At 44.9% G+C, this 230,686-nt stretch carries 224 protein-coding genes, 1 other RNA gene, 5 pseudogenes, 1 riboswitch and 1 other annotated feature (2 of these 232 cut by a window edge); of the genes and pseudogenes, 165 read left to right on the top strand and 65 right to left on the bottom strand.

Translation table 11 applies throughout. The annotated features are described in order from the left end of the window. Together celB and I8U27_RS02325 are read left to right on the top strand one after the other, a co-directional pair. On the top strand, positions 1-22 hold the 3' portion of the coding sequence (gene celB, locus I8U27_RS02330; RefSeq protein ID WP_181750110.1) for a PTS cellobiose transporter subunit IIC. 1,289 nt of this gene lie to the left of the window's left edge; only the last 22 of its 1,311 coding nucleotides appear in the window; its start codon lies beyond the left edge, outside the window; it ends in the stop codon at positions 20-22. Positions 23-46: 24 nt separating this feature from the next. Then, positions 47-373 carry a PTS lactose/cellobiose transporter subunit IIA gene (locus tag I8U27_RS02325; RefSeq protein WP_181750111.1) on the top strand — a complete coding sequence of 109 codons (327 nt, stop codon included), beginning with the start codon at positions 47-49 and terminating at the stop codon, positions 371-373. Positions 374-865: 492 nt separating this feature from the next. On the opposite strand, the gene cax is transcribed toward I8U27_RS02325, so the two are convergent. After that, positions 866-1,945: a calcium/proton exchanger gene (gene cax / locus I8U27_RS02320; protein WP_181750112.1), complete on the bottom strand. Its 1,080-nt coding sequence runs from the start codon at positions 1,943-1,945 to the stop codon at positions 866-868. Positions 1,946-2,187: 242 nt separating this feature from the next. Between cax and I8U27_RS02315 the strand changes: the two genes are divergently transcribed. Both I8U27_RS02315 and I8U27_RS02310 read left to right on the top strand, forming a co-directional pair. Beyond that, a complete protein-coding gene (locus I8U27_RS02315; protein WP_181750113.1) occupies positions 2,188-3,006 on the top strand; it encodes an NYN domain-containing protein in 819 nt (272 codons plus the stop codon). A 161-nt stretch (positions 3,007-3,167) separates the two neighbouring features. Then, positions 3,168-3,551, top strand: a complete 384-nt coding sequence (locus I8U27_RS02310) for an Asp23/Gls24 family envelope stress response protein (protein WP_181750114.1) — start codon at positions 3,168-3,170, stop codon at positions 3,549-3,551. A 46-nt stretch (positions 3,552-3,597) separates the two neighbouring features. Here the strand turns inward: I8U27_RS02310 and I8U27_RS02305 are convergent, their stop codons facing one another. Continuing rightward, positions 3,598-3,942, bottom strand: a complete 345-nt coding sequence (locus I8U27_RS02305) for a YugN family protein (RefSeq protein WP_181750115.1) — start codon at positions 3,940-3,942, stop codon at positions 3,598-3,600. A gap of 346 nt (positions 3,943-4,288) precedes the next feature. Between I8U27_RS02305 and I8U27_RS02300 the strand changes: the two genes are divergently transcribed. The 6 genes from I8U27_RS02300 (at position 4,289) to I8U27_RS02275 (ending at position 8,794) form a co-directional block, all read left to right on the top strand. Then, positions 4,289-5,470, top strand: coding sequence for a M20 metallopeptidase family protein (locus I8U27_RS02300; RefSeq protein WP_181750116.1), 1,182 nt, complete (start codon positions 4,289-4,291; stop codon positions 5,468-5,470). 88 nt (positions 5,471-5,558) lie between these two features. Beyond that, on the top strand, positions 5,559-6,008 hold the full coding sequence (locus I8U27_RS02295; RefSeq protein ID WP_181750117.1) for a CBS domain-containing protein: 450 nt from the start codon (positions 5,559-5,561) through the stop codon (positions 6,006-6,008). A 133-nt stretch (positions 6,009-6,141) separates the two neighbouring features. Further along, on the top strand, positions 6,142-6,492 hold the full coding sequence (locus I8U27_RS02290; protein ID WP_181750118.1) for a cupin domain-containing protein: 351 nt from the start codon (positions 6,142-6,144) through the stop codon (positions 6,490-6,492). A 128-nt stretch (positions 6,493-6,620) separates the two neighbouring features. After that, on the top strand, positions 6,621-7,097 hold the full coding sequence (gene spoVAC / locus I8U27_RS02285) for a stage V sporulation protein AC (RefSeq protein ID WP_181750119.1): 477 nt from the start codon (positions 6,621-6,623) through the stop codon (positions 7,095-7,097). 17 nt (positions 7,098-7,114) lie between these two features. Continuing rightward, on the top strand, positions 7,115-8,146 hold the full coding sequence (gene spoVAD, locus I8U27_RS02280) for a stage V sporulation protein AD (RefSeq protein ID WP_181750120.1): 1,032 nt from the start codon (positions 7,115-7,117) through the stop codon (positions 8,144-8,146). Between the two features lie 6 nt (positions 8,147-8,152). Then, positions 8,153-8,794 (top strand): SGNH/GDSL hydrolase family protein, encoded by a 642-nt coding sequence (locus I8U27_RS02275; RefSeq protein ID WP_181750121.1) that lies wholly within the window; start codon positions 8,153-8,155, stop codon positions 8,792-8,794. Here the strand turns inward: I8U27_RS02275 and I8U27_RS02270 are convergent. Then, the gene (locus I8U27_RS02270) at positions 8,791-9,633 is read right to left on the bottom strand and encodes an HAD family hydrolase (protein ID WP_181750122.1); all 843 of its coding nucleotides are present in this window, start codon (positions 9,631-9,633) and stop codon (positions 8,791-8,793) included. The two genes, I8U27_RS02275 and I8U27_RS02270, sit on opposite strands and share 4 nt — an antisense overlap. Before the next feature lie 41 nt (positions 9,634-9,674). On the opposite strand from I8U27_RS02270, the gene I8U27_RS02265 reads away from it, so the two are divergent. The 4 genes from I8U27_RS02265 (at position 9,675) to I8U27_RS02250 (ending at position 11,698) form a co-directional block, all read left to right on the top strand. Beyond that, complete coding sequence (locus I8U27_RS02265) at positions 9,675-9,827, top strand: hypothetical protein (RefSeq protein ID WP_198065822.1); 153 nt, start codon at positions 9,675-9,677, stop codon at positions 9,825-9,827. Further along, positions 9,824-10,009, top strand: coding sequence for a hypothetical protein (locus I8U27_RS02260; RefSeq protein WP_181750123.1), 186 nt, complete (start codon positions 9,824-9,826; stop codon positions 10,007-10,009). The genes I8U27_RS02265 and I8U27_RS02260 overlap by 4 nt, the downstream gene beginning before the upstream one ends. A gap of 95 nt (positions 10,010-10,104) precedes the next feature. Further along, positions 10,105-11,199: a S8 family peptidase gene (locus I8U27_RS02255; RefSeq protein WP_181750124.1), complete on the top strand. Its 1,095-nt coding sequence runs from the start codon at positions 10,105-10,107 to the stop codon at positions 11,197-11,199. A gap of 148 nt (positions 11,200-11,347) precedes the next feature. Next, positions 11,348-11,698, top strand: coding sequence for a YhfC family glutamic-type intramembrane protease (locus I8U27_RS02250; RefSeq protein WP_181750125.1), 351 nt, complete (start codon positions 11,348-11,350; stop codon positions 11,696-11,698). 136 nt (positions 11,699-11,834) lie between these two features. Here the strand turns inward: I8U27_RS02250 and thiM are convergent, their stop codons facing one another. Further along, entirely contained in the window at positions 11,835-12,653 is an 819-nt protein-coding gene (thiM, locus tag I8U27_RS02245) for a hydroxyethylthiazole kinase (protein ID WP_181750126.1), read from the bottom strand. Positions 12,654-12,929: 276 nt separating this feature from the next. On the opposite strand from thiM, the gene I8U27_RS02240 reads away from it, so the two are divergent. The 3 genes from I8U27_RS02240 (at position 12,930) to I8U27_RS02230 (ending at position 18,207) form a co-directional block, all read left to right on the top strand. Further along, positions 12,930-16,784, top strand: a complete 3,855-nt coding sequence (locus tag I8U27_RS02240) for a glycoside hydrolase family 2 TIM barrel-domain containing protein (RefSeq protein ID WP_181750127.1) — start codon at positions 12,930-12,932, stop codon at positions 16,782-16,784. Between the two features lie 636 nt (positions 16,785-17,420). Then, positions 17,421-17,768: a hypothetical protein gene (locus tag I8U27_RS02235; protein WP_181750128.1), complete on the top strand. Its 348-nt coding sequence runs from the start codon at positions 17,421-17,423 to the stop codon at positions 17,766-17,768. A gap of 16 nt (positions 17,769-17,784) precedes the next feature. Further along, positions 17,785-18,207: a hypothetical protein gene (locus tag I8U27_RS02230; RefSeq protein WP_181750129.1), complete on the top strand. Its 423-nt coding sequence runs from the start codon at positions 17,785-17,787 to the stop codon at positions 18,205-18,207. 338 nt (positions 18,208-18,545) lie between these two features. Here I8U27_RS02230 and wrbA read toward each other — a convergent pair whose 3' ends face one another. The 3 genes from wrbA to I8U27_RS02215 form a co-directional block, all read right to left on the bottom strand. Beyond that, positions 18,546-19,157: an NAD(P)H:quinone oxidoreductase type IV gene (gene wrbA / locus I8U27_RS02225; RefSeq protein WP_181750130.1), complete on the bottom strand. Its 612-nt coding sequence runs from the start codon at positions 19,155-19,157 to the stop codon at positions 18,546-18,548. An 82-nt stretch (positions 19,158-19,239) separates the two neighbouring features. Beyond that, positions 19,240-19,941 (bottom strand): pirin family protein, encoded by a 702-nt coding sequence (locus I8U27_RS02220; protein WP_181750131.1) that lies wholly within the window; start codon positions 19,939-19,941, stop codon positions 19,240-19,242. 50 nt (positions 19,942-19,991) lie between these two features. Then, positions 19,992-20,381, bottom strand: coding sequence for a DoxX family protein (locus I8U27_RS02215; protein ID WP_181750132.1), 390 nt, complete (start codon positions 20,379-20,381; stop codon positions 19,992-19,994). A 128-nt stretch (positions 20,382-20,509) separates the two neighbouring features. Between I8U27_RS02215 and I8U27_RS02210 the strand changes: the two genes are divergently transcribed. Next, entirely contained in the window at positions 20,510-20,821 is a 312-nt protein-coding gene (locus I8U27_RS02210; protein WP_181750133.1) for a winged helix-turn-helix transcriptional regulator, read from the top strand. Positions 20,822-20,902: 81 nt separating this feature from the next. Here I8U27_RS02210 and I8U27_RS02205 read toward each other — a convergent pair whose 3' ends face one another. After that, on the bottom strand, positions 20,903-22,240 hold the full coding sequence (locus I8U27_RS02205; RefSeq protein ID WP_181750134.1) for a hemolysin family protein: 1,338 nt from the start codon (positions 22,238-22,240) through the stop codon (positions 20,903-20,905). A 114-nt stretch (positions 22,241-22,354) separates the two neighbouring features. After that, the gene (gene mgtE, locus I8U27_RS02200; protein WP_232345177.1) at positions 22,355-23,716 is read right to left on the bottom strand and encodes a magnesium transporter; all 1,362 of its coding nucleotides are present in this window, start codon (positions 23,714-23,716) and stop codon (positions 22,355-22,357) included. 126 nt (positions 23,717-23,842) lie between these two features. Between mgtE and I8U27_RS02195 the strand changes: the two genes are divergently transcribed. Both I8U27_RS02195 and I8U27_RS02190 read left to right on the top strand, forming a co-directional pair. Beyond that, positions 23,843-24,211 carry a hypothetical protein gene (locus I8U27_RS02195; RefSeq protein WP_181750136.1) on the top strand — a complete coding sequence of 123 codons (369 nt, stop codon included), beginning with the start codon at positions 23,843-23,845 and terminating at the stop codon, positions 24,209-24,211. Positions 24,212-24,373: 162 nt separating this feature from the next. Next, positions 24,374-24,532 (top strand): hypothetical protein, encoded by a 159-nt coding sequence (locus tag I8U27_RS02190; RefSeq protein WP_181750137.1) that lies wholly within the window; start codon positions 24,374-24,376, stop codon positions 24,530-24,532. A 489-nt stretch (positions 24,533-25,021) separates the two neighbouring features. Here I8U27_RS02190 and I8U27_RS02185 read toward each other — a convergent pair whose 3' ends face one another. After that, complete coding sequence (locus tag I8U27_RS02185) at positions 25,022-25,519, bottom strand: protease complex subunit PrcB family protein (protein ID WP_181750138.1); 498 nt, start codon at positions 25,517-25,519, stop codon at positions 25,022-25,024. Positions 25,520-25,648: 129 nt separating this feature from the next. On the opposite strand from I8U27_RS02185, the gene I8U27_RS02180 reads away from it, so the two are divergent. From I8U27_RS02180 to I8U27_RS02170, 3 genes are all read left to right on the top strand, one after another. Further along, a complete protein-coding gene (locus I8U27_RS02180) occupies positions 25,649-27,346 on the top strand; it encodes a DNA repair helicase XPB (RefSeq protein ID WP_181750139.1) in 1,698 nt (565 codons plus the stop codon). Beyond that, complete coding sequence (locus I8U27_RS21110) at positions 27,336-29,249, top strand: helicase-associated domain-containing protein (RefSeq protein WP_181750140.1); 1,914 nt, start codon at positions 27,336-27,338, stop codon at positions 29,247-29,249. Before I8U27_RS02180 ends, I8U27_RS21110 begins: the two co-directional genes overlap by 11 nt. A 120-nt stretch (positions 29,250-29,369) precedes the next feature. Continuing rightward, a complete protein-coding gene (locus I8U27_RS02170; RefSeq protein ID WP_181750141.1) occupies positions 29,370-29,789 on the top strand; it encodes a YlbF family regulator in 420 nt (139 codons plus the stop codon). Positions 29,790-29,795: 6 nt separating this feature from the next. Here I8U27_RS02170 and I8U27_RS02165 read toward each other — a convergent pair whose 3' ends face one another. Beyond that, positions 29,796-30,116, bottom strand: coding sequence for a hypothetical protein (locus I8U27_RS02165; protein WP_181750142.1), 321 nt, complete (start codon positions 30,114-30,116; stop codon positions 29,796-29,798). Positions 30,117-30,307: 191 nt separating this feature from the next. Here I8U27_RS02165 and I8U27_RS02160 point away from each other — a divergent pair, with 191 nt between their 5' ends. From I8U27_RS02160 to I8U27_RS02135, 6 genes are all read left to right on the top strand, one after another. Further along, the gene (locus tag I8U27_RS02160; protein ID WP_220185828.1) at positions 30,308-30,553 is read left to right on the top strand and encodes a YlbG family protein; all 246 of its coding nucleotides are present in this window, start codon (positions 30,308-30,310) and stop codon (positions 30,551-30,553) included. A 118-nt stretch (positions 30,554-30,671) separates the two neighbouring features. Beyond that, a complete protein-coding gene (locus I8U27_RS02155; RefSeq protein ID WP_181750143.1) occupies positions 30,672-31,901 on the top strand; it encodes an MFS transporter in 1,230 nt (409 codons plus the stop codon). Between the two features lie 177 nt (positions 31,902-32,078). Beyond that, positions 32,079-32,597, top strand: a complete 519-nt coding sequence (locus I8U27_RS02150) for a hypothetical protein (RefSeq protein ID WP_181750144.1) — start codon at positions 32,079-32,081, stop codon at positions 32,595-32,597. 19 nt (positions 32,598-32,616) lie between these two features. After that, positions 32,617-32,988, top strand: coding sequence for a YkvA family protein (locus tag I8U27_RS02145; protein ID WP_181750145.1), 372 nt, complete (start codon positions 32,617-32,619; stop codon positions 32,986-32,988). Between the two features lie 229 nt (positions 32,989-33,217). Then, on the top strand, positions 33,218-34,018 hold the full coding sequence (gene minD, locus I8U27_RS02140) for a septum site-determining protein MinD (protein WP_181750146.1): 801 nt from the start codon (positions 33,218-33,220) through the stop codon (positions 34,016-34,018). A 20-nt stretch (positions 34,019-34,038) separates the two neighbouring features. Next, positions 34,039-34,299 carry a hypothetical protein gene (locus I8U27_RS02135; protein ID WP_181750147.1) on the top strand — a complete coding sequence of 87 codons (261 nt, stop codon included), beginning with the start codon at positions 34,039-34,041 and terminating at the stop codon, positions 34,297-34,299. Between the two features lie 35 nt (positions 34,300-34,334). Here I8U27_RS02135 and I8U27_RS02130 read toward each other — a convergent pair whose 3' ends face one another. After that, positions 34,335-35,171: a hypothetical protein gene (locus I8U27_RS02130; protein WP_181750148.1), complete on the bottom strand. Its 837-nt coding sequence runs from the start codon at positions 35,169-35,171 to the stop codon at positions 34,335-34,337. 294 nt (positions 35,172-35,465) lie between these two features. Between I8U27_RS02130 and I8U27_RS02125 the strand changes: the two genes are divergently transcribed. Beyond that, positions 35,466-35,909 (top strand): hypothetical protein, encoded by a 444-nt coding sequence (locus I8U27_RS02125; protein WP_181750149.1) that lies wholly within the window; start codon positions 35,466-35,468, stop codon positions 35,907-35,909. A 49-nt stretch (positions 35,910-35,958) separates the two neighbouring features. Here the strand turns inward: I8U27_RS02125 and I8U27_RS02120 are convergent, their stop codons facing one another. Together I8U27_RS02120 and I8U27_RS02115 are read right to left on the bottom strand one after the other, a co-directional pair. After that, a complete protein-coding gene (locus tag I8U27_RS02120; RefSeq protein WP_181750150.1) occupies positions 35,959-36,177 on the bottom strand; it encodes a hypothetical protein in 219 nt (72 codons plus the stop codon). 12 nt (positions 36,178-36,189) lie between these two features. Next, a complete protein-coding gene (locus tag I8U27_RS02115; RefSeq protein ID WP_181750151.1) occupies positions 36,190-36,345 on the bottom strand; it encodes a hypothetical protein in 156 nt (51 codons plus the stop codon). Between the two features lie 336 nt (positions 36,346-36,681). Between I8U27_RS02115 and I8U27_RS02110 the strand changes: the two genes are divergently transcribed. Then, on the top strand, positions 36,682-36,849 hold the full coding sequence (locus tag I8U27_RS02110) for a hypothetical protein (RefSeq protein WP_181750152.1): 168 nt from the start codon (positions 36,682-36,684) through the stop codon (positions 36,847-36,849). Between the two features lie 125 nt (positions 36,850-36,974). Here I8U27_RS02110 and I8U27_RS02105 read toward each other — a convergent pair whose 3' ends face one another. The 3 genes from I8U27_RS02105 to I8U27_RS02095 are packed head-to-tail and all read right to left on the bottom strand — an operon-like array spanning position 36,975 to position 38,055. After that, a complete protein-coding gene (locus I8U27_RS02105; protein ID WP_181750153.1) occupies positions 36,975-37,544 on the bottom strand; it encodes a manganese catalase family protein in 570 nt (189 codons plus the stop codon). Between the two features lie 17 nt (positions 37,545-37,561). Then, on the bottom strand, positions 37,562-37,816 hold the full coding sequence (locus I8U27_RS02100; RefSeq protein WP_181750154.1) for a spore coat protein CotJB: 255 nt from the start codon (positions 37,814-37,816) through the stop codon (positions 37,562-37,564). After that, positions 37,816-38,055 carry a spore coat associated protein CotJA gene (locus I8U27_RS02095; RefSeq protein ID WP_220185829.1) on the bottom strand — a complete coding sequence of 80 codons (240 nt, stop codon included), beginning with the start codon at positions 38,053-38,055 and terminating at the stop codon, positions 37,816-37,818. The genes I8U27_RS02100 and I8U27_RS02095 overlap by 1 nt, the downstream gene beginning before the upstream one ends. Before the next feature lie 192 nt (positions 38,056-38,247). Here I8U27_RS02095 and I8U27_RS02090 point away from each other — a divergent pair, with 192 nt between their 5' ends. From I8U27_RS02090 to I8U27_RS02070, 5 genes are all read left to right on the top strand, one after another. Continuing rightward, positions 38,248-38,487, top strand: coding sequence for an alpha/beta-type small acid-soluble spore protein (locus tag I8U27_RS02090; RefSeq protein WP_181750155.1), 240 nt, complete (start codon positions 38,248-38,250; stop codon positions 38,485-38,487). A 120-nt stretch (positions 38,488-38,607) separates the two neighbouring features. Beyond that, positions 38,608-40,170: an acyl-CoA synthetase gene (locus I8U27_RS02085; protein WP_232345176.1), complete on the top strand. Its 1,563-nt coding sequence runs from the start codon at positions 38,608-38,610 to the stop codon at positions 40,168-40,170. A gap of 60 nt (positions 40,171-40,230) precedes the next feature. After that, entirely contained in the window at positions 40,231-40,749 is a 519-nt protein-coding gene (locus I8U27_RS02080) for a hypothetical protein (protein ID WP_181750156.1), read from the top strand. A gap of 120 nt (positions 40,750-40,869) precedes the next feature. Beyond that, positions 40,870-41,589: an SMI1/KNR4 family protein gene (locus I8U27_RS02075; RefSeq protein ID WP_181750157.1), complete on the top strand. Its 720-nt coding sequence runs from the start codon at positions 40,870-40,872 to the stop codon at positions 41,587-41,589. A 155-nt stretch (positions 41,590-41,744) separates the two neighbouring features. After that, positions 41,745-42,086, top strand: coding sequence for a hypothetical protein (locus I8U27_RS02070; protein ID WP_181750158.1), 342 nt, complete (start codon positions 41,745-41,747; stop codon positions 42,084-42,086). Between the two features lie 117 nt (positions 42,087-42,203). On the opposite strand, the gene I8U27_RS02065 is transcribed toward I8U27_RS02070, so the two are convergent. Then, on the bottom strand, positions 42,204-42,599 hold the full coding sequence (locus I8U27_RS02065) for a hypothetical protein (protein ID WP_181750159.1): 396 nt from the start codon (positions 42,597-42,599) through the stop codon (positions 42,204-42,206). 72 nt (positions 42,600-42,671) lie between these two features. Between I8U27_RS02065 and I8U27_RS02060 the strand changes: the two genes are divergently transcribed. Then, entirely contained in the window at positions 42,672-43,802 is a 1,131-nt protein-coding gene (locus I8U27_RS02060) for a S8 family peptidase (RefSeq protein ID WP_198065821.1), read from the top strand. On the opposite strand, the gene I8U27_RS02055 is transcribed toward I8U27_RS02060, so the two are convergent. Then, on the bottom strand, positions 43,803-45,089 hold the full coding sequence (locus I8U27_RS02055; RefSeq protein ID WP_181750161.1) for a S8 family peptidase: 1,287 nt from the start codon (positions 45,087-45,089) through the stop codon (positions 43,803-43,805). 197 nt (positions 45,090-45,286) lie between these two features. On the opposite strand from I8U27_RS02055, the gene I8U27_RS02050 reads away from it, so the two are divergent. Together I8U27_RS02050 and I8U27_RS02045 are read left to right on the top strand one after the other, a co-directional pair. Further along, a complete protein-coding gene (locus tag I8U27_RS02050) occupies positions 45,287-47,260 on the top strand; it encodes a peptidoglycan D,D-transpeptidase FtsI family protein (protein WP_181750162.1) in 1,974 nt (657 codons plus the stop codon). A gap of 11 nt (positions 47,261-47,271) precedes the next feature. Continuing rightward, positions 47,272-47,859 carry a DUF502 domain-containing protein gene (locus tag I8U27_RS02045; protein ID WP_181750163.1) on the top strand — a complete coding sequence of 196 codons (588 nt, stop codon included), beginning with the start codon at positions 47,272-47,274 and terminating at the stop codon, positions 47,857-47,859. A gap of 43 nt (positions 47,860-47,902) precedes the next feature. On the opposite strand, the gene I8U27_RS02040 is transcribed toward I8U27_RS02045, so the two are convergent. Next, on the bottom strand, positions 47,903-48,205 hold the full coding sequence (locus I8U27_RS02040) for a gamma-type small acid-soluble spore protein (RefSeq protein WP_181750164.1): 303 nt from the start codon (positions 48,203-48,205) through the stop codon (positions 47,903-47,905). A 94-nt stretch (positions 48,206-48,299) separates the two neighbouring features. Between I8U27_RS02040 and asd the strand changes: the two genes are divergently transcribed. Both asd and I8U27_RS02030 read left to right on the top strand, forming a co-directional pair. Beyond that, positions 48,300-49,145, top strand: a complete 846-nt coding sequence (gene asd / locus I8U27_RS02035; protein WP_181750165.1) for an archaetidylserine decarboxylase — start codon at positions 48,300-48,302, stop codon at positions 49,143-49,145. A gap of 92 nt (positions 49,146-49,237) precedes the next feature. Then, positions 49,238-50,461: an MFS transporter gene (locus I8U27_RS02030; protein WP_181750166.1), complete on the top strand. Its 1,224-nt coding sequence runs from the start codon at positions 49,238-49,240 to the stop codon at positions 50,459-50,461. Between the two features lie 325 nt (positions 50,462-50,786). Here the strand turns inward: I8U27_RS02030 and I8U27_RS02025 are convergent, their stop codons facing one another. Together I8U27_RS02025 and I8U27_RS02020 are read right to left on the bottom strand one after the other, a co-directional pair. Then, positions 50,787-51,113 carry a DUF4870 domain-containing protein gene (locus I8U27_RS02025; RefSeq protein WP_181750167.1) on the bottom strand — a complete coding sequence of 109 codons (327 nt, stop codon included), beginning with the start codon at positions 51,111-51,113 and terminating at the stop codon, positions 50,787-50,789. 189 nt (positions 51,114-51,302) lie between these two features. Continuing rightward, positions 51,303-51,647 (bottom strand): DUF4870 domain-containing protein, encoded by a 345-nt coding sequence (locus tag I8U27_RS02020; RefSeq protein ID WP_181750168.1) that lies wholly within the window; start codon positions 51,645-51,647, stop codon positions 51,303-51,305. Between the two features lie 122 nt (positions 51,648-51,769). Here I8U27_RS02020 and I8U27_RS02015 point away from each other — a divergent pair, with 122 nt between their 5' ends. The 4 genes from I8U27_RS02015 to I8U27_RS02000 all read left to right on the top strand — a co-directional run bounded on the left by I8U27_RS02015 (position 51,770) and on the right by I8U27_RS02000 (position 54,092). Further along, complete coding sequence (locus tag I8U27_RS02015) at positions 51,770-52,264, top strand: gamma-glutamylcyclotransferase family protein (RefSeq protein WP_181750169.1); 495 nt, start codon at positions 51,770-51,772, stop codon at positions 52,262-52,264. 281 nt (positions 52,265-52,545) lie between these two features. After that, complete coding sequence (locus I8U27_RS02010; RefSeq protein WP_232345175.1) at positions 52,546-52,848, top strand: ArsR/SmtB family transcription factor; 303 nt, start codon at positions 52,546-52,548, stop codon at positions 52,846-52,848. A gap of 12 nt (positions 52,849-52,860) precedes the next feature. Then, positions 52,861-53,784, top strand: a complete 924-nt coding sequence (locus I8U27_RS02005; RefSeq protein WP_181750171.1) for a cation diffusion facilitator family transporter — start codon at positions 52,861-52,863, stop codon at positions 53,782-53,784. 170 nt (positions 53,785-53,954) lie between these two features. Then, positions 53,955-54,092 carry a hypothetical protein gene (locus I8U27_RS02000; protein ID WP_181750172.1) on the top strand — a complete coding sequence of 46 codons (138 nt, stop codon included), beginning with the start codon at positions 53,955-53,957 and terminating at the stop codon, positions 54,090-54,092. Positions 54,093-54,490: 398 nt separating this feature from the next. On the opposite strand, the gene I8U27_RS01995 is transcribed toward I8U27_RS02000, so the two are convergent. Beyond that, the gene (locus I8U27_RS01995) at positions 54,491-55,576 is read right to left on the bottom strand and encodes a glycerophosphodiester phosphodiesterase family protein (protein ID WP_232345174.1); all 1,086 of its coding nucleotides are present in this window, start codon (positions 55,574-55,576) and stop codon (positions 54,491-54,493) included. A 325-nt stretch (positions 55,577-55,901) separates the two neighbouring features. On the opposite strand from I8U27_RS01995, the gene I8U27_RS01990 reads away from it, so the two are divergent. Next, complete coding sequence (locus I8U27_RS01990) at positions 55,902-56,285, top strand: PepSY domain-containing protein (RefSeq protein WP_181750173.1); 384 nt, start codon at positions 55,902-55,904, stop codon at positions 56,283-56,285. A gap of 169 nt (positions 56,286-56,454) precedes the next feature. Here the strand turns inward: I8U27_RS01990 and I8U27_RS01985 are convergent, their stop codons facing one another. The 6 genes from I8U27_RS01985 to I8U27_RS01960 form a co-directional block, all read right to left on the bottom strand. Then, complete coding sequence (locus I8U27_RS01985; protein ID WP_181750174.1) at positions 56,455-56,688, bottom strand: hypothetical protein; 234 nt, start codon at positions 56,686-56,688, stop codon at positions 56,455-56,457. A 128-nt stretch (positions 56,689-56,816) separates the two neighbouring features. Further along, positions 56,817-57,077 (bottom strand): substrate-binding domain-containing protein, encoded by a 261-nt coding sequence (locus tag I8U27_RS01980; protein ID WP_181750175.1) that lies wholly within the window; start codon positions 57,075-57,077, stop codon positions 56,817-56,819. Positions 57,078-57,147: 70 nt separating this feature from the next. After that, positions 57,148-57,561, bottom strand: a complete 414-nt coding sequence (locus I8U27_RS01975; RefSeq protein WP_181750176.1) for a VOC family protein — start codon at positions 57,559-57,561, stop codon at positions 57,148-57,150. A 317-nt stretch (positions 57,562-57,878) separates the two neighbouring features. Further along, positions 57,879-58,328: an arsinothricin resistance N-acetyltransferase ArsN1 family A gene (locus I8U27_RS01970; protein WP_198065820.1), complete on the bottom strand. Its 450-nt coding sequence runs from the start codon at positions 58,326-58,328 to the stop codon at positions 57,879-57,881. Between the two features lie 4 nt (positions 58,329-58,332). Then, entirely contained in the window at positions 58,333-58,803 is a 471-nt protein-coding gene (locus I8U27_RS01965; RefSeq protein ID WP_181750177.1) for an arsinothricin resistance N-acetyltransferase ArsN1 family A, read from the bottom strand. A 180-nt stretch (positions 58,804-58,983) separates the two neighbouring features. Further along, complete coding sequence (locus I8U27_RS01960; RefSeq protein ID WP_181750178.1) at positions 58,984-59,430, bottom strand: MarR family winged helix-turn-helix transcriptional regulator; 447 nt, start codon at positions 59,428-59,430, stop codon at positions 58,984-58,986. A gap of 218 nt (positions 59,431-59,648) precedes the next feature. Here I8U27_RS01960 and I8U27_RS01955 point away from each other — a divergent pair. After that, a pseudogene (locus I8U27_RS01955) lies at positions 59,649-61,016 on the top strand (aldehyde dehydrogenase); the annotation flags it as partial. Positions 61,017-61,062: 46 nt separating this feature from the next. Here the strand turns inward: I8U27_RS01955 and I8U27_RS01950 are convergent. Together I8U27_RS01950 and I8U27_RS01945 are read right to left on the bottom strand one after the other, a co-directional pair. Then, a complete protein-coding gene (locus I8U27_RS01950) occupies positions 61,063-61,893 on the bottom strand; it encodes a sulfurtransferase (protein WP_232345208.1) in 831 nt (276 codons plus the stop codon). 465 nt (positions 61,894-62,358) lie between these two features. Then, a complete protein-coding gene (locus I8U27_RS01945; protein ID WP_181750181.1) occupies positions 62,359-63,231 on the bottom strand; it encodes a metal-dependent hydrolase in 873 nt (290 codons plus the stop codon). A 209-nt stretch (positions 63,232-63,440) separates the two neighbouring features. Between I8U27_RS01945 and I8U27_RS01940 the strand changes: the two genes are divergently transcribed. Next, a complete protein-coding gene (locus tag I8U27_RS01940) occupies positions 63,441-66,326 on the top strand; it encodes a DUF2339 domain-containing protein (RefSeq protein WP_181750182.1) in 2,886 nt (961 codons plus the stop codon). 43 nt (positions 66,327-66,369) lie between these two features. Here I8U27_RS01940 and I8U27_RS01935 read toward each other — a convergent pair whose 3' ends face one another. Continuing rightward, a complete protein-coding gene (locus I8U27_RS01935) occupies positions 66,370-67,413 on the bottom strand; it encodes an oxidoreductase (protein ID WP_181750183.1) in 1,044 nt (347 codons plus the stop codon). A gap of 63 nt (positions 67,414-67,476) precedes the next feature. After that, positions 67,477-68,898, bottom strand: a complete 1,422-nt coding sequence (locus I8U27_RS01930) for an amidase (RefSeq protein WP_309506072.1) — start codon at positions 68,896-68,898, stop codon at positions 67,477-67,479. 987 nt (positions 68,899-69,885) lie between these two features. Here I8U27_RS01930 and greA point away from each other — a divergent pair. Together greA and fabF are read left to right on the top strand one after the other, a co-directional pair. Then, a complete protein-coding gene (gene greA / locus I8U27_RS01925; protein ID WP_181750184.1) occupies positions 69,886-70,365 on the top strand; it encodes a transcription elongation factor GreA in 480 nt (159 codons plus the stop codon). Between the two features lie 103 nt (positions 70,366-70,468). Beyond that, positions 70,469-71,719: a beta-ketoacyl-ACP synthase II gene (gene fabF / locus I8U27_RS01920; RefSeq protein ID WP_181750185.1), complete on the top strand. Its 1,251-nt coding sequence runs from the start codon at positions 70,469-70,471 to the stop codon at positions 71,717-71,719. Positions 71,720-71,852: 133 nt separating this feature from the next. Here fabF and I8U27_RS01915 read toward each other — a convergent pair whose 3' ends face one another. After that, complete coding sequence (locus I8U27_RS01915; protein ID WP_181750186.1) at positions 71,853-72,302, bottom strand: hypothetical protein; 450 nt, start codon at positions 72,300-72,302, stop codon at positions 71,853-71,855. A 99-nt stretch (positions 72,303-72,401) separates the two neighbouring features. Here I8U27_RS01915 and I8U27_RS01910 point away from each other — a divergent pair, with 99 nt between their 5' ends. Next, positions 72,402-73,541, top strand: a complete 1,140-nt coding sequence (locus I8U27_RS01910; RefSeq protein WP_181750187.1) for a metallophosphoesterase family protein — start codon at positions 72,402-72,404, stop codon at positions 73,539-73,541. After that, entirely contained in the window at positions 73,538-76,342 is a 2,805-nt protein-coding gene (locus tag I8U27_RS01905) for an AAA family ATPase (RefSeq protein ID WP_181750188.1), read from the top strand. The genes I8U27_RS01910 and I8U27_RS01905 overlap by 4 nt, the downstream gene beginning before the upstream one ends. An 82-nt stretch (positions 76,343-76,424) precedes the next feature. Here the strand turns inward: I8U27_RS01905 and I8U27_RS01900 are convergent, their stop codons facing one another. Both I8U27_RS01900 and I8U27_RS01895 read right to left on the bottom strand, forming a co-directional pair. Further along, positions 76,425-76,799: a group I truncated hemoglobin gene (locus I8U27_RS01900; protein WP_181750189.1), complete on the bottom strand. Its 375-nt coding sequence runs from the start codon at positions 76,797-76,799 to the stop codon at positions 76,425-76,427. A 235-nt stretch (positions 76,800-77,034) separates the two neighbouring features. Beyond that, positions 77,035-77,193, bottom strand: a complete 159-nt coding sequence (locus I8U27_RS01895) for a hypothetical protein (protein ID WP_181750190.1) — start codon at positions 77,191-77,193, stop codon at positions 77,035-77,037. 56 nt (positions 77,194-77,249) lie between these two features. Between I8U27_RS01895 and I8U27_RS01890 the strand changes: the two genes are divergently transcribed. The 8 genes from I8U27_RS01890 to I8U27_RS01855 all read left to right on the top strand — a co-directional run bounded on the left by I8U27_RS01890 (position 77,250) and on the right by I8U27_RS01855 (position 92,272). Continuing rightward, positions 77,250-80,552: a PD-(D/E)XK nuclease family protein gene (locus I8U27_RS01890; protein ID WP_181750191.1), complete on the top strand. Its 3,303-nt coding sequence runs from the start codon at positions 77,250-77,252 to the stop codon at positions 80,550-80,552. Then, positions 80,549-84,118: a UvrD-helicase domain-containing protein gene (locus I8U27_RS01885; RefSeq protein WP_181750192.1), complete on the top strand. Its 3,570-nt coding sequence runs from the start codon at positions 80,549-80,551 to the stop codon at positions 84,116-84,118. Before I8U27_RS01890 ends, I8U27_RS01885 begins: the two co-directional genes overlap by 4 nt. Before the next feature lie 449 nt (positions 84,119-84,567). Continuing rightward, positions 84,568-84,954: a hypothetical protein gene (locus tag I8U27_RS01880; RefSeq protein ID WP_181750193.1), complete on the top strand. Its 387-nt coding sequence runs from the start codon at positions 84,568-84,570 to the stop codon at positions 84,952-84,954. Between the two features lie 127 nt (positions 84,955-85,081). Continuing rightward, positions 85,082-87,232, top strand: coding sequence for a RelA/SpoT family protein (locus I8U27_RS01875; RefSeq protein ID WP_181750194.1), 2,151 nt, complete (start codon positions 85,082-85,084; stop codon positions 87,230-87,232). 12 nt (positions 87,233-87,244) lie between these two features. Next, the gene (gene dtd, locus I8U27_RS01870) at positions 87,245-87,685 is read left to right on the top strand and encodes a D-aminoacyl-tRNA deacylase (protein ID WP_181750195.1); all 441 of its coding nucleotides are present in this window, start codon (positions 87,245-87,247) and stop codon (positions 87,683-87,685) included. Between the two features lie 596 nt (positions 87,686-88,281). Then, positions 88,282-90,309 (top strand): transketolase, encoded by a 2,028-nt coding sequence (gene tkt / locus I8U27_RS01865; RefSeq protein ID WP_181750196.1) that lies wholly within the window; start codon positions 88,282-88,284, stop codon positions 90,307-90,309. Positions 90,310-90,666: 357 nt separating this feature from the next. After that, entirely contained in the window at positions 90,667-92,010 is a 1,344-nt protein-coding gene (locus tag I8U27_RS01860) for a type VII secretion protein EssB/YukC (RefSeq protein ID WP_181750197.1), read from the top strand. 103 nt (positions 92,011-92,113) lie between these two features. Next, positions 92,114-92,272, top strand: a complete 159-nt coding sequence (locus I8U27_RS01855) for a hypothetical protein (RefSeq protein ID WP_181750198.1) — start codon at positions 92,114-92,116, stop codon at positions 92,270-92,272. A gap of 55 nt (positions 92,273-92,327) precedes the next feature. Here the strand turns inward: I8U27_RS01855 and I8U27_RS01850 are convergent, their stop codons facing one another. Beyond that, entirely contained in the window at positions 92,328-92,708 is a 381-nt protein-coding gene (locus I8U27_RS01850; RefSeq protein ID WP_181750199.1) for a DUF423 domain-containing protein, read from the bottom strand. A 621-nt stretch (positions 92,709-93,329) separates the two neighbouring features. Between I8U27_RS01850 and hisS the strand changes: the two genes are divergently transcribed. From hisS to I8U27_RS01830, 4 genes are all read left to right on the top strand, one after another. Beyond that, on the top strand, positions 93,330-94,601 hold the full coding sequence (hisS, locus tag I8U27_RS01845) for a histidine--tRNA ligase (protein ID WP_181750200.1): 1,272 nt from the start codon (positions 93,330-93,332) through the stop codon (positions 94,599-94,601). An 11-nt stretch (positions 94,602-94,612) separates the two neighbouring features. Next, positions 94,613-96,394 carry an aspartate--tRNA ligase gene (gene aspS / locus I8U27_RS01840; protein WP_181750201.1) on the top strand — a complete coding sequence of 594 codons (1,782 nt, stop codon included), beginning with the start codon at positions 94,613-94,615 and terminating at the stop codon, positions 96,392-96,394. A gap of 67 nt (positions 96,395-96,461) precedes the next feature. Further along, a non-coding RNA gene (gene ssrS, locus I8U27_RS01835) (6S RNA) lies at positions 96,462-96,641 on the top strand. Between the two features lie 40 nt (positions 96,642-96,681). After that, positions 96,682-97,314: a 5' nucleotidase, NT5C type gene (locus I8U27_RS01830; protein WP_181750202.1), complete on the top strand. Its 633-nt coding sequence runs from the start codon at positions 96,682-96,684 to the stop codon at positions 97,312-97,314. A gap of 82 nt (positions 97,315-97,396) precedes the next feature. On the opposite strand, the gene I8U27_RS01825 is transcribed toward I8U27_RS01830, so the two are convergent. Then, positions 97,397-98,764 carry a helix-turn-helix transcriptional regulator gene (locus tag I8U27_RS01825; RefSeq protein ID WP_181750203.1) on the bottom strand — a complete coding sequence of 456 codons (1,368 nt, stop codon included), beginning with the start codon at positions 98,762-98,764 and terminating at the stop codon, positions 97,397-97,399. A gap of 355 nt (positions 98,765-99,119) precedes the next feature. Here I8U27_RS01825 and I8U27_RS01820 point away from each other — a divergent pair, with 355 nt between their 5' ends. The 18 genes and pseudogenes from I8U27_RS01820 (at position 99,120) to I8U27_RS01740 (ending at position 117,045) form a co-directional block, all read left to right on the top strand. Continuing rightward, positions 99,120-100,619 carry a class I adenylate-forming enzyme family protein gene (locus I8U27_RS01820; RefSeq protein ID WP_181750204.1) on the top strand — a complete coding sequence of 500 codons (1,500 nt, stop codon included), beginning with the start codon at positions 99,120-99,122 and terminating at the stop codon, positions 100,617-100,619. 11 nt (positions 100,620-100,630) lie between these two features. Next, a complete protein-coding gene (locus I8U27_RS01815) occupies positions 100,631-101,359 on the top strand; it encodes an HAD family hydrolase (RefSeq protein WP_181750205.1) in 729 nt (242 codons plus the stop codon). Then, positions 101,356-102,303 (top strand): thymidylate synthase, encoded by a 948-nt coding sequence (locus tag I8U27_RS01810; protein ID WP_181750206.1) that lies wholly within the window; start codon positions 101,356-101,358, stop codon positions 102,301-102,303. Before I8U27_RS01815 ends, I8U27_RS01810 begins: the two co-directional genes overlap by 4 nt. A gap of 25 nt (positions 102,304-102,328) precedes the next feature. Continuing rightward, positions 102,329-103,339: a phosphotransferase enzyme family protein gene (locus I8U27_RS01805; protein WP_181750207.1), complete on the top strand. Its 1,011-nt coding sequence runs from the start codon at positions 102,329-102,331 to the stop codon at positions 103,337-103,339. After that, the gene (locus I8U27_RS01800; RefSeq protein WP_181750208.1) at positions 103,324-103,557 is read left to right on the top strand and encodes an acyl carrier protein; all 234 of its coding nucleotides are present in this window, start codon (positions 103,324-103,326) and stop codon (positions 103,555-103,557) included. Before I8U27_RS01805 ends, I8U27_RS01800 begins: the two co-directional genes overlap by 16 nt. Before the next feature lie 3 nt (positions 103,558-103,560). Beyond that, a complete protein-coding gene (locus I8U27_RS01795; RefSeq protein ID WP_181750209.1) occupies positions 103,561-104,313 on the top strand; it encodes an alpha/beta fold hydrolase in 753 nt (250 codons plus the stop codon). Between the two features lie 2 nt (positions 104,314-104,315). Then, entirely contained in the window at positions 104,316-105,101 is a 786-nt protein-coding gene (locus I8U27_RS01790) for an alpha/beta fold hydrolase (protein WP_181750210.1), read from the top strand. Continuing rightward, entirely contained in the window at positions 105,098-106,477 is a 1,380-nt protein-coding gene (locus tag I8U27_RS01785; protein ID WP_181750211.1) for a glycosyltransferase, read from the top strand. Before I8U27_RS01790 ends, I8U27_RS01785 begins: the two co-directional genes overlap by 4 nt. A gap of 8 nt (positions 106,478-106,485) precedes the next feature. Next, positions 106,486-107,412: a glycosyltransferase family 2 protein gene (locus tag I8U27_RS01780; protein WP_181750212.1), complete on the top strand. Its 927-nt coding sequence runs from the start codon at positions 106,486-106,488 to the stop codon at positions 107,410-107,412. Positions 107,413-107,506: 94 nt separating this feature from the next. After that, the gene (locus I8U27_RS01775) at positions 107,507-108,484 is read left to right on the top strand and encodes a phosphotransferase (RefSeq protein ID WP_181750213.1); all 978 of its coding nucleotides are present in this window, start codon (positions 107,507-107,509) and stop codon (positions 108,482-108,484) included. A gap of 33 nt (positions 108,485-108,517) precedes the next feature. Further along, the gene (galU, locus tag I8U27_RS01770) at positions 108,518-109,423 is read left to right on the top strand and encodes a UTP--glucose-1-phosphate uridylyltransferase GalU (protein ID WP_181750214.1); all 906 of its coding nucleotides are present in this window, start codon (positions 108,518-108,520) and stop codon (positions 109,421-109,423) included. Positions 109,424-109,709: 286 nt separating this feature from the next. Further along, the gene (locus I8U27_RS01765) at positions 109,710-110,438 is read left to right on the top strand and encodes a MurR/RpiR family transcriptional regulator (RefSeq protein ID WP_181750215.1); all 729 of its coding nucleotides are present in this window, start codon (positions 109,710-109,712) and stop codon (positions 110,436-110,438) included. A 291-nt stretch (positions 110,439-110,729) separates the two neighbouring features. After that, on the top strand, positions 110,730-112,208 hold the full coding sequence (locus I8U27_RS01760) for a glycoside hydrolase family 1 protein (protein ID WP_181750216.1): 1,479 nt from the start codon (positions 110,730-110,732) through the stop codon (positions 112,206-112,208). Between the two features lie 13 nt (positions 112,209-112,221). Then, positions 112,222-112,524, top strand: a complete 303-nt coding sequence (locus I8U27_RS01755) for a PTS sugar transporter subunit IIB (protein WP_181750217.1) — start codon at positions 112,222-112,224, stop codon at positions 112,522-112,524. Positions 112,525-112,559: 35 nt separating this feature from the next. Continuing rightward, positions 112,560-113,897, top strand: a complete 1,338-nt coding sequence (locus I8U27_RS01750) for a PTS sugar transporter subunit IIC (protein ID WP_181750218.1) — start codon at positions 112,560-112,562, stop codon at positions 113,895-113,897. 125 nt (positions 113,898-114,022) lie between these two features. Further along, positions 114,023-114,367, top strand: a complete 345-nt coding sequence (locus tag I8U27_RS01745) for a PTS lactose/cellobiose transporter subunit IIA (RefSeq protein WP_181750219.1) — start codon at positions 114,023-114,025, stop codon at positions 114,365-114,367. A gap of 33 nt (positions 114,368-114,400) precedes the next feature. Next, positions 114,401-114,763: pseudogene (locus tag I8U27_RS20445) on the top strand (family 4 glycosyl hydrolase); the annotation flags it as partial. Positions 114,764-114,834: 71 nt separating this feature from the next. Further along, positions 114,835-117,045 carry a discoidin domain-containing protein gene (locus I8U27_RS01740; RefSeq protein ID WP_181750220.1) on the top strand — a complete coding sequence of 737 codons (2,211 nt, stop codon included), beginning with the start codon at positions 114,835-114,837 and terminating at the stop codon, positions 117,043-117,045. Positions 117,046-117,266: 221 nt separating this feature from the next. Here I8U27_RS01740 and I8U27_RS01735 read toward each other — a convergent pair whose 3' ends face one another. Continuing rightward, a complete protein-coding gene (locus I8U27_RS01735) occupies positions 117,267-117,698 on the bottom strand; it encodes a ferritin-like domain-containing protein (RefSeq protein ID WP_181750221.1) in 432 nt (143 codons plus the stop codon). 79 nt (positions 117,699-117,777) lie between these two features. Beyond that, complete coding sequence (locus I8U27_RS01730) at positions 117,778-119,100, bottom strand: AAA family ATPase (protein WP_181750222.1); 1,323 nt, start codon at positions 119,098-119,100, stop codon at positions 117,778-117,780. Between the two features lie 167 nt (positions 119,101-119,267). Here I8U27_RS01730 and I8U27_RS01725 point away from each other — a divergent pair, with 167 nt between their 5' ends. The 7 genes from I8U27_RS01725 (at position 119,268) to I8U27_RS01695 (ending at position 125,401) form a co-directional block, all read left to right on the top strand. Further along, positions 119,268-120,041 (top strand): YczE/YyaS/YitT family protein, encoded by a 774-nt coding sequence (locus I8U27_RS01725; RefSeq protein WP_232345171.1) that lies wholly within the window; start codon positions 119,268-119,270, stop codon positions 120,039-120,041. Continuing rightward, positions 119,944-120,363, top strand: a complete 420-nt coding sequence (gene cymR / locus I8U27_RS01720) for a cysteine metabolism transcriptional regulator CymR (protein WP_181750223.1) — start codon at positions 119,944-119,946, stop codon at positions 120,361-120,363. The genes I8U27_RS01725 and cymR overlap by 98 nt, the downstream gene beginning before the upstream one ends. A 12-nt stretch (positions 120,364-120,375) precedes the next feature. Then, positions 120,376-121,521, top strand: a complete 1,146-nt coding sequence (locus I8U27_RS01715) for a cysteine desulfurase family protein (protein ID WP_181750224.1) — start codon at positions 120,376-120,378, stop codon at positions 121,519-121,521. A 101-nt stretch (positions 121,522-121,622) separates the two neighbouring features. Continuing rightward, entirely contained in the window at positions 121,623-122,114 is a 492-nt protein-coding gene (locus tag I8U27_RS01710; RefSeq protein ID WP_181750225.1) for a hypothetical protein, read from the top strand. 216 nt (positions 122,115-122,330) lie between these two features. Beyond that, positions 122,331-124,589 (top strand): SF1B family DNA helicase RecD2, encoded by a 2,259-nt coding sequence (gene recD2, locus I8U27_RS01705; RefSeq protein ID WP_181750226.1) that lies wholly within the window; start codon positions 122,331-122,333, stop codon positions 124,587-124,589. A gap of 92 nt (positions 124,590-124,681) precedes the next feature. Beyond that, entirely contained in the window at positions 124,682-125,185 is a 504-nt protein-coding gene (locus I8U27_RS01700; protein ID WP_181750227.1) for a PRC-barrel domain-containing protein, read from the top strand. Positions 125,186-125,200: 15 nt separating this feature from the next. Then, entirely contained in the window at positions 125,201-125,401 is a 201-nt protein-coding gene (locus I8U27_RS01695; protein ID WP_181750228.1) for a hypothetical protein, read from the top strand. 450 nt (positions 125,402-125,851) lie between these two features. On the opposite strand, the gene I8U27_RS01690 is transcribed toward I8U27_RS01695, so the two are convergent. Further along, positions 125,852-126,175 carry a hypothetical protein gene (locus I8U27_RS01690; RefSeq protein ID WP_181750229.1) on the bottom strand — a complete coding sequence of 108 codons (324 nt, stop codon included), beginning with the start codon at positions 126,173-126,175 and terminating at the stop codon, positions 125,852-125,854. Positions 126,176-126,740: 565 nt separating this feature from the next. Here I8U27_RS01690 and I8U27_RS01685 point away from each other — a divergent pair. Beyond that, positions 126,741-126,905, top strand: coding sequence for a hypothetical protein (locus I8U27_RS01685; RefSeq protein WP_181750230.1), 165 nt, complete (start codon positions 126,741-126,743; stop codon positions 126,903-126,905). Between the two features lie 71 nt (positions 126,906-126,976). Here the strand turns inward: I8U27_RS01685 and I8U27_RS01680 are convergent, their stop codons facing one another. From I8U27_RS01680 to dcuS, 3 genes are all read right to left on the bottom strand, one after another. Then, positions 126,977-128,269, bottom strand: a complete 1,293-nt coding sequence (locus I8U27_RS01680; RefSeq protein WP_181750231.1) for a dicarboxylate/amino acid:cation symporter — start codon at positions 128,267-128,269, stop codon at positions 126,977-126,979. Between the two features lie 241 nt (positions 128,270-128,510). Beyond that, positions 128,511-129,236 (bottom strand): response regulator, encoded by a 726-nt coding sequence (locus I8U27_RS01675; RefSeq protein ID WP_181750232.1) that lies wholly within the window; start codon positions 129,234-129,236, stop codon positions 128,511-128,513. Further along, positions 129,233-130,837 carry a DcuS/MalK family sensor histidine kinase gene (gene dcuS, locus I8U27_RS01670; RefSeq protein WP_181750233.1) on the bottom strand — a complete coding sequence of 535 codons (1,605 nt, stop codon included), beginning with the start codon at positions 130,835-130,837 and terminating at the stop codon, positions 129,233-129,235. Before dcuS ends, I8U27_RS01675 begins: the two co-directional genes overlap by 4 nt. Positions 130,838-131,143: 306 nt before the next feature. Here dcuS and I8U27_RS01665 point away from each other — a divergent pair, with 306 nt between their 5' ends. The 7 genes from I8U27_RS01665 to mltG all read left to right on the top strand — a co-directional run bounded on the left by I8U27_RS01665 (position 131,144) and on the right by mltG (position 137,887). Beyond that, positions 131,144-132,220: an AI-2E family transporter gene (locus tag I8U27_RS01665; RefSeq protein ID WP_181750234.1), complete on the top strand. Its 1,077-nt coding sequence runs from the start codon at positions 131,144-131,146 to the stop codon at positions 132,218-132,220. Between the two features lie 426 nt (positions 132,221-132,646). Next, on the top strand, positions 132,647-135,289 hold the full coding sequence (alaS, locus tag I8U27_RS01660; protein ID WP_269750995.1) for an alanine--tRNA ligase: 2,643 nt from the start codon (positions 132,647-132,649) through the stop codon (positions 135,287-135,289). A gap of 64 nt (positions 135,290-135,353) precedes the next feature. Beyond that, complete coding sequence (locus I8U27_RS01655) at positions 135,354-135,602, top strand: IreB family regulatory phosphoprotein (RefSeq protein WP_181750235.1); 249 nt, start codon at positions 135,354-135,356, stop codon at positions 135,600-135,602. A gap of 12 nt (positions 135,603-135,614) precedes the next feature. Further along, positions 135,615-136,076 (top strand): Holliday junction resolvase RuvX, encoded by a 462-nt coding sequence (gene ruvX / locus I8U27_RS01650; RefSeq protein ID WP_181750236.1) that lies wholly within the window; start codon positions 135,615-135,617, stop codon positions 136,074-136,076. Continuing rightward, entirely contained in the window at positions 136,073-136,378 is a 306-nt protein-coding gene (locus I8U27_RS01645) for a DUF1292 domain-containing protein (RefSeq protein ID WP_181750237.1), read from the top strand. Before ruvX ends, I8U27_RS01645 begins: the two co-directional genes overlap by 4 nt. 18 nt (positions 136,379-136,396) lie before the next feature. Next, positions 136,397-136,693 carry a DUF1292 domain-containing protein gene (locus tag I8U27_RS01640; protein WP_181750238.1) on the top strand — a complete coding sequence of 99 codons (297 nt, stop codon included), beginning with the start codon at positions 136,397-136,399 and terminating at the stop codon, positions 136,691-136,693. A gap of 111 nt (positions 136,694-136,804) precedes the next feature. Then, on the top strand, positions 136,805-137,887 hold the full coding sequence (gene mltG / locus I8U27_RS01635) for an endolytic transglycosylase MltG (protein ID WP_181750239.1): 1,083 nt from the start codon (positions 136,805-136,807) through the stop codon (positions 137,885-137,887). Positions 137,888-137,998: 111 nt separating this feature from the next. On the opposite strand, the gene I8U27_RS01630 is transcribed toward mltG, so the two are convergent. Together I8U27_RS01630 and I8U27_RS01625 are read right to left on the bottom strand one after the other, a co-directional pair. Further along, positions 137,999-138,298: a GNAT family N-acetyltransferase gene (locus I8U27_RS01630; protein WP_258567720.1), complete on the bottom strand. Its 300-nt coding sequence runs from the start codon at positions 138,296-138,298 to the stop codon at positions 137,999-138,001. A 75-nt stretch (positions 138,299-138,373) separates the two neighbouring features. Beyond that, positions 138,374-138,784, bottom strand: a complete 411-nt coding sequence (locus I8U27_RS01625; RefSeq protein ID WP_181750241.1) for an NUDIX hydrolase — start codon at positions 138,782-138,784, stop codon at positions 138,374-138,376. A 112-nt stretch (positions 138,785-138,896) separates the two neighbouring features. Here I8U27_RS01625 and I8U27_RS01620 point away from each other — a divergent pair, with 112 nt between their 5' ends. From I8U27_RS01620 to I8U27_RS01610, 3 genes are all read left to right on the top strand, one after another. Then, complete coding sequence (locus I8U27_RS01620; protein WP_181750242.1) at positions 138,897-140,495, top strand: PhoX family protein; 1,599 nt, start codon at positions 138,897-138,899, stop codon at positions 140,493-140,495. Between the two features lie 172 nt (positions 140,496-140,667). Beyond that, the gene (locus I8U27_RS01615) at positions 140,668-142,521 is read left to right on the top strand and encodes a peptidoglycan D,D-transpeptidase FtsI family protein (protein WP_181750243.1); all 1,854 of its coding nucleotides are present in this window, start codon (positions 140,668-140,670) and stop codon (positions 142,519-142,521) included. Positions 142,522-142,616: 95 nt separating this feature from the next. Beyond that, positions 142,617-142,925 (top strand): hypothetical protein, encoded by a 309-nt coding sequence (locus tag I8U27_RS01610; RefSeq protein ID WP_181750244.1) that lies wholly within the window; start codon positions 142,617-142,619, stop codon positions 142,923-142,925. Between the two features lie 56 nt (positions 142,926-142,981). Here the strand turns inward: I8U27_RS01610 and I8U27_RS01605 are convergent, their stop codons facing one another. Next, positions 142,982-143,833, bottom strand: coding sequence for an undecaprenyl-diphosphate phosphatase (locus tag I8U27_RS01605; protein ID WP_181750245.1), 852 nt, complete (start codon positions 143,831-143,833; stop codon positions 142,982-142,984). 263 nt (positions 143,834-144,096) lie between these two features. Further along, a complete protein-coding gene (locus tag I8U27_RS01600; RefSeq protein ID WP_181750246.1) occupies positions 144,097-144,831 on the bottom strand; it encodes a sulfotransferase family 2 domain-containing protein in 735 nt (244 codons plus the stop codon). 316 nt (positions 144,832-145,147) lie between these two features. Between I8U27_RS01600 and I8U27_RS01595 the strand changes: the two genes are divergently transcribed. The 4 genes from I8U27_RS01595 (at position 145,148) to mscL (ending at position 148,041) form a co-directional block, all read left to right on the top strand. Continuing rightward, positions 145,148-145,426 carry a hypothetical protein gene (locus tag I8U27_RS01595; protein WP_181750247.1) on the top strand — a complete coding sequence of 93 codons (279 nt, stop codon included), beginning with the start codon at positions 145,148-145,150 and terminating at the stop codon, positions 145,424-145,426. 309 nt (positions 145,427-145,735) lie between these two features. Then, positions 145,736-146,566: an aldo/keto reductase gene (locus I8U27_RS01590; RefSeq protein ID WP_181750248.1), complete on the top strand. Its 831-nt coding sequence runs from the start codon at positions 145,736-145,738 to the stop codon at positions 146,564-146,566. Positions 146,567-146,756: 190 nt separating this feature from the next. Continuing rightward, on the top strand, positions 146,757-147,230 hold the full coding sequence (locus tag I8U27_RS01585) for a flavin reductase family protein (protein WP_181750249.1): 474 nt from the start codon (positions 146,757-146,759) through the stop codon (positions 147,228-147,230). Between the two features lie 442 nt (positions 147,231-147,672). Next, positions 147,673-148,041 (top strand): large conductance mechanosensitive channel protein MscL, encoded by a 369-nt coding sequence (gene mscL / locus I8U27_RS01580; RefSeq protein WP_181750250.1) that lies wholly within the window; start codon positions 147,673-147,675, stop codon positions 148,039-148,041. A 130-nt stretch (positions 148,042-148,171) separates the two neighbouring features. On the opposite strand, the gene I8U27_RS01575 is transcribed toward mscL, so the two are convergent. From I8U27_RS01575 to I8U27_RS01560, 4 genes are all read right to left on the bottom strand, one after another. Beyond that, positions 148,172-149,536 carry an alanine/glycine:cation symporter family protein gene (locus I8U27_RS01575; protein ID WP_181750251.1) on the bottom strand — a complete coding sequence of 455 codons (1,365 nt, stop codon included), beginning with the start codon at positions 149,534-149,536 and terminating at the stop codon, positions 148,172-148,174. Between the two features lie 584 nt (positions 149,537-150,120). Beyond that, complete coding sequence (locus tag I8U27_RS01570; protein ID WP_181750252.1) at positions 150,121-151,227, bottom strand: GntR family transcriptional regulator; 1,107 nt, start codon at positions 151,225-151,227, stop codon at positions 150,121-150,123. 182 nt (positions 151,228-151,409) lie between these two features. Continuing rightward, positions 151,410-152,102, bottom strand: coding sequence for an L-ribulose-5-phosphate 4-epimerase (gene araD, locus I8U27_RS01565; protein ID WP_269750994.1), 693 nt, complete (start codon positions 152,100-152,102; stop codon positions 151,410-151,412). A 114-nt stretch (positions 152,103-152,216) separates the two neighbouring features. Then, positions 152,217-153,899, bottom strand: a complete 1,683-nt coding sequence (locus tag I8U27_RS01560; RefSeq protein WP_181750254.1) for a ribulokinase — start codon at positions 153,897-153,899, stop codon at positions 152,217-152,219. Positions 153,900-154,414: 515 nt separating this feature from the next. Here I8U27_RS01560 and I8U27_RS01555 point away from each other — a divergent pair. From I8U27_RS01555 to araA, 4 genes are all read left to right on the top strand, one after another. Next, a complete protein-coding gene (locus I8U27_RS01555) occupies positions 154,415-155,911 on the top strand; it encodes a sugar ABC transporter ATP-binding protein (RefSeq protein ID WP_181750255.1) in 1,497 nt (498 codons plus the stop codon). 13 nt (positions 155,912-155,924) lie between these two features. Next, on the top strand, positions 155,925-156,938 hold the full coding sequence (locus tag I8U27_RS01550; protein WP_181750256.1) for an ABC transporter permease: 1,014 nt from the start codon (positions 155,925-155,927) through the stop codon (positions 156,936-156,938). A gap of 52 nt (positions 156,939-156,990) precedes the next feature. Next, the gene (locus I8U27_RS01545; protein WP_181750257.1) at positions 156,991-157,989 is read left to right on the top strand and encodes a substrate-binding domain-containing protein; all 999 of its coding nucleotides are present in this window, start codon (positions 156,991-156,993) and stop codon (positions 157,987-157,989) included. Between the two features lie 87 nt (positions 157,990-158,076). Then, positions 158,077-159,570 carry an L-arabinose isomerase gene (gene araA, locus I8U27_RS01540; protein ID WP_181750258.1) on the top strand — a complete coding sequence of 498 codons (1,494 nt, stop codon included), beginning with the start codon at positions 158,077-158,079 and terminating at the stop codon, positions 159,568-159,570. 75 nt (positions 159,571-159,645) lie between these two features. On the opposite strand, the gene I8U27_RS01535 is transcribed toward araA, so the two are convergent. Together I8U27_RS01535 and I8U27_RS01530 are read right to left on the bottom strand one after the other, a co-directional pair. Continuing rightward, complete coding sequence (locus tag I8U27_RS01535) at positions 159,646-159,831, bottom strand: hypothetical protein (RefSeq protein ID WP_181750259.1); 186 nt, start codon at positions 159,829-159,831, stop codon at positions 159,646-159,648. 120 nt (positions 159,832-159,951) lie between these two features. After that, complete coding sequence (locus tag I8U27_RS01530; RefSeq protein WP_181750260.1) at positions 159,952-160,872, bottom strand: ArsR/SmtB family transcription factor; 921 nt, start codon at positions 160,870-160,872, stop codon at positions 159,952-159,954. 330 nt (positions 160,873-161,202) lie between these two features. Here I8U27_RS01530 and arfA point away from each other — a divergent pair, with 330 nt between their 5' ends. From arfA to I8U27_RS21245, 6 genes and pseudogenes are all read left to right on the top strand, one after another. After that, entirely contained in the window at positions 161,203-162,729 is a 1,527-nt protein-coding gene (arfA, locus tag I8U27_RS01525; RefSeq protein WP_232345170.1) for an arabinosylfuranosidase ArfA, read from the top strand. Positions 162,730-162,753: 24 nt separating this feature from the next. Continuing rightward, complete coding sequence (locus I8U27_RS01520) at positions 162,754-163,905, top strand: sn-glycerol-1-phosphate dehydrogenase (protein WP_232345169.1); 1,152 nt, start codon at positions 162,754-162,756, stop codon at positions 163,903-163,905. A 334-nt stretch (positions 163,906-164,239) separates the two neighbouring features. Next, on the top strand, positions 164,240-165,532 hold the full coding sequence (locus I8U27_RS01515; protein WP_181750261.1) for an ABC transporter substrate-binding protein: 1,293 nt from the start codon (positions 164,240-164,242) through the stop codon (positions 165,530-165,532). A 25-nt stretch (positions 165,533-165,557) separates the two neighbouring features. Beyond that, complete coding sequence (locus tag I8U27_RS01510) at positions 165,558-166,481, top strand: carbohydrate ABC transporter permease (protein ID WP_181750262.1); 924 nt, start codon at positions 165,558-165,560, stop codon at positions 166,479-166,481. Positions 166,482-166,489: 8 nt separating this feature from the next. Then, positions 166,490-167,329: a carbohydrate ABC transporter permease gene (locus tag I8U27_RS01505; protein ID WP_181750545.1), complete on the top strand. Its 840-nt coding sequence runs from the start codon at positions 166,490-166,492 to the stop codon at positions 167,327-167,329. A 292-nt stretch (positions 167,330-167,621) separates the two neighbouring features. Beyond that, a pseudogene (locus tag I8U27_RS21245) lies at positions 167,622-167,852 on the top strand (N-acetyltransferase family protein); the annotation flags it as partial. A gap of 230 nt (positions 167,853-168,082) precedes the next feature. Here I8U27_RS21245 and I8U27_RS01500 read toward each other — a convergent pair. Both I8U27_RS01500 and I8U27_RS01495 read right to left on the bottom strand, forming a co-directional pair. Further along, positions 168,083-168,515: pseudogene (locus I8U27_RS01500) on the bottom strand (transketolase); the annotation flags it as partial. Between the two features lie 70 nt (positions 168,516-168,585). Beyond that, positions 168,586-169,335: a DeoR/GlpR family DNA-binding transcription regulator gene (locus I8U27_RS01495; protein WP_181750263.1), complete on the bottom strand. Its 750-nt coding sequence runs from the start codon at positions 169,333-169,335 to the stop codon at positions 168,586-168,588. A 171-nt stretch (positions 169,336-169,506) separates the two neighbouring features. Between I8U27_RS01495 and I8U27_RS01490 the strand changes: the two genes are divergently transcribed. From I8U27_RS01490 to I8U27_RS01400, 19 genes and pseudogenes are all read left to right on the top strand, one after another. After that, a complete protein-coding gene (locus I8U27_RS01490; RefSeq protein WP_181750264.1) occupies positions 169,507-170,211 on the top strand; it encodes a ribulose-phosphate 3-epimerase in 705 nt (234 codons plus the stop codon). After that, entirely contained in the window at positions 170,212-170,772 is a 561-nt protein-coding gene (hxlB, locus tag I8U27_RS01485) for a 6-phospho-3-hexuloisomerase (RefSeq protein ID WP_198065819.1), read from the top strand. A 56-nt stretch (positions 170,773-170,828) separates the two neighbouring features. After that, positions 170,829-171,995, top strand: coding sequence for a mannitol-1-phosphate 5-dehydrogenase (locus tag I8U27_RS01480; RefSeq protein WP_181750265.1), 1,167 nt, complete (start codon positions 170,829-170,831; stop codon positions 171,993-171,995). Between the two features lie 15 nt (positions 171,996-172,010). Beyond that, entirely contained in the window at positions 172,011-172,448 is a 438-nt protein-coding gene (locus I8U27_RS01475) for a PTS sugar transporter subunit IIA (RefSeq protein ID WP_181750266.1), read from the top strand. A 78-nt stretch (positions 172,449-172,526) separates the two neighbouring features. Then, positions 172,527-173,948 (top strand): PTS mannitol transporter subunit IICB, encoded by a 1,422-nt coding sequence (locus I8U27_RS01470; protein WP_181750267.1) that lies wholly within the window; start codon positions 172,527-172,529, stop codon positions 173,946-173,948. 617 nt (positions 173,949-174,565) lie between these two features. Continuing rightward, positions 174,566-175,273: an RNA polymerase sporulation sigma factor SigK gene (gene sigK, locus I8U27_RS01465; RefSeq protein ID WP_181750268.1), complete on the top strand. Its 708-nt coding sequence runs from the start codon at positions 174,566-174,568 to the stop codon at positions 175,271-175,273. Between the two features lie 784 nt (positions 175,274-176,057). After that, a complete protein-coding gene (locus I8U27_RS01460) occupies positions 176,058-176,504 on the top strand; it encodes a GtrA family protein (RefSeq protein ID WP_181750269.1) in 447 nt (148 codons plus the stop codon). Positions 176,505-176,593: 89 nt separating this feature from the next. Continuing rightward, complete coding sequence (locus I8U27_RS01455; RefSeq protein WP_181750270.1) at positions 176,594-177,553, top strand: glycosyltransferase family 2 protein; 960 nt, start codon at positions 176,594-176,596, stop codon at positions 177,551-177,553. Positions 177,554-177,616: 63 nt separating this feature from the next. Further along, positions 177,617-180,310 (top strand): YfhO family protein, encoded by a 2,694-nt coding sequence (locus I8U27_RS01450; RefSeq protein ID WP_181750271.1) that lies wholly within the window; start codon positions 177,617-177,619, stop codon positions 180,308-180,310. A gap of 193 nt (positions 180,311-180,503) precedes the next feature. Continuing rightward, entirely contained in the window at positions 180,504-181,508 is a 1,005-nt protein-coding gene (locus I8U27_RS01445; protein WP_181750272.1) for a LacI family DNA-binding transcriptional regulator, read from the top strand. Positions 181,509-181,599: 91 nt separating this feature from the next. Further along, entirely contained in the window at positions 181,600-182,613 is a 1,014-nt protein-coding gene (allD, locus tag I8U27_RS01440) for an ureidoglycolate dehydrogenase (protein WP_181750273.1), read from the top strand. 12 nt (positions 182,614-182,625) lie between these two features. Beyond that, positions 182,626-183,576, top strand: a complete 951-nt coding sequence (locus I8U27_RS01435; RefSeq protein WP_181750274.1) for a sugar kinase — start codon at positions 182,626-182,628, stop codon at positions 183,574-183,576. 16 nt (positions 183,577-183,592) lie between these two features. Then, a complete protein-coding gene (locus I8U27_RS01430) occupies positions 183,593-184,231 on the top strand; it encodes a bifunctional 4-hydroxy-2-oxoglutarate aldolase/2-dehydro-3-deoxy-phosphogluconate aldolase (protein ID WP_181750275.1) in 639 nt (212 codons plus the stop codon). 72 nt (positions 184,232-184,303) lie between these two features. After that, positions 184,304-185,317, top strand: a complete 1,014-nt coding sequence (locus I8U27_RS01425) for a TRAP transporter substrate-binding protein (protein ID WP_198065818.1) — start codon at positions 184,304-184,306, stop codon at positions 185,315-185,317. 51 nt (positions 185,318-185,368) lie between these two features. After that, positions 185,369-185,893: a TRAP transporter small permease gene (locus I8U27_RS01420; RefSeq protein ID WP_181750276.1), complete on the top strand. Its 525-nt coding sequence runs from the start codon at positions 185,369-185,371 to the stop codon at positions 185,891-185,893. Then, the gene (locus I8U27_RS01415) at positions 185,890-187,164 is read left to right on the top strand and encodes a TRAP transporter large permease (RefSeq protein WP_181750277.1); all 1,275 of its coding nucleotides are present in this window, start codon (positions 185,890-185,892) and stop codon (positions 187,162-187,164) included. Before I8U27_RS01420 ends, I8U27_RS01415 begins: the two co-directional genes overlap by 4 nt. Before the next feature lie 367 nt (positions 187,165-187,531). Continuing rightward, positions 187,532-188,863: a nucleobase:cation symporter-2 family protein gene (locus I8U27_RS01410; RefSeq protein ID WP_181750278.1), complete on the top strand. Its 1,332-nt coding sequence runs from the start codon at positions 187,532-187,534 to the stop codon at positions 188,861-188,863. 786 nt (positions 188,864-189,649) lie between these two features. Continuing rightward, on the top strand, positions 189,650-190,747 hold the full coding sequence (locus I8U27_RS01405) for a M24 family metallopeptidase (RefSeq protein WP_181750279.1): 1,098 nt from the start codon (positions 189,650-189,652) through the stop codon (positions 190,745-190,747). Between the two features lie 71 nt (positions 190,748-190,818). Then, positions 190,819-190,995: pseudogene (locus I8U27_RS01400) on the top strand (NADAR domain-containing protein); the annotation flags it as partial. Between the two features lie 107 nt (positions 190,996-191,102). On the opposite strand, the gene I8U27_RS01395 reads toward I8U27_RS01400, so the two are convergent. Continuing rightward, positions 191,103-192,197: an SDR family oxidoreductase gene (locus I8U27_RS01395; RefSeq protein WP_181750280.1), complete on the bottom strand. Its 1,095-nt coding sequence runs from the start codon at positions 192,195-192,197 to the stop codon at positions 191,103-191,105. A 253-nt stretch (positions 192,198-192,450) separates the two neighbouring features. Between I8U27_RS01395 and I8U27_RS01390 the strand changes: the two genes are divergently transcribed. Both I8U27_RS01390 and I8U27_RS01385 read left to right on the top strand, forming a co-directional pair. Next, entirely contained in the window at positions 192,451-192,906 is a 456-nt protein-coding gene (locus I8U27_RS01390) for an SACOL1771 family peroxiredoxin (RefSeq protein WP_181750281.1), read from the top strand. A gap of 221 nt (positions 192,907-193,127) precedes the next feature. After that, positions 193,128-193,718: a DedA family protein gene (locus I8U27_RS01385; protein WP_181750282.1), complete on the top strand. Its 591-nt coding sequence runs from the start codon at positions 193,128-193,130 to the stop codon at positions 193,716-193,718. Positions 193,719-193,733: 15 nt separating this feature from the next. Here the strand turns inward: I8U27_RS01385 and I8U27_RS01380 are convergent, their stop codons facing one another. Beyond that, the gene (locus tag I8U27_RS01380) at positions 193,734-194,981 is read right to left on the bottom strand and encodes an MFS transporter (RefSeq protein WP_181750283.1); all 1,248 of its coding nucleotides are present in this window, start codon (positions 194,979-194,981) and stop codon (positions 193,734-193,736) included. Positions 194,982-195,314: 333 nt separating this feature from the next. Here I8U27_RS01380 and I8U27_RS01375 point away from each other — a divergent pair, with 333 nt between their 5' ends. The 10 genes from I8U27_RS01375 to I8U27_RS01330 all read left to right on the top strand — a co-directional run bounded on the left by I8U27_RS01375 (position 195,315) and on the right by I8U27_RS01330 (position 204,382). Beyond that, positions 195,315-195,683: a ribonuclease G gene (locus I8U27_RS01375; RefSeq protein WP_181750284.1), complete on the top strand. Its 369-nt coding sequence runs from the start codon at positions 195,315-195,317 to the stop codon at positions 195,681-195,683. A 304-nt stretch (positions 195,684-195,987) separates the two neighbouring features. Further along, on the top strand, positions 195,988-196,344 hold the full coding sequence (locus tag I8U27_RS01370) for a TM2 domain-containing protein (RefSeq protein WP_198065816.1): 357 nt from the start codon (positions 195,988-195,990) through the stop codon (positions 196,342-196,344). Positions 196,345-196,567: 223 nt separating this feature from the next. Beyond that, complete coding sequence (locus tag I8U27_RS01365; protein WP_181750285.1) at positions 196,568-197,089, top strand: YqeG family HAD IIIA-type phosphatase; 522 nt, start codon at positions 196,568-196,570, stop codon at positions 197,087-197,089. Further along, positions 197,086-198,195 carry a ribosome biogenesis GTPase YqeH gene (yqeH, locus tag I8U27_RS01360; RefSeq protein ID WP_181750286.1) on the top strand — a complete coding sequence of 370 codons (1,110 nt, stop codon included), beginning with the start codon at positions 197,086-197,088 and terminating at the stop codon, positions 198,193-198,195. The genes I8U27_RS01365 and yqeH overlap by 4 nt, the downstream gene beginning before the upstream one ends. Positions 198,196-198,236: 41 nt before the next feature. Further along, the gene (gene aroE / locus I8U27_RS01355) at positions 198,237-199,091 is read left to right on the top strand and encodes a shikimate dehydrogenase (protein WP_181750287.1); all 855 of its coding nucleotides are present in this window, start codon (positions 198,237-198,239) and stop codon (positions 199,089-199,091) included. Between the two features lie 15 nt (positions 199,092-199,106). Further along, the gene (locus tag I8U27_RS01350) at positions 199,107-199,691 is read left to right on the top strand and encodes a nicotinate-nucleotide adenylyltransferase (protein WP_181750288.1); all 585 of its coding nucleotides are present in this window, start codon (positions 199,107-199,109) and stop codon (positions 199,689-199,691) included. Next, a complete protein-coding gene (gene yqeK, locus I8U27_RS01345; protein ID WP_181750289.1) occupies positions 199,681-200,271 on the top strand; it encodes a bis(5'-nucleosyl)-tetraphosphatase (symmetrical) YqeK in 591 nt (196 codons plus the stop codon). The genes I8U27_RS01350 and yqeK overlap by 11 nt, the downstream gene beginning before the upstream one ends. Next, positions 200,268-200,609, top strand: coding sequence for a ribosome silencing factor (gene rsfS / locus I8U27_RS01340; RefSeq protein WP_181750290.1), 342 nt, complete (start codon positions 200,268-200,270; stop codon positions 200,607-200,609). The genes yqeK and rsfS overlap by 4 nt, the downstream gene beginning before the upstream one ends. A gap of 111 nt (positions 200,610-200,720) precedes the next feature. Further along, positions 200,721-200,950: a binding site (T-box leader), on the top strand. An 89-nt stretch (positions 200,951-201,039) separates the two neighbouring features. Next, positions 201,040-203,502 carry a leucine--tRNA ligase gene (leuS, locus tag I8U27_RS01335; protein ID WP_181750291.1) on the top strand — a complete coding sequence of 821 codons (2,463 nt, stop codon included), beginning with the start codon at positions 201,040-201,042 and terminating at the stop codon, positions 203,500-203,502. Positions 203,503-203,623: 121 nt separating this feature from the next. Continuing rightward, a complete protein-coding gene (locus tag I8U27_RS01330; protein ID WP_181750292.1) occupies positions 203,624-204,382 on the top strand; it encodes a hypothetical protein in 759 nt (252 codons plus the stop codon). Between the two features lie 98 nt (positions 204,383-204,480). Here I8U27_RS01330 and comER read toward each other — a convergent pair whose 3' ends face one another. After that, complete coding sequence (gene comER, locus I8U27_RS01325; RefSeq protein ID WP_181750293.1) at positions 204,481-205,311, bottom strand: late competence protein ComER; 831 nt, start codon at positions 205,309-205,311, stop codon at positions 204,481-204,483. A 122-nt stretch (positions 205,312-205,433) separates the two neighbouring features. On the opposite strand from comER, the gene I8U27_RS01320 reads away from it, so the two are divergent. Then, complete coding sequence (locus I8U27_RS01320; protein ID WP_181750294.1) at positions 205,434-206,105, top strand: helix-hairpin-helix domain-containing protein; 672 nt, start codon at positions 205,434-205,436, stop codon at positions 206,103-206,105. Between the two features lie 77 nt (positions 206,106-206,182). On the opposite strand, the gene I8U27_RS01315 is transcribed toward I8U27_RS01320, so the two are convergent. Beyond that, positions 206,183-207,376 (bottom strand): ornithine--oxo-acid transaminase, encoded by a 1,194-nt coding sequence (locus I8U27_RS01315; RefSeq protein ID WP_181750295.1) that lies wholly within the window; start codon positions 207,374-207,376, stop codon positions 206,183-206,185. A gap of 201 nt (positions 207,377-207,577) precedes the next feature. Beyond that, positions 207,578-207,691, top strand: a riboswitch (SAM riboswitch). A gap of 106 nt (positions 207,692-207,797) precedes the next feature. On the opposite strand from I8U27_RS01315, the gene I8U27_RS01310 reads away from it, so the two are divergent. From I8U27_RS01310 to dcd, 3 genes are all read left to right on the top strand, one after another. Further along, on the top strand, positions 207,798-208,967 hold the full coding sequence (locus I8U27_RS01310) for an aminotransferase class I/II-fold pyridoxal phosphate-dependent enzyme (RefSeq protein ID WP_181750296.1): 1,170 nt from the start codon (positions 207,798-207,800) through the stop codon (positions 208,965-208,967). Further along, positions 208,964-210,127 (top strand): aminotransferase class I/II-fold pyridoxal phosphate-dependent enzyme, encoded by a 1,164-nt coding sequence (locus I8U27_RS01305; RefSeq protein WP_181750297.1) that lies wholly within the window; start codon positions 208,964-208,966, stop codon positions 210,125-210,127. Before I8U27_RS01310 ends, I8U27_RS01305 begins: the two co-directional genes overlap by 4 nt. 92 nt (positions 210,128-210,219) lie before the next feature. Continuing rightward, positions 210,220-210,777 carry a dCTP deaminase gene (gene dcd, locus I8U27_RS01300; protein WP_181750298.1) on the top strand — a complete coding sequence of 186 codons (558 nt, stop codon included), beginning with the start codon at positions 210,220-210,222 and terminating at the stop codon, positions 210,775-210,777. A 130-nt stretch (positions 210,778-210,907) separates the two neighbouring features. Here the strand turns inward: dcd and I8U27_RS01295 are convergent, their stop codons facing one another. The 4 genes from I8U27_RS01295 to I8U27_RS01280 all read right to left on the bottom strand — a co-directional run bounded on the left by I8U27_RS01295 (position 210,908) and on the right by I8U27_RS01280 (position 216,429). Next, on the bottom strand, positions 210,908-212,593 hold the full coding sequence (locus tag I8U27_RS01295; protein ID WP_181750299.1) for a hypothetical protein: 1,686 nt from the start codon (positions 212,591-212,593) through the stop codon (positions 210,908-210,910). A 337-nt stretch (positions 212,594-212,930) separates the two neighbouring features. Beyond that, positions 212,931-214,139 (bottom strand): FAD-dependent oxidoreductase, encoded by a 1,209-nt coding sequence (locus I8U27_RS01290; protein WP_181750300.1) that lies wholly within the window; start codon positions 214,137-214,139, stop codon positions 212,931-212,933. A 55-nt stretch (positions 214,140-214,194) separates the two neighbouring features. After that, positions 214,195-214,785 (bottom strand): TetR/AcrR family transcriptional regulator, encoded by a 591-nt coding sequence (locus I8U27_RS01285; protein WP_181750301.1) that lies wholly within the window; start codon positions 214,783-214,785, stop codon positions 214,195-214,197. Between the two features lie 246 nt (positions 214,786-215,031). Continuing rightward, the gene (locus I8U27_RS01280) at positions 215,032-216,429 is read right to left on the bottom strand and encodes a helix-turn-helix domain-containing protein (protein ID WP_181750302.1); all 1,398 of its coding nucleotides are present in this window, start codon (positions 216,427-216,429) and stop codon (positions 215,032-215,034) included. A 273-nt stretch (positions 216,430-216,702) separates the two neighbouring features. Between I8U27_RS01280 and I8U27_RS01275 the strand changes: the two genes are divergently transcribed. The 6 genes from I8U27_RS01275 (at position 216,703) to I8U27_RS01250 (ending at position 219,178) form a co-directional block, all read left to right on the top strand. Beyond that, positions 216,703-217,002: a hypothetical protein gene (locus I8U27_RS01275; protein WP_181750303.1), complete on the top strand. Its 300-nt coding sequence runs from the start codon at positions 216,703-216,705 to the stop codon at positions 217,000-217,002. Between the two features lie 136 nt (positions 217,003-217,138). Then, positions 217,139-217,408: a hypothetical protein gene (locus I8U27_RS01270; RefSeq protein WP_181750304.1), complete on the top strand. Its 270-nt coding sequence runs from the start codon at positions 217,139-217,141 to the stop codon at positions 217,406-217,408. Positions 217,409-217,505: 97 nt separating this feature from the next. Then, complete coding sequence (locus I8U27_RS01265; RefSeq protein ID WP_181750305.1) at positions 217,506-217,772, top strand: hypothetical protein; 267 nt, start codon at positions 217,506-217,508, stop codon at positions 217,770-217,772. A 128-nt stretch (positions 217,773-217,900) separates the two neighbouring features. Beyond that, the gene (locus I8U27_RS21240) at positions 217,901-218,158 is read left to right on the top strand and encodes a phosphotransferase (protein ID WP_181750306.1); all 258 of its coding nucleotides are present in this window, start codon (positions 217,901-217,903) and stop codon (positions 218,156-218,158) included. Then, positions 218,152-218,751, top strand: a complete 600-nt coding sequence (locus I8U27_RS01255) for a phosphotransferase family protein (protein WP_181750307.1) — start codon at positions 218,152-218,154, stop codon at positions 218,749-218,751. Before I8U27_RS21240 ends, I8U27_RS01255 begins: the two co-directional genes overlap by 7 nt. Positions 218,752-218,854: 103 nt before the next feature. Next, positions 218,855-219,178 carry a hypothetical protein gene (locus tag I8U27_RS01250; RefSeq protein ID WP_181750308.1) on the top strand — a complete coding sequence of 108 codons (324 nt, stop codon included), beginning with the start codon at positions 218,855-218,857 and terminating at the stop codon, positions 219,176-219,178. A gap of 511 nt (positions 219,179-219,689) precedes the next feature. Here the strand turns inward: I8U27_RS01250 and I8U27_RS01245 are convergent. Further along, positions 219,690-220,769 (bottom strand): nitric oxide synthase oxygenase, encoded by a 1,080-nt coding sequence (locus I8U27_RS01245; RefSeq protein WP_181750309.1) that lies wholly within the window; start codon positions 220,767-220,769, stop codon positions 219,690-219,692. Positions 220,770-221,601: 832 nt separating this feature from the next. On the opposite strand from I8U27_RS01245, the gene I8U27_RS20440 reads away from it, so the two are divergent. The 10 genes from I8U27_RS20440 to holA all read left to right on the top strand — a co-directional run. Beyond that, a complete protein-coding gene (locus I8U27_RS20440) occupies positions 221,602-222,246 on the top strand; it encodes an RNA polymerase sigma factor (RefSeq protein WP_309506075.1) in 645 nt (214 codons plus the stop codon). Beyond that, entirely contained in the window at positions 222,132-223,274 is a 1,143-nt protein-coding gene (locus tag I8U27_RS01235) for a hypothetical protein (protein WP_309506076.1), read from the top strand. Before I8U27_RS20440 ends, I8U27_RS01235 begins: the two co-directional genes overlap by 115 nt. A gap of 56 nt (positions 223,275-223,330) precedes the next feature. Continuing rightward, a complete protein-coding gene (locus tag I8U27_RS20900; RefSeq protein ID WP_258567721.1) occupies positions 223,331-223,462 on the top strand; it encodes an RAxF-45 family protein in 132 nt (43 codons plus the stop codon). A gap of 94 nt (positions 223,463-223,556) precedes the next feature. Beyond that, a complete protein-coding gene (gene abc-f / locus I8U27_RS01230; RefSeq protein WP_220185833.1) occupies positions 223,557-225,197 on the top strand; it encodes a ribosomal protection-like ABC-F family protein in 1,641 nt (546 codons plus the stop codon). A gap of 222 nt (positions 225,198-225,419) precedes the next feature. Next, positions 225,420-227,840, top strand: a complete 2,421-nt coding sequence (locus I8U27_RS01225) for a DNA internalization-related competence protein ComEC/Rec2 (protein ID WP_181750310.1) — start codon at positions 225,420-225,422, stop codon at positions 227,838-227,840. A gap of 36 nt (positions 227,841-227,876) precedes the next feature. Next, entirely contained in the window at positions 227,877-228,143 is a 267-nt protein-coding gene (locus tag I8U27_RS01220) for a helix-turn-helix domain-containing protein (protein WP_181750311.1), read from the top strand. Beyond that, complete coding sequence (locus I8U27_RS01215; protein ID WP_181750312.1) at positions 228,140-228,448, top strand: RNA-guided endonuclease InsQ/TnpB family protein; 309 nt, start codon at positions 228,140-228,142, stop codon at positions 228,446-228,448. Before I8U27_RS01220 ends, I8U27_RS01215 begins: the two co-directional genes overlap by 4 nt. A gap of 176 nt (positions 228,449-228,624) precedes the next feature. Next, positions 228,625-229,182 carry an RNA polymerase sigma factor gene (locus I8U27_RS01210; protein WP_181750313.1) on the top strand — a complete coding sequence of 186 codons (558 nt, stop codon included), beginning with the start codon at positions 228,625-228,627 and terminating at the stop codon, positions 229,180-229,182. Next, entirely contained in the window at positions 229,164-229,901 is a 738-nt protein-coding gene (locus I8U27_RS01205) for an anti-sigma factor family protein (RefSeq protein ID WP_181750314.1), read from the top strand. The genes I8U27_RS01210 and I8U27_RS01205 overlap by 19 nt, the downstream gene beginning before the upstream one ends. A 26-nt stretch (positions 229,902-229,927) precedes the next feature. Continuing rightward, positions 229,928-230,686: the 5' portion of a DNA polymerase III subunit delta gene (gene holA, locus I8U27_RS01200; protein ID WP_181750315.1), read on the top strand. 264 nt of this gene lie beyond the right edge of the window; the window shows 759 of its 1,023 coding nt (coding positions 1-759); the start codon lies at positions 229,928-229,930; the stop codon falls past the right edge of the window.

The raw sequence follows: 230,686 nt of genomic DNA, 5'->3' as shown, positions 1-230,686 counted from the left end.
GAAGACAGAGGAGAAAAAATAAAATCCGGGATGGAGTTGAGTTCAAATGGATCGTACAGAGAAAACGGTGTTTCAACTCATCCTGTACGCCGGCAACGCCAAAAGTTTAGCGATGGAAGCCATTTCCCTTGCCAAAGAGCGAAAGCTGGAGGAGGCACGGCAACGGTTAGAAGAAGCCGACCGGGAAATGAGCCGGGCACATCAGATTCAAACTGCTTTCATCCAGCAGGAAGCGGCCGGAGAAAAGACAGAGATCACAATGTTGATGATTCATGCCCAGGATCACTTGATGACATCTATAACGGTTAAAGAGCTGGCCGCCGAATTTGTGGATCTGTACGAAAGGTTGCCGGTTATCAGGAAATCAAAATAGAAGATCCGGTCTGTCCTTCGGAGCTGATCCAATCATGTTAAATCTCGCACCACAATTCAAGCAGCCGGCCTGTTTAAAAGGGCCGGCTGCTTGAATTTACAGTTTAAGCTGGCTGAAAGCCCACGGTTTTGAATTGTGGGATGAAAGACAGCGTTGTTCGGCATCCCCTTTTGGGGGTAGTAAAAGTAACCAATTTAGTGGATAATCGAACGTATGAGCAGTGCTCATCCCACTGATAGTGGGTTTGTTTCTGTACGCCATGGTATGAGGTTCCAGTGGCGAATCAATCTCTCCCACCGGGTAAAACCATGATAGCGAGTGAATACGGACTAGAACGCTGGTAACAGGCGTTCCACCCATGTGGGTACATTCAACTGACTTGTAGAACTTCTTGGGAGTTGTCCAAAGCAGAAATGAATGGAGGGCGTTAACTATCCAGGAAACCCACGGCGACCATCGGGAGTGCCTGTGGTGCTTCAGCCGTGTGGGGTCTCAAACAACAAAGAAAACGGTTCCCAGTATGGCGTATACCATCAATAAAAGAACTCCCTCATACCAGTTGGTTGATCCGTCGCGGGAGATTGATGCGGCGATAAAAGCTGAAACGGCGATAGCGGCAATTTCATAGTTGCTGAAGATAATGTTCATCGGATTTCCAAACAAAAAACTGATGAAAACCAGAACCGGGGCAACAAATAGCGCTATTTGCAGACTGCTGCCGACGGCAATTTCCACGGCGGCGCCAATCCGGTTTTTCATGGCGAGGAAGATCGCAGCGCTATGCTCGGCCGCGTTACCGATGATCGCAATCAGGAAAGCACCGACAAACAGCTCAGACCATCCCAGTGCATGTGCGACCGCTTCGACGCTATGTACTAACCATTCACTCTGCAAGGCAACGAACGCAGTAGAGACAACGAGTAAAATCAGGGAAACCGACTTGGACCAATCGGGTGCTTCTTCTTCCTCTTTTTCAGACTCATCGTCATTTCCCGGCAGTCCATCGATGGATTCCCCCAGTTCTTCCTTGTGGGTAAAGAGAGAGAAGAACAACCACAAGAAATATCCCACAATTAAAACAGAAGCGATGATCACGCTGACGGTGTTCATTTTCTCCGCTCCCAGTCCGGACAAAAAAACTGCGGGCACAAAAAGGCCAATGACAGAGAGCATCATCAGGGAGGCGTTGTGTCCGGCCAGAATCGGATTAAAAGATTGCATCTTAAATTTTAAACCGCCGAAAAATGCACTTAAGCCCAACACCAGCAATAAGTTTCCGATCACCGAGCCGGTAATGCTGGCTTTAACCATGTCAAACAGGCCTTCTTTGACCAAAAAAATGGCGATGATCAGCTCAGCTGCATTTCCAAAGGTCGCATTTAACAAGCCGCCCAAGCGCTCGCCCGAGTAATGGGCTACATTTTCGGTTGCTTTCCCCAGCAATGCTGCCCAGAAGAGCAAAGACAAACATGCCGTGGCAAACTGAAGCGATTTGCTGTCTGAGAAAAAATGAAAAAAAGAACTGGCAATTGTAGTGCCGATCAGCAGAGGGTAAAACCATTTCTTGTTCATTTGTTTCACTCCTACAGTAAATTAAAAATCAATAAATGCCAATTTATGGTTTATACTGGTATTGCATGACAGAACCGGCACATGTATGATAAAGTAATACGAATTTAGCATACGCAAGGCAAAAAAAATGTCAAATTAGCCTATTGTATGTATCAAGTGATTTTCGGCATTTATGAGCAGGAAATCACTTGTAAAGGGCGAATTTGTCCATCATACTAAGAAAAAGAGAAAGGAGGGACTAAATGAACACCAGGGTGAAAGACACAGCAATATTTATAGATCTGGAGAACGTTTATTACGGACTGAAAAAGTATCATATGGACCCTGATCACCCAGAGGAAAGTCATAACTTATTTTTAAGGCTGCAGGAATATTACGGAAAAGAATCCATCCGCATGATGGAGGCATATGCTGATTTTGAACAGATGGATCTTTCCATGATGAGCTTACAAAAGAAAAGGGTTCATGTTCATCAGGTATACGGAAACGGCAGAGAAGGAAACGAACGGAAAAATGCCGCCGATATCCAGTTATGTCTGGATGCGATGGAAGTTTTATACCAAATCCCTGAGATCAATACATTTGTCATCGTCAGCGCGGACCAGGATATGATTCCTCTGCTTGACCGTCTCTGGTCAAAAGGAAAACGGGTTGAGCTTTTTTGCCTCTGTGATGAAAGTTTATCCAAATCAGCTCAGTTGCATGAATTCTGCGATGAAACCCACAATTTGTTTGAATTTTTAAACATCCATCAGTTCCAGAATCTGTCTCAGTTGGACCGGATGTTTCATAACGCGGTACTGCAAATTTATGAATGGTACCATGATCCCAATAATGTCGGAAAAAGTTATGGGAGCACGTGGATTAAAAATGATTTTGTGCGAAAACTTCATTTGAGCGATATAGAAGCCAATCAGTTGTTTACCCGGCTCTTAAGAGGAAAGTATATTATACCCATTGAAATTAGCTTGGATGATAAGACATATTACGGGTATAAAGTCAATTTGAATCACCCGCAAGTGCAGATGATGATTAAAATCGCCGGCTATAAAGTAAGTTAATCCCCGGATCCATTCCCGGAACATCATATCAATACTCAGATAAATATGCTACACTGTCTTTGGAGGTTTAAGTACTGATAAGAACAGCCGCAAAAATTGAATCATGATCGGTGTGATGTGAGGACAGAAGAGGCTGTTGCATCGAAGAGGAGGGTTTGCGGATGGAGCAAAATAACGGTATGGTTCGGATCGCGGATGATGTTGTAGCGGTTATTGCCGGGATTACAGCGAATAAAACCAAAGGAATTGCCGGTATGTCCGGAGGAATGGCAGAGGGTTGGGCCAAACGGGTCAGCGGAAAAAACGTAACCAAAGGGGTTACGGTGGAAGTAGGCCAGTTGGAAGCGGCGATTGACCTGCGCGTCATTATTGAATATGGGGAAAAGATTCACGAAGTTTGCAGAGTATTACAACATGAGGTAAAAGAAGCTGTTGAGTCGATGACCGGATTGCGCGTAGTGGAAGTAAACGTCAAGGTGGAAGGTGTTGATCTGAAAGAAAGCCCGGACAATGCGAAAAAAACGGACCCGCAAAGGGTGAAATAGGAAAACGAGGGTGTAAATGATCACCCTCGTTTTATTTTTTATGGCCTTAAGATGCTAAAGCTTTTTCTAACTCCGCAATCTTCTCATTGACTTGTGCTTTCAGATCTTCCGGCACCTCAACCGATTCATCAAATCCGTGCGGGAAGAAATGACGGATGAATACCGGCACCCCGAGTTCCAGCAATGCTTTCCGGTGCTCCAATCTCTTGTCGTTAACCACGGTTCCGCGTAACCGCAGATAGTAATCCACACCTTCATGAGTATATTTATACTCATAAGTAGCTTTTCCGTAATCCCAGGTCCAACGGATAAAACCAAGCCCTTTCATCAGCTTTTCCAGCTCTCCGAACTCTTTTTTTATGCCTTTGGTTTTTGCTTCATTAAATATCATGAAAGAAGCGCCTCCTTTAAATTGGCACCGATATAATCCTTATTTATGATAGTATGTCTTTGATGTTCGTGCAACTCAATCGCCGTGACAGAAGTGCGAAAAATAACCGCTTGAACTTTTTGGACGAGGCAGCCCACCCTGTATAATGTTCCTTTTCTCATTCCGGATTAAAATTCCTGAACAGAATCATGTAAATGTTGAAATAAGGGTATTTTTTATGGGCACTATCTTTTGAATTCCTAATATCCAAGGAAAGGTATGTATATGTGAAAATACCCCCTTTTTAGCCTCTTTAAAGTTTTCAAGTTATAATAGAGACAATACAGCGTGGGGGAGAGGTGGAAATATGGAAGATTTAAAAGAAAGGATTGAGCTCCTTTTTCCACAATTGGTTGAGTGGCGCAGGAATTTTCATAAATATCCGGAGCTTTCATTTCAAGAGGCTCGCACTTCACAGCAGGTGGCTGAGTTTTTGCGCGGCTTAGGGCTTGAGGTTCGGACCGGAATCGGAGGGTATGGAGTGACAGGGTTATTGCGCGGCAAAGAACCCGGCCCCACTGTTGCTTTGCGTTCTGATATGGATGCTCTTCCCATTCAGGATGAAAAAACATGTGAGTACCGTTCACAAGTTCCCGGAGTGATGCATGCCTGCGGACACGATGGCCATATGGCGATGCTGATGGGTACTGCGTTATTATTGACGGAAATGAAAGAATCCCTTAAAGGGAATGTTTTATTTTTATTTCAACACGCGGAAGAGTTGTTGCCCGGTGGAGCGGTCCGGATGGTGGAAGAGGGCGTTCTTAAAGGAGTGGATGTGATCTACGGGATTCATCTGTGGTCACCGATGCCAACAGGAGTCGTCGGAATCAGGGAAGGAGAGCTGATGGCAGCTGCCGACTCATTTGAAGTGGAGATTACCGGAAAAGGGGGACACGGGGCATTGCCGCATGAAGCGGTTGACGCAGTGGCAATTGCTTCCCACGCAGTGGTCAATTTGCAAACGATCATCAGCCGGCAGTTAGACCCTTTAAAATCCGGAGTGATTACAGTGGGTACGATCGAGGGAGGGCAAGCGTTTAATGTGATTGCGGAGAAGTGCCGGCTAACCGGTACTGTTCGCAGCTTTGACCCCGGAGTCAGGGAACAGCTGGCCCGTCGAATGGAGGAAGTGATTCAGTCCACTTGTCAGATGTACGGGGCTGATTATCGTTTTAATTATCTCTGGGGCTATCCTCCTGTCGTCAATGATTCAGTTGAAGCACGCCGTTTGGCGGAAGTTGCCCGCCAGATCAATGATCCGGCACAGGTGTGGGAAATAATGCCGGTGATGGCGGCGGAAGATTTTGCCTATTATCTGCAGCAAAGAAAAGGAGCCTTCTGTTTTGTCGGCGCGGGCAATACCGATCTTGGCATCACTGCACCCCATCATCATCCAAAGTTTGATATTGATGAAAAGGCGATGAAAACCGGAGTAGAGCTCTTTATCGAAACAACTCTCCATTATTTACAGGAAAACAGCGTTTAAATGAAAAATTTACTTCGGATTCTGCTATAGAATACCAGGATGTTATCTCCTCGCTTTGGATATGATAAGCACAGAGGAGGGATATTTTATGAGTCAGCTGAGAGATATTATGAGTACAGACCTTTGTTATTGCTCTCCACAGGATAACATCTATGAAGCAGCCAGTTTGATGAAGACCTACAATGTGGGGATGATTCCTGTTGTTGAGAATGGAGCTCTCAAAGGAGTAATCACCGACCGAGACCTTGTTATCCGCGGGATTGCTGAAAGAAAGCCAAATTCGATGACTGTCGGTGAAATCATGTCCGACCAGGTGGTTTCCGCCACCCCTGACATGTCCGTCGATGAGGCGGCCCAACTCATGGCGGATGCTCAAGTTCGCCGTTTGCCTGTCGTAGAGAACAACCAGTTGATTGGCGTGGTATCCATCGGTGATATGGCCGTGCGTCAACCTTACGAGAATGAAGCAAGCCAGGCTTTAAATGAGATCTCCGAAACACATAATCCCAATGTATCAAGTGATGTTCAGCTCAGGTGAACGGAAGCTGTCGGTTAGCCGGCAGCTTTTTTGTGCAAAGTTTTTTTGCTTGCAAATTTTTTCATAAAGGTCTTGAACCCCCCATTGTATTCAAGGTACAATGATGCCAAACATTTTAGGGGGTTTTTATAAAATGAATAAGCCCTATGTCATCCGTACGGGTGATCGGGACAGCATTCCTATGGGATGCGGGGTCAAAATCAGTTATTTGAGAAAAGCTGCCGGTGAATACAGTGTTTTGTTACAAATGGAATCCGGCGGCCAATTTCCGGTACATGAACATATTGGCGGCGAAGAAATTTTTGTGATTGACGGTCAAGTGAAAATTGGGGATTATGAATTAAACCGTGGCGATTATTTTTATACCCCGCCCGGGTTTAGCAAGGCGGTAACCACCCGGACAGGTTGCACTTTACTCATCTGCTCAACAAAGGGGATTGAAGCAGAGAGTAAATTTTCTACATACAGCCAATCAATAAAATAACAGTGAAATCAAGGATCGGGAGAGCATCAAACAGAGATGCTCTCTTTTATTTGTTTACACGAATAATTGCACTGTACAATTCGCACGATATTAAATGAGCAATGAATGTGAGTGAGGAGCGAAACCCGATGAGTTCCAACAGATCCTCAAGCAAGGAAAAGCAACGGGAAGAAGCATATCAACAACTGATAAAAAAACACCGTCCCAAACCAAAAGTGTTTACCAACTGTTTGAAGGCTTTTGTGGTAGGGGGACTCATTTGCATAATGGGTCAAGCACTCATGTTGATGTATATCAAAGTATTTGGATTTCAACCAGACAAAGCGGGTGATCCTACTTCGGCAACACTTATTTTTATTTCTTGCCTGTTAACCGGGATTGGCGTCTATGACCGGATCGGACAATGGGCCGGAGCTGGCACGGCCGTTCCTGTAACCGGCTTTGCCAATTCTATTGCCTCTTCCGCTCTGGAGCATCGGGCGGAAGGCTGGGTGCTCGGAGTTGGGGGAAATATGTTCAAATTAGCGGGAGCGGTGATCGTATTCGGTACCGTCTCCGCTTTCATCATTGGTATCATTCACACCCTGATGGAGATGATCAAGTGATTTGAGGGGATAGTGAAATGCCTGGGCAAAGAAGAATCGGACGGAGCACATGGGTATTTCAAAATGATGTGCGGATTATTGCGAATGCGGCCGTGGCGGGTCCCATGGAGGGTGAGGGAAAACTGGCCGGCAGTTTTGATCTTGTCTACGGGGATTTATATGCAGGCCAGGATACCTGGGAAAAAGCGGAGCGAAAAATGCTTGAAGATGCTGTGGAAACGGCAATTCAAAAAGCAAAACTCACCAGACGGGAGATTGATGTTTACCTGGCAGGAGATCTTTTAAACCAAAATATCAGCGCATCCTTCTCCGCCAAAAAGTCGCAGATCCCCTTTCTCGGTGTATCCGGGGCCTGTTCTACCTCGATGCTTTCTCTCTCACTGGCTGCCGCCCTGGTGGACGGTGGATATGCCGGATATGCTGTTGCCGGGGTAAGCAGCCATAATTGTACGGCGGAAAAGCAATTTCGCTATCCGACGGAGTACGGGGGTCAAAAACCTGATACAGCCCAATGGACAGTATCGGGAGCAGGTGTTGCCATCGTCGGTATGGGCCGGCAGGGTCCCAAAATTTGCTATGCCACGATTGGCACGGTAATGGATTTGGGGATCAAAAACCCTTTTGATATGGGTTCGGCGATGGCCCCGGCAGCAGCTAAAACGATACAGACCCATTTTGAGGATACGGGAAGGACACCTGAAGATTATGATTTAATTGTCACAGGTGATCTGGCTTCGGTAGGCCATCCTATTGCCCGTGAGCTTCTGGAAAGTGAAGGGTATCACATGGGTGAACATTTCCAGGACTGCGGACTTATGCTTTATTCCGCTGAACAAGAAACATTTGCAGGAGGCAGCGGGTGTGCCTGCAGTGCGATTGTCACTTACGGACATTTGTTAAAGCAAATGGCACAGGGCCGCTATCAGCGGATTCTTGTCATTGCTACAGGAGCACTGCTCAGTACGCTCTCTTACCAGCAGGGAGAAGCGATTCCCTGCATCGCCCATGCTGTCTCTTTCGAGATGAATGATAAAGAGAAAGGAAGGTAAGGATGGATGACAGACAATCGGTGTACACCTGTTTCCTATTTGGCTCTGGGGGACTCATTGACTGAGGGGATTGGTGCCGTCAGTCCGGAACAGCATTTTGTGGCACAATATTTTCGCCATCTCCAACACTCGGATCACTGCCAAATGCGCAATTGGGGCGTCTCGGGGATGAGGTCTTCTGAATTGCTCAACCTTGTCAGCAACTCCGGTATCATCCGGCTTTTGCCGCGTCTTTCCCATCTTTCAATCACCACCGGCGGCTGTGATTTTATCGAAATGTATGAGAGCGGCCCCCTGTCTTTGAAAAAAATTTTGGGAACGATTCGCAAAGTGCAAGACAATGTAAAGCAAATTCTGCAAGTGGTACGCAACCACAATCCGCAGGCAAATGTATATCTGTTGGGCTTTTATATTCCTCTGCCGGCTTACGAACTGGGAGTGAAAAAATCTTCTTTATTCGTCAAGTCGATGAATCAAAACTATGAACAGTTATGCAGAAAATTTGGCGTCAACTTCATAAACCCTTTTGAAACTTTTTACAAACGGTTTGAATACTTCTCCGATGAAGTTCATCCCAATCAACAGGGATACGACCAGCTGGCACAACTCTTTATTCGGTCCAGTCCCCACCCGGTCGCTATCTCTTAACAAAACTTTTTTCTCATCTCTTTTTCCAGCACGGGGAGAAGCTCGTCCAATGATGCTAGAATATAGTCGGGAGTCACATGATCCAGTGTATGGAATGATGAGCCTTCTCTCTGCAAACGCCGTTGAAGCAAAGATTTGACTTCGGGGTGGTTCTTTCGTTCCTCTGCCGGAATGTCCCGCCAGGCGATGGGAAACTCTCTGTTAATCCAAACAGAGACAGCCCCGGCCAGGTTTGCCCCGAGGATATCCTGGTCTAAACGGTCCCCCACATGGATCAGCTTCCGGCGGCACCCAAATTGGAAAAATTCCGGTTGCGGTTTCGCCAGTTGTATTTCTTCCGGAGTATAGAAAGCCTGAAAATAAGGGGTAATTCCCAGACAATCGGTAACGGGCCGCTGGTAACAGGCAAAGCCGTTGGTAGCAACAACCATTGGAATATCACGTTGTTTGAGTTGCTGAAGTGTGGGCAAAACATCGCTGAACAGCCAGACCTTCCCCGGAACGGCATGCTTTTGCACAAGTTCCTTTATGGAAACCTGACAGGCCCATTTTTGTTGTTGGCCAACGGTCTGCAACATATTGTCCCAGTCGTACGCAGAGGCAAACTGCCCCTGTCCCAATCTTTGCGTATGTTCTTCGTTCAGCCACTGCCTGACTGTTTTTTCCCCGGAAGGTTGGAGTAAATCATTAAGCTCGGGAAATACATATTGCCGGAATGGGTTTTTCATCAAAGTATAGTCCAAATCAAATGAGACAAGGATTTCATTTGGCGGGTTCATCCCCATGCTCCTTTTCTTGTTTTTAGTTCTTTTCTCTTTTTCAACTTTTTTAAAACCCATCATTAGCCGCCCGTCGACAAATTGTGGAAGGAGCCATGGGTATGGTGGAGATGGCTTTAAAACATATGGAAGGCAATGGTGTTGTACAGTTGGATGAGGAACGAAAAGCTGCTATGGTCAATAATTTGCTGGTCGCCCTGGTATCAGAAGGAGAAACCCATCCGGTCATTAACACCGGAACCCTGTATACATGAGCAGTACAAAGAAGCGGTTTCTTCTTCGGATCGAGCCTGAACTCTATCAGGCACTTGAAAAATGGGCGGCAGATGAATTTCGCAGCGTAAATGCGCAAATGGAGTATCTCCTGAAGGCGGCTGCACGTAAAGCGGGGAGGTACCCGGCAAAAACAAAACAGCCTGATGAAAGGGAGCAATAGACGGAGTCTTTCTAAAAATCAATGAAATACTCGTGAATAGAGTCCGAACCTTTTCACCTCTATATTCATAACTAAGAATAAAGAGGTGATTTTTTATGTCCGGTGAACATTTACCAGGTTTATATACATTTGTTTATCGTTCCACCCCCAGGCCTGACCGTATTAGAGCGGCAGGCGGAACGGTTCGCTATATCAGCAAATACAGCCCTACAGTGACTGCCTCCATAGCCGGTTCGAAACTATTGAAACTGAAAAACGATCCTGATCTGTTGCATATTGAAAAAGACCAAACTCTCTCGTTGCCTTTTTACAGAGTAGAAAAAGTAATTGCCACCGCAAAAAGCTTGTCAAACAGAAAGTTATCAACCCAGACGGTTCCCTGGAATATTATCCGCGTCCTCGGCCGGGCACGTTTAAACGGCGGCAAAGGGATCCGGGTCGGGGTGATCGATACGGGGATTGATCTCAATCATCCTGATTTGGCTGCCAATATCAAGGGCGGTGTCAATTTTCTCGCCCCTTCCGGCCCGCCGCAGGATACGAACGGGCACGGGACACATGTGGCCGGGATTATCGGCGCTATAAACAATCATATTGGTGTTGTCGGAGTAGCTTCCAAAGTATCACTATATGCCATTAAAGTATTAAATTCTTCGGGCACCGGTATACTGTCTAACTTGATCCGGGGAATTGAATGGGGAATCCAACATCGAATGCATATCTTAAACATCAGCATCGGTGGGGGAAAAAATATTCAACCGGCACTTGTCCAGGCGATCCGGGCTGCGATCCGACGGGGAATTCTCATCGTTGCCGCTGCAGGCAATGACGGCAATCCTTCAGGACGGGGTGATACAGTAGAAGTACCGGCGAGGCACCCTTCTGTCATTGCAGTCGCTTCGTTGAATAAAAATAACACCCGTGAAACCTATTCAGCAACGGGAAATTCCATTGATATATCAGCTCCGGGGACCAATATTTTGAGTACGTTTTCACAAAAACGCTATGCCGTCTTAAAAGGAACCTCTATGGCAACGGCCCATGTTTCCGGTGTGTTAGCTCTGTTGCGACAATCTTTTCCCAGCGAATCTCCACAGAAGTTAAAACAGATCTTATTGAGACGGGCCATTGACCTGCCTCCCAAAGGATTTGATCCTTTTACCGGAGCCGGTTTAGTACAGGCACTGTAAATACAGCCCAGTTATTCACAATGAACCAGTTTAGAACCGATCCTTTATATGAATCGGTTCTTTCTATTTCTCTATTATACATCGCTTTACTATATATAGTGAAACGATGTATAATAAATTAAAAAAGAGGAAGGGAAGTTGAAAGAAAATGATCAGCAACATCACAATTGGCAGTATGGTTGTACAAGTAGTCGTTTTGATTGTTTTTGTTGTTTCCCTTTTTATATACCTGAAACGAAGGGAAAATCTTGCTTATAAACCGCTATGGATTGCCCTCTCGTTAGTTGTGTTACATAGTGTGAAAGAAAGAAAAATCAGCCTGCTGTTTTTAGCCATCTTCCTTCATACGTTTATTGACCTTTTTGTAGGACTAGATGCCGGAGGAAAGTTGAACTTTTTTGTCACGGAGGCGATTGTGAAAATATTTGGAGTTTTGTCTGTCATCAGTATCAAAAAATCGAACAAATGGTTTAAAACGTCCAATCTCGTACAGCTTTGAGTGGACTCTGTCAAATGATTCACTAAAGACTAGTCAATAGATTGGTGTGGATGAATCTAAGCCAGCCCTGCCATCGGGTTCAATTAAAAAGCGGACAAGGGGATTCCACTGGCTGAATCCCCTGTCCGCTTTTCGCCTACCTGACCGTAACTCTGGCACGTTTATTTACACGTTCGCCTTCAAGCTTAAAAAGAGCATCAAACAGAGCTGCCTGGAAAGTGCCGGGTCCGTTTGACTTCTCAGCAGCTAGTTCACCGGCCACGTTATAACAGGTTAAAGCAGCCATACTCGCTTCGGCAAAGGATTTCACATCCGCCTCTTTTCCTGCTATCCCCGCAAATGCACCAAGAATGGCAGTTGCCATGCATCCTGAACCGGTGATTTTTGTCAGCAGTTCATGTCCGTTATGAAGCTGCCAAATTGTATCTCCGTCTGTAACCAGATCCGTTTTTCCGGTTGCAATGACAACACAGTCTTTTTTCTTTGCATATTGTTTCATAAAATCGCCAAGGCTGTCCGTGGCGGAGGCAGCATCCACTCCTTTCACTTCACCGCCGGCCCCGAGCAATACCCCGATTTCAGCCGCATTTCCACGCAAAACTGAGATGTTCAGTTCCTCGGTAATTTTCTTTGCAACCTCGTTCCGATAGGGGGTGGCACCCACTCCAACCGGGTCAAATACAACCGGCACCCCCGCTTCATTCGCTGCCCGCCCGGCAATCAGCATGGCCTCGACAACAGCTTCATCCAGGGTTCCCATATTCAGTGAAAGCCCGTTCGCAATCCCGGCCATATCGGCAACCTCTTCCTTCGCGTACGCCATTACCGGTGAAGCTCCCAGGGCCAACAATGCGTTAGCTGCTATATTAGTCACTACAAGATTTGTAATATTGTGCACCAGCGGCCGTTCCCGGCGAACCTTCTCTAACCATTTTGCCGAATCAACTGTATCCATAAAGCGCCTCCTTTAGAACGAGCCTGATTTGATATGTAAAAAAATAAATTACAACACAATCATACCGATCTTTTTTTGTCCTGTCAGGCTGATGGGGCTGGCATTATTTTAAAAAATTCCCATGAAAAGGGATGAAGGGTGAATAATTAGAAGAGTCATTCAATTGGTCATATCAACACTGGTATTTGTGTGATATAATAATGAAGGTGCAAAATCATCGATAACCTCTGTATTTTATTAATTAATTATTTTTATTAAGAATAAGGAGGGAAAGAATTGGGGTTTAAAAAAATTGTACCGTTGGTGTTGTCAGGATTTATTTTATTTGGGACCAGCACCCTTACACATGCCGATGAAGGAAATACCGATTTGGAATGGAGTAATAAACCTGAGACGTTTCAAGTGAATCGGGAGAGTGCTCATGCAACGTTGATGCTTTACAAAGATATAAAATCTGCAATCAAAGACGAGCCGGCCGAGTCGCCCTATTTCAAATCCCTCAATGGAAAGTGGAGGTTTCATTGGTCAAAAAATCCGGGTGAAAGGCCTGTGGACTTTTACAAAGAAGAGATTAAGGTTAATCATTGGGATGAGATTCCGGTTCCAAGCAATTGGCAGCTGGAGGGATACGGAAAACCGATTTATTTAAACCAGGAGTACCCCTGGTCTGGTTATGAACCTGCAAATCCTCCACATGCACCGGCTAAATACAATCCTGTCGGTTCATACCGCCGTGAATTCACAATCCCCGGAGACTGGAAAGACCGCCAAGTATTCATTTCTTTCCAGGGGGTAAAATCTGCCTTTTATGTATGGGTAAACGGACAGAAAGTGGGTTACGGCGAAGACAGTTATACTCCCGATGAATTTAACATTACCAGGTATCTCAAAAAAGGGAAAAATACACTTGCTGTAGAGGTATACCAATGGTCTGACGGAAGTTATCTGGAGAACCAGGACATGATTGATTTGAGCGGTATATTCCGCGATGTATATCTGTATTCAACACCAAACATTCATATGCAAGATTTAACTGTAAGGACTGATCTTGATCAAAAATACCAGGATGCCAGGTTAAATGTAAAAGTGGATGTTAAGAAATATAACCACGGCAAAAAAGAAAGTTCAAAACCATATAAAATCGAAGCAATGCTGTACGGTCCCGACAACAAACCGGTGTTTGCTGAACCGGTTTCGATGAATGTATTGTTGAACGGCCGGAGTGAAGTGGCAGCAGAGACAGATCAACTGGTTAAAAATCCTTTAAAATGGTCAGCAGAACACCCGAACCTGTATACACTTGTATTATCCTTAAAGAATGATTCCGGAAAAACGATTGAAATTGAGAGTACAAAAGTTGGTTTCCGTGAGTTTGAATTGAAAGACGGACAGATGAAAATAAATGGAAAGCCGATTGTATTCAGAGGGGTTAACCGCCATGAAATGGATCCCTATAAGGGTCAGGTGATGACCAGAGAAAGAATGATTCAGGATATAAAGCTGATGAAGAAGTTTAATATCAATGCGGTCCGTACCGCCCATTATCCAAATGATCCGTTATTTTATAAACTGGCTGATCAATACGGCCTTTACATCATGGATGAAGCCAACCTTGAGCTCCATGACGGCAGAAAAATCATCTCCGGCAGTGACCCGCAATGGACTGCTGCTTATTTGGATCGGATCCGCAATGTGGTTGAAAGAGATAAGAACCATCCTTCCGTATTGATCTGGTCACTGGGGAATGAGGCGGGTTCAGGAGAAAACTGGGAGAAAATGGCCGATTGGGCCCGTCAACATGATCCCACACGTCTCGTCCATTATCAGGGGCAAAACAGTATTGCAGACATTCAAGGGATTTTTTATCCAAGTGTTGAAACTGTCGAAAACTACGGAAAATCAGGAAGCCAGAAGCCTTTAGTTTTGACTGAATATGAACACGCGATGGGCAACAGTCTGGGGAACATGTCTCACTACTGGAAAGTAATTGATAAATACCCCAACCTCCAGGGAGGATTTATCTGGGACTGGGTAGATCAAGCCTTATGGTGGCCGCCGAACAGCAAGTATAAGGAAGGATATTTTTCTTACGGCGGTGATTGGGATAAAAACGATCCGACTGACGGGATCTTCTCAAATAATGGTCTGGTATTGCCCGACAGAACGATCCAGCCTGAGCTTCACGAGGTTAAGAGAACCCATCAAGAGGTTGAAGTGGAAGCAGTCGATCTCAAGAAAGGGATTGTGAAAATAAAGAATGAATATCTCTTTACAAACGTAAATGCATTTCAGGCAACATGGGAACTGAAGGCGGATGACAAAGTAATCCAACGGGGGAATTTGTCCAATCTGAATGTTGAACCGTTGACAGCGAAGGAAGTGACACTGCCGTTAAAACAACCTGTATTGAAACCGGGAGCAGAGTACTGGCTGAATATCAGTTTTACATTACCTGAGGGTACCTCTTGGGCACCCAAAGGGCATGAGGTGGCAAGACAGCAGTTTAAACTTCCATTTGGGACACCCGAAGCACCTGAACTTGATCCGGAAAAGATGCCTTCGCTTCATGTGGACAACTTGGACAAACAGGCAACCGTAAAAGGGAAAGATTTTGAGGTTGTATTTGATAAAGAGAAAGGAACTGTTTCCTCATTCAAATATAATGGAAAAGAAATGTTTAAAACCGGTCCGGTTCCGAATTTCTGGCGGCCGCCCAGTGATAACGATACATTTAACGGCATGAAAGAGAGAACAGGTACCTGGCGCGATGCCGGACGTAATATGAAGGTTGAAGAGGTTACAGTTCGCAAGATTAACGATAAAGCTGTGCAAATCCGCGTCAACGCAACACTCCCGACATTGAAAGAATCCAGATACAAAGCTACCTATATCGTTTACGGCAGCGGGGATATTGTCGTAAGAAGCACGCTGGCACCAGGGAAAGGACTTCCGGAAATCCCGGCAGTCGGGATGGAGCTGACGATTCCCGAAGAGTTTGAGAATTTTTCCTGGTATGGCCGCGGACCGCAGGAAAACTACTGGGACCGCAATACCGGAGCTGATGTCGGGGTTTATAAGAGTACGGTTGATGAACAATTTTTCCCGTATATTAAACCCCAGGAGTCAGGAAACAAAACGGATGTCCGCTGGGCCACTTTAACAAACAAGAGCGGCACGGGGCTGATAATTTCTGGCCAGCCGCTGTTGGAAATAAGTGCGCTTCATTATACTGAGGAAAATATTGAAAATGTCCGGCATCCCAATGAATTGACCCGTCAGAAGGACATCACCCTCAACATTAACTATAAGCAGATGGGTGTCGGTAACAGCTGGTCGGAAACCGCACTGCCGGAATATATGCTTTACGCTGACAAGCCGTACTCCTATATCTATCGTTTAAAGCCGATCACAAAGAAATTGTCTCCGATGGAACTGAGCAAAAAACAAGTTAAACTTGATCTGTTAAAAGATGTGAAGCTTGACGGGAAGTCACTCGATGATTTCCATACGGATGTTACGCATTATAATGTAACCTATTCCATGGGGGCCAGGGATACTGCACCGATCGTTGAGGCCATTCCGGTTAGTGACAACATCAAGGTGGAAATCACGCAAGCAGAAGAATTGCCGGGGCGGGCTGTGATCAAAGTTGCCTCATCCGACGGCTTCCTGAATGAAACCTATACCATTGATTTTAAAGTTGTTCCTTATTCGTACCTGAGTGATCTTGATTGGGAGAGCGCGTCAGCCGGTTGGCGAACGGTTCAAAGAGACAGTTCGATTGAAGGAAATCGAATCACGCTTCTTGGTGATGAGGGGGAAATTACTTTTGAAAAAGGGATCGGCACTCACTCTCATTCAGAAATTGTCTATAACCTTACAGATAAAGGATATCAACGGTTTGAGTCTTACGTGGGAGTAGACAGGGAAGATACACAAGGAACAGTTGTTTTCCAGGTCTGGGCCGATGGAACAAAGATTTACGACAGCGGTAAAATGACAGGAAGCACAAGAGCGAAGTTTATAAGCGTTGATATCAGCGGCAAGAAGCAATTAAAGCTTGTTGTCACTGACGCAGGCGATGGGAATGGACATGATCATGCCGATTGGGCAGATGCAAAATTTAAGTAACAGATACCTTTGCAGTTAAGTGAAATGCGGGGATGAAAATTTTAAGATTGCGAACTGGACCCATCTCAATGGTGATGCAGTTCGATGATGCCCGCTCCGAAAATAGCAAAAGTAATCTCTCTGCAAATATAGCAGGGAGATTACTTTTGTTTGCAAATATAAAAAGTGATAATATTTAAAAAATATGAACATTGTTCTTGTGAAAAATTAAATATTCAGGTTACAATTGTAACTGAGTGGGTCATATTAGAAAATTTTCATCTTCAACTAATAAATACCTGGAAAAACATTTTCATAGTCGACTTGGTACATATAACCTGACCCGGCTGATCCGAAGTCACTCAAAAACCAAATAGAAGTCTCAGAGGTATCTGAAGGTTGTTCTAACTCCATCTCTTCACTGTCAACGTGTTAAGTCTGTCCGACTAAAATCGGAGGTTTCAGACCTGACGGAGGTAGGACTTTTATAAAGAAGATAACCTTTGCGGTAGTATTAATCTTTATTTCAGTTGCATTAGTCTTTACCCTGACCGGGTGCCGAAAAATCCCCAAAGTCGATCCGAAGTTTGGAGATTATGGACCAAAGAAACAACCTCCTCAAAACCGGCAAACAACCTGATAAAAAAACTTATAAAGATGAAAAAATTATTTGATGAATTAGAGGCGAAAGGAGTTAAGTTTTCAAGGGAAGCTTCGGTAGGAATAACCAGAACACCGAGCGGAAAAATTACATGGTTGGAAACTGGCAACTCAAAAGCAGGATTGCAGCATATTATGGAAAGGCATTCTAAAGAATTTTCCAGCTGGGGGTTAAATAATCAGGATGAGGTTGCTAATCTCATATTAGAAACAGTTACTACAAAGAATGGTGTTCAACAGGGGGGCGCAACCATATATGATGTGGTTGTAGGCGGTAAGCCGCGAAAACTAAAGGTTGTAATCAGTGAGAATGGATTTATAGTCACTGCCCATCCATTTAGTTAAGTAAGGGGGGAATCAAATGTTGAAAATCTATATCGAAAGTATTGAGACAGGTGCGGAATACAATGATATTATTTATGACTTTTGGATAAATGCTAAATTAAGGGAGTATACGATAAAAATTTTTGATTCCGTACCCTTTGACCTGAGAAACAAGAAAAATGAGTATATAAATGCTTTAGTTTTAGCAGGTTTTTTGGAAAAAAATGATACAGATCAACAGGATGATATTTTAACCGGAACAATGATAAATATTGAGGAACAGGAACTGTCCCGGTGGAAGCAAACAAGATTTGATATTAAAGAAAGAAAATGGTTAGGTATAAAAAATAAAAATGGGTATTTTTTAATAGACCCAAACGAAGCTAAAGAGTTAAATATTGATATTGGAGAAAATGTAACCCTAAAAGCGGGAAGATTTGACTTGGTCGGGCTAGAATAAGTTTGCCAGGCCCTCTCTAACCATCTTCCCATACAACTGAAGCAGTACTCATTCCTCTTTAAATAAATGATTCATAACCAAGGCAAACCAATGTGTTTCATTTTATCAGGTGATGGTTAACAGATTTTCAATCTCCCCTCACTGGTACACAGCAAAAAGAGAGCCCCTCACTGGCAAGGCGGCTCTCTTTTTGCTGTGGGTATCTTTTGCCATTTCATTTTGGAAAGGGATGGCGGCTCATATACCGCCATCCCTTTCTTCAACCAGAGTGTATTGGGATTTTAGCTCAGATTACAAGTGATCTCTCTTATGCCATACAAAAAGACAAAGAGGAAATTTTATACTTGCCCTTTTTTAATCCACTCTGCCACCGTAACAGTACGTTTGGCCTGGTGGCGTACGGCGTCCATGGCATCCTCTTTAATGTTTCCGTCGTTCCCAACGGTTACAGTGGTTCCGTACGGGTTGCCCCCCGCTGTATAAATAGACGGATCTGTGTAACCCGGTGCAACGACGATCGCCCCCCAATGGTACATGGTTGTATAGAGTTGAAGAATGGTCTGTTCCTGGCCGCCGTTTGGGTTATTGGCGGAGGCCATGGCACTGACTACTTTATTGGCGGTTTTTCCCTGGAACCAGATGCCTCCGGTGGTGTCCAAAAATTGCTTCATCTGGGAAGCGATATTTCCAAATCGTGTGGGCGTGCAGAAAATGATGGCATCTGCCCATACAATATCATCCGGTGTAGCGACCGGGACCTCTTTGGTTGCTTCATAATGAGCCTTCCAGGCAGGATTTGATGCAATAGCCTCTTCCGGAGCCAGTTCCTGGACTTTTAGCACCCTTGTTTCCGCTCCTGCTTCCCTGGCGGCTTCAGCGGCAGTCTGAGCCAGTTTATAGTTGGTACCGGTTGAACTGTAATAGATTACTGCCAATTTAACGTTTGCCATTTTGTTAAACCTCCGCTTAATGATTTTTTAGTCTGCAAACTTATATGTTTCTTTTATAGTAACCCGTTTAGCCAAAAAAGAATTAAGCCAGATCCATGAGCATAAACTCACCGCCGCGGTGGGTCGCAAGGTGTAACTCAGACAGCCCGGAAATGCGGGCGGTGTCTCCCGCAGATAATGTATGGGTTTCATTTAAGGCCACTTTTCCCTCAATAACAAACAGATACATGCGGCGATGCTCTTGCTGGCGATGGACCAATTCCTTGCCGGCTTGCAAATGAGAAAGATAGACGGTTACATCTTGATGAATGGTCAGGGCATGTTCGAGGGACCGGCCCGAGACGACGGGCAGGAGTTGATTCAATTGCTGCTCACGTGAAAACTTTCTTTGTTCCCATGAAGGAGATAAGTCTTTTTGATTTGGTATAAACCATATTTGCAGAAGATGAACGGGCTTCTCGGGCGAATGGTTATATTCGGAATGGTAAATGCCCGTTCCGGCAGTCATGCGCTGAACTTCACCTGCTTCAATCAATCCTTTATTCCCCAGACTGTCCTGGTGCTCCAGAGTTCCGTCAATGACATAGGTCATGATTTCCATATTCGCATGCGGATGCATTCCGAACCCCTGTCCGCCCTGGATAATGTCATCGTTGAAAACTCTCAGGGAACCAAATTGAAGATTGTCCGGGTCATAATAATCGGCGAACGAAAAGCTGTGATAGCTTGTCAACCATCCGTGTTCGGCTTTATAGCGTTGTTCGGATGGAATGATTTGTATCATATTGTCACCTCAGGTATGTGGTTATTTTTATCTTTTTATTCTTTAAACATTCATCCCCACGGTATATATGACCCGGGACCAGTCAATGCAAGCCCGATTGCCACAGCGATTAGCACCAAATTGTACTCAAAGCCGCCCTGGGTAGCCCAGTAACCGTTTTTTCCATGAACCATGAAAATGCCTACCAACATGGTGACAACGATTAGAAAAGAAGCAAAAGTCATCAATATTCCAGAAGCAAACAAAGCTCCCCCGATCAGTTCGCCAAGACCGGCCAGGACGGCCATCAACAATCCTGGCCGGATTCCGATTGATTCCAGCCAACCAGCCGTTCCTTTTAAACCGTGTCCTCCGAACCAGCCAAACAATTTCTGGGCTCCATGTCCCATAAATGTTAATCCCACGATTAACCGAATGATTAACAAACCGATGTCTGCCATGGTCTACACCTCCTTTCATATAAAAAATAGTAACTAACTAATTTTTTTAAAGTTAATTACTTAGAGTATAGATAGTGTGCTTACTTGTGTCAAGTGGCTGTGCTAAAATAAGCTCAGGAGTGATTAACATGGATCATCTGCATTTATGCCCGAAGTTTGAAGCGGCATTTGAATTGCTCGGCAAGCGTTGGACAGGCTTAATTATCCGGGTGCTGTTGACCGGCCCCAAGCGGTTTAAGGAACTATCTGAGGCGATTCCCCATATGAGTGACCGGATGTTAACCGAACGGATCAAGGAATTGGAGGCAGCAGGCATTCTTACACGCCATGTCTACCCGGAGACACCGGTGCGAATTGAGTATGAATTAACCGAAAAAGGAAAATCCATCGAGGGGATTATGAATGAGGTCCAAAAATGGGCGGAGAAGTGGGTAGAGTAGGAAAGAAACCGGATTTACCCGGACAGGCATGAAAGCGGAAGGTTAAAGGTGCCGCTTCCAAACAAGGCGGGAAGCGGCTATTCAAAAACTTTCTTCTGAAGGGGTTTCAGTTGTTTCCTCCCGCACAGGCTTGACTAGCAGCCGGGTTACTCTGCTGCCGGTCATTTCCTGCACGATAAACTTGTAGCCGTCAAATTCAACAGTAGCATGGAGTTTGGGCAATTCCTGCAACTGGGAGAAAATCCATCCTCCAATCGTATCGTTGTCTTCGTCTTCTATATTGATATGGAAATGCTCATTCACCTCGTCAATCAACAAGTGTGCATCAATCGAGGTTTCATCCCCTTTTTTCTGGAAAAAAGGACGTTCATCATCAAATTCATCCTGAATCTCACCCACAATTTCTTCAACAATATCTTCGATAGTAATGATTCCTGAAGTCCCCCCGTATTCATCGACCACAATCGCCATTTCAGTCCGGTTTTTTTGCAGGGTTCGCAAGATATCCTTGATTTCCATCGTTTCCGGCACATGCACGGTAGGGCGGGCCAGCTGGCTGAAGTCGGGTGTTTCGCCGGCAGTCATCCGTTCATACAGATCGCGGATATGAATAATTCCGAGGATGTCATCTTTATCCTTTCCGCATAAGGGAAAGCGGGTAAAATGGCTTTGTTTGATGACAGATATGCTCTTTTCAAAAGAGTCACGGGTGTAAATACAAACCATATCGACACGGGGCACCATCACTTCCCGGCCGATGCGGTCGGCAAAATCAAAGATATTGTCAAACAGGGAAAGTTCCGTTTGATCGATGATCCCGCTGCGGTGGCTCTGTTCAACCAGCATACGGATTTCTTCTTCCGTATGTGCTTGTTGCTGATCGGGAACCAACTCCACCCCGAGCCACTTTAAAACTTTGTTGGCCGAACTGTTTAATAACCAAATCGTTGGCCGAAAAAGAACAAAAAACCAGTGCAACGGTCTGGCGATCCAGAGAGTTGTCCCCTCCGCTTTCCGGATGGCGAGCGATTTTGGCGCCATTTCACCGATAACAATATGTAAAAAAGTAATGATCGAAAAAGCAATTGCAAACGAGATGACATGAATCCAGGCTGTAGGTATTCCAAATAATTGCAAACCGGGTTCGATGAGAGTAGCCAGAAACGGCTCACCCACCCAGCCTAATCCAAGGGAAGCCAGAGTGATTCCCAATTGGGTGGCGGAAAGATAAGCATCCAGGTTTTTCAGGATATTTTGTGCCGTTTTGGCACGTAAGTTGCCTTCCTCCGTCAATTGAGCAATCCGGGTTGTCCTCACTTTGACAATCGCAAACTCCGAGGCAACAAAAAAGCCGTTGAGTAAGACGAGAAAAATGACCAAAAACAATTTCCATATGATCTCTACAAAACTAACTTCCAAATTCAGAAAACCCCCTAATCAGATTGACACGAAGAGAGCCGATTTCTCTTAACTTGTGTGTGAAAAAAGGTTTTAATACCAGAATATTACCGGCAGGCTATTGACAGCTCCTGCTCACATTAATTTATGTATGAAGAAAGTAGCCAGTCCAAAATAAAGCATTAATGAAATGACATCATTTAAGGTGGTGATTAACGGACCGGAAGCAACAGTGGGATCAATGTTAAAAGCATCAAGGATGATGGGAATCAGTGTTCCGACTAAAGTGCCAATGACCAGGGTAAAAAAAAGGGAGGCACCCACCACTAAGCCTAAGCCCATATCCTGTTTCCAGATGGTGATTGCAGCAATGATCAGGGTACTGCATATCGCCCCGATAATCATACCCACAAACCCTTCCTGACGAAGCACTTTTTTATAATTTTCACGATGGAGTTGATGGCTCGACAGGCCACGGATAATTAAAGCGAGTGATTGTGTTGCCGTATTTCCCGTCATCCCGGCAATCATAGGCATAAAAACGGTGAGTACCGGCAATAATTGGATTGTTTTTTCAAAGAGGCCAAGCAGATTCGCTGTGGCCATCCCGATACATAAGAGTAAAATCAACCAGGGAATACGCCTTCTCGCAGATTGAAAGGGATTGACCAAAATATCTTTGTCCGTCGGCCCGACTGCCGACAAGTTTGAAATATCTTCCTGCGCTTCCTCAATCAACACATCAATAATATCGTCAACAGTAATAATTCCCAGTAGGCGATTTTTGGCATCAACCACTGGAATTGCGAGAAAGTCGTATCGTTCCAGCATGCGGGCCACTTCTTCCTGGTCCATATCGACAGGGACAGAGATCACCCGTTCATACATCATGTCACCGATTTTTGTGGCCGGCTGGGCGATCAATAAGTCTCTGAGAGATACCACCCCCACCAGGTGATGTTCGGCATCAGTCACATAAACATAGTAGATGGTTTCCGCTGTCGGCGCTTCTTGACGCAAATAACGAATGGCTTCTTCAACAGAAAAATGGCTGTAGATACTGACATATTCATGAGTCATCAACCCTCCGGCAGTATCTTCAGGATAGAGGAGCAGAGAACGGACCCGGTCTGCTTCGCTGCTCTCCATGTCTTTAAGCAAACTCTGGGCTTCGGCATCCTCTAACTCACTGAGCAGGTCTGTCACATCATCAGAGGACATCATGTTTAATACTGAGGCGGTCTTTTGCGGGCCCAGGGCGGCTATCACTTCTTTTTGTTCATTTAATTCAAGTTCTTCAAGCAGATTGGCAATCTCTTGCGGTTGTAACGCAGCCAGAAAACGGCGCCGGTGAATTCCGTTCAATTGGAAAAAGATCTGTCCGAGATCGTAGGGCTGTAATTCGTCAATCAGTGTTCTTAGCGCTTTGTGGTTCCGTTTTTGCAGGGAAACTAAAATATGTTCGGTTTCAGGGATGCTTACCGTTTCTTGATTCAATCTGGTTCCTCCTCCTTTTTTTTCAGTCCCGGAAGCATATGCAGGGGGAGATAAACATAAGACAGGCCACAAAAAGCATATAGTTAAAAACAAACAGATGAAACTTATAGAAGGAGGGACTTTGTGATGCATTCTTATTTTTATCAACAGGCACCCAAATATCCCGGATGGGGAGGCTATTGGGCCTATCCGTTTCCGATGAATGGTTCCTATACAAGTGTTCCGTACTCCCCGATGGTGACGGGGAGTTGTTCCGGCGGGTATCCGCAAACTCATTATTTTCCGTACACTTATCCCTGGACAATGCCCGGGCCCTCCGGTGCACCATGGATGATTCCCCAGGCAGCATTTTCCGGTTCTATATCTATGATGCCTCCGAAGATGTCACCTTATCAGCCTGATCAGGAACAGTATCATCCTGTATGGGATTCACCCCAGTCCCCGCAATCTCCGTGGCTGCGTGCCTATAACCAGCAGGCGGAAGAGGAAAACTAGGGGATATTTTTGCCCCTGCTTGCATACATAGTACGGGAAGCTGTTGCAGCTTCCCCCCTTCCTTGCTATTTCCCTCCTGCCGTACAACCATCGGCCAGGAGGGGATTTTTTGTATAAAGTTATGCTTCTGGGAAAACTAGGGGTACAGAAAGAGGTGAGATCATGAAAATCCCTGATGTCTCTTATCCAATCGGGGAGCCGGAGATTTACACACCGACCACTCCTGAAATTCTGACTCCTCGCGACCCGGAACCGGACCGTCGGGAAGATCCGCATACTCCTGACCGCAGCAAAAGAACTCATGAACGTAAATCATATTGACGGAGAAGAAAAGCCGGTCCTTCCTCAGACCAAGAGGAGGACCGGCGGATTGCGAACAGACTGCAAAAACTTTTTACAGTTAAAGCTGGCTGAAAGCCCACAGTTTTGATGAAAGACAGCGTTGCTCGGCATCTCTTTCTGGGATGGTAAAAGCAACCAATTTGGTGGATGATCGAACGTATGAGCGGTGCTCATCCCACTGGTAGTGGTTTGTTCCTGTACATCATGGTATGAGGTTTCAGTGGCGAATCAATCTCTCCCACTGGTTAAAACCATGAGAGTGAGTGAATACGGACTAGAACGCTGGTAACAGGCGTTCCGCCCATGCGGGTACATGCAACACGAGTTGTAGAACTGCATGGGAAGGGCTGATGAGACAGCCCTGAACGTGGGAGTTGTCCAAAGCAGAAATGAATGGAGGGTGTTAACTACCCGGAAATCCCACGGCGACCATCGGGAGTGCTCGTGGTGTTTCAGCCGTGTGAAGTCTCAAATGGCGTCTCCATTTTTGGAAGGGGGCGCTTTTTTTAATTTTACCTCCACGTGATCAAACTGGTCCTTATTTTCCACAGAGATGATTGTAAAGGGATTGGTGATTGCCTGTGTCACAAATCCGCCTTTCGGAGGCGTCGTTTCTTCGGCATACACAGTCACATTCCTTCCTTTCCTTATTACCTTTTTTACTTGGATAGAATACCCTCCTGTATTTCTCTCACCAAGGCCGATCATAATATAGGTGTGCGGTTTGGTGTAGGCGATAAACGTTTCCCCGTGCGGGGACTTCTGCATTTCTTTTGCTTTTTTGTGCAGAGATTCAGGAAGTTGAGCGATAGTCACTTTCTCAAATTTGAGCGACTGCTCCTTCATACCAGATTCCACTCCTCCTCTTGGGGAACCCTGTGCAGATGGCGAATCTCCGGTTCCACACCCCATCAAAGTAAAGAGTGTTGCGAATAATAATAACTGAAGCACTTTGCACCCTTTCATCAAATCCCTCCTGATCCAAGTTTCTGTTATCAAGTTGACGGAAAAGAGTGGGTGAAAGTTGCAAATTCAGGTCTCTTTATCAATAGTTCTTTATGTTGTGGGTAAAAATATTGGCAGGAGGGGACGAGAATGCCAAAATCAGCCAGAGTACAAAATCCACTGATTGTGCAAAGTGACCGGACTTTGCTGGTCGAAGCAAGTCATCCGGCATATGATGAAGTTCGCCAACAATTATGTCATTTTGCGGAAAGAGTAAAAAGTCCTGCTTATTTACATACCTACCGCATCACTCCGTATACGTTGTGGAACGCAGCAGCCCGGAATCTTTCTGCAGAATGGGTGATCGAACGGCTGGAGAACTACAGTAAACTTCCCGTCCCTCCCCAGGTAGTGAGTGAGATCAAACAGTTGATGAATCGTTATGGAATGCTCCGCTTTGAACCGGCCAGTGCTTGTTCTTTTTACCTTACTTCTGTTGAAGCCGGAGGTTTGGAAAGGATTTTGCAACATATTCCCCTGCATTGGGAAACCATCTCTTCGTGCGATAAAGACAAGATTTGTCTCCCCCTTCAGATCAGGGGGATAGTAAAACAAGCATGTATGCGGGCCGGGTATCCGGTCATTGATGAGATTGGCTTTCAAGAGGGGGAACCCTTATCGATTCGACTCTCCGCTAATTGTGAGAAAGGTTCTTTTCGGCTCAGGGATTATCAGAGACAGGCAGTAGAAACCTTTTATTGCGAAGGCTCCGTATCAGGAGGGAACGGAATTGTCGTGCTTCCCTGCGGTGCGGGCAAAACCGTGGTAGGGATCGGGGTGATGGAAAAAGTGGGAAAGGCAACCCTGATCTTAACCCCCAGTGCAACTTCGGCCAAACAGTGGATTCGTGAGATTCTTGATAAGACTGGTCTTCCGCCGGAATTGATTGGGGAATATACAGCCACTGATAAGCAAGTACGCCCTGTTACAGTAACCACTTATCAAATGATGACTCACCGTACGGAGAAAGAGGGTCCTTTTCATCATATGAAAATTTTTTCTAAACGAGATTGGGGCCTCATTATATACGACGAAGTACACTTACTGCCAGCTCCCGTTTTCCGGGCGACTGCTGACTTGCAGGCCAAACGCCGCCTTGGATTAACTGCTACCCTGATCCGGGAGGACGGCAGGGAAGGAGAGGTATTTTCTCTGATTGGGCCCAAGAAATTTGAAGTTTCCTGGGGGGAGCTGGAAAAGCAGGGATGGATTTCGGAAGCTGTTTGTGTGGAAATTCGTGTCCCTTTTTCAAAAGAGGAGCGGGATCGTTACCATAAAGCAAACCAGCGTCAGAAGTATCGCCTGGCAGCGGAAAACGAGGCAAAGTACACAGTCATTGATCAGTTGCTCAAGCAACATAACGGCGAACAAATCCTGATTATTGGGCAGTATTTGAACCAGCTGCGCATGATTGCCAGGCGATATCATGCACCACTTATCACCGGTCACATGAAGCAGGACAAAAGAGATGAATGGTTTTCCCGCTTTCGCAGGGGAGAAGTTCCTATTCTGGTCGTATCCAAAGTAGCAAACTTTGCCGTTGATCTTCCTGATGCCAGTATTGCAATCCAGGTTTCGGGGGCGTTTGGTTCCCGGCAAGAAGAGGCACAGCGGCTGGGGCGTATTTTGCGCCCAAAGCAAACGGAGAAAAAAGTTTATTTTTATCATGTTGTTACCAGCGATACGATTGATCAGGAGTACGCATGGAACCGGCAGCTCTTTTTGGCAGAACAGGGATATCACTATCAAATCCGGGAAGTGCGGGAGGTGAAGGAATGTGGTTCGTGAGTTGGACCGCTGTTTAGAGTCGTTATCCGACCGGGTGTTGAGGCAGATTGGCACACATCATGGACTTCAATCCGCAAACAGACAGGAGCTTGGTGGCATTCTGACAAAACCCGCCCATCTCCGCCGTTGTTGGAGCCGGTTCAGTAAGGAAGAACGAACGGTGTGGATTCGTTTCCTGTTGGAAGCCCCACAGGGGGTAGTTAAGGAGAGTACTCGTTTAAAAAAACAATTACCAGCGGGTCTCACCCCTTCCCGTTTCCGTCTCACTCTGACCCGTCTGCGGCAACAAGGTTGGATTTATGCTGCCAGAGATCGAAACCGGGAAAGGTTTTATCTGTGTCCCATCGAAATTCGCCGGGCATGGATCAAGGCTTTCCTCAATCAAAAAATGTTGTCTCCGCAACCGGTCGATGAAGATATCATCGCTTCATCCCCGCCAGTCATGGGGATCGGCCAAGCTCTGTTTTATTTTCTCACTTCTGTCGAACGAGAACCATGGAGACTGACGCGAACCGGGCAGATTCACAAGCGGCAGGCGCAAAAACTGGATGTTGACCTGGACCTTGACCCCGAGGCCCTATCCGGAACCAATTGGAAAAGGAAAAATGGGGCACCACCCTGGGTGGAACTGCTTGTTGAATTTGCCTGTCAGCTTGATCTTGTACGCATCGCTGGCGGAGAATTGATACCCGACCGGCAGCGCATTCAAGAGTGGATTCATCTCTCCATGGAAGAGATGAACTTGATCCTGTATGAAGTGACGCGTCATCAACTTACCCGCCAGTTGGAGGGCGGAGAAGGATACTGGCTGATCATGGAAAACTTGAGCTATGATACCTGGTACTCACTTAAGGATCTGGTTTTGGCCAGGAATATGATTACAGGACGGAAAGAGGTGTTGCTGGCAAATGAGTTGAATAAGTGTGCAAGCTTAATTGTAAAGCCGTTACAAGCTCTCGGCTGGCTTGAAATCGGGCAAATACCGACCGGCGAGTGTTTTCGCCTGACCGGGTTTCCACCGCGGTCCGGCACAGGTGATGAGTTGCCCTTTTATGTGCAGCCGGACCTGGAAGTATTGGTTCCTTTCACCTTTCCCTATACCAAACGGTATCAGCTGGCCAAGTTTGCCGACTTTATGGGCGGAGACCAGTACCTTCACTATGAGATCAATGAAGGATCGATCCGGCGTGCCTGCCAACTGGGACAATCGTTGCCGGAAATCATTCATCTTCTGGTGGAGTGGAGCTGTTTTCCGTTACCCGAGATCGTACAACAACAGATTGAAAACTGGGCTGGACAATTTCAAGGTGTTTTGCTTGAGCCTGTAGTACTTGTCCATACCAGGGATGAGTCATTGGCCGACAAGTTGCAAGATACCGCGCTCGGCCAATCCTGGAAGGTGGATCGCCGGGGTCCGTCCTGCCTCTCTGTGTCTCCATCTTCTCTCGGTCAGGTAAAAGAGTGGCTGAAAAAAGAAGGAAAACGGGTAAGTGCCATTCGCGAACCGCTGGTGAAAGAAGGGGATAAGGACCTTTCAGGCCCCGAATATTGGAGCCAACGCCTTCATGTTTTACATAAAGCTGAGCTGGACAATCATTACCCCGAAATGACAGAGGCATGGCCCGGGGCAAAGAATATACCCAAACTGTGGACCTCAGGTTTAAGAAGCTATCATCCCTCGATGCAACAGGAATTGCTGCGCCGCTCTATTGAAGAGCAACTAGACGTACGCTTGGAGTGGAAAGGGCAATTCCTCACAGTCACTCCACACCAATTGAAGCGTGAAGGGGGAGAGTGTTTTTTGGAAGGTTGGGGACCGGAGGGAAGGAAAAGGAGACTTTCCTTAAATGAGATAACGAGATTGCAAATATTTATTCCTCAACCGGAACCCGGCCATCACTAACTGACACACACTTTCACAAAAAACTTCCCCCTCAGCGATCCATCTCATAAATGTTGCTCTCAATATTTGGCGGGAGAAACGGACATAAACTGTGATAAAATGGGGGAGGAGGGAGAAAGAATGGGAACGTTAGATATGGCGGAAATTTTGCTTGATGCTTATCATCTGGCTGATCAGATAAATGAATCGGAGGAAGTGCAGGCCTATCTGAACCTGCGAAAAAAATTAAAAGAAGACCCTGAAGCCCAAAAGCTGATCAGGGAATTTCAAAAGTTAAAAGAACGTTATGAGGAAGCACAGCGGTTCGGCATCTTTCATCCCAACTATCATGAATCGAAAAACCAGGCTGAATCATTTTTGAAACAAATGCGTGCTCACCCGGTGATCGGTTCTTTTTTAGAGGCGGAAGAAAAGTTGGATCATTTGCTTTATCAAGTTTCTTCGATGATTGCCCGCTCGGTGTCTGAATCCGTTAAAGTACCCGTCAATGACATGGGGAAGGGAAGCAAAAAAGGGCGGAAAGCTTGCGGGGACCGTTAACCTCCGCTATTTTTGCAACAGGATGCAATTGACACACTGATTTCCGCAGCAAAAACTTTTTTCATCAGGAACGCGCAACTGAAAGCGGTAAATCAAGCCGGCCGCGGAGGTACGGATATAGGCAAACTGGTAGATCCATTCGGTCCCGCGGATAAAGCACTCCGCTTCTCTCTGCAGAAAGCTTTCCAGATCCCGGCGGCTCGCGGATGGACCCATTTGCACATATAAGAAAGAAACTCCGGCATATTGCCGCAGACTTAATTTATCATGAGGCCTATTTGAAGAAGAGTTTAGTTTCTTCACAAAATCTTCGACAGGGTTTCGCATCAGTATTCACTCCACGCTGATTCGTTTATTTTATGAATTGCGGGCGCAACGGGTTCCGCGCCGGTTCATGTTTGGTTGAACTTCTTTACATGGAATGTTACCATAAAATTAAAGCATCCCAACTACATGTGACAAAACTGAGTAAAGACCCTCCGGACAAGTCGTGACACGAGTAAAGGAGAACGATTGTCATGGACATTGCTGAAAGATTAGGTTTAGCTGTTTGGGTTAAAGACCTGAAAGCAGCTCGTTCGTTGGGACGCATGGGAAATATACACTATATTTCTAAACGCCTCAATTACGTCTATTTATACGTCGATGGTCGGAAGGCTGATCAATTAATCCATCGCATTGAACGCCTGCCTTATGTACAGCGGGTAGAACGTTCGCAACGTACGCGAATATCCCTAGATTTTAGTAAGACCATAAATTCATAACAAATATAGAGCAAATAGATGATGAATCCGCTACATCAAGATGTGTGGCGGTTTTTTTTGCTTTGATACTTCGTAGATCGAAATATATAATGGGATTTATAAGGAGATGAATGTTTTTATGCAATCGTGGCGGCGCAACTTGTATATTCTAATGGTCTCTCAGTTTTTGGTCATGAGTGCAATGTCGATGATTATTCCCTTTTTGCCCTTGTATCTGAAAGAGATGGGCATCAAAGATCCCGCTGAAACTCAATTATGGGCGGGAGTTATTTTTGGTATCAACTTCTTATCTGCATTTCTGGTCGCACCTGTTTGGGGAAGCCTGGCGGACCGGTATGGCCGCAAAATGATGGTGCTTCGGTCCGGATTTGGCATGGCTGTCGTCATCTTCTTGACCGGCCTGGCAACTTCACCACTGCAATTGTTGATTTTGCGTTTCCTCAACGGGACCGTTTCCGGGTTTATTCCGGCTTCCATTGCGCTGACAGCGACAAACACGCCGAAAGACCGGGTGGGATATGCACTCGGAATGCTGCAATCCGGGGCAGTGGCAGGGTCGATCATGGGACCGCTGATCGGAGGAATTCTGGCAGAAGTGATCGGCTTTCGCATGATCTTTTACTTTACGGCAATCATTATTGCAGTCGCTACATTTGTGGTTCTGTTTGCGGTAAAAGAAGAATTTAAACCGGAGCCCAAGGAGAAAAAGGTCAGCTTTTGGAAAGACGGCTCCATTATTCTGCATCAGCGACCGTTAATGATTCTGTTCAGTGTCGGCGTATTGCTGCAATTTGCGATGGTCGGGCCGGCTCCGCAAATGTCACTGTTTGTTTCTGAACTTGGAGTTCCCGGCGGGCATATTGCCTTCTTTGCCGGATTGGTGACAGGCGCCACCGGATTGGCCAATATGTTATCATCCCCCTTGCTTGGGAAGATGGGGGACCGATACGGCTCGGAACGGGTTCTGTTTGTAACCATGTTAGGGGCGGGGCTTTTCTTTATCCCTCATATATTTGTTCACTCGGTCTCGCAACTGCTTGTTTTAAGGTTTTTGCTCGGTATGTGGGTCGGCGGTTTGCTCCCTTCCCTGAGTTCACTGATTCGAAAATATGCTCCGTCCGGTAAAGAAAGCACCGCTTTTGGATTTAACTCAAGTGCCACATTTTTGGGGAACCTGTTGGGGCCGATTACTTACGGGTTTTTGTCCGGGTTCATTGAAATCCGGGGTGTATTTTTAGTCACGTCCCTGTTGTTGCTCTTTACAGCCTTCTGGTTAAAAACAGGCTTCAAACTTAAACTGTCCGTTTCCCGCGAAGGTGAGAAGAGAGCGATGAAGCATCCCGCATAAATATGAAGAGACGGATATTTGATTTTCTATTAAGCCATTTTCCCTGTGTTTGCGGTACTTACTTAAATGGGAAAATGGCTCTTTTTTCAATCTTTGCTTGTGAAATAACAGGCGAGTTTTTACAATAGAATTAAATGGTTTTCAGAAACGTGATGATCTGATAAGGAGCGATAACCATTGAATTTTTTTCAGGACTTAAAACAGAAGTTAGAAAAAGGTGTAGAAACCGCAGGTCAGAAATCACAAAGAATGTTGGAAATGAGTCGATTAACCCTTAAGATAAAAGGGAAAAAAGAAGATATCGAGCGAATGGCCAATAAATTAGGCTGGGAAGTATATAATGCCTGGGAACCCAAGGGGAAACTGGAGGAAACAGATCAGATACAAGAATCTCTCAAAGCGATTCACGATTTAAATGAGCAGTTGAAGTCATTGCAAAAAGAATTGGATGAATTGAGAAATGCCAACATCACGACACGCGCAATGGCTGAAAAGGTTAATATTTCCCCTCCGGGGCCGGAAGGTCCGCCAGCGGCTCTCCGGCAGGCAGATGTGCCATCAAATCAGACCTCTCACCCTGAATGGATAAAAACAGTTACTCCCGTAACTCCCGTTGTCTATATTTGCCCATTCTGTGCCCATCAAGTTGCCAGAGATGCATCCAACTGTACACATTGTCAGCAACGTTTCTATTGAGAAGGAGGAATGAGGTGCATTGAAAAACAGCAATCTTTTCAAACCAATCATCCGATTGCTTCTCTCACTCCGTAAGCGCGCGCTGACGAAAGAAGGATCAGACAAGATTTTACAGGAGTTTAACCAGAAAGTAGACCGCGCTGGCGGGATTCAGACGATTGTTCACAAGCTTAAATTGATGTATGAGTACTTTCGCCACCCTCAAACCAGTACGACCAAAAAAGCTCTGGTCGGAGCCGCACTGCTCTATTTTTTGTTGCCGACAGATGTGGTTGTCGATTGGATTCCGGTTATGGGGTATGTCGATGATGTTACAGCCGCTCTATTTGTTTGGAGCCTGTTGTCCAATGAACTAGATGAATTTGAAAAGTTACAGAAACACAGAGGGTAAGAAATCGGGAGAGGTTAAATATGGGAAGCACCCTGGTTTCTTGCTTTTTTTATTCTTTCGGATTTGCTACAATAATGGTGAATCTTGCAGCGTTCTTAGGCGAATTGAAAGCGGATCGAATCAGAAACTCAAGCATTGAATCGCATTGAAGCGTCGTTGGTAATGGTTGAGGTCATCTTCCCTTGCGAATCTGCTTTTACATAGAGGATGAGGAAAGGGGTAACGTGGAATGAACCACAGTTCCATGGCGATCACAGTTACAAGTGGAAAAGGTGGCGTAGGAAAAACTACCACCGTCGCATCTTTAGGATTAGGGTTAGCCCAACTGGGATATAAAGTTTGCCTTGTGGATACAGATATCGGTCTTCGTAAACTGGATTTGATGTTGGGGCTGGAAAACCGGATTGTCTACGACCTGGTCGATGTGATTGAGGGGGTCAGCAAACTGAGACAATCGCTGGTACGTCATAAGGAATATCCGGAGTTAGCCTTGTTGCCCGCCGCTCAGACCCGTTATAAGGAAGAAGTCTCTCCGTCACAAGTTAAACAGGTGGTTGATGAATTAAAGACTGAATTTCAATACATCTTGATCGACTCACCGGCCGGGATTGAAGGGGGATTCCGAAACGCCATCGCACCGGCGGATCGGGCTATTTTGGTCGTAAACCCGGAAATTCCGTCAGTGCGTGATTCCGACCGGGTCATCGGCTTATTGGAGTCGGCCAACTTGTCTCAGATTGATTTAGTGGTTAACCGTGTGGAGCCCGGAATGGTGCGTGATGGCGATATGTTGAGCGTGGAACGGGTGCAAAACCATCTGGCGATTAGTCTTCTGGGAATTGTACCGGAAGACAAGCGGATTATCCGATCATCCAATACAGGTGAGCCGGTCATTCTCGATGACAAATCGCTGGCCGGAAAAGCTTTTTCCAATATAGCCAGAAGATTAACAGGGGAAGAGGTGCCGTTTTTGGAACTTGAGTCCTCTACTCTGATTAACCGAATTAAGCGATTGTTTCACATCGCCTAAAGGATACAGGGGTGAAACGGGTGGCGTTTCTGAACATGTTTGGGAAAGACAAAGACGAACCGACGGCAATGACAGCAGATGACCGCTTGTCACTGGTACTCAGTTACCAGCGGTCAGATATTGACGAGAAGAAGATTAAAATGTTCCAAGCGAAGCTGATTGAGTTATGTGACGATTTCGGTTATGATGTAGTCGGACAAGTTGAAGTGATTCCCCAGACAAAAGAAAGAACAACCATCATCAATGCAAGCATCCCGGTAAAACTCAAGGAACCCATTTAAAAGCACGGACCATTCCCGGTTCGTGCTTTTTTCATTCAAAAAAATTTATGGTTTTGCAGGCGTTGTTCCAGGAAGTCAGTGATGATCGTAGGAAAGGCTTTATCTTCTGACAGGGTGAACAGGGCAATTGATACACGTGTGCATCCGTATGTTCTCATCAAATGAATCAATTTCCCGCGGGTGTCCGGGTTAGGCCGGCCATATCTCTCTTCAAAAGCTTTAAAGATCATCGCTTCCTCTCTGGTGATGGATTCGTTTTCGCCGGACCACATGTTTGAAGCATATGTGTTATTGAAGGCTGACAGATGATCTGATGCAGTAGCCAGTTGGTTTTCGGCGGCCGAAGAAAGCTCTTCAGGATCTGCTTGATAGGAAAAAGGTTCCTCCAGTGGCCGGATCATGGAACGATGGACCTGCCAATCCTGGAATTTACGGCGGCGTCTGGGTCTTTGTGTCGGTAAATGGGTAAATTTTTCCGGATGTTTTCGGCGTAATGTATAGATTCGCTGATAAATAGCCCCCTGGGTGCGGGATAATTTTTTCTCCAGTTCAGCGATCGCAGCTGAGAGGGATTTTCCTTCTTCCAAAAATTGATTCACTGTTTCAATAACTATTTCCTCTTCTGCTTCCTCCCAGCTGTTCAAACGGCTGGAACCATCTGCTGAATTTTCGTGAGAATGGAAACGATCAGGGTATTCTGATCTTAATTTCCGGACATGGGACATGATTCCGGCGTATCCCCTTTTTAACTGTTCAGATAATTCTTTGAGTACTTCCCGCTCCTTTTTTCCCTCCTTCAAGCCTTTATTAATAGATTGGATAATTAATTCATTTTCTTCATCTGTATATTTTCCTTTTTTTGTTTCTATCATGATCAACCACCTTCGCTTCCTTATTCCATAAAAATCTTACTTATTAATATAACAGAAAAGACATAATCTTTTCCACTATATTCTTTTAAAAACTTCAATATTCAAAGATTTTTAAAGGGGTGTATGAATTTGATCAATAAAAATTAAAACTGTATAAACGAAATTACAAATGGGATTTTTTACTGACATTGGGGTATGAAATGAATGTCTTTTGACCATACCCATATATTAAGAGAGTTTTTGGGTATAAATGGTTTTTTTATCTTTAAACTTGATGTGAAAGGAGAATATTTATTGAGTCCATTGTCTGTGAAAGAGATCAGTTCTCTCCTTACATCTCGCTGGCCCTCTCCCAAAATCAGATCGTCTGGCAAGGAAAACGAACCGCCTCATCGCAACTGGAATTCATCTCTCCGCGCTGCCCTGGTTATTTTATGGGGTCTTTTGGTTTATCCCCAGCTCGATCCGGATATGAGGAATGGGAAGGGGATTTGTTCGATTACCATTGACCAGTTGGTGCATCTTTTTAAGGAATATTTAGGAGATAAACCGGAATGTATGGAAACTTTATTTTTACTGAAACAGCATGATTACATAAGAATACAAGCGAACCAGCGCATTATTCCGGGAACCTGCCTTTTGGCTGCTGTTGATGCCGCCAAAATGTACCGCTGTTTTCGCACGTCGGTTCTTTCCCGGAAAATTGCCCAACATTACCAAGAGAAAAATGACAAATAGCCCTACAGAAAAACCCAGCTTGTCCGGATGAAGGATCAAAGCTGGGTTTTTATTCATGTTTTAGTGATTCCAGAAATAATCGCAGTGTTTTCCGTTGTTCGGGAGACAGTTCCAGGGCCACATCAACTAAATGCTGTATATCCTCGGGCAATTGATGGATGAACTGTTGCTGTTGGCCCATCTGATTGATTAACTGCTCAAGTAAATTGCGAGACTCATTAATATGTTTATAAGTCTCAATCAAGAGTTTTTCCGTTGGTTGATTCATATTGAATTCATCCTACTCTTCATCATAATGCAATAATTGTTCAATTTCTGTCTTGATCCGTTGTAACTCATCAGGGCTCAGCTTTTGAAGGTCCCGAATCATCATCTCAAGTTTTATGGAGCGGAATTCCTCAAGAAAAGAAGGCATATAATGAGGATTCACGGACACGGAAAAAAACTCCTTTCAAGCTGGATTGTTATGCTGAAGGTTAACGTAAATAATAGAGGAGATTATTATTCTACCAAATATTTGAGTAAGGTCAATGACGGCGGGAACGGTTTTCTCTCTGTTTTTTGTCGTTTTCTTGCTTCCTGCCCCTATTTTTGCACTTTTCCGGAATGAATGCACTCTTTTCAGGGAAGAAACCGGTCTCCAATATTGTAGTGTGAATAATTTTTGAACATTCGGCGACTTTTTTGGTTTTGATTATTTGAAAATGGGGTAAGTAAATTTCAGTCCGTGCTTTTGTTCTTGATTAAAAGAATAGAATTGAGGTGCCTTTAAATGTTAGAACAATTAAAAGCAGTGGAAGAGCGTCTCTATTCCGTACATCAAGAGTATCTGCTGGCCAAAGAACGGCATGAGTTCTTAGCCCAGTATGACTTGCATGAAGAACTAAAGCAATTGCAAAAAATGCATCGGGAACTGAAATCAAAAATAAGGCGGAGTTAAAAAAGAAAGATAAACATGAAAATAATTGAATAGATAAAAAAGGTAAGGAAAGTGCAGCCGCAAACCTGACAAGCCCGGAGTCTCATAGCCAGACTGCCGGGCTTGTTTATGGGGTTATTTTCTGTCTAGAAAAACCTCTTTTGGTCTCTGTAGTCTTTTAAGATTTCAACCGCTTCACGGAACCGTTGTGAATGCACCACTTCCCTTTCCCGCAAAAACTTCAGTCCGTCATTAAGATCGGGATCATCCGACATATCAATTAACCACTGATAGGTGGCCCGTGCTTTTTCCTCCGCAGCGATATCTTCATAAAGGTCAGCTATGGGATCTCCTTTTGCTTGAATATAACTTGCAGTCCAGGGCACACCCGCCGCATTCTCATAAAAAAGGGCTTTGTCGTGGTTGGCATAATGAGCCCCCAATCCGGCTGCTTTCAACTCCTCAGGAGAGGCATCTTTGGTTAATTTGTAAACCATAGTAGCAATCATTTCCAAATGGGCAAATTCCTCGGTCCCAATGTCTGTCAGGAGCCCTTTAACTTTATCCGGCAGTGTATACCGCTGGTTTAAATATCTGAGGGCCGCAGCCAACTCCCCGTCGGCACCCCCGTATTGCTCGATGAGAAATTTAGCCATTCTGGGATTGCACATACTGACCCGAACAGGATATTGAAGTTTCTTTTCATAAATCCACACTTGATTTTTTCACTCCTTTATACTTCCCACGGCCAGGGGCCTTCATCCCATCCATTTGGATACTGGTTAAAACTGTATCCAAAGCCGAGAAGGGGTCCGTATTGGGACTCGTATGTTTTGCGAATTTCTTTGCTCTGTTGTACATACCAGTTGAATTGCTGTAACGCTTGCAAGTCGTCCGGGTGAGTGTCGAGATATAAATTGAGCTCAACTAACACAAAATCGACTTCCTGTAACTGTTTAAGTAGTTGAAGCTGATGAACCCGATCCATTAGCGTTCACCTTTTCCTTTGTAAGGGCTGTAGAGAATCGGCCACAGGGTACCACGGCGGAGTGCTTCACTTGGAGAGAATTGAGGAAGATTGGGTGGCTGAAAACCTAAGTACTCACTGGGTGGAACGATGTATGTTTTGGTTCTTTGAGGGGGACAGGGATCGTTCGGGCTGACGTAGGGATGCCATACTCTGGTTTGATGCACGTATGGATTGGGTATTTTCCCTGTTTTACTCATCATTTCATCCCTTTCTGAAAAAGATAACATTACGACAGGCTTTCACTATGTCTTTTTACATCACTATATGTGCCAAAGATGTGTATATGACTCATGGATAAAAAAGAAGCCCCAGTTTATCCATTATTTCCTACGAATTTTAATAAGAGAAACACACATGATAAGAATACCAACAGCAAGGAGGTGAATAACATGCCACAACAACAACAACAAGCATTCGGTGACCGCAATCGTAATAGAAACCAATTGCTGGTTCCGGGGTCCGCTCAAGCGATTGATCAACTGAAGTTTGAGATCGCTCAGGAGTTTGGTGTAAACCTTGGTCCTGATACCACCTCCCGTGCAAACGGGTCTGTTGGTGGTGAGATCACCAAACGTCTCGTTGCAACCGCTCAATCTCAATTAGCTGGTGGTGCTTTCCCGCAAGCATAAAAACTGGATAAAATGGTAAATTTTAAGCAGTGGCATTTTGCCACTGCTCTATTCAGTTTAAACAGGAAATCTAAAACCGCTTCAAGAAATATTTATATAATCATAATTAGGAGGGTTGTTATGACTGACTATTATAATATAAGCCAAGATGTGGACCGCCATGCCTCTTCAGGTAACGTGGCGATTCGCTGGATGAATCAAACAGGGGATCAACTGGAAATTACATATGCAGAATTGAGGGAAAAATCTGATGATATGGCGAAGGGTTTTATTGAACAAGGGCTTCGCCAGGGAGACCGCATCATGATTTTGTTGCCGCGGATTCCCGAAAGCTATATTTCGTATCTTGCTTGCCTGAAAGCAGGATTGGTCCTGTTGCCAGGGTCTGAAATGCTGCGGCCGACAGATATAGCCTATCGGGTTGAACATGCCAGGGTGAGAGCAATCATTGCTGATGAAACACTGACAGACCGGGTCAATGAAGCACTTGCCGGCCTAAGCCATGTCACCCATCGCTTTGTTCGTGGACGGGCAGATCAAAACTGGGTTCCATTAGAGGAAGTAAAGGGATTACAAACAACGGAGTTGCCGCTCACCTGCAGTGACGATATGGCTTTTATCTCCTATACTTCGGGAACAACCGGCGGTCCGAAGGGTGTGATTCATCACCACAGTTGGGCAATCGCTCACCAGCAGACCACTACAGAACCCTGGTTGGATATCCGCCAAGGTGATACAGTGTGGGCGACAGCAGGTCCCGGTTGGGCAAAGTGGATTTGGAGTCCTTTTATGTCTACTCTGGGGGCAGGGGCAACTGCTTTCGTATATTATGGTTCCTTTGATCCTGAAAAATACTTATCCCTCCTGCAAGAACAACAAATTAATGTGCTTTGCTGCACACCGACAGAATATCGGATGATGGCGAAAACAGACCGCTTGGATCGCTTTGACCTATCCCATCTGCGAAGTGCAGTCAGTGCTGGCGAGCCTCTCAATCGAGAGGTGATTGATACTTTTAATAAATATTTCGATGTAGAAGTGAGAGACGGTTATGGGCAGACGGAAAACACTTTGCTGATTGCCACCGTAAAAGATATGGAAGCAAAAATCGGTTCCATGGGCAAGCCGACTCCCGGCAACCGAGTGTCCATCGTTGATGACAATGGCCGGGAAGTACCGGTTGGGCAGGTGGGGCATATTGCTGTTCATCGTTCTTCACCGGCCCTGTTTAAAGGATATTTCCGGGATACGGATAGGACTGAAGCGTCCTTTCGGGGAGAATGGTATCTGACCGGGGATCGGGCCCGCAAAGATGAAGATGGATATTTCTGGTTTGAAGGGCGTTCTGATGACATCATTATCAGTTCAGGTTACACGATTGGGCCCTTTGAAGTGGAAGATGCCCTGGTGAAACATCCTCAAGTGAAAGAATGTGCGGTCGTGGCAAGCCCTGATCCTGTCCGTGGTTCGATTGTAAAGGCTTTTATCGTATTAAAAGAGATGTCTTCTGCATCGGAAGAACTAATTCAAGAATTGCAGAATCATGTTAAAACGGTTACCGCCCCTTACAAGTACCCGCGTGAAATTGAGTTTGTTGAAACGCTGCCCAAAACGACAAGTGGAAAAATTCGCCGGATTGAACTGCGGGAACTGGAAAAAAGACGAAAGCTGGAATCATCTTGAACCAGTACCATTCCTTCGATATAATGGATGCGACTTGCATCTGATAAAGGAGTTTATCAAATGAATGCATTTTCTCATGGCTGTGTGGTTAACTTTCAAGAATCTGTGAGGGAAATGTTTGCCTCTGATCTTGATCGCCTCATAAATGATTTGCTAAAACAAAGTGATGCAGTTCTGCTGGGTACCATTGATCTGGAAAAGGAAGAGTTGCATCTGTACGGTCACGCCCGGACAATACAATTCGATGAACAAACCAATCGATGTGAAATTGTATTTACCACGATGGAAGAACAACCAGGGGAGACGATTCGTTATTCACTGGAAGACCTGGTGATAAGTCATGAAGCCCTGTTTGATATTGTCGACGAAGGAAAGGGGCAGGTTTCTTACCGGGTCCTCTATGTAACCTTTGCAAACCCCGAGTCGGGACAGGAGACTACTTATTTCCTGGCTGACGAAAATGCAGTCTCTCATCCCTTGGCCTGTGTAGCCGAATTTTGGCAGCAGGTCTCAGAAGTGGGCAGAGATGTTGACTTTAATCTCTCGGGCTGTTCTGCTTATGACCTCAACCGCATGTAGCAGGCGGGAGAAGCACAAAGCCTCCGGCTCTAGTCCCTGATTCAGGGACTTTTTTTATCATTTGATAATAATCACTGTGGTATTGGTTGATCAGTTTCTAACAAAAGGACGGTAACGGTGATGAAACATCTGGTCTATCATGAGAAAGCGCTGAAACTCATGAACGTACTGCCAATATTTTCAGAAAAGCAAGCCGGGTTGTTTGAAGAGAAAGAGAAACAGTTTGGGAGACGTCTTCCCGAGGCATTGCGGGAGCTGTATTCGGTTGAAGGGATCGTGGAATGGTACGGATTGCGCAACCAGGATTTTCTCCATCCACTTGAGCGGTTAGAGCCGCCTGTTCATTTGGATGCAGTAGAGTTGGAAATTCAAGGGGTTCCCAAAAAGAAACCGGGGAATGAAGCGATCAATTTTTTTGTGGAAAATCAGGATTGCTGTTCATGGGCGATATTATTGAACGCTTCGGAGGATCCTCCTGTGATCATGCACGATTACTGGGAGGGAAAAGGGGAGTATGTCTGTGAGCGTTTGTCGACATTCATTTATACCTATGCCTGGGATGCGCTTCTTTGCGACAGCCCCTATTGTATGCAGGGTGTCTCTCCTTCTGTTTCCGGGCAGAAGTTGGCACGATTGCGTCGGTTATTTAAAGAAGAGCCCCCTACGTATGAACAGTCTGATTTTTGGACGAACTATCGCTTTTATGATCAGGATTGGAGGGTTCTTCTGGAAAATAAGCCGCAACAGTGCCACTGGTGGATTGCCGCGGGAAACAAAGACTCGCAAATGGCTTTGATTCAGGAATTGGAGCCATTTACTGTAGAATGGGACAAAAATTAAGAATGTTTGCGGCGTTTGCAAATAAAAAAAGGCGGGGCTTGAGGGCTCCTGCCTTTTTTTATTTGCATCTGGGCATTTAACGTGTGCACTGCCCTAAGAAAATCATACATGTAAGGGTAAGCAGGTACAGCGCGAAGGATAAGGGGGAATCGGCAATGAGGCCTTCCAAAAAAGACTTCGCAGACTTGATTAACCAGGTCACTGGCGAGTCCAGCATGACAGAAGCAAAGTTGGACCAAATTTTAAAAGGGGCCCAAAAATCATACAGGAATCACGGAATGAACGGATTTTATGAATATATGCGAAAACTTCTTCAAGTTCCCGTTTCCAATGAGTGGATGAAAAAACTGATGGAGCAAATGAAAACACCCGAAGGTTTGGAACAACTGATGAAGGAGATGGATCTTACTCTCCAATTGAACAAGCAACAAGGTGGAACAAGCGGAAACAGAATTTCCGGATCAACCCGGTCCAAAAGCAAAAAAGGAAAGAAATAAGAACCATTGTCAGACAGGTCTGTTGTGGGGCAATGTTTTTGGGCTCCTCCTGTCTTGTAAGCTAGAAGACCGCGGCAGCCCCGCTTAGACAAAAATTTTGTATTTCCCTTTTTACAGTTAGCGTTTTCTTTTTTTGTTTTTCATCACTTCCTTGACGATTTCACTCATGCCAGGAGAATTAAATACATCGTAAAAGCTGTCTCCGCTAAGGGGAGGAACCGGTCGGTCATTTGTCTTCCCTGACGCTTTTTTAGATGTTTTTTTCTGTGCCTGGGATTGACTTAACTTGGCGAGTGAAGAAATGATCTCTTTCAATTTCTCTTTATCGTTTACGGCAATGGAAAGCGAATTGACTGCCTGTAAAAGTTCACCGATTTGATTGGATCGTTTGGAGATCTCATTGAACAGGTTCAGTAACTGTTCCCAGTGAGAAAACATTGATTCTGCTTCCTGTGACGAGATAAAAGAATTTCTTTTTAAGGATGACTCCGGGAACTTACGTTCCTGTTTCATCTCATACCACCCTCTGTTTTTTTAAAAATATATTCAACTCTGGGTCAATGAGTGAAGATGGGAGTGTGGACGATGAACCTTTCCGATTGGTTACTCCCTTCAACAAACAGCCGGTTTCAAAAGAGAAGGAAATTTCGACAAATATTTTATCTAAGGAATGGAATCCATATAGGGAGTTATTTGCAAGATATGCGTCGTTCCGGAGTTCGACCTCTCCGGTATCTTTCCCACTTGGGAATGATCATCGGGGAGCACGAAACGAACTTCGCTTCACAAAGCCTTGAAGGGCATCCGGATGTTGAATATACAGAGCCGGATATCAGTATAACAATCACCGAACCTTATGTGGGCACCATCACACCGGTTCAAACTCCAACTATGCCGTGGGGTGTGGAACTGATCGATGCAGCCAAAGTCTGGCCCTATACCCGGGGGAGGGGAGTCCGGGTAGCTGTGATTGACACTGGGGTTTCCGGTGAGCATCCGGCCATCCGCGGAAATTACCGTGGCGGGGTAAATATCTTGTCTCCCAATGCAGACCCCCAGGATTTTAACGGGCACGGAACACATGTAGCCGGAATCATTGCAGGGCGCGCGACAGAGTCGGGAATTGTGGGAGTGGCTCCCAGAGTATATATCTATGGGGTTAAAGCATTCAACAGAAAAGGGAGTGCGAACCTTTCTGATTTGCTGAGTGCGATTAACTGGTGTATTGAAAATAAGATGCAGATTGTCAATATGAGCTTCGGTATGGAAAAAATGAGTGAATCGATGCGACAGGCGATTCAGATTGCCCATCGCAAGGGGATTGTGATGGTGGCAGCTTCGGGAAACCAGGGTTTTGCTTCAAAAATAGATTATCCGGCACGTTATCCGGAAACAATTGCAGTCACATCTATTTCTAAAAACGGTCATCTATCTCAATTTAGCAATATGGGGAAAGGGGTGGACATTGCAGCTCCGGGGGACAAAATCCCTTCTGCCTGGCTCAATCATTCCAAAAGAGAGATGAGCGGCACCTCGATGGCAGTTCCTCATGTAACAGGAACGATTGCTCTCCTTCTCTACCTCAACCGGTCTCTCAACCCTGAACAAATCCGTTATATATTGATGCAATCTTCAACAAAACTGAAGCATTTAGCAGGGATTGGCTTGATTAATGCCTACCAGGCAATCACGTTTTATAAACGGCTAAAAAGATAATTATTTGTTTAATATGGCTTTTTCAGCGTCTACTTGACCCGCTCCCTGTATATTTTTTGCAGTGCGTAAGGAAAAAGCGGTTTGCAGGAGGCGTTTTTTTACTTCATCTGGTGTGAGAGACGGATTGGCACTGATCATCAGGGCTGTGATTCCTGCCACGATGGGTGTTGCCATCGATGTACCTGATAAGGAAAAATAGGATTTGTCAATTCGATTTTCCGGTATGGATCGGTCCAAATGAGAGCCATTGCTGCGTAAAGAGATAATATTGGTACCCGGAGCGACCAGATCCGGTTTAATGTGCCCGTCTGCTGTCGGTCCCCGGCTGGAAAATTTGGCGATGCGATCATCTTCACGGCAGGCCGTTCTCTGATGGTCGGTGGCCCCCACTGTGATAATAAGGGGATGAATTCCCGGACTGCAGATGGTTTGTGCTTTTGGTCCCTGGTTTCCGGCCGCAGCGACTACAACAATGCCTTTTTTCCACGCATATTCAACCATTTGGCAGACGGGGTCATCCTGATAAGGGATGTTCCCGTCGCTGCCAAGGGATAAAGAGATCACACGGATATTATATTTTTCCTTATGTCTGATGCACCATTGAATGCCGGCAATCAGGCTGGACATCGTCCCTTCTCCATATCTGCCCAGCACCTTGACACCTGCCAGTGAAGCTTTGGGAGCTGTTCCGCAATAACGACCGTCTGATGAGAAACCATCTCCGGCAGCACACCCGGCACAATGGGTTCCGTGTCCATTGTCATCGTAGGGTTTATTTTTGCGGTGGACTAAATCGTAAAATGCTATAATTCTCGATTGCAGGTCAGGATGTGGAGCAATCCCTGTATCCAGGATGGCGATCGTGGCATTTTCCCCGTGGTTGCCTGAAGGCCAGACCACAGATGCCCTTGTGGCAGGGACAGCTGTATCCAACAGAGCATAGATCTTACGGTCCAAATATACTTTTTTCACACCCGGGATTTGCAGGAGTGCTGGGAGTTGGGCCAAAGAAATGGGAAGAGAAAAGGTATGAATGCTTGTAAAATATTGCCAGACGGAGAAGCCGCATTCATGTAAAGGATTTTTTACATGAGTAAAATGGCTGATTTTTTTTGGTTCCCATTGGACAAGCACAGAGATTTGCATGAATTGATGAGCAATTTTTTCAGCGGGATGGCGGAGAAATGAAGGGATGCGCCTGAGGTACCCCTCGTACTTTGTGAGGGTGGATATAAGGGCAGGGTCCAATTGTCTGCGGTGGTGATGAAGCCATTGGGATAGGTTCATTGGGATCTCAATCCTCCTTCCTTCATTCTTCAACTCTCTTATAGCTAAGATATGAGTGATAGGAAACGGAGGACACGACGCCTGTCTGATTACCGGGAAAAAAGGTTGGAAGGCGGACTGCTCCGGTACTTTTTTTGTGGTAAACTTATACTCGTATCTAAATCGTCAAACCATTTTTAGAAGGGCTGAATCACGAGATGAACCGTTTAAAACAAAGATCAGAAGCGCACCCGCTGATCTTTGGACGACTGCAAATGCTTTGGCTCATCGTTTTTCTGCTCTTTGTCGTTCTGATCCTCAGGCTGAGCTGGATTCAGTTAGGAACTGGCGAGAAGTACAGCCGATTGGCGGCGGAGAACAACTTTAAACAAATCCCGATCGTTGCACCCCGAGGAAAGATTTTTGACCGGCAAGGCAAGCCTCTTGTTGAAAATCAGTCACTCTATACGGCTATGTATTTAGAGCCGGACAGGAGCAAAAAGGAAAAGATGGCAACAGCCAAAGCGCTGGCAAAAACCCTTCAAATGCCGCTTGCTGAAGTTTTGAAAGCGATGGACATCGGTCTGAATGAAAAAGGAAAAGATGTCCCGCGTAAACAGCCCCCTTATTTTCCGAAACGGATTAAAGAAGGACTTTCGGAAAAAGAAGTGGTCAGTCTTTCAGAGAATCCTTCTCAATTCCCGGGAGTCAATATTTTTACGGAACCCCTCAGGAAGTATCGCAAGGACACGTTTGCAGTTCAAACTATCGGTTATGTTCGGCCTTTTGCCGGAGCCAAAGCATCGCTGAAAAAATACAAACAAGCCTCTTCCAACACAGCAGAACATGGATATCTGGACTGGGAACAAGTCGGGGTGGATGGCCTTGAATACAGTTACCAGGACGAATTGCGGGGAAAGAACGGATATCGCCTGGTTCGCGTCAATGCTTCGGGGAAGTTAGTTGAGGTTCTCAAAGAGGTTCGTCCCAAACCCGGAAACGATATCATCACAACATTGGATGAGAAAATGCAATCGGGTACAGAAGCATTTATTGACAGGCACTTGCGCTCGTTGCGGACGCCGGGCGGATCGGATTATGCCCCATACGCTAAAAATGCCTATGCTGTGGCGATGGAAGTGAAAACAGGAAAAATTCGGGCGATGGTAAGTTATCCTGATTATGACCCCGGAATCTGGAATGGCAAAGTGACAACCAGGGATTACCGCAATTTAAGTTATGTCATCCGTAATGGAACCATTCGTGAATCCCCTTATGATGCAAGGTCTGCGCCGGACCCTGACCGTGAGTATCTGAAGCATCCCATGTCTGTGGTGCCACTGGGCTCCACGTTTAAGCCGCTTACTGTTTTGGCGGGGTTTCATAAAGGAATCATTACCCCAAACACGAAATGGTCAGACCCTGCTGCTTTTTATTATGCCGATGCAACGCCTCCCATCCGAAACTCAGGCGGGCATAACTATGGCCTGTTAACCCCGCAAAAGGCGATTCAAAAATCATCAAACACCTTTATGGCATGGGTTGGAACAAAGTGGTACCGGAAAGAAAAGTTAAAAAGTATCAACGAGTTACAAGAGATCACTCATTCCTTCGGGCTCGGCATTCCCACAGGGATTAAACTTCCCGGAGAGCAGGACGGTTCCGAAGATTATTTGACTATTGCCAAACGTTATTCCGGTTTAGGGGCGATGGCTCTGGCTTCTTTTGGGCAGGCACAGCGTTATACTACTCTCCAACTTGCCCAATACACAGCAACACTTGCCAATAACGGGGTTCGACTACGTCCCCAGCTCGTTGAAAAGATTATCAATCCCAATACTGGTGAAGAAAAAGAGATCAAAGCAGAGGTTCTCAATCGTTCTCCCATTAAAAAGAGATTCTTTCAAACTGTTCACCAGGGGATGATTGATGTAACACAACCCGGTGGTACGGCGGCACACCTTTTTCAGCACCTTCCGTTTCAGGTAGCTGCGAAAACCGGAACGTCTGAACAGGATATCCCCGGGAGAGGAAGGGTAGAAAATTCCGTTTTTATCGCTTTTGCTCCCGCTGACGATCCGCAAATTGCAGTGGCAGTTGTTGTACCCGAAGGTGGTTATGGAGCAGTTGCAGCCGGCCCGATCGCGGAATACTTAATTTCCTCTTACTACGAACAATTCATGAAAAGATGAGGTGGGAGGTTTTGAAAAGACTGCGCATCATGAAGCGGCTGAGTATTTATTTTTTTAACGGGCTGCTCGTGATTCTCCCGATTGCCGGTACCCTTTACCTTTTGAATTACATCTACCAGTTGATCAATGGATGGGGTAAATTTTGGCTGGCCAAATTGAAACTGGAGTGGTATTTTCCCGGAATGGGCATCATTGCGGTGCTGCTCCTGGTATTACTGGTCGGTTTTTGTGCCAGGCTGTGGATTACCAGAAAGCTGTTGGAAACATTAGAGGCGGTCATTGAACGTATTCCGTTAGTCAAGGGATTGTACGGAACCTTGAAGGATACCATTCACTCTTTTATCGGAGAGAAAAAATCATTTGATACTGTTGTGTTTGTCACCGTTGCAGATTCAAAGAGAATCGGTTTTTTAACGGTGAAAGAACCGGTATTTACCACACAGGACGGCAAAGAGTACGTCGGAGTATATTTCCCGCAAAGCATGCAGTTTGCCGGAGATTTGCACTGGTTTGAGCGGGAACGGGTAGAAAAATTGGATATGTCGGTCGATGAAGCATTGCGCATGGTTCTGTCTGCAGGAGTAGCCGGGAAAAAATAATCCCACCCGCTTATTCAGCGGGTGGGGTGGTAAGAAGTGATACTTAAAATTGGTTTTGATTTTTCTTAGCCTGAGATTGTGCGTTTTTTTGGCGGATTGCCTGAGCGTTCGTTTCAGAAGCAAACTCAGTTTGCGCAGCATTTGCAGCGTTGCGTGCAGCATTGGTTGCATTTTGGGCAGCGTTAGCTGCACCGCGGAATGCTTGGGCAGCCGTTTCAGAAGCAAACTCAGTTTGAGCGTTTTGGGCGTTACGGCTTTGATATCCGCCAGGGCTTTGCGCAGCCGCCTGATTTTGCTGGCGAACATGTTGAGTGCTGGTTTTGTTAGGCTGTTTGTTGATAGGCATTGTATCACCTCCCCGGTAACTATATTGCCCCGGGGAAGAAGAAATATTTATCCGGTTTTTTTTTCCTTTACTTTTAAGCCGATAGGAGGCACGTATGAAGATAACTTTGTCCCGATTATTCTGGAGGTGGCTGCCGAAAAAGAAAATCTCCCGTTGGGCAGGTAATTTTGCCAAACATCCGGCCAGCCGCCGCTTGATTCCGTGGTATATTAAGCGTTTCAATATTGATCTGACGCCGGTAAAGCGTCCTGTACACGATTTTGAAAACCTGATGGAGTTTTTTATTCGTGAGCTGAATCCCGATGCCAGGCCGATTGATCCTGATCCCCGCATTGTGGTAAGTCCTGTCGACGGGACCATTTCACAGAGTGGCAAGATCCTTGAGGGAACTCTTATTCAGGCAAAAGGAGTTACATATTCTCTGGAACATCTGTTAGGAAAACAGGATCAAATACATAGATTTACCGGAGGACAATACATTACCATTTATTTGAGCCCCAGAGACTACCATCGCATTCATATGCCTGTCTCCGGTACAATCCGGGAAGTAACTTATATCCCGGGTGAACTTTATCCGGTCAATGAAACAGGTGTTCACTTGATTCCGGGATTGTTTGCTGAAAATGAACGGGTGATTTCCTACATCAGCACTGATTTTGGTGTGGTAGCCCTTATCAAAATAGGAGCGACCAATGTTGGAAGTATCAAATTAGTGTTTGATGAAGAAGTGAAAACCAATCCCCATAGAGAAAAACCGCAAGAACATAAAAGATACGAGAAATCGGTTTCACTGGAAAAAGGGGATGAATTGGGCCGCTTTGAGTTTGGCTCAACAGTTATTTTGCTGTTTGAACCGGATCAGATTGACTGGACCATCGATGTTAAGCCGGGTACAAAGGTACAGATGGGACAAAGTTTGGCCCGTATATTGAAAACCTGAGAAGGATAACATGCAATCTTTTGTTTTTTAAAACTAGTATGTATGCCTGCTAATATTGATGCAGTTGGTTAAGCTATGCATGGTGAGTTCTTATGCATATCTTAGGAAATATCAACCGCCTGGACCGGGAGGCCTGGCTGTTAATATTGGAGAGCGGTTTATTTGCAGTCGCTACGGCATTGTCCAATACCTTTGTGAACGTCTATCTGTGGAAAATCAAAAATGATCTGGTGATCATCAGCTGGTTTAATTTCACACATTATTTGACAAGCGCTGTTACCTTTGTGATTGCCGGATGGATGGCGAAGCGGGTTGACCGTGTTGTGGCGATCCGGCTGGGCGTTGCTTTGCTGGCCGCTTTTTATTTAACAGTTTTATTGATTGGAACAAAGTCCATCCATTATGTGATCCTATTGGGAGTTTTATTGGGGCTTGGAGGGGGCTTTTTCTGGCTTGCCTATAATGTGCTGTACTTTGAGATCACTGCAAGGGAAAACCGTGACATCTATAACGGGGTGAATGGATTATTTGGATCTGTAGCAGGGATCAGTGCTCCTTTGATCTCCGGTTTGATTATCACAAGGGTTGACAATTTTACCGGTTACAGTATTATTTTCGGTATTTCACTCGCGATCTTTTTAGCGGCGGTTGTGGTAAGCTTTATGTTCAAGTCCCGCAGTGCCCATGGCAGTTATCGCCTGTTTCCTGTTATATCTATGACAAAGCGGCGTAAAAATCACTGGTATTGGGTTTGTCTGGCTATGATGGCACACGGGTTGAGAGAGGGAGTTTTTGTATTTTTAATCGGTCTGCTCGTTTATGTCATCACCAGAGATGAGTTAACCTTAGGGGCTTTTTTTACTGCTTCTTCACTCGTTTCTCTGATCTCTTTTTATATTGTGGGGCGCTTTATGAAGCCAGGGCTGCGCAATCTGTTTATCTTTATTGGTACATTGATGATGGGACTTGTCATTTTGCCTTTCATCTTTTATGTCAATTATTGGACCATGTTTATTTTGGGTGTGGGTGCGGCTCTGTTTTACCCTTTATACATGGCCCCGCTCACATCAACCGTGTTTGATTTTATCGGAGAAAATGAAAAGACAGTTCAGATGCGTGTCGAATATGTAGTGGTCAGGGAATTGGCACTCAATCTGGGGCGGCTTGCCGGTATTCTTATTTTTATTTGGTGGATCAGTTATTCGTCCGATGTGATGCACATCCGCTGGTTTGTGCTGGGCGTTGGATTTACCCAGATGTTAGCCTGGTGGGCCATTAAGCAGGTACCCATTTTAAATCCGGAACCGGCCTCCTGACAGCAAAAAGGAACCCGCCCATCTCACTGAAGAGCGCTGGGCTCCTTATTTGTGAAGGTGCGTGTACCCAAGGGGGGAAGGCAGAATTCTGTCTCGCTCCCGCTGGCGTCCTGCAAGGAAGCAGGGATGGCCGCTCCAAAAACTGCACAAGGGGTGCAGTCACTCGGCAGGGAAGCGAATTCAGTGAAGTGTTGCCTCACTTGTTCCCTTGTTCCGTTTTTTCCGCTGGGTCGGTTGCCAAAAGGTTGCACCCCAGAATTCTGCTTCCCCGGCATGAATCACTCCTGATCACAGGATTGTGTCGGCAAGTCATAAGGGTTTTCTGTTAAAGCTTTTTTGCCCACTTGCCGGTAATTGGATAATGATAACTTTTTCCTTCTATGGTTCGTATGATAGCCATTAAGATCGTGACTAAAGAAAAGATCACCAGCAAAGGCACCAGGATAAAGCCAATCAGTATGAACGTGGTCCAAAGAGCGAGATAGGTGACAATGTAGATCGCAAGTTGAAAAATTAAAGCTTCACGGGCATGATTTCGTACAAATAAAGAGTCCTTTTTGAATAACAATATGATGAGAGGGCCGAGAATAGGGAAAAAGAGGCCGCTGGCATGACAGAATAGACTGTATAATTTTTCTTCAGTATTAACCAATTTTCCACCTCATTTTGCTCTGAGCTGAAAATGTTCTTTTTTAAACTGAACCAGTGAAAATCCGTTCGATTTATATTGTTTATAATGATGATATTCTACAAGCTTTGATTCGTTCCTGCCGGTTGAAGGGCAATAAAAAAGCACTTATGCCGGTTTTAGTCCGTATAAGTGCCTGAGGAATGATGGAATTTATAATTTTTGGGCCCATTGGCTGGTTAACGGGTAATGATAAATTTTTCCCTCGGCCGCTTTTACAATCGCAATAATTGTAACAACTAAAGCGAAGATTACCACAGCGACCGCAGTGAAGAGACCGATTAAGATGATGGCCAGGATTGCCGATATATAGCCTGCAATGACAATGGTCAGATGGAAAATCAATGCTTCTCTGGCATGGTTACGCACGAACTCGGAATCCTTTTTCAACAAAAAGATAAGAAGCGGAACAATGATCGGGAAGAGAAAAAAACCTCCGTGAGACAATACAGCCAGCAACTTTTCTTCTGATGTCAACAACTTTTGATCCGATGTCATTGTAAACCCTCATTTTTCAAATGGAGTGGTATAATTCTCACTATATGATTCGGAAGGACCTTTCTTTCATAAATTTACACTATATTTAGATATTATACAACAATAAACAGGGGTGAATAAAGTTGATCCACTATTTTGCGTACGGTTCCTGTATGGATATTGATAGTTTTTTAAAAACGGTGGGTGAAGGAAATTGTGAGATTGCGGGAGCTGCAACTTTAAAGAATTACCGCCTGGCGTTTAATTTATTCAGCGAATATCGACAGGGCGGAGTGGCTGATATTGTTGCCAGCCCCGGTGACTATGTTGAGGGGGTATTATATCGTTTAAAGCCGGAAGCACTTCCTGCTCTTGATGAGCGTGAGGGTGTTGGAACCGGACGCTACCGGAGAATGGACATTACTGTTGAATACAACGGAACAGAGATCCGGACGATGACCTACACGGTGGTCCATAAGGAGAAAGAAGAGCTGTCTCCCGGCAACGACTATGCACAATTAATTTATAACGGCGCCGTCCGGCATTTAAGTGGTACTTACCGAAAAAAGCTTGTCAACGAGTGGGAGCAAAAGTTTGGGCTGGACCATTTCAAAAAACTGGAGGAGAGGAGAAAATAGAAATAAGTTTGAAATGATTCATTGTTTTCAACCGATTTGGGGCAACCCTCCACATGCAGTAATGAAGAGCGGGTTTCGTCTGAAATCTGAAAAACATTAGAATCACAACGATCTCCGGCATCTCTTATTTGTAGAAACATATTGACCACAGTCCGTACCGGGCAGTCAAAGATCTTTTGATTGTCCGGATTTTATCTTGACGACCAGAGTAAATATTTAATACATTATTTATGAGTAATTGCTCATATATAGGAATAGAATATCATCAGGAGGGTTTACGATTGATTGAGCATCATCATTTGCCGGAAAAAGTGGTTGAGGAAGTTGTATTTATTTTTAAAGCACTGGCTGATCCGACACGAATACGCATTCTCTATTTATTGTCAGAAGAAGAGTGCTCCGTCGGCCACATCGCGGAAGTATTAAATCTTTCTCAATCGGCCGTTTCCCATCAATTAGCTTTGCTTCGTTCATTACGCCTGGTCAGATCACGCCGTCAGGGAAGAACGATCTATTACACTTGTGATGACAAGCATGTGGTTCGGTTATTACACCAGACCATCCATCATGTGACACATGATTAAAGGAGGCTATTTATGCATCCCCATCATCACCATGATCATGGACACGGCCACAGCCGCCAACGAAGCGACAATAAGAAAAGTTTAACAATTGCTTTGCTGATTACGAGCGGTATTATGTTGCTCGAGTTCGCCGGAGGATTAATAACCAAAAGTTTGGCTCTTTTGTCTGATTCCGGACATATGCTAAGCGATGCGGGTTCACTGGCACTCAGCCTGATCGCGATGTGGTTTGCCGTTCGGCCCCCTTCTCCCCGCAAAACTTACGGATACTACCGGTTTGAAATCTTAGCGGCATTATTTAATGGAGTTACCTTGTTTATGATTGCCGGCTTTATTATTTGGGAGGCTGTTGAGCGATTTTTGAATCCCCCCTCTGTAGCCGGCGGGACGATGATGATCATCGCCGCCATTGGTCTTGTTGCCAATTTAGTGAGTGCCTGGGTGCTAATGAGAAAAGGGGATGTAAAAGAAAATGTAAACTTGCGCAGCGCTTATCTTCATGTGCTGGGGGATGCGCTCGGATCGATCGGGGCGCTGATTGCCGGTCTGCTCATGTTTTTGTATTCCTGGTATATTGCCGACCCCGTGATCAGTGTTATGGTAGCTTTATTGATTTTCAAAAGCGCATGGGGAGTGATTTCCCATTCCTTGCACATCCTGATGGAAGGGACACCGGTTACGGTAGATCGCAGCAAAGTGGAAGAAGTGCTGCAAAAAGTCCCCGGAGTCAAAAACGTACATGACTTGCATATCTGGACAATTACGTCCGGCCTGGATTCCCTGTCCTGCCATCTGCTTGTAGAGGATGAAGCGAACACGCAACAAATTTTGCAGATGGCAATTGAACAGATTGAAAAACATTTTTCGATCCAACACACAACGATTCAGGTAGAAACGTCCGATTTTCAACATCATGACCAGCAAGTTTTACATTAAACGATTGATGGCTGCGCTTTTAAAAGTGTACCAATGTCTAGTCGGGAATTTACGCCTGTGAACTGTCAGATCAAACTGTAGTAGCGAGTAAGTGGCGAGGCAGGGCTGGTTGAAACAGGAAAATCTAGATATGGACATATTTGTCTATGTTTTTAGTAGCAGAGATAACGATGACCCAGGAAAAAAGAGAAATGGATGAGCGGGATCTTATCAAAAAAGAAAAAAAGATTATCTGGTCGATCGTATTCATCGCTTTTATTATCGCCATCTCCATTGTTGGCGGAGTCACATACATACCGATGAAATAACCACAGGGGGACAGCGGGTTACCGGTTGATCAACCAGTTAACCCCGTTTGTTTTCTATGACCCCAACACCGGCGGAAGCAGTGAAACAGGGAAAGCGGTTAATCACTTTTTTAGATGAGCGAGCGGGAAAACTCCTCATTTCAATGAGGTAGATAAGAGAGCTTTGCACAGTATCCCCCTTTCGGGGATGCTTAGAGCATTCTTTTTCCCTAAAAAAGGGAAAAGGAGATATTTGTCGAATTCATTCATGCGCTCATATGTGCTGTACCTTGAAAACTGAATCGGATCAGGTTGTGATGAGGAAGGAACAGTCAACACGTAAAACGATTCCTGTCACGTGGGAAAGACCCACACACATTTTAAATTGTATTGTAGGGACCACTGGAAGTTGGAGAGGATCACTTCAGACTCGATGAAACGAGAAGCTCTACCGCTTTAGTGGAGAGTAGTTCACTTAGACTGTCCTGGTCTTGGCGAATGGTATCTTGCTGAAGCAAAGGGCCGATTCGATCAATACGATTGGTCCAAATCCCGCCAGTAAACCCGGCCGGCAGGCGTTTAAGATCCTGTGCAGAATCGAACCCGCTTGAAAAACCACCTCCGCCTCCGACAATGACAACGCGTGTGTCTGCATCATTCATCCGATCAAGAAAACGGTTTGGCCAGCCCCAGAGCCAGGGTGCAATTTTCTCAGGTATATGTAATTGTGTTTTTTCACAGGCAGATGGAATGATTCCGGTCCATCCGGCGGCAAGATAGGGAATCAAACACTTTTTCATCGAAGCTTTGGACATAATCCGCAGGTTGGGAAGGCGTTCATGCAAAGCCGCCACCGGCTCATCACCTCCGTAGACCGCCAGTTGACTCAGGCGGCGGGGTGGAAGCGTAGACAGGTATTTGGCAAGCTGTATCCCTTCCTGTGGATCGTTACTTTTGACATGGATGAGAAACGAACGATCCGGGAAAGCTGACAACACTTCTTCCAGTGACGGCATAAGACCGATTCCTTTCCCTCGGAATGGGAATGTTTTGCCGCCGTCGGCCGTATAGCCATATCCGATATCAAGTCTTTTCAATTCCGCCATCGTATGATCCCGTGTCACGCCGGTTCCTTCTGTACGACAGTCGAGCGTCCAGTCATGGAAGACAGCGAACTTTCCGTCCTTCGTCAGGTGAACGTCGAACTCCACAATGTCGGCACCTGCTTTAAAAGCTGCACGCATGGACGGAATCGTATTCTCAAGATAAGGGTGTTCCGGCGGATAAATCTGTTTGGCTGTACAGGTTTTGTTTGTTAAACCAGCAACATTAAATGTCTGTCCAAGTCCCCGGTGAGCGAGGAGAAACGGATCGCCAGTTGGTTTTTTCGCAAGGAGAGAGCTGTTATTAAGATAGATGAAGGCCAAAACCGCAGCCAGGATCCAGATCGTTTTCTGTTTCATTCCTTTTCCCGCCGGTTGTTGTATACGGTTAAACCTTTTCATTTTGCCCTCCAGTTGACATCATTGAACTGTAAATAGAAATACAGAATAGTTAACCAGTGGAAGATAAGCTTTTATCCAGGAAATTTTCACGGATGCAATGCTGAAATCGGGTGCAAAAAACCTGATTGTTCATTGCCTTAGTCCGGCAAAATGAGTTTTATCCTTATATCCATGATTTTAATTGAATCCGGATAAGTTAATCCATCCTCTGATTCTCCCGGGTGTAAGTCTTGATGTTACATATCGCTACAGATAAGCTAACAATATCATGCACCTCTATGGGAAGCTACTGCTGTCATTCATTTTGTGCTCAGGAGGATTGGCTTTGAACAGAACGAAGGTTATGAAAGCGATTATTTTCATGCTTTTTTTATCGATTGCTATATTTTTGGCAGGAAGCATTGCAAAAATCATTGATTCATGGATTGGCGACAACCGGGAAATAACGGCAGCACCCCGCCATCATCAGTCAATTGAACAAGAAAGTATAAACGATTCCGGACCGGAGCAAAAACAAAAGGAAATGACTCCAACTACATATGATCATGAATCAATGATGATCACTGCCGAAGAGGCTGCCAGGATTGCTTTGGAAAAGGCGCCCGGAAAAGTGCGTATTGAAAAGGTTGAACTTGAACGAAAAGACGGGGTTGATATTTTATCTCATAAAGCTGGCCGGAAAAGGTCACAAGGCAGAAGTGGGGATTGACGCTTACACAAAGAAGATTGTTTTCGCCGAAATGGATAAAAAAGGGAAAGATAAAGAAAAAGAGTAGTTTCAAAAAGAACTATCATAAAATAGCTGAGACAGGATACAGAGGGGATAACTTTTCAGCTCCTCCGTACCGGCGTCATGTTCAGCCAATCACGGCGATGCTTTAGACCGTACTGATTAAAGCCCCTTCTAATCCAAACTTCACACTCGGGTAAGGGATTTGGACCGCCTTCCCTGGATAAGAAGAGACAAGCCATAATCTATGGTTTGTCGCTACAAGGAAGCCATAGGTATAGGACAGGGAAAATGTATCAATTTCAAATAATCCGCCAACATAGCTAACAATCTTTTCTGAAGGAGATAAAACCATTCCAACATTTTCCGATCGTTTGTTCATGTGTTCTCTCTCCTCTGCATTTGTCTTTAATATAGTTATAAAGAGTGAAACGCGTTTCAGTGCAAGAGGAAATTTTGCCAACACAAAAACACCCTACATCTGATGTAAGGTGCAAAAATGGGATCAAATTAAGTTGTTGCACGTTCAATCAGTCGATGGGAAATTATCTTCTTATCACCCGGAGGCAATTCTCCAGACGTCTGCCGGTAAAAAGAACGGAATGCTTCTCTCCATATCTCTTTTAATCCCTGGTCAATGGTAGACAGCTGTAATGCTTCTGAAATCGGCTGGTTATCGAAGCCGAGAATAGCCAGTTGTTGCGGCACGGAAATACCTAATCGCTTTGCCCTGGTTCGTACACCAGCAGCCGCTTCAAAGTTGAATGCCATTCCAGTAAAAATGACGCAGTTTATGATGAGAAAGGGCTGATTGATCCCGGCACAGACAGAACGGAAGGAACTACAATTGACAGTTTAAGTCCCAATTTACCCCGAATTGATCGGTAACCTTCCCGTATTTTGCTCCCCAAAATGTATTTTGAAGGGGCATCAAGACCTTTCCGCCTTCAGATAATGCGTGATACGCTTTTTCAATCATTTCCTCTTCCGTAAACTCTAAGGTAAGGCTGACTTGATTTCCAAATGTAACGGTATGGTTTCCAACCATATCCGAGAAATAGATTGCTTGGTCTCCTATTTTTAAATGTCCATGCAATAATTTGTCCTTATCCTCATCAGCACATGGAATATCCGGCTTATCCCCATAGCGTTGGACAGAAACGATCTCTCCACCGAAAATCTCCTTATAGGAATTCATTGCTTTCTCGCTATTCCCCGGCAAATACAAGTACGGATGGATCTTTACATGACTCATGAGTTTTCAGCTTCCTTTCGTTATGTAATTTTGCACTCTTCTTTTTATGCAATGGCTTTCTAGCATCGTTTGTTATGAATCATTGTTGTCAATCTTTCATCATTATATATGGGAACAAATGTTCCGTCAAGTTCCCAAAGGAAAAAAATGGGGTAAGCGGTTAGCCGGAGAAGGAAAATAAGCATGGCCAGGTGTGCAGGATCATGTAATTCGGCAGGCGGATAAAGTGGCATATTCAGGCGGTATGCCTGGGCTGGTGACCAGAGTAAAAGTTAAAAAGGAGAACAGCCAAATCCTTTAGGTTGTGGTTCTCCTTTCTAGTCAAGGTTTTTTTCAATCAGCTTTTCTACAATAATACAATCTACCCATTTTCCATCTAACTTTCCGTGCTTTTCATAAACTCCGACTTCACGAAAACCGCAGGATCGACATAACGCCCGGCTGGCATGGTTAAAATCGAAGATCCTGGAAACCAGCTTCCAGTAACCCTGCTCAGCACATGCATTCACCAGCGATTCAAGCAATTTTTTTCCGATTTTTTGCCCTTGATAATTTTCTCGAATATATATGGAAAACTCACCGATCCCCCGATAGCAGTCCCGGGACCGGTAAGGACCGACAAATGCGCAACCGACGACCTGCGCATCAAGTACGGCAACCAGTATAGGATAATGTTCCTCTTGCTCAACGATCCATTTGTGCCGGTTCTCCACTGTATAGAAAGTGGTATCAAAAGTAGCTTGTCGTGTATGGATGCCTGCATTCAAAATTTCAGTAATAGTACTGTCCGTCTAACATTCCCTGATTGTGAAAAACACCTACTTCACGATATCCAGCTTTTCGGTACAGTCCCTGCCCTGAAAGATTGAACGGGAAGGTGAACAGAACGATCTTATGAAACCCGTTCTCTTTTGCTTTTCGTTCCAACTCCTGAAGCAATAGGAAACCTAGTCCTTTCCCCCTCCACTGGCGATCTATGTACACGGAGAGATCTGCAACACCTCGATATGCACAACGATGTGAATAAGGATTGAGTGAGGCCCATCCACAAATCTCTCCATGATGGCTAATGACAATTGTATATCGACAGGGCCGGGCTTGATACCATTCTATCATTTGCTCCAGATTTTTGGGCTTTGATTCCAGTGTGGCAATACGATCCTCAATTCCTTGGTTGTAAATATTTAAAATTTGAGGGATATCCTGTTCAACTGCTTCGCGAATTTTCCAATGAGAATCCACTTCTTCACCATCTTTCCGCAAAAGGTTAAAGCTTTTCCCCACCTGTAAGAGGAGGAAAAGCGGAGCAAAGAATTTCGATTAAAGGTGGATAAAGGCGAAAACAAGCGATGCGATAACCCCTCTCTTTATGTTTGGGATTAGTTGTATTTTGCGAATATATATTTTTAATATAGGGGCATTTTACCCCATTGGATTGCAACATCCTGCAGATTTTGCCATACATGAATTTAGAAGCCGGATGGAGCGGACCACAATTTCTTTTTCAAAGTCGCTCATATGTGAGAAAACTTCATTAAGATAAGCGTTCATCTTTTTATCAATCGCAGCGGCTGCATCCTTTCCGCCGGGTGTAAGGGAGAGAATCGAAACCCTTCTGTCTTCCGAAGAGGGTGTTTTCTTCACCAGATTCATTTTAACCAGAGACTGAATTTGTCTGCTGAAGGTAGTGATATCAATCCCAAGCGTATCAGCGATTTGTTGCATCGATGGATGGTGCTGCCGGTCAATTTCGTAAAGGATATGGCTTTGTACGAGCGAAATGTCGTGATCGCCGACACTGCAACAATTTTTATTTAGGAAGCCGAAACGGCGAGTCATGATTTGAAATAGCTCACGGGTATTTTCCAATCTGTTCACCCCTGATGTTGTTTTATCCTATATTTGCATTATGCAATTATTATGTTGACTTAAGAATATATCAGCACGATTGGATATGTCAACCAATATTTATAAAATCAAACTGCAAAACAAAAGGAACATGTGAAGCTGACATTCTTGTTTGACGATAAGAATGGTCTGTGAGAAACTCGGATTGATAAGAGACTTATGAGCAGAAAAAAGGGAGGGAAAAAGTGAACGGGATTGTACAGGAACAGAAACAGTTTTTTTACACCGGAAAAACGAGAGAGCTTTCTTTTCGATTGCATCAGTTAAAGAAGTTGCGTGATGCGATTCGGCGATATGAACCGGATATTGTGACTGCTCTGAAAAAAGATCTGAACAAATCGGAGTTTGAATCATATACCACTGAGATCGGCTTTTTGCTGGAAGAGATTAAATATACAACGAAGCATTTAAAATCCTGGGCCAAACCGAAAAAAGCAAAAACACCGCTCACTCATCTCGGGTCGCAAAGCATGATTTATCCGGAACCTTATGGTGTCACCCTGATTATCGCACCCTGGAATTATCCGTTCCACCTGGCGATTGCCCCCTTAATTGGAGCAATGGCTGCCGGAAATTGTGCCGTCATTAAGCCCTCAGAGTTTACTCCCCATGTTTCCAAAGTGATTTTGCAGATGCTGGAGGGGATCTTTGAAAGGGAATTTGTGGCCGTGGTTGAAGGGGGACCGGAAACAAGTACGGCACTGCTTCAGGAGCGGTTTGATTATATCTTTTTTACAGGCAGTGTGAGAGTTGGGAAAATCATTATGGAAACAGCGGCAAAAACGTTAACCCCTGTCACACTGGAACTGGGTGGAAAAAGTCCGGCCATTGTCGACCGGGATGCCAATCTGGATCTGGCTGCGAGGCGGATTGTCTGGGGAAAGTTTATCAATGCCGGACAAACCTGTGTCGCCCCGGATTATTTGTTGGTCCATGAAGATGTAAAAAATGAGTTGCTCGAAAAAATCAAGGAAACGATCCGGAAGTTTTACGGGGAGGACCCGTTGCAAAATCCCGATTACGCCAGGATTGTAAGCGATAAACATTTTTCGCGTCTGATTGAGTTCCTGGACGATGGGGAGATCGTGGCCGGCGGGGAAACAGACGGGGAAAAGCAATTGATTTCCCCAACGGTGCTGGACGGAGTGAAATGGGACTCTCCGGTGATGCAGGAGGAGATCTTTGGCCCCATTTTGCCCGTGCTGACTTTTCCCGAACTGTCCGGTGTGATTGAAACGATCAGAGAGATGCCTAAACCCCTTGCTCTTTATTTTTTCTCAGAAAATAAAGAAAAACAGGAGAAAATCATTCACTCTCTTCCCTTTGGAGGCGGGTGCATCAACGATACACTGATCCATCTGGCATCCCCGTATCTTCCCTTTGGCGGTGTGGGCAGCAGCGGGATCGGAAGTTATCACGGGAGGTACAGCTTTGAGTGCTTCTCCCACCAGAAAAGCATAGTCAAACAAACCACCCGTACCGATTTTCCCTTCCGCTATCCCGACAGCAAAAATGGCTTGAAAATCATAAAAAAATTAATGAATTAATGATCCGGATTTTTGCCTGACTCCTCGTGAAGGAATCAGGCATCATTTATTGCCGGTCCGTCTCCTTACCGCGCGCAATGGGATTATCGGAGTAAGAAATCCAGTCGCTCCAACTGCCGGCATACAACTTTACGTTTTTATACCCTGCCTCTTTCAAGGCCAGAATATTTGGTGTGGCTGTTACTCCGGAACCACAGTAGACGATAATCTCGTTGGCGGTAGAGAGCGGACTGAAGTGATCCCGAAGTTGAGCGGCATTCTTCCAGTTGCCGTTTTGATCCTGAACTTGTTTCCAAAAAAAGTGGCGTGCTCCCGGAATATGACCGGCTACGGGGTCAACCGGCTCTTCTTCTCCCAGATACCTCTTTTCATCCCTTGAGTCGACGAGGACGGTTGTCGCTTGATGCAGTTTTTGTTTGACTTCCTCCATGCTGGCAAGCATGTGCGGCCGGGGATGGGGGGGGAAGTGCCGGGAGTTGGTGGCGGGGATTTCTGTTGTGACAGGATAACCGGCCTTTTGCCACTGGCTGAATGTACCATTCATCACACTGACACAGTCATGTCCAAGATAGGTAAGCAACCACCAAAGGCGTGAGGCCATCGCTCCACCCTGATCATCATAGGCTGCAACATGGCTGTTTTCGTCGATTCCGATCTCTCCCAGCTTTCGGGCCAGTATTTCTATATCAGGAAGGGGATGCCTCCCTCCGTGTTCCCGTACGGGGCCGGACAGATCTTTTTCCAGGTCAAGATAGAGAGCACCGGGCAGGTGGCCTTGCCGGTAAGCTCTCCGCCCGGCTTCCGGATCTCCCAGGGCAAAGCGGCAGTCAATGAGGCACAGGCGGGGGTCATTCAGATGTTTGGCTACCCAATCCATACTGACGATTGTTTCGGTCAAATCAACCACTTCCTTTTCTTTTGTTGCGTCGCACCTATATATAAATAACATCAACGAAGTAAAACAGAAAAAAAATCCAGCTTAAATTTGAGATCATATCAGACATGCTGGTTGTCCGGCAGGGGAAAAGGGATTGCAGACATTCCTCGAAAATGATAAATAAGCTGATACACAGGGGGCCAAGGAGAAGCTTCACTTTGCCCAGGGTGATCATCCGGCGGCTTAACGCCCGGTGCGACAGAAAGGAAGCAGTTCCCAGCAAGAAAAAATGACCCAGTGTATCAAACAAAGGGAATGTCTGCAAATTTAACCGGAACCAATTTCAGGTAGGCAAGCACAAACAGGATCAGTAAAAAAGACATATAACTGATGAAAATGATGCCCCAGGGCCGGTGGTTTGTGGCAGATGGTGTGAATTCATACTTGAATCCTCCGACTTTTTTGCTATTTCTTTCGGATATATTCTGCGAGAAACGACTCTCCGTTTTGATAAAAGCGGGGGTCAAAGATTCCTAACTGTTTTTCATCGTCCACAATCACCACAAAGGGTGACCACTCTAAAAGAACTTCAGCACGGGGGTTTTGTTTAAATAAAGGCGTGAGGTCGGTATGCTCACTGGATGTAAGTGTGACTGCCTTTTTCGGCTTCGTCCAGATTGAATCATGCACAATCTCAACCTGATTTCCCTTTTTGCCAATGACTTTAAATTGACAGGGTACAAAAGTGGCGGCTAACTCCGTTTGTTCATAGCGGTCTTTGGCCTCCATCTCCACCCAGAGCCCCTGAACGGTTTGCAAGCTGAAGTGAATCAGCATGGCGATTCCGATCCAGCGGTAAACTGCGGCCCTCGGGAAGGATTTTTTTAACCGGGAAATAGTGAATCCAAGCAGGAAAATTCCCCAGAAAACAAGGTCGACGATCGGCATGGTCCCCAGCGTAATACGAGCCGATGAGAAAGGTTCAAAATAACCTGTCCCCCAGGCGTTAAAAAGATCAATGGTATCGTGTATAAAAACAGCCAGCAGAGCGAGGTAGAAAATTCGCCGGTCCCGGACTTTAAAGAACCAGGCGCAGCAACCGTAGATGAGCAAGGCCCACAGCGGAACAAGAAAAATAGAGTGGGTGAGGCCGCGGTGCCACATCTGTTCCATCATTCTTCCGGTTTCAGTTATATTCACCAGCACATCAATATCCGGAATTTCACTGCCGACAATTGCAGCCACAAAAAGGCTGCGCTTCATGGGGACGGTCATCTCTTCTTTCTTCACAGCTCCATATAGGGTTAACCCAAACAGCCCGTGTGTAATGGTATCCAACGTTCATCCTCTCTTTCTCCGGTGTCAATGAACCCTGTCTACCCTACATTGTAGCAGATCTTCATTATTTTGAATCAATGTTCAGCCAGGAAACACACTCTTTTTGTAATTATTGAAAGATTTCCCCCTTATTGCTATTCCGTTGTGCTTAAAAATAAAATAAAATGAAGTGAAATTACTGATTATTCATCAAAAAAAGGGGGATGTGAATGGAAGCAGCGTTTTTTTTTATGTTTTTCGGTTTGGGGTTTATGTTTACCGGTTTGGCGGTTTTCACCGGGCTCTCCCACTTTAAAACCAGGAAACTGCAACGCCAATTGCTGGATACCCGGATCGCTGTGCACCATCTTCAGCAACAGCTCGGTGACCTGAAAGCAAAACTGGATCCTCCTGTGGAACAGACAGAGACAGAAAGCCAATCAAATGAGTTTAAGCAGTCTGTTGAACAGGACAAGCCTGTTCATTCTACAGAACCTGCGAAAACGGATGAAGAAGCCGAGTTCCGGGAGATACAGGTTTACCCTGAAGCGGAACCGGTCCCAACGTCTCCGGAGCGGATGGAATTTGTGGCAGAAAAGCCTGTATCTCCGGAGGAAACGCCTGTTTCCGCGGAAGAGAGTCCAGGGGATCCTGTTGTTTCAATACCGAAGGAAAAAGAATCTGTCCTGCAAGAGACCGTTTCTTCCCGCTCCCGCTTTGAGTGGGAATTGCTGATCGGCGGAAAATGGTTAAACCGCATCGGCGCTGTGGCATTGGTGATCGGTCTGGCATTTTTTATCAAATACGCTTTTGATCATAACTGGATCAATGAGGTGGTCAGAGTTCTTGCCGGCGGAGTGGCCGGAATTCTTCTGTTATGGGGAGGGGCCCGTTCACACAAAAAGAAGCTGCCTGTCTTTGGACAAGGTTTAATTGGGGCCGGCATTGCCGTTTTCTATGTATCCGTGTTCGCCTCCTTTAATTTTTATAAGTTAATCTCCCTGGAGACAGCTTTTCTCCTGATGTCGTGTGTAACAATCCTGGCCTTTCAACAGGCGATGCGCTACAATGCGCTGGCTGTTTCGATCCTCGGGTGGATCGGGGGTTTTTTAACCCCGTTTCTGTTGAGTTCCGATGAAGGCAGTACGCTTGGCTTGTTCAGCTATCTGGCCTTTTTAACACTCGGAATGTTGCTTGTGGTTGTGAAAAAAGCAAACTGGAGCATTCTTTATTATTTAACGCTGATGGCAGTCTATCTCATCTATTCTGTATGGATCGTGGGGAACAACCAGCCATCCGAACTGTTGCTTCGCTCTGTGTTTCTGGTCATGTTTTGGGGTCTCTTTTTCGCTTATGAAGTACGTTCATCCTTGCGGAAGGGTCAATGGCCGATCATGCAGACAATCGCGGCGGGATTCCATGCTTTTCTTTTCTTTCTCAACTGGAATGGCCTGCTCATGCCCAAACATGAGAATTGGATGGGTGCAGTGCTCCTGCTGTCAGGCCTGGCTTATCTTGCTCCGCTGCCGGTGTTGTATCGTTTGCAAAAACTCTCTTCTGTTGCCGGGCGCGAAGTGATGCGTTACGGGATAACATTTCTGCTCCTGCTTACTATCGCCTGTGCCTACCAGTGGGACGGGATCCATTTGGTTTATGCCTGGACACTTGAAGGAGCCGTGCTGGTCTGGTGGGGAGTGAGAAATCGTGTCCGCTATGTCAATCTGTTTGCCGTTCTTTTGTATCTGTTGACGGCGTTGAGGTTGTTGCTGGAGTCTCCTGACCTTTTCGCTGATACAGCCTCGAGGCTGCCTGTATTTAACCAGGGTGTGTTCACCTATATCGGATTTGCCCTCGCTCTGGCCTTAAGTGCTGTGTTGCTGGGAAAATCCGGGGAAAAGTGGGCGGATTTCCAGGCTCAATCGTTCCATGTCGGCTGGGCGGTATTGATATTTATCTGTCTGACGTTGGAAACCACTCTGTACTTCGACCAGTTAGTCCGTACAATAGGTCCTGACCTGAGAGAAAGTGTTCGCTACAGCCGCTATTTGGTTTTATATTTAATGTGGGTCGTATACAGCTTGTTCGTGGCCTGGATCGGATTCAAAGGCCGTATTCGTCCAATGGTGATTCTGTCATGGGTCTTTTTGGGATTAGGGGTCGCTTCAGCCGCGTTTTGGGGAGGCTCCTATGGTCCTGTGGAGCAATTTATTCCTGTCTATAACCTGCGCTTTGCAACGATCGTCGCCGCCGCGGCAGGGATCTATGTTCATCTGCGGTGGTGGCGGAGATACGAACACGGCATGAAGCTCCGGGCTTTGCCGGTTATTTTGGTTGTTTCCATGGCGATTTTGCTGTTTGAGTTGATCAGTGCAGAAGTGGGAGACTATTTTGGAAAGCAGTTATTGGGTGCCAATGGTTCCATAGCCGAAAACATCCGTTTCAGCAAAAACTTAACCGTATTTTTAGGCTGGTTTGCCTATAGTCTTCTCATCGCCTGGTTTGGATTTAAATACAGGTTCCGATCCCTGATCTATATTGCCTGGGGAGCTTTGGGATTAGGCGTGGCAGCCACTTTGTTCCAGGGTTTAGTCTATCCGGGAATTGAACAATTTGTACCTGTGGCCAACCTGCGCTTTGTCACCTTCCTGGCGGCGGCGGTTGCCCTCTTTATTCATCTGGAATGGTGGAAAAGACAAAATGGCGGGTCATCAGTTCGTTTTCTCCCCTTTGTATTTACAGCCGTCATCGTGATTCTTTTATTTGAACTGGTCACCGTAGAAGTGAGTGATATCTTTGAACGAATCAGTTATCTGGCGGATCAGTCTGATATGAGGCTGCTGGAACGGTTGGATAACCAAAAACAAATGTGGATTTCAATTGTCTGGCTGTTATATTCAGTCGCGTTGATGGCGGTGGGGATCTGGCGCAAGATGCAGATGCTGCGCATGATGGCGATCGGCCTGTTTGGCCTGTCAGTCATAAAAATATTCCTGTTTGATCTTTCGTTCCTGGGAACGCTCTACCGCATCTTTTCCTTTATCGGGCTGGGTGTGATTCTGCTTTTCGTTTCTTATTTGTATCAGCGTTACAAACACTGGTTTAATCATTCAGGATAAATGATACACCCGGCATCCGCGAGGTGCCGGGTGCTATTTATGCTTACAGGGAAATGACGCGCTTTTGCATATGGCTTTCGATCGCGGCCTGTATGATTCGTATGGTTTCCCGCGCTTCCCGGGCTGTGACCGGGAGAGGGGCACCGGTGCGAATCGAGGCGGCAATCCCTTGATAATACGATTCATAGGACCCTTTTAATGTCCGGATGTTTCCTTTCCATTCCAGCCCGCCGGAACTGGTGGTGACAGTGCCATATTGATCTGGGCAATCTTCGCCCCAGCCGGGATCCCCGGGCTTTCTCCCCTGCTTTAAACTTTGCTCCTGCGAGTCAAAGCCATGTTTGTTGAAAGTCCCTTTGGTTCCGTGAATTTCAAATCGGGGGCCGGGTTCTTTCACCATGCATCCGCCATGTAATATCACGCGCAGGTTTCCTTCATATCCCAGGATCAGATGGAAATAGTCGGTTGTTTCTGCTTTCGGGCGCTGCGCGAGCAAATCGGCGAACACGGTGGCCGGCGGGCCAAATAATTGCAGGGCCTGGTCGATCAGATGGGACCCCAGGTCATACAGGATGCCGGAGCCGGGAACATCCTGTTCGCGCCAGCGCTTTCGCACTTCCGGGCGGTAACGGTCAAAGTGGGCTTTGTAGGTATGGACGTCACCTAAAAGACCGCTCCTTATGCATGATTGAACGGTGAGGAAGTCATTATCCCAGCGGCGGTTGTGGTAAACACTCAACAGGCAATTCTGTTTTTCCGCTAATTGAATCAAGTCGTCCGCTTCAGCGAGATCAATGACAAACGGTTTTTCCACCACCACATGTTTTTTGGCGTCAAGGGCTGCTCTGGCAATCGGATAGTGTGTCTCATTTGGAGTGGTGATCACGACCAGCTCAATCTCCGGGTCGTTTAACACCTCTCCGATCCCGGAAACAACTTCTGCTTTGGGCAGCTGCTGCTTTACTTTTTCGGATTGGGATGAAACTACTTTGCGAATCTCAAAATTGTTGATCGCTTGAATAATTGGAGCATGAAAGGTTGAACCGGAAAAACCGAATCCGATCAGTCCTACTTTAACAGGGTTCACAGATAATCCTCCTAAGCGAATTCCGGCCTGGAGAGAACTCCTGACCGGAAAACAGTGTTGATTTTAATCATAGGCTGAGCAACGGACATAACCGCGAAACTGTTGTTCAAAATATTTTCCCACCCGAAACAGTGCATATTCTTGTCCGAGAGCGGTGATCAGCTGTATGCCGATGGGTAGGCCCCCTTGGTCCGTGGCAACGGGAACGGTCAAAACAGGCAGACCAAACGTGTTTGCATAAGAGATGTATGGCATAAACTTTAAAAAAGTTCGCCGTATCGAAAAAATCTCACTGTATAACTTTCCGTGTTTGGGCGCCGCTGAATGATAGACAGGCAAGATAAGTACACGGTTGCGTAAATATTGATCCACCACTTGTTCAGCCTGTTCAAGTTCTGCCAGCATCTGTTGCCATTGAGCCGGGCTGGGTTTGAACAGATTAGCCCCCAGTAAGGCCCAGGTAAGATAGAAATGCAGATTTGGCTTAAGTCCGATCCGGGATTTAAGAAATTCGTATAAAATCGTGGCAAATCCGCGGCGCCCGGCAAGGTTCATCAACGCTTTTCCGCCATCGACAGACATGATCAGCTGCCACATCAGAGCGGACTCTTCCAAAAAGGGCGGGAGGTCGTTATGTACAATATATGTTTCCGACAGATGACTCCGAATTTGATCAATGGTTTCGGCAGTTTCCGGCTGCATTGGCAAAGCCGGGTGAGCCGGGGGGATAAGAAATTGAAATTGCTTTATATCTACAGGGGGTGTCGGGCGATCAGCAATAATGTTGTGGACAAGCTCAGCATCATTGACTGACTTCGCCAGTGCACCGATCCCCAGCATATTCTCCTGAAGGGGCTCCCGAAGCGGTGGAAAACACCCCTCTGAGGAAACTTGTTTTTTGCCTGACTTAAAACCGATGACACCGTTAAAGTGAGCGGGAAAGCGAATCGATCCGCCAATATCGGCTCCGATCCCCACGGCCGCCCCGCCGACTGCGATTAAGACCCCTTCCCCGCCGCTGGAGCCGCCTGCGGTGCGTTCCAAATTCCAGGGGTTGTTGGTTCGCCCGTACACTGTATTATCGGTTTCCTGACAAAAGCATAAAGACGGGGTATTTGTTTTGCCGAGGATGATGGCTCCTTCTGCTTTCAGACGGCGTACCGCTTCAGCGTCTTGTTCGTCTACATGATTTCGCCGTGAAGGAAGGCCTCCGGTTGTTTTCATTCCTTTCACGTAAAAGGATTCTTTAATACTGACCGGCACACCAAACAATCTTCCGCTCCCATTTCCGGCAAGATATTGTTGATACAATTGTTTGGCCTCTTGTTTGGCCTGTTGAAAGCGGGGTTGAATCAGGGCATTCAGACGGGGATTTACCCGATGAATGTGTTTAATATAGGCACCAGTCGCTTCGATGGGTGTAACCTCTCCATTTTGTATTTTGGTGGCGAGGGTGGTAGCGTCCATGGATAAAAGTTCTTTCACTCAGGGGTCCCCCTGTCTGTCAAAGTGTCATTTAGTCAACTCACCATCATTATATCATCATGTTTAGAATCGTGAGGGAGGGGAACATTACACGGAGAAAATATAAAGTTTTTTGCGGAAATTTGCTTTTCCAGAAGGAAATTATTATATTTAGTCGAATATTATAATTATTGGAAAAATACATGGATGTGTTGCTTTTTTATTATGATGAAATGACCATAAAAGAAGTGAAGAGGTTGTGGAAGCAAAGGGGGAACTATCAGGTTTTGGAAGATGATCAGCCAATGGAGGGTCTCGAAGGTTAACAAATCAAGTTGGGGAGAACGAAACTCCCACTTAAAAGAATAACATGATATGTCTTCCGGGGGAAGGATCTTTTTGGAAATAGCTGTCTGAAACAAGAAACCTGTCAACGGGATTCACAGTTGAATAGATGGTAGATCGTGAGGGTTTTTTTCCCGGAGTGACACCCTGTGATTCGTGAAGAGGCTTGTACGGTGCAGTACAAAGCGAAGGTATTTAGTTGCTTCAGTAGCGGGCTATTCATTAGGCTTTGGGAAGCGCTGAAAAACTTTTGATGATCTCTTGGAGTAGAGGATGAAATGTGCTAATATATTCAGCAGTTCGTATTTGACGGCTGTTTTCCCATCATCTTTGTGAAGCTGCTCTTGGCCCGTGGGGGAGCTTTTTTCAGAAATTAAGCGTGAAATCGCTTTCAACGGAAGGGTTATATGCCAATTTTAATGAGAAAAAGGTCTTTGATTACGGGTTTGACAGCAGGTTTTGAAGGGAAGACATCATGGTAAATGTCTGTCAGTCCGTGATCTATACCACTCCGGATCGATTGATTGTCATAACACCGAGATGATCCAGCATATGCATTTGACGGGAACAGGCCGTTTTTTGGCTATCCCTTACCTACAGGCTAGCGGATTTAGAAATGATGACAGCATAAGATTGTTCGGTCAGAATAAGGGAGGAATCGGTATGTCACAAAATAAAAAAGAAGTACTATTAACGGAAGAAGGGCTTGAAAAAGTAAAAAACGAACTGGAACATTTAAGAACTCATAAACGGCAGGAAGTGGCCCAGCGGTTAAAAGAAGCGATTGCTCAGGGAGATCTCAGCGAAAACTCCGAATACGATGCGGCCAAAGAGGAACAGGCGTTTATCGAGTCCCGAATTATCACGCTGGAAAATATGATCCGAAATGCTAAGATCATTAACTCGGAAAATCAGGATAAAAATGTAGTTCATGTTGGTTCCAAGGTGACAATTCAGGAACTGCCGGAGGGAGATACGGAAACCTACACCATTGTGGGCAGTGCCGAATCCGACCCCCTGTTGGGTAAAATTTCAAACGAATCCCCGATCGGTGCCGAGTTGATTGGCAAAAAAGTAGGAGAAGAGGTCAATGTTCCGGCGCCTTCCGGTACAATACAATTTAAAATCGTTAAGATTGATTAATTCAGTCCCCCTTTGTCCATTGAGATAAAGGGGGATTTTGGTGATGGTATAAATTTACTTTATATCCACATACTACATACAAATTGGGTTTTGAAGGATGTGGATGGCAGTGCGCAGACGGGTGGTTATAACCGGCTACGGCTTACTTACTCCCATTGGTTTAACAGGAGAGATATTTTGGCGGAATTTGATGGAAGGGAAAAGCGGTGCAGGGCCGATCACCCGGTTTAACCCATCCCGATATTTGACAACAATCGCAGCACAAATTAACGATTTTTGTCCTGAAGATTACATGGACAAAAAAGATGTGAAAAGAATGGATCGATTTTCGCAGATGGGTCTGGTTGCAGCAAAACAGGCCATCGAACATGCGGATCTTAACTTAACAGGCTTTCTGGGCGAACGTGCAGGAGTGATGGTTGGGACCGGCAGCGGCGGTTTGCAGATGGTACAAAAGGAGTATGAGCGAGTGCTCAATTCGGGGCCCGGCAAACTTAGCCCTTATCTGGCTCCGGCTATGTTGTCCAATATGGCCAGTGGCGAAATCGCGATCGCTACGGGAGCCAAAGGGCCGTCGGCGGCAGTGGTAACCGCCTGTGCCACGGCCAGCAGCTGTATTGGTGAAGCGATGCGCACCATTCAGTACGGGACAGCCGAGGTCATGCTGGCGGGAGGAACGGAAGCGCCGATTACTCCGTTAGGATTAGCCGCCTTCAGCAAAATAAGGGCATTATCGAGGAGAAATGAGGACCCTGCCCGGGCCAGCCGCCCCTTTGACCGAAATCGTGACGGCTTTGTTGCGGGGGAGGGGGCGGGTGTTTTGGTACTTGAGGAACTGGAACATGCCCGGAAGCGGAATGTCCCTATTTTGGCAGAACTGATCGGATACGGAGCAACGACTGACGCTTATCACATTACTTCCCCGCCCCCGGATGGAAGCGGTGCTGCTAAAGCAATGCAATTAGCCCTTTCCGATGCCGGACTTACAGTCGGAGAGATCGACTATATCAATGCGCACGGAACGGGGACCCCTTTGAATGACTGGACGGAAACGTTGGCTGTAAAACGGGTGTTTGGAGAGATGGCGACAAAGATTCCCATGAGTTCCATTAAGTCAATGACAGGACATTTGCTCGGGGCAGCCGGAGCGATTGAACTGGTCTCCGCGATCATGACTCTCCAACACGGGTGGATTCCTCCAACGATCAACTGGGAAGCTCCGGATAACGGTGCGGATTTGGATTATGTCCCCAATGTTCCCCGGCAAAAAAACTGCCGTATTGTGATGAGTAACTCGTTTGGCTTTGGCGGGCACAATGTCAGTTTAGTCGTCAAGAAGTGGGAAGGGGAGTGATAGAAGATGAGAGAATCTTGTGCAGGAATGATGAAATTATTCGCAAAGACGGAGGGGATCATACAAAAAGAGGAAAGATTGTTGCTGATGCAATCCTTCTTCTTTTTTGTCAACCCGAAAAAATAGTTCTCTTTCATTCTCGGGCTTTCAATTGATGGACAAGGGTCGCGAGCGAACGGGAGGTATGGTATTCAACCCATTGATTTTGCGGATTTTTTATTAGAAGCTTATATCGGTCCCACCGGTTTTCTGGAAAAGTGATTACAGCTTCCGAGATTGGATAGCCAATGGGTGATGAGAATAAAATAACAGGCGTTGAAAAGCGGAGGATATAATATTCGGCGGGCAGATAAATGAAGGAGATTCCGTCCATTTCTTGAACACTATCCAATACCTGTTCCACTTCATTTTGAATGGATAACCCCGTGCGGACGGGGTGCCGTATGTTGCCGGCAACGTGCCAGATCTTCACCTCTGACACGTGGGACTGAGCGGTATGTGCGAAGGTCTGACTGCTGTGAAGTGTAAAGATAAGAAGGAAAATATTGAATGCCAGGAGAATTTTAAGCCTGTTTATATTCATGGTCATCACCCGTCTTTTCTCAAATCATTTTTACCCTAGTTTGAGTGATTTGTTCCATAAACATACACTTACTAATATCTCCGGTCGGGGGTGATCTGAGTGAAACCAGTGACATGGGTCCATACCGCTGATTTGCATTTGGACGAACCCATCAGGGGATGGAAGGGAACCAGAGAAAATGCCTGGAAGAGAAGTCTGGATTTTCGGGAGACATTTGCACGGGTGATTGGGCTGACCGATGAGAGAAAAGCCGATTTTTTGTTGATCGCCGGCGACTTTTTGGAGCATGGGTATGTAAGCAAATCCACGGTACGGTTTGTGCAGGAACAATTCAGTAAAATCCCCGGTACACAGGTATTGATTGCACCGGGGAATCATGATCCCTACCGTCCCGATTCTGTCTATTGTCTCGAAAAGTGGCCGGACAATGTTCATATTTTTAGTGAAGAGTGGGAGACCCTTTATTATCCGGAGTATGATCTGCGCGTATACGGGAGAGGTTTTGCCGATTTTAAGGAAACAAACTGGATAGCTCCTGATGGAGTGCATGGAGAAGGGAAAAAAATCATGGTCATTCACGGGGATTATTTGCAGCAAGAAGGAACATCCTTCTATTTTCCGGTCCCGGACAGGGAACTGTCTTCATTGGAAATGGACTATGTCGCGTTAGGGCATATCCATAAAGCTGCCGATTATCGCTTAAATAACTGCAGAAGGACCTGGATTCGCTATCCGGGCTCTCCCGAAGCGCTCAATTGGAAGGAAATCGGAGAGAGGACGGTAACTTTCGGAACTTTAGATGAAGCAGGGGTAAAAGTTGAGCCAATTGCGATCCATACAAGAACATATGAGAAGCACCGCCTCGACGTAAAAGGGTGTGAAACAAAAGAAGAGGTGGTCAGCCGCATACTGAAGGTTGCTGAAAAGGCGGACAAGCATAGCTATCATCTTTTTGAATTGGCCGGGCGGCGCTCAAGAGAGTTGGATCTGAGCGAAGGAACCCTGCACTGGATGGAAGACTATTTAAGAAAAGAGGGGTATGAGGCCGTCTACTTCCAAGATGAAACAAAGCCTGATTTTGACCTTGATTATTATCGTCAACAACCGGGAGTGGTTGGCACCTTTATTCGTAAGATCGAAGAGAGGATCAGGCAGGAGCCGGGGCGCCGGGATGAATATGAACGGGCCCTGTATAAAGGACTGGAAGCACTTCTTGCCAAGGAGAATGTTTTTTCATGAAACTAAACCGGGTAAAATTTCGCGGCTTTGGTCGTTGGTACAATCAGACGTTTACTTTCCGGGAAGGGATCAATTTGATTGAGGCCCCGAACGAAGCGGGGAAGTCAACGCTTTTGCAAGGAATCCTCGCTCTTTTATACGGAGCAAAAAAAGAAGGTTTAAAAATAAAAAAAGAAGCAGACTGGTATCAATTCTTTTTACCGTGGCAGGGGAACGAATACGGGGGAGAAATTGAATACACTCTGCAAAATCGGGACTATCGCCTTATTCGCACTCTCCATCGTGAACAGGAACGTGAACAGTTGGTCGATCTGACTCAGGGCAAGGAGATTACCGCCGATTTTGCCATGGATAAAAGAAAAGACCGCCTGTTTTTAGAAACACAGACGGGATTGTCAGGAGAAAGCTTTCGCCGTATCACTTTCCTGACCTCTGACCGGGTGCAGGCGGATAAGAAAGAGAAAGAAAACGGCGATTCCCGAATGATGGAGAAACTTAAATTGTTGATGAGCCAGGGGGAAGATTTGGATATTGCCCCTGCTGTTAAAAAGATAGAGGCTCAATTGAGTGAAATCGGCACCGCAAGAACACTTGCCAGGCCTTATGGAGCGGCATTGAAAAAAAGCAGGGAACAAGAAAAAGAGATTCAGCAGTTACAAGAAGATTATCAGCAATATATTCGAGAGAAATCGCAATTGTTTGCCCTGAAAGAAGAGTTGGAGGGTTTAGAGGCTAAAAAGAGAGAGGCTGACGAGCGCTGCAAAAAAAACAGAATAAAGGCAGAACAACAGCAACAGATCATATCTTTGCAGCAGGAGATTAAATACCTGATTCTCCAGCGAGACTCATTGCGGGAAAAGATGAAAGAGTATCAGGCTTCTCTTCGTAAAAAGGCAGAATGGGAGGCGGAGAGGAAACAAATTCTGCCTCCTGTTCTGATCACCTATGAAGAGTATTACAAACTGGAACGAAAGCTGAAGCAAAAACAGGAGTTGGAGCGACACCTGCGGCAGATTCAGAAAAGTCTGGATCAGTTGTCTCGGACAATGGAAGATTTACAATATCAGTCGGGTGAAATTCTGCAACTGGATGAAGGCAAGGCTCAAGAGATGTTGTATGATCTGAAAAAGTTTAAAAGGCTGGAAGAGCGTAATGTTCAACTAATGGCTGTTCTTAAAGAGGAAGGCGATTCTCAACTGACACACCTGGAACAAGATGTGTTGAAACTGGCCCAACTGCAACAGGATGAGAACAAACTGCAACAGGAAAAAAGTGCCTGTGACGCCAGAATGATTGAGATGGCTGCCTCAGACAAATTATCTTTATCCAGAGCCCCGGGGTCACAGGGCTGGTTGATCGGAGCAGTGGCTGGGGCCTTTATTACAATTGCCACCCTCTTCCATTCTCCCGCACTTTCCGTAGTACCGGGGGCTTTGACAGCTTTTGCCCTATATCGAAGCAGGCTTTGGAGAAAATGGAGACAGCAGTCCGGAGCAGATGATGCGCGTGAATGGGAAGATACCCGACGTTTGGCACAAAGCGCAGCAGAAAAATTACAAAAAAAGGTAAGTGAACAAGAACAAATTCTCAGGCAATGGAAAGCAGGCTCCATCATAGCAATGCATCAGAAGCTCAACCGAATAAAAGGAGTCCAATTGGAACTGGGTAAAAATGAGGCTGAAATGGAGGAGATTCGCCAGAAAGTGAAACACTGGCTGTCTTCCCATGTGAAAAAGCTGCCCCTGTTTGATCCGAGTGTCTGGATGAATGTACTCCGGGATCTGATGGAACGCTCACACAAAGCAAAAGAAGAACGTTTAAGCTTAAATCTGGACAAGGAAGCCAACTTGAGGGAAAAAAAGAGCAAAGAGCAACAGTTAAGAGAGGTGCATGCATTTTTGCAGGAGTGGGAAAAAAAATATGGCACAGCCGATTGGAAGCAAATGAAAACCTGGTTGGAGCAAAGCGAAAAGGCGCGGGATCTGGAGCAAAAAATCGGGGCGGAGCAAGAGAAACTGGCTGTCTTTGAGCAAGCAGGGGGGTTGGAAAGGTGGGAAGCAAGAGAACAGGAGCTGGAGGAGAAAATCCGGCATCTATCCGCCAGATGGAATGAAAAGACCTTGAACGGCCACGATATTTCCGTAGACTGGAAAGAATATTTAAGTGTAGCGGAAGCTGAACATGAGCAGATCTATCAGGTCTGGCATACAAAAAAGGCGCAATTTGACAAACTGCAAGGCAGTATTGAAAAGCTGGAAGAATGGGTTGCTGATCTTGCCCGGAAAGAGACGGAATGGGAATGTACAAAGGAACGGCTGAAAGAGATGGAGCGTGAACGGACCTCCCTGGAACTGGCAAAAGAAGTTTTAACCGAGGCATCCCGGGAGGTAAAAGAACAGATTGCCCCCCGGCTGGCCCCTTATGCCTCCAGGTGGATCGGAAAAGTGACTGGTGGCAGGTATCAGGAACTGATGTTGAACCCGGCTGCGGGGCTTCAGATGAGTGTCTTTGTACCGGAAACAGGTGAAAATAAGCCGGTGGAGCAGCTTAGCAGAGGCACGGTCGATCAGATGGTTTTTGCCTTGCGTTTAAGTTTGGCCCAGTTCTTTTCCGAGCATACAGGGATCTGTCTCCCGCTCTTTCTCGATGACTGTTTTGTACACTTTGATGAAGAGAGATTGCGGTCGTCTATTCGCCTGCTTCAGCAGTTTTCGGGTGCTCATCAAGTTCTGTTATGCACCTGTCAGGACCGGGAACGAAGGATGCTGGAAGAGGAAGGGATTTATTATCATTCTATTTAATTTATGCAGTTGTAAGTTGGTTGAAATGGGCAGTATAAAAAGCCGGTTTTGACCGGCTTTTCCCTTTCGCCTTTCTGGCAGATTATTTATTGATAATGTGCGGTTTCACGCTGCGCAGAAAGGCTTCGATTTTGGCGATATCATCCAGCGGGACGTTGTATTTCCGCAAAGAGCTATTTAAATGCTTGATGGCAATTTCGTATTCCTCGGAAGTGATTTGCAATCCGGAGTGGGAGGCGCGAAGGGTGCTTCCTTCATATTTTTTTGGCCCTCCCAAAGCGTAACTCATAAAATAGGTGATTTGATGTCTTCGCAATCTTTCCATATTGGTTCCAAAAAAATGATGATTTACCCGGTCATCTTTCAACATACGGTTATAAAATTCGTTGATAACCGCTGCAATTGATTGTTCGCCACCCAATCTTTCATACAGAGTGCTTTTAGTGCTTCTTAACATAAGCATCCTCCGTTTCACAGAGATCTAAAGAAAATGATAAAATAAATTCAATTCAAAGTGGCGTATGTAATAACGAAAAAAATAAGAACTTAATTAGCAAATAATGGAAATATATTTGTTTAACTAAATTCTCCATTATAGAAAAAGTTTATTCTATTTCTACTATTTTCGCAATAATATTTATAATAATTATAAATGAGAAAGTCCCATCTGACCATGGGACTTTTAAAAAAAATTACTTTTCTTCTCTTTTAGAAATACCTGCTTGGCTGTACATCTCTTGAATTGCGCTGGTTACGTGTTGAGTGGGAGCATCCTCGTACAGTTCTGATGCAATTTCTGTATCGCTGGTTTGGTTGGGTCTTATTTTTCCTTTTGTTTCCTTTTTATCCATCATCTCACCTCCCACATCTACAATTTAACGTTTGCCTTTGCAGGAGAAATATACTTATGCTTTTATGGATGTTGATTCCATCAATTGATGGTGTCAGCCAGTCATGCATGTTTTTAAAAGGAGTGTTGGAAATGGGCGGATGGATTTATTTGCATCCTGTGTCCGGGGCCCATCTGGGAATGGGATGGGATGAGAAATATGAAAAGACAGGGGAGTTTACCAGTTACATACTGCCCGGCTCCAGACAAGTTGGACAGGCTCGGAAGCATTTTGATGCCAAATGTGTGGAGTGGATGACGTTTGACCATTTTGTGCGCAAATTGATGCTGCACCCGGCCCGTCTGATGTCACCCCCGGAACAGCATTGGATCGTTCAGCAAGCAGTGATGGAGTTGGAAGCGGAAGGGCGTTTTTCTTACTTTCAATCGATCTCATCGTCCCCTTCCGGGACCTGGATTCAATCGCTGGAAAAAGTTCTTGGTGAGATCAAACGTTCAGGTATTCTCCCGGTGCACTTAAAGCGTTTATGGCAGGGAAAGGGGAGCAAATATCAGGAACTGGCCCTCATCTATGAAAGATACCAACAGTTGCTGGAACACTGCAAAGCGTCTGACCATGAGCAATTTTATCTTGATGTGATGAGACAAATGAGAGAAAAGAAGATATCTTGCCCTGCACGAGTTGTGCTTGAACATTTTCACGATTTGAATCCGTTGCAGGAACAATTGTTAGTACAGTTGGTCACACAGGGGACAGAGGTTCATCATCATATTATGTGGGATGAAACCCGGTGCCGCTTGAGAACAATTGTTGAACCGATGGTACAACGGCTTAAGACAAAAGGTTTTCAAGTGGTACCCGTCAGCCGTGGCCGTAAAAAAGCAGAAAAGAAAAGTCCTGCCTTGATTCATCTGGCTGAAAATGCTTTTTCATCTGAACCGCTGATCTCTGCTGCGGAGAGTTCCTTTGAAATTTTGTCAGCACCGGGTGTACAGGCAGAAACGGATCTGGTTGTTACCCGTTTGAAAAAATGGTTACATACCCATAAGGCAGATTGTTCTGATGTAGCCGTCATAATGTCCGAATTTGATACATATGCCCCTCTTTTATTGCAAAAGTTGGAAGAGGCGGGAATCCCGGTTGCAACCGGGTTGACTCAAAAACTGTCTGAAAACTCCCTGATACAAACGATTGCCGCTGCTTTTTACCTGCAAGCAGGAAAAGAAGAATGGTCCCGGGTTCTTTTGTACAGCCCTCATCTCCCGGCGATCAGAGAGAGACAAAGGGATTGCCTGTTGCTGATGCAGGAGTTTGATTTTCCCGCACGCTCACATGTGCTAAAAGAGGCCTGGCAGTCAAAATGTGAGGCACTGAAGAAATTGGGAGAAGATGTGAATCCCGGGATGGCGGAAGCGGTTGCTGCATTGGAAGCGATGTTTAACTGGGTTGAATCAATCCCGGAACAATTAACCTGGTCGGAGTGGCTTGAGTGGTTTAAGCAGTGGGTCCGGCCTTTAAAAAATAAGCGGCAGTGGCGGGAAATGGCACAAGATCCGGCGCGTTTCAAAGAATTAACAAAAATGATGAACGGATGGCACAGTCTGGAGAGCCTGATCAAAGTATGGGAACAGTTATACGCCGTCTATCAGGGAAAACAGCGGATGGACCGTGCCCGTTTCCTGGCCGCACTGATCCAGGCAGCTGATCAGTTGCCAGTGAAATGTAAACCGGCACAAAGAACCGGGATTCAAGTGCTGGAGGCCAAACAGATTCGGGGCGACCAATTTCGCGCTGTTTTTATCCTGGGCTGTGTCGAAGGAAAATGGCCCCGCGCGTATACGGATAACTGGTTATTGCCTGATGATGAACGTAATGACCTGCGCAGAGAGGGTGTCTGTCTGGATCTTTCCCGGGAATTGCGCCAACGCCAGCTGGTTCCTTTTTTTATGAGCACCCTCGCTGCTTCAGAGTATCTGTCCCTATCCTACCCCGGTACCGATGAGGAAGGAAAAAAACAATTGCCTTCCCCTTATTTGGAAGAATGTACAGCTGTCTTTGAACCATCCTCCATCTCCCGGGTCGAAAGGGACTTATCGGAACAAGCGGGACCACCCGGATGGCAGGATTGCTATTCCCGGGAAAAGGGACTGGAGTTTGCGGTCAGCCAATTAGTGTGCTCCCATCCGGGGGAAGTGGAGCGTGCTGTCTATGTCCTGCACACTTATTCACAACACTCCCCCCGGAGCTGGCAATCACTGGCAGACCGTATCACAGCGGAACGGTCCCGCTGGAAACATCAGTTTACACAGTTTGACGGGAAAATTGAAGACAAATACCTGCAACAACATCTGAATGAATGGTTGAACAAACAGGTATGGAGCGCAACCGATCTAAACAAAATGGTTACATGCCGGTTCCATTTCATGGCCGAAAAGTTGTGGCAGGCCCGCGATATAGAGCAAGTGGTGCAGGGGATGAGCAGATTGGAGGAGGGGGAACTGATCCATCAGGTATTATCCCGCTTCTTCAGTGAATACAGGCAGGGGAAGTGGAATTTCCGCGATGAGGATCAAGCCCGTACTCGCTTATTCCGAATCGCTGATCAAGCGATTGACGAATTGCTGTCCCTTGATGTGAATAAGAAAAGAAACCCTCTGTATATCCGGATTGAAAAGCAAAAGCTAAAGCATCAGCTTGAGTCCTACTGGCAACATGAAGTCTACTGGCGCAAAAAAGCGGATTTCTTCACTCCCCCCGCTTATATCGAACTTTCTTTCGGCTTGCCGGTTGAACCTCAGCGACAGGCTGAAGGGTTGTTGGATCCCAAATCGATTCTCCATCCTGTTTCCATTCCCCTGTCAGATCATCAATCGATTCGCCTCAAAGGAAAGATCGACCGGGTGGACATGGATGGTGAATATTATGTCCTGTACGATTATAAAACCGGTGGTACTGTCACCACCCAAGAGATCAAAGAGGGAAAGCAGCTTCAGCTCCCCCTCTATTTGTGGGCTCTGCAACATGGATTTGGCCTGGACAAGGATAAAGCAATCGGAGCCGCTTTTTACACGCGCAACAGCAGTAAAGCATCTCCCCATGACCATCGAAACAGGGGGTTGTGGAAAAAAGAGCTGGCTGATCGTGTGGGAATTGGCAAACAGGTTCGTTCCCGGCTGGAGAAAGACAAGTGGGAGAGCGTAGAGAGGGGAATTCGCCTATTGATTGAGGAGAAGTTGTCAAAAGCTTTCACAGGGGATTTCAGAGTTGACCCGACATGGGAGTGTCCAAGCTATTGTCCACAGCGGAAGGTTTGCCGCTTTGATCAAAGGAGATGGTCGGAGAGGGGGAATCATCAGTGAGCACAAAGATACGTCTTACACCGGATCAACAAGCTGCCGTCGATTCCCTGAACCAAAATTGCATCGTGGCGGCGGGGGCGGGTTCGGGAAAAACACGCGTCCTGGTAGAGCGGTATTTAAATATATTGGCTGCCCATGATTTTGACAGTGATTTACTGGACCAAATTGTAGCGATTACATTTACTGAAAAAGCGGCGACAGAGATGAAAGAACGGATTCGCCAGGGCATCAGAGACCGGCTGGGGGCGGCGAAAAAAGATGGGTTGTTCGATGAAGCTGACGGGTGGTACCAATTGTCAACTGAATTGGAGAGGGCCCGGATTACAACGATCCATTCATTCTGCAGGCGCATTTTACAAAGATATCCCATCGAAGCGGGAGTTGATCCGGAGTTTAATGTGCTGGAAGAATTTGAAGCGCGCTGGTTATTAAAAGAAGCAGTGGAGGAAACCCTGTCAGCTGTCTTTAAGGAAGAGCAAACACAGAACAATGGGGTCCGGTTGTTCGACCAGTGGCTGGTTGGCGTCGGCTTGAAATCGGCCCAGTCTCAACTGATGTCGGTCGTTTTGCAATGTTTTACTTTTGGCTGGAGTCCGAAAGAGTTAACCAGGGTGACCATGGATCATTTTCAGCAAATGCAAGATCAATTGGAACAGAGATGGGATGAAATGTCGGGAGAGTTGGAGATGCAGTTGCTGCAATCCGCCGGTGAACTGCTTTTGGTCAAGAAGATCAAAAAAGCGGATGAGTTTCGTGCTTCATGGTCTGATTTAAGGGAGATCTGGGCAAAAACGGAAGAATGGCCGGAAAGGCTGGATCTTTTAAGCCGTTTGCGCTCCTCCCTGGGTGGTAACTGGGGCTCGAGAGCCGCGGTGAAACTTCCACTGCAACAGTGCAGGGAAGCATGTGATCAACTGACAGATTTGATCAAAGGAAAACTTTATCTCCCCGATGAAAAGGAACTTCTCACTCTTTTCTGTCACATCATCAAGCAAATCGCAGATCGTTACCAGCAGCTCAAAAAAGAACGGGCAGGTGTTGATTTTGATGAAATGCAGTGGCGGGTTTGCCGGTTACTGGACAATTACCCGGACATACGGGCTGAGATGCAACAAAAGATTCGCTATCTGATGGTGGACGAATTCCAGGATACCAATGATCTGCAAAAACAGCTGATTGATCTGCTGATCAAGAATGACCGGGGTGACTCCAAACCGGGCAAATGTTTTGTCGTTGGTGATCCGAAGCAATCGATCTACCGTTTTCGGGGGGCGGATGTTTCTCTTTTTCATCGCACACGCCGGGAAATACTACAGTCCGGAGGGAAAGAGGTCTCTCTCTCCGCCAATTTTCGCTCCCATCCCAAACTGATTTCTTTTTACAACCATTTTTTTGCACAATTGATGTCACAGGAGAAAGAGTCGCCCAACTACTATCAGGCTGTGGAAGCGCGGGAAGATCAGAGCCGGATTGATGTGGCAGTGGAATATCTCGCAGTTCCGCACAAAAAAGAAGAATTGCCCACAGGCTGGGAGAGGAGAGATGCAGAAGCGCGGATGCTGGCTGAACATATTTTCCGTATGGTGAGCGAAGGAACTCCGCCCGGGGATATCGCCGTTTTGTTCCGGGCCATGACCCATGTGAAAAAATATGAACAGGAGCTGGCAAGATTCAATATTCCTTTTCATGTCGTCAAAGGGCGGGGATTTTACGACCGGCAAGAAGTGTTGGATCTTCTTCATTTTTTGCGGCTGCTTATCGAACCGGAAAACCGTCTCGCCCTGGTGGGGGTGTTACGTTCCCCCTTTTGCGGAGTTTCTGATGAAACCATTCTACGCCTGGCCTTACAGGGGAGCTGGAACGGAACGGATAAGGAATGGACAGAACTCCGGGAGCTTCCGCAGGAGGAACGCAGCAAGCTTTTAGCATTCAACCGGTTACGGGCCAGAGCCGGGGAATGGGTCGGTTCCATTCATGTGGCGGATTTGATGGAACGTATACTCAAGGAATGCGGTTATCTTACCGTTTTATGGGCAACACCCGATGGAAAACAGGGAGCCGCCAATTTAAAAAAATTGATACAGCAAGCGCGTTCCATCAGCGGTTTAGAAGCTTTTTCAGTCTCTCATTATCTGGAACGGGTAGATCTGTTGATTGCAGAGCAACAGGCGGAGACAGAAGCATTGATTGAATCTGAACATAGTGACAGTGTTAAACTGATGACCATTCACCAGTCCAAAGGGCTTGAATTTCCTGTCGTATATATCCCGGATCTCTCCTATCAGCACACTCCCCGCCACGGCGCTGTTCACGCAGATCCCCATGCCGGTCTTGTCCTGGTTATCAAAGATGAACGGGGAGAAAGTATTGAACCAGTTCGTTGGAAACAGGCGATGGAGAGAAACCGCGATCTGGAATGGGAAGAATCGGTCCGCCTTCTCTATGTTGCCGCAACCCGTGCCGAAAACCGCTTAATATTAAGCGGGTCGCCGGAGGAGCTAAAAGAAGGTAAATCACTTATGGAAGTGACCAAGTGGAGCCACTGGTTGGACGGGATTTTAGATTACGGGAAGATCGATTGGAAAGAGAAAAAATGGGTTTTTTCACAGGAATGTTTACCGATCCGGGTTCATTCCGATCTGCCTGGTGAACAGGCGGATGTGGAACAGACCGAAGTGCCGTTGGAAAAATATTTGGCAGGGGACTTGACGGTCAGTTGCCCGGAACCGCTCCAAGAAGAGGTTGTTTTTTTGCAACCGAGAGGCTTTACTGAGGCTGACCGGCTGGAAATCAGCGTGACAGATTGGAAAGGTTTGATCAATTGCCCGCGGAAGCATTTTTATCAACATGTTCTCGGTTTGCCCCGCCTGAAGGAAGCAGAAACGGCAGGCTCTGCTGAGAAGACAGTGTTGCCGGCTTTTGACCCCAAAGAGAAAGGGACGGTTGTTCACAGGGTGATTGAACTCCTGTCTCACACTGGCGGTCAAACAATCGAATGGGAGGGAGTTGCCCGGCAGGTGTGGGATGAAATAGCTCTGCCCCTGTCAGAGCGCCAACGGGCAAATGAAGAGATCCGCCCGTATGTTGCAAACTTCTTACACAGCCGCATCTATGCAGAGCAAAAGCTCCGGGCAACCCCGCTGACAGAGCAGAAATTTTCTGTTGATCTGAAAGGAGTAAGGTTTTTCGGGGTGATTGACTTGCTCCATCACAGACCTGACGGAACCCGGGAAGTGATAGACTATAAAACAGATGAGCTCCGGCCGGAGGAAGCGAAGGAAACGGCTGCTGAATATTTACCCCAGTTGCAATTATATGTGCTGGCAACAAAACAAAAATGGGAGTTTATACCGGAACAAGCGACTCTGTACTTTTTAAAACCGAATCTTGAGGTTTCTTTTACGGTGACGGATGAATGGTTGCAGGATGCTGAGAAGCAGCTGGAGAAAAATGTGCAGTGGCTGAGAAAAACCTCAGCTTATGAGCCCTGGAGTGCCAATCCGGGAAAAAGATGCCGCTATTGCGATTTTAAGCTGATTTGCGATGCCGGTAAGCCTTCGCCGTAAACAAAATGTAAAATGGACTCTGCCTTTTGATGCTTGTCTGTTTTTTTCCGTCAATTCCCCCTTTGCAGGGACCTTACTTTACTCTATGATGGAAAGGAAGATTTTATTTTAAGTTTCCGGTTGTTAAAGAGGAGGTAGTTAACAGCACCCAAAAATATAGCCAAATGTAGATCAATGTGGAAAAACATGCTCAATCTTTTTAAATTTGAGAGGAGGAAACTGCTACAAAACATAGAACATGTCCTAAGACGGAAACCAAGTCTAAAATCCATACATGATGACCACATAACGAAATCATGTATATGTACCAATGGCTAGTCAGGAATTTACCCTGTGGACAGTCATAGCAAACTGTAGTAGCGAGTAAGCAGCGAGGCAGGGCTGGTTGAAACAGGAAAACTCTAGATATGGACATATTTGTCTATGTTTTTAGTAGCAGAGAAAGCTGAGTGGAAGCGATTCAAGAAGGCTTTTCTGCTTTTATCGGCGGATTTGCCCGGATTTTTTTTATTTCATTAATCCTGTGGATGATTGGACTCCTTGTCCTCTTATTTCGGGAAATGTTTAGTCCAGGTGAATTTGTCATTCGCGAGTATTTTAAAAAAGTGTGGAAAATGTTGTTGTTCTCTTTTGAGATAGCAGCATACGGGGCAGTTGTCGTCGGTCCAATTCTTATGTTTACGACCGAAGATCAGTTCCTTGTATATATCATGGTCACGATTGATGCGGTGATCCTGTCAGCGATCTACTTGTATGTTCGCAAACAGACGGGAGGATTTTCCAAAGCAAAGCTGCGAATGCGCAAAGAGAGGAAACATCATCGGGACTGGCAGTAAATATAAAGCCGGCTGTTCACCAGCCGGCTTTATATTGTATAAGGGCTTTTTCCCGACTCTTTACTTTCCTATTCCCTTGAGTGATAATAATAGGAAAATCTTTTGGGGTACGGGTGATGAGTAAACTATGCCGATAAAGCAATTGCTTGAAAAAGTGGCAGCATATTTAAGTGAGTCAGATATAGAGCAATTGGAAAAAGCGTATCGGTTTGCAGAGCTCGCTCATCAGGGGCAGGTACGTAAATCGGGTGAACCCTATATCCATCATCCGGTGGCAGTTGCGGAAATACTGGCTGAATTGCAAATGGACATCACAACACTGACCGCTGCTCTCCTGCACGATGTGGTTGAGGATACCGGAGTCACGCTGGATCAAATCGAGGATGAGTTTGGCGAAACAGTCAGGCATTTGGTAGATGGAGTCACCAAGCTGAAAAAGAGGATGAAGTTTAAATCAAACGAAGAGCACCAGGCCGAAAATCACCGCAAAATGTTTGTTGCCATGGCCCAGGATATCCGGGTCATCCTGATTAAGCTGGCCGACCGGCTTCATAACATGCGGACATTAAAATATGTGCCGGAGCATAAGCAACGTCAAAAATCGAAGGAAACACTGGAGATTTTTGCACCGCTCGCGCACCGGCTGGGGATCTCCAAGATCAAGTGGGAACTGGAAGATATCTCTTTGCGCTATTTGAATCCCAAGCAGTATTACCGCATTGTCAACCTGATGAAAAAGAAACGGGCGGAGCGTGAAAAGTATCTGGATGAGATTATCAGTGCCCTTCGCAGCCGTCTCGACGAGATGGAAGTAAAGGTGACAGATATATCAGGCCGGCCCAAACACATTTACAGCATTTACAGGAAAATGGTTTCTCAAAACAAAGAGTTCAATGAAATATACGATTTGATGGCCGTCCGCATTATTGTTGATACCGTTCGCGATTGTTATGCGGTGCTGGGAGTTATTCATACTATCTGGAAACCGATGCCCGGACGCTTTAAAGATTATATTGCCATGCCGAAAACCAATATGTATCAATCTTTGCATACCACAGTGATCGGTCCGAAAGGTGAACCGATTGAAGTACAGATTCGCACAATGGATATGCACCGCACGGCAGAGTACGGAATTGCTGCCCACTGGGCGTATAAAGAGGGAAATGATGTCCAGAAGAACAACTTTGCCGAGAAGTTAAAATGGTTCCGTGAAATGATGGAACTGCAACAGGAGACCAAAGATGCGCAGGAGTTTGTCGAGAGTTTAAAAATGGATTGGTTCTCCGATGAAGTTTTCGTATTTACACCCAAAGGAGATGTGATTGAGCTTCCGGCGGGGTCCGTGCCGCTGGATTTCGCTTATCGAATCCACACCGAGATTGGAAACAAATGTATCGGTGCGAAAGTAAACGGAAAAATTGTCCCGCTCGATTACAAACTCAACACCGGGGATATTGTGGAAATTCTTACTTCAAAGCACAGTTACGGTCCCAGTCAGGATTGGATCAAGATAGTGAAATCATCCCAGGCACGCAATAAAATACGCAGCTGGTTCAAAAAACAACGCCGGGAGGAAAGTATTGAAAAAGGGAAAGAAATGGTCGAGGCGCTCCTGAAGAAGCATGATTATAATGTGGGGGAGGTTTTGACACCGGAGCGGATCAGCGAAGCAACCGGCAAATTTAACTTTCAGGATGAGGATGATATGTTTGCTGCCGTTGGCTATGGGGGCATTTCCACTGCCCAGGTGGTGCACCGGCTGACGGACGGTATGAAGACAGAAAGCCCGGTCGTTTTACCGGAAGTAAAATCGTTACCCAGAAAAAACCGCAAGATTGACCAGGGGGTTCGGGTTAAAGGAGTAGATAACCTTCTGGTTCGGTTATCCAGATGTTGTAATCCTGTCCCCGGTGATGATATTTCCGGTTATGTCACACAGGGCAGAGGGGTGACGGTTCATCGCGCCGATTGTCCAAACCTGGCCTCCGTACCGGAGGAACGCCGGATTTCAGTGGAATGGGACAGTAACTCCACTCATTTTTATCAAGTAGATATTGAGGTTTCCGGATTTGATCGCATTGGTTTGCTCAATGAGGTATTACAAGCCGTCCACGATTCAAAGACCAATTTGTCCGCAGTGAGTGCAAAGGGTGACCGAAGGGGAATTGCTTCAATACACATTCGTCTCGGAATCCAAAATATCAACCACTTAAAGTCAGTAGTAGAACGTGTGAAAAAGGTCCGGGATATCTACAGTGTGCGCCGGATCATACAGTAAGGGTGAAAATGGATGAGGATCGTGCTGCAGAGAGTAAAAGAAGCACAAGTGACTGTAGATGAGCAAGTAACAGGAGCCATTTCAGACGGGCTTCTGTTACTTGTCGGCATTACGGACGGGGACACGGAAGCAGATGCGAAATACCTGGCAGAAAAGGTAGTGCATCTCCGCATCTTTGAGGATGAAGCAGGAAAAATGAACCGATCGCTTCTCGATACAGGAGGCAGTATTTTATCTGTCTCTCAATTTACTCTTTACGGAGATTGCCGCAAGGGAAGGCGTCCCAATTTTATGGCTGCCGCCAGACCGGAAACAGCTTCCCCTCTTTATGACCGGTTTAATGAATTATTACGCGGGTATGGAATAAAGGTGGAGACAGGTGTATTCGGGGCGATGATGCAAGTGTCACTCACCAATGACGGCCCCGTCACCTTGATACTGGAAAGCAAATAATACAGTTGCAACATCTGATTGGACACTTTCACAGAAAACTCTCATGACTGATAGACACAAGTCTGGGAATGAAAGTTATCTCAGTGGACCCGCTCCGAAATGATATTGAGGCATAGAGGTTCTTAGATTTTCAACTCTTAGAACTTCTTGTCCCTGTGCGACTCCGTTCTGTAGCGGGGGCTAAAGTCACTCGTCGCAAATATGATTTCTCCGTTCTATGATTCGTTGACACTTTCACAGAAAAAACAGGCAAAATGGATATGCTATAATAGCAGAGATACCCGTTCAAAATAGTCAAAAGGAGGTAGTTAACAGCATCCAAAAAATAGTCAAATGTAGACCAGTGTAGAAAATATACTCATATTTTAAATTTGAAAGGAGGAAATCTGCTACAAAATATAGAAAAGACATGTCCTAAGACGAAAACCAAGTCTAAAATCCATACATGATGATCACATAACGAAAATCATATATATGTACCGATGGCTGGTCGGGAATTTACGCCTGTGGACAGCCATAGCAAACTGTAGTAGCGAGTAAGCGGCGAGGCAGAGCTGGTTGAAACAGGAAAACTCTAGATATGGACATGTTTGTCTATGTTTTTAGTAGCAGAGGCTGCAGTGACAAAGATTGATCAACTATCCATTGATACCATAAGAATGCTGTCGATTGACCAGATTGAACAGGCCAATTCCGGCCATCCAGGTTTGCCGATGGGAGCTGCTCCGATGGCTTATACTCTGTGGGTAAACTATATGAACCACAATCCGTCCAATCCGGACTGGTTTAATCGTGACCGGTTCGTGCTTTCCGCGGGCCATGGATCAGCTCTTCTATACAGTCTGCTTCACCTGTTTGGTTACAATCTTCCTCTGGATGAATTGAAACGTTTCCGTCAATGGGGAAGCCTCACCCCCGGACATCCTGAAGTCAAACATACCCCCGGAGTGGAAGCGACAACTGGACCCCTTGGGCAGGGGATTTCCAACGCCGTGGGAATGGCAATGGCTGAGGCTCACTTAGCTGCTACATACAACCGTGATGGTTTTCCGGTAGTTGACCATTATACCTATGTCCTTTGCAGCGACGGGGACCTGATGGAAGGCGTAGCTGCAGAAGCCGGCTCTCTGGCGGGGCATCTGCGCCTGGGCAAATTGATTGCTCTGTACGATTCCAATGATATCTCCCTCGATGGTGAACTGGCTCACTCGTTTACAGAAAACGTACAAAAGCGCTTTGAAGCCTATGGCTGGCAAGTGCTTCGCGTTGAAGACGGAAATGATATCGGGGCGATTGGGCGTGCGATTGAAGAAGCACAGCAAGAGCAGAATCGTCCCACACTTATTGAAGTTCGCACCATCATCGGTTATGGCAGCCCCAACCGTGCCGGTACCGCAGAAGTACACGGAAAACCGCTGGGCCGGGAAGAAGTTGTTGAGGTGCGTAAAGCTTATAACTGGACATTTGATGAGGCATTCTACGTTCCTGGAGAGGTGAGAGAACATTTTGCCGCGCTGCAATCCAAATTGGCAGAAAAAGAAGCGGCCTGGCGTGATTTGATGAGACAGTATGAGTCTCAATATCCGGAGCTGGCCAAACAACTTCACCAGGCCATTCGCGAAGAACTTCCGGAAAAATGGGAACAGGATCTTCCCCAATTCCAGGTTGGTGATAAAGCAATGGCAACTCGCGCCGCGTCGGGTGTTGCTTTGCAATCTTTAGCCAAAGCTGTACCTGCGCTGATCGGCGGATCGGCTGACCTGGCTTCCTCCAATAATACCTTGATGAAAGCAGAAGGGATCTTCCATGCCGAAGATTATTCCGGCCGCAACATCTGGTTCGGAGTACGGGAGCATGCCATGGGGGCAGCTTTAAACGGAATGCTGCTTCATGGGGGGGTACGTGCCTATGGCGGAACTTTCCTGGTTTTCTCCGACTACCTGCGACCGTCGATCCGTCTGGCAGCTTTGTCCAAACTGCCGGTTGTGTACGTATTCACCCATGACAGCATTGCTGTCGGTGAGGACGGACCTACTCATGAACCGGTAGAACAGGTTCCCGCTCTCCGCCTGATTCCGGGACTGCGTGTGATCCGCCCTGCTGACGCCAACGAAACGGTGGCAGCCTGGCAATATGCCCTGAGCCAGAAAGAACACCCGGTGGCCCTGATTCTTACCCGGCAAAACCTGCCAATCCTTGAAGGAACCGTTGGCAAAGATAAAGAGGTCATTGCGAAGGGAGCTTATGTTGTTTCTGAAGCTCAAAACGGCAATCCGCAAGGAATTATTATTGCTACCGGATCGGAAGTCAGCCTGGCGATTGAAGCACAGAAGAAATTATTGGAAAAAGGAATTCAAGTGCGGGTGGTCAGCATGCCGTGCCGGGAGCTCTTCGACCAACAGCCGGCCGAGTATCGCGACTCAATCCTGCCGCCTGACATTCGCGCCCGTCTTGCTGTTGAGGCCGCTCATCCGATGGGATGGGACCGCTATGTCGGTGACTCGGGATCTGTGATCGGCATTGACCGGTTCGGCGCTTCGGCTCCGGGCGGAAAAGTGATGGAAGAATACGGATTCCATGCAGATAACGTGGCCAAACATATGGAAGCTGTCTTGAATAAGTAAGATATTGATCAGGGTGTTTTAGATTTGCGAATGAGACTTCTCCCCCGTTTCAATGGCTATATCGTTCACACAACTTGGGACCACACTGGAAGGTGGTCCCATTTTTGATAAACGAAACAGAGGAAAACTTAATTTGAAATAGAGGAAAAGAGTCTGTCTTTGAACAATTATTATTAATAATAGAAATGATTACATTACTCTGTAGTTGATCTCCTCCAGTGGGAGCAGGTATGAACCAAAAGAAATGGTGTATATTTTCAATTAAGGTTGATTTTAAATGTATGGCCAACCTGACAATACAATGGGGCTGATGGAGCGGACTTATCATTCACATGCATCATCTGTGAGGGTGATGATATGAAAAGAAAAAGTTTTAATCATGGTACACTGGTGATCAATCAAAATAAGATCCGATTTAAAATTCCTGCAAAATGCATGGTGGTTCGTACGATTCAAGAATTGGAACCCATTTTTTATACGGAAGGTACAAGCTTTCAATCCACGGCCTGGTTTTCTGAAGATGAGCAATTTCTAATCCTGAAGTACAAGGTGGAACCGGATTTTGTTTCCCTGGAAAGCATAAACCGGAAAAAGACGGACCGGGTTACGAAACTCAACATCACTGAGAATTTAGCCAAACTTGGGGAATTTTTTGAACAACGGAATCAATTGAATACCGTTTTCCAGCCCCTCAATTTCTATGTAAATCCCGACGGACTGGTGAAAGTATTATATTGTGGGGTGAAAAATCTGCTTCCTGCGGTGGGGTATGAAGAGGAGCCAATCTTTGAACAGGTGAAACGCTTAATTGTTTTTCTTTTCAGTGATGCTTCTTTCGATAGATTAAGAGAAAACGGATGGGACTATGCTGTACAAAAAGTCAGAAATGGTGACTTCTGGATTGTAAAGCAGGTATTAAAGGCGGAAACATATCAGGATTTGTATCGGATGGTCCGGTCAGAGATCGAAGAGCTCATCAAACTGGAGGATCAAAAGGTAAAAAGAAGTAAGGGGCAAGGACTGCTTTTTCGTTTCACTAAGGAAAAGAAGCCGTTAATCAAAAAGAGCCGCTTATCGAAGAGAGAGCTGCTAATAACCGCTCTGTTCTGCTCTGCCATCTTTCTGTCTTTTACTGCGGGTTACCTGTATCAGCAATCCGGTAAACCACCTGTAAAATCTCCGGCTGTGTCTGCCAAAGCACCAGTGCCTCCAAAAGAAAAGACAAGCAAACCTCCCGCCTTAACCAGGGGGTACCATTATATTTCATTAAAAGAATATAAAAAAGCAGTTCATGAATTTGAGCAGCTGGATTTCCACCAGCTTGACAGGGATGATCAAAAAAAGGTTCTGTTTGCCTATCTATATGCCGGTCAAGGACAAAAAGCACTTGAGCTGGACCCTGATTTTGCTGAGGTTGTTGTTGATGATTATATCGCCAAAAAAAATATCCGGGGAATCAAAGAGTTAAAATCAGACCTGCCCGTGGTTCGCTTTGAACAGGCGGTCTTAAGACAAGATCCGGAAACAATCCTTCAGTTACAGGATAAAGTGAAGTTGGACCCGCGCAGAAGCAAGATAATTGTAGACGCCTATATTCAAACAAAACAGTACAAAGCAGCCAATACTTTTGCCCAAACATCCGGAGATGCCGATTTGCTGCATTATGCGCTGTATAAAATAAATGAGGCGATCAGCCGGTAACAGCAGGAAGTGATGGAAACTCCATTCCATCTTTAAAAAATGAGTAGGACAAGCCTTACCGGGGATGCTAGGAACAAACTCAGATGGAAAGAGGGTTTGTTTTATGCGCCGGTTTCCGAAAGATACCGCTTTTCAGCAGCAGATAATTCTTCATGGCAGAGCCGGACAGGAAGAATATCTGGCAAATCTGCACACGGAAACAGAAGAGCAAAAAGAACTGTTCAGCCCGCCGCAACGTTTTGTGAATAAGCGATTTCTCTAAGCCCCTTTTAGCTGATCATGTAAACAAAACAGGCGGGTTGCAACTAACCCGCCTGTTACGATCCCAGGTGCCTCAAAGCAGCAACAGCCACTAAGATCCAGCCCGCAATCAGAGAAACGCCGCCGATTGGGGTAATCGCCCCCAATACCTTAACATTGGTGAGAACCATCACATAAAGACTGCCGGAAAAGAAGAAAATACCTGCTAAGATCAACCAGCCCGCGATCTGGAGCGAAGAGGCGTTTTCACCTGCTTTGGAAATCAGGAGGCCGATGAAAAGCAAAGCTAATCCGTGGATAATATGGTAGTGGGCCCCGGTGTTCCAATAGGCCAGCATTTTGTCTGTCACTTTTCCTGCCAGGCCATGGGCGCCAAAAGCTCCAATGGCAATGGCGAGAGCCATATTGATACTGCCCAGGAGTACAAACAGTTTCACGTTAACAACCTCCTTTTCGTCGAAAGGGTAGAATGTTTCTCCGATGTCCTGAACTGATATCTAACGATTAATATAACACAGTTGTTTGATTGATCGTTAAGCGGTACCGGGTCAAGTATTACGGATTCGGGAAAATATTGAAAAGGAATTGAAGGCTTAACAGATCCGCTTCCAGTGTATTATTACAAAAATGTGAAAATGAACTTTTTATTCTTGACAAAATGGGATATTATCATTAGAATATCCTCTTAAATACATCCTTTTGAAGTAAATATCATCCACCTGTGAAGGGAAAAGTACCCGTTTTACGGACAACCAGAGAGGAGAACTCTCAGGCTGAAAGGTTCTCTATGTTACGGATCGGGGAAAGACACCCGGAGGTTCTAACCGAAAGCCTGTTTTGACAAGGTTAGTAGACTTAGACGTATTCCTGGCGATAACAGGACAGAGCGGGAAATCGTCCATCGATTTTCAAAAAGGGTGGTACCACGGGATATTTAACATCGTTAAACCAATCTCTCGTCCCTGACAATAAGTCAGTGGCGGGAGATTTTTTAATTTCAGAGGGGCGGGAGATTTGTCTCCTGTATTGTAAAACAAAAAAGTGAGGAGGTTGTCCCTATGACTTACCGGGCGCCGCGCGGAACATTTGATGTGATGGCAGGGGAAGTAGAAAAATGGCAGTTAATGGAAACTCGGGCGAGGGAGATCTGTCGCCGCTTTGATTATAAAGAGATTCGCACTCCTATCTTTGAAATGACTGAACTCTTTCAAAGAGGAGTGGGAGAGACAACCGATATTGTTGAAAAAGAGATGTATTCATTTAAGGACCGGGGCGACAGGAATATTACCTTGCGACCGGAGGGAACGGCCGGAGTTGTACGAGCATTTGTACAGGATAAAGTGTTTGCACAGCCGCAACCGACTAAATGGTTTTATATGGGACCGATGTTCCGCTATGAAAACCCGCAGGCAGGGCGTTATCGCCAGTTCCACCAGTTCGGCGTTGAGGTCTTTGGCAGTGTTGATCCGGCTCTGGATGCGGAAGTGATCGCGCTGGGAATGAAATATTTTGAGTCGCTCGGAATCAAAGGGGCGCGGGTTGAGATTAACAGTGTCGGAGACCGTGATTGCCGCTCTGTTTATCGGGAAAAGCTGATTGAATATCTTGAGCCTTATAAAGATCAACTGAGTAAACATGATTTATCACGCCTTTATCGGAATCCATTGCGGATTTTAGACAGCAAAGATCCGCGAACCAAAGAAATTGTGGCCGGAGCGCCTTCCATTTTGGATTACTTAAACGAAAAAAGTGAACAGCACTTTCAAGCGCTGCAGAAGTACTTAGATCTCCTTGGTGTGCCTTATGTCGTCAATGATCGGTTAGTCCGGGGACTTGACTATTATACTCTTACGGCATTTGAATACATGGTTGATATCCCCGGAGCCCAGGCAAGCACAATTGGCGGCGGCGGGCGGTATAACGGGCTGGTAGAAGAGTTTGGCGGCCCGGAGATGCCGGGAATGGGATTTGGCATCGGCTTGGAGCGGGTACTTTTAGCATTAACAGAAGAGGGTGTCCGGTTGCCCGTTGATACGGGAATCGACTGTTATATCGTGACCATGGGTGAAGAGGCAAAAGCGCATTCCTTAAAAATCCTGCAACAATTGCGAATGGCGGGCTATTCGGCGGACCGGGATTATTTGGATCGAAAGATCAAGGCCCAGATGAAAGCAGCCGACCGTGCAAAGGCCCGTTTTACCGCGATTCTGGGTGACGAGGAGTTAAGCCTGGGTAAAATTCAAGTCAAAGAAATGGCCACTGGGGAACAGGAACTGGTTGAGATCAATCAACTAACCGATTACCTCAAACAAAAATTAAGCAAGGCATAGGAGTGGTTTGAATGGAAAGTGTTCATCGTACACATCAGGCGTCAAAATGTACGAAAGAGATTGTGGGGCAAAAGGTAACCTTAAACGGTTGGGTGCAAAAAAGGCGCGATCTCGGAGGATTAATCTTTATCGATTTGCGTGACCGCTCAGGCATTGTGCAGGTCGTATTCAATCCGGAAATTTCACCTGAAGCCGTCCGGGTGGCAGAAAAGGTGCGGAGTGAGTATGTGCTGTCTGTCACCGGAAAGATTGTGGCCCGATCTCCGGAGACGGTTAATCCGAAAATGGCTACCGGAGAAGTAGAGGTACAATGTGAAAAGGTGCATATTTTCAATCCGGCTAAAACACCGCCGTTTATGATTCAGGATCAGGCAGAGATTGATGAGGCGGTTCGCTTAAAATATCGCTACTTAGATCTGCGACGCCCCAAAATGCAACAAACTCTTTTCATTCGCCACCGTGCGATGCAAGTGGTGCGCCGCTTTCTGGATGAGCATGGGTTTATTGAAATGGAAACACCGATGCTGACTAAAAGCACCCCTGAAGGGGCCCGGGACTATTTGGTTCCCAGCCGCGTTCAGAAAGGCTCTTTCTATGCACTTCCCCAATCCCCGCAGCTGTTTAAGCAATTGTTTATGGTTGCCGGAATGGAGCGGTATTTCCAGTTTGCCCGCTGTTTCCGTGACGAAGATTTGCGTGCCGACAGGCAGCCGGAGTTCACACAAATCGATATTGAAGCCTCTTTCCTTCCTCCGGAAACATTTCTTTCCATGATGGAAGAGATGGTGTCCAGGCTGTTCAAGGAAACGATCGGTGCAGAAGTGAAAACTCCGTTTGAACGTTTAACTTACCGGGAAGCGATGAACCGATTCGGGTCTGACAAGCCGGATTTGCGTTTCGGAATGGAACTGATCGATCTGTCAGAAGTGCTTCGCCAAACCTCTTTTAAGGTATTCGCCGGAACGATTGCCGGCGGGGGGCAGGTGAAAGCGATTAATGTAAAAGGCTGTGCCGGATGGAGCCGCAAAGAGATAGATCACTGGGGGAAAGTGGCAGTACAGTTAGGAGCGAAGGGATTAGCCTGGCTTGCTTTCAAAGAAGACGGAGTAAAAGGTTCTGTGTCCAAGTTCCTGTCTGAGCAGGAAATCACGGAGATCAGTAAAGCCACACAGGCGAAAACGGGTGACTTGCTCTTCTTCGTCGCTGATCAGGCAAAAGTGGTGGCTAATGTGCTTGGCGAGCTTCGCCTCCGTATCGCTAAAGAATTAAAACTGATCAACCAAAACCAGTTTAAATTTGCCTGGATCACTGAATTCCCGCTGCTGGAGTATTCCGAAGAAGATGGACGCTACTATGCGATGCACCATCCGTTTACGATGCCGATGGAAGAAGATATCCCGTTGTTGCGAACGGAACCGGGCAAGGTACGGGCCAAAGCTTATGACATGGTTTTGAACGGTTATGAGATTGGCGGCGGGAGCCAGCGCATCTATCAACGGGAAGTGCAAGAGCTGATGTTTGATGCCCTGGGTATTTCTATGCAGGAAGCGAAAGAAAAGTTCGGGTTTCTCCTGGAGGCATTTGAGTACGGGGCTCCGCCTCACGGAGGAATCGCTTTTGGCTTTGACCGGATTGTCATGCTTCTCTGCGGCCACAGCAATATGAGGGAATGTATCGCCTTTCCGAAGACAGCAAGTGCCAGTTGCCTGCTGACGGAAGCCCCGTCGCCTGTGGATGAGAAACAGCTGGAAGAGCTGAATATCTGCTTGCGGGAGCCGCAAAAAACAGTGTAATTCTTTGTTCCCAAAAGTATCCTGCTCTTGAACTCCTGTCTCAGATTTGATAACATAAAATCACGAAGAAGTCCTGCGATGTTCGTGTTCCCTGACGTTTTGTAACCAACACCTTTACTTAGGGAGCTCGGGGTCATCTGTGCTCGTGGCAGCCGTTCGTATGAGCGGAACCGCAAATACAGGTGCAGAGCACCCACCTGCGAGAGAGCAGGTTCAAAACTAAGGAGCACGGCATAACGGGGCTCTTTTTTTATGCGCATTAAGATGCTGCTTTTGGGGAATTTTCTATGAAGGAATATGGTATAGGCAGGCGAAATGTGATGAGGATTGGTGTGGATATTGACGGCACAATTAAAGATACGCATCGGGCGGCTGTGGAAGTTTACAATAAAGAGTTGAACCGCTCCGTCCGGGTTGAGGATGTAACAGATTTTTACTTGGACCAGGCCTACGGCCTGACCCCTCGGGAAGGAAGAAAATTATGGAGAAAGCTGGAAGATCAAATCTATTCGCTGGGGATTCCTCTTAATCATTCTGTAGAAGTTCTGAATGAACTGGTGAGAATGGGTCATGAAATCTATTTTATTACCGCACGTCCGGGAATGAGAAAAATCGTCGATGTCACAAAAGAGTGGCTAAAAAAACATGGTTTCCCATATAATGGTGACAACTTAATCATGAATGCCCAGGATAAAGGAAAAGTGGCAAAAGAAATTGGCATTGAGCTTTTTTTTGAGGATGCTCCCAACCATTTGTTAACGTTGCTTCAAAATCGGATTCCTACCATCATTGTTGATGCTGTTTACAACCGCGATTTTCCACACCCGCTCAGACGGATCCACGATTGGCGGGAAGTGTATGAGATTGTGGATGCAAAGAAACAGGAGAGTCATGGCAATCATTCTCATTCAAATAAATAAATGTTTTCTACATGAAAGCAAAAAGATAAACTCGGCCATTCAAACGAATGTTGAATGCTGAGTTTATCTTTTTGCCCCAATCTCAGACCAGTTCATTTTTCATTTTTATCTCATTTTTTAACTTTTCTTTATGCTTCTCTGCTTCGATTTCAAATCGATACAGATCAAACGTACACTTTTGAAATTCCTCCTGATCCGTCTGTTCCAGACATTTAAGCAGTTTCAACAGAATTTCTTTGAGCAGAGGACAATATCCGTGTTCTTCCGCCATTTTCCGGGATTGTTTATACCAGACCGCCGCTTCGGAGTGTTCTCTTATTGCCAGAAAATAATCACCCATTGCGGTTAATACCTCATTATTTCTCAGAGAGTCAACAGCTTCCTTGGTCTTGCTGATGGTAATTGCCTCATCCAAAAATTTTTTCGCCTCTTTATATCTTTTCTGTTTGATGTGTAACCGGGCAATTTTTGTATAGGTGGTGATAAGCAGGTACTGCTGGTGTTTTTTGATGCGGTTTTTTAACTCAACGGCCATGAGAAAGCAATTTTCTGCTGTCTCTAAGTCCTGGATATTCATATGTATTTCGCCCAGCAATGTTAATAATTCAAGGGCTCTATCAGGGATTTTGTTTTCACGGGCAATCATAATTCCCATCATAGCGTATTCCATCGCTTCCTTATACATTTGAGAATCGTTGAGAAGAGAGGCCCGCAATTCAAACATGTTGATAATCACTTTTAGACTGGTGATTTGATGCAGATTCTTCCACAACTCTTTCAGGATTTCAATGGCTTCTTCATTTCGTTTCATTTTATCCAGGTACATCGCTTTATTGACAAGCAGATAATAGTAGATAACGGGTCTGTCACCCTTTTCGACAAAAGCCTTGATTCCCTCATCGGTGTATTTCAGCGCCTGCCAGAGATCCCCTTTGTCGTAGAAAGTGATACGGGCGAGATCTCTGAGGCTGGCGGCTTTAAGATTAGTTTTTACCAGTTCAGGGGTTTCATCGACAATGCGAATCGTCTCCCAGAAGTGATTCTGAGCTTTGGTGTAATTTTGTTTGTGAAAATAACATCTGGCTTTCAAATATTCAATGGTAGCTGCAAATCGCTCTGTTGTATCCGCATCCAGTTGCCTCAGTTTTTCCAACCCTTTATCAGGACTGATCAAATCGATTGCGGTTTCAATGCAGTTGATCTGTTTAGTCTTTTTTTCCAGTCTCTGTTTTTCTTCCTGAATGAGATCAGGAAATTGCATCATGTCTATCTGCAGTTTCCCGCAGAGATGTTTGACCTTTTCCTCGTTTACATTGGAGCGTCCGCGTTCGATACTGCTGATGGTTGAGGGGGAAATCTGGTCATCGGCCAGGTCCTCCAAACGGAGACCCTGCTCTTTACGCTTTCGGCGCAATATTTTACCCAGTTGAATAAAGTCCAAATCTTTCAAATTATCCACCTCCAACTTAATCTTACAATATTTTTCCTCTGCTAGAAACAAATTTTGCAGTAATTTTTTAATTCCCGATAAAATTGCGAAGAATTATTCGCAACAGCAAAGGATTGATCTTAAAAATCGGCTGTTGTCATGAAATTATCACAATCAGAAGCAGGAACAAAAATATTTTTTAATATTTGAATATTTGCATTAAAAAATGTACACTTATAACCAAAGAAAATATTGCTTTTGTAAGTATTTAAAGCATTGATCAGCTGTTATCGAAAAAAGAATGATTTTATTTTTATTAGAAAAGGAACGGTTTTTACGTTTTGAAAAACCGGGATCAAGATGGGGGGGAAATGTAGTGTTAGTAAGGGATATTTTGGGGAAGTGGAGATCGTCAGGACGGACTGCAATCATTTATAAGGGCGGGAAAATTTCTTACCGGGATCTTTACGAACAGTGCAATTACTACCATACTCTTCTTCAGCGTACAGTTACCAGTGACGAGGCAAGAACTAATATAGGCATTTTCTTACCCAACTCACTTGATTATGCAATTGCTTATTTCGCCGTCTCTTTGCTGGGCCGGATTATCGTCCCCATTCATGTACACGCGAAACTGAGAGAGATGATCAGTACGATAGATTATTGTGATGTTGAGTGGGTGATCACGAACTGTGGGCATAAAAGTAAATTAACCGGGCCATTGACGGGGACCGGGCGGTTAAAAATTTTCGATATGGATGAGTATCGGAAAGAGCCACCGTACGACAGGGAACGGGAAACGGATGAAATTGGACAAGCAGTACCCGGCCAAGAAGAAAATGTCGCTATTTTGCTCCATACATCAGGCACGACCAGTTACCCGAAAAGAGTGATGCTGACACATAAAAATTTACTCACAAACATCCGCTCCAACATTCATTCTTTGAAACTGACTGAAGATGACCGCACTTTGATTTCCCTTCCTATGAGCTTTGGATATTGCCATACGGCTCAATTTCTGACTCATCTGTATCTTGGTGCCTCGATCGTGATCATGGATGGGATCTTCACACCCCATAAGTTCTGTCAACAGGTTCAGGAAGATAAGGTAACCAATTTTACCGCTGTTCCTTCCTTTATTCTTTCCCTGCTGTCTTATCAGAATCTCTCTCAATATGACCTCAGTTCTTTAAGAATCTTATGCTTTGGCGGGGGAAGAATGCCGGCAGAAAAGCTGCAACAACTGCAAAAGAAGCTGCCTCACATCGGATTTGTCCAGACTTATGGACAAACGGAGGCCTCCCCGAGAATCACATGCCTCCTGCCTGGTGATTCCCGGAGCAAGGCTGGTTCAGTGGGAAAACCTATCCCTGGTGTGCAGGTAAGAATTATTAATACAAGCGGTACGGATGCGGCTGTCGGAGAAGTGGGGGAAATTATCGTAAAAGGCGACAACGTCATGAAAGGTTACTATAAAAGGCCAGCAGAAACGGCCTCGGTGATCAGGAACGGCTGGTTATATACCGGCGATCTGGCCAGATATGATGAGGAGAAATATATCTATTTGGTTGGCAGGAAAAAGAACATCATCATCAGCGGAGGACTGAACATCTACCCTGAAGAGATTGAAGAGTTGTTATTGAGCCACCCCGCTGTCAAGGAAGTTTGTGTTAAGGGAGAAGAAAACAGTTTGCTCGGGGAAGTGCCTGTCGCTTATATCGTTCCGAAAGAAGGTTCGCCGATCCGTGAAGATCAGCTCAAACGGTTCTGTATTGATCAGCTTGATATACATAAAGTGCCAAGAAGGGTGCAACTGGTAAAAAGCCTTCCGAAAACACATTCGGGTAAAGTGCAGCGATATGCAATCAAAAGCTAGGGCGTGAGAGTATGGCGTGGTTCATTTTCGATTTGGACGATACATTATTGATTACCTCAGCCATTTACGAAAAAGCACGTAAAGAGTTTGCCCAAACTCTGATTGATGCAGGGGTTGAACAATCCCCAGAGGAAATTATCCAACTGCTTAATAAAATTGATTGGGAGAATCGAAAAACATTGGATGTATCCAAAGAGCGGCTTGTGATTTCTATGTTTCAAACCTATTGCATACTGATGAACCGTCACGGATTAAAGGTTGAGGATGAAGCCAGAGATGTCTTTGCAGCAATTATGCAAAAAGTTTATAACCATCGCTACCGGCTTGTCTGGTCGGCCCGAAAAGTTCTTACCGAGATGAAGAATAGAGGGCATCGGTTAATTTTGTATACGCGTGGTGATGAAGATTTACAAAAGAGAAAGATAAAGGAAGCCAGGCTGAACGAATTCTTTGAGCGAATTTTCATTGTATCGAGAAAGAGTGTCCAGCAATTAGAAACCATTTTGCACAGCGTAGGCATTCAACCAGAAGAAGCCTGGGGAGTTGGCGATGAGATTTTAACAGATGTGGAGCATAGCCTGACGCTTGGCATGAAGGTGATCAGAGTTTGGGGATATCATGAGCATGAGCCGGCAACGCTGCCGGAATCGGATCGGCTGCACAATATTAAGTCACTTGTACATATCCTCCCTCTTCTCGACCAAATTGAACAAATAGAGAAAAAGGGTGAGGCGCGATGATTTTTATTGAAGGAAATACAATGGATGAAATACAGGAGATGGTGATCCGCAGGCTGTTGGAAAAGGGACAGCGGGTGAAACCGCGGGGAATGTGGATCCACGAATTGACGGCATTCGGATTTCGGCTCAACTCCCCCAGGTCCCGGCTAATTTACAATCCGGCCAGAAAGATGAATCTTATGTTTGCTGTGGGTGAATGGCTCTGGTATTTGCGGGGCAGTAACCGCTGTGACATCATCAGCTACTATAACAAAAGATACCCCGATTTTTCGGACGACGGAAAAACTTTACACGGAGCTTACGGAAAGCGTTTGTTTTCAGATGAGCTTACAGGCTTTGTTCAATGGGAAGCGGTTGTCCGGTTGCTCAAGAAGGACCCTGATACGAGACAGGCTGTCCTGACCATACATGTTCCGGCCGATCTGTCTGTTCCTTCAAAAGATGTTCCATGTACTTGTTATATTCAATTTTTAATTCGCAACCGCAAATTGGAATGCATTGTCAACATGAGATCAAATGATATCATCTGGGGCACCGCCTACGATGTGTTCAGCTTTACGATGCTTCAGGAAGTGATGAGCCGCGAACTTGGTCTGGAAATGGGGCCCTACAGCCATTTTGCCGGAAGTATGCATATTTATGACAGACATTTGCCGATGGCTGAGGATATCCTTTGCACATCTGCGTATGAATCCTGTGAAATGGCGGAGATGCCGACCGATCCGTGGCCCAGCCTCAGAAAGCTGTTGGAGATTGAAGAAAGCTTCCGTCTCCATGGGGTTGTGGATGGTACTCTTCAAGAACCCTACTGGCAGCATTTTGTGAATATCCTGCAGGCCCACTCAGCCTGGCGGCGCGGTGATGAACAACAGCTGGTCTCCATGATGAAAACACTGCCCCAATCCTATGCCGCACTATTGCCAAAAGCATTGGTTACCAATTAAAGAGAAGATAGAAGGGGGGATATGAATGTTTGATGACCGGATTGCTCGGGCTTTTGGTATTCAGCCTGCCGGGGTGATCGCCCTGGAGGGACGGATGTTTATGTCCAATTACCGGGTAAGGGATCAAGGCGGGAAATGGTTTTTTATCAAATGCTGTCCCAGCCAGCAAGAGGTTTCCCATTTGAATCTGCAACAGAAGATGCATCGCCATTTGCGATCTGAATTGCTGCCAATTCCTGAAATGATTCCCACACAGGACGGAAAAAGCGGCTTTGCCTATAAAGGAAGGCTGTTCACATGTTTTCAATTTATCCCCCATGATGAAAAAGCCAACCCAAATGTGAAGGGAGCGGGGGAAATGCTTGCGCGTCTCCACTTAAGCATGAAAAGATGCGACATCAACGGAACGCCCTGGCTGGCTTCATTGCAGGATATTCATCAGATAAAAGAGCGGCTGCTTCCCTGGCTTGAGGAGTTACCTTTAAAAGCGAAGACAGAATTAGATCATCAGATCTGCCGTGAAATACCGCTGATTCAAAAGAGCTTTATGGAGGCGGAACATCTGGCGGAGTTTCTCAAGTCCGGCAGCCAATGGATTCATGGTGATTTTAACCCCAATAATGTACTCACATCCTGCGGGAAAATTGTTGCATGCATCGATTTTGGGGACATGTCCTGGGGTCACCCGCTGGAAGATGTAGCCGATGCGGCACTTATGTATTTCAGCGTCGGGCAGACAAACGGAACGATCCGGGTAAACCCGGAACAATGTGTACAGTTTTTGCAGGGGTATGTTAGTGTCAATCAACTGCACACTGCCGGGGTTGAGTTGTTGCCAATAATTCTCCAGGCCAGGTGTGTCCGCCGCCTTGCCTATTTCGCTGAGAATTACAGATTTTATTCGCGGATGAAAGATGTACAGAGAATTTTGAAAGGACTGCTGTTTTTTCTGCGTTTTTATGAAGACCACCCGAAAGTGATGGACAAGCTTAAAAAAAGAATGAATAAGGAGGAATACCTGTGTTGGAAAAAGTGATTGAAGTTTTTCGCTCCCTCGATGTTCAGGGGGAGATTTCCGAAACAAGTTCATTGTTGGATCTCGGCTTTAACTCCCTCATGATTATGGAACTGGTTATTTTACTGGAAGAGAAACTGAGCTTTCACTTTAAGGATGAAGATATTACGGGTGATAACTTTCAAACCGTTGGCAGTATATTGTCGATTCTGGAAAAATACGTGGGTATTGGGGTGTAAGAGTTGGAGATACCTGTTCAATTTGATTGGAAAGGTTCTTCATTATTGGGAATTCTGCATCAAGTGAGCCACTTTCATGCCCCTCTCATTTTTTTTCTGCACGGCATACCCGGTGACCGGGTAGATACCCGGCGCCTCCCGGTACGCATGGCTAGAATTCTGCAAAAACGGGGCATTGCCAGTTTGCGGATTGATTTTTATGGATCGGGAGTCAGTGACGGCTGCTTTTATGAAGTGACGCTTGATCAGCAATTGGAGCAGATTTTGTTTTTGATAAAAGAGATTCGCAGTCGCCGCATGTCAGGGGGGCCAATTGTATTGTTGGGATTTAGTGCAGCGGCTAAGACGGCTTTAGCTGCTGCTGAGTATGAGCGGGATCTTGCCGGGGTCTGCCTGTGGAACGGGATTGTCGCCAGGGAACAGATGGAAAAGAAACATGTGATCAGGCGCTTGTATCGTGTAAATGGTCAAATGGTATTTAATATCGGTTATGGAGTATGGCTGAATAAAGATTTGCTGACAGAGAGTGATAAGTTTACTTTTTCTGATGAGCGCCCTTTTCCCGACCTCCCGATCCTGGGAATTTACGGGAAGCTGGATACATTGACGCTGTCCAGCCGCGGCTTGCTGGAGCGCAAGGGATGTTCGGTACAATTGATTCCGGATGCTGACCACCTGTTCACGCGAAGCTGTTGGGAATCCGCTTTAATGTCAAGAACGGAAGAATGGTTAATCCAACTGTTTGGGATGAGATAAGGATGGAACAATTTTGGTTTGAGAACAAGGGACAAAAGCTGCTTGGGATTTTGCGGCACCCCGGCCGCGGCTCATTCGACTGGGGAGCTGTTTTTTTACATGGTTTTGGGCAGAACAAAGCAGGCTCATATTTTCTTTTTACGCGTATGGCGCAAAAGCTTTCTGAATTCATTCCTACATTTCAATTTGATTATCGCGGTTTTGGAGATAGTGAAGGAGAAACGGAAGATGTCAATCTGGATGAGGTCGTCTCAGATGCGGATGAAGCGATTGTACAAATAAGGGAGAGAACCGGCTGTAAGCACGTTGTATTGATTGGTGCCGGGTTTGGCAACTGGGTGGGGGCCCAGTGCTTGATGAAAGGCACAGGGTCAGCCATGATCCTGTTATCCCCTTATTGCAAAGAACAAATCAAACCATTGCTGCTCTCTTTCTCTGTGAAACAATCCGTCGTTGATACGTATGATCTGGGCGAGTGGGGCACCGACAAAGAGGTTACCCTGTTTTTTGAGCGGATGGGGGGCGGGTTAAACCGATCAAGGGGGATTCGGATGCAGTCCTCATTTTTGAATGCACTGGCAGAAACGGATTGTTCCATCTTAAATGAAAGTGAAAAGCCCTTGCTTGTTTTCCGGGCCAAAGGAGAAGAGCAGGTGCTCCAAAACCCTCTGCAAAACACAATTGTGTTGGAGAATTGTGATTTTCGTTTTATGCACCCGTTAGAAAGGGATAAAATCATTGCTGAATCAGCCAGATGGGTGAAAGGGTTAACAGGGGTGAGAATATGACGATTCTGTGGTTAGTGTATATTGTTACTTTGCTGTGGATATTGCGTGATGCCTGGGTATTAAATCTGAACATCTGGCGATCCCTGAGTTGGAGTCGTAAATATGTCCTGGAAAGTGCTGATGAAGGGACTAAGCCCAACCTTCTCCTATTTATCCCTGTATTGCGGGAACAGGTGCATCTGCGTGAAGTGATGGAACATATGGGCAGCCTCCCTTTTTCGGGCCGTAAACAAATTGTTCTGATTACCACGGAAAGGGAAATCGCGGAAAACGGAGGAAATCAAGCAGGGACAACACTGGAAGTGGCGCAAGAGCTTGTAGCCGAGTTTGACCAAACACATCCCGGCCTTTATCGCTTGATTCATTGCCCATATGTCATCAGCAATAAGTCAACACAGACCAATTATGCCCTTTCAGTCATCTTGCAGGAAGGAGAGTGGGATGCCCGGAAAACATATGTGGGCTGTTATGACGCAGATTCCCGTCCGGGAAAAAACACCCTTATCAGTTTACAGCATCTGGTCACAGAAGAAGAAAAGAAGAACCGGGGGTGGCCGATTGCTATTCAACAGCCCAGTTTGTATCTGAAAAATTTTTTCGGGGTTTCCTGGTATTTAAAGCTGGAAGCTCTGTTTCAAACCAGATGGGTTCTGGGACATGAGATTAGAACCCAGCGCCGGTCAACGCAAATGCATTCCGATTGGAATCCCCCATACGCGTATTGTGTCGGGCATGGCATGTTTATCCGCCTGGATTTCCTGCACCGGACAAATGGTTATCCTGACCCTGTTGATGATGTGCCAATGGGATTTCGCTTAAATTTCGCCGGAATTCCCATCCATCCGCTGCCTACGTATGATTTGTCCGAAGTGGCACCATCTGTATCTGAACTTGTTGCCCAATCAGGCCGCTGGTCACTTCCATCGTTTATAATCTGGCAGGAACATAAAAAAACCAAAAAAATTTTGCCCGTAAGATCAGTTCGTGCCGGGGTTCTCCTGGTGAAAGGGATGATCGATTCATTTACATGGGTGCATGTTGCTCTTCATTTTATTTCCCTGCTTTGTTTATTGCTGTCAGGGGCAGATACAAAACTTCTTTTGCTCACACTGGCGGCTGTCTATCTGGACTCGGGGCTCGGCATCCTGATGATGCTAGGTTATCTGCCTGGCTTTTCGGATGATGTTCCCTGGTCTTATTCGCGATTAAATCCGTTTCTGCAGATGTGGTTGTTGATCGCTTCCCCCGTTCGCGGAATGATTCGCGGTTTAGGGCCGGTATTGGGGATTTTTGTCTGGTTTCGTTTAATGAGAAAAGGTGTAAACTTTCCCAAAACAGAGCGTGCCCCGTTAAAACAGAAAGGGAAGGCGGTGTAAATCTGCGGATGGATCAATATTCAGCCAGTATTATTATCCCCGCCTATAATCAGGCTTCACGGCTGGAACTGACCTTGCTCAGCTTTAGCCATCAAATAACCGGCGGGAATTTGAGGTTTGAGATCATAGTTGTAGATGATGGTTCAACGGATGATACGGCGGAAGTGGTAAAGCGTTTTCAACAGAATCTGCCGATTGTCTATATTTATCAGGAAAATAAAGGGCGGGCAGGAGCGAGAAATACCGGTATCAAAGCGAGTAAGGGAGAAGTTCTGCTTTTTTGTGACGCGGACCGGCCGGTTGTGAATGATTGGCTGCAAAACCATATAAATATCCATAATATTGAAGTGCCGGTTGTCGGGGTTGGTGAGATCAAAGAGTTTTTCTTTTCAAGACTGGAGAAGGTTCACCCGATGCTCAGTGACGCCATGAAAGAAAATTTTAAACCGTTCCGGCGGCTTGCCCGTCCCTACAGCTATTGGGAATGTGTAAAAAAGACGTTTGACAGGGAAAATATTTGCCGCAGCAGCGTTCCATGGATGACGACACTGGCGGGAAATCTGTCAGTCAGAAAATCTTTGCTGGAACAGGCAGGGCTTTTTGATGAGGATTTTAAAGGGTGGGGGTTTGAGCATTTTGAGTTGGGCTACCGCTTCCATCAGGCAGGGGCCAGATTTAAATATGTTCCAGGCGGGATCAATTATCATCTTGCACATGAGAGGGAAGAGAATTTTTATCAGGAACAAATCGACCGCAGCATGAACCTTTTTTTGCGTAAAACGAAGGATTCCCGTGTTTCTAAATTGTTTGCTTTTCTGCGCGGGGAGATGACACTGGGGGATCTGGATGACTTTTTTTTAGAGGGAAAGACAACTTCTGATTTGCCGGAAGAAGTGAAGGGAACAAGGTTTGTGGCACCTCTTGCCAATTTCTAGTAAACAGCCGCTTCCCGGACTGCCTTTCCACTTATACAGAACCAGAAAGTACGGGTTAACATCTGTTGTACATAAAATCTGTGGGGTGCAAATAGTGGAACAACCCATCGACCTGATAAAAAAGGAAATCATTGAAACGATTCAGCTGAACCTTGGGGTCAAAGTGAAATCTTCTCAATCGATTAGCCGGGGGTGGTTGAATTTTAAGTGGAAATTAAAAACTGATCAGGGAGTATTATTTGCCAAGCAGTATCATCCTGATCGGTTTACCCCAAAAAAATTGGAGGACATCAAAATAGCTTTGGAAATTCAAGCAAAACTGAATCATTACGGAGTTGCTTGTCCGAAACCTTATGCTCTTGATGATACTTACCTTATGCAAACGCCAACCGGAACTTGTTTTGTTGTGATGGAATTCAGTGAGGGAGAGTTAGTCGGTCCGGGGAAAGTGAATGTGGATCAAATTTATGACCTGGGTAAAGCAGCAGGCTATATGCACCTGGTCTTGAGCCGGTTTCCAAAAGGAAAACTATTCTGGATACCCTCTTATGAGGAGTTATTGGAAAAGTGGGATAACCATTGGACAAATGCCCAGTTGCAACAAAGATCTGACCGGGTATTATGTGCCTTGGAAAAACAAAAGAAGCTGCTCGATCAAATTGATATGGAATACTTCAAAGAGTGCCGGCAAGGCTGGGCGCACTGGGATCTCTGGGTTGATAATATCCTGTTTTTTCCTGAAAAAGTGGCAGCAATTTTAGACTTTGACCGGATGAAATATGTTTTTCCCGAGCTGGACATTTCACGGGCCATTCTCTCCTGTGCCTTTTCACCCGAAACGGGAATGAATTTTGAGGCGGTAGCTGCTTTTCTTGCAGGATACAACCAGTATCTTCCCTTCCCTAAGAAACAGCTGGCTCGTTCTCTCAGATTATCATGGTGCCAGGAGTCATCCTGGTGGATCACTCATGATATTGAAGAAAGATCCGAAAATCCGGCAAGATTTTTTGAGGAAATCATTTGGATCAGTGATCATTGGCATGAGCTGGAAGAGATTTTTGCATCAGTGTGAAAACCATGACGGAAGGGCTAAAGAGGTGATCAAATGAAGATTCGTAAAGCGATTATTCCCGCAGGCGGACTTGGTACCCGGTTTTTGCCGGTGACGAAAGCTCTGCCGAAAGAAATGTTGCCGATCCTCGACAAGCCCGTCATTCAGTTTATAGTGGAAGAAGCGATTACCTCGGGAATCGAAGATATCCTTATTATCTCCGGGCGGAGCAAGAGGGCGATTGAAGATCACTTTGATAAATCATACGAACTGGAATCGATTCTGGAAAAACGGCAAAAGTATGATCTTCTTGAAGAGATCCGGGGTATTTCGCGGGTAAATATCCATTATATCCGTCAAAAAGAGCCGAATGGACTGGGGGACGCTGTGTTGCAAGCACAGTCCTTTATTGGCAAGGAACCGTTTCTTCTGATGCTCGGGGATGATATTGTAGAAACCGCAGACAATCATCCTCCTTGCGCGAAGCAATTAATGGAACAGTACGAACTTCAGGGCTGCCCTGTTATAGGTGTGAAGTCGGTTTCACCGGACCAGGTTTCACGGTACGGCATCATTCAAACAGATCAAGACACCATCACCGCAGGAGCAACGGCCCGGGTTCTTGATCTGGTGGAAAAACCGGCACCTGGGGAAGCCCCTTCAAACATTGCGATCATGGGAAGGTATGTTTTAGATTCTGCGATCTTTGATATCTTAGCTTATACGCCGGCAGGGGTCGGGGGCGAGGTTCAACTGACCGACGCCCTGAGAAAATACAATCAAACCTCTTCTGTCCTCGCTTATTGCTTTCACGGGACGCGGCATGATATCGGTACACCCCTCGGCTTTTTAAAAGCCAATCTCATGTTTGCGCTGCAAAATCCCGCCTATCATTCAGAAGTTATTTTTTTTATGGAAGAGCTCTTACGGAGAGAAGGGTGTTTGTTGCAAAATGAATGAACTCCGTCTTTTATGGTACATACAAATGATGTTGTGAATAATATCAATTGCGAATATAATAGGTATATACAATATATCAACTATACATTTAAAGTGTGACCACAATATTGGATAAAGGCGAAGGAATCGGTTTGTTAGGAAAAATTACAGCTAAAAAGTGATCGATTTGATTCTAATTAGTTGAAGAAACCCGATGGAACACGATAGAACCAGAACCGTATTAAACATTTGTAGGCAATAGAGACTGCTGACATAGAAAAAGGTTAGCAGTACAAGGGGGTTTTTCATGTTTACTGACAGAATCATAAAATCATTTAATGAATTAGACTACGTACTTTTCAATTATATTAGTCAAAATGCAGAAAAAGTTATTTATATGCGCATCAGAGAACTGGCAGCAGAGACTCATGTTTCAACTGCTACGATATTACGCTTTTGCAAAAAACTTGATTGTGAAGGCTTTTCCGAATTTAAAGTAAAGTTAAAGCTTTATTTAGAAAAAGAAGCGCACATCCATTTGAAAAGCACCCGGCATACACTGACAGAATTTGTGGAACGAACGTTAAAAGGCGCTTTTGAATCTTATATTCAGGAAACCGCTGACTTAATTTCGAAATGTAATCAGGTGATATTTTTAGGTATTGGAAGTTCGGGAATAATGGCCCAATACGGGGCAAGGCATTTCTCAAGTCTTGGTACATTCTCTTTACATATAACAGACCCTTTTTTTCCTATTTATACCCAACAATTGAATGCCAGCGTTACGATTGCCCTGTCTGTGTCAGGGGAAACGCCGCAAATTATTGATCTTATCAAAAAGCTTAAGGAAGAAGGAAGTACCATTGTCAGCATAACTAATCATAAAAATTGCTCAATCGCGAAAATCTCGGATTTAAATATAGCCTATTATGTCACAGAGGAGTATATCAATGATTCCAATATAACTACGCAAATACCCGTGGTTTATATTTTGGAGTCAATCGCCCGTGAACTGCACAAAATAAGACATTCATAATTGTTTACCGGGGCTTGATACTATAAAGATCTTACACTTCAAAAAATGAAATTGTTCAAAGGAGGCTTCAATCAATACTAAGTTTTTTCAATATGAAATGAAAGATTAAGTTTAAGTTGCTAAGTCTTTAAATAAAGGACTTACGGCTTTTTTATTTTTGGTTAAAATTTAGAAAACAATGTGTTACAAACGTGTAACAGGTGACAAAGAGTGTTACAAAATACAAGATGCCTGAACCTTATTTACTCTTATTTTGAAAGCGTGTACATTTAAGCGGAAAGGAGTGATACAATGTTACATCAAAAAAAAGACAGTTTTCCAGATGGTTTTTTATGGGGGTCGGCTTCGGCTGCTTATCAGGTGGAAGGAGCCTGGGACCAAGACGGGAAAGGCCCGAGTATATGGGATATCTATACGAAAATTCCAGGTACGACTTTTAAAGGGACAAATGGAGATGTAGCCGTAGACCATTATCATCGATACAAAGAAGATGTTGCCTTAATGGCAGAAATGGGATTGAAAGCCTACCGTTTTTCCATTGCTTGGAGTCGTATTTATCCTGAGGGGAAAGGAGAGATTAACGAAAAAGGTTTACAGTTTTATGATAATTTAATTAACGAATTGCTGAAGTATCACATTGAACCAATTGTAACCATATATCATTGGGATGTTCCACAATCGTTAATGGATGAATACGGTGCGTGGGAATCACGGGAAATCATTGAAGATTTTAATAAATATTGCATTACTCTTTATAAACGGTACGGAGACCGTGTAAAGTATTGGGTTACATTAAATGAACAGAATGTATTTATTGGTTTGGGTTACCGTACCGGCATTCATCCTCCGGGAGTAAAAGATGTAAAGAGGATGTATGAAGCCAATCACATTGCAAATCTCGCCAATGCGAAGGCGATTCAGTCCTTTAGAAGGTATGTGCCAAACGGAAAAATCGGCCCAAGTTTTGCTTATGGACCTCATTATTCCTTCACTTGTCACCCGGATGATGTGTTGGCTTGCGACAATGCGGAGGAGTTCAACAATCATTGGTGGCTGGATATCTACTGTTGGGGAAAATACCCGAAAATGGTTTGGAAATACCTTAAAGAAAGAAATCTGGCTCCAACTGTACAGGAAGGGGACTGGGGTTTATTGACTTATGGACGGCCTGATTTCATTGGGGTTAACTACTATCGTACCAGTACTGTCGAAATGAATCCTTTAGATGGGGTAGGAGAAGGAACAATGAATACGACTGGAAAAAAGGGGACAATGGAAGAAAATGGAATTCCGGGGCTGTTTAAAACAAAGCGAAACCCCCATTTAGAGGCAACAAACTGGGACTGGGAAATCGACCCGACGGGTTTACGACTGGGTCTTCGAAAAATAACAAGCCGCTATTCATTACCTATTCTGATTACAGAAAACGGATTAGGCGAGTTTGACAAACTGGAGAAAGACGGGACGGTTCATGATGATTATCGAATTGATTATATTCGTTCGCATATAGAGGCCTGTCAACATGCGATTACAGATGGAGTTGATATATTGGGCTATTGCACTTGGTCATTTACCGATATTTTGAGCTGGTTAAACGGTTACCAAAAACGTTACGGTTTTGTTTATGTAGATCGGGATGAACACGATGAAAGAGATTTAAAAAGAATAAAAAAGAAAAGCTTTTACTGGTATAAACAAGTGATTGAAACAAATGGGGAGAATTTACATAATCCTCAATTATCAGTGAGTGATTCTAAATCATTTGATTAAGGAGGAGAGTTTGATGAAAAAAATTTTATTAGTATGTGCAGCAGGGATGTCAACTAGTTTGCTAGTCAATAAAATGAAGGATGCTGCCAATGAAAAAGGTGTGGAAATCGAAATATTTGCTTTGCCTGTATCAGAGTGCGATTCAGTAGCAAATGAAGTAGATGTGGTGTTATTGGGACCGCAAGTTCGGTATCAAAAGGCCCAAGTAGATGCGATCATAGGCGGAAGAGTTCCGGTCGAGATAATTGATATGAGGGATTATGGAACGATGAATGGGAAGGGGGTATTGAAAAAAGCTTTAGAACTTATGAAATAAAAGGAAAATGGTCTTAAATAAAGGGGGTATAAGAGATGGGCTTTATGGCCACGTTTGAACGATTTATGGAAAAAACACTTGTGCCGGTAGCAACAAAGCTGAATTCGCAGCGGCATATAGTTGCCATTCGAGATGCATTTATTCTTGCTTTCCCAATTACTTTAGCAGGTTCTTTGATTGTTTTATTAAATTTTGCCGTATTATCTCCGGACGGGTTTATTGCAAAAATGTTATTTCTGAATAAATTATTTCCTCACATCGCGGATTATCAGCATATTTTCACCCCTGTTTTGAATGGTTCAACGAATATTCTTGCTATGTTTATTGTATTTCTTGTGGCACGCAATATTGCGATTGCTTTAAAAGCGGATGATTTGCTTTGTGGATTAACCGCTTTATCGACGTTCTTTATTATTTATCCTCCGTACAAAGCAGTAGATGGGGAAAACTTTTTATCGACCCAATGGTTAGGGGCACAAGGTTTATTTGTTGCCTTAATTGTTGGTCTAATCGTCGGTGAAATATTTAGTAGATTATCGAGATCAAATAAGCTGCAGATTAAGATGCCGCCGGCGGTACCTCCGGCCATTGCCAGAACATTTAAGGTTTTATTTCCGATCATTATCATTACCGTAGGGTTTTCAATTGCGAATGCTATCATAATAGCTTTATATCCTAAAGGGTTGCACGAATTGATTTACACCATGCTTCAAACCCCGCTGAAAGATCTTGGTTCCAATATTTTCTCGCTTGTTATTTTAGCTGTCGTAACCAATCTGTTATGGGTATTTGGTATTCATGGACCAAACACATTTGCAGCGATCCGTGAAGCAATGTTTGTGGAACCTAACTTAGAAAACTTAAATTATGTCGCGGCACATGGCTCTGCCTGGGGAGCACCGTATCCCGTCACATGGGCAATCAATGATGCATTTGCCAACTATGGAGGGTCAGGAATGACGCTTGGATTACTGATTGCTTTATTCCTTGTGTCCAAGAGAAAAGACTATCGGGAAATAGGGAAGCTTTCAGTTGCACCAGGGTTGTTTAATATTAACGAACCTGTTATTTTCGGTCTCCCGATTGTATTAAACCCTATTCTGATAGTGCCGTTTATTCTTGTCCCGGCTGTAAACATTATCATCGGTTATTTCGCAATCCAATCAGGATTAATCCCGCCAATTGCATACCAAGTACCGTGGACGACACCAGGGCCTTTAATTGCTTTCTTTGGAACAGGCGGCAACTGGATTGCCTTAATTATCGGTTTTGTTTGTTTAGCCGTTTCTACTTTCATTTACTTGCCTTTTGTAATGGCGTCTAACAAAGCAGCAACATTAGGAAATAACCAATCTCCGGCAAACGAAAAATGATCTATCAGTATAACAACGGTATAACAAACAATGATAATCAGCTTCCATCAGTGCGGATTGAAGATATCACCCACTAATGGCGGCTTAACTTTAATGAAAACATATAGAGGGAGTTTATTTTCAAAATGGAAGGAATGGAATTAGTCGCCTTTAATATTATTAGCAACGTTGGAACTGCAAAGAGCATGATAATGGAAGCCCTGTATGCATCCAGAGAAGGAAAATTTGAAGAAGCGGAAGTCATATTGAAAGAATCACGGAACTATTTGTCATTAGGACATAAGGCTCATGCTGAATTAATTCAAAAAGAGGCATCCGGGGAGCATCTTCCTTTTTCTTTATTGATCATGCATGCGGAAGATCAAATGATGAGTGTAGAGACGATCGCAGATCTTGTTGCTGAGATGATCAATATGTATAAAGAAATGAACGCCGTTAAAAACATAGTAAATGATCGTTTAATAAAGTAACGATGAAACATGAGTGGAAATTACCGATATTAGTACAAAACCAGTGAGATGCTTTAAAGAAGAATTGGAAATGGCACAATCTCCTGGAACACGTGCAGAAGTTGCGAAAAACTGGAAGGATAATTATTTGAATTATAAAAAGATTCGAACCAAATATAGTGATGTAACGTGCAACTTAATCAATCCATCAACAATCACTTAGGAGATATTCAGCCCGTTAACACCATAAACAATGAATCCGATTTGCAATATGCATTATGATTCAGCAGTAGAAGTGAACTGTGTCATCACAAAAGACGGTTAAAACCTATTGGAGTGGGAGATCTTCCGGTTTCTATACCGGGACTCATGCAGCAAATTAAGTCTTTTGAGGGGGTGGTAGCTGAGGCTGCGATTATAATACGGCGCTTGCAATGACCATCTATCCGGTTCCATCAGGTGAAAATAAAAATTTGGGAGGGTAAAAAATGCTCAGGAAACTTTTGTGGGTAATTCCATTATTAATCGCATTTTTGACTCCGTTGCTGATTAAACCCGGTATTTCCAATGCTGTGGGTATCAGTGAAGCAAATCAAACACTTTTTGGTCCCAATGTCTATATTTTTGATGATTCCATGTCGGATAACGAAATCCAAAACATTTTAACTTCAAAGTTTAAGGCTATGGAAACCAATCAATTTGGCAGTGAGAGATTTGCGTTTCTCTTTAAACCAGGTTCATACAACGTGGATGTCAAAGTAGGTTATTACACAACCGTAGCCGGTTTGGGACAAAATCCTGATGACGTGAACATCACCGGCGGGTTCAATACTGATGCGCAGTGGTTTAACGGTAATGCGACCCAAAACTTTTGGCGATCAGTTGAAAATTTCACAGTAAACGAATCAGATGGTTCATCGTCTCGATGGGCTGTTTCACAGGCAGCACCTATGAGACGCATGCACTTTAAGGGGAATTTGGATTTGTTTGATTTTGACCAGTGGTGGAATGCTGGTTGGGCCAGCGGAGGATATATCGCCGATTCTGTGATCGATGGAAATGTTGTTCCCGGGTCACAGCAACAATTCTTTTCCAGAAATAACAGTTATGGAAACTGGAATAATAGCGTTTGGAATACGGTACTTTTGGGTGATGAAAACCCGCCACCAAACGTAAACACATTTCCGGAACCGTCTTATACCGTTATAGATAAAACACCGGTTGTTCGGGAAAAGCCGTATCTTTACATTAATGATTCGGGGCAGTATAACGTTTTTGTTCCGGGTCTCCAAACGAATACCCAGGGGGTTACCTGGAAGAATGGTTCTACACCAGGACAATCTATCCCCATTGATAACTTTTATATTGCAAAACCAGGTACATCGGAGGCCGCGAGTATCAACGCTGCACTAAGAGCAGGAAAGCATCTGTTATTCACCCCGGGCATTTATCGTATTAATGAACCAATTCAAGTAAATAATCCAAACACTGTTGTTTTTGGACTTGGGTATCCTACATTAATTCCGGAAAACGGTGTTACTGCAATGAAGGTTGCTGATGTAGATGGGGTAAAAGTGTCAGGTCTTCTTTTCGATGCAGGAACAGTTAATTCCTCTTCATTAATGGAAGTCGGTCCGGAAAACAGTTCAGCTGATCACTCCGATAACCCGATATCCTTACATGATGTTTTCTTTAGAGTAGGGGGAGCCGGTGTTGGGAGGGCCGACATTAGTCTTAAAATCAATTCCGATGATGTTATTGGCGATCATTTCTGGATCTGGCGTGCAGATCACGGTGATGGGGTTGGTTGGGGTGTAAACACTGCGGCAAACGGACTTGTTGTAAATGGAGATGATGTCACGATCTATGGTCTCTTTGTTGAACATTATCAAAAGTACCAGACGGTGTGGAACGGGGATGGCGGTCGGACATACTTCTACCAATCTGAGATTCCCTATGACATACCAAGTCAGGATGCCTGGATGAGTCAAAACGGTACCGTTAATGGATATGCTTCGTATAAAGTGGACGATACGGTGACCTCTCATGAAGCTTGGGGTCTTGGTGTCTATTCATACTTTAGAGACGCGCCTGTAAAACTAAATAGTGCTATTGAGGCCCCTGATAATCAAGGGGTGAATATTCACCATATGACTACAATATGGTTGGCTGGTGTCGCGGGAAGTGAAATTACGCATGTAATTAACAACACTGGAGGACGAGTTTATGCAAATTCACCAGCCAGTGCGATGAGGCAAACTGTTACAGAATTCCGTGGCAGTGGTACAGGTGGATCAGAGACGGTGTTAGACCGTACAGGATGGACAGCGACGTCATCTGTTACAAGTGGCGATGATCCAAACAATATACTGGATGGGGATTTGAATACCCGGTGGACCACAGGCCAACCAATGAAGCCAGGGCAATCTTTAACAGTGGATATGAAAACAGTAAAAACCTTCGACCGGATCATCATGGATTCTGCGGGAAGCAGTAACGACTATGCACGCGGCTACGAGGTATATGTTTCCAATAACGGTGCGTCCTGGGGCAATCCGGTTGCAAGCGGAACGGGTCGAGGAGCGAAAATCCAGGTTGATTTTCCGGAGCAAACCGCTCGTTATATCAAGGTAGTGCAAACCGGAAATGCTTCATATTGGTGGTCTGTTGTTGAATTTAACACGATTAAGATCAACTAAGGCAGAGGCAGTGATTTTAGACTCCATTTATTAAGTTCAACTGGAAAAAGGCCGCTTTTGTGCTGTAGAAAGGGAACAACTTTATTTGTACTGAACACAAGATCTACGGTCACTATGGCATTGATCTGAATACGATTAAAGAGCTTCGTTTTTTTAGTCAATTTGGGGCTGACCCAAAAGGTCAATTTCAGTGACTTAATGGGAGAGCCCCTTTCCTCATTTTAAAGCCGCGGATCAGCAAGCAATCGTTCCATCTCTTCCTTATGCTTGGTCTCGTCCGCGATAAAGTCTTCCAACTGTGTTTTTAGTTCAATATCATTCACATTTTCTGCTTGTTCCACTCGTTTGGTGTAACGGGAAATGGTATCCACCTCAGCTTGTAAGGTGATTTGCAACATTCCTTTTACGTCCCGCTGGGGAGTAATGGGTTTGGCGTCTACAACGGGTTCGCCACCCAGTGAGGCAATTTTTTCCGCCAAATATTGGGCGTGTTTAATCTCATCTTGCGCTTCATTCATAAAAAAGTCTTTCAGTGTGAGTCGTGCAAGTCCCGATACCACGGCTGCGTTGTAGATGTATTGGTGGATGGCAGTCAATTCATAGGCTAAATCTTCATTTAAACCATCAATTAGTTCCTTTATGTTTCTTTCCATGATCGTTCTCTCTCCTTCGCAGGATTTCATTTTTACCATTCCCACAAGAAGAGAAATCATACAGACATTTACAAGGTTTTTACTCGCCATTTTTCACCCAGCGCATAAATTCTTGTAATTTACGCTCATAGCCGACGGAAGCAGGATGATAAAACTTTTTGCCCAGATGTTCATCAGGCAGGTATTGTTGTTTTACATAACCGCGGGGAAAGTTATGCGGATAGAGATATCCTTTGCCCCTCCCCTGTTCTTTTGCTCCGTGGAAGTGGGCATCCCGCAGATGGGGCGGAACTTCGGCGCCGGTTTCTGTTTTGACTGCGGCGATGGCTTCGTTAATTCCCCGCACAACAGCATTGCTCTTGGGAGCGGTCGCGATGTAGATCACAGCTTGTGCCAGAGGGATCTGTGCTTCAGGCAAGCCGATGACATCAACAGCGTGAGCGGCCGATGAGGCGATCAACAATGCGCGCGGATCGGCCATGCCCACATCTTCCGCAGCGTGAATAAAGATACGCCTGGCAATAAAGCGGGGGTCTTCCCCGGCTTGCAGCATCTTGGCGAGATAGTAAAGGGCGGCATCCGGATCAGAACCACGCATGCTTTTAATAAAGGCAGAAACGGTATCATAATGATTGTCGCCACTTTTATCGTAACGGATCACTTTTTGCTGGATCGACTCTTCAGCCACTTCCAACGTAATCACTCGCACCCCTTCCGCATTCGGGGGAGTAGTCACAACGGCGAGATCCAGTGCATTTATGGCATTGCGGCTGTCCCCGCCTGCTGTATGTACAATGTGCTGAAGCGCTGCCTCTTCCACATGCACCTGATAGTTCCCCAGGCCGCGCTCTTTGTCTGCTAAAGCACGCAGAAGAATGGTCTTCATCTCTTCTTCCGATAAAGGGTGTAACGAGAATAAACGGGAACGCGACAACAGGGCGGCATTAACCTCGAACGAGGGGTTTTCTGTTGTCGCCCCGATTAAAATAATTGTTCCGTCTTCCACATGTGGAAGGAGTGCATCTTGCTGGGACCGGTTAAAACGATGAATTTCGTCAATAAATAGAACAGTACGCTGACCGTGCATGCCAAGGCGGTCTTTGGCTTCTTGAATTACACGGCGCAGGTCGGCCACACCGGCTGTCACTGCATTGAGCTGTTCAAAAAAAGCTTTGGTAGAACCGGCAATCACCCTGGCCAGAGTTGTTTTGCCGGTTCCCGGCGGGCCGTACAGAATAATTGAAGACAGTTGATCTGCTTCAATGGCACGTCGCAACAGTTTTCCCGGTCCCACGATATGGGATTGTCCCACGATTTCATCCAGCGTCCGCGGGCGCATGCGGGCTGCCAACGGTCCCTGTTTTGCGGCCTCCTGCTTTTGCCCAAATTCAAAAAGGTCCATACTCTTCTAGCCTTTCTACACTTGATCAGAGTTATGCTCAACTTTTATTATAAACCTACTTAAAAAATTGTTCTATTTGAATCGGAGCAGGAAAATATTCTATCCCCATTTATCATCATGTGATAAACTGAACTAGGTAATGTTGTAACGAAAAAGAAGGGTTTATGATGCAGGGACAATTAAAGTTGAATCGGCAAAATACATTGCCGAACGGGCCGATGCGTTTAACTGGTTGGTTTTATCGTCTTGCTTTCTTTTTTATTGGGCTCTGGATCATGGCGGTCGGGACAGTTTGTACGATTCAGGCAAACCTGGGGGTGGCTCCATGGGATGTTTTGCATATCGGGCTATCGAAGGTTACCCCTTTATCGATCGGTGTTTGGTCTATAATCGTGGGAGTGTTTTTGGTGGGGATCACCTGCTGGATGGATCGCCGCATCCCCAGATGGGGAACCGTCCTCAACATGATTTGTTTTGGTTTGTTTCTCGATTTGATCATGTTTTTTCATCTTATTCCCCAGGTTCATGAATGGTGGTCAAGAATTCTTTTGCTGATCATAGGGATTTGCCTGTTAGCGTTTGGTGCCGGTTTGTACATGTCGCCAAAAGCGGGGGCGGGACCGCGCGACGGATTGATGATGGCACTGTCGAAGCAGTCCGGCTGGTCGATTCGCCGTGTTCGTACTATAATGGAATTGACAGTTGGGATGATTGGGTGGCTATTGGGTGGGCCTGTTCACATTGGTACACTCTTTTTTTGCTTTTTAACGGGTCCGATTATGCAGTTTTCCATTCACTTCTGCGACAGGATTTTGCAAACGTGTTTGAAAAGAGGTGTTATATTTGAAAATATCCACGAAAGGCCGTTACGGGCTCACAATCATGATGGAACTGGCAACGAAATACGGGAAGGGTCCCATTCCGTTAAAAAGTGTTGCTGAAAGACATGATCTATCGGAGCATTATCTGGAGCAGCTGATCGCTCCTCTGCGAAATGCCGGTCTGGTGCGGAGTGTACGCGGAGCTTATGGCGGGTACAAACTGGCTAAACCCCCAGAGGAGATTTCAGCCGGGGATGTGATCCGGGTGTTGGAAGGCCCGATCAGTCCGGTGGAGTTCACTGAGGAGGAAGATCCGGCACGGCGGGACTTGTGGAAACGCATTCGCGATGCTATCGCCAATGAGCTGGATACAACTACACTTGCATCTCTTATCAATTTCTCCAATGATGGAAACAATGATAACTATATGTTTTATATATAGCAGGTGAAAACAATGGCAATCTATCTGGATCATGCCGCAACCACACCGATTCACCCGGATGTCAAAGAGGTAATGCTTCCTTTTCTGGATGAATGGTTCGGCAATCCGTCAAGTATTCATCAATATGGACGCACGGTCCGCATGGCCATCGACCGGGCGCGGGAGCAAGTGGCGTCTGCTTTAAACGCTGACCCTGCCCGGATCATCTTTACCAGCGGGGGAACCGAAGCGGATAATTTCGCGCTGTTGGGTGTGGCAGCGGCTTACTCGGAACAGGGGAAGAACCATATAATCACATCACAGATTGAGCATCATGCCGTGTTGGATGCATGTAAATATCTTGAAAGAATCGGTTTTGATGTGACTTATATTCCCGTCAACCACCAGGGGCGTATCGAGACAGAGGCCTTAAAACAGGCGATTAACTCCAAAACAGCTTTGATTTCCGTAATGTACGGGAATAATGAAGTGGGTACTCTCCAGCCGATTGAGGAAATCGGAAACCTCGCCCGGGACCGGGGAGTATTGTTCCATACGGATGCGGTACAGGCGTTTGGAATCGAAGAAATTGATGTGAATGGGCTTCCCGTCGACCTGTTGACCATTTCCAGCCATAAAATCAATGGTCCCAAGGGATCGGGCGCTTTATACCTATCCAAAAATGTGAAGATTGTGCCACGGTTATTTGGCGGGTCGCAGGAGCGGCGAAAAAGACCGGGAACAGAAAATGTTCCGGGGATTGTCGGATTTGGGAAGGCGGCAGAAATCACTGCGTCTGTCCGGGCGGAGCACCGTAAACAGATGTGCCTTCTGCGCAAAGCTTTATTAAAAGAGCTGGACCAGGAGCGGGTTCATTATGTAGTGAACGGAGACCTCGAATATTCCCTGCCCCATATCTGTAATCTTAGCTTTCCGGGTACAGATACCGAAACCTTACTCATGAACCTCGATCTTGAAGGGATTGCCTGTGCCAGCGGATCCGCTTGTACCTCGGGTACACTGGAAGTGTCCCATGTCCTTGAGGCCATGCATTTAAGCGATGAGGTAACCCGGTCGGCGATCCGCTTCAGTTTTGGCAGAGGAAATACTGTAGAAGAGATGAAAGAGACAGCGAAAAAAACAGCTCAAATTGTCCGCAGATTAATGAAAGAATCATAAAGGGAGCATTAAAATCTTTTTGAACCAATATGCCTGCGGTTTTTGGGTGAACCATGCAACCACCTTCGCTGAAGGGAAAGGGAGAGGAGAATCTAATTCATATGAAAGAGATGGAGGACTGGGAAAAAGAGCTTGATAATATCGATTGGAAGACTGTTCTTGACGATATTGACCGGGCTCTGGCGGATAACTTGGCGGCAGAACTGGGTTTTCCTTCCTTTGAACGTCTGGAGCAGGCTTCGGAACTGGTTGTAGATCAATACTATGTCACCCATTTGTCAGATGGGCGCTGGGCCTGGTGGAACCCACAGAACTACGCGCATGAAGATCCGGCATATTTTTCTGACAAACAAGAGATAACAGCATTTATCGCCGATTTCCTACAACTGGACGAAAAGAAAATGGTTCAACTTCAGGACGGGTTGAATCAGGTCATACAGACAAAGCGCTGCCGCTGTTGTGAACATGAATTTAACCCGGCTGACCCTGTCCGCCGAGACTGGGATGCGGGGCAGGAACAGAGTCAGTTTTGCTCAGCCGAATGTGCTATGGAAACGGTTCTCAACGAAATGAAAGAAGACTTTGACCGCTAGTCAGATTGAAATAACGCAAGAATGGATGGACAAAGTCTCATCTAACAGTGGGAACCCTTCCCGCATTTTCGCTCTTAGAACTTCTGCCCGCGCAGGGGGGACTCCTGCTTTGCCCGGAGAGTCCCTGACCGGACATAATCTTTTTGTCGTCAGCCTTTGAATGACCTCAAATGGGGTCATTTTTTCAATCATGCATGGATGAAAAGGTGTGAGGAGATGAGCCAATCGCAATTAGACCTTTTCACTGAAAGCTTTGTCAAAGGGTCCTTTGTGCAAGAGATCTTTTATAACGAAGAAAACGGATATGGCGTTTATCTCATGCAGGTAACAGAAGCTTCTGACTCATTGGATGAAGAGGAGATCACAGTGGTGGGACATTTTTTGCGTCCCCATGAGGATGAAGTGTATACCTGTTACGGAGAGTGGAGGGAACATCCCAAATTCGGCCGGCAATATCATGTGAATCGGACTAAGAAGGAGCTTCCGCGGTCCAAAGAGGCTATTATTAAGTATCTGTCCAGCGGACTGTTTGAAGGGGTTGGGAAAAAAACAGCAGAAAAAATTGTGGAGCATTTGGGAACGGAGACGCTTGAAAAAATCGCAGTAAATCCTGAAGTGCTGACGGAAATTAAAGGGGTTACCTCTGCCCGGGCACAAAAGATTGCAGATAGTTTGCATGAGCACCATGCTCTGGAACAGGCGATGGTATTTTTGTATCAATTCGGGATCGGACCTGCCCTGGCCTTAAAAATTGTGCAAACATATAAACAACAAACCATTTCCCTTATTAAGGAAAACCCTTATCGTTTGATTGATGACATCGACGGGGTGGGATTTCGCCGCGCAGACGAAATTGCCCGTCAGCAAGGCTTAAGTGAAGATTCTCCGGAACGGTTTCAAGCGGCAGTGATGTTTGCAATCAAGGAATCCTCATTATCACAGGGACATGTTTATCTCACTTGGGATCAGCTGAACGATGAAGTGAATGAACTATTGGGAGAAAGTGCAGCTGAGCTTTTTACCGATGAGGAGCGCAAGCAGTCTTTAGCGCAAATGGTGGATGAAGAGCGGGTGATCAATGAAGAAGACCGCTATTACCTGCCTTCTCTTTATTACGCTGAATACGGCCTCGCCATGCGGGTAAAAGATCTGTTAGAACAGGAAATGGAGACCGATTTTCCTGTCGCCGATCTCTACCGGGTTGTCGGCGAAGTGGAGGAAGAGTGGAATATCAGCTATGCAGATCGGCAACGAGAAGCGATGATTACCGCTCTTTCCTCCCCACTGATGATTTTGACAGGCGGGCCCGGAACTGGCAAAACGACTGTAATCCGGGGAATTTGCCAGATGTTTGCCCAGTTGCATGAGTGTTCCATCAACCCCAATGATTATAAAGGAACAGAAAAACCATTTCCCATTCGCCTGGCGGCTCCGACCGGAAGGGCAGCCAAGCGGATGGCGGAAGCAACGGGATTGCCGGCGATGACCATTCACCGTCTCCTCGGATGGAAGGGGGATTTTTTTGAGCATCATGCCGATGCCCCCATTGAGGGTTCACTTTTAATCGTTGACGAAGTTTCCATGTTGGATATCTGGCTGGCAAATCAACTATTCCGCGCCATCCCCAGGGGGATGCAAGTGATATTGGTTGGTGATCAGGATCAGCTTCCCTCAGTGGGGCCCGGCCAGGTACTGCACCATTTGCTTCAAGTCAAAGAGATCCCCAGAGTTGAATTGACGGAGATATTCCGGCAAGCAGAAGGCTCCTCCATCATTCGGCTCGCTCATGCCCTGAAAAACGGAGAGACGCCTGATGATCTGCTAATACCGCAGTCGGACCGGCGCTTTTTTCCCTGCAAGAGGGACCAGGCGGTTTCGATTATTTTGCAAACAGTGGTAAATGCAATTCAAAAAGGGTATACTTTGTTCGATGTGCAGGTATTAGCCCCGATTTACAAAGGGCCGGCTGGTGTGGACCGTATAAACCAGGAGATTCAACAGGCGCTGAACCCCAGAGACCCCGGCAAAAAAGAGGTGTCCTGGGGAGAGTGGACTTTTCGTCTCGGCGATAAAGTGCTGCAACTGGTCAATCACCCCGAACATCCTATCTACAATGGGGATATGGGGATTGTCTCTGCGATTGATGAACAGGCCGGGCCTGACCGTCCGGCTCTGTGGGTACAGTATGACCGCCTGGAAGTTCCTTACAAAAAGAGCCAGCTCAACCAAATTTCCCTGGCTTATGCTTGTTCTGTCCACAAAGCGCAGGGTTCTGAATTTGCGATTGTTGTTTTTCCCGTTTTACACGCTTATCGTCGTATGTTAAAGCGAAATCTGATTTATACGGGAATCACCAGAAGCAAATCTTATCTGATCATGTGTGGAGAAAAGGATGCCTTTGTGGAGGGCATCAAACATCAAAAAGGCGAAGAGCGAAACAGCCGTTTACAGGATTTGATTGAAGAAGAGTGGTAACGTGAAGCATGATGCGTTAAATGGTAACAAGTACCCTACATGCCTTCCGAACGCTAAACCATACTAAGAATAGCGAAGGGAGGCTGATTCCTTTGCGCAAATCCCAGGAAGTGATTGGTCTTTCCGTCGTTCATCTACATTCTGGCAAAAAGCTTGGAACGGTTTGTGATCTTCTGTTTGATGGTTCCCAACAGCTGAGGGGATTGCTGGTCGAAAATGGTTCTTTCTTCAAAAAACGGAGGTACATTCCTGCTGATCGTGTCACATCCATCGGTAAGGATGCAGTGATTGTGGACAACAAAGATGCCATTCTTCCCCTCGACCCGATCGTAGAACAGTGGACTGGCATCCTGTCAGGGCAAAAAAAATTAAAAGGGCGTTCCGTGCTTTTATCCAACGGTTATGAAATCGGCATGATTGAAAATGTCTATTTTTTGGAAGAGATGGGGACCCTAATAGGGTACGAAATCTCGGACGGTATTTTGAGTGACCTCAGACAAGGGCGTAAAATGCTTAAATCGTCTCAGCCCCTCATCTGGGGAGAAGATGTTTTGATCGCACCGGCTGATCAAGTTCAAGTACAGGATGCCAGATAAAGGAAGGGAAGACCCGTGCTTTTTCGATGTCCGAACTGCAATTCACACGACCTGGGAAAAGTAGGAACAAACCAACTTTACTGTTGGCATTGTTTTGTTGAAATAACAACAGAAAACGACCGCATCTCCTCTGTTTATCAAGTGGAAGAAGATGGGAGCCTGAGTTCGTTAAACGACCTGTTTCTTGATGATCCTGACCAGTCTTATTTGGTCTGATCAAGTACCAAGGGGGGAGATTCATGAGCCGGCAAACCATTGCCACAATCCTTTTTGGAAGCTTGTTGGCTTTCCTTGCATCCCGAATGATACGGTCCAGAAACAAAAGAGAAATGATTAGATGGACGGCATCATTCTGGAGGGGATTAAGGCGTAACATGTTCTTCGACCGTATATTTTCCAAGGCGATGAGCAGACAATGGTTACGTCGCTTCCAACTGGTGAGGTAATCCTGGTGACCTCTGGACTTTTCGTCCGGAGGTTTCTTTGTGCGGCTGGCAACAAAAATCGATTTTTATAGAATGATTTTAACTATTATCCTGAAAAGTATCAGAGTCTTCCCAGTTCAGTAAGTAATGCCTCAAAAGTTTGATATCTTTGATAAAAGTAATTTTAATGTGGTGCATGATTCATTTTTTTACGCCAAAGCAACACCCTTACACATCAGATTCACCATCCCGCAATTTGAGGAAGAAAACTTGATATCTTCCCAGTGATATGTACGATATTGCCGACCCGAATGACTTTGCCGTATTCCAGACTGAAAGTGAGATCTTCGCCATTTTGAGTCTGGAATGTTACCACCATCGCTTTTCCGATTTCATGTAACGGATGGTAGTCAAAATAGCAAAATGAATTGGTTTCGTCGTTTTCCAAATAGTCATTTTGAAACGGTTGTGAACAGGATTTGATCGAACATTGGGGGTTATTGGTAAAGTCGTTCATAAAGGCTTGTACCTCTCCTTCTGGCCCCTCAACTTTCAGCTTCAACACGAAAATCGCCTCATTTTTTTATTAAGCAGTTTAAAAAGTTTTTTGGTATCCATCCATTGACACCTGTTATTACAAACTCATGAATCGAAAGATCACTTAAATTATAATAACAATTATCAAAATTAATCAATATTTCCGCCGATTTAATCCCCGAATTGGAATTGTCAGATGAAATTGAGAAAGCAGAACGAAGAATCCGGTTTTTTCAATTGTTACCATTAGTTAATTCTAAAGTCTGGTTCAAATTGGCTAAGTGTTATGATAATCTTGAACAAGAGGAAGAGCATACAATGTGCACAAAAAAAATGTACTCCCTCCAATTTGAATTAAAAGAAAGTGAGGATGACTTTTATGAGGATCTTTAATTTCCTCCCTGAAGATGATGATGATACCAGTTATCGTGTTTGATCGACTGTCTAATCATTTACAGTATATAAAAAACTCAGCGTGCGAACATAACAAATGTTTGGACGCTGAGTTTTTTATATAAGGGGGTTTATTGGACATAAAGAAGCTCTTTTTTCATAATCTTATGGGTAAACTGTTCCCATATGGGGGAGTTCCAGTGTGGAGAGCCTTAATCACGACGGCTGATCCGGTCAGAATTGGTATCGGTTCTGCTGGGAATATTATTTTTATTATTGCAAATAAGCCCGTACATTTTCAGCCTTTTTGCATTTTTTTAGGCAGTGTTGGGACCTTTTTTATTGCTATAAAGGCGGCATCATGAATGTCATGAAATATTGTTTCTGGGTAATCACAATTTGAACAAGGGCGATCTAAAATGACTCCTTTTACTGCCTAGAAATCAGTCTGCTGTGTACTTTTGAAACCGGGGGTTTTTTTCTTCAGCTTCAAATTAGCCTGAGTATATTTTTCCTCATTAAACTCTTGTTCGCTTTTTGCTACGACAATGGTGGCAATTCCATTACCAATTAGATTGGTAATGGCTCTGGCCTCAGACATAAAGCGGTCTACTCCAAGCAATAATGCTAACCCCTCAAGCGGAATGGTTTTCATCGCCGCCAGCGTAGAAGCTAATACGATAAATCCGCTGCCTGTAACCCCCGCGGCACCTTTAGAAGTAATCATTAAGATCCCGATAATGGTGATCTGTTGCCAGATGGTTAAGTCGATATTAAAGACCTGTGCTAAGAATATTGCAGCCATTGACAGATAAATGGAGGTGCCATCCAAATTAAAGGAATACCCGGTTGGAATAACTAAGCCTGTAACCGATTTAGAACAACCATATTTTTCCATTTTATCCAGCATACGTGGCAATACGGATTCTGATGAAGATGTTCCCAGTACAATTAAAAGCTCTTCTTTAATGTACCGTAAATATTTGAGCAAACTAAACTTATATACTCGACAGATCGCAGCTAACACAACAAATATAAACAGAGCCATGGTAATATAGACAGATAACATTAATTTAGCAAGAGGAATCATGGAAGAAAGTCCATATTTTCCAATGGTAAAAGCCATTCCTCCAAAAGCACCGATTGGAGCGATTCGCATTACCATGCCAATGATTTTAAAGAAGACTTGGGATAATTTTTCCAATATGTCAAGGATGGGCTTTTTAACCTTCTCTCCTAATGTAGCCATTGCAAAACCGAATATCACCGCAAAGAAGACAACTTGTAATATATCTCCCTCTGCAAATGCTTTAAATGCATTGGATGGAACGATGTGAATGAAAAAATCAACCCAATCCATTTGTTCACCTTTAGCGGTATATTCGGAAACATCCCCTTTTTGCAATGTGTCAGCATTAAGACCTGCTCCGGGTTGAACCATGTTAGCTACAAGTAATCCAATGAGAAGAGCAAGCGTGGTAACGATTTCAAAATAAAGCAGTGCTTTCCCGCCTACACGACCCACTTTTTTCATATCCCCCATATTGGCAATCCCTAATACAATGGTTAGAAAGATAATGGGGGCAATTACCATTTTGATTAAGTTAATAAAAAGAGTAGCCAGAGGTTTCATTTCTTCTGCTGTATCCGGCCATAAAACCCCGATAATAACAGCCAGTACAATCGCCGTCAAAACTTGGAAAGTAAGGTTTTTGAAAATTTTCTTCACTGATTCTCCTTCTCCTTTTGAATATAATGATTAGCCAAATATGACCTGCAAATTAGTTTTCTTCTAATAATTCTTTAACTAATCTATATAATTGCAAAATACGTAACCGCTTTCAATTATCCTTGAGTTTTTAAAACACCTCCTATCATTTTTGTCTATTATGTTACGAGAGATTGGATATTTCGTATAGTATATGTAAGTAAGAAAACTATTTTGTAACTAAAGTAAGTAAAGCACCCGGCTAGATCCCGGGTGCCTTTAAGTATATCTCAACTCTTTTGGTATTTCGTTCATTTAAATAATATTGATTAACAGGACGACCGACCGTTCCATAGCTCAAGTCAATGGACAGAAATCCGATTTCCGTTAAAAACTTCAAATATTTGCGGATGGAGACGCGGGTAATTCCAACCTTACCTGCAAGCTCTTCTGCCGTAAACCCTTTGCTTTTTATTTCAAAAATGGAGTTCACTACGTGGCGTAATGTCTTTTGAGTCAAACCTTTTGGAAGCTGCGGAGAAATTAAATCGGTTTTGTTCTGGTAAAGTAAAAGTTTGTCAAGATCTTCCTGGGTTAATTCCTCTTGTTCTTTCGTGAATTCGTGTTCTTTTTGATACATCCTTAAAGCGGAATTTAGTCGTTCAAACTCAAACGGCTTGATCAAATAATCAACAGCCCCAAGACGCAGTGATTTTTTGATGTTTTGAATGTCATTGGCCGCGGAAATAACGATTACATCAATACTTTTCTCTTTTTTTCGGATTTCCGTCAACAATTCTAAGCCGTTTTTTCCAGGCATGAAAATATCCAACAACACCAGATCTGCTGGTTTTCTTTCTAAAAACAACAATGCCTGGGATACATCTGATACAACTCCAACACACGTAAATTCGGGTATAGATGTGAGATAACGTTTGTTAATTTCCGCTACCATCGGATCATCTTCCACAATCAGTACTCGTATCACTGTTTCTCATCCTCGTCTTCATATGGCAGTTCTACCGTAAATATTGTCCATTTGGGATCTGATATCAAGGTCAGAGTACCGGCCAATCTCTCAACACTTTGTCGTACCAAAAACAATCCGTAGCCACGGTTTTCCCCTTTTGTTGAGAAGCCTTTTTCAAAAATTTTCTCCCGCAGTTCTTCGGGTATTCCGCCTCCACTGTCTTTGACGGATAACGAAAATACTTTTCCGTCGTATCCGAGAGATATATTAATTTCTTTCTTTTTGCGATTTTCCACCGCTTCAATCCCGTTATCGATCAGATTGCCGAAAATCGTAATTAACTCATCGACGATCTCGGGGTGTTTAGGGGATGGCAACGAGCATTCTCCGGAAATGTGAAGATTTACGCCATGCTCCCGGGCATAACTTAGTTTGCTAAGCAAAAATCCCGCTAAGACAGGATCTTTGACAAGGCGCGACACAGAGCCGATTTCCATTTGGTACTTGTTTGTAATCTGACGAATATATGATGACAATTTCTCGTAGTCTCCGATATGCACCATGCCCAAAATAACATGTAATTTATTCATAAATTCGTGAGTCTTCACGCGAAGTGCTTCTGCATACAATTTCACGCCTGTCAACTGTTCCGCTAATTGCTTTAATTCTGTTTTATCGCGGAAAGTGGCCAAAGCCCCAACCACTTTATTTTGGACGATGACTGGGACCCGGTTTACAACAAGAGTCATCCCATTTAAATCGTGTTCCTGGTCGTATTCCGGGGTTCCTTTCTCCAGAACCCGCGACAAACGGGAATTTGGGAGGTAATCTTCCACATGTTTTCCGATTGGATGATCATAGATTCCAGCTCGTTGAAACATACGAACCGCTTCTGTGTTTGCCAGGATAATTTTGCTTTCCTGGTTCACTGCTAAAATTCCTTCGCGAACAGACTCCAGCATGGCATTCCGCTCTTGGAATAAATTTGCAATCTGAAACGGCTCCAGGCCAAACAGAATATTTTTAATTTTTCTGGCTAATGCCAGAGCACCGAAGATGCCAATCAGGATACCGAACCCGATTCCGATGTAAACAATACGTGTACTTTTTGTTATCGCTTCTTGAACATTATTTAACAGGATACCGACGGCTACGACGCCGATTTGTTTTCCTTCGGTGTTGCGAATCGGTTTAAATGCACGCAAAGATCTTCCGAGTGTCCCTTCAGCAATGGAAATATATTCTTTCCCGTTCATTGCCCCGGCTTCATCCCCACCAACAAAATGTTTGCCGATTTTTGTTGGATCGGGATGTGAATTTCGGATATGATTCATATCCATTACGACTATATATTGAACGTTCGTCATGTGCTGAATTTTACTGGCCAAGGACTGGATTTCCGCTTCTTCTCGCTTTCCTTCCAGCGCTTCAATGATCATTGGCGAATGTGCTACCATCCGCGCAATGTTCATCGCTTTATCGGACAGATTTTTCTCGGTTTGAGATGCTATTTCCCTGGCAATCAAAATTCCGGTTACTGACAGTGCTAAAATAACGACCAGACAAACAAAGAGAGCAATTGCCGCATGCAAACTGAGATATTTCTTTTTAAATCTCATGTGCACCCCTTTCAAATTCATTAAAAATAAAAGGTTCAGCATTTTTTATTACATCATTTTATACTTTTCACATGTAGGGATAAAGGTTTTGTGCAAGATCTTGACCTTAGTAAAAAATGGTTTATACATATGTCCAAGGCTCAGAATCTGTGTTATCTGGAGCTATATGGTAGAAATTGCATGACTATTGACATTAAAATAGATTTTTCTGTTCAAGGGGCGCTGCCTACTTTATATCCCTGGACATAAAAAAAACCGTTTTTTCATATCTTATGGGTAAGCTGGTCCACATGAGGGGGAGTTCTGGTGGAGCGCTTTAATGAATCACGATGGCTGATCCGGTCTGTACTGACTTTGGTTCTGCTGGGAATTATATTTTTATTATTGCAGATGAACCCGTACATTCGCGGTCTTTTCGCGTTTTTTAAGGCAGTGTTGGGACCTTTTTTTATTGCCATGATAATTTCATATCTCTTAAATCCGATTGTCAATCTGTTGAGCCAGCGGGCCGTGCCTCGGTCTGTCGCTGTTCTGCTGATTTATTCTCTTTTTATCGCCTCAGTGGTTACACTGGTGATGAATATGCTTCCCCTGCTGGAAAAGCAGATCTACGAACTGGCAGAGCATTTCCCGGAGTGGAACGCCCGGATACAGATAATGATCAATGAGTATAATGATCACAGCAAAGACTGGCTCCCTGTCAGTATCCGGAAGGGGATAGAAAAATCATTAAGCCGTCTGGAACAGGGAATCAGCGATGGGGTTGGCAATATGATGGGCGGGATCAGCAGTACGATTAACCAGATTTTTCTCGCCTTTATTATTCCATTTCTGGCCTTTTACATGATGAAAGACGCCAAGACGATTGAAAAATCCATGATGACCTTGTTACCGGGCCAAAACCGGCGGGGGCTGATCCGGTTACTGCGGGATATGGACCGTGCGCTGGGGAATTATGTTCGTGGGCAATTGCTGGTCTGCATTGTGGTTGGACTGCTCGCTTACATTGGATATTTACTGATCGGCTTGCCTTATGCTCTTTTACTTGCCGCGATTGTGAGCGTGTTTAATCTCATTCCCTACCTCGGGCCTTTTTTTGGGGCGATTCCCGCTATTTTGGTTGCTGTGACCGAATCAACCGAGATGGTAATCGCAGTGATTATCGTCAATTTAATTGTGCAAATTCTGGAGGGGAATGTAATCTCCCCGCAAATTGTAGGACGAACCCTGCACATGCACCCTCTGTTTATCATTTTTGCTCTGCTTGTGGGCGGGGAGCTTGGCGGAATTTTTGGTTTGCTTCTGGCGGTCCCTCTGTTTGCGATGGGAAAAGTGGTGCTGGAGCATGTGATTGCTCATTATGTCAATCATCATCGGACCTGACTTTTTAATTTTTCCGGTTATGTTGTATAATAATAACATCTATTTGGTGATTTTGTGCTATAATGAAAATCGCTGAATTTGATCTTGTACCATACATGAATAGGAGCAACATGTAGATGGAACCGAGCGACTCGTGTTTACCGCCAGAGAGGAAATCCCCCGGCTGAAAGGCTTTCCCGGATCAAACCGTTTCGCAGCCAGTTCCGGAATGCAGCTAATCCCTGCCGGTGAATTTTCGCCGTTATCGAAGGATGAAGTGACCGATCTGTCTGCACCCTGGAGACCTTTTGCTTCAGGTTGTATAGATGGCGGTAATCGGGGTGGTACCGCGGGAAACCTTCTCGTCCCTTTTCTCTTTTTACAGGAGGCAGGGATGAGAAGGTTTTTTATATGAAAAAAATGGATGATAAATGGAGGCTGTTAAAAATGAAAGCATCAGAAATTCGCCGCAAATTTCTCGATTTTTTTGTGGAAAAAGGGCATAGAGTAGAACCAAGCGCTTCTCTTGTTCCCGTCGATGACCCCAGTTTGCTCTGGATTAACAGCGGGGTTGCCACTTTAAAAAAATACTTTGACGGACGGTTGACTCCGGAAAATCCCCGCATTGTAAACGCACAAAAATCGATTCGCACCAACGATATCGAGAATGTGGGCTATACGGCGCGACACCATACTTTTTTTGAGATGATGGGAAATTTTTCCATCGGCGACTATTTTAAAGAAGAAGCCATTACATGGGCGTGGGAGTTTCTCACCAGTCCAAAATGGATGGGATTGGAGCCGGAAAAATTATCTGTGACCATTCATCCTGAAGATGAGGAAGCTTACCGGATATGGCATGAAAAAATCGGCATTCCGGAAGAGCGCATCGTGAAATTAGAAGAAAACTTCTGGGATATCGGTGAAGGTCCCAGCGGCCCCAATACCGAGATTTTCTATGACCTTGGGGAAGAGCTTTGTGATTCGTCCGATCCTGAATGTTATCCGGGTGGGGAAAATGAGCGTTTCCTGGAAGTCTGGAATCTGGTGTTCTCGCAATTTAATCATAACCCGGATGGCACCTATACTCCGCTGCCCAAGAAAAACATTGATACAGGGATGGGATTGGAGCGCATGGCTCTGGTTCTGCAAAAGGTCCGGACGAACTATGATACAGACCTGTTTCAGCCGATTATTCAGGCAACCTGCAAGAAAGCCGGAGTTCAATACGGTGTGGACAAAGAGACAGACATTGCTCTAAAAGTGATTGCCGATCATATTCGCACCGTTGTTTTTGCAGTGGCAGACGGAGTTCTCCCTTCCAATGAAGGGCGTGGTTATGTGCTCCGGCGTTTGCTCCGCCGTGCCGTGCGCTATGGCCGCAAACTGGGTATGGATCGCCCCTTTTTGTTTGAGTTGACCGGGGTTGTTGCTGAGATCATGAAAGATTATTATCCGGAGCCTGCGGACAAACAAGACTTTGTGGAACGAGTCATCCGTGGAGAAGAAGAGCGCTTTCTGGAAACATTAAGTGAAGGATTGCGTATTCTGGAAGATGTCATTCAAACTGCGAAGGCAGAAGGACGCAGTGAAATTTCGGGAGAAGAAGCGTTTAAACTATATGATACCTACGGGTTTCCTCTGGATCTGACCGAAGATTTCGCCCGGGAACAGGGCTTTACGGTGGACCGTCAAGGTTTCGACAAAGAAATGGCTTCTCAACGTGAACGGGCCCGGACTGCCCGCCAGGAAATTGACAGCATGAAAGTGCAAGGCGGAGCCCTTAATGACCTTGAAGTGAACAGCCAATTTGTCGGTTACAGAGAAACAGACAAAGAAACTCATATTGCTGCGATTATCTATGAGGATCAAATGGTTGATATTCTCGGGGAAGGCAAAAAAGGATTGCTGATTCTGGAGGAAACTCCATTCTATGCAGAAAGCGGAGGGCAGGTTGCTGACAGAGGAACAATTACTGCCAAAGAAGCAAGGCTGCGTGTAGAAGATGTGCAAAAAGGCCCCCGTGGGGAGCATGTTCATACGGTTGTCGTTGAATCAGGAACAGTACGCCAGGGCGAAAGGGTTCATGCAGCTATCGATAAAAGCTTGCGTACTGACACAGTGAAAAACCACACCGCTACTCATCTGTTGCATAAAGCGCTCAAAGAAGTGCTGGGCGAACACGTCAATCAGGCCGGGTCGCTGGTAGCACCTGACCGCCTTCGTTTCGACTTCACGCACATTGGATCACTGACAGACGAGGAACTTCGTGAAGTAGAAAAACGCGTAAATGAACAGGTCTGGGTTAATACTAGAGTTGAAACCATGATCAAACCGCTGGCTGAGGCCAAAGCAATGGGAGCCATGGCTTTGTTTGGGGAAAAATATGGAGAAGTGGTTCGTGTTGTGAAAGTGGGTGACTACAGCTTAGAATTATGCGGAGGGACCCATGTGGGCAGCACAGGAGAGATCGGCTTGTTCAAGATCTTGAGCGAAAGCGGGATCGGTTCCGGAATCCGGCGGATTGAAGCTGCAACCGGGAAACGTGCTTTTGCACATCTGGAAGGGCTGGTGGAAGTTCTTCAAGAATCCGCACAACTGTTAAAAGCAAATCCGCAAGATGTGACAGAGCGCATCGCCGGGCTGCAGGAAAAAGTGAAAGAGTTATCCCGTGAAAATGAATCACTTCGTGCAAAGCTGAATCGAGCCGCTGCTTCAGAATTGATCGACCAGGTTCGGGAAGTGTCCGGTGTTCCGGTGCTAACCGCACAAGTAGACGCCAGCGGGATGGAACAACTTCGCAGTATGATGGATGACCTGCGCCAGAAGCTGTCAGAAGGGGTGATTGTCCTCGGAGCGGTTACCGGAGATAAAGTACAATTGGTTGCCTCTGTTTCCACAAAATATGTTCAAGCCGGGCTCCATGCGGGTAAATTAATAAAAGAAGTTGCCAGCGTTTGTGGGGGAGGGGGCGGTGGCCGTCCGGATATGGCCCAGGCCGGCGGAAAAGAGCCTCACCGCTTGCCGGCTGCCTTGCAGAAAGTAGAAGAGTGGCTTCCCACACAATTGCAGCCGAATAAAAGAGGATAACCTTAAAGAAACACGAATCAAATTAAAGAGCTGGTCATCCAAAGAGAGAGGTGTGAGATCATCCATGGATGAAACGATGAAATTTAAGTTTCGGGGAGACCAAGAAGATGATCCAAAAGAGATTCTGCTTTTGGTTTATGAGTCCTTAAAGGAAAAAGGTTATAACCCGATTAATCAGATTGTTGGATATCTCATATCCGGAGATCCTGCTTACATTCCTCGACATAACAATGCCCGTACGCTTATCCGCAAACTGGAGCGGGATGAGATCATCGAGGAGCTGGTTAAGTCTTATTTGGAGTCGAACAGCTAGAAAGGAACCCTCATGAGTTTGAGTGATTTTTCCTCGTTGGATATACATTCTTCTCCGCGCATCATGGGATTGGACGCAGGTGAGCGAAGAATAGGCGTAGCAGTCAGCGACTCCCTGGGCTGGACGGCCCAGGGAGTTGAAGTCATTGACCGTAGAATGTCCGATTGGCTCAAACGATTAGATGAACTGGTTCGGGAATATGATGTACGTTCGATTGTAGTGGGGCTTCCACGCAATATGAACGGGACACTCGGGCCCAGAGGCGAGGCTTGCAAACAGTTGGCCAAACAACTTGAACAGCGTTATTCGCTGCCAGTTCACCTGTGGGACGAGCGGCTGTCCACCATTGCGGCAGAGCGGACGTTGATCGACGCAGATATCAGCAGGAAAAAGAGAAAAAAAGTGATTGATCAAATGGCAGCATCATGGATTTTACAGGGCTATTTAGATGCACAAAGGGGGCTTGAATCGTGACAGATCAACCACATGTACATGATGAACCGGAATACCTGAGAATTCCCACTGAAGACGGCTCAGAGGAAAAGTTTGAGATTTTATTTACCTTTGAACATGAAGAGACGGGCCGCAAATATATGTTCGTAACACCTGCCGATTTGGAGGAAGACGAAGATGATTACCAGGAAGTGATTGCTTTCCGTTATTCGGAAGACCAGGACGGGAATTTGCAACTGGAAATGATCGACGAAGAAAACCATGATGAATGGGAGATGGTTGAAGAAACCTTTAATACCATAATCGCCGAGTTTGAAGACTAAATTTTGATGGTGATAAAGATGAATCAGCCAAGTCAGCCTTTAGCCAAAGAAGTATACATCCTTCGGAACGAACTGTCACCTGACCAGCTTTTTATTCGTCCTAATCCGGATGGTAAGCAGGAGTCATACCGCGTACTAAATGAAGTGGAAGTTGACGGACAGCATTATGCGGTGATGCATAAGCAAAATGACCATCCCGATGATGCGTATATCTTTCGGATCAAGCAAAATCAGGCTGAAGAGATAGATGATGAGACCGAGTGGGAACGAATTGCTGATGCGTTAGATGAAATGTTGTATTTTTATGATACATGACGAATAACGGGGATAATTCCTCGTTATTTTTTTTGAAAACTATGCTACCATATAATAAGGTTTAAACATGAAAGAAGTTTTATAAGACGTTAGAGAGGGAGTCTTAGAATAATGAAATGGTTTTGGCGTTTCATCTTTACCCTGGTTCTCATCGCAGGTTGGGCGGGGTTAGGTTATATGTACGCCGATTTTACACTCGGCTCACCAAAGAGAAATAAGCCGGTCGAAGTTGTTATTCCTCCAAATACCTCTATCCAGGAAATTGGTGATATCCTAAAAGAAAAGAAACTGATCAGGGAATCATATTTTTTTCGTTACTATGCGGAGTATAAGAACATAACCAATTTAAAAGCAGGTGTATATGAAATACAGCCACAGGAGACACTGCCGGAAATGTTGGTAAAATTTTCTGACGGAGAGCAAAGTCTGGTCAAAGTCACCATTCCCCCCGGCTGGAACGCCAAACAGATCGCAGACAGGCTTGGGAAGCTGGGCTTTGATGAGAAAGGATTTCTAAAGGCTTTAAATGATAAGCAACCTAAATATAACTTTGAGATGGAAATTCGGAAAGACCCAAAGCGCCCGTATCGGCTGGAAGGGTATTTATATCCAAATACATATCAGTTTCGTAAAAATGCTAAACCTGAAGACATTGTAAATGCCATGTTAGAGCAGTTTGCAAAACGAGTGGACAAGCTGCAGGTTCGAGATAAACTGAAAGCGCATCCCCTGCGCTCAGGAATGTCCATTGATCAATGGGTGACAGTCGCTTCGCTGATTGAACGGGAAGGGAAAGTAAAAGAGGAGCTGCCAAGAATTTCGGGTGTAATATATAACCGCCTCAACAGTAGAACAAACAACAAACTGATGATTGATGCTTCAGTCTACTTTATGAAGAGCATGGAGGGGAAATCAGCAACCAATCTGAAAAACCTGAGGCAAATAAAAGGGCCTTATGCCGCCTACAATACATATATTCATTCAGGTTTGCCCCCCGGCCCGATCTCAAGTCCGGGTGAAGCAGCATTAAAGGCAGCATTAAATCCCGAGAAGCACAGTTATGAATACTATGTGACGATGAGGAACTGTACGGGCAAACATTATTTTGCCGATACTTACACGAAACATCAGCAATATATCACTTTAAGTGATCGGAATGCCAAAAAATATGAAGATAAATGTAGAGCCGAATAAGCTGTGCAAAAGGACAACCCGCCAGAGTTGTCCTTTTGTTATCCCAGCCTTTTAAAAGTAAATGACTTCAGGATCTCCTTCATCCAAATTGTCAATCCAACCGCTTCTCACTTACCCGAGCGATTCGCACAATTTTTGTATCGGAATGTTTGACTCATTGGTTGAAGTAAACAGTTTGGGTCCCTGTACCTGATTTTCCATCGCTGTCATTAAAGCCCGGCCAACCCCGAGACGCCGGTAGTCAGCTTGCAACATTAACAGCGAGATAAAAGGCTGATCAAAAAAGGAGGAGGTCATGATACCAAACCCCGTATATACAGACTGATCCCTTACCATATAACAATTTCCCGATTCGATTGCCTTTTTAATCTTTGCAGCCCGCCTCCGGTGTCCGATGATTGATTCATCCAAAGTGACAATGTATTCCAGTCATCCAGAGTTGCAGGGTATACAGAAATCATAATGTTAATCACTTTTTCCCTGATCTTAAATGCATCTCTTTGTCGTCCACTGTAACAAAAGCTCACGATCTTGTGGAAACGACAGTTCCAATTGTTTAATTTCCTCCGCACTCTTCCAGGCCACTTCATAGATCAGTCCATCAGGGTCATGGATCGTAGCCGAACCTCCGACTAACTTAACTTCAAAGTAATGAACATGAGCTTCAATTCCAAAACTAACATCTATTTTCTCGAATAATTTTTGTACAACTTCGACCTTGTAGCCTGTCTCTTCCCAAACCTCCCATATGCAACACTCTGCATAGGTTTCATCCTTTTCTTTTCCACCTGAGGGAATCGACCATAACTTCGGCTCGTCAGGCTTTCCCTGCCGAACCATTAAACATTCGCCATGCTCATTAATGCAAACAGCCGCCGCTCCCGTCCAACTCTTCACTGTGATCCCCGCCTTTCCCTTCATTCTACTTAATATCTTAAAGGTACATTTAAATCTAATTAACACTTTTCTTGTAATTTAAAAGGGAGAATCTGACGAATGGGGGAGAAGAATGGCTGAGAATCATGTTTCGAGACGAGATTTTATGAAGTTCGTTGGCATCGGAACGGCAGCACTGGTTGGGTCAGCGACAGGAGTAACCCGGGTAGCAGAAGCGGCAGGGAAAGCAGGAGAGAGTACAAAAACGGACTTCTTTCAAAAAATCGGCGGAAGGCCGCCGTTTCGTCCCATTGATCCGTCCGACAAAGACGCACTTATTCTTCCGCCGGGATTTAAACAAGATATCGTGGTGGCCTGGGGAGATGATATTGGCAACGGGGAAAAGTTTGGTTATAATTGCGATTTGACCCTGTTTTTTCCGATTAAAAAATCATCGCATCACGGTTTGTTATGGGTAAACCACGAATACGTGGGAACCGGCTCTCTCTTTATGTATAATGCCGCCACACCGGAAAAGAAGAAGCACGAGATCGAACAATATAATGTGGGTGGCAGCATCATTGAAGTCAAGCGGGTGAACGGAAAGTGGATACTGGAGAAAAACAGTACATATGCCCGCCGGATCACTGCCAATACGATGATTGATTTAACCGGACCTGCAAAAGGGGATGCCGCCGTGGGCGGGGTAACTGAGGTGAAGGGAACCCATGCCAACTGCAGCGGAGGCAAAACCCTGTGGAACACGGCTCTTTCCTGTGAAGAAAACTTTGAAAGTGACGCTGACCGCTGGGGCCGCAACGCGACTCACTACGGTTGGGTGGTTGAAGTGGATCCATTCGCCCCTGAGTCAAAGCCGAAAAAACATACGGCTCTTGGACGCTTTGCTCATGAAAATACAGCGATGACCTTATCCAAAGACGGCCGGTTAGTTGTGTATATGGGCGATGATGCGAATAACCAATTTTTTTATAAATTTGTCAGCCAGGGAAAATATGACCCGACAGCAGGCAAAGCCAACTCCAAACTGTTGGAAAAGGGAATTCTCTACGCCGCCGAATTAGGAAATGGAAAATGGCTGCCGCTTGATCTGGAACTTTCTCCAAAGCTGAAAGAAACATTTTCAAGCCAGGGAGAAGTTCTTGTCAAAGCACGTGAAGCGGCCAAACTGCTCGGTGCAACCCCACTCGACCGCCCGGAGGATGTCGAAGTGCATCCCATTGATAAAACGGTTTATCTGGCTTTGACCAATAACACCAGTCATGGAAATTTTCATGGCCAGATTGTTCGCTTTAAAGAAGATGGCAATGATGCGGCTTCACTCAGGTTTGAATTTGAAGTGTTTGCTGTAGGAGGGCCACAAAGCGGGTTCTCTTGCCCGGATAACTTGTTGTTTGATAAAAAAGGCAACCTGTGGGTTTTTACAGATATCTCTTCCAGTAAAATGAACCAGGACAATGTCTATGAATCCTTTAAAAATAACGGGGCCTTTTTTATATCCACCCAGGGCCGTAACGTTGGAGAAGCCTTTCAATTTGCATCCGGCCCACGTGAATGTGAGATGACCGGCCCTGATTTTACACCTGATGAAAAAACATTGTTTATCGCGGTGCAGCATCCCGGGGAAGAAACGAGCGACCCGGCTAAACCAACCAGCAACTGGCCTTATGGGGATATCCCGCGTCCGGCTGTTGTGGCAATTCAGGGATTTTGAGAAGGCTGTATAAAAATTTTTCAATGGGTTGATTTTCAGAAACGGCAGGGTAAAAGCAACCTCATTTCCAGAGGTTGTTTTTTTGTTGAACAACTGGTGAAGTTCTCCTCTGGAAGTATACCCTCCCTCGTTCCTGTCCAAGATGGAACTACAGAGAGTGGGGGGTGTACAGATGAGTAAAAAATGGCGCGGTTGGATGATCGCTTTCGCATTTATGGCTGCTTTTTTGTGTATACTGGCCCGCCTGTTTATGATTCAGGTCATTTCTACCCGCTCCTTTTCCAAAGAACAGATCGATTTAATTAAACTGGCGCAATTTTACCAGGATCGGGAAGTTGTGATCGACAGCGGACGGGGAACGATTTTGGATCGAAAAGGCCGGTCTCTGGCAGGTGAAAAGAATTGGAGTCTGCTGGCCTTTCCTCAGTCGGAACAACAGTTTCAGCTGAGAAAAAGCCAGTTTGAACGCCTGGCGAAACAAATCGGTTATTCTCCGGAACGGTTACGGAAACAACTTAACGATCTGTACAGGCCGTCTATTCTGCCGGATGCCGATGGAGATGAGCTGTTACTGACTCCTGCGGACAAAGAGAGAATTGAGTCCTTACAAATCCCCGGTGTGTTTGTGGTGGAATCAGATTATCGTATGACCCTGAATCAGCTTGGGCAACAAGTGATCGGACGGGTGGTGAAAAACACCATTGGTGCAACAAAATCTGACCACACTCACATCGGAGCGACCGGATTGGAGGCGGCGTTTGAACCGTTTTTGCACGGAGAAGAAGAAAGTGTGCTCATGTATACCCGGGACCGAAGTGGGAAACCACTGAACGGTGTCCAGGTAAAAATAAAACAACAGCCAAACGCCAGCGAGAATCCTCCACATATGATCAAAACAGCACTGGACAAAGAAATTCAAAGGCGTGTGGAAAAAATTTTGGCGGAGGAACAGGTGGAAGAAGGGGCTGTGGTTGTGCAGGAAATTGCCACTGGAAATATCCTGGCAATGGCCAGCCGCCCTAAGGGGTATTCCCCGGTTGGCGAGTTAAATCCGTGGGACAATCGCGCTTTGATGGAAGCAACCCCGGGTTCCATCTTTAAAACGGTTGTAGCCATTGCCGCTCTTGATCAGGGGATTGTCAAACCGGACACTGAATTTGATTGCAATGGAGAGCTCGGGAGGTACGGTTTAAAAGATGATCAGGAACATGGACACGGAAAACAAACATTTGCAGAAGCCTATGCCAATTCTTGCAATGTGGTTTTAGGACAAGTGGCTGAAAAATTGGGTGGTGAAAAACTGGAGTCTTATGCGAAAAGGCTCGGTTTGGCCCGGGAGATCATCTGGTCAGGACAGGTGTTTAAAGAAAAACACTTCTCCCAGATCCCACAAGAGCAGACAGGGTTGGTTTTTGCTCCCGAAACATCCAAAAAAGACCCGGGTGCCGTTGTTCAGGCGGGGATTGGACAACGTGATGTCAAAATGACTCCTGTCCAGGCTACGAACTTGGTGACTACTCTTTTTCACGGGGGGAAGCCCATTCATCCCCGGCTGGTCACCGAAATACAGGATGTAAATGGGCGTCCCGTCTTTAAGTTTGTGAACAAATATCTGTCCGGTGCCGCTCCGATCAAAGAGAGTACCTTAAAAGCGGTTCAGCAGATGATGCGTTCTGTGGTTACAGACGGCACTGCGGTTAGCGTTTCCAAAGCGGAGTGGCCGCTGGCGGGTAAAACCGGAACCGCCCAGGTGGGAGTGGATAAACGTTTTTATCATAAGTGGATGATTGGTTATGGTCCTGCTGAACGGCCCCGCTACTCGGCAGCCGTTGTTGTGCGCTCTGTTTCTGACAGCGATGATCCTCGTGCCAAGCGGATTTTTCAGCGTGTGATGGATGAGATCGCACGTCTGGAAAAGGAAGAAAACAAAAAGAAAGAGAAGCGGGAGAAAAAAGAACATCAGATCAACCGGCCAAAAGCGGGGGAAAAAGTTTTGCAGAAAAAGAAGAATGCCCGTCAACGTTAACGGTGGCAGCCTGCCCGGATTTCATGTAGTTGTTTTGTGGCGGTTGTGCGATTATGATATAGATAGGTATAGGATTAGTTAAAGGAGTAGAAAGAATGAAAATTACCGTTAACTTGACTAAGGCAGAACTTGATTTGATCGAAGAGGCTCTTTTACAATATCAAAACTTACTCTTAAAATCTGAAAATCAAGATGAAATGGTAAACTATGAACTTGGATTATGCCGCCGGGTACTCGATGAGTTTGGGATGGAAGAGCTGGAAGAGGCAGATAAACCACAGAATAACTTGCCCGCTCCCCAGTCCAATCAGTATCCTACTCCGCAACATCAATATTCTGCTCCCAATCAGTATCATGGACCAGGTCCGTATCCTGCACCGAATCAGTATCCGTTTTCCCGTTAAAATCAGCCCGACATAAAAAGAGCCGCTCTTATTACAGAACGGCTCTATATTTTTTGTTACATCATAATCAGCCAGAAAAGCAGCGCCAGTACAAAGCGGTAAATGGCAAACGGAGTCAGTTTCACTCTGCCAATCAAGTCTAAGAAGAATTTGATTGCCAGCAAGGCAACGACAAAGGCTGTGATAAAACCGGAAACGAACAGCGGTAAATCACTCGCTGAGAGGTAACTCCAACTATCGATTAAATCCAGGGTTGTCGCTCCAACCATGATGGGGACAGCCATTATAAAAGTAAATTCTGCGGCGGTCTTATGGTTGCAGCCAACCAGAATTCCCCCGGCAATAGTCGACCCTGAGCGGGAAAACCCGGGCCATAAAGATAGGCACTGAATTAACCCGATATAGAATGCCTGCTTGTAGGTGAGATCATCCAATGTATGGGCTGTGACACGGATGTTTACCTTTTCGGCGACAATCATCAAAATCCCACCGGCAACGAGGGCGAGAAGCACAGTCGTATTGCCAAATAAGTGCTCTTTAATCATATCTTTCAACAGTACACCCGTAATACCGGCCGGAATAATTCCGATAAGAACATGCAGGAGGTTAAAGCGGCGAACCCGCTGCCGTCTCGACATGCCCGGTTTATATGTATGGTCTTCTTCCAATTTTTCCACTTTATATAATCCTACTAAGCTTAATAAACGCTTCCAGAATACAAAAACGACAGCGAGAATAGAGGCGAGCTGGATCACCACGATTAAAGTGTTTACTACCGGATCTTTGTCTGAAATACCTAAAAAGGACTTGGTTAAAATCATGTGCCCTGTTGATGAAACAGGGGCAAATTCTGTTAAACCTTCCACACACCCCAGGATAAAGCCGACAAAAATGTCCCACCAGTTCATGAAATGCAATCACTCCGTTCTTCCCCAGATCATTGTGATGTAAGAAATTTTAGCCATTTCCAACGGATTTAAATATTATTGGATCACGTTTTTTTATTGTAACATTTCCTCGCCAAAGGGGAAGTAGCATTTTTTTGACAAAAACAAAGGAGGATGAAAGGTTTAATAATGCGGGGAGACAGAAATCCTGCCCTCCCCGCTGTGACACAAAGCACTTTTCACAGAAAAAAGTTCTCCAGGAAAACTCTCATGAAGAAGCCGCTTTATCGGTTCACACGTGCAAATTGTGCCATTTTTTTCTTTGCGGCAGGAGGTAATTGTTCAATTTTCTTGAGTAAACGAGCTTTGCAATATTCATACAACATGTAATCCAACGCATTTTTTTCTTTAATATATTGAATGATGTCGTTGGAGACCGGCGCTTTTTTCGGACGGCTTTTGGTGATATTTTCTTTGGTATAAGGAGTTTGTCTCCAGCCCATCATCCGGTTTAATAGAAATACGGATTCAGGGTACATTTCGGTAATCCCGACAAAGGCATAATGTTCGCGAATATTATCAATCGCCAATTTGAGATCGGGGTTTTTTTTCCCGGATATAAACCGGGTCTGATGATTGGTAAGCGGAGTTTGGATTCTCTGGTTTTTGCTGGTGACAAATTGTTCAAAGCTCATCCGTTTTACTTTGCTGTGCAATTTATTGGAAGGACTGGACCGGATAAAATAATAGGTGGAAATGATACGGCTCACAGGGTCGCGCACCATCGTAATATATTTAAACGGCTTGTGAAAGTATTGATGAACGCCAAACGGACAGTGACCATAAACACAGCGGACAGGGGCAACGTCTGAAGCAGACAGTGAACGCAAACTTCTCGCCGCATGGTGAGACGGGTACTTGAAAATTTGCCGGGGTTTGAAATGCTGGTCAATAATACGGCGCATGGTGAGGCCGCCCGTTTTTGGTATATGGGAAAAGATGAGTAAAGAATCCGCCATCTGTACGATCCTCCCTTTGGAATGGGATGTTCTAATTTAGTATATTGATGGATCAGTAGATGGTGTTAGATAGATGGCTTAATTTTGCAGGGTTTTCTACGGCACATAAAAATAATCCATTGATGTTTGTAACAAGACATTGAGTTTTCTAATTTGAACACATACAATAAAAAGAGAATGGATCAGCTATTTTGACATCAGAGATTTGTATGAATTTGTAAACAAGGAGCAACAAAGGATAGATTTGAACGATTCCAATCTCGTAACGGCCTGATCTGTGATAAGTTCTATTAATTTTTAAGGGAGCCTTCAGAATATGAAAGAGCAGGAAATTATTGCAAAGTTAAAAGAGATGCGTGTTGGAGAACCGATTCGTTTTACTACCGAGAATCCGGATGTCTATCTGGATGTGGATCGGATTTTTCTTGGCCTCGATGAAGGCTGGGTGATTTATCATCAGGAACGGCGTTTAGTTATGCACGATCTGCAAGAAGCCGTTCAATATATCTGTAAGTACTGGAATCTTAACATCAAAAAAGTGATGGATCTGCAGTTTTCAGAACTTGACGAGATTGAGGACCTTGGAGAGTATTAAGAACAGGGGTTGGAAATTATATCCAATCTTTTTTGTTTATCAGATAAACGCCTTCTTTATTGCCCTAGGAGGAAAAGGGGGCGTTTGGTATCTCACTTCAACGGCTGCAGGGACTTAAATGTCCTGGCAATCCCTTCTTTCAACGGGGTTTCGGCTTTCCATCTGCCTTTGAGCAATCAAGAGTTTCACTTTTGCTCTAAATGTAACCAATCATCGGAATATACGGAATTCGTTAAAAATGGGTTTACTACAAAAAAATAATGGGTAAAACAACTGTTGTCTCTACCAATGAAGTTAGGAGGTTTACATATGGCAAAGCATATTTCCGATTATACAGTGTTGAATAACGGCGTAAAAATGCCATGGCTTGGACTTGGGGTATGGAAAGCGAAAGAAGGGGAAGAAGTAACTAATGCAGTCGCCTCTGCCATTAAAGCCGGTTATCGCAGTATTGATACCGCCGCAGTTTACGGTAACGAGATCGGTGTTGGGAAGGCGATTCAAGAATCTGATGTTCCGCGTGAGGAATTATTTATTACCACAAAGCTTTGGAACGGTTCCCAGGGTTATGAATCAGCCTTGGCAGCCTTTGAAGAAAGCCGCAAAAAATTGGGTCTGGAGTATGTGGATCTTTATCTGATCCATTGGCCTGTGAAAGGGAAATATAAAGAAAGCTGGAAAGCGCTTGAAAAACTTTACAAAGAGGGATGGGTCCGTGCCATTGGTGTGAGCAACTTCCAGGTTCATCATTTACAAGATGTAATGGAAGACAGCGAAATTACGCCGATGGTCAACCAGGTAGAGTTTCATCCCTATCTGACTCAAAAGGAACTGCTCCGTTTTTGTAAAGTGAATAAGATTCAAATGGAAGCCTGGAGCCCCCTGATGCAGGGAGAAGTGGTGAAAGAGCCCACAGTGCTTGAACTTGCCGAGAAATATAACAAAACACCGGCACAAATTGTGCTGCGCTGGGATTTGCAACATGAAGTTGTAACGATTCCCAAATCGGTGAAAGAACACCGTATCATTGAAAATGCCAATATTTTTGATTTTGAACTTTCCGCAGAAGACATGGAAAAACTGGATTCATTAAATAAAAACCACCGATTTGGTCCTGATCCGGATAACTTTGATTTTTAAACACAATAGACTCAAGATTGATGCAAACAGCCTGTGTGCCGGCTGTTATCTTCAGATTCGCAGGAAAAAGGTTAAACCCTCGCTTTGCTTAGGCAAGGTGAGGGTTTAACCTTGAAAAAAGAGGGGATTTTCCTATGATGGCCAAAATTCCGCATAAACGAGAGGAGAATCTGATTAAGGAGGCCTCTGTATGGATGACCGCACTTTCCGGAAGGCGATGGGGAAATTTGCAACCGGTATTACTGTTATTACCACGGAAGTGGAAAACAAGATACACGGCATGACAGCCAACGCCTTTATGTCCGTTTCGTTAAGTCCGAAACTGGTACTGGTTTCTGTCAGCGAGAAGGCTCATATGCATAGCCAATTAAAGAAAGCGGGAACATATGCGGTCAGTGTTTTGGGAGCAGATCAACAGGAAATGTCAATGCTGTTTGCGGGTCAAATCAAAGGAGATCGTGACATTCATTTTGAGCGGTTTAATGAGATGCCCGTGATCAAAGGGGCTTTGGCGGTACTTACGTGCAACAAAGCAGATGAACACAGGGCGGGTGATCACACTTTATTTATTGGGGAGGTGACCAACCTTCGTGTCAGTGAAGGTGAACCATTGTTGTATTTCCAGGGCAGGTATCGGCGGTTGGCAGCCGCTGCGGAAGATTGAACAGAGTTGGGCGAGTGACTGCCTGGTTTTCTGAGATTCACAAAACAGATGGCAACTCTGGCAAGAGAAGACACCGTTAACCAGTCTTGACGGTGTCTTTTTAATAATTTTCTAGTTTTAAAATAGATTTCTGTATTTAGGTGGTTTTATATCAAATTTCTTATGAATATTATGATATATTTAATAAACCTTTTGGCCTTCCAAAAATCGAACGGGTACATTTATTTGTTGTGGGACTTGCATATTTCGTATACCCCCGGTTTGTTTACTTTAAGCTGACTATAAATTTTAATCATTTAGACAGGTTCAAGTATAAGTTTCGGTTACTTTGAAAGTCAAGCTTCATTTTTGGGCAAGATTCTGTATTCAGAAGAGTTTTGCGTAATGAAAAATAAATTGCTATATTGAAAGGGATCATTAACTAAAGGAAGGGTACTTAAATATGTGGAATGAATTTAAACAATTTGCTTTAAAAGGGAACGTCGTTGATTTGGCTGTAGGGGTTATCATCGGTGCTGCATTTGGAAAAGTTGTAACTTCACTGGTAAATGATATGATCATGCCTTTAATAGGATTGCTGTTGGGCGGTATAGACTTTTCCGGTTTACACGTCAAAGTTGGCAGCGCTGTGGTAAAGTACGGGAACTTCATCCAAACAATTGCAGACTTCTTAATTGTTTCATTTTCCATCTTTTTATTTATTAAATTATTCAATCGTTTGCGGAAAAAGGATGAACCGGAAGAAGAAGCGCCGGAACCAACCAGAGAAGAGGTATTGCTTGAGGAAATTCGTGATCTGTTAAAAAAATAATGTCCGCTTCATAAACAAATGGATTGTACAGAAAGAATCCCCCATCTGTGCCTTGCTCCATTTGGATGGGGGATTTTTATTAAACGTGAAAAAACTGAAATGAATCTCCGAATAAAATTGGTTTGTGCACTTACGATTCAACTTCGGTGCTTCGTTGCTGCCGTTCCAGTTTTAATTGTTCGCGAAATCTTTTTGTTTCCGCTACAACAATTCCGGACAGGCCGATCAGTCCGATGAGGTTGGGTACAGCCATCAGCCCGTTAAAGATATCTGCGATCGACCAGACAAGACCAAGATTTAATCCAGCCCCGACAAGAACAGAAAGGGTAAAGGCAATCCGATATCCGATAATTGCGTTAGAGCCAAACAGGTATTCAAAGCATTTTTCCCCATAATACGACCAGCCGAGCACAGTGGAATAAGCGAAGAAGATTAAGCCGATTGTGACAATCCAGCCTCCGGGTCCCGGCAGCATCGTTTGAAATGCCTGTGTGGTGAGGGCTGCTCCGGTCAGGTCACTGCCAAGATATAGTCCGCTCATCACCAGACCAATCCCTGTAATCGAGCAGACCACAATCGTATCGATAAACGTTCCGGTCATGGAAACGAGTGCCTGGCGGCCCGGATAGTCAGTAATGGCTGCCGCTGCCGCAATAGGTGCAGAACCCATCCCCGCTTCATTGGAAAAAACGCCACGGGCGACACCGTAACGGATCACCGTTCCAATCGCTCCGCCGGCAATCGCCTGCCCCGTAAAAGCGTCGTTAAAGATCATCGCGACGGCGGCCGGTAACTTCTCTGTATTTAATAGGATGATCAGTAACCCGCCCAATACATAGAGCACGGCCATAACAGGGACAAGATAACTGGTTACACGGCCAATGCTTTTAATTCCGCCAATAATCACTAAACCGGTAATAATGGTCAGAATGATACCAGTTATCCATGGATTGATTCCGAAACTGGACTGGACTGAAGCTGCTACTGAGTTTGATTGTACCGTACTCCCGATCCCAAAAGCCGCAATAGCCCCAAATACAGCAAAAAGTACTGCCAGCCATTTCCAGCCAAGTCCTCTTTCGATATAATACATGGGTCCGCCCGCCATTTCTCCCCGTTTACCAACAGTTCGGTATTTTACGGCAAGAATTGCCTCTGCATATTTGGTTGCCATACCGAAGATGGCAGTAACCCACATCCAGAAAACAGCACCAGGCCCACCGGAAACAACAGCAGTGGCTACGCCGGCGATATTACCGGTTCCGATCGTCGCTGCAAGTGCAGTCATTAACGATTGAAAGTGAGAAATATCTCCTTGCGACTTTTTATCCTGGTGTCTGGAGAAAGCGAGCTTTAAAGCATAGGGAAGCTGAGAAAATTGGAGAAAAGAGAGGCGAACAGTTAAATAAATACCCGTGCCTACGAGCAGAACCAACAGTGGCGGGCCCCATACAATATTGCTGATCTCCGTCATCAGATCGGAAAAAGTCTTCATATTATGTCGCTCCTTTAAACTTGTTGAACCGTCCGAACCTCTGCTATTGAACATTTTGTTCAATTAAAGGCTGTTAAGGAAAGATTCCTGATCAAAAAATATGAATGTAATATTTTGTAAATCACCTCGTTTTTGTATTTTTCTACAAAAATAATATAAAAATAGATTTCGTCCTATGTAGCAATATATTAGAAAAATATATTCATGTCAATATTTTGACAAAATATAGTGTTTACATAACGGATCCATTTAATGGGAATGGATATTTTATACTATTCTCTAAATAGGAGCGGTTACTGATCTGCTTGGGTATTGATTTCTGAATCGATTGTTTAACTCTGATATGAATGAATAACACCAGCCATTTTGCAGACTGGTGTTTGCTATGGTTTTACAGAAAAGCTGTCTGAGCGGAAACGGATTGAGGACGCTAACGAGCAAGGATTCCGGTGCAAAGCCCTTTTGAAGGGATGCTTTAGCCGTGTCGGGCGTCAATGATAAAACATGAATGGACAAAGTGGGCTCTTTGTCCTCCTCACTTTTATTGCCAATGATCGATTTGGAGATTTGAACATTTCTTTGTTTTAGTTCGGGCTGGGGCTGATATCTGTCTTAGATACCGATTGCGTAGACTTTCTGATCACGAGTTCAGGCTCATAAATGAATGATGAAATGCCCGTCGTTCCTTGCTGATTCTTTTCAATCGCATCTACTATTTTTTTTGCCGCCATTTCGCCCATCATTGCTTTGGGATGTTTTATAGTGGTTAATTTTACCTCGGAAGCTTCAGCCAGATGTGAGTCGTCGTATCCCACAATGGAGATATCATCCGGTACCTTTAATTGCAGATCTCGAACCACATCAAGAATGGAGAGAGTGATTTCATCGTTGTAACAAACGATCGCCGTCGGCCTATGCTTACTTGTTTTTAATATTTTCGCCAACTCTTCTTTTGGTTTTACATATTTTTCTTCTGTATTAAAAGATACTATCATTCCGGGGGAAACCGGTAAGCGATTTTCTCTATGGGCCTGCACAAATCCTTGCATCCGATTGACCCCCTGCAGATCATCTGTTTTAAAAAAACCGATAATTCTGCGATGCCCTAACTGAATTAAATGTTCAGTAGCAAGGTAGCCTCCTAATGTATCATTTACTGTCAGACTGGGGGGGTGCAATTCGGGATAAAATGCGTTAATCATCACATAAGGAATTTTTTTCGTTTCCAAGGTGAAATAGTAGTCCAGGTTTGGATTGCGAATGGCACTTTTGGTCGGTTCGACAATTAAGCCATCCACATTTTTGCTCAGGATATTTTGCAGGCACGCTTTTTCTTCAACCGGGTTATTGTTTGTGCTTGCGAGCAGGAGAGTGTATCCTTTGCTGTTGAGATATGATTCTGCCCCTCGAATGATTGAAGGAAAGATATAATCAGAAATGTAAGTAGTGATCATACCGATTAATTTTCCGCTGTTCCTGTTTCTGCCTGCGCAAAAAGTGCCTCTTCCCTGCTCCCGATAAAGCCATCCTTCATGAACCAATTCACCGATGGCCTGGCGAATCGTATGTCTGCTTACGTGGAATTTTTCCGCTAATTCATGCTCAGAATAAATTTTTTGGTGTGGAACGACTTCCCCTTCTAAAATCCATGATTTAATCGTTTCTTTCACGAGAATATATTTTGTGGTCATGCATGATTTCACCTTTACATTTGAACTTGTACGTGTGTTACATTTTAACATAAGTGCGGTTCGGGATCATGACAATGCTCAATCCCTTCCGGAGCTCATCGGTTGGGAAAAGCGGTTATGCTTAAAAAGTCCTGGCAGAGAGAGTGCCGGAGCCTTTTTTGTCCAGGAACCATCATCTGTGCTTATTTTCCTTGTCCATAGTAAGCATTCGTCCCATGTTTTCTAAGGAAATGCTTGTCCAACAGAGAATGGTTTATAGGCTGGATATCGGGATTTAAACCAAATGTATGGTAAGCCATCTTGGCTACCTCTTCTAATACTACTGCATGATAAACAGCCTCTTTTACGTCTTTTCCCCAACTAAATGGCGCGTGTTGACAAACTAATACACCGGGGACGTCACCCGGATTGATCTGTTTAAAGGTTTCAATAATAACACGTCCTGTTTCCAACTCATAGTCTGCTTGAATCTCTTCTGCTGTCATCGCTCTTGTACATGGAATTTGTCCGTAAAAATAATCCGCATGCGTCGTTCCCAGCGGCGGAATCGCTCTGCCGGCCTGAGCCCAGATCGTTGCCCAGGGAGAATGGGTATGAACAATTCCTCCAATAGATGGAAATGCTTTATATAAAGCCAAATGGGTAGGAGTGTCAGATGACGGTTTACAGTTTCCTTCTACCACGTTACCATCGAGATCTAACACAACAAGGTGCTCCGGCTTTAACTTTTCATAGGGAACACCGCTTGGTTTAATGACAACGTACCCTTGCTTTCGGTCGATTCCGCTCGCATTTCCCCATGTAAATGTCACCAACTGATGTTTGGGAAGCTGTAGGTTCGCTTCCAATACTTCCATCTTTAATTGTTCAAGCAATGTCAATCCCTCCCAAGAGCCGGATGTCTTTGGAATCATGCGTACACGAAAGGGGCAGGGTTAAAGTTGTTGTGAATTTGGCATTTTTCGCCGAGCTGTCGCGGAGGTATACAGTCATTCTTTCTCTTGCATTCTTTTAAGCTGTTTTAATCGTTTCATCACATTGTTGTCTCCGCGCCCAAAATAGTCATGCAATCGCTTATATTCTTGATATAAAAACTCGTAGACTGCCACATTTCTTTTGATTGGTTTAATTTTTTCCGGTTTTACTTTCGCGATCTTCTCTGCCGCTTCCACAATGGTGTCAAAGCCCCCCGCTGTTTTACCCGCTGCTACCGCCCCGAACATGGCTGAACCCACTGCCGGAGTATGCAGATGCTCAGCTACGAATACTTCCTTGCCAATCACATCCGCATATATTTGCATCAGCATTTTGTTTTTATAGGGTAGGCCACCGCAAGCGACCAGTTGATTTACCGGTACACCGTGCTGTTCAAACGTTTCAATGATCAACCGCTTTCCGTAAGCCGTTGCTTCAATCAGAGCACGGTAAATCTCTTCCGGTTTTGTGTCCAGGGTACAACCTAAAATCAGGCCAGATAAGTCAGCATCAACTAAAACCGAGCGATTGCCGTTATGCCAGTCCAGCGCCAACAGTCCACTTTCCCCCGGTTGAAGCAGCGCAGCCTTTTCTTCAAGTAACTGGTGAATGTTAATGCCTTTCTCGTGGGCTTCCTGGTGGTAGCCGGGCGGAACTCCGTTTTCCACAAACCAGGCAAAAATATCCCCAACCGCAGATTGCCCTGCTTCATAGGCAAAATAGCCGGGAATTGCACCATCTTCCACAACGCCACACATTCCTGGAACCATCTTCTCCTCGGTTCCCAGTAAAATATCGCAAGTGGATGTGCCCATAATCATCAGCATTTGACCTGGCTGAATAACACTGGCAGCAGGAGCGGATACATGGGCATCCACATTGGCTGCCGCAACAGCAATTCCTGTGGGGAGGCCGGTTTTTTCCGCGATCTGTCTGGTTAATTTCCCCGCTTTTGCACCAAGCGGCAGGATATCCCGCGATAATTTTTCATCGACCACATTTTCCAGGCGAAGATCCAACTTCTTAAAAAAGTCTTTGTCCGGATATCCTTTTTGCTTATGCCAAATCGCTTTATAACCTGCTGTACAAGCATTTCGCGTCTCTCTGCCGGTTAATTGCCAAACCAGCCAATCTCCGGCTTCAATGAAACGATCTGCTGCTTCATACAACTCCGGGGCTTCATTCAAAATTTGCCAGATCTTCGGAAATAACCATTCCGAAGAAATTTTCCCTCCGTAACGCGGTAAAAAGGAATCGTTCATCTGTTTAGCTACTTCATTTAAGCGGTTTGCCTCTTCCTGAGCCGCATGATGCTTCCACAATTTTACCCAGCTGTGCGGGTTGTTCCTCCATACCGGAAGATTGCAAAGCGGGGTGCCATCCTGTTTGACCGGCAACATCGTACAAGAAGTAAAATCGATCCCAATGCCTATAATGTCGGCTGGAGAGACGCCGTTTTTCGTTTGGAGCAAGAGACTGGAAATCGTATCAACAAATACTTCAATGTAATCGTTTGGATTTTGCAATGCCCAATCTTGTTCCAGTTTTACTCCCAGACCCGGGAGTTCATCTGTAATCACACCATCCGGGTAATTTTTTACCGCTGACGCAACAACTTCACCTGTGGTGAGATTAACAAGCACCGCACGAGCCGACTCGGTCCCGTAATCTACACCAATCGAGTACCTCAGACGCATCTGTTTCACCTCTCGGATTATACGAATAAGTTTTGCTATAAGACTGATCTGAAATTCCTATATTCTTTGATTAATAGCCTTCAAACGTTCTGTTAAATCAAAATTGTACGTTCAAGTTATTGATATCCTATCATGATTCTGTATAATCTTACAATAGAGACTATGAATGAAATAAAGAATAATTTGTACCGGAAACACATAATATCAGCCGAAACCCCTTTGGTTAAGGGATATGGAAATGATTTATTGAACATTATAAAAAGGGCTGGTATAGTAAGATCAAATGAATCTAATTTATTTTCCAATTATTCTGGTGGACCTCGACGGCTTTTTATGCTTATGATGATACGTACAAGAATGGTTTAGAATGCGGTATCATCAAACTTGTACGTACCAATAGAATGGAGGGATCTCCTCCTTAAGCTACTTAATTATGTTTAACGAAAAGGAGGTGAGAAAGTTCACCAGATATCAATGAGAAGGTGAATCAAGGGTTTAAGGGGGGATGACCGGTTATGGGTGAGAACCAAACCATCTTACAGGTTAAAGGGATCCATAAAGTGTTTCCCGGGACACAAGCGTTAACTGACGTATCTTTGGAGTTTTATAAAGGTGAAATTCATACTGTTATGGGGGAAAACGGGGCAGGAAAATCGACATTAATGAATATACTGTCGGGTGTTTTTCCGCCAACAGAAGGCGAGATCCTCTTAGAGGGCCGGGCAGTACAATTTCAAAATACACGGCAGGCCCAGGAGATGGGGATCGCCATCGTTCACCAGGAATTGAGTTTATGCCCTCATCTTACCGTCAGCGAGAACGTGTTCATTGGGAGATTGCCAAAAACCAAACTTGGATTTGTCGATCAAAGAAAACTGAAAGAAGATACAAAAAAAGTCTTGGAAAATTTTAAGGCAGATATTGATCCGGATGATCTGGTAGGCAATTTGAGCATTTCCGAACAACAAGTTGTAGAAATCGCGAAAGCGCTTACGATGGACTGTAAGGTTCTTATTTTGGATGAACCGACCTCCGCTATAACAGAAGCGGAAGCAAACAGCTTGTTTGAAGTGATTGCCAAATTAAAGAAAAATGGAATTTCAATTATTTATATTAGTCATAAATTCAAGGAAATTTTCATGATTTCGGATCGGATATCGATTTTACGGGATGGCCACTATGTCGGAACTTACCGCACAGAGGAAATCACATCTGATCAAGTGGTTCAGCTCATGGTAGGGCGGGAGTTGAACAATATCTATCCCGAAAAATCAACACCAGGGAAAAAACAGATTCTTCGGGTAGAGAACTTGAGCAGGAACACTACTTTTCAACAAATTCAATTCTCGCTTTATGAAAAAGAAGTTTTAGGTATTTTTGGATTGATGGGTGCCGGGAGAACAGAGATGTCGAGAGCGCTATGCGGGATCGATCCCAAAGATTCAGGGCAAGTCTGGCTGAACGGGAAACCTGTCTCTATCAACTCCATCAATCAGGCCAAGCGGAAAGGGATTGTCTATTTAACCGAAGACCGGAAAACGCAGGGTTTATTTCTCGAAATGTCGATAAAACTCAATATTGTTTCTTCGGATTTACAAGCCGTATCATCGGGGCCGTTTATCGATAGGGGGAAGGAAAACAGAGTTGCGACCCGTTACTGCAAAATGCTAAATGTAAAAGCCCCCGGTATCAATCAAACCATAGGCAGCCTTAGCGGTGGGAATCAACAGAAAGTGATGCTTGCCAAGTGGCTGTCTACAGGACCAAAAATAATGATTATGGACGAGCCTACCCGTGGAATTGATGTGGGGGCAAAGTCCGAGATTTATAAATTGCTTCGGGGATTTGCTGATGAAGGGAATGGCGTTATTGTAATCTCGTCCGAATTACCCGAGATTATAGGAGTTTGTGATCGCGTTCTGGTTATGCATCAAGGACGAATGGTTGGTGAAGTAATGGGAGAGCGGATCAACGAAGAAGAGATCATGCGCCTTGCTTCAGGTATCACTTAAGGAGGGAGAAAGCATGAATGCAAAAACAAATGTTTCAAAAGCAACTGTTCAGGGACCAAAACGGAATAAATTAAAAAGTCTGTTCCAATTCAGGGAAGCAAGTATTTTGTCCATCATTGTTATCCTGTTTATTCTTCTATCGCTCACCACTCCCGGTTTCTTGACCGCTGAGAACCTGAAAACAACCATGATCGGGCTGGCTCTCGACGGGATCGTTGCCGTTGGAACCACCCTGGTGCTTGTCGCTGCGGGAGTCGACTTATCCGTCGGATCGGTTTTGGCTTTAAGCGGGGTGTTGGCAGGTTATCTTGCCTATAACGGAGTGAACATTTGGGTTGCCTCCGTGGTTGCCATCGTTGTGTCCCTGTTCACAGGCTTTTTAAACGGCTTCTTTATCAGCAGGATCGGATTGAACCCTTTGATTATGACTCTTGGCATGATGAGTATTGCCAGGGGAATTGCCTATGTCATTACAGAAGGTGCGCCCGTTTCCGTCACAGGAATCGATCCCGCCTTTCTTTTCCTGGGCCAGGGAGATATTTTGGGAATCCCGATGCTCGTCATTATTTTGTTCGTGGTGGTTTTGCTTGGCGATATTCTGCTCAGGAAATCGACGTATCTCAGGCAAGTGTATTATGTGGGAAGTAATGAAAAGGCAGCCAGATTGTCAGGAATTAATGTGAAAAACATTCATCTGATAATTTATATCGTAGGAGCAGTACTGGCCGGAATTGCCGGTTTACTGGCTCTGGCAAGATTCTCGGTGGCGACGCCTACATCCGGTGTCGGTACGGAACTCCGTGTCATTTCAGCCTGTGTTATCGGCGGTGCCAGCCTGACGGGCGGGGTAGGGACCATCATGGGAACGCTGTTAGGGGTTATTCTGGTTGGATTAGTGAATAATGCCTTAGTTTTGCTTGATGTATCCGTATACTGGCAATCATTGGTTACAGGATTGGTATTGATCGTAGCTGTGACCCTGGATGTATTTAACAATCGAAGGAAATTAAAAAAACAAGCTTCCTAAGGAGACCGATTTATCGAAAGGTTATCCCAACATTTCTAAAGGAGAAATGATAATGAAGAAATGGATGGTAATAACAATCATACTGTCTTTTATCACTCTGGCCGGGTGCGCCAAAGAAACCGCAAATAAGGGAGGATCCTTCCCTTACCAAGGATCCGAAGATGAACAATATGTGATGGTTACATTCCTCTCCGGGATTGAATATTGGAAAGGCGCTTTCAAGGGAATGGAGGAAGCGGCAGAAAATTTGGGAGTAGAAGCCGAGTATAAAGGAGCTGACCAATACGATATCAATCAACAGGTAACCGTTCTTGAACAAGTCATTGCGCAAAAGCCGGCCGGGATCCTGGTATCGGCAATTAATCCGGATGCGCTGGCAGCACCTATTAACAAAGCGATTGAAGCAGGTATTCCTGTTGTTACCTTTGATGCTGACGCTCCGAAAAGCAAGCGTTATGCTTTCCTGGCGACAAGCAACTATAATGCGGGAGCTACAGCGGCTCGCAAAATGGCTGATTTAACAGGGGGGAAAGGTGAGGTTGGTGTGATTACATTACCCGGCCAGCTAAATCATGAAGAGCGTAAAGCCGGGTTTGTGGAAACGATTCAGAAAGAGTTTCCAAATATGAAAGTTGTATCAATTCAAGACGGTAAGGGTGATCAAATTAAAGCGGCACAGGCCACTTCCGGAATGATCCAGAAAAACCCGAATATCGCTGGGATCTTTGCTACGGATGCCACCTCAGGCGTAGGGGTTGGAACATCAGTAAAGGAAGCCAATAAAGTCGGAAAGATTCATATCATCAGTTTCGATACGGACAAAGGAACTCTGGATATGGTCAAAGCCGGAATCATCGATGCGACCCTGGCACAAGGAACCTGGAACATGGGTTATTGGGGCATGCATTATCTCTTTAACTTAAAACATAACCTTGTCCATCCGGTAAGCGATTGGAAGGCAGCAAAAGTGAGTCCTCTGCCACCCACTGTGGATACAGGTGTAAATGTGGTAACCAAAGAAAATGCTGACTTCTATTTGCAGCAAAAATAAAGGAACCGATTTACAGATTACTCTTTCTATCACAATACCTTTTAAGACGCGGGTGGAAGCATTTGAAGGCATACAAGGAGGAGTATTATGTTAGACTCAAAACCATATGTATTTTGGTTTGTAACCGGAAGTCAACATCTTTACGGACCGGAAACACTGAAGAAAGTAGAAGAGCATTCACGTCAGATCACAGAAGGCCTGGACGCGGATTCCACTCTCCCTTTTAAGGTGATTGATAAACCTGTTTTAACAACTCCGGATGCAATTCGCACGCTTTGTATAGAAGCCAATGCAGATGATACTTGTGCCGGCCTGATCACCTGGATGCATACATTTTCCCCTGCAAAAATGTGGATTCCCGGTCTTTCTGAGCTGAGAAAGCCGTTGTTGCACTTGCATACGCAATTCAACCGCGATATTCCCTGGGGAAGTATTGATATGGATTTCATGAACCTAAATCAATCGGCCCATGGGGATCGTGAATATGGATTTATTGGCACACGCATGGGAATTGCGCGCAAAGTCGTTGCAGGTTATTGGGAAGATCCCGAGGTTCGCAATCGGATCGGGAGTTGGATGCGTACGGCTGTCGCATTTGTGGAGGGATGGAATCTAAAGGTAGCCCGGTTTGGCGACAACATGCGGGAAGTGGCTGTCACCGAGGGCGATAAGGTTGAAGCCCAGATTCGGTTTGGATGGTCGGTGAACGGTTACGGGGTGGGTGATCTTGTACAACGGATGAACGAGATATCAGATCGGGAGGTAGATCAACTTTTAGAGGAATACAGCGAACTGTATGAGATAGATCCGGAAGCCCGCACGACAGGCCCGGTAAGGGAGTCAATCCGTGAACAGGCGCATATCGAGCTCGGGATGAGATCATTTTTAAAAGAAGGCAACTATAGTGCCTTCACAACCACTTTTGAGGATCTGCATGGTATGAAGCAGCTTCCCGGACTTGCGGTTCAGCGACTAATGGCGGAAGGCTATGGTTTCGGCGGTGAAGGTGACTGGAAAACCGCTGCCCTGGTTCGCCTGATGAAAATCATGGCTGACGGTAAAGGTACTTCTTTCATGGAAGATTATACGTATCATATGGAACCCGGCAATGAACTGGTTCTGGGAGCTCATATGCTGGAAATCTGTCCGACAATCGCTGCCACCCGTCCCAAAATTGAAGTCCATCCTCTTTCGATTGGTGGAAAAGCTGATCCGGCCCGTCTGGTCTTCAATGGAAATTCCGGTTCAGCGGTTAACGCCTCTTTGGTCGATATGGGCAGCCGCTTTCGCCTGGTCGTGAATGAAGTGGAAGCAGTAAAACCGGAAAAAAACATGCCAAAGCTTCCTGTCGCCAGAGTTCTCTGGAAACCAAAACCTTCCCTGCGTGATTCAGCGGAAGCATGGATTCTCGCCGGTGGTGCCCATCATACCTGTTTCTCCTTCGCCGTAACTCCGGAACAATTGGCAGATTGGGCGGAGATGGCAGGGATTGAGTTTGTCTTAATCAATCAAGACACTTCTTTAGGGGCGCTTCGTAACGAATTGAGATGGAATGACATGGCCTGGCGTGTCCACGGATAAGAACGGTCACGTATTGAAATCGGGTATGCCAACCTTACAGCGGCGTGGAGGTTGGCTTCCCGTTTATCCAGGCGATTACGGAACGATCGGGGGATCGAGTGTAAACCAACTGTCACTCGTCCAATTGATTTTTCGAATCTGCAAATTCGGGTAGCCGTTATCACGGGAATCGTAATAATGATAAACGAGATAATACTTAGAGCCATTTTGATAGACGGAGGCTCCGCCCGGTCCGATCATGTGCCCTTTATTGTCCGGCACTTGTGTACCCCAGCCCAATCAAAGTCTGTCTATTTCAACTATTTTGTTATAAAAAATAAGAGGTTTTGCACAAAAAATCCCTTTACCCCGGAATCCGCAGTAAAGGGAATCACATTCCAATTAAGGGCGTGGACGCTGTGAATATAGCACCCTGGCGATGATATTTTGCTTGTAATTGCCAAAATGTTCGCCGTAGACGGTGAGTCCGCCGGCATTTTTGGCGTGTGCTGGTACTGCGATCTTAAATTTGATTTTACTCTTGTTATGAAGGCCAATATCCTCAATAGTCACACCCGATATTTTGCAACCATCGATAAAAGAACCTTCCCGATTTACCCTTACCAGCTTCAGCAGGCCATACTGGTTTAAGTGCGGCGGCCACCAATGAGGATTGAAAATCCCTTTTTTCCCGCCAAAATCACCAGGACTGGTCCAAAACCCCAACTCGATCCCGTTCAGATAAAAGTAGATGTCCGATGGCCAATTGTTATTGTAAGAAGGCGCTTCCGAGCTTAATTCCATGATCAACTGAATCTCTTCAAATTGCTGATTGGCTTTCAAGTAATTGGGGATCCAGTATTCCAGACAACCCTGGGTAAGCCACACAATTTCTGAATGGATATGCTGAGGATCGGCAAAATAGCGCGGATCGTCAAACTCACCAATGATGCTTTCTTTGGTGGCAAGGCCGCAGGTGGGTGTTGCCTCATAATGGACATAGTGCCCGATTTTTATGTCTACTTCGTACAGATTATCTGTTGAACGGTCAGCCAAATCAACCAACAGTTTATCATCGCTCAAATAACATATTTTTTGAATTCCGTGCTTTCCGACGGTTGTACTGATTGTGATCAATCCGCTTTCTTCCAGTTTCTTGATATGCGGGGTGATCGCGCCGTTGGTCAGCTTGAGTTTACCCGCCAATTCGTTTAAGTTGAAACTTTCATATTGAAGAAGAAGTTCAATGATGCGGATGCGGATTTCTGACCCTAAAGCTTTGAAAATAGGCAGACCTGAGCGCAAATCTTTTATATGAATCATAAAGTCCTTACCCTTCTGAATTGATAAATTCCATTTGCATGGAACAGATGGAGGAGCGAGCACAAGAGGTGAAAGATTGCTAATCAAATACATAATTTAATATACTTCTAAAACAAAGAGCTGTCAAAGCAAGATGCGGCTATTTGTTTTAAATTTGTCTAAAAAGGTTCTTGCTTGTAATGGTTGTTAGCATCTTTAGTTAGAATAATTTAATTATTGACGAAGAGAGAAACATCAATATAAAATGAAAATATAAAATGTTTTATATTGGACTAAAATAAACGGGTCGCGCTTTTAGATTCTCAAACAAACTGAAAAGGGAGAGAGAAGATGCCTTATTCGCAGAAAGCAAAAATGATCCTGGACAAGGACTTCAAAATCGCAGAGATTGATCCGCGTATTTATGGTTCATTTATTGAGCATCTCGGCAGGGCGGTCTACGGGGGGATTTATGAACCGGATCATCCGCTGGCCGATGAAAAAGGGTTTCGCACAGATGTGGCTGGGCTGGTCAAGGAATTGAATGTCCCCATCGTCCGCTATCCGGGTGGCAATTTCGTGTCCGGTTACAACTGGGAGGATGGAGTCGGGCCAAGAGACAAAAGGCCGCGCCGTTTGGATTTGGCATGGAAAACAGTGGAGACGAACCAGGTGGGAGTGAATGAATTCGTTGATTGGTGCAAGTTGGTCAATTCCGAAGTGATGATGGCGGTAAACCTGGGGACAAGAGGGGTAGATGCAGCCCGCAACCTGCTGGAATACTGCAATCATCCGGAAGGCACATATTGGAGTGATTTGCGGATTTCCCATGGGTATAAAGAGCCGCACAAGATCAGAACCTGGTGTTTGGGCAATGAGATGGACGGACCCTGGCAAATCGGCCATAAAACGGCGGAGGAATACGGACGGCTGGCGGTGGAAACGGCCAAAGCGATGAAGTGGGTTGATCCCGACATCGAACTTGTTGCCTGCGGCAGTTCCAACACCGCCATGCCGACATTTCCGCAGTGGGAAGCGACCACGCTGGAACATGCGTATGACGAGGTTGACTATATTTCTTTACACCAGTATTATGGCAACCCCTCCAACGACACAGCCAGTTATTTGGCGAAGTCGCTGGATATGGACAATTTTATCAAGACGGTGATCTCTACTTGCGACTTTATTAAAGCCAAAAAACGGAGCAAGAAGACAATCAATCTCAGTTTTGATGAATGGAACGTCTGGTATCATTCCAACGATGCCGATAAAAAAATTGCCCCCTGGTTGATTGCACCGCCGCAACTTGAAGATGTTTATAATTTTGAGGATGCTTTGTTGGTCGGGTGTATGCTGATTACTTTCTTAAAACACGCTGATCGCGTGAAAATCGCTTGCCTTGCCCAATTGGTCAATGTGATTGCGCCAATTAGGACGGAAAACGGCGGTATGTCCTGGAAGCAAACAATTTTTTATCCTTATCTGCACGCTTCACTGTATGGAAGGGGAGTTGCGTTAAATCCGGTAATCTCTTCCCCCAAGTATGATTGTGCTGAATTTACGGATGTGCCGTACCTGGAATCGGCGGCGGTATATAACGAAGAAAATGAAGAAGTGACCCTGTTTGCCGTCAATCGTCATCTGAAAGAAGGGCTGTATTTGGAATGCGATATCAGAAGTTTTGAGGATTATCAAGTGCTCGAACATATCGTGCTTGAACATGATGACCTAAAGGCGGTAAACACGGCGGATGCAGAAAGGGTAAAACCCCATCATCAGGGCAATGCCGAGCTCAAAGACGGGATTTTAATCGCAATATTGCCGAAATCATCCTGGAATGTAATTCGATTGAAGAAGAGCGAGGGCAGTCCCGGCTGAGATAAAGGGGAAGGGGGGGAGTAAATGTTGGATCGCTTTCTCAAAGAATTAAATGAACAAGCCGCTTCGTGCCCGTGCGGGAACCATCAGCCGATCCGGATGCATATTGTCACAGATCACGGTGCACTGGCCCAGGTAACTCATTATCTGCGGCAGAGAGATTATCATTCGGTGGCCGTTGTGGCGGATCGCAACACGTTTGCGGCTGCGGGACAAACGCTGTGCCAGGCTCTTTCGCGGGAAGAGATTTCCTTTCACCTGTGCGTTATTCAGGAAAACGAATGGGGCGATGTGATTGCCGATGAAGCATCGATCGTGCAAGTGTTGCTTGAAGTTCCCAAAGATGAAAATCCCATCCTGGCTGTTGGGGCTGGCACGATCCACGATATTGTCAGGTTTGTTAGTTATCAAACGGACAAGCCTTTTATTTCGGTGCCAACGGCTGCTTCGGTCGACGGCTTTACTTCTGCCGGTGCTCCTCTGGTCATCCGGAAGATGAAAAAAACAGTACAAGCTGCTCCCCCGGCCGCCGTGTTTGCCGATTTGGATATTATCGGGAAGGCGCCCAAAGCATTAAACGCGGCGGGATTTGGAGATATGTTAGGCAAGTTTACTTCCCTGGCCGATTGGCGATTTTCCCGGCACATGGCACAAGAGCCATTTTGCCCATTGGCTTATCAGATCACCAAGGAAGCCTTATTTTCATGTATCAGCCACATTGAAGAAATCGCCAATGCATCGGCCGAAGGGTTACGCGCGTTGACCGCCGCACTGTTGAAGTCCGGACTGTCCATGTTGCTGGCGAGACACTCCCGGCCCGCCTCCGGGGCGGAACACCATTTGTCCCATGTCTGGGAAATGGAGTTGTTAAAAGAGAATAAAAAGCAACTTCTTCATGGAGCGAAAGTCGGGGTTGCGTCCGTTGTGATCAGTGAATTGTACCAGAAACTTTCCCGTCTCGATGCAGGAGTGACGGAAGGCTTTTTTACGGGGCTGCCTGACCCGGATCAATTGAGAAGATGGTTAAGGAAAGCGGGTGCTCCCGCTGATCTGGAAGAGTTGAACATCTCCAGGGAATTTGCGCTTCAATCGTTAAAAAAAGCGCATACGATCCGCGATCGATATACAGGGTTAAAGTATATGAACGAACATGGATTGGACTTATTTCAACCTTAATCCCCCTTCACAGGTGCGCGATTACTTGTACGGACAATGCGGGGTGTTTCTGTTTTGCAGAACGGAAAGAAAAGAAGTGGATTCCAGCCGGCCGCCCCGCAGTCCTCATTATCTTTTTGGATGGGACCATATTTCAAGAATCGGTTTATGCTGCTAATCACAACCATCCGCGTATTGCAGAAGGAAGGCTTATTGATCTGTGAAGTTCTCCTGACACCATGGAGAGCTTACAAGGATCACTGATGTGTCAGAACGGTTCCTTACTGTAAAGCAGGTGAAGCTAATGGGTCATGTTATTCAGAAAATTTACAAATAAAAGGAAGGGGGATCGCGAGTGAAAAAATCTGTAATCGCCAGTCTGCTGATCTTGCTCATTTGCTTTTACAGTCTGACGGGGTGTACCCATTCGCAGGCAACACAGTCAAACGGAAAAACAGAATTAACGCTTTGGACGTTTGTTCCCCAACACGTGGAGTTTTACCAGAAGATGGCGAAGCGGTGGAATGAGCTTCATCCAGACAGACAGATTACTTTAAAAGCCGATAACTTCCCCTATGCGGACATGCATAACAAACTGCTGCTTTCCCTTTATTCTGGAGTGGGAGCTCCCGATTTGGCCGATATAGAAATCAATCGCTTTCCCAATTATCTGAAGGGTAAACCGCAGTTGGTCCCATTGAATGATTTGATCGAACCGGTAAAGGATAAAGTGATCCTGTCCCGATTTGAAATCTACAGCAAAGACGGGAAGTATTATGGTATCGATTTTCATGTGGGTGCCACTGTAATGTATTACAATACAGAGATTTTGTCACAGGCAGGCGTCGACCCCGACCAGATTAAAACCTGGGATGATTATGTAGAAGCCGGAAAAAAAGTGAAGGCGAAAACGGGGAAGATGATGACAACGGTGGAAATCACGGATCTGTGGAGTTATTGGCCCATGGTGATCCAACAGAATTCAGATTTTATTGACCGTCATGGTAACGTGACATTGGACAATAAGACCAATATCAAAACACTTCAGTTTTTGTACGACATGATTGAGAAAGACAAGATCGCCCAGCCGGCCCCCAGGGGATTTCACCACAGCGAGGATTACTATGCGTTCATGAACAAGGGGGAAGCAGCTTCCGTCATGATGCCGATGTGGTATATGGGAAGATTTACGGACTTTATGCCCGATTTAAAAGGGAAAATCATCGTGAGACCATTACCGGCATGGACAAAGGGCGGGATGCGATCCGCAGGTATGGGTGGAACCGGCACAGCGGTTACCAATCAGTCCAAGCATGTGAAGTTGGCCAAAGAGTTTCTCGCTTTTAGCAAACTTTCGAAAGAAGGGAACATCGAAATATGGAAAACATTGGGTTTTGATCCTGTCCGCTGGGATGTCTGGGATCTGCCGGAGCTAAATGCTCCTAATAAATACACAGAGTATTTTGGTAGCGATATCTTTAAAACTTTGCTCTCCATCAAAGATGAAATCCATTCGCCCCATCTAAGCGACAAGTCGCCGCAGATGAATCAGTTGCTGAGAAGTGAAGTTTTCTTCAACACCTTGCAAAGGCGGTCTCAAACGCCTGCTGAAAGTTTGAAAGCGGTTGCGGAGGAGATGAGGCGTTGATACATCATGAAAGAGATTGAAATAAATGGGGGCGACGATTGTGATCAGTAAACTGCTTATGGGTGGAAGAAGGATCTGTCATTCGAAAAAAGTGGCGCCTTACCTTTTCATCATGCCCTTTGTTCTTTCTTTCCTGCTGTTTTTTCTATACCCGCTTCTTAGTACCATCAACATGAGCTTCCAGGAAATCTTTCCGGGCGAAACGCGATATATTGGTTTGGCTAATTACGAAAAGATATGGAACCCCCATTTTTATCGGGCGGTCTATAATACGTCACTCTATACACTTGGCACCCTTATCATCCTAATTCCGGTCCCCCTGCTGTTGGCAATTCTTTTAAACAGAAAAGAAACGCCGGGACGCCAATTTTTCCGCTCTGCGTTATTTATACCCGCCCTTACATCGGTTGTGGTGGCCGGGGTTGTTTTTCGATTGATGTTTGGTGTATCAGACACTTCGCTTATCAATTCTCTGTTGATCAAACTGGGATTGTCCCCGCAACAGTGGACGATGCATGCAGAAACGGGGATGTTCCTGATGTTGCTCCTTGCAACATGGAGATGGACAGGTGTTAATCTGCTGTATTTCTTGGCGGGACTGCAAAATATCCCGAAAGAGTTGTATCAGTCGGCGGACATCGACGGAGCCGGACCGCTCCAAAAGTTTTGGCATATTACCTTGCCCATGTTAAAACCAGTGGTCATCTATGTACTGACGATCAGCATCTTTGGCGGATTCCGCATGTTTGAAGAAAGTTATGTGTTTTGGGGAACGGCTTCACCGGGCGATATCGGGTTAACCATCACCGGTTATTTGTACCAACAAGGATTTGAATCTTTTGATTTGGGATTGGGTGCGGCGATCGGAGTGGTATTGCTCTTGATCGTGTTAACCATCAATCTGATCCAATTACGATTCTTTGGTCTGTTCAGCAAGGAGGATGAATGATGCAAAAAATGACGGCAAAAAAGAAAACGCTTTCCGTCGGAGTGTTTCTCTTCCTGATCTGCTTATCCTTCCTGGTGCTGTTTCCTTTTGGTGCCCTTGTGCTGGCTTCTTTAAATCCGGCGGCTGAATTGATGCGCTTCGGGTTAAACCTGCACATTGAGCCGGAAAAACTCAGCCTGAACAACTACCGATACCTTTTCTCTGAAGAGGCCCGATTATATTTGCAATGGTTTAAGAATAGCGTTCTTCTTACCGTCCTCAGTACAATTGTTACTTTGTTTTTCTCGTCCATGGTGGGGTATGCACTGGCGATTTACCGATTTAAAGGGAGAAACTTTATTTTGGGTTTGGTTGTGTTTGTCATGATGATTCCCGTAGAGATTATGATGCTGCCTATGTTCAAAGAAATGATCTCTTTTCATTTGATCAATACGTATTGGGGAGTGATCCTTCCTTTTGCCGTATCCCCTTTCGCCGTCTTCTTTTTTCGCCAATTTACGCTCGGACTGCCCAAGGAGCTTTTGGATGCGGCCAGGATTGACGGTTGTTCCGAGTTTGGCATCTTCTTCAGGGTGATGGCACCTTTGATGATCCCCGCGTTTGGTGCGATGGGCATCCTCCAGGCGTTGAACAGTTGGAACAATTTCTTATGGCCGTTAATCGTATTGCGCACCAATGACATGCTGAACTTGCCAATCGGATTGTCAGGCTTGCTGACACCATACGGAAATAATTACAATATCCTGATTTCCGGTTCGGTCTTGACCGTTTTGCCCATGCTGGTTTTGTTCCTTTTCTTTCAACGCTTTTTCATTGCCGGCCTGACAGTAGGAGGAGTAAAGGGATAGTGGTCAGAGGGGGAAACCAGGCTAATTGCAGCAACGGGACGAATTGAGAAAATAATGCCAAAAAAAGGGGGTGGAAAAATCGCTCCTGAAGAATAAAGGGAATGTACGATTGGCAAGCTGGATTTGCTCTCGATTTGTGTTGGCGATATGCAGTGGAGTATTGATTATGCTGTCCTATTTACATTTTGATGGAGGTGAAGTAGCTTGTGAGGAATCATAACGGCTCTGGCAATGATGATCCGCGAGATGATTGACTTTGTTTTGTATATCAAGAACAATGCATTTGCCCAGCCGTTGCCAGAATGCTGATGCAGGGGTTGCGGATATTTCCGTTTATATTAATCTCAACTGGCGTGGAAAAGGACTTGGTTTAGAAGGAACGGCGAAAGAAAATAGTTTTTATAAACTGGTACTGTTCACCTTCCCTTTAACCAATTAGGGCAAGGTTTATATCGAAAAGCAGGCTTTCGGTAAATTGGATGGAACATTTGTTGATGACATGGGGATGAAAAAATTGTTATAGACTGTTTCGCGAACCTGATTAATATGAGAATAGCCACATCCATCGACGATGGATGTGGCTGTTATTTATTTCCGTTTTTTTGCAAACTGAATGATCCTGGCTTCAATTTGATCTCTTACTCGCTGATAAAACTTGTCACACTTCTTCATCGGATCCTTGCGCTTTGGTGGGATTTGAGGAGGTGTCATCGGGCATTTATCGTTAGCATTACTGCAAAATGCTATAAGTTAGTGATCAATCAATTCATATCTTTCCTTATTATAAGTTACTGCAAGGTGGCACACTCTGCCATTGCTATTTCAACAGCCATGGAATTCCCTGGCCCGGTGGCAATGTTGTTGCTTCTACACCAGGTGTATGGCCATATTCCAGGTGTCCTGGTGTTTTATTGTCCCATTGGCGGAAATTCTTAATATTTTCAATGGACAAGTCATACCCCAATAAGTGAAGCAGGCTACACAACAGCATCGAACCGTGTCTGGCCGAAAGGATAAAACGGTCTCTGTTAAAACATGACGGTTTTTTGGTCTGGTTCATAGTACATACTCCATGGGAGCAGCACCAATAGGCAAATCAAGATGATCTGAATTTAGCTGCCTGGACGGCGTCAATCAATAATGTGCGAATCACGCTGATAGCAAGTGTATCAATTTGATTGAAAATGTTTATGAAAGATTTGCCCCTTAAAGATTTGCTCCTTTTAAAAGATATTTAATAATAGAGTAACTGAAATTTAATCCACCACAGTGATTCCTTGATTGGCGTACAGAGCTTTTACATCTGGTTTAACATTTTCAGTAATCAGATAGGTTAAATGATCAGACGGACATACAATATGATTGGAAACTGTATCCAACTTGTCAGGCGTAACCAAAGCTAATACTTCAGTAGAAATGGAGGCCATTTTCCGTTTTACTAAAGCTTCCGATCTACTTGGAACGCTGATTCCGATACGAGCATCTATATTATAAATCCCCATTATATACAGGTCGGCCCTCATGGTGTTCAGCGTTTCCACCGCATCTATTCCGAGGTTAACTAACGACTCTTTAAATAAAGTGCCGCCGATCATGATAACTTCAACATTCTTGTGATTGGATAATGCCATGGAAATGGGGGGGCTATTGGTAATGATTGTTGCCTTCAAGGATAAAGGAAGATGGTTTACCAGGTGCAGGTTCGTTGTTCCTCCATCGATCAACAGGACCATGTTATCTTTTATAAAATCGACTGCTTTAAGGGCCAAACGGATTTTTACTTCATTGTATATATTTTGTCTTGTAGAAAAATCAACTACCGGAGGGCCAATCCTTAGTGCCCCGCTGTGAACTCTTTTCAACAGGCCCTGGGCATCCAATTCTTTTAAATCTCTTCTGATCGTATCTTCTGAAACAAACAGACGTTTACTTAAATCGCTGGCGATTACTTTATGTTCATCATTTAAAATTTGTAAAATCCTTTGTTGACGTTCTTCTTTTAACATTCTTCATTTACTCCTCTTTTTATTTCTTTCAGTATAACATATTTTTTCTTCTAAAAAAGATAAATGCGCAAAAAAAGCATGCGAAAACAAGCAAAAATATGCTTTACTTTGCAATGAAAACGCTATACAATTTAATTACAAGCAAAAAAACGCAATATAGGAGGCAGAAACGTGCATAATAGAGCAATCACGATTGCACCTTCCATTATGTGCGCGGATCTCTGCAACTTGGAGAAAAGTGTAGAAGAGATTAAGCGTGCAGGATTAGACACATTACACATAGATATCATTGACGGAGCGTTCAGCCCAAGCATGCCGCTAGGAATTGACACTGTGAAGCAATTGCGCAATATTACCGACTTGGATTTCGATGTTCATATTATGGCTTACAATAATGAGTTTTTCATTCAGGAGATGCTCAATATCGGTGTCCAACAAATCTCGTTTCACCTGGAAAGTGGTATCCATATTGACCGCTATATCAATTTGATCAGAAAAAATGGGGTGAAGGTTGGGGCTGCGCTTAATCCGGCCACTCCTTTATGCACCCTGGACTATGTATTGCCACAGGTTGATACTGTGCTTTTAATGCTTATCAACCCGGGTTTTGCAACTGATCAAAACGAAAGCCAGGTATCCTACGCGGTTAAAAAGGTAGGGGACTTGAGCCAATTAATTAAAAAGAGAGGCTTGGATACAAGAATTGAAGTCGACGGAAGAGTATCTTTAGATACAATTCCTGGATTGGTCAGGGCGGGCGCAGATATTCTGGTTGCCGGGACTACAAGCCTGTTTCTCCCAAATCATAGTTTGGATGAAAACAAACGATTAGTGGAAGAAGCTATCGCAAAAGGACTAAATGCAGGGGTGAAATAAATGGTGAATTACAGAGAAGTTTCACAGGATATTATCAATGAACTGGGCAATACTTTACGCAATATTAACACCGAAGAAGTAGAACAGCTGATTGACAAAATCCAGAAAGCGGAGAAGGTATTCTTCGTCGGTGTTGGCAGGGTACTGCTGTCACTAAAGTCCATCGCCAAGAGATTTGCCCATCTTGGCATCAATTGTTATATAGTTGGAGAAATCACGGAACCGGCGATTACCGAGAAAGATTTATTGATTGTAGGCTCTGGCAGTGGAGAAACCGCTTTCCCGCTCATTATAGCTAAAAAAGCAAAACAATTTAATGCGACAGTAGCCCATATTGGTGCGAATCCACAAAGTTCAATGAGAGAATATGCAGATCTCTTTATTAAAATCCCTGTCAGCACGAAACTGCAATTGCCAGGTGAAATTCCGTCGATACAACCAATGACAAGCTTATTTGAACAAAGCCTGCTCCTATTGGGCGACACGATTGCTCTAATGATAATCAAGGATAAAGATATTGATATGCACGCTCTCTGGCAATACCATGCGAACTTGGAATAATTAGAGTTGGCTTTTAGTGTAGATAAGGTTATTTGATAGTAAAGGAGATTAGACACATGAAAGCTCTGCATTTTGGTGCTGGAAAAATTGGAAAGGGCTTAATCGGAAATTTGCTCAACAAAACCGGTTATGAAGTGTGCTTTGTGGATGTGAACCAGGAAATGATTGACTGTATAAATAAAAGGAACAGCTACTCAGTTGAATTATTAGACGAAGAGCATTCGGTGGAAATAATCTCTCCTGTTTCTGCCCTGAACAGTATTACACAAAAGGAAAAAGTGATTGAAGCAATTGTAAATGTCGATATCATCACTACATCCGTTGGGGTCGTCAATTTGCCCAATATAGCCAGAGTCTTGGCAGAAGGCCTTTTAGACAGAATCGCCCAAAATAGAAAGAAAATCGATGTAATCGCCAATGAAAACGCAATCAATGCTTCCCTTACTTTAAAAAAAGAAATAGAACAAATCATATCAGTCGAGGAAATGACTCAAATCAATTCCCATGTTGGCTTTCCCAACTCTGCGATTGACCGCCTTGCTTTATCGAAAAAAGGTGACCAAGGTGAAATTGCCCTTGTTGAGCCATTCTTCGAGTGGGTGATTAACAAATCAGAAATGGTTAATTTTGATCTGCCTTTAATCAGCAATGCTATCTACGTAGAGAACTTGAAGCCTTATATTGAAAGAAAATTATACATTGTGAATATGGGTCATGCGGCCACAGCTTATTTGGGATTTTTAACAGGTGAATCAACCATTGCAAAAGCATTAAGGAACCCGGAAGTTGAAAGAATCGTGAGGGCAGCGATGGTGGAATCCTCCCAATATATGATTGAAACTTATCGGTCAGATTCTCAGGAAATGATTGAGTTTATCGAAAAAACGCTCAAGCGTTTTAAAAACAGCAATATAAGTGATGAAATTTTGCGTGTCGGGCGATCGCCGATCAGGAAATTAGGTTATGAAGAACGGTTGGTGAAGCCAGCGAGGGAACTCTTCAAGCTGGGGTTACCGTTCGAAAATTTAGCGGCATCCATAGCTGCTGGTTATCTGTTCAACAACCCTGAAGACGAGGAGTCGTTCGCACTGCAAAGCTATATTCGTGAGAATGGGATAGATAAGGCGATTTCACATTTTTCACAGATTGAACATGCCAAAATGAAGGAGATGATCACAAAGCATTACGATAAAATGAAAAACAATCACAAAATGACCCATTGAGAAAGGAGAGGTAACATGTTAAGCCAATACCTCAAAAATAATGTCCATTTCCTTAATTCAGTGCCTACCTGGGAGGAAGCTATCAAGGTTGCTGCCCAGCCCCTGCTGGATAAAGGAAACATCACCCGAAAATATGTACAGGATATGATTGAAAATGTGAATGTCAATGGCTCATATATGGTCATTGTCCCTGGAATTGCCATGCCCCATGCGAAAAATAATGGAGGAGTGCTAAAAACAGGGATCTCATGCCTAAAACTGAAGGATCCGGTTTTTTTTCCTGAAGAAAAAGATGTAAACATTCTTTTCGTTTTAGCTGCTGAAGATACGACAGGACATTTAGAGTTGATTTCGGACTTATCCTCTTTATTGATTGATGAAGATGTCATGGTCAAATTCAAAGAAGCAAGTAGTGAGGCAGAAATCATTGAGCTTATTGAATCAGTAGAATAATATTAACCGCATTCGTCCAATACGGATGCAGGAGATGATTTAAATAATAAAATTCACTTGAAAAGGGGATGTTTTAATATGGCCAGTGCAGAAGTTAAAAGCCCTTCGATCCGTGCCCGGATACAGGCATTTGGTGGCTTCCTGACCAATATGGTTTTACCTAATATAGGAGCTTTTATCGCTTGGGGTATCCTTACCGCACTTTTTATTCCCACCGGTTGGGTTCCCAATGAACAACTTGCCAAAATAGTTGGCCCAGCAATAACGTATCTTTTGCCATTGCTTTTAGCTAGTACAGGGGGCAGGATGGTCGCAGGTCAAAGAGGAGCTGTGATGGGAACAATTGGAGCTATTGGACTCATAGTTGGATCAGACATTCCAATGTTCCTGGGGGCAATGATTATAGGTCCTTTAGGTGGTTGGGTGATTAAGAAATTTGATAAATCAATAGAAAATAAAATTCCAGCTGGATTTGAAATGATTGTAAATAACTTTTCAATAGGTATTCTAGGATTTTTATTAATGATTTTGTCCTTTTATATTATAGGTCCAGTGATTGAATCAGGAAATAACATTGTAACATCTGCAATAAAAACATTGGTTGCTACTGGGTTTTTGCCAGTGCTTTCGCTAATCAATGAACCAGCCAAAGTACTTTTTTTGAATAATGTCATTGACCAAGGAATCTATTATCCACTCGGAATGCAAGAAACACTAAAAGAAGGAAAATCAATCTTCTTTACAGTGGCTTCAAACCCTGGACCAGGTTTAGGGTTACTGCTTGCATTTAGTCTTTTTGGAAAAAAGGCTGCTAAAAGAACCGCACCAGGTGCCATTATTATTCATTTTTTAGGTGGTATCCATGAATTGTATTTCCCGTATGTATTAATGAAACCACTTACAATTCTCGCTATGATTGCTGGAGGAATGTCGGGTATCACCGTGTTCAACCTATTTAATGCCGGCTTAGTAGCTGGACCAAGCCCGGGTTCGATATTTGCATACTTGGCACTGACACCAAAAGGAAACTTCTTAGGAATCATTTTAGGTGTTCTTGTTGCTGCGGCAGTTTCATTCCTCGTAACTTCTATCATTCTAAAACTGGATAAGAAGACTGATGAGGAAGAGGACTTTTCCAGTTCTGTTGAAAGATCAAAGTCAATGAAGTCTGAAGGGAAACAGATTCTAAGTTCATCTATTGATAGAGTAACCACTAATAAAGTTAGTAAAATTGCATTTGCTTGTGATGCAGGTGCAGGAAGCAGTGCACTGGGTGCAACTACGTTTAGAAAAAGACTTCAGAAGAATAATATCAATGGCATCGAAGTCAAACATTTCAGGATAGAAGACGTTCCGCAGGATTCTGATATTATCGTGGTTCATAAAGATTTATATGAAAGAGCAAGATTAACTCATAGAGATAAGAAGATCATTACAATAGAAAATTATATTGATGATCCTAATCTTGCACAGTTAATGAGTGAATTAGAACAAAGTTAAATGTTGTCATGATTCACAATTCCTCTTATCACAATTTAGCATTATTTTCGGATAAAAGGAAGCTGATTTCTCCAATACTAAGGAAATCAGCTTCTCTTTTTGGCATTAATGAACGCAAATCATTTGAGTTAAGTTTATGTCAAAAACGATATTGCCGCTAGTAAGTTAATGTGTTCCCAACCTAATAGAGAAGCATTTTTTTGTTAACTTTCCAAAAGCATATTTTTTGAAAGAGGTTGTCAACCGTGATTTTCTCGTTTCAAAGAGTCTCCATAAACTCCTGACGCGATCTTTTCATGCAATCGGTAACTATGACTCTAATGTTAATATCAAGAGTGAATAATCATTTTATTTATCTATTTTAACATTTATATTATTTAAGAATGTTGACAGGTTTCTAGTGGTTTCATCAAAAGTGCGGGAGAGTCAATTTTCGGCTGCTGTTTTTGAGAAATTTTTTAATTGCTGTTGACGGTTTGCCATAGGACAATTGTACATTGACATATACATAGACAGATAACCCTACATGCATCGATCAAGAAGGTCATGCACCTATTTTCCACAACCACATACAGTAGTAATGGCTTTTTATGAACAGGATGGAGGTGGCGGGTCTGTTGTCTGGTTTGATCACAGCGCTTGCACTCTTGTTGAGAGAAATGCTCCTGTTTGTTTCCTACATCAAAAATAATGCATTCCCCCAACCCCTGACGGAACAGGAAGAAGAGCGGAATCTCAAGTTGATGGCTGAAGGGGACCCACAAGCCCGAAACACCTTAATTGAACATAACCTGCGACTGGTGGCCCACATTGTAAAAAAGTTTGAAAATACGGGAGAAGATACCGAAGATTTAATTTCCATCGGAACGATTGGCCTGATAAAGGCAATCGAATCATACCAGCCCAATAAAGGAACCAAGCTGGCCACTTATGCCGCCCGATGCATAGAGAACGAGATCCTTATGCATCTTCGTTCACTCAAGAAAGCGCGCAAAGATGTATCGCTTCATGATCCGATTGGAACGGACAAGGAAGGAAATGAAATCACTTTAATTGATATACTTGGCACAGAGCGGGATGAAGTGGTAGATAAGGTTCAAATGAAAATCGAGAAAAAGAAAATTTATAATCATATTCACATCTTGGATGAACGGGAACAAGAAGTGATTCGCTGCCGGTTTGGTTTGGGTGGGGGAAAAGAAAAGACGCAGCGGGAAATTGCAAAAGAACTGGGAATTTCACGATCCTATGTGTCACGGATTGAAAAGCGTGCATTGATCAAATTATTTCACGAGTTTTACCGCAACGGCAAGAAAAATGGGTAAAATATGGATGTAACGAAAATTGGTGTATATGTGAAAAATTAATGGTAATTAATTGCAGATATTTTCAGATATAGTGCGTCAAAAATTAGCTGACGGGTCATACGTGAACGGTGAATTATATATCCTGCGCAGTGGGTTGGCCAAATGGCTGTCATCAACATCTTCTCCGTAAAAGAGTCGAAAAAGCTGGTTCCCAAGAATGATTGAACGTGTTGGATCAGGATTAAATCCAGGCTTCGCTGTCTGCAATACCTGACAACGGTTCGTTATTTCAAGCAAACAACTATTGTCAACCCACGAGTCTTTCCATTAATTTACCGTTTTACAGTGTTCCGTTGAGCTTTTATAAAGGCGTTCGTTGAAATCAATAATCATATAAATTTCTATAATCTGTACCTCCTTCCTGCTCTTAATGATTTGCCTTCATTGAAATGTACTTCACAGATACCATCCAAAAGTTACCCCGTTTTGTTGGTATTGTACTCAGTAAACCACCACAGGTGTCAAAGAACGAAATTACTTATCAAAAATTTCTATCTGATTTTCCTTTCGTTCGAAAAATTGAGCGGTTGGGATTTTATATGCCAACCGTTATTAGTTTCTGGCAAGTTGTCGGGGATAGAAAAATGGACTTGCTTCCGAACTAAATATATAAGGAACATTTATTATAAATTTTCAAATGAGAAGCACGAGTTTGATTATAGTACGAAAATATATAGAAATCAAGACCTAAAACAAGAAGTTATCCCGATGGAGTTCAGCTTATTTTGAGGGAGAAACAGAAATGAAGATCATCAATAATCAAATCATTCGATTTGTCATCGTAGGTGCTCTTAACACAGCCATTTATTATTTGTTGTATTTGATTTTTATTCACCTGATTAAGCTGGATTATCTGATCTCACATATTCTCGCTTTTATCCTGAGTATGATTGGTTCTTTTTTTATGAACACTCATTTTACTTATAAGACAAAACCGACACTAAAGAAATTTCTTCAGTTTCCTTTAACTTATGTGGTTAATATTTCAGTAACCACCGGGAGTGTATATATTCTGGTAGATCTGTTAGGTTGGGATAAAAACATATCACCATTGGTCGCTTCATTAATCGCAATCCCATTTACCTTTATCGTTTCAAAGAAAATATTGGTCAGGAAAGCTAACGATACTTACACGGGACCTGATGTTAAGCAGCGAATGCACAGGGAAGACACTTCGTTTAATGACTGAACAGACCTGATGTGCATCAGCTCTTTTTGCGCCGGAATCGCTATGAGATGAGAGTTGAGTGATTTTGAGTAAAGGTAGGTTTACAGCCAATGATTTCAATCATAGCACCATGTTTTAATGAAGAAGAAGTTTTGCCGCAGTTTTATGATGAAGTTACAAAAGTAATGAACAGAACGAGATACGACTATGAAATTATTTTTATTAATGATGGCAGCAGGGATCGTACTTTGGAGATTTTAAGAGATCTTTCCAAGGGAGATAAAAAAGTAAATTATATTTCATTCAGTCGGAACTTTGGAAAGGAAGGAGCCATGTTGGCAGGTTTAAACTTTTCCAAAGGAGATGCCGTTATCATTATGGATACTGATTTACAGCATCCCCCCGAGCTTATACCGGAGATGATTTCCTATTTTGAGAAAGGTTACGATCAAGTTATTGCAAAACGAAATCGCAAAGGCGAATCGTTTTTTAGAGCATTCGTCTCAAAAATTTATTATAAGTGTATCAATCAGTTTGTAGATATTACTTTAGCAGATGGTGTCGGTGATTTTCGCCTGTTAAGTAGACAAGCCGTAAATGCGCTGCTCTCTTTAAATGAGTATAATCGTTTTTCAAAAGGACTGTTTTCGTGGATTGGGTTTAAAGAGCATATGATTGAATTTGAAAATGTGAACAGAACAGCCGGCATCAGTAAATGGTCATTCCTGAAGCTTTTAAACTACGCCATTGATGGACTGGTTTCATTTAACAATAAGCCGTTGCGGATCGCCATCTATATGGGATTAACCGTGACACTGCTGGATATTTTATATGTTCTTTTTATGTTTATTAAAACCCTGTTAAATGGACCGGATGTTCCCGGGTATTTTACGATTATCGCGTCTGTATCTTTATTTGGCGGAATTCAATTAATTTTCCTTGGTTTGATCGGGGAGTATATTGGCAGAATCTACTACGAGTCTAAAAAAAGACCTCACTACATTGTTGAAGAAGAAAGTTTTACCCAAAAAAGTGAAGAGAGACAGGACAAACATCATGTTCTCTATTGAAATGGTGATAGAGAAATACGCATAAACTGGAGATTTACTTCTTAGAAGGAGAAGAAAAACCTGATGAACCAAAAAAAATTAAATATTTCTAAAAACACCAGGAATATTCTCCTGTGCTATGGGCTAATTTTGGTTTCGGCTATTGCTATTCATGCCTATTTTGTTTATTTCAAACCGTACTTTAGTGAAGCATGTTGCGATTCCCTGACCCAACTGGCTCATTTTTACCCCTTTTTACAGAATGAATACGGACAGGGGAACTTTACATGGTCATGGGAACATGGTTTGGGGGGAGACCTGTTTGCCGGATATCTCTTCTACTACTCCACCTCTCCGTTCTTTTGGGTTTCGATGCTTTTTGATCTTTCATCATTAAAGGCAACCATTGAATTTAAATTATATATGAGTATTTTTAAGCTTTTTCTTGCCATGATCTTTCTTTACCACTTGTTGCGTTGTCTGAAGAGATCCAATACGTCAGCGCTTATCGGCAGTCTCATCTACGGCGGTTCACTCTATTTTATGATCTACTCACTGCGATATGATTTTATGGCTGACGGAATGGTTTGGCTCTCTCTCGTTATTCTGGGTTATGAAAGATTGATAGATAAAAACAAAAAGTCTTTATTTGTTTTTGCTGTGTTCCTGATCGTTTGCTCCAATTTCTATTTGGCATTTATCAGCAGTATCTATTTGTTCTTATATGCCATTTTGAAATATTTCTTAAAGGAAGAAACATATAGTTTCTTGGGATTTTTTAAGCACTATGTAAAAACCGGCTTCTATTATTTGATCGGATTTTTATTAGCGGCTTTTGCATTTCTGCCTGCGGTATACAGTTATCTGCATGTGGACCGGTTTTACTCTGAGATCCGGATTCCGCTTTTCTTTGGTGAAGATTTTTATCAAGCACTGTTTGGCAACCTTTTCTTTTTGACTGAAAGAATAGGCTTTGTTGTGGTCTTTCCTGTGCTGGTATTATTCCTGTTTCTTTACGGATTTTTGATTCGTGACAAACAAACGAAAATCAGATTTTGGTTCCTTTTATTTATCTTTTTGCTGGCTTTGATTCCGTTCACTTATTCCTTATTTAATGGTTTATCAAACATGCAATACCGCTGGTTATATCTGTTTTCTTTTACATTTTCCGTAACTTCCTCATTTATCCTGGATGAACTTTTACGAAAAGAAGTACGTTTACCCAGGGCTATGATCGGGCTCTCAATGTTTCTGCTGGGTTTATTTTGTTTGTATAAAGGTTTTGGCGTCTGGTTTGACTCCGATACAAGTAAGCATACGGCTGATCCCGGCACCAATCTGATCTTTTTATACAAGTTTGGCGTTTGCTTTATATTTTTGTGTGGGATCATCGTTTCTGTTATTTTGTTGATGAAAAACAAATGGCCGCGAGAAATCGTTTCGGCTTCTCTCATCGTTGTCGTTTTCCTCAATGTATCCTTTTTGAATATGTCTGCTTTCGGCAGCTTATACGGGCATCCGGCAGCGTTGGATAAGCGCCTTGATACTGTATTTTCATGGTATGGATTAGCGAAAGATATTCAAATGTTTCAGGATATTAAGAAGAATGACCCCGGCTTTTATCGCACAACCCTTATCAATAAGGAAGATTATATTAATGAGGCGTTGGTTTATCATTTTAATGGCTTTGGAATTTACAATAGTTTATTATCCGGTAATGTTCACAATTTCTTTAAAAACGAGTATAACATTCTCCAGGTAAATATCCCCAGTCAAATTAACAAATTGGATAATCGCTTGCTTTTGGGAACTGCCCTGGCCAATAAATATTACGTAATCCATCGGGAACGGGCTTTTCAGCCATATGGATATTCACTGGTAAAAGAGGTGGGGGACTATCAAATCTGGAAAAATAACTTCACGCTGCCGATCGGTTTTTTCTATGACGCTGTGGTAGATGAGCATACCTTTGCCAGGCTCAACTTTTCGGAACGAGATCAATTGCTTCTCAAAGCGGCTGTGGTTAAGGACGGGACAGACACAGGGCTGCCCGCATTTAATCCCGCACAATTAAAGGATAAAACTTTTCCGGTGAAAAAAAGTAATCTAAAACTGATCAATGCCTCTTTAAAAGGTCATCTGCTGACTGCCAAACAAGAAGCAAAGCTGATTATCCAAAACTTCTTTTACAAACAGCAAGGGGAAGTGCTGGTTGACATGGTGATTGGCAGAACAGACGGAGGCAGGTATGAACTGAATGTAAATGAGAAGAGATTTATTTATTTTGGAGAAAATTCCCTTTATAATTATCCGAAAGATGAGGTTGTATTTCGAGTTGGTGGAGTGGAGCAGCCAAAAGAGATCGTGATTCAGCTATCGCCGGGACAATATAAACTGGAGGAGCTTAAGCTAACCTTTAACTCCTTTCAAACCTACCGGGAACTGGTGAAAGAAAAGCAAAAGCAATCATTGCAAAATGTAAAGGTAACCAGTGGCCATGTTTCAGGAAGCATTTATGCCCCAAAAAACGGGATTCTCTTTCTGTCGATCCCATATAGTGAAGGCTGGCGGGTGAAGGTGGATGGCGTGAACACGAAATCACTGGAGATTAACTCTGCCTTTATCGGAGTCCCGATAACAAAAGGAACACACAAAGTAGTGCTTGAATACAGGACACCATACCTTTCACTCGGGCTTGCCATCTCCGTCACTACACTTTTGATTCTGTCAGGTGCTTTCTTATATCACTTTCGATACCAAAGACTGAAGAAAAAATAAAATGTAACGGTCGCAGTGGTTTTCATGCACTGCGGCTTTTTTCAATTTAGTAAAATTAAAAATAAAAAGATTACAGTAAAGGAGTGCCATTTTATAGGTTGTGTACTTTTTTGCCTATTGCAAAGCGCTTACATTTTTTTTATACTCGAACTAAATCGATTTACTAAACCGGTTTAGTTAAAGGGTGTACCCCATGAAAAAAGTAACAATGGCTGAAGTTGCAAAACATGCCAATGTTTCAAAAAGTACAGTCTCACAATACTTAAATAAACGTTATGACTACATGAGCAAGAAGACAAAGCAGCGAATTGAACAGGCGATTCGGGAGTTAGGATATCAGCCTAATTTCGTTGCAAGAAGCCTGAAACAAAAGAAAACCTCCACCATTGGCGTCATTGTGGCCAATATTTTGCATACGTTTTCTACTCAGATTATTAGGGCGATTGAGGATGTGTGTCATGAAAGTGATTACCATGTGATTGTTTGCAACGCTGATGATGACCCCGACAAAGAAAAGAAATATATACAAATGTTGATGGCAAAACAAGTTGACGGGTTGATTGTGTTTCCGACAGGCGGAAACATCAACCTTTATCAATCCATGGTAAAAGAGAAGTTTCCGCTTGTATTTGTAGACCGGATCGTTTCCGGCCTGTCCGTCGACACGGTTATTCTGGATAATGAAGCGGCTGCCAAACTGGCGGTCAATCATTTTATTGAAAAAGGCTATGAGCGAATCGGGATTGTGACAACTTCATTAATCCATAACCTGACCCCAAGGGTTGAACGGATCACTGGATTTATCAAGGCCATGGAGGAACACCAAATGCCGATCCGGGATGATTACGTGAGGGGGATGGAGGTCCATCTGATTAAAGAGGGATTAAGGGAGATGTACGCGCTGGATCAACCGCCTCAAGCGATTCTGGCCGGAAATGATCTGGCACTGATGGAGATTCTAACTTATGCAAAAGAGAACAAGATCACCATTCCCGGCCAGCTTGCCCTGATCGGGATTGACGAGGTTTCATTCGCAAATATTTACAACCCTCCTTTAACAACAGTGAAACAACCGGTATTTCAAATGGGGAAAAAAGCGGCTGAACTGTTGTTCCGAAAGATTGAGAATCCGGATCCTTCCGGGGAATCCCGCGTTCACCGTTTTGAGCCGGAATTGATAGAACGGGAGTCCTGTTAAATGAGGATCATACCATGCAGAACCTGGTTGGTTCGTTTGCATAACGAAATAGGCAAGCTTAAATAAAAGACCTTGAAAGGATGTTGTCACAATGGGAGATGTGATTGTACCACAGAAAGAACTGGCAGGAATGGTAGTCAAAAAATTAACCAAGGCGGGTTTGCGTGAAGACCATGCAAAGGTGGTTGCTGATGTACTTGTTCATGCAGATCTGCGGGGCGTAAGTTCTCACGGTGTCTTGCGTACGGAGCATTATGTCAAACGCCTGACCATGGGCGGCTTAAATCCAAGCCCTGAATTCTCCGTAAAAGATACGGGACCCTGTACAGCTGTATTTGACGGGGATGACGGCATGGGACATGTTGTTGCAAAAGAGGCGATGGATTATGCGATTCAACTGGCGGAAAAGAACGGGGTCGGCATGGTGGGGGTTATCAACAGCAGCCACTGCGGCGCACTATCCTATTTTGTTCAACAGGCAGCGGAAAAGAATTTAATCGGGATGGCCCTTACTCATACAGATAAAGTTGTGGTTCCATTTGGGGGGGCGAAACCTTACTTTGGCACAAACCCGATCGCATTCGCCTTCCCGGCGAAAGAAAACAAACCTGTGATTCTCGACATGGCAACAAGCAATGTGGCGTTTGGTAAAGTGCTCCACGCCAGGGAAGCAGGCACATCAATTCCGGCAGACTGGGGCGTTGATGAAAACGGCAAGCCGTCCACGGACCCCAACCGGGTAACAGCTCTTCTGCCGTTTGCCGGACCGAAAGGATATGGACTTGCGATGGTTGTTGATGTACTGTCCGGTCTGTTAACAGGTTCCGCATTTGGCCCTCATATTACCACCATGTACGGTAATTACAGCAAAATGCGTAAGCTGGGTCACTTGGTGTGCGCGGTCAATCCGGCAGCATTTACAGATCCGTCCGGGTTTCTTGCCAACATGGACCAGATGATCAATGAAATTCATGAAACACAACCGGCTGAAGGCTTTGAAAAAGTGTTGGTTCCGGGTGAGCCTGAGCAGTTGAGAGAAAAAGAAAGGCTTGAAAACGGTGTGCCGGTGACAGAGACAGTTTATCAATATCTTGCCCAGGAATAGGATGCGATGTGGATGGATGTTGTAACCATTGGGGAAACAATGGCGTTGTTTACACCCGATATGTCCGGGATGATGAGGTATGCGAAATCTTTTTCAATGAAATTAGGCGGAGCTGAATCCAATGTCGCAATCGGTTTGTCACGGCTTGGGCATCGAACAGGCTGGATCAGCAAGGTTGGCAACGATGAATTCGGCAAAGCCATGCTTTCCTTTATCAGTGGTGAAGGCGTGGATGTCAGCAGGGTGAAAGTAGATCCGAGCGCGCCGACAGGTATTTACTTTAAGGAATTGAGAAGAGCAGATGATGTCCGGGTTACTTATTACCGGAAGGGTTCTGCCGCAAGTACGCTATCCAAACTGGATCTGGATGAGGAGTATATCGCAAAAGCCAAGTATCTCCATATCACCGGGATTACCCCGGCCTTAAGTGAAAGCTGCGCAGAGATGATCGATGAGGCGGTAAACATTGCCAAAAGAAGCGGGGTTAAAGTTGTTTTTGACCCCAATTTGCGAAAAAAACTCTGGAACGAAGAAAAAGCGAGGGAAACTCTCAGCGAACTGGCGGCGAAAGCAGATATCGTACTCCCGGGAATCGCTGAAGGAGAGTTTATATTCGGGGAAAGTGACCCGGAAAAGCTTGGGCAGCTGTTCCTCAATCACGGAGTCTCAATCGTTGTTCTGAAATTAGGAGCAGAAGGAGCATGGTATTTTTCAAAGGAAAAAAATGTAAAGGTTGCGGGGTTTCCGGTTGAGCGTGTCATTGATCCTGTTGGTGCGGGGGATGGATTTGCCGCCGGGTTTCTTTCCGGATTGCTGGATTCACTCAGTCCGGAACAGGCTGTTGAAAGAGGCAATGCGGTTGGAGCCCTGGTCACGATGGTGAACGGAGATGTAGAAGGTCTGCCTGAGCGTGACGAAATCGAAGCGTTTATCAATAGAAAAAATGATGATGTGCATCGTTAGGGAGGTGGTTTCTAAAATGAATTTATTGAACCAGATCAAAGAAAATGGAATCGTAGCTGTTATTCGCGGTGCGAGACCGCAGAATGTGTCAGATATCGCAAGAGCGCTCAAAAATGGCGGTGTGAAAACGCTGGAAATTACGGTAGAAACACCAAAAGTACTGTCATTGATTGAGCAAGTTTCCGATGAATTTGGTGATGAAGTTATTGTCGGTGCAGGGACGGTGCTTGACCCGGAAACCGCAAGAGCTGCTATTATGGCAGGCGCGAAGTTTATCTTCTCACCAACAGTCAATCCGGAAACGATCAAAATGGCGAAGCGTTACGGTGTACTAAGTATACCGGGAGCGTTAACGCCCACTGAGATTTTAACTGCTTATGAAAATGGGGCAGATCTGATCAAAGTATTTCCGGCCAATCTGTTTGGCCCTCGTTATATCAAGGATATCCACGGGCCTATGCCGCATATTCCACTGATGCCGACAGGCGGGCTGAATGTTGATAATGTGGGTGACTATATCAAGGCGGGTGCTGTGGCTGCGGGAATCGGCAGCTCTCTGGTAAACACCAAAAAAGCAATGAATGAAGACTACTTCATTGACTTAGAAAATAAAGCTTCTCAATTTGTACAGGCTGTTAATGCGGCAAGAGTTTAGCCTCTGCAAGGGGAGGCTCTGGTTTTGACGGCCTCCCCGTTTGTCTGGTGGTTGTAACAAGGGGGGAAAAACATGAAAATGAAAACGCTTATATCCATTTTTATGATCATTTCATTATTCTTTACCTCTGCTTGCAGTTTGCTCGAAAATGCCGGAAAGGCCAAAAATGGGGTTACTACCATCAAAATCGCAAACTATTGCTCGGAAACACATCCGCAAAATATTGCATTAAGGGAAAAGTTTAAACCGATGGTTGAAGAAAAAACCCATGGCAAATATAAAGTTGAAATCTATCCCGCCAATGCACTCGGGGATGAAGAACAATTTTCGAGTGGTGTACGGATCGGATCGATTCAAATGGCGATTACCGGAATGGGATTGCAAATAGCCAATCCGAAAATCGGTGTTGTTGAATGGCCTTATTTGTTTGATAACTATGAGCAGGCAAACCGGATTTTACACGGGGAAGTCGGTGAGGAAATCGGGGATGCCTTCAGAGAACTTGGCGCTGAACCGCTTGCCTGGACCGCAAACGGTTTCAGAGTGGTGTCAGCAAACCGAAAAATTGACTCCATGGAGGATTTTAAAGGATTCCGTTTAAGGATGGGGAACATTCCGATTTTCATTAGCACGGGCAAGGCGTTGGGAGCGAATGTACAGCCGCTTGCTCTTTCAGAAGTGTTTACCGCCCTTGAACAGGGTGTGATTGACGGACAGGAAAATCCTTATGTGACCTTAAAAGAGTCCGGCTTTTATGAGGTTCAAAGCCATGTAACGGAAACAAGGCACATGTTCAGTCCTAATGTATATTTAATGAACAAAAAATTTTATGATGGATTAGATAAAGAAACACAGAAAATTATTCGTGAAGCAGCCAGAGAGTCTGCCCAATATGAATGGAAGCTTCTCCAAGAATCAGAGGAAAAAGTAAAAAAAGAGCTTGAAAAGGAAGGGATTGAAATTATTGTTCCCGACGAGAAGTTTCGGAGCGAGCTGGAAAAATCAGTAGAGCCTGTTTATGAAGAGCTGTACAAAAAGTATGATTGGGCGGAAGAGTTGGTGAACAAGATTCGTGCACAAAAGTAGCTCTCTGAGCACGGCCTGAATGCCCAGTCTGTTCATAAGGGGTGGAAGTAGATGAAAAAAATATTAAAGCTGCTGAATCAGGTACTGAACGGAGTCATTGTAGTGATTATGGCAGGCATGGTAAGCCTTGTTTTTTTGAATGTCGTGCTTCGCTACGGATTTGAGTCGGGAATTACCTGGTCAGAAGAAATGGCCAGATATATGTTTGTGTGGATTGTTTTTCTGGGTGCGGTTGTAGCGGTCAAGGATAAAAGTCATCTTGGCGTTGATTTGCTCATTGCAAGAGTTCCGCGGCCAGTGCAGAAAATATTATATTTTATTTCCAATTCACTCGTTATTTTTGTCCTTATTCTATTCATTGACGGTTTGTTTAAAATGATTGAGTTGAACAAAATGGTTTCGGGTCCGGCGACTGGAATTCCGGTTGCATTCTTTTACCTTGCCGGAGTTGTAGCCGGGGTCCTGATGATTATCATCAGCGGGGTACAGACGATTCGTTTTGTGTTTTTCGGCCAGGACCTTCCGGATTGGGCAAAAGCTGATGCGATTCAGCATGAAGGAGGGAAAGCAAAATGATCTGGCTGTTTCTCATATCGCTGTTTTTACTTCTGTTAATCGGTGTTCCTGTTGCATACTCGATGTTAGCCAGTGCTGTGGTCATGCTGGTCGCACTTGGATTATTTGATACGGGGATCCTTGGTGAATATTTAGTCAAAGGGGCGAATAATTTCTCGTTAATGGCAATCCCGTTCTTTATTTTAACCGGTGAAATCATGAACGCTGGCGGGGTTTCAAAACGTATTGTGGATTTTGCCAGCTCACTTGTCGGACATATCCGCGGCGGATTGGGATATGTAGTTATTATTTCCGGTGTTATTTTTGCCGGATTGTCAGGGTCAGCTGTGGCTGACACAGCCGCTTTGGGCGCGATTCTGATTCCGATGATGATTGCAAAGGGATACAACAAAAATCGTTCGACTGGTTTGGTTGCTTCTACCGGGATTATTGGAACTGTTATCCCGCCAAGCATTCCGATGATTTTGTTTGGTGTCATTGGAGGCGTTTCCATTACGAAATTGTTTATGGCAGGAATCATACCGGGGATTTTAATCTCTCTTGGACTGGTTGTGGTATGGTATTTTGTCTCCAAACGGGATCAAAGTGAAACACTTCCGAAAGCAACGATGAAGCAAAGGTGGACAGCTTTTATCCGCGCCTTCTGGGCACTCCTTCTGCCTTTAATTATTATCGTGGGCTTGCGCGGCGGTGTCTTTACCCCGACAGAAGCAGGGGTTGTTGCGGCAGTATATGCATTGATGATCAGCTTTGGCTATCGTGAAATTAAGTGGAGCCAGTTGCCAAAAGTGTTTGTTGATACGGCAAAAACGACTGGTGTTGTTATGTTTGTGGCTTCAACCGCCATCGTATCCGGATACGCCATCACGGTTGGACAAGTTCCTCAACAACTAAGTGAATTTCTAACCAGCATTACTGACAACCCAACAACTTTATTATTACTGATCATGCTTCTATTGCTTATTGTCGGTTGTGTGATGGATTTGACACCGGCGATCTTAATCTTTACTCCTGTACTGCTCCCGGTTGTCACAGAGGCAGGCATTGATCCGGTTTACTTCGGCTTGTTAATGGTTATCAACCTTTCGATCGGATTAATTACACCGCCGATTGGAACGGTCCTTTATGTGGGCTGCGGGATCAGTAAAATTAGTATTGTTGATATTACAAAAGGGATCTGGCCATTCTTGCTCATGCAAATTGCCATTCTGCTCTCTATGGTATTTTTCCCAGAGATTGTAACTGTTCCAGTAGAATGGTTCACAGAATAGAACGGTCTTTAGGAAGTTTTGGATTTACCTTCAATGACGTGAAAGCCTTTAATATGAAACTGTGTGTCTCAGTCGGAAAAAGCGGGAACCGATGAAAAAGGGTCCCGCTTTTTATTTATTCCGTTTTTAGAGATTTCGACAGCTAACAGTCCTGAATCATTTACCGAAAAAAAATCTCTCCCCACATGGAATAAATCGGAAAATGATATTTTACTAAAAAAATATTTAACAAGTCAGCCGGTTTAAGATACAATATGACAATATAAGTCCGAAAGTTATTATGGATATATTTGATTATTGTTCGTGTTTTCAGGTTATCTGGCCTGGAAAAAATGACGGGGGAGTAAATGAGTAAGGGGGAGAGCAGATGAAAGGTTTAAGCTCCTGGAAAATTGGAGTTTTGGGTTTGCAACACGTGTTGGCGATGTATGCCGGGGCGGTAGTGGTTCCGTTGATCGTTGGGCCGGCGATGGGGATGACGGCTCACCAGTTGGCTTATCTCATTTCGATTGACTTGTTTACCTGTGGAATTGCCTCACTGATTCAAGTCATCGGCGGCCGTCATCTGGGTATTAAATTACCGGTTATTCTCGGGTGTACCTTCACAGCGGTCACTCCCATGATCGCCATTGGCAAAATTGAAGGGATTACAGCCATTTATGGAGCGATCATAGCATCAGGGATTGTGGTCATGATCATCGCACAATTTTTTGGCAAGATCATGAAATGGTTTCCTCCGATTGTTACCGGTTCTGTTGTTATGACGATCGGAGTCTCTCTTATTCCCGTGGCCATGAATAATGTAGCCGGTGGACAGGGGTCCCCTTCTTTTGGAGACTGGAAAAATTTACTGCTGGCTGCCATTACTTTTATATCGGTCATTTTAATCAATCGCTTTTTTAACGGGTATATTCAAGCAATCTCTGTACTTATTTCTTTAATTATCGGAACTGCTGTTGCCGCTTTTATGGGGCTGGTTGATTTCAAAACTGTTGCAGATGCAGATTGGTTCCGCGTTGTACAACCACTCTATTTCGGGATGCCGGAATTTCACATTTCCGCGATTATTACCATGAGTCTGGTCGCGATTGTCAGTATGATTGAGTCAACAGGTGTGTTTCTGGCTCTTGGGGAAGTTTGTGATAGAAAGCTGGAGTCGCAGGATTTAAAAAGGGGATTGCGGGCGGAAGGGTTAGCCGTCGTGATTGGCGGGCTCTTTAATGCTTTCCCTTATACTACCTTCTCACAAAACGTAGGACTGCTCACTCTCAGCAAGGTAAAAACCCGCAACGTTGTGATCGCGGCAGGGTTCATTCTCATCGTCCTGGGGTGCCTGCCGAAGGTGGCTGCCATTACTACCATCATCCCGACTCCAGTTTTGGGGGGAGCAATGATTCCCATGTTTGGAATGGTGATCGCTTCCGGGGTTCGCATGCTTTCCAAAGTGGATTTCAGGCGGAATGAAAACTTATTGATTGTCGCCTGCTCTGTGGGGATCGGTCTGGGCACTGCCGTTGTCCCGGGAATTTTTAAAACTGTTCCCGATGCAGTCAAATTACTTGTAGAAAACGGGATTGTACTGGGAAGCTTCACAGCGGTTTTCTTGAACTGGCTGTTAAACCATAAAAGGGCATGGATCGGTTCATCTCACAACCGGATGGATCAAACAGGGGAGAAAGCGGCTGAGGCGGTGTTGTGAGGGACTTGCTGTGTGAGCGGGATCAAATCCGAGCAAATGAACCCCGGCTAGGTCTGGGGTTTTATTTTTTACCAGGTGGAACCGTTTTCTTCTTAAGCAGAGGATTCCCCCGGTGGGGGAGTGAGGAGAAAGCATGGGTATGAAGAAGGGGGAGACAAGAAAGTTAGTCAAAATGATAAGGATTAACCTCCTGTTTATAAGGTGATTCTTTGCTGACTTCGCCTGAAGGCCAAGAATACATTCCGTTTTTTTCGGGAGGAAGATTCGGATCTGCTTTGACGGAACTTAGTTCTTTTAAGCAATTAAAACAGACTAAAAGGTTTTTTCCCTCTTTGATAAACCGGGCTTCATATTTGGCCGAAGATTTGCCGCAATTTTCGCATAAATATCCTTTGTTTCTGTCCAACTTGATAACGCTCCTTTCTTAACATAATTTAGTGCCGGTAAATAAAAAACTTCTTCATAATATATTATATATTCGACATTCCGACTAAATACCCTCTTTTAATCGAGTAAAAATTCTACCACGACATCATATTTTAACAATTATACATGATTCTAAATGAAAATACCAGTTTAGAACAGATGTTGCCATGATCGTACAGGGATTTTCCTCCGCCTGACTGTATTCATGTCCCGCCCAGTATACAAATTTATTTTTTAACCCGATGTTATAGCATATAATAATGTTGTTAAAGTTTCGATGTTTCCCTTTGAAATCTGTTGATCCGCATGAAGGGAAATCTTGATTATATAAAGTAAATGGAACGCAGGAGTGATTTTAGCATGCAGCAGAGATGGGACAAAATATCCGCCTGGCTTCGCGAACAACAGGCAGATGCGGCATTTATTCATACCACACCCAATGTTTTTTATCTTTCCCAATTTTTTTGCCATCCGCATGAGCGATTGCTGAGGTTGTTTATATTTCCTGAGGCCGAGCCTTTTTTGGTCTGTCCGCAAATGGAGGTTGCCAGTGCAAGGAACGCCGGCTGGAAAAACCCCGTCCTGGGCTATGATGATGTGCAGAATCCATGGGAAATGATCGCAAGCGAATTGGCGAAGCGGTCAGTTTCCGCACACGCAACTGTTGCTATTGAAAAAGAACAACTCTCTTATTCTCGTGTTGAACAATTGCAAGCAGTAATCCCTCATGCCCGCTTTGTTTCGGCAGATGAACCTTTAAACCGGCTGCGCCTGATTAAAGATGCCGGAGAAATCAAACTTTTAAGGGAAGCTGCCGCAATAGCTGATTATGGCGTAGAAGTAGGGATCTCGGCGCTCAAACAGGGATGTTCGGAGATGGAAGTAGTTGCCCGGATCGAATGGGAGATGAAGAAAAAAGGAATCCATGAAATGTCTTTCTCCACCACAGTTTTGTTTGGGGGAAAAACAGCCTTCCCTCATGGGACTCCTGCTCTTGCTCCATTACAGCCGGGGGATTTGGTATTATTTGATCTCGGTGTGGTTCTGGATGGATATTGTTCCGATATCACCCGAACGGTGGGTTTCCGGTCGGTGAACGAGCAGCAGCAACAAATCTATGAGACAGTGTTGAAAGCACAGCAAAAAGCACTTGAACAGTGCAGAACGGGAACGATAATGGGAGATCTGGACCGTGCCGCCAGATCGGTCATCAGCGATGCCGGTTACGGTGAGTTTTTCCCGCATCGACTTGGCCATGGCCTTGGCATTGATGTGCATGAGTATCCATCTATCAATGAAACAAATGACTCTCCATTGCAAGCCGGTATGGTCTTCACTGTTGAACCGGGGATCTACATACAAGGGCTTGGGGGTGTGCGTATTGAGGACGATGTGCTGATCACCAGAGAAGGTTGTGAAACCTTAACCCGATTCCCCAAGGAGCTGCAGATTATTTAAGATGAATCCGGTGAGGAGGAGTGGGCCGTGCAACCCAGGGATGAAGGTTTGTCTATCGCCCGGACTGGGTAAAAATCAAGGATGAGATCATGAGACGTGCTGATTATGTCAAATTTCAATCTCATGATGACCTTCAGCAAATCTTGTTATCCACAGGGAATGAAGGCATTATTGAGAAAACAACGAAAGATATGTACTGGGGATGCGGGTCAGACGGGACGGGGAAAAACCGTTGGGGCAAATATTGATGGAAGTGCGCGAACAATTGCGGAACTAGTAATCGTGTAACATGTGAAAAAAGAGTGGAGGGGCAGCTATTATAAGCCCCAGCCCCTCTCTCTCGAGGTAAAGTTACCTACCTGATGACAATATGTTTTTTGGGGTCATGCTTATTCCGGCGATAAAACTCAACCGTCGCTTCAACCGTCTTTTTAAAATCGGGAAAAGTGATCCCTGAGCCTTGTAAATCTTGCAGGGCCTGAGAGGAGTCGTAGAAGGCAGCACAGGAAAAATAGTCGAGCGCTTCCTTTTCTACTTTCAACCATTTGCGCAATTGCGGAAGGGAGAGGATGCTCTTCGTAAGGCTTAGCGGAATCGTGCCCGTCGGCTTACGGTTTAAGTATTCCTGCATCAGCATTTCGTAAATCTGGTTCATGGAGTAAGGATGAGGATCAGTTAAGTGATAGGTTTTTCCTGTACCTTCCGGTAAATGGCCCAAATAAAGAGTTGCGTTCAGTACATAGTCAACGGGCACGAAGTTACCAACTGCTTTGCTGTCGCCCAAAAATGGAATCCAGGGCCACAATCGTAATCGATCAAAAAAATTAAGCATAAAATAAAGGCCATCAAATTTGAGTGTTGTCCCGGTACGAGAGTCTCCTTTGACGATGCCCGGGCGTATGATCGTGGCAGGAACCTGACCGTTCATACCCCGGACTAACACTTCTGCCTCAAATTTTGTTTTTTCATAGTGATTTTTAAAGGTTTGATTCATTGCCAACTCATGTTCATATATCTTCCCTTCTCTGGTTCCGGATACATAAGCGGTGCTAAAATACACATACCTTTTCACATGTTTCAATGTCCGTACCCAGTCATTGACATGAGCGGTGCCAGTGACGTTAACCCGGTAGGCCAGCTTTTCGGGAACGGCCAGATCATAAATGGCTGCAAGATGGTAAACATATTCGACTTGTTCTTGGAGCCGCCTCAGATTCTCGTTACTCAGCCTCATATTTGGATAAGTTATGTCTCCGGCAATGACTGTAATCTGATCGGCAAATATCCCGGTTTCCACCATCAAGTTGGTGACCGCCTCTTCAGCCTTGGGTACAAACTCGGGCAGGACAAGGAGATAGACTTGATCAACCTGATGTTCACTTTCCAGCAATTGTCGAAGGAGAGCTGATGCAATAAAACCCGGAAATCCGGTAAAAAAGTATGTGCCCATCCCGATACTCCCTTCATCAAACATTGGGGTAGTTCACTTATTTTCGTCTGAAGGAAAATTATATGAATATTTTAACTTTACTAATTATATTATTTATTCTAACATTTTGTTCTTCAAGTGAAAATTTGCTTCTGTGATGTTACTTGATACATTTCTTGTTAGAATAAAAGGGAGTGCGTTTCATTATTCTTGGGCAACCTCTGGCGAAGAGAAAAAGTACGTCTTTGATATTACAACGAAAGTAGGGATTTATATGTCACGTCACCATTTTTATATGAAAGCCAATTGGAGTGGTGGGAGAGGAGGGGTAGGAACGATTAGCGCAGGTCATTTGCAAAGCCATATATCCATTCCTGAAGTGATGGACGGACCGGGAGTGGGAACAAACCCGGATGAAATGCTGATTGGCGCGGCGGGAACCTGTTACCTGATCACATTAGCGGCGATCCTTGAGCGGCGTCAGCTGCCCGTACTTGAACTTACCCTGGAAACAGAAGGAATTGTCCATGCAGATAAAAAGTTAGTATTTGAAAAAATTATTCACCGCCCCAGGCTGGTGGTGGAAGACACAGCAACAGAGAACCAGCTTGACAGCATCAAACAAGCTGCCGAACATGCGGAGAAAAATTGCATGATTTCCAATGCATTGCGGGGAAACGTTGAACTGGAAGTGGATGCCCACATCTTCAAAAAACATGAGCAAACTTAAGGATATTACAGGGAGAGAATTGGCAAAGATTTTTACCCTTGTCATGAAGTGTCATGATTCCTTTATTTACCCTTCTATCTCCCTGTTTAGATTAAACCGTCTGTATGGTATACTGAAACTTGATGTTTTTATGCTTCAAAAATAAAAAAGTTTTCAAACGGGTTTTTTTCTTCATTAGCGGCTAGTTTAGCGGGTTATTTTAGTCATCAGGGAGTGGGCATATGCTGCAATTTGCTTTAGATTTTCTTGAAAAATGTGGACCCTGGGGTTTATTTGCGGCGACTGCCATTGAAGCTTCCTCTGTACCGTTTCCCGGAGCGATGTTTGTTCTGATCTACGGTTATCTCTTTCAGGTAGGCCCCTGGCAACTGGTTTTGTTAGGTGCTTTAAATAGTGCCGTATATACTCTGTTTAGCCTTATTCCATTTTACCTTGGGTATAAAATAGAGAACTTCTCAAAGAAGAAACTGGACCAAAGTAAAGTAGAGAAAGTACAATTATGGTTTAAAAAATATGGGGAGTGGACCATTATCTTCTCCCGTCCAACCAGTTTTGGAAACTACATTTCTTATATTTCGGGCTTGAGCAGGATCAAGCCGTGGCGCTTTATCCTGTTCACTTATTTTGGAGTGTTTCCCTGGAACACCCTGCTTTTATTTATAGGAAATCTGGGCAGCTTGGACACAGTCCAGCGGTTTCTGGATGTCTCGCAAAAGTTTGGCACCATACTTGCCGTTGCGGTGATTCTCATCGCCCTTACCTGGTATGTTTTGCGAAGGGAAAAACAGAAGCAGAATTGTGAAAAAGGATAGCAAAAACGAGCCGGATTAAGAGGCTCGTTTTTTCTTATAATGAACAGGTTCCGGTTCTGATGACGGATGTTTTCTTTTCAGGGCAAGAGCGATCAGAGCCGAACAGCCGCTGAGGATGGCAGCAATGATATAGACGTTTTGAACAGGGTAGTGATCAGCCAGGAAGCCCATCCCCAGAACTCCCAATCCGAATACTGCATAACTCATTGTACTGTGGGCCGCATATACTTTAGGCATTTGCTCTGGAGGCGTCTGTGTTTGAAATAATGTTCGTTGCGCGATTTCACGGGCTTGATACGGAGGGCCCATGATTAAGCATAAGAGCAAGGCAATGATCGGAATATTCGTGCCCGCAAAGGCAAAAGTTAAAATGGCCATACACAGGCTGCCGAAAAAAAGGGCAGTGATTAATCTTTGCTCAATCCATTTTGAGAGGGCCATGATGAGAAGCCCCCCTAAAATGGTCCCGGCGAAATAACTTCCGTTAATAAAGCCCCACCAGGTTTCATCCTTATGCAATACTCTGCTGACAAAAGCGAGAATGATTGCCCCTGTCCAAACAGTGCCGGCGATGTGCTCCAGTACATCCATCAAGGTAACCCGTTTGAGTATCGGGTGGGAAAAAAGAGTGATCCATCCTTCTTTAATCCTTTCCCAGTTCCGCACATTCTTTTCCATGTTTCCTTCATGTTGAGCCGGTTCACGAATAAACAAGAGAGACAGAGTAGAAACAGCAAAAAAAGCGGCAGTCAGCCATAAGATCGGTTGCGGACCCCACGCTGCCACCAGCATTCCCCCGCAGGTCCAACCTAACAGCATGAGCGTTTGATCAGTGGTCGAGAGAAGGCTGTTTGCTTTTACCAGCAGCTTTTTTTCGACAAGCCGTGGGACTAAAGCATTGCGCGCCGGCGTGCTCCAACCGTCAAAAAATGCGATGGACCCGATAAAAATCAAGACCCCGTGTACGACGGATGAAGAAGGGATCAATACTGTAAGGACCGCTAAACTCCCCAGCAGAACCGTTTGTCCCGCCTGGGAGATGATCAACAGAGAACGGAGAGAAAACCTCTCAAGCAAAAGTGGGGCAAGAAGGCCGCTCACCAGCTGAGGAAATAGTTTGAAAACAGGTACAAGCGCACTCAGTGTCACCGACCCGGTCGCTTGATAAATCAGAGTAACAACCGCCAGAATATAGAGAGAATCACCCCAATTGGCCAGTGATTGTCCCAACCAGAGCAGACGAAATGGAAGTGAGAGTTTCATCACGATGTCTCCTTCATCTGTATTTAGTTTTGGTTTGGGAATCAGGGTACAATCACATCAGCCTGTGATCCTTTCTCTTTGTGTTTAACTTTATTATACTTCAGGTTGCTTGAATGTACAGAAGGACTTCTATCGATTGCGAGGCTAAGAATTTTAGCATGATTACACTAAAAAAAACTTTATTGGAATTAATGTAAATATACTACTAAGAATTCTATGACATTTTTTATTAGAAATTAACAAAAACCAACTTGCCAATATTTAAGAATACCTTTAAAATAAACATTACTTTTGGTATATTCCTATTTTATTTTGCAAAAAGGAGAATGGAGCATGAACACCGAATTTGCACCACACCAGCATAGTTCTTTTGATGAAGTTCCGGCAGAAGTGAAAAAGTGGAACTGGGGTGCCTTCTTCCTGGGCTGGATCTGGGGGATTGGCAACAGTGTATGGATTTCTCTCCTCACTTTAATTCCGGTTGTGAACATTGTCATGATGTTTGTCCTCGGTGCCAAAGGAAGCGAGTGGGCCTGGAAAGCCAAGCAGTGGGAAAGTGTTGCACATTTTAAACGCGTCCAGCGTATCTGGGGCTGGGTTGGCTTTGCCATCTTTATTGTCGGCATTATATTTGGTTTCATCTACCTTGCCGCAGTTATTGCTCTTATAAGCCAAATGCCACAACAACCAACCGGTTATTAATCACTTTTAGAAAAGGTTACCCGGGGTCCTATTTGGACGATTCGGGTAGCCTTTTTATATCATCCGGCTCAATCGCCGGACTATAAATTCTTTCTCAGTATTTGTCCGGTTTCAGTGTTACCTGCAGGGGGGTTCAAACCGGAAGATCAGAACAAATCAGATGCAAAATCAAGCTCTTTTATTTAGGCTTATGAGTATGTGCCATCAGTTAAAAAAATGTTGTCAACTTGAATAAACCTTCTTGAAAAGTAATTTAATTCAAATTATAATTAGAGTTGTTTTTTAATTGAAAGGGAGGACTCATATGTCGAATTTGGAACTTAAAGGCCAATTAACTGCCCAAGAGATGTCCATGGTATCCACTGAATTGGAGCATGCCAAAAAATCAATGGCAGTAGGGTACGTCCTCTGGTTCTTCCTGGGCGAGTTTGGTGCACATAACTTTTTTGTCGGAAGAACCGGACCTGCAGTTGCACAACTTATTCTTGGCTTATTAGGTTGGTTCACGATCTGGATCTTTGGAATTGGTTTAATTTTTCTTATTCCTTTATGGATTTGGAAATTGATAGATGCATTTTTACTTCACGGCTGGATCAACCGGCAAAATGAAGAAGCAGAGCGCAGAATCATCCAACAAGTATTAAGCCGCCGCACTGCTTAATACATAAGTTTAACCGCCTGCCAACCCGGCTCTCTAAATGTTATCAGAAGCCGGCTTTCATTTTGTCAGAGATTGGTTTGGTCAATGTGTGATGAATTTGTGCTTAATTGAATAGCAGAACATAAAAAGAGAACCTTTTATAGCCGAGGTTCTCTTTTTGCAACCCGAATCGGAGATGTGATATATTTATTCCCGATAAGCTAGAATTGGACGGGGTGGGCATGTGTTTAAGTCGATGATTCCAAATATGTATGTACAGTCCATCTATACTATTGATTTCCATGAGTTACAGCGGCGCGGGATCAAGTCCGTGATTGTTGATCTGGATAATACACTGGTAGAATCTACGCGCCCTGATGCAACCCCGAGGTTAATCAAGTGGCTCGATCAGGTAAAACATATGGGTTTACAAGTGATGATTGTGTCAAATAACACCAAAACAAGAGTTTCCCAGTTTGCGGCTCCCTTAAACATTCCGTATATACATACAGCAAAAAAGCCATTGTCTCAAGCTTTTCGTAAAGCCTTAAAGAGCATGGGCACTAAAAAAGAGGAAACGGTTGTGATTGGCGATCAGTTGCTGACAGATGTGCTGGGGGGGAATCGTATGGGATTGTTTACGATTCTGGTTGTGCCTGTCTCCGATGTGGAGGGCTTTTTTACACGTATTAACCGCCGCATTGAAAGGTTTGTGTTTCGTTGGATGGAAAAGCGAGGTTTGCTTCGTTGGGAGGAAAATCATTGAGCGCCGAAAGAGAGTATCACTGTGAGGGATGCGGGATCTCTGTGCAGACAGAAGAACCTTCTGCATTAGGCTATGTGCCGCCCGCCGCACTGGAACGGGAAATGGTTTTATGCCAGCGGTGTTACCGCATCCGGCATTATGGCGAGATCGGCACCGTGAACCAAAACCCGGATATTTATTTGCAAAAGCTGGGGGAAATCGCCGGAACCGACAGTCTGGTTGTCCAGGTTGTGGACTTGTTTGATTTTTCCGGGAGCTGGATTCCGGGAATCCATCGCCATATAGGCGATAATCCGTTATTGCTGTTAGCAAATAAAATCGACCTTTTCCCCCGGTCGACGAAATGGGGGCGTTTAAGAGAGTGGCTGGTTCAATCGGCCCGGGACCTTGGGATCACTCCCATAGATGTGGAATTATGCAGTGCTGCTAAAGGGCTGAATATGAACGAAACGATTACGGCCATTGAAAAGTACCGTCAGGGGCGGGATGTGTATATTGTAGGCGCGACAAATGCCGGCAAATCGACGTTTATTAACCGTTTGTTGCGGGAAGTGGGCGGCGAGTCACAGGATGTGATAACCACATCCCCTTATCCGGGTACGACCCTGGATGCGATCCGTATTCCGCTTGAAGATGGAAAAGCGATTGTGGATACACCGGGGATTGTGCGGAGAGACCGCATCAGTGAGTGGGTAAGCCCCAGGGACCTGAAAATAGTCGTTCCGGGGGAAACGATTCGTCCGAAAGTGTATCAACTGAACGACAAACAGACATTGTTTCTGGGCGGGTTAGCCCGTTTTGATTATGTTCGGGGGCCCAGGCAGCCATTTGTCTGCTATGTCTCAAATCGGCTTTACATCCACCGCACGAAGCTGGACCATGCTGATGTGTTCCAGGAGAAACATTGCGGTGGATTGCTCGTGCCCCCGGCTGATCCTGAAATATTGCCCCCCTGGAAAAAGCATGTGATCAGCCTCCGGGGAAAGGAAAAGCAAGATGTTGTGATTCCGGGACTGGGTTGGATCGCCTGTGGAAAAGAGAAAGCAACGCTCCACCTCTGGGTTCCCGAAGGAATCCGGGTCATGACCCGTCCAGCGATTATCTAAGCGCCCCCGCGGGCGTTTCTTTATTAAGGGGAGGAGAAAAAATGATTACCAGCCAAACGGGAGGACTCGGCTTACTCGGCCATCCGGCGGGCCATTCCAAATCACCGGAAATGATGAATGCGGCTCTGCAAATGATGGATGCGCCTTATGTTTATCTTGCGTTTGATGTCACCCCAGCAGTATTGAAACAGGCTGTGGAAGGATTGAAGGCCTTAAAGTTTAAAGGTTGGAATGTGACCATTCCCCACAAAACATCGATCATGGAATATTTGGACGGTGTGGCCGAAAGCGCCCGAGAGATTGGCGCTGTCAATACGGTTGTTTATCAAGATGGGAAATGGACGGGGCATAACACAGATGGTACCGGCTATCTCCGCTCCTTGAAGGAAGAGACTTCCCTTGATTTATCAAAGCAGCGGGTGGTGATTCTCGGAGCGGGCGGGGCAGCCCGGGCAGTCGGATATGCGCTGGCAACGGCCGGTGTCCCAAAAGTGACGATTGCCAACCGTACCTTGGATAAAGCGGACCGCCTGGCAGAACATCTGTCACGGTGGACAAGTACGGAGGCAATTGCGATCAGCGACTGTCAGGATGAAGTGCGGGAAGCTGACTTAGTGGTGAATACCACCTCTGTGGGCATGTTTCCCCGGATCAATGAAACACCGATCCCCGCAGATTGGTTACACCATGGGCAAATTGTCAGCGATCTTGTTTACAATCCCCGTGAAACAGCTTTACTGCAAGCCGCCAAACTGAAAGGGGCACAAATTCACTGCGGATTAGGGATGCTGGTCTACCAGGCCGCCACTGCCCTTGAACTCTGGCTGGACAAGCCGGTTCCAATTCAGCTTATGAAACAGGTTTTAGAAGCCTCACTATCAGGAAATAAAAAATAAGAGAGAGTGAATGGGATGAAAGTAGGGATCTTTGGCGGTACGTTTGACCCGATTCACATGGGTCATCTTCTGCTGGCACAACAGGCGTTGGAGGAGGTGCCGCTGGATCATGTGTGGTTTATACCAGCATCAGAGCCACCCCATAAACAGGATAAACAGATTACCCCCTCTGATCACCGGGTCCGTATGGTGGAACTGGCAATTGAAAATAACCCTGCTTTCTGCCTATCCCGAATAGAACTTGACCGGCAAGGCCCCTCTTATACCGTTGATACTGTTCAGGAACTTGCGGAGACATACCCAAATCACCAATTTTTTCTTCTTGTCGGGGCAGACATGGTGAAAGATTTGCCCCATTGGTATAAAATAAAGAAAATCCTACAATTTGTCCAAGTAATTGCCCTTGGACGCCCCGGAGTGGATCTGGAGCCGCTTGCTGCTGATATAGCTGCCTCCGTTACATGGATCTCCGGTGGAATTGAAACAAATCTCTCATCCACTTTGATTCGCCACAGGGTTGCGCAGGGCAAAACGGTCCGATATCTTGTTCCCGATTCCGTTTGCCAGTATATGAAGGAGCATGGATTGTATGGAACGTGAGTTTTTATTGCAAGCTACAAAAAAGCAGTTAACTCCCGCGAGATGGGAACACACCCTCCGCGTCTCCGAAACAGCGGCAGAACTGGCCAGACGTGAAGGGGTTGATCCGGACCGGGCTGAAGTAGCAGGAATATTACATGACTACTGTAAGTTTTGGGAGACGGATGAATTAGTTTCCTGGATTAAGAAGTGCCATCTCCCTGAAGATCTTCTTTCTTATCACAAAGAATTGTGGCATGCTCCCGTGGGTGCCGAGGTAATCCGGGAGGAACTCCATATTACGGATGAAGACATATTAAATGCCGTTCGCTATCACACCTCAGGCCGTCCCGGTATGTCCAAGCTTGAAAAAATTATTTTTTTAGCTGACTATATTGAACCCGGCCGCCGTTTCCCCGGTGTAGATGAAGTTCGGGAGCTGGCAAAAACAGATTTGGACCAGGCAGTTCTTCAGGCTATGAACAATTCTATTGTCTTTCTGATCCAACGCGGGCAAAAAGTGTATCCACTTACTTTGCTTGCACGTAACGATATGTTAGACCAAATCGCTGAAAAGCACCTAAGGGAGGAATCTTTTTGAATCTAGTGGAAATCGCTCAGTTAGCAGCCACCGCTGCCGAGGAGAAAAAAGCCCAAAATGTGACCATTCTGGATATTCGCGGGCTGTCCGTGTTTGCAGATTACTTTGTGATCTGTCATGGGAATTCCCAGACACAGGTACAGGCGATTGTATCCGGTATTAAGGAAAAAGTCCTGGAGTCCGATATTATATTAAAGGGGATTGAAGGCTACCAGGATGCGCGCTGGGTATTGATTGATCTCGGTGATGTGGTTGTTCATGTTTTCCACAAAGATGAACGTGAGTTCTATGACCTGGAACGGTTATGGGGAGATGCACAATATGTTCGTGTGCAGTAGACATGTATACACCCTGATAAGAATGGATAACATGGTGAAAATAAGATAAATTTTTCGTTAAAAAAGCATTGACACAGGTAAAACCTGTTGCATATAATGTGAATTAAATATTTGACAGCTATGATGAGGAATAGTAATTTGTGCGCCCAGCGCAGAGAGTTGGCATTTTGGTGAAAGTCAACCTGGGGAAGCAAGTGAACTCGCCTCATCGCCCCAAAGGGGAACCCCAGTACTCTTTGGCGTTTGGTCCTCGTTAACGGATTCTGAGTGAGTGTTTGCGATAAGCAGACATTAATTAGGGTGGTACCGCGGGAATTGTTAACTAACCTCTCGTCCCTAGCGAAAAGATGCTGGGGGCGGGAGGTTTTATACTTTTACTGGAAGAAAAACTTCTTAGCCTGAGACTGCACGAGTTTGGAGGGTGAAAACATTGAAAGAGTATACCCCAAAAGAGATTGAATCCAAATGGCAGGCACACTGGGACAAGACCCGGTTATATGAAACAGATGAAGACACATCAAAGCCGAAATACTATGCGTTGGAACAGTTTCCCTACCCCTCGGGGGACGGCCTTCACATGGGCCATATGCGGGTTTATTCCATCGGTGATGTTGTGGCCCGTTTCCGCAGAATGAACGGCTATCGCGTTTTGCACCCCATGGGGGCGGATGCCTTTGGGCTGCCGGCGGAAAACGCTGCTATTAACCGTGGCGTCAATCCCAAAGAGTGGACCTTAAAAAATATGGACCGCTTTGTGAAAGAACAATCCTTGATGGGAGTTTCATATGATTGGGACCGTTATGTCGGTACGTGCCTGCCCGAGTATTATCGATTTAACCAGTGGTTATTCCTGCTCTTTTATGAGCGCGGGCTTGCCTATCGCAAACAAGCGTCCGTCAACTGGTGTCCAACCTGCTACACCGTTCTGGCAAACGAGCAGGTGGAGAACGGAAAGTGCTGGCGCTGTGACTCTGAAGTAACCAAGAAAGAACTGGAACAATGGTTTTTGCGCATCACTGATTATGCGGAACGCCTTTTGGAAGGATTGGATCGTTTGCCCCGCTGGCCGGAAAAAGTGAAAGCGATGCAAAGAAACTGGATCGGTAAAAGTGAAGGGGCTCATGTGACCTTTGCCATTCCGGAATTAAATGATGAGCCGGTCACTGTTTTTACAACCCGGCCGGATACCTTGTACGGAGTCACCTATATGGTGATGGCTCCCGAACATCCGCTTGTGCCCCGGTTGATCAAGGGGAAAGAAAATGAAGAGGTAATCACCCGTTTCATCGAAAAGATGAGAAAAGAAACTGAGATTGAGCGGACTTCGACCGAGACGGAAAAAGTGGGTTATCCTACCGGCGCCTATGCCAGGCATCCGTTGACCGGGGAAGAAATCCCGATCTGGGTTGCCAACTATGTACTGATGGATTACGGGACCGGGGCCGTGATGGGGGTACCTGCCCACGATGAACGAGATTTCCAGTTTGCGCGGAAATATCATTTGCCGATCCGAACTGTCATTCAACCTGCGGAAGGGCCGTTGCCGGAGCCGCTCACAGAGGCTTATACCGAAGATGGAGTGCTGTTAAACTCCGCCTCTTTCAACGGAATGAATAATCGCACAGCCATAGGTGCGATCGCCGGCCATCTGGCAGAAAACAACCAGGGCGGCCCGACGGTGAACTACCGCTTGCGCGACTGGCTCATTTCCCGCCAGCGTTACTGGGGAACACCGATTCCGATGATCTATTGTGACCGGTGCGGTACGGTACCCGTTCCCAAAGAAGATCTGCCTGTCCTTTTGCCGGAGGATGTCGTTTTTGACGGCAAGAGCAACCCGCTCACCACATCGGAAACATTTGTTCATACCTCTTGCCCGTCGTGTGGTGGCCAGGCACGCCGTGAAACGGATACGATGGATACTTTCTTTGACTCTTCCTGGTACTATATGCGCTATACGGATGCCAAAAATAAGGACATGCCTTTTGATCCGGACAAAGTCAACAGCTGGTTACCGGTTGACGAATACATTGGCGGGATTGAACATGCCGTTCTCCATCTGCTTTATTCCCGCTTTTTCACCAAAGTGTTGCATGATGCGGGCATGGTTGCCGTCGATGAGCCGTTCAACAGCCTTTTAACTCAGGGAATGGTGCTTAAAGAAGGTTTTAAGATGTCCAAGTCAAAAGGGAATGTCGTCAGCCCCCTGGAGATTGTCGATAAATATGGAGCTGATACAGCCCGCTTATTTATCCTGTTTGCTGCCCCGCCTGATCGCGATTTGGATTGGAGCGATACGGGAGTCGAAGGGAGCTATCGCTTTTTAAACCGGGTCTGGCGTTTGATTGGCCAGCATGAATCGTTGTTTGGCCGGAATCTGACACCGGCACCCGAGCCGGATCGCGATGCCCGTGAATTGCACCGCGTCCTGCATCAGACCATCAAAAAAGTGACGCATGAAATTGGTGAGAGAAGCCATTTTAACACGGCAATCAGCGCGATTATGGAACTGGTAAACGCGTTGTACAGTTATCCTGAGCATGCGGACCGAGGAACCCTGCGTGAAGCGCTGGAGAAGCTGGTGATCCTGTTGGCGCCCTTTGTTCCGCACATCACAGAAGAGCTGTGGCAAATCATGGGCGGAGAAGGCAGTGTCCATGCACAGGACTGGCCTTCGTTTGACCCGGAAGCGCTTGTGCTGAACGAAGTAGAAATCGCTGTTCAAATCAACGGAAAAGTCAGGGAGAAATTAGTTGTTTCTACCTCAGCTTCCCGCGAAGAAGTGGAGAAACAAGCCCTTGCCCAGGAGCGGATTCAAGATTTGGTCGACGGCAAAACCGTACGTAAAGTGATTGTGGTACCGGGCAAACTGGTTAATATTGTGGCGAAATAAATATTATCAAAAGAGAGGATCTGCTCTGCGGGTCCTCTTTTTGGTAGAATAGGGGAGAAACCGGGTAACAAACATTGACGGAAGCAAAATTGTAAAAATCTGATTTAAAAGGATGGAGGATATGACCAAAGATCGGATACCAGGATTGGATCGTGTAAAAAAAATACTGTTATTATTAAACAGACCCCTGTATCATTCTGCATTTTTTCGCCAGTGGGAAAATCACAAATACAGTGCGATATGGGTCTTGTTTTTATTGTTATTTACAACGGGCACTCTTTTCGGCTTATTCTTTTTTCAAAAATGGCTGTACTGGTCACCATCATCAATTTTTTTTGAGCGGCCTCATAACTTTACCATTTGTATATTTGTAGCGTTTCCCTTGGCCCTCTTTTTTTACTTAGTGACTCTTTCTACTAAAGATGAAGCATTCTCTGCATCTGTGCTTCCGTTTGTAGTTGTGTTATTCATATTGGTTCCATTTGCCATGGATACATATATCCTTGTAAAGAAAGATGGGGTTCGCCTTTCCCTGCCTGAATCGGTAGGGGATTCCATTAAATATTCTTGGGATGAAGTAGAACGTGTTTCTCTTGATTATGGCAATGATGGTGACGGCGGCTTTGAGGGTGACTATATTTTATATTTTAAAGACGGCAACTTTCTCGACTTATGGTGGAATGGCCGCGGATCGGTTGAAGATATCAAAAAGTTCCATGAATTTTTTAAATCAAAAAACATACCGATTAAAGCGAACAGACCATTAAATCAGTATGCTGTTGAGAAGTTGATGAGTTACTGGGATCAAAATGAAATTGAATATGTAAAGCAACTTTTTTCAGCCCATCTGAAAAAACAAGATAACGGAATCTCTGAATAAAGAACAAAGATACTAAATAACCCCTCAGCGTAATGATCCGGCGCCGGGGGTTTGAATTTTTTGGTAAAAGTTATATTATATGGAAAAATGGGAACAGGTCATATGGATCGATATTGAAGAGAACGCTTTACTTTTTCAACATCTTCCTCGTACTTGGCATGAGTGATATGAAAAAGTTTGTCAAATGCAGGAGATAATTCTTGTTCAAGCAGTTCAAGGCCTTCTGCCGTGATTCCTCCGGGGACGGAAACACGCTGTTGGAGTGAATGCAATGAGAACCCGCCCTCAGTGAGCAATTTTCCGACTCCCAATGCCATTTGGGCTACCAGCGGAGCGGCTGTTTCAGGGGGAATCCCTGTTTTTTTCACGGCCGCTTCCACCATTTGCTCCAGAATATTTGCCAGGAAGGCCGGGGCACAACTTGCCAGATCTGAGGAGATTCGTGTATGTCTTTCATCTACTTTCAACGGGTTGCTGATGGTGGAAAGCAGTTGATGCAGCCACTGCTCTTCCTTAGGGGTTATTCTGGAACCGGGGATATAAAGGGAGCTGCCGCACAGGACCTGGTTGGTGATACTGGGAATAATCTTGGCTACTTTGCAGGGGAGCCATTTTTCCAAATCTTCGAGCATCACAGGGCTGGTGATGGAGATTGCCAGTTGGTCAGCTTTGATGCCTGGGAGGATGTCTTCAAATACCTGACGAAATTCCCCCGGTTTTACGCAGATAAAAAAACAGGAGACTTGTTGAACCAGTTCAAGGTTGTTGTGGGCAACCTGTATACCCGGGTATGCGGCCGCCAATTGATCGGCTGTCTTTTGCGTACGGTTGCTGATCACAATCTCTGACGGCAGGAACGTTTGGGCGTGAATAAATGCTTCTACCAACGTGCGTCCCATGCTTCCGGTTCCGATAAAGCCAATCTTCACAGGTGATCCCTCCTAGTCTGCAACCATCGCAGAACAATATTTTTATTCTTACGTAACCGGACAGGCTGATATGAAAGAGAATGAATCACTCTCGTGACTTATGACTCAGAGGAGGCGGTAAATTGGTACGGATCGAGTGGACGTTGAGAGAGAAAGTACTGGCGGTTGCTTTGGGAGTATGCATGGTGCTGTTAGCATTCAGTTTTTTGGGCGATGACGGAAATTCAGCTGAACAGGCTGAACCTTCACTGCAACCGTATCAGCCGCTGGCCAAAGAGAAAAAAGTTTCCGGTTCGGGTTCTCCGGCAATTTCCAAAAAAGCTCCCCGGCTGATTGTAGATGTAAAAGGTGCTGTCAATAACCCGGGCATCTATGAACTTGCTGCAACTGCCCGGGTTTACGAGGCCATTCAAAAAGCGGGCGGAGCAAATCAATCAGCTGATCTCAATCAAGTGAATTTGGCCCAACCCTTGGCAGACGGGATGGTGATATACGTCCCGAAAAAAGGTGAAACCGTTCCGGACATATACCGGACAGCCAAAGCATCGCCGACAGCCGGACAAGATATAGATTCTTTTGACAAGTCTAAAAACCCTTCCGCAAAAATAAATGTGAATACTGCAACCGTACAGGAGTTGCAACAGCTAAACGGAGTCGGCCCTTCTAAAGCAGAGGCAATTGTTCGCTATCGGGAAGAACACGGAAAGTTTCAATCGGTTGATAATCTAACTGATGTTCCGGGAATTGGGGAGAAGACACTGGCGAAATTTCGTGATCAAATCACAGTGGAATGAATGGATCAGCCGGCCCAGTCCTTTGTTAATAAATGAAAACAAACCTTCTCTGCCATGGCAGAGAAGGTTCGCCTTTTTTATTTCGAAAGCACTTTACGCACTTTATCCAGTGCCAGATCAAGCTCCTCTTTGGTAATGATCAGCGGCGGAGCGAAACGGATGGTGTTTTCATGGGTTTCTTTGCACAGGAGCCCTTCGGCCATCAATTGTTCGCAATAGGGACGGGCCGGTTGATCAAGTTCCATACCGATAAACAAACCTTTACCGCGGATCTCTTTTATGTGCGGGTTGTCGATTTTGCGCAGTTCACCGATAAAGTGTTCCCCAAGCTCCCGGGAGCGTTTTGTGAGCTCTTCTTCCTCAAGAACATCCAGTGCGGCGATGGCAACAGCACAAGCCAACGGGTTTCCGCCAAAGGTGGAACCGTGTGACCCCGGCTCAAACACGCCGAGGATCTCCTTATCTGCGGCGACTGCCGAGATGGGCATCACTCCGCCTCCCAAAGCCTTGCCCATAATATACATATCCGGTTTTACATCTTCCCAGTCACAGGCAAATGTTTGCCCGGTACGGCCAAAGCCGGTTTGGATTTCATCCGCGACGAAGAGAACATGGTTGTCCTTACAAATCTGATAAGCTTCCCTCAGGTATCCTTCCGGCGGTACGATTACACCGGCTTCCCCCTGGATCGGCTCAAGCAGGAATGCGGCGGTATTTGGGGTGATGGCCCTTTTCAGGGCTTCTGTGTCCCCGTAGGGAATGATTTTAAATCCGGGTGTGAGCGGCCCGAATCCCCGTTTATATTCATCATTGGAAGAAAGGGAGACGGCAGTGACGGTCCGGCCATGGAAATTCTCCTCACAGACGATCATCTCTGCCTGGTTCTCCGGAACCTTTTTCACATCGTAGGCCCAGCGGCGAACCGCTTTGATCGCGGTTTCTACAGCTTCTGCACCGGTGTTCATGGGAAGAACCATTTCTTTTCCGGTCAGGTGTGCCACTTTTTCATAAAAGGCTCCCAGCTGGTCGTTATGAAAAGCGCGGGAGGTTAAGGTTACTTTGTCCGCCTGATCTTTTAAGGCTTGAATGAGACGTGGATGGCGGTGCCCATGATTGAGAGCGGAGTAAGCGCTTAACATATCCATGTAGCGTTTTCCGTCCGCGTCTTCCACCCAGATTCTTTCCGCTTTGGAAATGACGATCGGAAGGGGGTGATAGTTTTTTGCTCCGTATTTATCTGTCAGCTCAATGAGGGATTTGTTATTTGACATAAGGAACCTCCAATAAAAATAGTAAAATTGAAACGGTTACAACCATTGTAAGGGAAAGGTTTGCAGGAAATCAATTAAATGTATGTGTATGTGAGTTAATGAATATATTTAAATCTCTTGACAATGAGATAAAACGTGAATATAATCATTTCAAGTATTACGATCTGATCTAAACCATGATATTTGCATATGAAATTCATTCTCTTATCCAGAGCGGCGGAGGGACTGGCCCGATGAAGCCCGGCAACCTCGATGTGAATCCCACATCGGATGGTGCCAATTCCTGCAGGAACGATTGTTCCTGAAAGATAAGAGAAGATGCTGAGGAATAGCCGGCCTCTTCTCTTATCCAAAGAGAAGAGGCTTTTTTCATCGATTTGAAACGCCGGAAACTTAACCATCTCGACAGGAGGTACCACCTTTGCGACTGGAAACACAACTGGCTCAAGTTGGAACCAAGAAAGAGAAAAAAACGGGTGCAATCAGTTTCCCTGTCTACTTTGCCACTGCTTATGAACATATCGGCCTCGGTGTCAGCACAGGCTATGATTATTCACGCACGGCAAACCCGACCCGTGACGTACTGGAAGAAAGCATCGCCCGGTTGGAAGGCGGGGATGCCGGGTTTGCCTGCAGTTCGGGAATGGCGGCCATTCAAACCGTAATGGGAATCTTTTCCAAAGGGGATCACCTGATTGTTTCCCTTGATCTCTACGGCGGTACATATCGTTTGTTTGAAGAAGTTCTATCACGTTTTGGGCTTACCTTTTCCTATGTTGATCTGCGGGACCTGGATGCGGTTGAACAGGCGGTCCGTCCCCATACAAAAGCAATTTTTATCGAGACAGTCACCAATCCGTTGATGCGCGTGACCGATCTGGCGGCGATATGCCGGATCGCCGGGCGGCATCAATTATTATCTATCGTAGATAACACCTTTATGACTCCGTATCATCAACAGCCGATTCAATTGGGTGCAGATATTGTTATTCACAGTGCCACCAAGTATTTGGGCGGACATAACGATGTGCTGGCCGGGTTGATCGTCACGAAAGGGGAAGAGCTTTCGGAACGGATTCGGTTCATCCATAATTCCATCGGAGCCACTCTGGGGCCTCTCGATGCCTGGCTGTTGATGAGAGGCATGAAAACATTGGCTCTGCGTATGGAAAAACATCAGGAAAATGCGAGTCAGCTGGCCAGGTTTTTACACGAACACCCGGGAGTGACGGAAGTTTTCTATCCCGAGCTGGACGAAAAAAGCAGATCAATCCTCAGTGAGCAGGGAAAAGGCTGTGGCGGCATGCTTTCGTTTCGTGTCAAAAATAAACAATGGATTGGACCTTTTCTCGAAAATTTAAAGATTATTACTTTTGCGGAGAGTTTAGGGGGAGTGGAAAGTTTAATCACCTACCCGGCAACGCAAACCCATGCGGATATCCCGCAGGACATTCGTGAAAAAGTAGGGGTCTGCGAGCGGCTTTTGCGTTTCTCCGCAGGCATTGAGCATGTGGACGATTTGAAGCAGGACCTGGCAAATGCTTTTGCACAAGCAGAACGGACAGTCAATCAAGGAGGTAGAGTAAGATGAGGTTTGAAACACGTTTGCTCCATAACGGAAACGAGATTGATTCCTTCACCGGTGCTTCAAGCATCCCGATTTACCAGGCTTCTACCTACCATCAGTTTAACATTGATCAACCGGGTGAATTTGATTATGCCCGTTCGGGAAACCCGACCCGTCACGCCCTGGAAGAAACCATTGCCAGCCTGGAAAGGGGATGTCGCGGCTTCGCTTTTGCCTCGGGGATGGCAGCCATCTCCACCGTGTTCCTGCTTTTTTCGCGGGGAGACCATTTGATTGTTTCTCAGGACGTGTATGGGGGAACATACCGTGTACTGACAAAAGTGTTTGACCGGATGGGGATTGAAACCACCTTTGTCGATACAACTGACCTGCATCAGGTAAATAACGCCGTTCGTGCCAACACAAAGGCCATCTATGTTGAAACTCCTTCCAATCCTTTATTGAAAGTGACAGATTTGAAGGGGATTGTTGGAATCGCCCGTGCCAACCGTTTATTGACGATTGTGGACAATACCTTCCTAACTCCTTATTTCCAGCAACCGCTTTCGTTGGGAGCAGATATTGTTGTCCACAGCGCAACCAAATTTATCGGCGGGCACAGTGATGTGGTTGCCGGACTGGTGGCAGTGAAGGATGAAGAAATCGCTGAACAAATCGCGCTACTGCAAAATGCGTTTGGGGCGATCCTGGGAGTGCAGGACTGCTGGTTGGTGATGCGGGGACTCAAAACTCTCCAGGCGCGGATGGAAGCATCAACGAAAAGTGCAGAAAAGCTGGCACTCTGGTTACAACAACATCCCGATGTAGAAAAGGTATATTATACCGGCTTACCCTCGCATCCCGGTCACCATGTGCAGGATATGCAGGCAAGCGGACACGGAGCGGTTCTTTCCTTTGATGTTGGCAGCAAGGAAAAGGTGCATCATATTTTAAACCGGGTCCGGTTGCCGATTGTGGCGGTCAGCCTGGGGGCAGTTGAAAGCATTTTATCTTATCCCGCCCGGATGTCCCATGCTTCCATGCCGCCGGAAGTACGCGCCAAACACGGAATTACAGATGGCTTGTTGCGCCTGTCCGTCGGTCTGGAAAATGCAGACGATCTGATTGATGATCTCGCGCAGGCAATCGCGGAAAAAGTCCAGGTGGCCGTATCTGGAAAATGATGATCGCTGACGTCTCAATCGGAGGCGTTTTTCTTTTGTTTATCATCATGTACAATGGGAGAAAAGAGATTGATAGAAGGGGCAGTTTAACGATGAGCATTAAGTCAGACAAGTGGATCCGGAAAATGGCCATCGAACATCACATGATTGAGCCGTTTATTGAAAGCAACGTAGGAAAAGGAGAAGCGGTCAGCTTCGGTTTGAGCAGTTACGGCTATGATCTGCGTGTAGCAGATGAATATAAAATCTTTCACAACGCCTTAAACACAATTATTGACCCGAAAAAGATCAACTCTGATTCGTTTATTGACTTTAAAGGAGATGTTTGCATCATTCCGCCCAACTCCTTTGCCCTCGCCCGGTCGGTTGAGTATTTCCGGATTCCGGAGAATGTGCTGGCCGTCTGTGTCGGCAAATCAACCTATGCCCGCTGCGGCATCATTACCAACGTCACACCGTTTGAACCCGGCTGGGAGGGACACGTTACCCTGGAAATCTCCAATACCACCCCGCTTCCCGCCAAAATCTATTCCAACGAAGGTTTATGCCAGGTGTTATTTTATGAAAGCGATGAAGCATGTGAGGTCTCCTATCGCCATAAACAGGGGAAATACCAGAATCAAACCGGAATTACCCTGCCGCGGGTATAAACAAAAAAACCAGCAGACCTGAATATCTGCTGGTTTTTTGCGTGTAAAACAAAGGATGAAATGACCATCCGCTGGATCATATAAAAACGATCATCTGCAAAGCGAGTTTCCAACTTCATGCATGAACCAATTACTTCTGCAAGGTCTCATTTTTAAACTCCTTGACGGAGACAATGGTTTCTTTTGTATCTAAATATTTGAGTTTCACCCGGTGGCCTTTTTCCACAAAAACTGCATACGGAAATTTGGATGATCGAAGCGTGAAAATCTTGTCGTTTCCCTCCAGCAACATCTGGACGATGGTATCATTTGTTGTCGTCGCCTTATATACAGCCTGAACGATACCGGTTTTCTCCGTCAGAACAACGTCTTTGGAAGGGGTGGCACTGTCTCCATCCAGTTCGATGGAAATGGCGGTTTGATAAGTGTTAAAAGCTTCCTGTTTGGAATCGCCAGCTCCAATTACCTTTTCATCTCTGGCATTAACAAGAGCTATTTTCCGCAACACACCATTGGCGTCCAGAGCGGAAATGACCCAGGTATACTGACCATAGATGTTATATAAAACAGGACTGGCCGCTTTCCACTGTTTCTCCCGATACGTTTTCTCCACTACATTCATAGCTGTACGACCATTTAGAATTCCATTCGTGCCTGTATAATAGGTTAACTCTCCAGTTCGCGAGTTTACCAGGGAATATCCTACCATCGAACCGGAATCTGTTTCTGCACGGGTATGATCCGTAGCCCAATGCATATTTAAATCCCGGTCAAAAACGGCCACCACCTCATCTGCGTCCTCCCATTGCGTAGGTACATGTACATCCTGTTTCATCAGAACCGAATTCCAGAAGCCATGTTTATAAAGACCAAACCATTCGTTCCGCTCATACGCAATGTCAGCCGGAACAACTTGATCCACAAAGGCGGGAATATTTTTCATCTCATACTTCGTCATGTTACCGGAAGCAGGGTAGACCAGTATGACGCCTTTTACCTGCCTGACATCGCGATATTTGTTATATTCTCCGTAACTGACTGCAAAATATGGTTTCCCGTTATCATCCGGCTCAAAGGAAGCCTCCATCAGAACATAGTGGGGGTATGTTTTCCGTACCAGACGATTGACATTTTCACCAAAATAAGCACTGTTCACATATTTCATTTTATGAGAAACCAGTTTGGCTTCTGCCCGTTGATCCTCTGCGTCCATCATGATATATCCCGGCACAGTATCAGCACTCAACCATTTGAAAAATCCTTTATATTCGATGGGGGCAATCCAGACTAAACGCTGATTGATTTTTTGGATTGTTGCTTTTCCCAGATTATAATAGAAATAATTGGCTGCCTTCTCCAGCACTTTTTCCATTTTGTATCTCGCATACTCCCTCGGCACAACCGGAATATGCTGTTCATTGATTGGTTCTAACATTTTTTCGGTTTGCTTTGCCTGGACAAATTCATACTTATCTTGTTTGATGGTAAACGGATAGACGATCAACATATACAGGTAAACCAAGATCCCGAGTAAAGCAACGAACCCCGTCAACGGGGTCAAATCACTTCCGTCGTCATAGGTAATCGAATCAATCAATAACAGTATAAAAATGATCCAGGCATAATAAGCAAAGTAAGCAGACCAAGTCACATCTGCCATCAGAACATAGAAAACGAACCAGCCATAGATGATTCCGCCAATAAAGCGAAGTACCTGCAGGGCCTTGAATCCGCCATCATGTTTTTGGTACACCCACACCCTGGGCAATATGGTGAGAAAAAAGAACGCCGGTAAAATAATTGCCAACCAGATCAATCATGATCCCCTCCTTTTCGTGAAATTATGTTTCATGCGAATGTGCTTTTTCCAGCTGCTGATCCATTTGGAATGGTAAGTATGGAAAAGTCTTATTTTAAATATAAAAAAACTCAGCCCTCTACACAATAAAGTTAAAGACTGAGTTTGTTTGTAGAATTAAGATTTAAGCATGTCAGTGTCTTTATCAAGTTGAGCTTGAGTTGTGTCGATTTGACCAAGATATTTCGTGATCTCCTGACCTCCTTCTTCGTATAATTTTAATTGAACCTGTAAGAACTCGTCAACATACTTTTATTAACTTTCTGTATAGATTGTTTTTTATTAAAGTGATTCATCAGTCTTTAAAATATGCGGTTTTTACCGTTATCTGCTGCGCACCCAGAGCAAGTTGGTCCCGCATTTTTGTAAATAAAGCGGTTTTTCCAATCAACGGAATAACTGCCCTTCGCAGTTGAAGGAGCAGAGGGTTGCTTATTCCGATTAAGTCAGCTTGTCTCTTTTGTATCCTTTGAATCTGCAATACAGCAGGCCGTCTGATTTCTTCGTAGCGCTTGAGTAATGGCAAAGAAAATGATTTCTGTTCCAATGCCTTCATAATAACATCATGAGCCACCACAGCATCCTGAATGGCCAGACTATTTCCCTGGCCGGAAAATGGAGATGCAATATGCGCTGCGTCTCCAATCAGCATCAAACCATCCCGCACCCATTGTTTTGCTGTCGCTGTTTGAATATCAAGAACGGAACACTGTTTAAAATCAAGTAAATGTTTGGGCAACTCCTCTTCTAACCCGGGATCTACGGCTATGAGCTGCTTTTGAAAGTGTTCAATTCCTTTGCTCTTGATTTCAGGATAGGTTCCTTTCCGAATAACCCAGCCTACCTGAACAACCTGTGATCCTTTTGGAATATAGATCAACATTCCTTTATTTTCAATCCGGATTTGCAGGGGATACTTCCTGTCTTTTGATGCAGGCATATCAAACCAGATAAAATCAAATTTGTGTTGTTCCTTTTCAATTTGTATTTTTGACAACTTTCGGACTGTCGAATAACGTCCGTCTGCCCCAACTACCAATCCGCTTTTAATGGTCACCTCATCTTTTCGCCGTTTGATTTTAATTCCTTTAATTGTGCTTCCTTCTTGAATCAGCTCTTTCGCTATCGCTCCGTTTAAATATGTAAAGTTAGGATATTGCAATGCCTGATCAATTAAAAATTGAAGCAGTAATGGTTGTGACATAATAAGCCCATAATTGAAAGGTTTGGGCAGATCATCAAATCTTACTGAAAAAAGAGTTTTCCCGTGATCAATAAAATGAAAGGCATCAACTTTCTCATGTTCCATTTTCAGAACATCGTTTAACAGTCCCATTTGTTCAAAAAACTTCAGCACCAATGGCTGAAAAAAGTAACCTCTAAACTCCCGGTCCAAGCGGTCATGCCGTTCCAGCAATACGGTTTTGACACCGCTCCGGGCCAGAAGATAACTTAACACGCATCCACCCGGGCCGGCTCCTACAATAACAACATCAGTGTTCATCATACTGCCCTCCAGTATTTTGTTAAGTAATCACTCAATGAAATGGGTAAAAAAATTAATTGAACATTTTAAGAAACTGATGAACGGTAGTTTTAATATACTCTTTCCTCTGATTGACATCATTATTATACCGATCATCAGTTAAGAAATACATCACAAGGGAAGTTAAAAGGTTTCGGATGGCAATTTTTAAGTACAATTCCTGAGCGTCCATTCGTTCCGACAGAAGCTGGTAAAAAATCTGAGTCCCCTGTTGGATCAGTTGTGCCAAACGTTCCCTCACAGCGGCATTTCGTTGCGACTCTCCAAAGAACATCACGATCAACCCGGCCTTCTCGTGCAATAAATCAAACAATGAATGGATCATGCGAATTAAAATCGTTTCCACTGGCTCATTGGTTCCGGCATCAGCAGCTATCTTGCTTAATTCATGATTAAGAGTATGCTTATCGATCACAGCCCATAGCAGATCCTCTTTAGATTTAAAGTAATGATAAATCAATCCATCGGTAACGCCGGCCTCTCTGGCAATATCTTTGGTGGTGGTTGCTGAATATCCTTTTTTTGCGAAAACAAGCAAGGCTGCATCAATTAATTTATTTTTTGTTTCCAGTGCCTGTAATTGTCGGTTTGTTAAATTCTTCATTCTGTTCCCCGCTATTTCATTGAGTGTTTACTTAATGAAATCATACCACAACCATTCCGGTTATTCATCCATAAGGAGGAGAATTTTATTATTCTCAATTTGGCAATTGGAAATTGAATGGATTTATTTTCAAATATAAAAAACTCAGCCCTCTAAACATTAAGTTTAAAGGACTGAGTTTGTTTGTATAATTAAGATTTAAATATGTCAGATTATTTGTTAAGTTAAATTAACCTACTGTGAAGATCACTCATTTGGCGGGGGGTCACCAAGTTGAACTTGGGTTGTGTTCATTTGATCAAGATAGTTCATGATTTCCCGTCCTCCTTCTTCACGTAATTCTAAATGAACCTTTAAGAATTCGTCAACATACTTTTGGTAACTTTCAGGATAATCTTTCTTGCAGCAAGTGATTAATCTGATTAAAATTTCGCTCTTTTTAAAGTGGAGATTATGTTCGCTGGCTAAATCAAAAGCATTTTCTAGATACCGTTTTGCTTTTGCTTTGATTCCCTGCTTTAAATGGCTTTCACCCAGTCCCAAAAATGCTTCAATCAGAGTAAATACATCATTGGTTTTTTCAGCCCGTCTGACTGCTTCTTCCAATTTGCCGTGGGCTTGCTTAATCTTTCCCTGTTCTAAGTATAGCAAACCCAATTTCGTATATGTAGGGGGAATGATATGCTTTCTTGCCACTTTATTTTCCATTTGAAGTGCGGTTTGAAAGCATTTTTCAGCATCTTCGAGCCAGCCTTTTTTGTTGTAACTTTCGGCTAAAGTGCTCCACAATTCAAATGAACGGTCATACATTATATCAATCCAAGCCTTTTTAATGCCTTCCATTGCAAATTTAATGGCATGGTCATACAACTGCAATTTGTTTAGAATGGCAGCCCGCATTTGATACATATTGAGTTTGATCTCTGTGCTGTCAATCTGATGGATCTGTTCCCACATTTCTTCTAAAATAAGTAAGGCTTCATTATAACGATGCAATTTTTCCAGATAAATCACTTTACTGATTAATAAATGAAAATAAACATGTTTTCTCTCTCCATTTGCAACAAATGAATTTTGCCCTTCTTCCAGATAAATCAATGCTTGATCTACGTTGTTTAACTGAGTATAAATCCTGCCTAAACCGTTATAGCACATCGCTTTGATGTTGGTAGTTAACAAGTGTGGACGTTGATCAATGTAATGAATTGCTTCCAGATAATTGACTTGCGCCAAGTCCCATTTCATTTTCTTTTCATAATATTTTCCTTTGAGGAAATAAAGGTTAACCATGTGTGGATCATCTTTTTCCAAGAACATTCTTTTTAATTCTTCCCAGCCTTCATTTAAATTGTCCATTGCCAGATCGTGTTCAATTCTCATCAATTGTAATTCCGAGTTGTTTTCTCTGTCCCTTTTATTTTTCGTTTCATATCGCAGCAGATCATTGAAACTTGTACCCAAACTTTTGCACAGATACTCAAGTTTCTCTTTGCTGACCCGGACACCGCCTTTTTCAAGATTACTGATGGTGCCGGTAGAAATAATGCCGTCTTCGGAAAGATCCTCCTGTTTCAGCTTTTTTGCTTTTCTCTTCTTTTTCAGGAATTTCCCCATCTCATGAGAAACAAAAATGTAATCCCTCAATTATACTCCCCCTGTCTGAAATTTTTTAAAAGAAATCCACGGCGAAAAATCGAAGCGAAATCACTGTTTTCAATTAAAAATTGTTTCAGCACCGCTTGATTTCATTGGATTTATAGCCAGGATGTCAAGATTGGTTTTTATATCAGCAAACTTAAATACCATCATAATAATTTTAAATATTTGTAAAAGATATTATACTATGTCATGATTGGATTGTGGAGAGTGGAGTTAATCTTTTCCATGTAAGCTTACCATTTTTGGAGGTGGGACAGGTTGATCAAAATGCAGGTTGAAGGCCGGGCTGATCAGGTTCAATCGTTTTTGTGTCAGCTTGAACAAGGCTCACAGGTGAAGCTGGTTCACAAAGAATGGGAAGACAAAGAAATGAGTCAGCCGGATGAAGTTTGCTTTAAATGTTATGTTCAGAAGCAACCGGATCAACAAATGCGGATTGTGCAACTGGTGACAGCGGGAGGAGGGGAGATCAGGATTCCGTTGTTCGATGTGATCCACGCGGAGATAGAAGAAGGAGTAAAGGTGTTTGCGGGCAGGAATTTTGATATGTTCCCATAAAAAAAGAGCCACGTATGAAATGGCTCAACAAAAATAATTTCGACCCTTCTATTATAACACGCAAAAGGGAATCACAAAAGCTTTTTGTTCAGAAATGGGATGGGAGTGGAGTTGCCCCGGAGAGGAGGAGATCAGCTTGAGGCAGAAAAAACCTTCGGCACAAAGCGAGACGGCTATGATAAAAAAAGAGGATGCAACGGCTGCTATGATCTATGTTCTGGCAAAACTGGGTTATTCCCGCCCTGAAATTGAAAAAGTAAATAAGGAATTGCGAAATACATTTAATCTCAAATGTTCCGACCGCGTCTTTGACACGAATCTGACAAACGGCAGAGTGGATCGCAAAAATTTATTACCGACCATCACCAAACAGAGTAACCATGATAGCGGCAAAATCGATGGTTGAAAGTTTCATTTGTCATTAAGTCCGGAGTTATTGATTTGGAGTGAGAGAAATGCTGAGACTACGGGTGGAAGGGCCGGCCCAACAGGTCAAGTCCTTTATGAAAGATTTCGGTAATCATCCTCAATTTGATGTAAAAGCTGCATCAAATCTTGATCAAAATGACTATGTGGAGAATGATGTGATTAGTTCATTTTGCCTCTTTGAATACCGCCCTTTAAAGGAAATTATCCAGCCAATTTCGGTAACATTTGTAACACCGGATGGAAAAGACCTCAGCTTTTCGTTATTGCGGGGCAAGGTTATCCGAATGGGCGATGTTGTCTTTATTATGGGAAAAGCGAATGCTGGGCTTTTAAGGAGGTGAGAGGATGATAGACCAAACGAACTTTTAATATATTTTGAGTTTCTCCCCCTCATTCGACAGGCTTGAGATAAGTAAACGGAGGGGAATTTTTTTATAAAACGAAAACGCTGAGAAAGGGCGGCGAAACAATGAATATGGAGGTAATCTTAAATGATCTTGGGGTACAATCTGTTTATTCATGTACCCAGATAATTGGAGGACAGGACAGCTCCGTATGGAAGGTTGAAACCTCACAAGGAGCTACATACGCACTGCGTCTGCTTCCCCGGCAGAGACATCAGCAATTCACACGAGAGGAAAATATCATACGATTAGTGTTTGATCATGGTATTCCGGTACCCAAAGTTCATTTGGTAAAATTATGGGGAAGTGGTCCGCTATGTTGATGGAATGGTCGCCAGGGCGGACACTGGCTAGTGAGCTCATCGAAAGACCCGACAGTGCAAATAGATTGGGGATTGAATTTGGGCGTGTTCAGGCGGCCATCCATCGGATTCCTGTGCCGGAGTCAGTGGATAAGGAAAGCAAAAATTGGTTGACTCCTGAGACATATGCTGAAATCGAAGTCATGCAAAGGATCACCTTTCTCAAGGGGTACAAACAGGATGTTCTGGTGCATCTTGACTTTCATCCCCTAAATGTCCTCACCGACGGGCAGACCATTACAGCCGTCATTGACTGGGCTAATGCTGCTAAAGGTGAAGCGAGGTTTGACATAGCCAGAACCATGTCCATTCTTCGACTCGAAGGACTACGGCCAGGATCCGTTCTGCCCCAAGGAGCTGTCAGAGACTTCGAAAGAGGATGGCTACGTGGTTATGAACAGGCAGCAGGCCACCCCGGCTCCTTATCCATATTCAATGCATGGGCAGGATTACGCATGATACGGGACTTGTCGGGAAGGCGACAAGAAGAAGATTTTTTGCGAATGCAACGATGGGTGGAAGATTGGCTACGGGATGCGGAATCAAATAGATAATAGTATAGGGGATTTAACAGCTCCATGTGGGATTTCATAGATTATTGCGGTTGACAAGCATGAGGGCCTAGTGTCGAAAGGCTATACATAGGATGGTGGTTTTATGAAAGAGGTTTGTTTCTGTGATAAAACCTTTTACATTCTCGTTGAAGCAGAGGTGTCTGCTGACCCTGTTTGGTGCGGTAAATGTCAAGCTAATTTATCTCTTGACGATTTCGCGGTCTCGGAAGAACTAAAAAAAGAACTGATGAACTGGAACATGGACTTCGACAAACATCTGACGGCTCACGAGTACAATGGTGTGACAAGGCCCTTTGCCAAGAGGCTGAATGAAAAGGGTGAAAAATTGACCCAAAGATTAGGTGAAGAACTTTCCTGCTCTTATACCGTTCAATACCGTCCTTACACCTTGTTTGTTGAAGATTAGGGGATCTCACAGAATAATATCACCTATAGAGCATATTTTGTTGCCGTGATGATATTATATTGTATTTGCTTCGCATAGGCTGGGAGGGGGATTGCGAAAACAAACAGTGTAGCGGAAACACTGGAATAGATCGCATTCAGCACTTTGATTTAAAATTGCCAGGGTAGTGCTCAGCTTCGGCATGTGAAAATGCCCCCTGAATATTAGAACATAACAAAAAGTACCCCCTGTTGCCATCAAACGCCCCTGAAGTTCCCATTGCCCAAACACGAGTGTCAGTTAAACAAGAACAGTCGTTTAGGAAAGTATGCCCTATACGAAAGTAAAATTTTCCATAACAAGGAAAAGGAAGGCGACCTAATAACCGCCTTCCCTTTACTACTCAGTATCCGATGGATACTGGGACGATTATGTAGTGATACCTGTATGCATGAAACTCAAAATAAGCAACCCTCGTTTGAAGATACTTTTTGGCCTGATTTATACCAATGGGTATAGCGGCTTTATTGAGTTATTCATATGGACGATAGAAAAAATTAGGTGTCATGATTTTATCCTCGTATTGATGATGAAAGATATGTGTTGCGGCAGGGGATAGAGGAGGAATAAGCCAACTCCAATCACCAGTCAGGTCTCGTCCTGCTTTGGCTTCGTTTTTTTCAAATGCCTTAAATTGTTGGGCCGCTGTATGATGATCGACAATAGTAATACCATATCTTTTAAAAGAGTGAAGCACAGCGATATTAAGCTCAACAAGTGCTTGATCTTTCCACAGGGTAGCATTAGACCTTATATTAAGACCTAGAGATTCTGCTACGCGGGGAAGCAAATTGTAGCGAAACTCGTCTGCCAAGTTTCTGGCTCCAATTTCTGTGCCCATATACCATCCATTAAATGGAGCCGCCACATAATGAATACCGCCGATCTCTAAACGCATGTCAGAAATCATTGGAACGGCATACCATTTTACTTCAAAATCTCCAAACAAATTATAATGTGGATGTCGAATTGGCACTTCTAGAACTAATTCTTTTGGTATTGGAAAGAACTGTGGTTGCTTGCCATTTACTTGAATGACAAGTGGTAATATATCAAAATGAGTGCCCGGTCCACTCCATCCCATTGCCATACAAACTTTGGTAAAGGAGATTGATACAGGATCACCGACAATTCCATCACTTGTTTCATATCCTGCGTAACGGATTAGCTGATGATTCCAAATTCGAACATGTTCTTTCCCGTTGATTTTTGGTTTAAAAATGGTGATGGTAGGACGAATTTCCCCACCATTAGTTGCATATTTGATATGATTTAGTAATTCTTGAAAAATATCGTTCTCTTTTTCTAAATGACGTGCGTCAAAAACATTTAAACGATTCCAAAACAAACGTCCAATGCACCTGTTTGAATTTCGCCACGCCATTTTGGCGCCGTGAGATAATTCCTCATATGTGTGTTCATAATAACCATAACTATCTATTTCTCTCTTTATTTGTTTTAATCTATGATATGTTTCTCTATCTGATTTTCCTAATTCATTATAGCACCTACGAATAAAGTTCTCTGCTTTCTTGTGCAGATAGATATTCATCTTAATTTCGAACTCCCTATAAAAATAGTATTATCTTAATGAACCCCAAAAGTCCCGGGGCATCAATCACAGCAAACAGGCAGCCTCAGTCATCACGTCCATACCAAATCTTCGTCATATCCACTTGAAAATACTGATTATAGCCAGTGACCGGATCCGATTACTTTTTCATTTCGCCGTTCCTCCTTTGTAAAGGGTTAGCTAACCTAACTCTTTCATAATGGGGTATACCAGCATTCCTGTCAAACGGTGATCTCAAACCTCACCTAATCGGTTGAAGAACACAGTTCTTTTTAAAGCGTGTGAGCTTCTCCATTGTTTAAGCCACTTTGATCTTCTGTCTCAATTATAAGATATGATCATCTAAGGTGTGAGAGACAGTTTACGAACTTTATGATTATGATAAGGTGGAATTTTTTTGAAAATAAAACTTCTCGAATTATTGGAATCAGATAATGATATCTATTTATTGGATGTTGTATCAGACAATATGATTACTAATAATAACTATACAGGTATGAATGTGATCGATAAAAAGTTGAATAAGATAAGGAACATAGATCTTTTTGAAAATATTATGGTCTATTCGATATATAAACATTATATAAACAGTGAAATTTTGTTATATTGCCCTGTCAATAAGATTAGTAACTTTAAGTAGTCATCGATCTGATGCTACCAAAAGTACTCTTTCAATTTATGATATATCTGGCCCGCGTTAAAAAGGCGCGTATTTTACATGACAAAAAAGTGACATCAATGCTGTAAGAAAATTTGTTCCCATGGCATCTGGTATATATAGCATTTCAAATGAAAGGGGAGCCTGGACGGAGTGGGCAGCCAAAGGGTACTTGAAAAGAACAACGAAGAAGACAAATCAGTGATTGATCAACACTCCTTGCTGATCGGCCAGGCGAGGGCGGGAAACAGGGAAGCATTTGGAGAACTGGTTCGTCTGCACCGGGCCAGGGCGATGAGGTGGGCGGTTTCCATTTCGCATGATCAGCACCTGGCGGAGGATATTGTGCAGGAAGCTTTAATACGGGCCTTCTTGAAGTTGGGCAGCTTGATGGATGTGGAGCGTTTTGTTCCCTGGCTGGAACGGATCGTGCGCAATGAGGCATATATGAAACTGAGGAGAGGGGGGCCTTTTCGGAAAGAGCTGCCTATGTCCGGGTCTGCAAATGCGGGACTCCCGGATTCACTTTCCAGTTTGGCTGAGTTGCTGGAGGGCAAAAGGGCAGAGACTTCTGATCCGCTTGAACAAGTGATGAAGCAGGAAAATATGGAAATGATCCAAACCCTGCCAAGCCAAAAGAGCGCCAAATCTTTGAATGTTTCTTTTTTGAGGAGCTTACACCCGTGGAGATCGCCCGCTTCCTCTCCATCTCCAAAAACCGGGTTTACACTTCCCTGCACCGTTCCAAGCGAAAGCTGTTGCAAGAGCACCTGCGCCTGCATGTCCGGGCATACCTGAACCATCGAAAGGGGATTGGTGCTATGGGTAAAAAAGTATTAGACTTTCCGGTTGGGTACAACCAGGCGAAAACCTGGACTTCCATCGGAGCGGCGATGAAAGGTGTTTTGAATGTTACGGAACAAAAAGGGATCAGCACGTTTGAATTGATGGGGTATTCAAGCCTGGCCTTTCGCATTAACATCCATCCGGGTGATGTGGATGTCGCCGGTCCGACCGCTTTTATCTGGGATGAGGTGTTAACAAAAGCTCTTGCCAATCTCGGGTTTGAAAGCCGCTATGTAGGAACGACTGAATATCAGTTTGAAAAGTTTTCGGGTGACCGGTTAACTGAGGCGATGGAAGCGATCCAGACGTCGATTGACCGGGGTAAGCCGGCGATTGTGTGGGATATGTTTGTGCCCGAGTTTGGTTTAATCTACGGCTATGATGACGGGAAACAGCAATTTGAGGCAGTTGATTTTCAAGCCCGACAAATGTTGCCATATATGAAGCTGGGGCAGGGACAGCTGAAGGAACTGGCGGTTTTAACTGTCGGGAATTTTAAAAAAACAGACCCTGGCAAAATGCTTACATCTTCTTTGCAGATGATCCTTGATCACGCATATGGGCGTGAGCGTACCATCCCCGGATATGTAAACGGGCTGGCGGCTTATCATGCCTGGATTGAGGCATTTCGCGGCGGGAATGTAGATCCTTTTGGCAATGCTTACAATACAGCAGTTGTTGCCGATGCCCGCCGGTTTGCCGCTCATTTTGCCTTCTGGCTGGGCAATGACTGCACTGGTCTGCTTCACCCGCAGGAGATGATTCTGTTAAAAAAAGCGGCAGTCCAATATACCCGGGTTGCGGAAGTGTTAACCGCTCTTACCTGCCTGTTTCCGTTTCCGGGCGGCGGGGAGCCGAACCAGTCTGACCAGTCCCAACAGGCAATCAAATGGCTGACTAAGGCGAAAGAAGCCGAGGAACAAGGAGTTCAGTACCTTTCCCAACTGCTTGAACAATTACTAAACCGCCTTGCGGAATAAATTTTTTTTCATTAAAATAAATGTGAAATAGAATCGACGACAAGGAGGTGAGGATCTTGCGCACCGGATTGAATGGATGCATGGTTTGGCTGGCTGTGGAAATCACTGCCATTACCCATGTTTTGGCTTTTAACGGGATTCGTGTGCCCTTTTTTAGCCAAACAGCATCTATTCATGTTCGTGCGTAAGAAACCCTCACCTTTTTCATACGGATGCGGAAAAAGCCATCGGCGGGGTTTGCTTGCCGATGGCTTTTTCTGTGCAAAAAAAGGAGTGTCGTCGATGATTGTGTGTGCATGTCATCAAATGAAAAAAATGTTAGGTGCCGAGTGGGTACTGAAACAGATCGAAGCAGAAGTCCATGACGGAGCGCGAATCGGTTTAGTTGGAGCCAATGGCAGCGGAAAAACAACATTGCTCAAATGTATTGCGGGTATGGAATCACCTGATCACGGAGAAATTTTTATTCGCAAAAAAGCAAAAGTGGGATATTTGGCCCAGATTTCTGATGTTACTCTGGGAACAACAGTTAAACAGGTACTGGAGCGGCCTTTTGCCGAGTTGTTCCGGATTGAGCAAAAAATAAGACAGATTTCTGAACAGATGGCTGAACAATACGAAGACCCGGACAGGCTTGAAAAACTTCTTCAGGATTGGGACGCCCTGCAACAGCGTTTTGCCGAGGAGGGCGGCTACCAGATTGAATCGCGGATTGCCCGGGTATCGAAGGGGCTGGGCATTAATGAACAGATGTGGGAACAATCCTTTCATTCACTCAGCGGCGGTGAACAGACCAAAGTGGGATTAGCCACTCTTTTGCTTGGCGACCCCGATCTGCTGTTGTTGGATGAGCCGACCAACCATCTTGATTTGCGGGCAATTGAATGGTTGGAAGAATATCTCGATAAATATCAAGGGGCTGTCATCGTGGTTTCCCATGACCGCTATTTTTTGGATCGGGTTACCCGGGAAACCTGGGATTTGGAGGACGGGGAAGTGACTGTCTACAGGGGGAGCTACTCTTCGTTTGTCCGGCAAAAAGAAGAGAAGTTGCTGCTGGAGTTTCAAGCGTATCAGGAACAAGAAAAAAAGATAAAGAAGATGAAAGATACCATCAAAAGGTTAAAAGAGTGGGCAAACCGGGCCAATCCCCCAAATGCCGGAATGCACCGCCGTGCCAAAAGTATGGAAAAAGCATTGGAGCGTATGGAAAAGATCCAGCGGCCGATCCTGGAGCGAAAAAAGATGTCGTTGCAATTTGAGATGATGGACCGCAGCGGCAACGATGTGGTGATGGTTGAAAAGCTGGGAAAAATCGTTGCTGAGCGCTTATTGTTTGCCGACGTGGATATGATGGTGCGCTTTCAGGAAAGATGTGCCATTGTCGGGGCAAACGGAACGGGAAAATCAACCTTATTGCGGATTCTGTCGGGGCAGGAACAGGCCGATGAGGGAACGGTAAGACTGGGAGCCGGAGTGAAAGCGGGATATCTCTCACAGGCAGGCTATGACGGCGATCTGGAACAGACGGTGATCGAGGCCTTTCGCGACCAGGTGGACGTCACCGAGGGAGAAGCCCGGCACATTCTGGCCCGCTTTCTCTTTTACGGATACGCCGTCTTCCGAAAAGTAAAAGAGCTGAGTGGCGGAGAACGGATGCGGCTCCGCCTGGCCCAATTGATGTACCAGGATATTAATCTTTTAATGTTGGATGAACCGACCAATCATTTGGACATTGACTCCCGGGAAGTACTGGAGGAGGCACTGGCCGGCTTTTCGGGAACGGTGATCGCTGTCTCGCATGACCGCTACTTTTTAAACCGGTTGTTTGGCACGATCTACTGGCTGGAAAATCAGTCTGTCACCCGTTATGAAGGAAATTATGACTGGGCAAAAAGCCGGAGAAACAAGGCTCTGATATGACAGATTGTTGCTCCGGGTTTCGTTTACGCTAAAAAAGACCCTTACTTTGTACTTTTGAGTACAAGGTAAGGGTTTTATCAACATTCCTCGATTACATATCAATCCCCTCCCGGAATGCCGAATTTTAAAGCCTGACTTCTATTTTTCTACAATATGGAAGGGAAATGTCGAAATAAAGGGAATTGGTTTCTTAAGCTTTCAACAGACAGGTGGGACAATGGCTTGAAGAGACCGTTGGTGTTGCTAAGTTTGGGTTGGATCACCGGCAGTTTGCTCTGTTACGGGTGGTGGAAAAGTGTCGGTTTTTATCTTTGCATGGCAATGGGTGTTGCCGTGGTGGGCGGATGGCTGTTTTATCAGTATCGCAAGGGGCTGCTCATCACGCTCTTTCTATTGGGCTGGGCAATTGGAGCGGCGAGGATGGCTTATGTGGACATACACAACCATTCTGTCTTAAAACAAATCGCAGGCTCCCGTGAAGAGTGGAATGCCGTTCTTGCCGGAGAGATTTGCTCCCGGCCACAGGTAGACGGGGACCGGTTGCTGTTTGAGCTGAAAGTGCAAAACTTGCGATCCGGGTCAACCGTGCGGAGCATCCCTGATGAGATCATTAAAGTAACGGTTGTTTTGAAAAGTAAGGAAGAATGGGAAAAAGCGCACCAGTTTCAGAGGTTCTGGAAGGTAGAAATGCCTCTCGCACTAAAGACCCCTTCACCTCCGAGAAATCCGGGTGCATTTGATTACCGGGCTTATTTGTACCGGCAGCAGATTCACTGGCTGGGAATAAATCAGTCATTTGGACAGATCAAAATCGTTTCGGACCGGCCCCATTTGTTTGTATGGATGGATGAATTGAGAAATCGTTTAGGTGTGCAAATAGAAAACATCTACTCTCCCGAACACGCCGGATTGATCAGGGGAATGTTGCTGGGCGAACGGAATGAAGTGGACCCTGATTTGGAAGCAGATTATTCTGCATTGGGAATTGTCCACCTGCTGTCCATTTCCGGCCTCCATGTGGGAGTGATTGTCGCCTGTCTTTATTTTATACTGAAAAGAGCCGGGCTGACGAGGGAGAAAGCGGCTCTGTTTGTTATGCTGTCGCTTCCATTTTATGTTCTGTTGACGGGTGCCGGGGCTCCGGTTGTCCGTTCTGCGGTGATGGCAGGTTTAGCAATGCTTGCGGTCCTGTTGAACCGGTGGAAAGATACCCTCTCGTTTCTGGCATTCTCCCTGCTGATTCAGTTGTGGGTCAACCCGTATCAAATGGTTGAGGCCGGGTTTCAACTGAGCTATCTGGTAACCGCCGCGCTGATTATCTGTGTAAAACCGCTTGCGCAAAAGCTTCCTTTCCCGTGGATATGGTTGAACCAGGGAGTTGCGGTTACCCTGGTGGCCCAGGTGGTTTCTTTTCCGGTTCTGATCCGTCACTTTCATGAGTTTTCATTTATCTCCTGGCTTGCCAACCTTTTATTTGTGCCCGTGACCAGTTCACTTGTCATCCCCCTCTCCATGCTGGCTTTAGGGGTCAGCCTGGTCAAAGAATCCTGGGGAAGTCTTCTGGCTGAACTTGCTTCCCTGTTGCTTGATCTTATACATACGGGTGTCTATCTGCTGTTGCAATTGCCCTGGGTTCATGCCAACTGGGTGCCGCCTTCGTTTGTCTGGATCCTGTTTTATGGGATGGTTTCTGTTTATTTATGGATCAGTTGGACGGGAGATCTGATTGATTCAGCCAGGCATCGTGTGATTGCCGGTTTGTGTTTTACCAGTTTAATCGTTGCAGCCCATCAAATGCCTGCATGGGACAGAGAGCAGGCAACCATCACCTTTTTGGATGTGGGTCAGGGCGATTGTACTGTGATCGAAACGATGAAGGGAAAAGTGATTCTTGTTGATGGGGGAGGGATCCCTGCGTTTCCCCGGGAGAGCTGGCAAAAGAGGAGTGATCCGTTTGAAGTGGGAAAAAAAGTTCTGGTTCCGTACTTGAAGTACCGCGGAATTCGACGGATTGACGAGCTGGTGCTTACCCACGGAGATCTGGATCATATCGGAGGGTTACAAGCGGTTGCGGAACGGTTTCCGGTGGGACGGGTGATTCGCAATCCGCATCCGCCCCGGTCACTTGTGGAAGGGAAACTGTTACAAACTCTCGTGAAGAAGGGAACTCCCGTGTACACCGTGTCCCCTGGATCAACCCGGGAGATTGAACCGGGGGTGAAGTGGCAGTTTTTACATCCGGACCGGAAAAATCTTGGTTCCAAAGACAGAAGCAATGACGATTCTGTGGTGTTTCTTCTCTCCGTTTATCATTACCGGGTGATGATGACGGGGGATTTAGAGCACACAGGGGAAAAGAAAATCTTGTCTGCCTGGGATTTGCCGGAAGTACACCTGCTCAAGGTTGCACATCATGGCAGCCGCACTTCCACACAGGAGGAGTGGCTGCAAGCACTGCGCCCCCGCCAGGCGGTTATTTCGGCAGGTACAGGAAACAGGTACGGGCATCCTTCACCTGAAATCATTCAGCGGCTTCAATCATACGGAGTGCGCATTTGGCGGACAGATTTGCATGGAGCGGTTACAGTTCAAATCGGGCAGGACCGGACCGCGATAAAAACAATGCTACCTCATGCAGATTGATTTTAGGAAATGCGAGCGGGAATCCGGGGGAGAGTGATGCTACGCACCTACAAATTCCGGTTATACCCGAAGGAACAACAGGAAAGGATCGACTTCACTCTGGAACGGTGCCGCTTATTGTATATCGCCTTCTGGACGAACGGATTCATGCCTACCGAACGGAAGGGAAGACTTTGTCCTACTATGATCAGAAGAAGACACTTCCCGCTTGGAAAAAGGCGATCCGTCTTCTTGCCCGAACGCATGAGAAAACTGCCAATTAGCGGAAGGATTACGCGCATCGGATCAGTCATCAGCTGGTGAAGCGATACGATTTGATCGCCTTTGAAGATCTGAACGTGCAAGGGATGGTAAAGAATCATCACCTGGCGAAAAGCATCGTCGATGCGGGATGGCAATACACGGCTTACAAGGCTGAGAGTGCTGGTAAGCGTGTGGTTCAGGTCAACCCCCATCAAACCAGTCAACGATGTGCAAGCTGTGGTGAAATCGTCAAAAAAACATTGGCCGAACGGGTTCATTGTTGCCCCTTTTGTGGCTATGAACAGGATCGGGATGTCAATGCGGCCATCAACATTCTACAACTCGCCAGACAAAAAGCTTCTTAAGAATCAACAGGCCAGGAACTGGCCTTCGCGGAGAGTACGGCAGAAGTCGGCTCGATGAAACGAGAAGCTCGCCGTTTGAAATGGCGAGAGGTTTACATACAATAGGTGTAAATATCCTGTCGGATTTGCAACTAATGCATGAAAAATCAAGTCTATCTATTTAGGGGGGGGTTCGATTGGTTGAACCGGAAATCATACGGCGTGCCCAATCCGGTGACAGAGAGGCGCTTGTGTTCTTGCTCAAACAATTGGAAACACGCGTGTACCGAACGGCTTATTACTTGATGAAAAACGAGCAGGATGCATTGGATGCCACTCAAGAGGCATTGCTGAAAATATATAAACACCTTCCCTCTTTCAAGGGGGACTCGATGTTACATACTTGGGCACAACGAATTGTGACCAATGTGTGCATGGATCAGTTCCGGAAAAGAAAGAAGGTAGTTCTGATGCATGAGGAGACGTGGCAGGAAGACAAGAAAGCTGTTCGGGAAGTAGAGCGGGGAGTAATCGCCTCAGACTTGAAGCAAGCCATCAACCGTTTACCGGACCCTCAGCGAACGGCTATCATTTTAAGATATGTGCAGGAGTATAACTATCAGGAAATCGCAGAAGCGATGCAGTTGCCTTTAAATACGGTCAAGTCTCATCTGTTTCGGGCGAGAAAACAGCTTCAGGAATGGCTGTCGGAATATCAGGAAGGGGGGGCGACCCAGTGGAAAGTGAGAAAATAATTGATCTCATTCAGCGCGATTTGGACAACGATTTATCCCCGGCGGAAAAAGCAGAACTGGAAGCGCATTTGCTGACTTTGCCGGAAGATGCCAAACTGGCCGAACAGTTTCGTTGCTTGTCTGATCAGTTATCCGGACTCCCGAAGGTTGTGCCCCCGGTTAGCGTGGTGGATTCCATCCTCCCGACGATTGACGGAGATTTCGATCAAACTCCTGAACATGAAAATCAGGTTTCCCCGGAGCGCACGACCGTTAAAGTACCGTGGTATCGGTCATGGCAGGCAAAAATCGGAGGCATCGCAGCAGCTGTTCTCTTGATTGGACTGCTTGTTTACCCCCTCATCCCGGAGAAGTTTGAACCGCAACCCTCTATGACGAATCAGGCAGCAAAAGACAACCAGGGTGAAGCCGCTCCCGCGGAATCGCTCACCATCGCTGAAGAGCCTGAGGATACGAAGGATCAGTCATCAGCCAGTTCCACACAAGCCGTTTGGTCTCCTGAAAAAACGTATCAAGCCCATTTGACAGGGAATCGCCTGATCGTCCGGAAGGCATCAGGAGAAATCCAATATCAAAGTAAAGTGTTTAAGGAAGGTGAACTAACCGGATTTTCCTGGAAGTCAAATCGGGAGATCCAGTTGGTATTTAAGGGGAAAAACGGGGAAGAAACCGGGGAAAAAGTAACGGTTGATGTGGAACAAAAGAAAATACACAAGTAAATGGGGACGGATGAGGTGAAGAATGGATGGACCGACAACTGCTCCAGGAAATAAAGAAACAGAATGTCCGGCCGGTTTACTTTTTTTACGGTTCAGAAACCTTTCTAATTGAGGAAACCGTTGAGTGGATGCGGAATCAACTCATGCCGGGAGAGGATCAGTTCGGAAATGTAACCACCTTGGATTTAGAAGAGGTTCCGGTTCAAATACTGGTGCAAGAAGCAGAAACTCCGCCTTTTTTCGGTGACCGGCGCCTGATTATCGGAAAAAATGCCGGCTTCCTCTCCACAGCCAAAAAACGCGGGGGAGTGGACCACAAACCGGAAACACTGCTCTCTTATCTCGAACAGCCACTTGCGTCTAACGTGGTGATCCTGGTCGCTCCGTCGGATCAATTGGATAAACGAAAAAAAGTGGTCAAAGCCCTGGAAAAACAAGCATATACAATGAAGTTTGAACCTCTGAAGGGGAGCGAGCTGCTGCACTGGCTGCAAAAGAGATTGAAGCAGATGGGGGTGGATATAGAGAAGGAAGCTCTGCGGGAACTGGTACAATTGGCCGGGACCGACTTGCGTCTCCTTTACCAGGAGTGTGTCAAACTGGCCACCTTCGTCGGAAAGGGCGGAACCGTCACCCCATCAGTGGTATCAGAGCTGGTTCCGAGAACATTGGAACATGACGTGTTTAAGCTGACCGACAGTATTGCCCGCCGGAAAATAGATGAAGCTTTTAGCATCTGGTATGATTTGCTCTATCAACGGGAGGAGCCGGTTCGCATATTAGCC

Source organism: Paenactinomyces guangxiensis, assembly GCF_016055185.1.
Taxonomy (GTDB): domain Bacteria; phylum Bacillota; class Bacilli; order Thermoactinomycetales; family Thermoactinomycetaceae; genus Paenactinomyces; species Paenactinomyces guangxiensis.
Note: the sequence above shows the minus strand (reverse complement) of the source record. Positions and strands in the feature narration are given on the sequence as shown.

What these genes read in the sequence shown, in the direction of transcription:
- I8U27_RS02325 (WP_181750111.1), top strand. Translation starts at nt 47, where the DNA reads ATGGATCGTACAGAGAAAACGGTGTTTCAACTCATCCTGTACGCCGGC.
- cax (WP_181750112.1), bottom strand. Translation starts at nt 1,945, where the DNA reads ATGAACAAGAAATGGTTTTACCCTCTGCTGATCGGCACTACAATTGCC.
- I8U27_RS02315 (WP_181750113.1), top strand. Translation starts at nt 2,188, where the DNA reads ATGAACACCAGGGTGAAAGACACAGCAATATTTATAGATCTGGAGAAC.
- I8U27_RS02310 (WP_181750114.1), top strand. Translation starts at nt 3,168, where the DNA reads ATGGAGCAAAATAACGGTATGGTTCGGATCGCGGATGATGTTGTAGCG.
- I8U27_RS02305 (WP_181750115.1), bottom strand. Translation starts at nt 3,942, where the DNA reads ATGATATTTAATGAAGCAAAAACCAAAGGCATAAAAAAAGAGTTCGGA.
- I8U27_RS02300 (WP_181750116.1), top strand. Translation starts at nt 4,289, where the DNA reads ATGGAAGATTTAAAAGAAAGGATTGAGCTCCTTTTTCCACAATTGGTT.
- I8U27_RS02295 (WP_181750117.1), top strand. Translation starts at nt 5,559, where the DNA reads ATGAGTCAGCTGAGAGATATTATGAGTACAGACCTTTGTTATTGCTCT.
- I8U27_RS02290 (WP_181750118.1), top strand. Translation starts at nt 6,142, where the DNA reads ATGAATAAGCCCTATGTCATCCGTACGGGTGATCGGGACAGCATTCCT.
- spoVAC (WP_181750119.1), top strand. Translation starts at nt 6,621, where the DNA reads ATGAGTTCCAACAGATCCTCAAGCAAGGAAAAGCAACGGGAAGAAGCA.
- spoVAD (WP_181750120.1), top strand. Translation starts at nt 7,115, where the DNA reads ATGCCTGGGCAAAGAAGAATCGGACGGAGCACATGGGTATTTCAAAAT.
- I8U27_RS02275 (WP_181750121.1), top strand. Translation starts at nt 8,153, where the DNA reads ATGACAGACAATCGGTGTACACCTGTTTCCTATTTGGCTCTGGGGGAC.
- I8U27_RS02270 (WP_181750122.1), bottom strand. Translation starts at nt 9,633, where the DNA reads ATGGGTTTTAAAAAAGTTGAAAAAGAGAAAAGAACTAAAAACAAGAAA.
- I8U27_RS02265 (WP_198065822.1), top strand. Translation starts at nt 9,675, where the DNA reads ATGGTGGAGATGGCTTTAAAACATATGGAAGGCAATGGTGTTGTACAG.
- I8U27_RS02260 (WP_181750123.1), top strand. Translation starts at nt 9,824, where the DNA reads ATGAGCAGTACAAAGAAGCGGTTTCTTCTTCGGATCGAGCCTGAACTC.
- I8U27_RS02255 (WP_181750124.1), top strand. Translation starts at nt 10,105, where the DNA reads ATGTCCGGTGAACATTTACCAGGTTTATATACATTTGTTTATCGTTCC.
- I8U27_RS02250 (WP_181750125.1), top strand. Translation starts at nt 11,348, where the DNA reads ATGATCAGCAACATCACAATTGGCAGTATGGTTGTACAAGTAGTCGTT.
- thiM (WP_181750126.1), bottom strand. Translation starts at nt 12,653, where the DNA reads ATGGATACAGTTGATTCGGCAAAATGGTTAGAGAAGGTTCGCCGGGAA.
- I8U27_RS02235 (WP_181750128.1), top strand. Translation starts at nt 17,421, where the DNA reads ATGAAAAAATTATTTGATGAATTAGAGGCGAAAGGAGTTAAGTTTTCA.
- I8U27_RS02230 (WP_181750129.1), top strand. Translation starts at nt 17,785, where the DNA reads ATGTTGAAAATCTATATCGAAAGTATTGAGACAGGTGCGGAATACAAT.
- wrbA (WP_181750130.1), bottom strand. Translation starts at nt 19,157, where the DNA reads ATGGCAAACGTTAAATTGGCAGTAATCTATTACAGTTCAACCGGTACC.
- I8U27_RS02220 (WP_181750131.1), bottom strand. Translation starts at nt 19,941, where the DNA reads ATGATACAAATCATTCCATCCGAACAACGCTATAAAGCCGAACACGGA.
- I8U27_RS02215 (WP_181750132.1), bottom strand. Translation starts at nt 20,381, where the DNA reads ATGGCAGACATCGGTTTGTTAATCATTCGGTTAATCGTGGGATTAACA.
- I8U27_RS02210 (WP_181750133.1), top strand. Translation starts at nt 20,510, where the DNA reads ATGGATCATCTGCATTTATGCCCGAAGTTTGAAGCGGCATTTGAATTG.
- I8U27_RS02195 (WP_181750136.1), top strand. Translation starts at nt 23,843, where the DNA reads ATGCATTCTTATTTTTATCAACAGGCACCCAAATATCCCGGATGGGGA.
- I8U27_RS02190 (WP_181750137.1), top strand. Translation starts at nt 24,374, where the DNA reads ATGAAAATCCCTGATGTCTCTTATCCAATCGGGGAGCCGGAGATTTAC.
- I8U27_RS02185 (WP_181750138.1), bottom strand. Translation starts at nt 25,519, where the DNA reads ATGAAAGGGTGCAAAGTGCTTCAGTTATTATTATTCGCAACACTCTTT.
- I8U27_RS02180 (WP_181750139.1), top strand. Translation starts at nt 25,649, where the DNA reads ATGCCAAAATCAGCCAGAGTACAAAATCCACTGATTGTGCAAAGTGAC.
- I8U27_RS02170 (WP_181750141.1), top strand. Translation starts at nt 29,370, where the DNA reads ATGGGAACGTTAGATATGGCGGAAATTTTGCTTGATGCTTATCATCTG.
- I8U27_RS02165 (WP_181750142.1), bottom strand. Translation starts at nt 30,116, where the DNA reads ATGCGAAACCCTGTCGAAGATTTTGTGAAGAAACTAAACTCTTCTTCA.
- I8U27_RS02160 (WP_220185828.1), top strand. Translation starts at nt 30,308, where the DNA reads ATGGACATTGCTGAAAGATTAGGTTTAGCTGTTTGGGTTAAAGACCTG.
- I8U27_RS02155 (WP_181750143.1), top strand. Translation starts at nt 30,672, where the DNA reads ATGCAATCGTGGCGGCGCAACTTGTATATTCTAATGGTCTCTCAGTTT.
- minD (WP_181750146.1), top strand. Translation starts at nt 33,218, where the DNA reads ATGAACCACAGTTCCATGGCGATCACAGTTACAAGTGGAAAAGGTGGC.
- I8U27_RS02130 (WP_181750148.1), bottom strand. Translation starts at nt 35,171, where the DNA reads ATGATAGAAACAAAAAAAGGAAAATATACAGATGAAGAAAATGAATTA.
- I8U27_RS02120 (WP_181750150.1), bottom strand. Translation starts at nt 36,177, where the DNA reads ATGAATCAACCAACGGAAAAACTCTTGATTGAGACTTATAAACATATT.
- I8U27_RS02110 (WP_181750152.1), top strand. Translation starts at nt 36,682, where the DNA reads ATGTTAGAACAATTAAAAGCAGTGGAAGAGCGTCTCTATTCCGTACAT.
- I8U27_RS02100 (WP_181750154.1), bottom strand. Translation starts at nt 37,816, where the DNA reads ATGGATCGGGTTCATCAGCTTCAACTACTTAAACAGTTACAGGAAGTC.
- I8U27_RS02095 (WP_220185829.1), bottom strand. Translation starts at nt 38,055, where the DNA reads ATGAGTAAAACAGGGAAAATACCCAATCCATACGTGCATCAAACCAGA.
- I8U27_RS02090 (WP_181750155.1), top strand. Translation starts at nt 38,248, where the DNA reads ATGCCACAACAACAACAACAAGCATTCGGTGACCGCAATCGTAATAGA.
- I8U27_RS02085 (WP_232345176.1), top strand. Translation starts at nt 38,608, where the DNA reads ATGACTGACTATTATAATATAAGCCAAGATGTGGACCGCCATGCCTCT.
- I8U27_RS02080 (WP_181750156.1), top strand. Translation starts at nt 40,231, where the DNA reads ATGAATGCATTTTCTCATGGCTGTGTGGTTAACTTTCAAGAATCTGTG.
- I8U27_RS02075 (WP_181750157.1), top strand. Translation starts at nt 40,870, where the DNA reads ATGAAACATCTGGTCTATCATGAGAAAGCGCTGAAACTCATGAACGTA.
- I8U27_RS02070 (WP_181750158.1), top strand. Translation starts at nt 41,745, where the DNA reads ATGAGGCCTTCCAAAAAAGACTTCGCAGACTTGATTAACCAGGTCACT.
- I8U27_RS02065 (WP_181750159.1), bottom strand. Translation starts at nt 42,599, where the DNA reads ATGAAACAGGAACGTAAGTTCCCGGAGTCATCCTTAAAAAGAAATTCT.
- I8U27_RS02060 (WP_198065821.1), top strand. Translation starts at nt 42,672, where the DNA reads ATGAACCTTTCCGATTGGTTACTCCCTTCAACAAACAGCCGGTTTCAA.
- I8U27_RS02055 (WP_181750161.1), bottom strand. Translation starts at nt 45,089, where the DNA reads ATGAACCTATCCCAATGGCTTCATCACCACCGCAGACAATTGGACCCT.
- I8U27_RS02050 (WP_181750162.1), top strand. Translation starts at nt 45,287, where the DNA reads ATGAACCGTTTAAAACAAAGATCAGAAGCGCACCCGCTGATCTTTGGA.
- I8U27_RS02040 (WP_181750164.1), bottom strand. Translation starts at nt 48,205, where the DNA reads ATGCCTATCAACAAACAGCCTAACAAAACCAGCACTCAACATGTTCGC.
- asd (WP_181750165.1), top strand. Translation starts at nt 48,300, where the DNA reads ATGAAGATAACTTTGTCCCGATTATTCTGGAGGTGGCTGCCGAAAAAG.
- I8U27_RS02030 (WP_181750166.1), top strand. Translation starts at nt 49,238, where the DNA reads ATGCATATCTTAGGAAATATCAACCGCCTGGACCGGGAGGCCTGGCTG.
- I8U27_RS02020 (WP_181750168.1), bottom strand. Translation starts at nt 51,647, where the DNA reads ATGACATCGGATCAAAAGTTGTTGACATCAGAAGAAAAGTTGCTGGCT.
- I8U27_RS02005 (WP_181750171.1), top strand. Translation starts at nt 52,861, where the DNA reads ATGCATCCCCATCATCACCATGATCATGGACACGGCCACAGCCGCCAA.
- I8U27_RS02000 (WP_181750172.1), top strand. Translation starts at nt 53,955, where the DNA reads ATGACCCAGGAAAAAAGAGAAATGGATGAGCGGGATCTTATCAAAAAA.
- I8U27_RS01995 (WP_232345174.1), bottom strand. Translation starts at nt 55,576, where the DNA reads ATGAAAAGGTTTAACCGTATACAACAACCGGCGGGAAAAGGAATGAAA.
- I8U27_RS01985 (WP_181750174.1), bottom strand. Translation starts at nt 56,688, where the DNA reads ATGAACAAACGATCGGAAAATGTTGGAATGGTTTTATCTCCTTCAGAA.
- I8U27_RS01980 (WP_181750175.1), bottom strand. Translation starts at nt 57,077, where the DNA reads ATGGCATTCAACTTTGAAGCGGCTGCTGGTGTACGAACCAGGGCAAAG.
- I8U27_RS01975 (WP_181750176.1), bottom strand. Translation starts at nt 57,561, where the DNA reads ATGAGTCATGTAAAGATCCATCCGTACTTGTATTTGCCGGGGAATAGC.
- I8U27_RS01950 (WP_232345208.1), bottom strand. Translation starts at nt 61,893, where the DNA reads ATGGATTGGGTAGCCAAACATCTGAATGACCCCCGCCTGTGCCTCATT.
- I8U27_RS01940 (WP_181750182.1), top strand. Translation starts at nt 63,441, where the DNA reads ATGGAAGCAGCGTTTTTTTTTATGTTTTTCGGTTTGGGGTTTATGTTT.
- greA (WP_181750184.1), top strand. Translation starts at nt 69,886, where the DNA reads ATGTCACAAAATAAAAAAGAAGTACTATTAACGGAAGAAGGGCTTGAA.
- fabF (WP_181750185.1), top strand. Translation starts at nt 70,469, where the DNA reads ATGGCAGTGCGCAGACGGGTGGTTATAACCGGCTACGGCTTACTTACT.
- I8U27_RS01915 (WP_181750186.1), bottom strand. Translation starts at nt 72,302, where the DNA reads ATGAATATAAACAGGCTTAAAATTCTCCTGGCATTCAATATTTTCCTT.
- I8U27_RS01905 (WP_181750188.1), top strand. Translation starts at nt 73,538, where the DNA reads ATGAAACTAAACCGGGTAAAATTTCGCGGCTTTGGTCGTTGGTACAAT.
- I8U27_RS01900 (WP_181750189.1), bottom strand. Translation starts at nt 76,799, where the DNA reads ATGTTAAGAAGCACTAAAAGCACTCTGTATGAAAGATTGGGTGGCGAA.
- I8U27_RS01895 (WP_181750190.1), bottom strand. Translation starts at nt 77,193, where the DNA reads ATGGATAAAAAGGAAACAAAAGGAAAAATAAGACCCAACCAAACCAGC.
- I8U27_RS01890 (WP_181750191.1), top strand. Translation starts at nt 77,250, where the DNA reads ATGCTTTTATGGATGTTGATTCCATCAATTGATGGTGTCAGCCAGTCA.
- I8U27_RS01875 (WP_181750194.1), top strand. Translation starts at nt 85,082, where the DNA reads ATGCCGATAAAGCAATTGCTTGAAAAAGTGGCAGCATATTTAAGTGAG.
- dtd (WP_181750195.1), top strand. Translation starts at nt 87,245, where the DNA reads ATGAGGATCGTGCTGCAGAGAGTAAAAGAAGCACAAGTGACTGTAGAT.
- tkt (WP_181750196.1), top strand. Translation starts at nt 88,282, where the DNA reads ATGTTTTTAGTAGCAGAGGCTGCAGTGACAAAGATTGATCAACTATCC.
- I8U27_RS01860 (WP_181750197.1), top strand. Translation starts at nt 90,667, where the DNA reads ATGAAAAGAAAAAGTTTTAATCATGGTACACTGGTGATCAATCAAAAT.
- I8U27_RS01855 (WP_181750198.1), top strand. Translation starts at nt 92,114, where the DNA reads ATGCGCCGGTTTCCGAAAGATACCGCTTTTCAGCAGCAGATAATTCTT.
- hisS (WP_181750200.1), top strand. Translation starts at nt 93,330, where the DNA reads ATGACTTACCGGGCGCCGCGCGGAACATTTGATGTGATGGCAGGGGAA.
- aspS (WP_181750201.1), top strand. Translation starts at nt 94,613, where the DNA reads ATGGAAAGTGTTCATCGTACACATCAGGCGTCAAAATGTACGAAAGAG.
- I8U27_RS01830 (WP_181750202.1), top strand. Translation starts at nt 96,682, where the DNA reads ATGAAGGAATATGGTATAGGCAGGCGAAATGTGATGAGGATTGGTGTG.
- I8U27_RS01815 (WP_181750205.1), top strand. Translation starts at nt 100,631, where the DNA reads ATGGCGTGGTTCATTTTCGATTTGGACGATACATTATTGATTACCTCA.
- I8U27_RS01810 (WP_181750206.1), top strand. Translation starts at nt 101,356, where the DNA reads ATGATTTTTATTGAAGGAAATACAATGGATGAAATACAGGAGATGGTG.
- I8U27_RS01805 (WP_181750207.1), top strand. Translation starts at nt 102,329, where the DNA reads ATGTTTGATGACCGGATTGCTCGGGCTTTTGGTATTCAGCCTGCCGGG.
- I8U27_RS01790 (WP_181750210.1), top strand. Translation starts at nt 104,316, where the DNA reads ATGGAACAATTTTGGTTTGAGAACAAGGGACAAAAGCTGCTTGGGATT.
- I8U27_RS01785 (WP_181750211.1), top strand. Translation starts at nt 105,098, where the DNA reads ATGACGATTCTGTGGTTAGTGTATATTGTTACTTTGCTGTGGATATTG.
- I8U27_RS01780 (WP_181750212.1), top strand. Translation starts at nt 106,486, where the DNA reads ATGGATCAATATTCAGCCAGTATTATTATCCCCGCCTATAATCAGGCT.
- galU (WP_181750214.1), top strand. Translation starts at nt 108,518, where the DNA reads ATGAAGATTCGTAAAGCGATTATTCCCGCAGGCGGACTTGGTACCCGG.
- I8U27_RS01765 (WP_181750215.1), top strand. Translation starts at nt 109,710, where the DNA reads ATGTTTACTGACAGAATCATAAAATCATTTAATGAATTAGACTACGTA.
- I8U27_RS01760 (WP_181750216.1), top strand. Translation starts at nt 110,730, where the DNA reads ATGTTACATCAAAAAAAAGACAGTTTTCCAGATGGTTTTTTATGGGGG.
- I8U27_RS01755 (WP_181750217.1), top strand. Translation starts at nt 112,222, where the DNA reads ATGAAAAAAATTTTATTAGTATGTGCAGCAGGGATGTCAACTAGTTTG.
- I8U27_RS01750 (WP_181750218.1), top strand. Translation starts at nt 112,560, where the DNA reads ATGGGCTTTATGGCCACGTTTGAACGATTTATGGAAAAAACACTTGTG.
- I8U27_RS01745 (WP_181750219.1), top strand. Translation starts at nt 114,023, where the DNA reads ATGGAAGGAATGGAATTAGTCGCCTTTAATATTATTAGCAACGTTGGA.
- I8U27_RS01740 (WP_181750220.1), top strand. Translation starts at nt 114,835, where the DNA reads ATGCTCAGGAAACTTTTGTGGGTAATTCCATTATTAATCGCATTTTTG.
- I8U27_RS01735 (WP_181750221.1), bottom strand. Translation starts at nt 117,698, where the DNA reads ATGGAAAGAAACATAAAGGAACTAATTGATGGTTTAAATGAAGATTTA.
- I8U27_RS01730 (WP_181750222.1), bottom strand. Translation starts at nt 119,100, where the DNA reads ATGGACCTTTTTGAATTTGGGCAAAAGCAGGAGGCCGCAAAACAGGGA.
- I8U27_RS01725 (WP_232345171.1), top strand. Translation starts at nt 119,268, where the DNA reads ATGCAGGGACAATTAAAGTTGAATCGGCAAAATACATTGCCGAACGGG.
- I8U27_RS01715 (WP_181750224.1), top strand. Translation starts at nt 120,376, where the DNA reads ATGGCAATCTATCTGGATCATGCCGCAACCACACCGATTCACCCGGAT.
- I8U27_RS01710 (WP_181750225.1), top strand. Translation starts at nt 121,623, where the DNA reads ATGAAAGAGATGGAGGACTGGGAAAAAGAGCTTGATAATATCGATTGG.
- recD2 (WP_181750226.1), top strand. Translation starts at nt 122,331, where the DNA reads ATGAGCCAATCGCAATTAGACCTTTTCACTGAAAGCTTTGTCAAAGGG.
- dcuS (WP_181750233.1), bottom strand. Translation starts at nt 130,837, where the DNA reads ATGAGATTTAAAAAGAAATATCTCAGTTTGCATGCGGCAATTGCTCTC.
- alaS (WP_269750995.1), top strand. Translation starts at nt 132,647, where the DNA reads ATGAAAGCATCAGAAATTCGCCGCAAATTTCTCGATTTTTTTGTGGAA.
- I8U27_RS01655 (WP_181750235.1), top strand. Translation starts at nt 135,354, where the DNA reads ATGGATGAAACGATGAAATTTAAGTTTCGGGGAGACCAAGAAGATGAT.
- ruvX (WP_181750236.1), top strand. Translation starts at nt 135,615, where the DNA reads ATGAGTTTGAGTGATTTTTCCTCGTTGGATATACATTCTTCTCCGCGC.
- I8U27_RS01640 (WP_181750238.1), top strand. Translation starts at nt 136,397, where the DNA reads ATGAATCAGCCAAGTCAGCCTTTAGCCAAAGAAGTATACATCCTTCGG.
- mltG (WP_181750239.1), top strand. Translation starts at nt 136,805, where the DNA reads ATGAAATGGTTTTGGCGTTTCATCTTTACCCTGGTTCTCATCGCAGGT.
- I8U27_RS01620 (WP_181750242.1), top strand. Translation starts at nt 138,897, where the DNA reads ATGGCTGAGAATCATGTTTCGAGACGAGATTTTATGAAGTTCGTTGGC.
- I8U27_RS01615 (WP_181750243.1), top strand. Translation starts at nt 140,668, where the DNA reads ATGAGTAAAAAATGGCGCGGTTGGATGATCGCTTTCGCATTTATGGCT.
- I8U27_RS01610 (WP_181750244.1), top strand. Translation starts at nt 142,617, where the DNA reads ATGAAAATTACCGTTAACTTGACTAAGGCAGAACTTGATTTGATCGAA.
- I8U27_RS01605 (WP_181750245.1), bottom strand. Translation starts at nt 143,833, where the DNA reads ATGAACTGGTGGGACATTTTTGTCGGCTTTATCCTGGGGTGTGTGGAA.
- I8U27_RS01600 (WP_181750246.1), bottom strand. Translation starts at nt 144,831, where the DNA reads ATGGCGGATTCTTTACTCATCTTTTCCCATATACCAAAAACGGGCGGC.
- I8U27_RS01595 (WP_181750247.1), top strand. Translation starts at nt 145,148, where the DNA reads ATGAAAGAGCAGGAAATTATTGCAAAGTTAAAAGAGATGCGTGTTGGA.
- I8U27_RS01590 (WP_181750248.1), top strand. Translation starts at nt 145,736, where the DNA reads ATGGCAAAGCATATTTCCGATTATACAGTGTTGAATAACGGCGTAAAA.
- I8U27_RS01585 (WP_181750249.1), top strand. Translation starts at nt 146,757, where the DNA reads ATGGATGACCGCACTTTCCGGAAGGCGATGGGGAAATTTGCAACCGGT.
- mscL (WP_181750250.1), top strand. Translation starts at nt 147,673, where the DNA reads ATGTGGAATGAATTTAAACAATTTGCTTTAAAAGGGAACGTCGTTGAT.
- I8U27_RS01575 (WP_181750251.1), bottom strand. Translation starts at nt 149,536, where the DNA reads ATGAAGACTTTTTCCGATCTGATGACGGAGATCAGCAATATTGTATGG.
- I8U27_RS01570 (WP_181750252.1), bottom strand. Translation starts at nt 151,227, where the DNA reads ATGACCACAAAATATATTCTCGTGAAAGAAACGATTAAATCATGGATT.
- I8U27_RS01560 (WP_181750254.1), bottom strand. Translation starts at nt 153,899, where the DNA reads ATGCGTCTGAGGTACTCGATTGGTGTAGATTACGGGACCGAGTCGGCT.
- I8U27_RS01555 (WP_181750255.1), top strand. Translation starts at nt 154,415, where the DNA reads ATGGGTGAGAACCAAACCATCTTACAGGTTAAAGGGATCCATAAAGTG.
- I8U27_RS01550 (WP_181750256.1), top strand. Translation starts at nt 155,925, where the DNA reads ATGAATGCAAAAACAAATGTTTCAAAAGCAACTGTTCAGGGACCAAAA.
- I8U27_RS01545 (WP_181750257.1), top strand. Translation starts at nt 156,991, where the DNA reads ATGAAGAAATGGATGGTAATAACAATCATACTGTCTTTTATCACTCTG.
- araA (WP_181750258.1), top strand. Translation starts at nt 158,077, where the DNA reads ATGTTAGACTCAAAACCATATGTATTTTGGTTTGTAACCGGAAGTCAA.
- I8U27_RS01530 (WP_181750260.1), bottom strand. Translation starts at nt 160,872, where the DNA reads ATGATTCATATAAAAGATTTGCGCTCAGGTCTGCCTATTTTCAAAGCT.
- arfA (WP_232345170.1), top strand. Translation starts at nt 161,203, where the DNA reads ATGCCTTATTCGCAGAAAGCAAAAATGATCCTGGACAAGGACTTCAAA.
- I8U27_RS01520 (WP_232345169.1), top strand. Translation starts at nt 162,754, where the DNA reads ATGTTGGATCGCTTTCTCAAAGAATTAAATGAACAAGCCGCTTCGTGC.
- I8U27_RS01510 (WP_181750262.1), top strand. Translation starts at nt 165,558, where the DNA reads ATGGGGGCGACGATTGTGATCAGTAAACTGCTTATGGGTGGAAGAAGG.
- I8U27_RS01505 (WP_181750545.1), top strand. Translation starts at nt 166,490, where the DNA reads ATGACGGCAAAAAAGAAAACGCTTTCCGTCGGAGTGTTTCTCTTCCTG.
- I8U27_RS01495 (WP_181750263.1), bottom strand. Translation starts at nt 169,335, where the DNA reads ATGTTAAAAGAAGAACGTCAACAAAGGATTTTACAAATTTTAAATGAT.
- hxlB (WP_198065819.1), top strand. Translation starts at nt 170,212, where the DNA reads ATGGTGAATTACAGAGAAGTTTCACAGGATATTATCAATGAACTGGGC.
- I8U27_RS01480 (WP_181750265.1), top strand. Translation starts at nt 170,829, where the DNA reads ATGAAAGCTCTGCATTTTGGTGCTGGAAAAATTGGAAAGGGCTTAATC.
- I8U27_RS01475 (WP_181750266.1), top strand. Translation starts at nt 172,011, where the DNA reads ATGTTAAGCCAATACCTCAAAAATAATGTCCATTTCCTTAATTCAGTG.
- I8U27_RS01470 (WP_181750267.1), top strand. Translation starts at nt 172,527, where the DNA reads ATGGCCAGTGCAGAAGTTAAAAGCCCTTCGATCCGTGCCCGGATACAG.
- I8U27_RS01460 (WP_181750269.1), top strand. Translation starts at nt 176,058, where the DNA reads ATGAAGATCATCAATAATCAAATCATTCGATTTGTCATCGTAGGTGCT.
- I8U27_RS01455 (WP_181750270.1), top strand. Translation starts at nt 176,594, where the DNA reads ATGATTTCAATCATAGCACCATGTTTTAATGAAGAAGAAGTTTTGCCG.
- I8U27_RS01450 (WP_181750271.1), top strand. Translation starts at nt 177,617, where the DNA reads ATGAACCAAAAAAAATTAAATATTTCTAAAAACACCAGGAATATTCTC.
- I8U27_RS01445 (WP_181750272.1), top strand. Translation starts at nt 180,504, where the DNA reads ATGAAAAAAGTAACAATGGCTGAAGTTGCAAAACATGCCAATGTTTCA.
- allD (WP_181750273.1), top strand. Translation starts at nt 181,600, where the DNA reads ATGGGAGATGTGATTGTACCACAGAAAGAACTGGCAGGAATGGTAGTC.
- I8U27_RS01435 (WP_181750274.1), top strand. Translation starts at nt 182,626, where the DNA reads ATGGATGTTGTAACCATTGGGGAAACAATGGCGTTGTTTACACCCGAT.
- I8U27_RS01430 (WP_181750275.1), top strand. Translation starts at nt 183,593, where the DNA reads ATGAATTTATTGAACCAGATCAAAGAAAATGGAATCGTAGCTGTTATT.
- I8U27_RS01425 (WP_198065818.1), top strand. Translation starts at nt 184,304, where the DNA reads ATGAAAATGAAAACGCTTATATCCATTTTTATGATCATTTCATTATTC.
- I8U27_RS01420 (WP_181750276.1), top strand. Translation starts at nt 185,369, where the DNA reads ATGAAAAAAATATTAAAGCTGCTGAATCAGGTACTGAACGGAGTCATT.
- I8U27_RS01415 (WP_181750277.1), top strand. Translation starts at nt 185,890, where the DNA reads ATGATCTGGCTGTTTCTCATATCGCTGTTTTTACTTCTGTTAATCGGT.
- I8U27_RS01410 (WP_181750278.1), top strand. Translation starts at nt 187,532, where the DNA reads ATGAAAGGTTTAAGCTCCTGGAAAATTGGAGTTTTGGGTTTGCAACAC.
- I8U27_RS01405 (WP_181750279.1), top strand. Translation starts at nt 189,650, where the DNA reads ATGCAGCAGAGATGGGACAAAATATCCGCCTGGCTTCGCGAACAACAG.
- I8U27_RS01395 (WP_181750280.1), bottom strand. Translation starts at nt 192,197, where the DNA reads ATGGGCACATACTTTTTTACCGGATTTCCGGGTTTTATTGCATCAGCT.
- I8U27_RS01390 (WP_181750281.1), top strand. Translation starts at nt 192,451, where the DNA reads ATGTCACGTCACCATTTTTATATGAAAGCCAATTGGAGTGGTGGGAGA.
- I8U27_RS01385 (WP_181750282.1), top strand. Translation starts at nt 193,128, where the DNA reads ATGCTGCAATTTGCTTTAGATTTTCTTGAAAAATGTGGACCCTGGGGT.
- I8U27_RS01380 (WP_181750283.1), bottom strand. Translation starts at nt 194,981, where the DNA reads ATGAAACTCTCACTTCCATTTCGTCTGCTCTGGTTGGGACAATCACTG.
- I8U27_RS01375 (WP_181750284.1), top strand. Translation starts at nt 195,315, where the DNA reads ATGAACACCGAATTTGCACCACACCAGCATAGTTCTTTTGATGAAGTT.
- I8U27_RS01370 (WP_198065816.1), top strand. Translation starts at nt 195,988, where the DNA reads ATGTCGAATTTGGAACTTAAAGGCCAATTAACTGCCCAAGAGATGTCC.
- aroE (WP_181750287.1), top strand. Translation starts at nt 198,237, where the DNA reads ATGATTACCAGCCAAACGGGAGGACTCGGCTTACTCGGCCATCCGGCG.
- I8U27_RS01350 (WP_181750288.1), top strand. Translation starts at nt 199,107, where the DNA reads ATGAAAGTAGGGATCTTTGGCGGTACGTTTGACCCGATTCACATGGGT.
- yqeK (WP_181750289.1), top strand. Translation starts at nt 199,681, where the DNA reads ATGGAACGTGAGTTTTTATTGCAAGCTACAAAAAAGCAGTTAACTCCC.
- I8U27_RS01330 (WP_181750292.1), top strand. Translation starts at nt 203,624, where the DNA reads ATGACCAAAGATCGGATACCAGGATTGGATCGTGTAAAAAAAATACTG.
- I8U27_RS01315 (WP_181750295.1), bottom strand. Translation starts at nt 207,376, where the DNA reads ATGTCAAATAACAAATCCCTCATTGAGCTGACAGATAAATACGGAGCA.
- I8U27_RS01305 (WP_181750297.1), top strand. Translation starts at nt 208,964, where the DNA reads ATGAGGTTTGAAACACGTTTGCTCCATAACGGAAACGAGATTGATTCC.
- dcd (WP_181750298.1), top strand. Translation starts at nt 210,220, where the DNA reads ATGAGCATTAAGTCAGACAAGTGGATCCGGAAAATGGCCATCGAACAT.
- I8U27_RS01290 (WP_181750300.1), bottom strand. Translation starts at nt 214,139, where the DNA reads ATGAACACTGATGTTGTTATTGTAGGAGCCGGCCCGGGTGGATGCGTG.
- I8U27_RS01285 (WP_181750301.1), bottom strand. Translation starts at nt 214,785, where the DNA reads ATGAAGAATTTAACAAACCGACAATTACAGGCACTGGAAACAAAAAAT.
- I8U27_RS01265 (WP_181750305.1), top strand. Translation starts at nt 217,506, where the DNA reads ATGAAAGATTTCGGTAATCATCCTCAATTTGATGTAAAAGCTGCATCA.
- I8U27_RS21240 (WP_181750306.1), top strand. Translation starts at nt 217,901, where the DNA reads ATGAATATGGAGGTAATCTTAAATGATCTTGGGGTACAATCTGTTTAT.
- I8U27_RS01255 (WP_181750307.1), top strand. Translation starts at nt 218,152, where the DNA reads ATGTTGATGGAATGGTCGCCAGGGCGGACACTGGCTAGTGAGCTCATC.
- I8U27_RS01250 (WP_181750308.1), top strand. Translation starts at nt 218,855, where the DNA reads ATGAAAGAGGTTTGTTTCTGTGATAAAACCTTTTACATTCTCGTTGAA.
- I8U27_RS01245 (WP_181750309.1), bottom strand. Translation starts at nt 220,769, where the DNA reads ATGAATATCTATCTGCACAAGAAAGCAGAGAACTTTATTCGTAGGTGC.
- abc-f (WP_220185833.1), top strand. Translation starts at nt 223,557, where the DNA reads ATGATTGTGTGTGCATGTCATCAAATGAAAAAAATGTTAGGTGCCGAG.
- I8U27_RS01220 (WP_181750311.1), top strand. Translation starts at nt 227,877, where the DNA reads ATGCTACGCACCTACAAATTCCGGTTATACCCGAAGGAACAACAGGAA.